Origin of the sequence: Demequina sp. NBRC 110057, assembly GCF_002090175.1 — a bacterium.
In the GTDB taxonomy this organism is placed as follows: domain Bacteria; phylum Actinomycetota; class Actinomycetes; order Actinomycetales; family Demequinaceae; genus Demequina.
This window is the reverse complement of record NZ_BBRN01000003.1, coordinates 1-227,808: the sequence shown is the minus strand read 5'-3', so window position 1 is coordinate 227,808 and position 227,808 is coordinate 1. Positions and strand designations below refer to the sequence as shown.

At 70.7% G+C, this 227,808-nt stretch carries 216 protein-coding genes (1 of these 216 only partly in view); 161 read left to right on the top strand and 55 right to left on the bottom strand.

The features are described from left to right. The 14 genes from smc to B7K26_RS01010 form a co-directional block, all read left to right on the top strand. On the top strand, window positions 1-996 hold the 3' end of the coding sequence (smc, locus tag B7K26_RS01075) for a chromosome segregation protein SMC (protein ID WP_084076842.1). 2,577 nt of this gene lie to the left of the window's left edge; only the last 996 of its 3,573 coding nucleotides appear in the window; the start codon falls outside the window, past its left edge; the stop codon is at window positions 994-996. Between the two features lie 248 nt (window positions 997-1,244). Further along, window positions 1,245-1,616, top strand: a complete 372-nt coding sequence (locus B7K26_RS01070) for a hypothetical protein (protein WP_084076841.1) — start codon at window positions 1,245-1,247, stop codon at window positions 1,614-1,616. 39 nt (window positions 1,617-1,655) lie between these two features. Next, the gene (ftsY, locus tag B7K26_RS01065; protein WP_084076840.1) at window positions 1,656-2,816 is read left to right on the top strand and encodes a signal recognition particle-docking protein FtsY; all 1,161 of its coding nucleotides are present in this window, start codon (window positions 1,656-1,658) and stop codon (window positions 2,814-2,816) included. Window positions 2,817-3,021: 205 nt separating this feature from the next. After that, on the top strand, window positions 3,022-4,275 hold the full coding sequence (locus tag B7K26_RS01060) for an ammonium transporter (RefSeq protein ID WP_084076839.1): 1,254 nt from the start codon (window positions 3,022-3,024) through the stop codon (window positions 4,273-4,275). Between the two features lie 2 nt (window positions 4,276-4,277). Beyond that, window positions 4,278-4,616 carry a P-II family nitrogen regulator gene (locus B7K26_RS01055; protein WP_084076838.1) on the top strand — a complete coding sequence of 113 codons (339 nt, stop codon included), beginning with the start codon at window positions 4,278-4,280 and terminating at the stop codon, window positions 4,614-4,616. Window positions 4,617-4,633: 17 nt separating this feature from the next. Continuing rightward, window positions 4,634-6,397 (top strand): HD domain-containing protein, encoded by a 1,764-nt coding sequence (locus B7K26_RS01050; protein WP_084076837.1) that lies wholly within the window; start codon window positions 4,634-4,636, stop codon window positions 6,395-6,397. Window positions 6,398-6,564: 167 nt separating this feature from the next. Next, window positions 6,565-8,166 carry a signal recognition particle protein gene (ffh, locus tag B7K26_RS01045; protein ID WP_084076836.1) on the top strand — a complete coding sequence of 534 codons (1,602 nt, stop codon included), beginning with the start codon at window positions 6,565-6,567 and terminating at the stop codon, window positions 8,164-8,166. A 21-nt stretch (window positions 8,167-8,187) separates the two neighbouring features. Further along, window positions 8,188-9,285: an amidohydrolase family protein gene (locus tag B7K26_RS01040; RefSeq protein ID WP_084076835.1), complete on the top strand. Its 1,098-nt coding sequence runs from the start codon at window positions 8,188-8,190 to the stop codon at window positions 9,283-9,285. Between the two features lie 94 nt (window positions 9,286-9,379). Beyond that, window positions 9,380-10,738, top strand: a complete 1,359-nt coding sequence (locus tag B7K26_RS01035; protein ID WP_084076834.1) for a ferredoxin reductase family protein — start codon at window positions 9,380-9,382, stop codon at window positions 10,736-10,738. Between the two features lie 4 nt (window positions 10,739-10,742). Then, complete coding sequence (locus B7K26_RS01030) at window positions 10,743-11,216, top strand: hypothetical protein (RefSeq protein WP_143340392.1); 474 nt, start codon at window positions 10,743-10,745, stop codon at window positions 11,214-11,216. Then, the gene (locus B7K26_RS01025) at window positions 11,213-12,010 is read left to right on the top strand and encodes an FAD:protein FMN transferase (RefSeq protein ID WP_084076832.1); all 798 of its coding nucleotides are present in this window, start codon (window positions 11,213-11,215) and stop codon (window positions 12,008-12,010) included. The genes B7K26_RS01030 and B7K26_RS01025 overlap by 4 nt, the downstream gene beginning before the upstream one ends. Window positions 12,011-12,067: 57 nt before the next feature. Continuing rightward, window positions 12,068-12,712 (top strand): hypothetical protein, encoded by a 645-nt coding sequence (locus B7K26_RS01020; RefSeq protein WP_084076831.1) that lies wholly within the window; start codon window positions 12,068-12,070, stop codon window positions 12,710-12,712. 149 nt (window positions 12,713-12,861) lie between these two features. Continuing rightward, a complete protein-coding gene (gene rpsP / locus B7K26_RS01015; protein ID WP_084076830.1) occupies window positions 12,862-13,344 on the top strand; it encodes a 30S ribosomal protein S16 in 483 nt (160 codons plus the stop codon). A 2-nt stretch (window positions 13,345-13,346) separates the two neighbouring features. Next, window positions 13,347-13,577, top strand: coding sequence for a KH domain-containing protein (locus B7K26_RS01010; protein WP_084076829.1), 231 nt, complete (start codon window positions 13,347-13,349; stop codon window positions 13,575-13,577). A 70-nt stretch (window positions 13,578-13,647) separates the two neighbouring features. Here the strand turns inward: B7K26_RS01010 and B7K26_RS01005 are convergent, their stop codons facing one another. Continuing rightward, window positions 13,648-14,835, bottom strand: a complete 1,188-nt coding sequence (locus tag B7K26_RS01005) for a carbohydrate-binding domain-containing protein (protein ID WP_084076828.1) — start codon at window positions 14,833-14,835, stop codon at window positions 13,648-13,650. Window positions 14,836-14,957: 122 nt separating this feature from the next. Here B7K26_RS01005 and rimM point away from each other — a divergent pair, with 122 nt between their 5' ends. The 14 genes from rimM to B7K26_RS00935 all read left to right on the top strand — a co-directional run bounded on the left by rimM (window position 14,958) and on the right by B7K26_RS00935 (window position 27,941). After that, the gene (gene rimM, locus B7K26_RS01000; protein WP_084076827.1) at window positions 14,958-15,491 is read left to right on the top strand and encodes a ribosome maturation factor RimM; all 534 of its coding nucleotides are present in this window, start codon (window positions 14,958-14,960) and stop codon (window positions 15,489-15,491) included. Then, complete coding sequence (gene trmD, locus B7K26_RS00995) at window positions 15,488-16,192, top strand: tRNA (guanosine(37)-N1)-methyltransferase TrmD (RefSeq protein ID WP_084076826.1); 705 nt, start codon at window positions 15,488-15,490, stop codon at window positions 16,190-16,192. Before rimM ends, trmD begins: the two co-directional genes overlap by 4 nt. 129 nt (window positions 16,193-16,321) lie before the next feature. Beyond that, window positions 16,322-16,669 carry a 50S ribosomal protein L19 gene (rplS, locus tag B7K26_RS00990; protein ID WP_084076825.1) on the top strand — a complete coding sequence of 116 codons (348 nt, stop codon included), beginning with the start codon at window positions 16,322-16,324 and terminating at the stop codon, window positions 16,667-16,669. A gap of 58 nt (window positions 16,670-16,727) precedes the next feature. Next, entirely contained in the window at window positions 16,728-17,387 is a 660-nt protein-coding gene (gene lepB / locus B7K26_RS00985) for a signal peptidase I (protein ID WP_375537568.1), read from the top strand. A gap of 10 nt (window positions 17,388-17,397) precedes the next feature. Next, window positions 17,398-18,069: a ribonuclease HII gene (locus tag B7K26_RS00980; RefSeq protein ID WP_084076823.1), complete on the top strand. Its 672-nt coding sequence runs from the start codon at window positions 17,398-17,400 to the stop codon at window positions 18,067-18,069. 51 nt (window positions 18,070-18,120) lie between these two features. Beyond that, window positions 18,121-18,447: a DUF2469 domain-containing protein gene (locus B7K26_RS00975; RefSeq protein ID WP_084076822.1), complete on the top strand. Its 327-nt coding sequence runs from the start codon at window positions 18,121-18,123 to the stop codon at window positions 18,445-18,447. A 62-nt stretch (window positions 18,448-18,509) separates the two neighbouring features. Continuing rightward, complete coding sequence (locus B7K26_RS00970) at window positions 18,510-20,261, top strand: MDR family MFS transporter (protein WP_084076821.1); 1,752 nt, start codon at window positions 18,510-18,512, stop codon at window positions 20,259-20,261. A 99-nt stretch (window positions 20,262-20,360) separates the two neighbouring features. Next, window positions 20,361-21,020, top strand: coding sequence for a TetR/AcrR family transcriptional regulator (locus B7K26_RS00965; protein ID WP_084076820.1), 660 nt, complete (start codon window positions 20,361-20,363; stop codon window positions 21,018-21,020). A 50-nt stretch (window positions 21,021-21,070) separates the two neighbouring features. Then, window positions 21,071-22,663: an MDR family MFS transporter gene (locus B7K26_RS00960; RefSeq protein ID WP_307188072.1), complete on the top strand. Its 1,593-nt coding sequence runs from the start codon at window positions 21,071-21,073 to the stop codon at window positions 22,661-22,663. Window positions 22,664-22,887: 224 nt separating this feature from the next. Then, window positions 22,888-23,244 carry a YraN family protein gene (locus tag B7K26_RS00955; RefSeq protein ID WP_084077511.1) on the top strand — a complete coding sequence of 119 codons (357 nt, stop codon included), beginning with the start codon at window positions 22,888-22,890 and terminating at the stop codon, window positions 23,242-23,244. Continuing rightward, on the top strand, window positions 23,241-24,770 hold the full coding sequence (locus B7K26_RS00950) for a YifB family Mg chelatase-like AAA ATPase (protein WP_084076818.1): 1,530 nt from the start codon (window positions 23,241-23,243) through the stop codon (window positions 24,768-24,770). Before B7K26_RS00955 ends, B7K26_RS00950 begins: the two co-directional genes overlap by 4 nt. Then, window positions 24,767-26,083, top strand: coding sequence for a DNA-processing protein DprA (dprA, locus tag B7K26_RS00945; RefSeq protein ID WP_084076817.1), 1,317 nt, complete (start codon window positions 24,767-24,769; stop codon window positions 26,081-26,083). The genes B7K26_RS00950 and dprA overlap by 4 nt, the downstream gene beginning before the upstream one ends. Window positions 26,084-26,148: 65 nt before the next feature. Then, window positions 26,149-27,099 carry a tyrosine recombinase XerC gene (locus tag B7K26_RS00940; protein ID WP_084076816.1) on the top strand — a complete coding sequence of 317 codons (951 nt, stop codon included), beginning with the start codon at window positions 26,149-26,151 and terminating at the stop codon, window positions 27,097-27,099. A gap of 8 nt (window positions 27,100-27,107) precedes the next feature. Beyond that, entirely contained in the window at window positions 27,108-27,941 is an 834-nt protein-coding gene (locus B7K26_RS00935) for a sigma-70 family RNA polymerase sigma factor (RefSeq protein WP_200810908.1), read from the top strand. Between the two features lie 10 nt (window positions 27,942-27,951). Here the strand turns inward: B7K26_RS00935 and B7K26_RS00930 are convergent, their stop codons facing one another. Continuing rightward, the gene (locus B7K26_RS00930) at window positions 27,952-28,542 is read right to left on the bottom strand and encodes a murein hydrolase activator EnvC (RefSeq protein WP_084077509.1); all 591 of its coding nucleotides are present in this window, start codon (window positions 28,540-28,542) and stop codon (window positions 27,952-27,954) included. A 366-nt stretch (window positions 28,543-28,908) separates the two neighbouring features. Here B7K26_RS00930 and rpsB point away from each other — a divergent pair, with 366 nt between their 5' ends. The 13 genes from rpsB (at window position 28,909) to B7K26_RS00865 (ending at window position 43,527) form a co-directional block, all read left to right on the top strand. Continuing rightward, the gene (rpsB, locus tag B7K26_RS00925; protein WP_084076815.1) at window positions 28,909-29,772 is read left to right on the top strand and encodes a 30S ribosomal protein S2; all 864 of its coding nucleotides are present in this window, start codon (window positions 28,909-28,911) and stop codon (window positions 29,770-29,772) included. Window positions 29,773-29,785: 13 nt separating this feature from the next. Next, complete coding sequence (gene tsf / locus B7K26_RS00920; protein WP_084076814.1) at window positions 29,786-30,625, top strand: translation elongation factor Ts; 840 nt, start codon at window positions 29,786-29,788, stop codon at window positions 30,623-30,625. 52 nt (window positions 30,626-30,677) lie between these two features. After that, window positions 30,678-31,427 (top strand): UMP kinase, encoded by a 750-nt coding sequence (gene pyrH, locus B7K26_RS00915; RefSeq protein WP_234998648.1) that lies wholly within the window; start codon window positions 30,678-30,680, stop codon window positions 31,425-31,427. 35 nt (window positions 31,428-31,462) lie between these two features. Next, window positions 31,463-32,020, top strand: coding sequence for a ribosome recycling factor (gene frr, locus B7K26_RS00910; protein ID WP_084076813.1), 558 nt, complete (start codon window positions 31,463-31,465; stop codon window positions 32,018-32,020). Between the two features lie 23 nt (window positions 32,021-32,043). Then, window positions 32,044-32,997: a phosphatidate cytidylyltransferase gene (locus B7K26_RS00905; RefSeq protein WP_084076812.1), complete on the top strand. Its 954-nt coding sequence runs from the start codon at window positions 32,044-32,046 to the stop codon at window positions 32,995-32,997. Next, on the top strand, window positions 32,994-34,106 hold the full coding sequence (gene rlmN / locus B7K26_RS00900) for a 23S rRNA (adenine(2503)-C(2))-methyltransferase RlmN (protein WP_084076811.1): 1,113 nt from the start codon (window positions 32,994-32,996) through the stop codon (window positions 34,104-34,106). Before B7K26_RS00905 ends, rlmN begins: the two co-directional genes overlap by 4 nt. Continuing rightward, window positions 34,107-34,664 carry a DivIVA domain-containing protein gene (locus B7K26_RS00895; protein WP_234998647.1) on the top strand — a complete coding sequence of 186 codons (558 nt, stop codon included), beginning with the start codon at window positions 34,107-34,109 and terminating at the stop codon, window positions 34,662-34,664. Then, a complete protein-coding gene (dxr, locus tag B7K26_RS00890) occupies window positions 34,661-35,812 on the top strand; it encodes a 1-deoxy-D-xylulose-5-phosphate reductoisomerase (RefSeq protein WP_084076810.1) in 1,152 nt (383 codons plus the stop codon). Before B7K26_RS00895 ends, dxr begins: the two co-directional genes overlap by 4 nt. 15 nt (window positions 35,813-35,827) lie before the next feature. Further along, window positions 35,828-37,138, top strand: coding sequence for an RIP metalloprotease (locus tag B7K26_RS00885; protein WP_084076809.1), 1,311 nt, complete (start codon window positions 35,828-35,830; stop codon window positions 37,136-37,138). Window positions 37,139-37,193: 55 nt separating this feature from the next. Next, window positions 37,194-38,327 carry a flavodoxin-dependent (E)-4-hydroxy-3-methylbut-2-enyl-diphosphate synthase gene (gene ispG / locus B7K26_RS00880; protein WP_084077506.1) on the top strand — a complete coding sequence of 378 codons (1,134 nt, stop codon included), beginning with the start codon at window positions 37,194-37,196 and terminating at the stop codon, window positions 38,325-38,327. After that, window positions 38,324-39,247: a GNAT family N-acetyltransferase gene (locus B7K26_RS00875; RefSeq protein ID WP_084076808.1), complete on the top strand. Its 924-nt coding sequence runs from the start codon at window positions 38,324-38,326 to the stop codon at window positions 39,245-39,247. The genes ispG and B7K26_RS00875 overlap by 4 nt, the downstream gene beginning before the upstream one ends. Before the next feature lie 314 nt (window positions 39,248-39,561). Further along, on the top strand, window positions 39,562-41,595 hold the full coding sequence (locus B7K26_RS00870; RefSeq protein ID WP_084076807.1) for an S-layer homology domain-containing protein: 2,034 nt from the start codon (window positions 39,562-39,564) through the stop codon (window positions 41,593-41,595). Between the two features lie 138 nt (window positions 41,596-41,733). Beyond that, on the top strand, window positions 41,734-43,527 hold the full coding sequence (locus B7K26_RS00865) for a proline--tRNA ligase (protein WP_084077505.1): 1,794 nt from the start codon (window positions 41,734-41,736) through the stop codon (window positions 43,525-43,527). Between the two features lie 71 nt (window positions 43,528-43,598). On the opposite strand, the gene B7K26_RS00860 is transcribed toward B7K26_RS00865, so the two are convergent. Continuing rightward, window positions 43,599-44,582 carry a hypothetical protein gene (locus B7K26_RS00860; RefSeq protein WP_084076806.1) on the bottom strand — a complete coding sequence of 328 codons (984 nt, stop codon included), beginning with the start codon at window positions 44,580-44,582 and terminating at the stop codon, window positions 43,599-43,601. Between the two features lie 91 nt (window positions 44,583-44,673). Between B7K26_RS00860 and rimP the strand changes: the two genes are divergently transcribed. The 23 genes from rimP to B7K26_RS00745 all read left to right on the top strand — a co-directional run bounded on the left by rimP (window position 44,674) and on the right by B7K26_RS00745 (window position 69,143). Further along, the gene (rimP, locus tag B7K26_RS00855) at window positions 44,674-45,135 is read left to right on the top strand and encodes a ribosome maturation factor RimP (protein WP_084076805.1); all 462 of its coding nucleotides are present in this window, start codon (window positions 44,674-44,676) and stop codon (window positions 45,133-45,135) included. Window positions 45,136-45,153: 18 nt separating this feature from the next. Further along, window positions 45,154-46,170, top strand: coding sequence for a transcription termination factor NusA (nusA, locus tag B7K26_RS00850; protein WP_084076804.1), 1,017 nt, complete (start codon window positions 45,154-45,156; stop codon window positions 46,168-46,170). 45 nt (window positions 46,171-46,215) lie between these two features. After that, window positions 46,216-46,506 carry a YlxR family protein gene (locus B7K26_RS00845; protein WP_084076803.1) on the top strand — a complete coding sequence of 97 codons (291 nt, stop codon included), beginning with the start codon at window positions 46,216-46,218 and terminating at the stop codon, window positions 46,504-46,506. 116 nt (window positions 46,507-46,622) lie between these two features. Further along, the gene (infB, locus tag B7K26_RS00840) at window positions 46,623-49,322 is read left to right on the top strand and encodes a translation initiation factor IF-2 (RefSeq protein WP_084076802.1); all 2,700 of its coding nucleotides are present in this window, start codon (window positions 46,623-46,625) and stop codon (window positions 49,320-49,322) included. Beyond that, on the top strand, window positions 49,322-49,762 hold the full coding sequence (rbfA, locus tag B7K26_RS00835) for a 30S ribosome-binding factor RbfA (protein ID WP_084076801.1): 441 nt from the start codon (window positions 49,322-49,324) through the stop codon (window positions 49,760-49,762). Before infB ends, rbfA begins: the two co-directional genes overlap by 1 nt. Next, window positions 49,746-50,678 (top strand): tRNA pseudouridine(55) synthase TruB, encoded by a 933-nt coding sequence (truB, locus tag B7K26_RS00830; protein WP_084076800.1) that lies wholly within the window; start codon window positions 49,746-49,748, stop codon window positions 50,676-50,678. Before rbfA ends, truB begins: the two co-directional genes overlap by 17 nt. Window positions 50,679-50,686: 8 nt before the next feature. Beyond that, entirely contained in the window at window positions 50,687-51,661 is a 975-nt protein-coding gene (locus B7K26_RS00825; protein ID WP_084076799.1) for a bifunctional riboflavin kinase/FAD synthetase, read from the top strand. A 40-nt stretch (window positions 51,662-51,701) separates the two neighbouring features. After that, entirely contained in the window at window positions 51,702-52,466 is a 765-nt protein-coding gene (locus tag B7K26_RS00820) for an amino acid ABC transporter ATP-binding protein (protein ID WP_084076798.1), read from the top strand. Window positions 52,467-52,515: 49 nt separating this feature from the next. Continuing rightward, window positions 52,516-53,391: a glutamate ABC transporter substrate-binding protein gene (locus tag B7K26_RS00815; protein ID WP_084076797.1), complete on the top strand. Its 876-nt coding sequence runs from the start codon at window positions 52,516-52,518 to the stop codon at window positions 53,389-53,391. Window positions 53,392-53,456: 65 nt separating this feature from the next. Next, window positions 53,457-54,110, top strand: coding sequence for an amino acid ABC transporter permease (locus B7K26_RS00810; RefSeq protein WP_084076796.1), 654 nt, complete (start codon window positions 53,457-53,459; stop codon window positions 54,108-54,110). Beyond that, window positions 54,107-55,027 (top strand): amino acid ABC transporter permease, encoded by a 921-nt coding sequence (locus B7K26_RS00805; protein ID WP_084076795.1) that lies wholly within the window; start codon window positions 54,107-54,109, stop codon window positions 55,025-55,027. Before B7K26_RS00810 ends, B7K26_RS00805 begins: the two co-directional genes overlap by 4 nt. 127 nt (window positions 55,028-55,154) lie before the next feature. Further along, the gene (locus tag B7K26_RS00800) at window positions 55,155-55,985 is read left to right on the top strand and encodes a glutamate ABC transporter substrate-binding protein (protein ID WP_234998646.1); all 831 of its coding nucleotides are present in this window, start codon (window positions 55,155-55,157) and stop codon (window positions 55,983-55,985) included. Between the two features lie 121 nt (window positions 55,986-56,106). Next, window positions 56,107-57,183, top strand: a complete 1,077-nt coding sequence (locus B7K26_RS00795) for an alcohol dehydrogenase catalytic domain-containing protein (RefSeq protein WP_084076793.1) — start codon at window positions 56,107-56,109, stop codon at window positions 57,181-57,183. 174 nt (window positions 57,184-57,357) lie between these two features. Next, window positions 57,358-57,627: a 30S ribosomal protein S15 gene (gene rpsO, locus B7K26_RS00790; RefSeq protein WP_084076792.1), complete on the top strand. Its 270-nt coding sequence runs from the start codon at window positions 57,358-57,360 to the stop codon at window positions 57,625-57,627. Between the two features lie 308 nt (window positions 57,628-57,935). Further along, window positions 57,936-60,146, top strand: coding sequence for a polyribonucleotide nucleotidyltransferase (locus B7K26_RS00785; protein ID WP_084076791.1), 2,211 nt, complete (start codon window positions 57,936-57,938; stop codon window positions 60,144-60,146). 175 nt (window positions 60,147-60,321) lie between these two features. Next, window positions 60,322-61,641, top strand: a complete 1,320-nt coding sequence (locus tag B7K26_RS00780; RefSeq protein ID WP_084076790.1) for a pitrilysin family protein — start codon at window positions 60,322-60,324, stop codon at window positions 61,639-61,641. Window positions 61,642-61,748: 107 nt separating this feature from the next. Then, on the top strand, window positions 61,749-63,002 hold the full coding sequence (locus B7K26_RS00775) for an efflux RND transporter periplasmic adaptor subunit (RefSeq protein ID WP_084076789.1): 1,254 nt from the start codon (window positions 61,749-61,751) through the stop codon (window positions 63,000-63,002). 28 nt (window positions 63,003-63,030) lie between these two features. Further along, entirely contained in the window at window positions 63,031-63,756 is a 726-nt protein-coding gene (locus tag B7K26_RS00770; RefSeq protein ID WP_084076788.1) for an ABC transporter ATP-binding protein, read from the top strand. Further along, window positions 63,753-64,985, top strand: a complete 1,233-nt coding sequence (locus tag B7K26_RS00765) for an ABC transporter permease (RefSeq protein ID WP_234998645.1) — start codon at window positions 63,753-63,755, stop codon at window positions 64,983-64,985. The genes B7K26_RS00770 and B7K26_RS00765 overlap by 4 nt, the downstream gene beginning before the upstream one ends. Window positions 64,986-65,011: 26 nt before the next feature. Next, a complete protein-coding gene (locus B7K26_RS00760) occupies window positions 65,012-65,926 on the top strand; it encodes a hypothetical protein (protein ID WP_084076786.1) in 915 nt (304 codons plus the stop codon). After that, on the top strand, window positions 65,926-67,899 hold the full coding sequence (locus B7K26_RS00755; protein WP_084076785.1) for a biotin/lipoyl-binding protein: 1,974 nt from the start codon (window positions 65,926-65,928) through the stop codon (window positions 67,897-67,899). Before B7K26_RS00760 ends, B7K26_RS00755 begins: the two co-directional genes overlap by 1 nt. 41 nt (window positions 67,900-67,940) lie before the next feature. Further along, window positions 67,941-68,684, top strand: coding sequence for a 4-hydroxy-tetrahydrodipicolinate reductase (gene dapB, locus B7K26_RS00750; RefSeq protein ID WP_084076784.1), 744 nt, complete (start codon window positions 67,941-67,943; stop codon window positions 68,682-68,684). Further along, window positions 68,685-69,143 (top strand): hypothetical protein, encoded by a 459-nt coding sequence (locus tag B7K26_RS00745; RefSeq protein ID WP_084076783.1) that lies wholly within the window; start codon window positions 68,685-68,687, stop codon window positions 69,141-69,143. A 4-nt stretch (window positions 69,144-69,147) separates the two neighbouring features. Here the strand turns inward: B7K26_RS00745 and B7K26_RS00740 are convergent, their stop codons facing one another. The 8 genes from B7K26_RS00740 to B7K26_RS00705 all read right to left on the bottom strand — a co-directional run bounded on the left by B7K26_RS00740 (window position 69,148) and on the right by B7K26_RS00705 (window position 73,770). After that, entirely contained in the window at window positions 69,148-69,639 is a 492-nt protein-coding gene (locus B7K26_RS00740; RefSeq protein WP_084076782.1) for a GNAT family N-acetyltransferase, read from the bottom strand. 30 nt (window positions 69,640-69,669) lie between these two features. Next, on the bottom strand, window positions 69,670-69,993 hold the full coding sequence (locus B7K26_RS00735) for an AzlD domain-containing protein (protein ID WP_084076781.1): 324 nt from the start codon (window positions 69,991-69,993) through the stop codon (window positions 69,670-69,672). Beyond that, window positions 69,990-70,673: an AzlC family ABC transporter permease gene (locus B7K26_RS00730; protein WP_084076780.1), complete on the bottom strand. Its 684-nt coding sequence runs from the start codon at window positions 70,671-70,673 to the stop codon at window positions 69,990-69,992. Before B7K26_RS00730 ends, B7K26_RS00735 begins: the two co-directional genes overlap by 4 nt. A 71-nt stretch (window positions 70,674-70,744) precedes the next feature. Continuing rightward, window positions 70,745-71,344, bottom strand: coding sequence for a GNAT family N-acetyltransferase (locus tag B7K26_RS00725; RefSeq protein WP_084076779.1), 600 nt, complete (start codon window positions 71,342-71,344; stop codon window positions 70,745-70,747). Beyond that, window positions 71,341-71,871, bottom strand: a complete 531-nt coding sequence (locus tag B7K26_RS00720; protein ID WP_084076778.1) for a GNAT family N-acetyltransferase — start codon at window positions 71,869-71,871, stop codon at window positions 71,341-71,343. The genes B7K26_RS00725 and B7K26_RS00720 overlap by 4 nt, the downstream gene beginning before the upstream one ends. Continuing rightward, window positions 71,868-72,449 carry a GNAT family N-acetyltransferase gene (locus B7K26_RS00715; protein WP_084076777.1) on the bottom strand — a complete coding sequence of 194 codons (582 nt, stop codon included), beginning with the start codon at window positions 72,447-72,449 and terminating at the stop codon, window positions 71,868-71,870. The genes B7K26_RS00720 and B7K26_RS00715 overlap by 4 nt, the downstream gene beginning before the upstream one ends. Window positions 72,450-72,457: 8 nt before the next feature. After that, on the bottom strand, window positions 72,458-72,967 hold the full coding sequence (locus tag B7K26_RS00710) for a dihydrofolate reductase (protein WP_084076776.1): 510 nt from the start codon (window positions 72,965-72,967) through the stop codon (window positions 72,458-72,460). Further along, entirely contained in the window at window positions 72,967-73,770 is an 804-nt protein-coding gene (locus B7K26_RS00705) for a thymidylate synthase (protein WP_084076775.1), read from the bottom strand. Before B7K26_RS00705 ends, B7K26_RS00710 begins: the two co-directional genes overlap by 1 nt. A gap of 105 nt (window positions 73,771-73,875) precedes the next feature. Between B7K26_RS00705 and B7K26_RS00700 the strand changes: the two genes are divergently transcribed. The 5 genes from B7K26_RS00700 to B7K26_RS00680 all read left to right on the top strand — a co-directional run bounded on the left by B7K26_RS00700 (window position 73,876) and on the right by B7K26_RS00680 (window position 81,849). Continuing rightward, window positions 73,876-74,217, top strand: a complete 342-nt coding sequence (locus B7K26_RS00700; protein WP_084076774.1) for a cupin domain-containing protein — start codon at window positions 73,876-73,878, stop codon at window positions 74,215-74,217. A gap of 53 nt (window positions 74,218-74,270) precedes the next feature. Beyond that, window positions 74,271-75,164 carry a 4-hydroxy-tetrahydrodipicolinate synthase gene (gene dapA / locus B7K26_RS00695; RefSeq protein ID WP_084076773.1) on the top strand — a complete coding sequence of 298 codons (894 nt, stop codon included), beginning with the start codon at window positions 74,271-74,273 and terminating at the stop codon, window positions 75,162-75,164. Window positions 75,165-75,172: 8 nt separating this feature from the next. After that, entirely contained in the window at window positions 75,173-76,855 is a 1,683-nt protein-coding gene (locus B7K26_RS00690; protein WP_084076772.1) for a ribonuclease J, read from the top strand. A gap of 66 nt (window positions 76,856-76,921) precedes the next feature. Beyond that, window positions 76,922-79,591 (top strand): DNA translocase FtsK, encoded by a 2,670-nt coding sequence (locus B7K26_RS00685; RefSeq protein ID WP_084076771.1) that lies wholly within the window; start codon window positions 76,922-76,924, stop codon window positions 79,589-79,591. Further along, on the top strand, window positions 79,576-81,849 hold the full coding sequence (locus tag B7K26_RS00680; protein WP_084076770.1) for a bifunctional diguanylate cyclase/phosphodiesterase: 2,274 nt from the start codon (window positions 79,576-79,578) through the stop codon (window positions 81,847-81,849). The genes B7K26_RS00685 and B7K26_RS00680 overlap by 16 nt, the downstream gene beginning before the upstream one ends. Before the next feature lie 3 nt (window positions 81,850-81,852). On the opposite strand, the gene B7K26_RS00675 is transcribed toward B7K26_RS00680, so the two are convergent. Further along, entirely contained in the window at window positions 81,853-83,229 is a 1,377-nt protein-coding gene (locus tag B7K26_RS00675) for a CapA family protein (protein ID WP_234998644.1), read from the bottom strand. Window positions 83,230-83,296: 67 nt separating this feature from the next. Here B7K26_RS00675 and pgsA point away from each other — a divergent pair, with 67 nt between their 5' ends. The 10 genes from pgsA to dapF all read left to right on the top strand — a co-directional run bounded on the left by pgsA (window position 83,297) and on the right by dapF (window position 91,628). Further along, window positions 83,297-83,866, top strand: a complete 570-nt coding sequence (gene pgsA / locus B7K26_RS00670) for a CDP-diacylglycerol--glycerol-3-phosphate 3-phosphatidyltransferase (protein ID WP_200810906.1) — start codon at window positions 83,297-83,299, stop codon at window positions 83,864-83,866. Beyond that, entirely contained in the window at window positions 83,853-84,347 is a 495-nt protein-coding gene (locus B7K26_RS00665) for a CinA family protein (protein WP_084076768.1), read from the top strand. Before pgsA ends, B7K26_RS00665 begins: the two co-directional genes overlap by 14 nt. Window positions 84,348-84,429: 82 nt before the next feature. Then, window positions 84,430-84,741, top strand: coding sequence for a helix-turn-helix domain-containing protein (locus tag B7K26_RS00660; RefSeq protein WP_084076767.1), 312 nt, complete (start codon window positions 84,430-84,432; stop codon window positions 84,739-84,741). Then, entirely contained in the window at window positions 84,742-84,975 is a 234-nt protein-coding gene (locus B7K26_RS00655; protein WP_084076766.1) for a DUF3046 domain-containing protein, read from the top strand. It abuts the gene before it with no gap. 189 nt (window positions 84,976-85,164) lie between these two features. After that, the gene (gene recA / locus B7K26_RS00650) at window positions 85,165-86,220 is read left to right on the top strand and encodes a recombinase RecA (protein ID WP_084076765.1); all 1,056 of its coding nucleotides are present in this window, start codon (window positions 85,165-85,167) and stop codon (window positions 86,218-86,220) included. After that, a complete protein-coding gene (locus B7K26_RS00645) occupies window positions 86,220-86,744 on the top strand; it encodes a regulatory protein RecX (RefSeq protein WP_084076764.1) in 525 nt (174 codons plus the stop codon). The genes recA and B7K26_RS00645 overlap by 1 nt, the downstream gene beginning before the upstream one ends. A 35-nt stretch (window positions 86,745-86,779) precedes the next feature. Beyond that, entirely contained in the window at window positions 86,780-88,240 is a 1,461-nt protein-coding gene (gene rny, locus B7K26_RS00640; protein WP_234998643.1) for a ribonuclease Y, read from the top strand. Window positions 88,241-88,242: 2 nt separating this feature from the next. Further along, window positions 88,243-89,784 (top strand): tRNA (N6-isopentenyl adenosine(37)-C2)-methylthiotransferase MiaB, encoded by a 1,542-nt coding sequence (gene miaB / locus B7K26_RS00635; RefSeq protein WP_084076762.1) that lies wholly within the window; start codon window positions 88,243-88,245, stop codon window positions 89,782-89,784. Window positions 89,785-89,789: 5 nt separating this feature from the next. Continuing rightward, window positions 89,790-90,755, top strand: a complete 966-nt coding sequence (gene miaA / locus B7K26_RS00630; RefSeq protein WP_084076761.1) for a tRNA (adenosine(37)-N6)-dimethylallyltransferase MiaA — start codon at window positions 89,790-89,792, stop codon at window positions 90,753-90,755. 9 nt (window positions 90,756-90,764) lie between these two features. Then, window positions 90,765-91,628 (top strand): diaminopimelate epimerase, encoded by an 864-nt coding sequence (gene dapF / locus B7K26_RS00625; protein WP_084076760.1) that lies wholly within the window; start codon window positions 90,765-90,767, stop codon window positions 91,626-91,628. 116 nt (window positions 91,629-91,744) lie between these two features. On the opposite strand, the gene B7K26_RS00620 is transcribed toward dapF, so the two are convergent. Beyond that, a complete protein-coding gene (locus B7K26_RS00620) occupies window positions 91,745-92,350 on the bottom strand; it encodes a class I SAM-dependent methyltransferase (RefSeq protein ID WP_084076759.1) in 606 nt (201 codons plus the stop codon). 66 nt (window positions 92,351-92,416) lie between these two features. Here B7K26_RS00620 and hflX point away from each other — a divergent pair, with 66 nt between their 5' ends. Next, window positions 92,417-93,907: a GTPase HflX gene (gene hflX / locus B7K26_RS00615; RefSeq protein ID WP_084076758.1), complete on the top strand. Its 1,491-nt coding sequence runs from the start codon at window positions 92,417-92,419 to the stop codon at window positions 93,905-93,907. Then, a complete protein-coding gene (locus B7K26_RS00610; RefSeq protein ID WP_234998642.1) occupies window positions 93,904-95,895 on the top strand; it encodes an ATP-dependent DNA helicase in 1,992 nt (663 codons plus the stop codon). The genes hflX and B7K26_RS00610 overlap by 4 nt, the downstream gene beginning before the upstream one ends. Window positions 95,896-95,912: 17 nt before the next feature. On the opposite strand, the gene lexA is transcribed toward B7K26_RS00610, so the two are convergent. Further along, entirely contained in the window at window positions 95,913-96,632 is a 720-nt protein-coding gene (lexA, locus tag B7K26_RS00605; protein ID WP_084076757.1) for a transcriptional repressor LexA, read from the bottom strand. Window positions 96,633-96,820: 188 nt separating this feature from the next. Here lexA and B7K26_RS00600 point away from each other — a divergent pair, with 188 nt between their 5' ends. Next, window positions 96,821-97,234, top strand: a complete 414-nt coding sequence (locus B7K26_RS00600) for a LysM peptidoglycan-binding domain-containing protein (protein WP_084076756.1) — start codon at window positions 96,821-96,823, stop codon at window positions 97,232-97,234. An 80-nt stretch (window positions 97,235-97,314) separates the two neighbouring features. Further along, window positions 97,315-97,779: a transcriptional regulator NrdR gene (gene nrdR / locus B7K26_RS00595; protein ID WP_084076755.1), complete on the top strand. Its 465-nt coding sequence runs from the start codon at window positions 97,315-97,317 to the stop codon at window positions 97,777-97,779. Between the two features lie 54 nt (window positions 97,780-97,833). Here the strand turns inward: nrdR and B7K26_RS00590 are convergent, their stop codons facing one another. Together B7K26_RS00590 and serA are read right to left on the bottom strand one after the other, a co-directional pair. Further along, complete coding sequence (locus B7K26_RS00590) at window positions 97,834-99,387, bottom strand: DEAD/DEAH box helicase (RefSeq protein ID WP_255376047.1); 1,554 nt, start codon at window positions 99,385-99,387, stop codon at window positions 97,834-97,836. A 101-nt stretch (window positions 99,388-99,488) separates the two neighbouring features. Beyond that, window positions 99,489-100,694, bottom strand: a complete 1,206-nt coding sequence (gene serA / locus B7K26_RS00585; RefSeq protein WP_084076753.1) for a phosphoglycerate dehydrogenase — start codon at window positions 100,692-100,694, stop codon at window positions 99,489-99,491. Window positions 100,695-100,786: 92 nt separating this feature from the next. Between serA and B7K26_RS00580 the strand changes: the two genes are divergently transcribed. Then, window positions 100,787-101,584, top strand: a complete 798-nt coding sequence (locus B7K26_RS00580; protein WP_084076752.1) for a hypothetical protein — start codon at window positions 100,787-100,789, stop codon at window positions 101,582-101,584. A 4-nt stretch (window positions 101,585-101,588) separates the two neighbouring features. Here the strand turns inward: B7K26_RS00580 and B7K26_RS00575 are convergent, their stop codons facing one another. After that, complete coding sequence (locus B7K26_RS00575) at window positions 101,589-103,793, bottom strand: AAA family ATPase (protein ID WP_084076751.1); 2,205 nt, start codon at window positions 103,791-103,793, stop codon at window positions 101,589-101,591. Window positions 103,794-103,963: 170 nt separating this feature from the next. Between B7K26_RS00575 and B7K26_RS00570 the strand changes: the two genes are divergently transcribed. Both B7K26_RS00570 and B7K26_RS00565 read left to right on the top strand, forming a co-directional pair. Beyond that, complete coding sequence (locus B7K26_RS00570) at window positions 103,964-104,887, top strand: PAC2 family protein (RefSeq protein ID WP_084076750.1); 924 nt, start codon at window positions 103,964-103,966, stop codon at window positions 104,885-104,887. Between the two features lie 142 nt (window positions 104,888-105,029). Beyond that, window positions 105,030-105,233: a cold-shock protein gene (locus tag B7K26_RS00565; protein ID WP_084076749.1), complete on the top strand. Its 204-nt coding sequence runs from the start codon at window positions 105,030-105,032 to the stop codon at window positions 105,231-105,233. Between the two features lie 90 nt (window positions 105,234-105,323). Here the strand turns inward: B7K26_RS00565 and B7K26_RS00560 are convergent, their stop codons facing one another. After that, a complete protein-coding gene (locus B7K26_RS00560; RefSeq protein WP_143340389.1) occupies window positions 105,324-106,100 on the bottom strand; it encodes a spermidine synthase in 777 nt (258 codons plus the stop codon). Window positions 106,101-106,188: 88 nt separating this feature from the next. On the opposite strand from B7K26_RS00560, the gene B7K26_RS00555 reads away from it, so the two are divergent. Continuing rightward, entirely contained in the window at window positions 106,189-106,566 is a 378-nt protein-coding gene (locus tag B7K26_RS00555; protein ID WP_159449560.1) for a DUF3040 domain-containing protein, read from the top strand. A gap of 3 nt (window positions 106,567-106,569) precedes the next feature. Here the strand turns inward: B7K26_RS00555 and B7K26_RS00550 are convergent, their stop codons facing one another. The 3 genes from B7K26_RS00550 to B7K26_RS00540 are packed head-to-tail and all read right to left on the bottom strand — an operon-like array spanning window position 106,570 to window position 111,018. Further along, window positions 106,570-108,726, bottom strand: coding sequence for a DUF3488 and transglutaminase-like domain-containing protein (locus tag B7K26_RS00550; RefSeq protein WP_143340388.1), 2,157 nt, complete (start codon window positions 108,724-108,726; stop codon window positions 106,570-106,572). Next, complete coding sequence (locus tag B7K26_RS00545; protein ID WP_084076745.1) at window positions 108,723-109,997, bottom strand: DUF58 domain-containing protein; 1,275 nt, start codon at window positions 109,995-109,997, stop codon at window positions 108,723-108,725. Before B7K26_RS00545 ends, B7K26_RS00550 begins: the two co-directional genes overlap by 4 nt. 4 nt (window positions 109,998-110,001) lie before the next feature. Then, entirely contained in the window at window positions 110,002-111,018 is a 1,017-nt protein-coding gene (locus tag B7K26_RS00540) for a MoxR family ATPase (RefSeq protein ID WP_084076744.1), read from the bottom strand. Window positions 111,019-111,252: 234 nt separating this feature from the next. On the opposite strand from B7K26_RS00540, the gene mraZ reads away from it, so the two are divergent. The 20 genes from mraZ to B7K26_RS00435 all read left to right on the top strand — a co-directional run bounded on the left by mraZ (window position 111,253) and on the right by B7K26_RS00435 (window position 131,350). Continuing rightward, window positions 111,253-111,720: a division/cell wall cluster transcriptional repressor MraZ gene (gene mraZ / locus B7K26_RS00535; protein WP_234986640.1), complete on the top strand. Its 468-nt coding sequence runs from the start codon at window positions 111,253-111,255 to the stop codon at window positions 111,718-111,720. A 112-nt stretch (window positions 111,721-111,832) separates the two neighbouring features. Next, entirely contained in the window at window positions 111,833-112,816 is a 984-nt protein-coding gene (gene rsmH, locus B7K26_RS00530; RefSeq protein WP_084076742.1) for a 16S rRNA (cytosine(1402)-N(4))-methyltransferase RsmH, read from the top strand. After that, window positions 112,813-113,226: a hypothetical protein gene (locus tag B7K26_RS00525; protein ID WP_084076741.1), complete on the top strand. Its 414-nt coding sequence runs from the start codon at window positions 112,813-112,815 to the stop codon at window positions 113,224-113,226. Before rsmH ends, B7K26_RS00525 begins: the two co-directional genes overlap by 4 nt. Then, window positions 113,226-115,085 carry a penicillin-binding protein 2 gene (locus B7K26_RS00520; RefSeq protein WP_234998640.1) on the top strand — a complete coding sequence of 620 codons (1,860 nt, stop codon included), beginning with the start codon at window positions 113,226-113,228 and terminating at the stop codon, window positions 115,083-115,085. The genes B7K26_RS00525 and B7K26_RS00520 overlap by 1 nt, the downstream gene beginning before the upstream one ends. Window positions 115,086-115,097: 12 nt before the next feature. Further along, on the top strand, window positions 115,098-116,657 hold the full coding sequence (locus tag B7K26_RS00515) for a UDP-N-acetylmuramoyl-L-alanyl-D-glutamate--2,6-diaminopimelate ligase (RefSeq protein WP_084077501.1): 1,560 nt from the start codon (window positions 115,098-115,100) through the stop codon (window positions 116,655-116,657). After that, window positions 116,654-118,051 (top strand): UDP-N-acetylmuramoyl-tripeptide--D-alanyl-D-alanine ligase, encoded by a 1,398-nt coding sequence (gene murF, locus B7K26_RS00510; RefSeq protein WP_084076740.1) that lies wholly within the window; start codon window positions 116,654-116,656, stop codon window positions 118,049-118,051. The genes B7K26_RS00515 and murF overlap by 4 nt, the downstream gene beginning before the upstream one ends. Then, complete coding sequence (mraY, locus tag B7K26_RS00505) at window positions 118,048-119,145, top strand: phospho-N-acetylmuramoyl-pentapeptide-transferase (RefSeq protein ID WP_084076739.1); 1,098 nt, start codon at window positions 118,048-118,050, stop codon at window positions 119,143-119,145. Before murF ends, mraY begins: the two co-directional genes overlap by 4 nt. Then, window positions 119,142-120,515, top strand: coding sequence for a UDP-N-acetylmuramoyl-L-alanine--D-glutamate ligase (murD, locus tag B7K26_RS00500; RefSeq protein WP_084077500.1), 1,374 nt, complete (start codon window positions 119,142-119,144; stop codon window positions 120,513-120,515). The genes mraY and murD overlap by 4 nt, the downstream gene beginning before the upstream one ends. A gap of 10 nt (window positions 120,516-120,525) precedes the next feature. Then, window positions 120,526-121,746, top strand: coding sequence for an FtsW/RodA/SpoVE family cell cycle protein (locus tag B7K26_RS00495; RefSeq protein ID WP_084076738.1), 1,221 nt, complete (start codon window positions 120,526-120,528; stop codon window positions 121,744-121,746). Then, window positions 121,739-122,851: a glycosyltransferase gene (locus tag B7K26_RS00490; protein ID WP_234998639.1), complete on the top strand. Its 1,113-nt coding sequence runs from the start codon at window positions 121,739-121,741 to the stop codon at window positions 122,849-122,851. Before B7K26_RS00495 ends, B7K26_RS00490 begins: the two co-directional genes overlap by 8 nt. Then, window positions 122,848-124,269 carry a UDP-N-acetylmuramate--L-alanine ligase gene (gene murC, locus B7K26_RS00485; RefSeq protein ID WP_200810904.1) on the top strand — a complete coding sequence of 474 codons (1,422 nt, stop codon included), beginning with the start codon at window positions 122,848-122,850 and terminating at the stop codon, window positions 124,267-124,269. The genes B7K26_RS00490 and murC overlap by 4 nt, the downstream gene beginning before the upstream one ends. 59 nt (window positions 124,270-124,328) lie before the next feature. Beyond that, a complete protein-coding gene (locus tag B7K26_RS00475) occupies window positions 124,329-125,402 on the top strand; it encodes a cell division protein FtsQ/DivIB (protein ID WP_159449559.1) in 1,074 nt (357 codons plus the stop codon). Between the two features lie 135 nt (window positions 125,403-125,537). Continuing rightward, window positions 125,538-126,725, top strand: a complete 1,188-nt coding sequence (ftsZ, locus tag B7K26_RS00470) for a cell division protein FtsZ (RefSeq protein WP_084076735.1) — start codon at window positions 125,538-125,540, stop codon at window positions 126,723-126,725. 4 nt (window positions 126,726-126,729) lie between these two features. Further along, the gene (locus B7K26_RS00465; protein WP_084076734.1) at window positions 126,730-127,443 is read left to right on the top strand and encodes a polyphenol oxidase family protein; all 714 of its coding nucleotides are present in this window, start codon (window positions 126,730-126,732) and stop codon (window positions 127,441-127,443) included. Between the two features lie 88 nt (window positions 127,444-127,531). Next, window positions 127,532-128,008, top strand: coding sequence for a cell division protein SepF (locus tag B7K26_RS00460; RefSeq protein WP_084076733.1), 477 nt, complete (start codon window positions 127,532-127,534; stop codon window positions 128,006-128,008). An 18-nt stretch (window positions 128,009-128,026) separates the two neighbouring features. Then, window positions 128,027-128,314: a YggT family protein gene (locus B7K26_RS00455; protein WP_084076732.1), complete on the top strand. Its 288-nt coding sequence runs from the start codon at window positions 128,027-128,029 to the stop codon at window positions 128,312-128,314. Window positions 128,315-128,411: 97 nt separating this feature from the next. Then, window positions 128,412-129,266, top strand: a complete 855-nt coding sequence (locus tag B7K26_RS00450) for a DivIVA domain-containing protein (protein ID WP_084076731.1) — start codon at window positions 128,412-128,414, stop codon at window positions 129,264-129,266. 122 nt (window positions 129,267-129,388) lie between these two features. Continuing rightward, window positions 129,389-129,841, top strand: coding sequence for a TraR/DksA C4-type zinc finger protein (locus B7K26_RS00445; RefSeq protein WP_084077497.1), 453 nt, complete (start codon window positions 129,389-129,391; stop codon window positions 129,839-129,841). Next, on the top strand, window positions 129,838-130,440 hold the full coding sequence (gene lspA / locus B7K26_RS00440; RefSeq protein WP_143340386.1) for a signal peptidase II: 603 nt from the start codon (window positions 129,838-129,840) through the stop codon (window positions 130,438-130,440). Before B7K26_RS00445 ends, lspA begins: the two co-directional genes overlap by 4 nt. Beyond that, window positions 130,394-131,350: an RluA family pseudouridine synthase gene (locus B7K26_RS00435; RefSeq protein WP_084076730.1), complete on the top strand. Its 957-nt coding sequence runs from the start codon at window positions 130,394-130,396 to the stop codon at window positions 131,348-131,350. Before lspA ends, B7K26_RS00435 begins: the two co-directional genes overlap by 47 nt. A 113-nt stretch (window positions 131,351-131,463) precedes the next feature. Here the strand turns inward: B7K26_RS00435 and hrpA are convergent, their stop codons facing one another. After that, window positions 131,464-135,831, bottom strand: a complete 4,368-nt coding sequence (gene hrpA, locus B7K26_RS00430; protein ID WP_084076729.1) for an ATP-dependent RNA helicase HrpA — start codon at window positions 135,829-135,831, stop codon at window positions 131,464-131,466. Between hrpA and dnaE the strand changes: the two genes are divergently transcribed. Beyond that, window positions 135,830-139,372: a DNA polymerase III subunit alpha gene (dnaE, locus tag B7K26_RS00425; RefSeq protein ID WP_084076728.1), complete on the top strand. Its 3,543-nt coding sequence runs from the start codon at window positions 135,830-135,832 to the stop codon at window positions 139,370-139,372. The two genes, hrpA and dnaE, sit on opposite strands and share 2 nt — an antisense overlap. Window positions 139,373-139,495: 123 nt before the next feature. On the opposite strand, the gene B7K26_RS00420 is transcribed toward dnaE, so the two are convergent. Beyond that, a complete protein-coding gene (locus B7K26_RS00420) occupies window positions 139,496-140,356 on the bottom strand; it encodes an SDR family oxidoreductase (protein WP_084076727.1) in 861 nt (286 codons plus the stop codon). A gap of 181 nt (window positions 140,357-140,537) precedes the next feature. On the opposite strand from B7K26_RS00420, the gene hisD reads away from it, so the two are divergent. Further along, window positions 140,538-141,842: a histidinol dehydrogenase gene (hisD, locus tag B7K26_RS00415; protein ID WP_084076726.1), complete on the top strand. Its 1,305-nt coding sequence runs from the start codon at window positions 140,538-140,540 to the stop codon at window positions 141,840-141,842. A 4-nt stretch (window positions 141,843-141,846) separates the two neighbouring features. Here hisD and B7K26_RS00410 read toward each other — a convergent pair whose 3' ends face one another. Together B7K26_RS00410 and B7K26_RS00405 are read right to left on the bottom strand one after the other, a co-directional pair. Continuing rightward, entirely contained in the window at window positions 141,847-142,836 is a 990-nt protein-coding gene (locus B7K26_RS00410; protein ID WP_084076725.1) for an NAD-dependent epimerase/dehydratase family protein, read from the bottom strand. Between the two features lie 97 nt (window positions 142,837-142,933). Next, window positions 142,934-145,165 (bottom strand): RecQ family ATP-dependent DNA helicase, encoded by a 2,232-nt coding sequence (locus B7K26_RS00405; RefSeq protein WP_143340385.1) that lies wholly within the window; start codon window positions 145,163-145,165, stop codon window positions 142,934-142,936. A gap of 221 nt (window positions 145,166-145,386) precedes the next feature. On the opposite strand from B7K26_RS00405, the gene B7K26_RS00400 reads away from it, so the two are divergent. The 7 genes from B7K26_RS00400 to B7K26_RS00370 all read left to right on the top strand — a co-directional run bounded on the left by B7K26_RS00400 (window position 145,387) and on the right by B7K26_RS00370 (window position 150,912). Beyond that, a complete protein-coding gene (locus B7K26_RS00400; protein WP_143340384.1) occupies window positions 145,387-146,172 on the top strand; it encodes a CAP domain-containing protein in 786 nt (261 codons plus the stop codon). A gap of 92 nt (window positions 146,173-146,264) precedes the next feature. Beyond that, window positions 146,265-147,359 carry a histidinol-phosphate transaminase gene (locus B7K26_RS00395; protein WP_084076722.1) on the top strand — a complete coding sequence of 365 codons (1,095 nt, stop codon included), beginning with the start codon at window positions 146,265-146,267 and terminating at the stop codon, window positions 147,357-147,359. Next, window positions 147,356-147,982, top strand: a complete 627-nt coding sequence (gene hisB, locus B7K26_RS00390) for an imidazoleglycerol-phosphate dehydratase HisB (protein WP_084076721.1) — start codon at window positions 147,356-147,358, stop codon at window positions 147,980-147,982. The genes B7K26_RS00395 and hisB overlap by 4 nt, the downstream gene beginning before the upstream one ends. Beyond that, window positions 147,979-148,593, top strand: a complete 615-nt coding sequence (locus B7K26_RS00385) for a hypothetical protein (protein ID WP_084076720.1) — start codon at window positions 147,979-147,981, stop codon at window positions 148,591-148,593. Before hisB ends, B7K26_RS00385 begins: the two co-directional genes overlap by 4 nt. 65 nt (window positions 148,594-148,658) lie before the next feature. Further along, window positions 148,659-149,315 (top strand): imidazole glycerol phosphate synthase subunit HisH, encoded by a 657-nt coding sequence (gene hisH, locus B7K26_RS00380; RefSeq protein ID WP_084076719.1) that lies wholly within the window; start codon window positions 148,659-148,661, stop codon window positions 149,313-149,315. Between the two features lie 94 nt (window positions 149,316-149,409). Further along, window positions 149,410-150,147, top strand: a complete 738-nt coding sequence (gene priA, locus B7K26_RS00375) for a bifunctional 1-(5-phosphoribosyl)-5-((5-phosphoribosylamino)methylideneamino)imidazole-4-carboxamide isomerase/phosphoribosylanthranilate isomerase PriA (protein ID WP_084076718.1) — start codon at window positions 149,410-149,412, stop codon at window positions 150,145-150,147. A gap of 39 nt (window positions 150,148-150,186) precedes the next feature. Then, window positions 150,187-150,912, top strand: a complete 726-nt coding sequence (locus B7K26_RS00370) for an SseB family protein (RefSeq protein ID WP_084076717.1) — start codon at window positions 150,187-150,189, stop codon at window positions 150,910-150,912. A 7-nt stretch (window positions 150,913-150,919) separates the two neighbouring features. On the opposite strand, the gene B7K26_RS00365 is transcribed toward B7K26_RS00370, so the two are convergent. Genes B7K26_RS00365 through B7K26_RS00355 form a run of 3 tightly spaced genes read right to left on the bottom strand, consistent with a single transcriptional unit; the run spans window position 150,920 to window position 153,000 of the window. Beyond that, a complete protein-coding gene (locus B7K26_RS00365) occupies window positions 150,920-151,678 on the bottom strand; it encodes a trypsin-like peptidase domain-containing protein (RefSeq protein ID WP_084076716.1) in 759 nt (252 codons plus the stop codon). After that, window positions 151,675-152,622, bottom strand: a complete 948-nt coding sequence (locus B7K26_RS00360; protein WP_084076715.1) for a hypothetical protein — start codon at window positions 152,620-152,622, stop codon at window positions 151,675-151,677. Before B7K26_RS00360 ends, B7K26_RS00365 begins: the two co-directional genes overlap by 4 nt. Further along, window positions 152,623-153,000, bottom strand: a complete 378-nt coding sequence (locus B7K26_RS00355; RefSeq protein ID WP_200810903.1) for a DUF1844 domain-containing protein — start codon at window positions 152,998-153,000, stop codon at window positions 152,623-152,625. 163 nt (window positions 153,001-153,163) lie between these two features. Here B7K26_RS00355 and infC point away from each other — a divergent pair, with 163 nt between their 5' ends. The 11 genes from infC (at window position 153,164) to pheT (ending at window position 166,627) form a co-directional block, all read left to right on the top strand. Further along, complete coding sequence (gene infC / locus B7K26_RS00350) at window positions 153,164-153,847, top strand: translation initiation factor IF-3 (protein ID WP_234998637.1); 684 nt, start codon at window positions 153,164-153,166, stop codon at window positions 153,845-153,847. Between the two features lie 64 nt (window positions 153,848-153,911). Then, complete coding sequence (rpmI, locus tag B7K26_RS00345; RefSeq protein WP_084076713.1) at window positions 153,912-154,106, top strand: 50S ribosomal protein L35; 195 nt, start codon at window positions 153,912-153,914, stop codon at window positions 154,104-154,106. A 26-nt stretch (window positions 154,107-154,132) separates the two neighbouring features. Continuing rightward, a complete protein-coding gene (gene rplT / locus B7K26_RS00340) occupies window positions 154,133-154,513 on the top strand; it encodes a 50S ribosomal protein L20 (protein WP_084076712.1) in 381 nt (126 codons plus the stop codon). 11 nt (window positions 154,514-154,524) lie between these two features. After that, complete coding sequence (locus tag B7K26_RS00335; protein ID WP_084076711.1) at window positions 154,525-155,364, top strand: RNA methyltransferase; 840 nt, start codon at window positions 154,525-154,527, stop codon at window positions 155,362-155,364. Window positions 155,365-155,519: 155 nt separating this feature from the next. After that, window positions 155,520-157,058, top strand: coding sequence for a sensor domain-containing diguanylate cyclase (locus B7K26_RS00330; protein WP_159449558.1), 1,539 nt, complete (start codon window positions 155,520-155,522; stop codon window positions 157,056-157,058). A 57-nt stretch (window positions 157,059-157,115) separates the two neighbouring features. After that, complete coding sequence (locus tag B7K26_RS00325) at window positions 157,116-158,726, top strand: sensor domain-containing diguanylate cyclase (protein ID WP_084076709.1); 1,611 nt, start codon at window positions 157,116-157,118, stop codon at window positions 158,724-158,726. 55 nt (window positions 158,727-158,781) lie between these two features. After that, the gene (locus B7K26_RS00320; protein WP_084076708.1) at window positions 158,782-160,377 is read left to right on the top strand and encodes a diguanylate cyclase; all 1,596 of its coding nucleotides are present in this window, start codon (window positions 158,782-158,784) and stop codon (window positions 160,375-160,377) included. Window positions 160,378-160,468: 91 nt separating this feature from the next. Continuing rightward, window positions 160,469-162,037 carry a diguanylate cyclase gene (locus B7K26_RS00315; protein ID WP_084076707.1) on the top strand — a complete coding sequence of 523 codons (1,569 nt, stop codon included), beginning with the start codon at window positions 160,469-160,471 and terminating at the stop codon, window positions 162,035-162,037. A gap of 68 nt (window positions 162,038-162,105) precedes the next feature. Next, window positions 162,106-162,564, top strand: coding sequence for a hypothetical protein (locus B7K26_RS00310; RefSeq protein WP_084076706.1), 459 nt, complete (start codon window positions 162,106-162,108; stop codon window positions 162,562-162,564). Between the two features lie 368 nt (window positions 162,565-162,932). Beyond that, the gene (pheS, locus tag B7K26_RS00305) at window positions 162,933-164,021 is read left to right on the top strand and encodes a phenylalanine--tRNA ligase subunit alpha (protein ID WP_084076705.1); all 1,089 of its coding nucleotides are present in this window, start codon (window positions 162,933-162,935) and stop codon (window positions 164,019-164,021) included. A gap of 2 nt (window positions 164,022-164,023) precedes the next feature. Beyond that, window positions 164,024-166,627, top strand: coding sequence for a phenylalanine--tRNA ligase subunit beta (pheT, locus tag B7K26_RS00300; RefSeq protein ID WP_084076704.1), 2,604 nt, complete (start codon window positions 164,024-164,026; stop codon window positions 166,625-166,627). 390 nt (window positions 166,628-167,017) lie between these two features. Here the strand turns inward: pheT and B7K26_RS13210 are convergent, their stop codons facing one another. Beyond that, window positions 167,018-167,656, bottom strand: coding sequence for an MAE_28990/MAE_18760 family HEPN-like nuclease (locus tag B7K26_RS13210; protein ID WP_159449557.1), 639 nt, complete (start codon window positions 167,654-167,656; stop codon window positions 167,018-167,020). Window positions 167,657-167,670: 14 nt separating this feature from the next. Further along, window positions 167,671-168,777 (bottom strand): DUF262 domain-containing protein, encoded by a 1,107-nt coding sequence (locus B7K26_RS00295; RefSeq protein WP_159449556.1) that lies wholly within the window; start codon window positions 168,775-168,777, stop codon window positions 167,671-167,673. Between the two features lie 449 nt (window positions 168,778-169,226). On the opposite strand from B7K26_RS00295, the gene B7K26_RS00290 reads away from it, so the two are divergent. Next, window positions 169,227-169,709, top strand: a complete 483-nt coding sequence (locus tag B7K26_RS00290) for an FBP domain-containing protein (RefSeq protein ID WP_084076702.1) — start codon at window positions 169,227-169,229, stop codon at window positions 169,707-169,709. 83 nt (window positions 169,710-169,792) lie between these two features. Here B7K26_RS00290 and ptsP read toward each other — a convergent pair whose 3' ends face one another. The 6 genes from ptsP to B7K26_RS00260 form a co-directional block, all read right to left on the bottom strand. Further along, complete coding sequence (gene ptsP / locus B7K26_RS00285) at window positions 169,793-171,472, bottom strand: phosphoenolpyruvate--protein phosphotransferase (protein WP_084076701.1); 1,680 nt, start codon at window positions 171,470-171,472, stop codon at window positions 169,793-169,795. Window position 171,473: 1 nt separating this feature from the next. Beyond that, complete coding sequence (locus B7K26_RS00280; protein WP_084076700.1) at window positions 171,474-171,746, bottom strand: HPr family phosphocarrier protein; 273 nt, start codon at window positions 171,744-171,746, stop codon at window positions 171,474-171,476. A 31-nt stretch (window positions 171,747-171,777) separates the two neighbouring features. Next, window positions 171,778-173,823: a fructose-specific PTS transporter subunit EIIC gene (locus B7K26_RS00275; RefSeq protein WP_084076699.1), complete on the bottom strand. Its 2,046-nt coding sequence runs from the start codon at window positions 173,821-173,823 to the stop codon at window positions 171,778-171,780. An 18-nt stretch (window positions 173,824-173,841) separates the two neighbouring features. Next, window positions 173,842-174,792, bottom strand: coding sequence for a 1-phosphofructokinase (gene pfkB, locus B7K26_RS00270; RefSeq protein ID WP_084076698.1), 951 nt, complete (start codon window positions 174,790-174,792; stop codon window positions 173,842-173,844). After that, window positions 174,789-175,550, bottom strand: a complete 762-nt coding sequence (locus B7K26_RS00265) for a DeoR/GlpR family DNA-binding transcription regulator (RefSeq protein ID WP_084076697.1) — start codon at window positions 175,548-175,550, stop codon at window positions 174,789-174,791. Before B7K26_RS00265 ends, pfkB begins: the two co-directional genes overlap by 4 nt. Window positions 175,551-175,643: 93 nt before the next feature. Further along, complete coding sequence (locus tag B7K26_RS00260) at window positions 175,644-177,194, bottom strand: FAD-dependent oxidoreductase (RefSeq protein ID WP_084076696.1); 1,551 nt, start codon at window positions 177,192-177,194, stop codon at window positions 175,644-175,646. Between the two features lie 67 nt (window positions 177,195-177,261). On the opposite strand from B7K26_RS00260, the gene B7K26_RS00255 reads away from it, so the two are divergent. From B7K26_RS00255 to B7K26_RS00250, 3 genes are all read left to right on the top strand, one after another. Continuing rightward, window positions 177,262-177,822, top strand: a complete 561-nt coding sequence (locus tag B7K26_RS00255; protein ID WP_084076695.1) for a helix-turn-helix domain-containing protein — start codon at window positions 177,262-177,264, stop codon at window positions 177,820-177,822. Between the two features lie 119 nt (window positions 177,823-177,941). Further along, the gene (locus B7K26_RS12990) at window positions 177,942-178,097 is read left to right on the top strand and encodes a DUF6131 family protein (protein ID WP_200810901.1); all 156 of its coding nucleotides are present in this window, start codon (window positions 177,942-177,944) and stop codon (window positions 178,095-178,097) included. A 384-nt stretch (window positions 178,098-178,481) separates the two neighbouring features. Further along, complete coding sequence (locus B7K26_RS00250) at window positions 178,482-180,029, top strand: DEAD/DEAH box helicase (RefSeq protein ID WP_084076694.1); 1,548 nt, start codon at window positions 178,482-178,484, stop codon at window positions 180,027-180,029. 79 nt (window positions 180,030-180,108) lie between these two features. Here the strand turns inward: B7K26_RS00250 and B7K26_RS00245 are convergent, their stop codons facing one another. The 5 genes from B7K26_RS00245 to B7K26_RS00225 all read right to left on the bottom strand — a co-directional run bounded on the left by B7K26_RS00245 (window position 180,109) and on the right by B7K26_RS00225 (window position 185,018). Beyond that, a complete protein-coding gene (locus tag B7K26_RS00245; protein WP_159449555.1) occupies window positions 180,109-180,816 on the bottom strand; it encodes an Ltp family lipoprotein in 708 nt (235 codons plus the stop codon). 143 nt (window positions 180,817-180,959) lie between these two features. Continuing rightward, a complete protein-coding gene (locus tag B7K26_RS00240) occupies window positions 180,960-182,129 on the bottom strand; it encodes a DUF2510 domain-containing protein (RefSeq protein WP_084076693.1) in 1,170 nt (389 codons plus the stop codon). 65 nt (window positions 182,130-182,194) lie between these two features. Next, window positions 182,195-183,544, bottom strand: coding sequence for a nicotinate phosphoribosyltransferase (locus tag B7K26_RS00235; protein WP_084076692.1), 1,350 nt, complete (start codon window positions 183,542-183,544; stop codon window positions 182,195-182,197). 18 nt (window positions 183,545-183,562) lie between these two features. Next, a complete protein-coding gene (locus tag B7K26_RS00230; RefSeq protein ID WP_084076691.1) occupies window positions 183,563-184,123 on the bottom strand; it encodes a YdeI family protein in 561 nt (186 codons plus the stop codon). Next, window positions 184,116-185,018, bottom strand: coding sequence for an NAD(P)-dependent oxidoreductase (locus tag B7K26_RS00225; RefSeq protein ID WP_084076690.1), 903 nt, complete (start codon window positions 185,016-185,018; stop codon window positions 184,116-184,118). Before B7K26_RS00225 ends, B7K26_RS00230 begins: the two co-directional genes overlap by 8 nt. A gap of 184 nt (window positions 185,019-185,202) precedes the next feature. Between B7K26_RS00225 and B7K26_RS00220 the strand changes: the two genes are divergently transcribed. From B7K26_RS00220 to B7K26_RS00195, 6 genes are all read left to right on the top strand, one after another. After that, window positions 185,203-186,723: an HNH endonuclease signature motif containing protein gene (locus B7K26_RS00220; RefSeq protein WP_159449554.1), complete on the top strand. Its 1,521-nt coding sequence runs from the start codon at window positions 185,203-185,205 to the stop codon at window positions 186,721-186,723. 169 nt (window positions 186,724-186,892) lie between these two features. Continuing rightward, entirely contained in the window at window positions 186,893-188,542 is a 1,650-nt protein-coding gene (locus B7K26_RS00215) for a sodium-dependent transporter (RefSeq protein WP_234998636.1), read from the top strand. Beyond that, entirely contained in the window at window positions 188,539-188,694 is a 156-nt protein-coding gene (locus B7K26_RS00210; RefSeq protein WP_084076688.1) for a methionine/alanine import family NSS transporter small subunit, read from the top strand. The genes B7K26_RS00215 and B7K26_RS00210 overlap by 4 nt, the downstream gene beginning before the upstream one ends. Before the next feature lie 139 nt (window positions 188,695-188,833). Continuing rightward, window positions 188,834-189,751, top strand: coding sequence for an ABC transporter substrate-binding protein (locus B7K26_RS00205; RefSeq protein ID WP_084076687.1), 918 nt, complete (start codon window positions 188,834-188,836; stop codon window positions 189,749-189,751). Window positions 189,752-189,826: 75 nt separating this feature from the next. Further along, entirely contained in the window at window positions 189,827-190,780 is a 954-nt protein-coding gene (locus B7K26_RS00200; RefSeq protein ID WP_234998635.1) for an amino acid ABC transporter permease, read from the top strand. A 23-nt stretch (window positions 190,781-190,803) separates the two neighbouring features. Beyond that, a complete protein-coding gene (locus tag B7K26_RS00195) occupies window positions 190,804-191,568 on the top strand; it encodes an amino acid ABC transporter ATP-binding protein (RefSeq protein WP_084076685.1) in 765 nt (254 codons plus the stop codon). A 73-nt stretch (window positions 191,569-191,641) separates the two neighbouring features. On the opposite strand, the gene B7K26_RS00190 is transcribed toward B7K26_RS00195, so the two are convergent. Then, a complete protein-coding gene (locus B7K26_RS00190; protein ID WP_084076684.1) occupies window positions 191,642-192,703 on the bottom strand; it encodes a hemolysin family protein in 1,062 nt (353 codons plus the stop codon). After that, on the bottom strand, window positions 192,696-194,081 hold the full coding sequence (locus tag B7K26_RS00185; RefSeq protein ID WP_084076683.1) for a hemolysin family protein: 1,386 nt from the start codon (window positions 194,079-194,081) through the stop codon (window positions 192,696-192,698). The genes B7K26_RS00190 and B7K26_RS00185 overlap by 8 nt, the downstream gene beginning before the upstream one ends. Window positions 194,082-194,291: 210 nt before the next feature. On the opposite strand from B7K26_RS00185, the gene B7K26_RS00180 reads away from it, so the two are divergent. The 3 genes from B7K26_RS00180 (at window position 194,292) to B7K26_RS00170 (ending at window position 196,895) form a co-directional block, all read left to right on the top strand. After that, window positions 194,292-195,707 (top strand): serine hydrolase, encoded by a 1,416-nt coding sequence (locus B7K26_RS00180; RefSeq protein WP_200810899.1) that lies wholly within the window; start codon window positions 194,292-194,294, stop codon window positions 195,705-195,707. A gap of 3 nt (window positions 195,708-195,710) precedes the next feature. Further along, window positions 195,711-196,166 (top strand): DUF1801 domain-containing protein, encoded by a 456-nt coding sequence (locus B7K26_RS00175; RefSeq protein ID WP_084076682.1) that lies wholly within the window; start codon window positions 195,711-195,713, stop codon window positions 196,164-196,166. Between the two features lie 63 nt (window positions 196,167-196,229). Beyond that, window positions 196,230-196,895, top strand: coding sequence for a hypothetical protein (locus B7K26_RS00170; RefSeq protein WP_084076681.1), 666 nt, complete (start codon window positions 196,230-196,232; stop codon window positions 196,893-196,895). On the opposite strand, the gene B7K26_RS00165 is transcribed toward B7K26_RS00170, so the two are convergent. Next, window positions 196,867-197,529 carry a sugar O-acetyltransferase gene (locus tag B7K26_RS00165; protein ID WP_234998634.1) on the bottom strand — a complete coding sequence of 221 codons (663 nt, stop codon included), beginning with the start codon at window positions 197,527-197,529 and terminating at the stop codon, window positions 196,867-196,869. The genes B7K26_RS00170 and B7K26_RS00165 overlap by 29 nt on opposite strands. 116 nt (window positions 197,530-197,645) lie before the next feature. On the opposite strand from B7K26_RS00165, the gene B7K26_RS00160 reads away from it, so the two are divergent. Next, window positions 197,646-198,764: an Rv2578c family radical SAM protein gene (locus tag B7K26_RS00160; protein WP_084076680.1), complete on the top strand. Its 1,119-nt coding sequence runs from the start codon at window positions 197,646-197,648 to the stop codon at window positions 198,762-198,764. Between the two features lie 22 nt (window positions 198,765-198,786). On the opposite strand, the gene B7K26_RS00155 is transcribed toward B7K26_RS00160, so the two are convergent. Together B7K26_RS00155 and B7K26_RS00150 are read right to left on the bottom strand one after the other, a co-directional pair. Further along, complete coding sequence (locus B7K26_RS00155) at window positions 198,787-199,080, bottom strand: hypothetical protein (protein ID WP_084076679.1); 294 nt, start codon at window positions 199,078-199,080, stop codon at window positions 198,787-198,789. 74 nt (window positions 199,081-199,154) lie between these two features. Then, complete coding sequence (locus tag B7K26_RS00150) at window positions 199,155-200,105, bottom strand: hypothetical protein (protein WP_143340383.1); 951 nt, start codon at window positions 200,103-200,105, stop codon at window positions 199,155-199,157. A gap of 86 nt (window positions 200,106-200,191) precedes the next feature. Between B7K26_RS00150 and B7K26_RS00145 the strand changes: the two genes are divergently transcribed. The 6 genes from B7K26_RS00145 to B7K26_RS00125 all read left to right on the top strand — a co-directional run bounded on the left by B7K26_RS00145 (window position 200,192) and on the right by B7K26_RS00125 (window position 204,175). Then, a complete protein-coding gene (locus B7K26_RS00145) occupies window positions 200,192-201,817 on the top strand; it encodes a sodium:proton antiporter (RefSeq protein WP_084076677.1) in 1,626 nt (541 codons plus the stop codon). Window positions 201,818-201,857: 40 nt separating this feature from the next. Then, window positions 201,858-202,676, top strand: a complete 819-nt coding sequence (locus B7K26_RS00140; RefSeq protein WP_084076676.1) for a phosphodiester glycosidase family protein — start codon at window positions 201,858-201,860, stop codon at window positions 202,674-202,676. A 139-nt stretch (window positions 202,677-202,815) separates the two neighbouring features. Further along, window positions 202,816-202,938: a hypothetical protein gene (locus B7K26_RS13145; RefSeq protein WP_255376037.1), complete on the top strand. Its 123-nt coding sequence runs from the start codon at window positions 202,816-202,818 to the stop codon at window positions 202,936-202,938. A gap of 210 nt (window positions 202,939-203,148) precedes the next feature. Continuing rightward, complete coding sequence (locus B7K26_RS00135; protein ID WP_143340382.1) at window positions 203,149-203,367, top strand: hypothetical protein; 219 nt, start codon at window positions 203,149-203,151, stop codon at window positions 203,365-203,367. 122 nt (window positions 203,368-203,489) lie between these two features. Beyond that, on the top strand, window positions 203,490-203,822 hold the full coding sequence (locus B7K26_RS00130; protein WP_159449553.1) for a YidH family protein: 333 nt from the start codon (window positions 203,490-203,492) through the stop codon (window positions 203,820-203,822). Beyond that, window positions 203,819-204,175, top strand: coding sequence for a hypothetical protein (locus tag B7K26_RS00125; RefSeq protein WP_084076673.1), 357 nt, complete (start codon window positions 203,819-203,821; stop codon window positions 204,173-204,175). The genes B7K26_RS00130 and B7K26_RS00125 overlap by 4 nt, the downstream gene beginning before the upstream one ends. 3 nt (window positions 204,176-204,178) lie before the next feature. Here B7K26_RS00125 and B7K26_RS00120 read toward each other — a convergent pair whose 3' ends face one another. Further along, window positions 204,179-205,075 (bottom strand): SDR family oxidoreductase, encoded by an 897-nt coding sequence (locus B7K26_RS00120; RefSeq protein WP_084076672.1) that lies wholly within the window; start codon window positions 205,073-205,075, stop codon window positions 204,179-204,181. 116 nt (window positions 205,076-205,191) lie between these two features. On the opposite strand from B7K26_RS00120, the gene B7K26_RS12885 reads away from it, so the two are divergent. Beyond that, window positions 205,192-205,656, top strand: a complete 465-nt coding sequence (locus B7K26_RS12885; protein WP_084076671.1) for a hypothetical protein — start codon at window positions 205,192-205,194, stop codon at window positions 205,654-205,656. 4 nt (window positions 205,657-205,660) lie between these two features. Here B7K26_RS12885 and gnd read toward each other — a convergent pair whose 3' ends face one another. Both gnd and zwf read right to left on the bottom strand, forming a co-directional pair. Then, window positions 205,661-206,701: a phosphogluconate dehydrogenase (NAD(+)-dependent, decarboxylating) gene (gene gnd / locus B7K26_RS00110; protein WP_307188071.1), complete on the bottom strand. Its 1,041-nt coding sequence runs from the start codon at window positions 206,699-206,701 to the stop codon at window positions 205,661-205,663. A gap of 61 nt (window positions 206,702-206,762) precedes the next feature. Continuing rightward, the gene (gene zwf, locus B7K26_RS00105) at window positions 206,763-208,184 is read right to left on the bottom strand and encodes a glucose-6-phosphate dehydrogenase (RefSeq protein ID WP_084076670.1); all 1,422 of its coding nucleotides are present in this window, start codon (window positions 208,182-208,184) and stop codon (window positions 206,763-206,765) included. Window positions 208,185-208,433: 249 nt separating this feature from the next. On the opposite strand from zwf, the gene tal reads away from it, so the two are divergent. Continuing rightward, window positions 208,434-209,558 carry a transaldolase gene (gene tal, locus B7K26_RS00100; protein ID WP_084076669.1) on the top strand — a complete coding sequence of 375 codons (1,125 nt, stop codon included), beginning with the start codon at window positions 208,434-208,436 and terminating at the stop codon, window positions 209,556-209,558. A 1-nt stretch (window position 209,559) separates the two neighbouring features. On the opposite strand, the gene B7K26_RS00095 is transcribed toward tal, so the two are convergent. Genes B7K26_RS00095 through B7K26_RS00080 form a run of 4 tightly spaced genes read right to left on the bottom strand, consistent with a single transcriptional unit; the run spans window position 209,560 to window position 212,966 of the window. Further along, the gene (locus tag B7K26_RS00095; protein ID WP_084076668.1) at window positions 209,560-210,210 is read right to left on the bottom strand and encodes a hypothetical protein; all 651 of its coding nucleotides are present in this window, start codon (window positions 210,208-210,210) and stop codon (window positions 209,560-209,562) included. 33 nt (window positions 210,211-210,243) lie between these two features. After that, a complete protein-coding gene (locus B7K26_RS00090; RefSeq protein WP_084076667.1) occupies window positions 210,244-211,233 on the bottom strand; it encodes a zinc-binding alcohol dehydrogenase family protein in 990 nt (329 codons plus the stop codon). Window positions 211,234-211,269: 36 nt separating this feature from the next. Further along, the gene (locus B7K26_RS00085; RefSeq protein WP_084076666.1) at window positions 211,270-211,923 is read right to left on the bottom strand and encodes a hypothetical protein; all 654 of its coding nucleotides are present in this window, start codon (window positions 211,921-211,923) and stop codon (window positions 211,270-211,272) included. Beyond that, window positions 211,920-212,966, bottom strand: coding sequence for an NAD-dependent epimerase/dehydratase family protein (locus B7K26_RS00080; protein WP_084076665.1), 1,047 nt, complete (start codon window positions 212,964-212,966; stop codon window positions 211,920-211,922). The genes B7K26_RS00085 and B7K26_RS00080 overlap by 4 nt, the downstream gene beginning before the upstream one ends. Window positions 212,967-213,080: 114 nt before the next feature. On the opposite strand from B7K26_RS00080, the gene B7K26_RS00075 reads away from it, so the two are divergent. Both B7K26_RS00075 and B7K26_RS00070 read left to right on the top strand, forming a co-directional pair. Continuing rightward, on the top strand, window positions 213,081-213,689 hold the full coding sequence (locus B7K26_RS00075; RefSeq protein ID WP_159449552.1) for a PadR family transcriptional regulator: 609 nt from the start codon (window positions 213,081-213,083) through the stop codon (window positions 213,687-213,689). A gap of 68 nt (window positions 213,690-213,757) precedes the next feature. Further along, entirely contained in the window at window positions 213,758-215,194 is a 1,437-nt protein-coding gene (locus tag B7K26_RS00070; protein WP_084077490.1) for a DHA2 family efflux MFS transporter permease subunit, read from the top strand. A 4-nt stretch (window positions 215,195-215,198) separates the two neighbouring features. Here B7K26_RS00070 and B7K26_RS00065 read toward each other — a convergent pair whose 3' ends face one another. Continuing rightward, window positions 215,199-215,708: a GNAT family N-acetyltransferase gene (locus tag B7K26_RS00065; protein ID WP_084076663.1), complete on the bottom strand. Its 510-nt coding sequence runs from the start codon at window positions 215,706-215,708 to the stop codon at window positions 215,199-215,201. A 64-nt stretch (window positions 215,709-215,772) separates the two neighbouring features. Continuing rightward, the gene (locus B7K26_RS00060; RefSeq protein ID WP_234998688.1) at window positions 215,773-216,756 is read right to left on the bottom strand and encodes a quinone oxidoreductase; all 984 of its coding nucleotides are present in this window, start codon (window positions 216,754-216,756) and stop codon (window positions 215,773-215,775) included. A 73-nt stretch (window positions 216,757-216,829) separates the two neighbouring features. On the opposite strand from B7K26_RS00060, the gene argC reads away from it, so the two are divergent. The 10 genes from argC (at window position 216,830) to tyrS (ending at window position 227,497) form a co-directional block, all read left to right on the top strand. Continuing rightward, window positions 216,830-217,873 carry an N-acetyl-gamma-glutamyl-phosphate reductase gene (argC, locus tag B7K26_RS00055; RefSeq protein ID WP_200810897.1) on the top strand — a complete coding sequence of 348 codons (1,044 nt, stop codon included), beginning with the start codon at window positions 216,830-216,832 and terminating at the stop codon, window positions 217,871-217,873. Next, the gene (argJ, locus tag B7K26_RS00050; RefSeq protein ID WP_084076660.1) at window positions 217,870-219,045 is read left to right on the top strand and encodes a bifunctional glutamate N-acetyltransferase/amino-acid acetyltransferase ArgJ; all 1,176 of its coding nucleotides are present in this window, start codon (window positions 217,870-217,872) and stop codon (window positions 219,043-219,045) included. Before argC ends, argJ begins: the two co-directional genes overlap by 4 nt. After that, window positions 219,042-219,959, top strand: coding sequence for an acetylglutamate kinase (argB, locus tag B7K26_RS00045; protein ID WP_084076659.1), 918 nt, complete (start codon window positions 219,042-219,044; stop codon window positions 219,957-219,959). The genes argJ and argB overlap by 4 nt, the downstream gene beginning before the upstream one ends. Continuing rightward, on the top strand, window positions 219,956-221,206 hold the full coding sequence (locus B7K26_RS00040; RefSeq protein WP_084077489.1) for an acetylornithine transaminase: 1,251 nt from the start codon (window positions 219,956-219,958) through the stop codon (window positions 221,204-221,206). Before argB ends, B7K26_RS00040 begins: the two co-directional genes overlap by 4 nt. Next, on the top strand, window positions 221,206-222,135 hold the full coding sequence (gene argF / locus B7K26_RS00035; protein ID WP_084076658.1) for an ornithine carbamoyltransferase: 930 nt from the start codon (window positions 221,206-221,208) through the stop codon (window positions 222,133-222,135). The genes B7K26_RS00040 and argF overlap by 1 nt, the downstream gene beginning before the upstream one ends. Window positions 222,136-222,140: 5 nt before the next feature. After that, on the top strand, window positions 222,141-222,629 hold the full coding sequence (gene argR, locus B7K26_RS00030; protein WP_084076657.1) for an arginine repressor: 489 nt from the start codon (window positions 222,141-222,143) through the stop codon (window positions 222,627-222,629). Between the two features lie 78 nt (window positions 222,630-222,707). Continuing rightward, a complete protein-coding gene (locus B7K26_RS00025) occupies window positions 222,708-223,910 on the top strand; it encodes an argininosuccinate synthase (RefSeq protein WP_084076656.1) in 1,203 nt (400 codons plus the stop codon). Window positions 223,911-223,924: 14 nt separating this feature from the next. Continuing rightward, the gene (gene argH / locus B7K26_RS00020) at window positions 223,925-225,355 is read left to right on the top strand and encodes an argininosuccinate lyase (RefSeq protein WP_084076655.1); all 1,431 of its coding nucleotides are present in this window, start codon (window positions 223,925-223,927) and stop codon (window positions 225,353-225,355) included. A 75-nt stretch (window positions 225,356-225,430) separates the two neighbouring features. Next, window positions 225,431-226,003 carry a hypothetical protein gene (locus B7K26_RS00015; protein ID WP_143340380.1) on the top strand — a complete coding sequence of 191 codons (573 nt, stop codon included), beginning with the start codon at window positions 225,431-225,433 and terminating at the stop codon, window positions 226,001-226,003. Window positions 226,004-226,237: 234 nt separating this feature from the next. After that, complete coding sequence (tyrS, locus tag B7K26_RS00010; RefSeq protein ID WP_084076653.1) at window positions 226,238-227,497, top strand: tyrosine--tRNA ligase; 1,260 nt, start codon at window positions 226,238-226,240, stop codon at window positions 227,495-227,497. Window positions 227,498-227,808: the final 311 nt, after the last annotated feature.

Here is a 227,808-nt window from a genome sequence, read left to right as displayed (position 1 = left end):
GACCGTGCCGTCGCGCAGGCGGACGACAACCGCGCCGCCGCCGAGGCCGCGCGAGCCGAGCGCTCAGGCGAACTTGGCGACGTGCGCCGCCTCGTAGAGGCGCACGCCGAGGAGCACCGCAAGCTCACCGACGACGCTCACCGCGACGAGGTCGCCAGGGCGCAGCTGAACGTCCGCCTCGAGCAGCTCGAGCAGCGCGCCGTGGACGACCTCGGCATGGACCCCGCCCAGCTCGTCGAGGAGTTCGGGCCACACCTGCCGGTGCCCGTGCGCGACGACGCCGCCGACGCATCGGCCGACGACGATGCCGCCGAGCCGCGCACCGAGCCGTACGTGCGCGAACGGCAGGAGAAGCGCCTGCGCGCCGCCGAGCGCGCCATGAACCAACTAGGCCGCGTCAACCCCCTCGCCCTCGAGGAGTTCGCGGCGCTCGAGGAACGCCACAAGTTCCTGCAGGACCAGCTGACGGACATCAAGAAGTCCCGCGAGGACCTGCTCGAGATCGTGCGCGAGATCGACGAGCGCGTGGAGCAGATCTTCGCCCAGGCCTTCGCCGACACCAAGGCGCAGTTCGACCGCGTGTTCCCGCGCCTGTTCCCCGGCGGCGAGGGCCGCCTGGTGCTGACCGACCCCGGCAACATGCTCACCACCGGCATCGAGGTCGAGGCGCGCCCGGCGGGCAAGAAGGTCAAGCGGCTGTCGCTGCTGTCGGGTGGCGAGCGGTCGCTCACCGCGGTGGCGCTCCTCGTGTCGATCTTCAAGGCGCGTCCCAGCCCGTTCTACGTGATGGACGAGGTCGAGGCCGCGCTCGACGACGTGAACCTGGGGCGCCTCCTGGAGATCTTCCGCGAGCTGCAGGAGGACTCGCAGCTCATCGTCATCACGCACCAGAAGCGCACCATGGAGATCGCCGACGCCCTCTACGGCGTCACCATGCGCGGCGACGGCGTCACGACGGTGATCTCGCAGCGCCTGCGCGACGGCGACGCTGCGTAGGTAGGACCTCGTTCTCAGCGACCTGAGAGGTCGCGTTCGTTAGAATTGTTGCGGCAGCGCCGCCCTCGTCAGCGTGGATCCGCGGGATCCGCGGCCTCGACGATGCCCTGTCCCTCGTCCGTCGGGGGAGACGTGTGCCCGCGAGGGCGTCCGTATCAGGGGAATCGCCGTCGAGGTCCTTGCGTTCGTCCTGAACGCGGGTTCACGCTGGATGTCCGCTTTGTCCCTATCCCCGAGGAGTCCTCCCCATGCCGTCCTCACTCGTCTCCGGTCTCACCGTCGCCGTGTTCCTATCGGTGGTCGTCTTCGTGGTGGCCGCCTTCGCCGAGGGTCGCGCACAGCACCTGCTGCGCATCGTCCTGCGCGTCGACGAGCGCAAGGGGATGGAGCACATGTACGACGAGGTGGAGCGCGAGGACTCCGCGTGGGACCTGCTCAACTCCATCGACTCGGTTCCCGAGGAGGAGTCCGGCAAGGACCGCGCCGCCGCCTGGGCGCGCGAGGCAGCCCACGAGGCCAAGGAGGCGGCGCTGCACGCCCGCGACCGCGTGAGCGCCATGCGCGCGGGGGACAGCGAGCCTGCCGCGACCACCGGCGAGATCGTCCTGCGCCGCCAGTAACGCGCGGGGGAACGCGGCAGCACCTGACACACTGGTGCCATGGACGTGACCTGGATCCCCGGAGACGCCGACCTCGTCGTCGTCATCATCGCCGCCGTCGTCGTGATCGGTGGGGCCATCGGCCTCACGCGACGCGGTGGCAAGTCCGAGCCGAGCTCCGGCGCCCGGCCCACCCCGGGCGCGGAGGCCACGCGCACGGCCGATGCCGAGCCCGCCGACGCGGACGAGGCCGCCGCGGCCCCGACCCGCACCCTTCCTGCCGAGGCCGCCGTCGTCACCGAGGCTCCCGAGTCGGCCGACACGCGCCTGGCGCGGCTGCGTTCCCGCCTCGGCGGGGGACTGGGGGCGAGCCTCCTCGCGATCTTCTCGCGCGGCTCCCTGGGACAGGACGACTGGGACGAGCTCGAGGAGACCCTCCTGCTCGCGGACGTGGGCGCCGCCGCCACGGACGACATCCTTGACTCGCTGCGCGCGCGCCTGAAGGCCGACCCGGAGGCCGACCCGCGCGCCACGCTGCGCGCCGTTCTGCTCGAGATCGTCGACCCCACGCTCGATCGAGAGCTGAACCTCGCGGCCCCCGGCGAGGGCAAGCACGAGCCCATCGTCGTCGTCGGCGTGAACGGCGTGGGCAAGACCACCTCCGTCGGCAAGATCGCCCGCGTCCTCGTCGCCGAGGGCCGCTCCGTGGTGCTGGGCGCCGCCGACACCTTCCGCGCCGCCGCCGCCGACCAGCTCGAGACCTGGGGAGCCCGCGTGGGTGTGCCAGTGGTCCGCTCCGAGGTCGACGGCGCCGACCCGGCCTCCGTGGCCTTCGACGCCGCCTCGCGCGCCAGGGACGACGCCGCCGACGTGGTGCTCATTGACACCGCCGGCCGCCTGCAGAACAAGGCCGGCCTCATGGACCAGCTGGGCAAGATCATCCGCGTCTCGTCCAAGGTGGCGGCGCCCGTCGAGGTGCTCCTCGTCCTCGACGCGACCACGGGCCAGAACGGCATGACCCAGGCAAAGGTCTTCGCCGAGGTGGCCCCCATCACCGGCATCGTCCTGACCAAGATGGATGGCACCGCCAAGGGCGGCATCGTGGTGGCGGTGCAGCGTGAACTCGGCGTCCCGGTCAAGCTGATCGGCCTGGGCGAGGGCGCCGACGACCTCGCGCCGTTCGACGCCGAGCAGTTCGTCGACGGCCTTCTCGGGGCCTAGCCAGCCACGGCATCGGCCGCCCGTCGCGCGCCGTCGCAACGGACATTTCGCACCCCGCGTTCCCGCTTTCGCGCCCTCGCAACACACGTTTTACGTCCGCGCACGCCTTGTAACGGTGCGGAAACATTGCGGTGTTTCAGGGGCAACACTTCTTCGCCAGGCTGACCTGTGACTCGCCGAGGGGCGGGAACAAAGGAGAAGCAGAATGGACAGCGGCAACATTGCCTGGCTCCTGATCTCTGCATCGCTCGTGCTGCTGATGACGCCCGGTCTGGCGTTCTTCTACGGCGGCATGTCGCGAGGCAAGTCGGTGCTGAACATGATGATGATGAGCTTCGGCGCGATGGCCGTCGGAGTGCTCGCCTGGATCACCTTCGGGTTCTCGATCGCCTCCGGTGACACGATGAACAACATCATCGGTAACCCCCTGACGGACTTCGGCCTCCAGTCGACGATGGAGAGCGGCGACGCTCTCGGCATCATCACCGCGGGCTTCGGCGCTACCTTCGCGATCATCACGGTCGCCCTGATCTCGGGCTCGGTCGCCGACCGCATGAAGTTTGGCTCGTGGCTCGTGTTCGCGTTCCTGTGGGTCATCCTGGTCTACTCGCCCGTCGCCCACTGGGTGTGGGGCACGGGCACCAACGGTGAGGGCTTCGACGCGCTTCTCGGCGCCGGCGGCCCCCTGTTCGGCGATGTGGCCGGACCGTACGACTTCGCCGGTGGAACGGTGGTTCACATCAACGCCGGTGTCGCCGGCCTGGTGATGGCGCTCCTCCTCGGCGTCCGCAAGGGCTTCGGCAAGGAGCCGATGCGTCCGCACAACCTGCCGTTCGTGATGCTCGGCGCCGCGCTCCTGTGGTTCGGCTGGTTCGGCTTCAACGCTGGCTCCGCCTACGCCGCCGACGGCTTCGCCGCCACCGCGTGGGTCAACACCACCGTCGCCACCGCCATCGCGATCCTCGGCTGGCTGCTCGTCGAGAAGATCCGCGACGGCAAGGCCACCTCGCTCGGCGCCGCCTCCGGTGTCGTCTCGGGTCTGGTCGCCATCACCCCCGCGTGTGCCTCGGTCGACGCCTTCGGCGCCGCGATCATCGGCCTGCTCGCCGGTGCGCTGTCCGCCCTCGCGGTGGGCCTGAAGTACAAGTTCGGCTACGACGACTCGCTCGACGTCGTCGGCGTCCACCTGGTCTCGGGCCTGTGGGGCACCCTGGCGATTGGCCTGCTGGCCAACGGCACCATCAACGGCGACGCCGGACTGTTCTACGGTGGAGGCATCACGCTGTTCGGTGTTCAGGCCGCCGCGGCCGGCATCACCATGGTCTACTCCGCGATCGCTACGCTGATCATCGGACTGGCCATCAAGTACACCATCGGTCTGCGCGTGAGCGAGGAAGTCGAGGTCTCCGGAATCGACCTCGCCGAGCACGGCGAGACCGCCTACGAGGAGGCGAAGTAGCCATGAAGCTGGTCACTGCGATCATTCAGCCCCACCGCACCGACGAGGTCCGGGCCGCCCTCGAGGCCGCAGGCGTCAAGGGCGTCACGGTCTCCGAGGCCGCCGGCTACGGCCGCCAGAAGGGCCACACCGAGGTCTACCGCGGTGCCGAGTACACCGTGGACCTGGTGCCCAAGACCCGCCTCGAGGTGCTGGTCGATGACGCCGACGCCGCGACCGTGACCGAGGCCATCGTCTCGGCCGCGCAGACCGGCAAGATCGGCGACGGCAAGGTCTGGACGGTTCCGGTCGACGACGTGGCCCGTGTCCGCACGGGTGAGCACGGCGCCGACGCGCTCTAAGGAGTCACCGCACACACATGGAGCACATCCCCAGCGCTGCTGAGGGCTCCGACGCTGAGGTCCCGCACCCTTCCGGGGTGCGGGACCTCAAGCGTCTGAGGGCCGATGCGGCGGCGCGCCTCTTCGCCGACGGCGTCCCCGGTCCCGAGCGCCGACGCCGCCTCACCACCCTCACCCGCGACGCCCTCATCGTCCACTGGGCCGAGGTTGCCGGGCCGCTCGAGGGCGTCGCCCTCGGCGCCGTCGGGTCGCTGGGCCGCGGCGACGCCGGTCCCTGGTCCGACCTCGACCTGGTCCTGCTGCACGACGGCCGCTCGCTGTCGAAGGACGCCCTCGCCGAGCTCGCCCAGGCCCTGTGGTACCCCATCTGGGACGCCGGCCTCGAGCTCGACTACTCGATGCGTTCGCTGACCGAGTGCCGTCAGGTGGCCTCCAAGGACCTTGCCGCGGCCGCGGGCTTGCTCGACATTCAGCCCTTGGCGGGCGACGACACCCTTGTCGCCCAGGCCCGCGCCGCGATCTACTCGGACTGGCGCGCCGCCTCGCGCAAGCGCCTCCCGGAGCTGCTCGCCGCGTCGCGCGCCCGCGCGGAGCGCCACGGCGAGATCGCGTACCTCATCGAGCCCCACCTGAAGGAGTCGCGCGGGGGGCTGCGCGACTACATGAGCCTGTCGGCGCTCAGCGCGACGTGGCTCACCGACCGCCCGCACGGCGCCGTCGACGCGGCGGGGGAGCACCTGCGCGACGTGCGCGACGCGCTTCACGTGGTGTCGGGCCGGCCCGTCAATCTTCTGGGACGACACGTGGCCGATGACGTGGCCGGGCTCCTCGGCTACGGCGATCCCGATGACCTTCTCGCCTCCATCGCCGATGCCGGCCGCACCGTCGCGTACGCGCTCGACCAGACCGAGCGCGGGGCGCGCGGGTCGCTCGAGCGCTCCGGCATCGGCTCCGTCGCCTGGAAGGCGCGTCGCATGGCGCGCGCGCCGCGTCACGTGACAGTGTCCGAGGGGCTCATCGACGTCGACGGCGAGCTCGCGCTCGCTCCGAGCGTGGACCCGTCGGCCGATCCCTTGCTTGCCCTGCGGGCCGCGGGCGTGGGAGCCATCACCGGCCTGCCGTTCACACCCGGGCTGCTTGAGGCCATGCAGGCGGTGCCGGCGATCGAGGAGCCGTGGCCCGAGCAGGCGCGCATCCACCTGCGCGACCTCCTGCGTGGCTCGCACCACCTTGTCGCCGTGTGGGAGGCGCTCGACCTCCACGGTCTCGCCGTGCGCTGGCTTCCCGAGTGGGAGGGAGTGCGCAACAGGCCTCAGCGCAGCCCCATCCACCGCTTCACCGTCGACCGGCACATGATCGAGACCGTCGTGCTCGCGTCCAAGCACAAGCGAGAGGTGCCCGACCAGGACCTGCTGCTGCTCACGGCCTGGCTTCACGACATCGGCAAGCGGGCGGGCGCGACCGACCATTCGGTGGACGGCGCCGCGCTCATCCCCGGCATCGGCGCCCGCCTGGGGTGGACCGACGCCTTCACCGCGGACGTCGAGACCCTCGTGCGCCACCACCTGCTGCTGTCGCTGCTGTCCACCAAGCGCGACCCCGCCGACCCGGCGACCGCGCGCGAGCTGCTCGATGCGCTGGACGGCCGCGAGGACCTGCTGCTGACGCTGCGGGCGCTCACCGAGGCCGATGCGCAGGCAGCGGGCCCGAAGGTCTGGACGCCGTGGCGCGCGTCGCTCGCCGACACGCTGGTGGCGACGGCGAGGCCCCTGGCACGCTGACCCCGCTCGCCCCCTCACATCCCCGTGCCGCACATGGCCACATTTGCGGCACGTCACGCGGCGACGAGCCGCAAATGCGGCCATTTGCGGCGGGCGGGGGTGGGGCAGCGGTGGCCGATGCGGACCCCGGGTAGGCTTGAGCCCGCACGTTTTTCGAAGGGACACCTGTGTTCGCCAACCTTTCCGACCGCCTCACGTCGACCTTCCGGAACCTCCGGGGCAAGGGCCGCCTGTCCGAGGCGGACATCGACGGCACCATCCGCGAGATCCGTCGCGCGCTGCTCGACGCCGACGTCGCGGTGCCCGTGGTCCGCACGTTCACCGGCAACATCCGTGAGCGCGCGCTCGGCGAGGAGGTCTCGGGTGCGCTGAACCCGGGCCAGCAGGTCGTCAAGATCGTCAACGAGGAGCTCGTCGCGATCCTGGGTGGCGAGGCCCGCCGCCTCAACTTCGCGAAGTCCGGCCCCACGGTCATCATGCTCGCCGGCCTCCAGGGTGCCGGTAAGACCACCCTCGCCGGCAAGCTCGCGCACCACCTCAAGGAGAACGGCCAGACGCCGCTGCTGGTCGCCGCCGACCTTCAGCGCCCCAATGCCGTCAACCAGCTGCAGGTGGTCGGGGATCGCGCCGGCGTTCCCGTGTTCGCCCCGGAGGCGGGCGTGACGCGCGAGGGTGAGCGCGTCAAGGGCAACCCCGTCAAGGTGGCGAAGAAGGGCCTCAAGGAGGCCGAGCAGCGCCAGCACAGCGTCGTCATCGTCGACACCGCGGGCCGCCTGGGCATCGACCAGGAGCTGATGAAGCAGGCCGCGGACATCCGCAAGGCCATCGACCCCGACGAGGTTCTGTTCGTCATCGACGCGATGATCGGTCAGGACGCCGTCGCGACGGCCCAGGCCTTCGACCAGGGCGTCGACATCACCGGTGTGGTGCTGACCAAGCTCGACGGCGACACCCGCGGTGGCGCGGCGCTGTCGGTGCGCGAGGTCACCGGCAAGCCGATCCTGTTCGCGTCCACGGGTGAGAAGCTCGACGAGTTCGAGGTCTTCCACCCGGACCGCATGGCGAGCCGCATCCTCGACATGGGCGACATCATGACGCTCATCGAGCAGGCGGAGAAGAAGTTCGACCAGGCCGAGGCCGAGCGCATGGCGGCCAAGGTCACCAAGGGCGAGGACTTCACGTTCACGGACTTCCTGTCGCAGATGCAGCAGCTGAAGAACATGGGCTCGATGAAGAAGATGCTCACCATGCTCCCCGGCATGGGTCAGCTGCGCGACCAGATCGAGAACTTCGACGAGCGTGAGCTGGTGCGCACCGAGGCCATCGTCCAGTCGATGACGCCGCTCGAGCGCGACAACCCTAAGGTCCTCAACGGCTCCCGCCGCGCCCGCATCGCGCGTGGTTCCGGCGTGACGGTGGCGGACGTCAACTCGCTCGTCAAGCGCTTCGAGCAGGCCCAGCAGATGATGCGCGCCATGGCCAAGGGCGGCGGCATGCCGCAGCTTCCCGGCCAGGGCGGCGGCGCGCCCGGCGCGTGGGGCGGCATGCCAGGCGGCAAGAAGTCCAAGGGCAAGCAGGCTCCCCAGAAGAAGGTCAAGGGCAAGTCGGGAAACCCGGCCAAGCGCGCCCAGCAGGAGGCCGCCGCGCGTAACAAGACGGCCGGCCAGTCGCAGGCCCCCGCGGGAAGCGCGTTCGGCCTCGGCCAGCAGCCCGAGGACTTCGACCCCACTAAGCTCGAGTCCGACCTCGGCAAGTACCTGGGCCGCTAAGGCGGCGGGGGAGCAGGGCCGATGCCGGCGCCGGGTGACGCACCCGTCCTCCACCTGACGGGGCCCGTCCTCGTCGACGCGGAGACGGTGCGCCCCGAGGCGTGGGTCATCGGCGGGCGGATCACCTTCGAGCGGCCGATGCATTCCGGCACGCCCGTACGGGTTGACGGCTGGGTGCTGCCGGGCCTGGTGGACGTGCACTGCCACATCGGCCTCGACTCGGGCGGCGCCACCGACCGGGACCTCGCCGTCAAGCAGGCGACGGTGGACCGGGACGCGGGCACGCTGCTCATCCGCGACGCCGGCAGTCCCCTCGACACTGCCTTTGTGCACGACCGCGACGACCTGCCGAGGCTGATCCGCTCCGCGCGCTTCATCGCCCGTCCCAAGCGCTACCTGCGGCACTATGCGCGCGAGATCGCCCCGGACGAGCTCCCCGGGGTCGCCGAGGACGAGGCGCGCAAGGGCGACGGCTGGATCAAGCTCATCGCCGACTGGATCGACCGCGAGGTGGGCGACCTCACGCCGCTGTGGTCACCCCAGGACCTCGCCGCCGCGATGGCACGGGTGCACGCGGCGGGGGCGAGGGCCACGGCGCACACCTTCTCCACGGAGGCGATCGGGCCCCTGCTCGACGCCGGCATCGACTGCCTCGAACACGGCACCGGGATGACCGATGCCCACATCGCCGTCGCCGCCGAGCGCGGCATCCCCGTGGTGCCCACCCTTCTCCAGGTCGACAACTTCGCGGGCTTCGCCGACCAGGGCGAGGCGCGCTTCCCCGCCTACGCGGCGCGCATGCGCCGCATGCACGCGCGCCGCTACGACCACGTGCGCGACCTCCACGACGCCGGGGTGCCGCTGCTCGTCGGTACCGATGCCGGCGGCACGCTCGGCCACGGACTCCTGCCGCGCGAGGCTGCCGAGATGGCCAGGGCGATCCCCGCATCGGCCGTCGTCGCGGCCGCCACCTGGGACGCGCGCGCCTTCCTGGGCGCCGACACCCTCACCGAGGGGGCGAGCGCCGATCTCGTCGTCTACGAGCGTGACCCCCGCGAGGACATCGGCGAGCTCGCGCGGCCGCGAGCCGTCGTCCTGCGCGGCCGCCGCGTCGCCTGAGAGTTCCCTGGGGATCGGTGGGGGCTCGTCGCGCGACGCCACCGTCGCCAGCGATACTTGACGCACCCCCGACCGACCCCAACCCTGGAGGACCATGACGACGGTCGACACCGCCGCCCGCGCCCGCGCCGCCGGCTGGCGTTCCTGGTGGGCCGATGGCCTGGAGGCGGCAGTGTGGCTCGCCGCCGTCAGCGGCATCGCGTTCATGATCGCCGATGGCTCGCTCGCCTACGCACAGACCGCCGCCGACTGGACGTACGTTGTCGGCCGCGCGCTCGGCATCGTCGCCGCCGTGCTGATGATGGCGCAGGTCCTGCTCGCGTCGCGAGCGCCGTGGGTCGAGCGCGTGCTGGGCCACGACCGCGCCATCGCGATGCACACGCGCTGGGGCAAGGTCGCGATCGTGCTCATGCTGGTGCACCTCACGATCATGACCACCGTCACCGCCTCCTACGACGGCCGCGGCGTGGTCTCGCAGGTGCTCACCTGGCCCCAGTACGGGTGGTGGATGCTGCTCGCCCTCGTAGCCGCCGTCGCGTTCCTCGTGGTACTCCTCACCTCGCTCACCGCCGTGAGGCTGCGGTGGCGCTACGAGCGCTGGCACGCCGTGCACCTGCTGGTGTACGTGGGAGTGGCCTTCGCCGTCCCGCACCAGTTCCTCGAGGGCTCGACGTTCCGCTCCGGGGGAGCGGCCTGGTGGTTCTGGGCAGTGCTGTGGGTCGTGTCCCTCGGCTCGTTCATCATCTGGAGGATCGCGCGTCCCCTCGTCACCCTCGAGCACCACGCCATCAGGGTGGAGGCGGTCGACCGCCTCGCGGACGGCTCGACGACCGTGACGATGACCGGACGCTACCTCGACCACCTGCGCGCCCGCCCCGGCCAGTTCTTCCTGTGGCGCTTCCTCACCCCTGGCCTCGCGTGGCAGCACCACCCGTATTCGCTGTCGGCCGCGCCCGGCGACCGGCTGCGCATCACCGTCAAGCCCTCGGGAGACGGCTCGAGCGCCCTCGCGGGGCTCACCCCCGGCACCCGCGTCATCGCCGAGGGCCCCCTCGGCACGTTCCATCACGGCACCAGGACCGGCGGCGCGCTCGTGCTCGTCGCCGCGGGAATCGGCGTCACGCCCATCCGGGCGATGCTCGAGGACTGCGGCCCCGAGGACGACGTGACCGTCGTGATCCGCGCGCGCTCGCGCGAGGAGGCGCCGCTCCTGGACGAGGTCGAGGCGCTCGCCGCCGAGCGCGGGGCGCGCCTGCGCGTGGTGCTCGGTGCCCGCGGCGACACGTGGGGCACGGCCGCCGAGCCGCTCGCGGTTCGCGACTTGGTGCACGAGCCCGCGACGACCGACTTGTACGTGTGCGGCCCGCGCCCGTGGGCGCAACTGGTCGCCGACGATGCCCGTGCCTCGGGGCTCAGGCCCGAGGCTATCCACCTCGAGAAGTTCGGATGGTGACGCGATGAGAGCCCAGCGCGCAGCGATGGTGGTCGGCACGAGCGCCGTGATCCTCACGTCGGGAGTCCTCGCCGCTCCGGACGCCGACGACGCCGTCTCCGAGGAGCCGACGACGGGCGCGACCGACGCGACCGACGACGCCGCCGACGGAGCCACAGACGCGACCACCGACGAGTCGACGACAGACGCTGGCGACGGCGTCACCGGGACCTTCGACGGCCCCGTCGTGACCAACATTCGCGGCGACTACCAGGTGAGCCTCACCTTCGAGAACGGCGTCCTGGTCGACGTGGAGTTCCCCGTCGCCGGCACGGATGCCCCCGAGTCGGTGCGCATCAACGACGCCGCCCTTCCCGAGCTTGAGGAGGAGTTCCTCGAGGCGCAGGACTGGGACGTCGAGTACGTCTCCGGCGCGAGCTTCACGTCCCCCGCGATGGTGGAATCCGCCGAGGCCGCGTTCGAGGAGGCCGGGCTGTGACCCTGACCCGCACGGTCACGGCGATGGCCATGGACGTCGACCTCACGCTCGTGGGAGACGTCAGCGAGGAGACGGCCGATGCCGTGGCGGGCTTCGTCGCCGCCGACCTCGCGTGGGTCGACGAGGTCTTCTCGACCTATCGCCACGACAGCTGGATCAGCAGGCTGGGACGCGGCGAGGCGAGCATCGGCGAGGCGCCGCCCGCGGTGGTCGAGGTGCTCGACCTGTGCGAGGCGTTCCGCGACGAGACGGACGGCCTGTTCGATGCCCGCACGCCTGACGGCACCATCGACCCCACGGGCATCGTCAAGACCTGGGCGCTCGAGCGCTCGCGGTGGCGCCTTGGCCTCGTCGGCGCCGACGGCTGGAGCCTCGGCTGTGCCGGCGACGTCACCGTGAGCGGGCGCGCCCCCACGGACGCGGGCTGGCGCATCGGCATTGCGGATCCCCGCGAGGCGCCCGGCCCGCAGGCGCCGGTGGTGGGAGTCGTGACGCTGGGCCTCGGCGGGGACGGCGCCACCGGCCACCACGCGATCGCCACCTCCGGCCTGGCCCATCGGTCGGGCCACATCTGGGACCCCCGCACGGGCCAGCCCGCCTCCTCCGTCGCCCAGGCAAGCGTGGTCGGCGACGACCTCGTGAGGTGCGATGCGTGGGCCACGGCGATCGTGGTGGGGGGAAAGGCCGCGGCGAAGGCGGCGCAGCGTCACGGCCTCGAGGCGCAGGCGCTGACCGTCGGCGACGGCCGCGTGAAGGCGTCGCGCACCCCCGGCTGGCGTTCGAAAGGTTCCTGAGTCCGGTCCCAGGCGTGGTGCTAGGGTGACCCGCACAGGACCTGGCGAGAGGGAACGATGGCACAGCGCATCCTCTCCGTCCCGGCACTGGCGCTGGGGGGCGCGGCGCTGATGCTGGGCGGATGCAGCTCGATGGCGAGCGACGCGACAATGTCGGCGACCGTGGTGGCGACCGCCTCCCCGCCGGCCGAAGACCTCGACGTGGCCTCCTCCGGCACCGCGGCCATCGGCCTCGCCGACGCCATTCAGTCCGACGTCTCCGGCCTCATCAAGCTCAACGCCCCGCTCAACGCCGACGGCACCATGGGCTCGGGCTGCGACGTCCAGGAGGACGACGCGCTGCCGGACGGCATGTGGTTCGGCTTCGTCTCGGCGATGGCCGACGGCGAGGTCACCGTGGACGTCGCGTGCATGTTCGGCGAGGGATCCGAGCAGTGGACCGTGGACCGCGAGATGGCCACGGACGACGAGGAGTGGAGCAACCACGTCGTGACCAACGACGTGGTCCACAAGATCACCACTCCCGTGGCCGACGACGTCCTCATCTACGCCGCGCAGTTCGACTGGGATCCCGTCACCGCCGCCGAGGCACTCGCGGCCGTCGGCATGCCGGGCGCGCGGGAGAGCGTGGGCCTGTGGCTCGAGATCGAGGACGGCAGCATCGTCACGGTGATCGAGCCCTCGAGCGCCACCGCCGCCTGAGACATTTCCTCCCGGGGCGCGGATCTGGCACAATAGTGCGTTGGTTGCCGCGGCCCTCTACCCGCGCAGCTATTCGTCTTGCCAGCGGATCCTCCCGATTTCCCCGGGAGGGCGAGCAGGCTCACACCGAATGAACAAGGAGGACAGCCATGGCTGTCAAGATTCGCCTCAAGCGCTTCGGCAAGAAGCGCGCCCCGTTCTACCGCGTCGTGGTGATGGACTCGCGCACCAAGCGTGACGGCCGCGCCATCGAGGAGATCGGCAAGTACCACCCCACCGAGGAGCCCTCGGTCATCGAGATCGACTCGGAGCGTGCGCAGTACTGGCTCTCCGTGGGCGCCCAGCCCACCGAGCAGGTTGCCGCGCTGCTGAAGCTCACGGGCGACTGGGGCAAGTTCAAGGGCGAGAAGGGTGCCGAGAGCACCGTCAAGGTCGCCGCTGGCAAGGCTTCGGCCGAGGACCAGATCAAGGCCCAGGCCGACGCCGCCGAGAAGCTGAAGGCCGACAAGGCCGCCGCCGCGGAGAAGGCCAAGAAGGAGGCCGAGGAGGCCGCCAAGGCTGAGGCCGAGGCCGCCGAGGCTCCCGCGGAGGAGGCCACCGAGGCCGCCGCCGACGAGGCCGAGGAGAAGTAATCGTGGTCGTCGACGCGCTGGAGTTCCTGGTCAAGAGCATCGTCCGCAACCCGGACGACGTCACCGTGACCGAGCGCTCGGGCCGTCGCGGCACCACCCTCAACGTGGTGGTGCACCCCGATGACCTCCCGCGCGTGATCGGCCGTCGTGGCCGCACCGCGACCTCGATCCGTACCGTCATCGACGCCATCGCGCGCGAGGACGTGCGGGTCAACATCGTGGATGTCGCCTGACGCGTCACTCGCACACGAGGCCCCCGTCACCCTTCAGGGTGGCGGGGGCCTCGTGCTTGTCGCGGGTGCCTTAGCGGCTGCCGGGACCGCCGGTGCCTCCCGGTCCGCCGGCGCCGCCGCCCATCATGGAGCCGGTGAGCTCGGTGACCGCCTCGCCGTTGACCGTGACGTCCGCGCCCGACAGGGTCCCGGTGCCGTCGTAGTCGAAGGCCGACTGTGCCGAGATGTCGATCGTGCCGCCGGTGATGGTGAGGTCGCCGTTGCTGTCCACCGCGTCGGTGTCGCCCGAGCCCATGGTGATGGCCAGGGTGCCGCCCGAGATGGTGATGCCGATGCCGTCCGTGACGATGGCCGATGCGGCGGCGTTGACTCCGTCGTCGGAGGCGTTCACGGAAATGTCGCCGCCCGAGATGGACACCACGGGAGCCTCGATGCCCTCGACGGACTCCACGACGTCGACGGTGCCGCCCGAGATGACGAGCTGCTGCTCGGCCTTGATCGCGTCGTCGCCGGAGGTCACGGTGACGGTCCCGTCGGTGATGGCCAGCACACCCTCGCCGAGGTCGCTGTCGTTACTGGCCTTCAGGCCGTCGCCCGCGGCGTCGACGGTGATGTCCCCGCCGGAGACGATGAGCGTGTCCTTGCCGCGGATGCCGTCGTCGACGCTCGTGACGGTCACGGTTCCCGAGTCGATGGTGAGATCGTCCTTGCCCACGATGCCGTCGGCGAAGGTCGCGTTGACGGTGAGGCTTCCGGTGCCGGTGATGACGAGGTTGTCGGCGGAGTAGATCGCGCCGTCGATCTCCTCGTCGCTGCGGGTGGCGGCGTCGGTCACGGTGTTGGTGCTGCCGTCGGCCAGCTCGATGACGGCGATCTCCGCGGCGTCGACCTGGATGGCCGCGCCCTCGGTCGAGGCGATCTCGACGCCGTCGAGCACCAGGCGGACGGGGCCGTCGGAGTCGACGACCACCTGCCCTGTCGTCGACCCGCTGAGCACGTACGTGCCCGCCTCCGTGATCGTGAGGCCCTCATCCGTCAGGGTCACCTCCGTGGTGTCCAGCGCGTCCCAGTCGACGTCGTCGACCACGCCGTCCGTCGTGGTCGCGGTGGTGTCCGTCGACGCGGTGTCGGACGCCTCGGTGACCGTCGTGGTGGTGTCGGCCGCGGCGGTGGTGTCCGTCGCGTCGGTGGTGCTGCATCCGGCGAGGACCAGTGCTCCGGCGAGGAGGCTGGCGGTGATGGTCGCGGGGAGTCTCATGATGGTCCTTCCGTGGGGGCTGATGGGTTCCACTTCACCAGTCGCGCCTGGGAGAGCGCTGAGAAGCGGCCGGGCGTTCCCGCAGGGCCGATGCCCCCGCCCGGCCCCGTACCCTGGTGACCATGAAGCTGACCGTCGCGCGCATCGGCCGCGCCCACGGGCTCAAGGGAGAGGTGAGCGTCGAGGTGCGCACCGACATCCCCGACGAGCGCCTGATCCCCGGCGAGACCTACGACACCGAGCCCGCCTCCGCGGGGCCGCTCACCATCGCCACCGTCCGCACGCAGGCGGGGCGCTGGTACCTGCGCTTCGACGAGATCGTGGGCCGCGACGCCGCCGAGGCGGCCCGCGGGGTCGAGCTCGTCATCGACGGTGACGAGTCCGACGAGGACGACGCCTGGTACGTGCACGAGCTCGTGGGCCTCGCGGCGGTGCGCCCGGACGGCTCGGCCGTCGGCGAGGTGGTGGACCTGCTGAGCATGCCCGCTCAGGACATCCTCGTGGTCAAGCAGCCCGGCGGGCACCGCGCCATGATCCCCTTCGTCGAGGACTTCGTTCCCGAGGTGGACATGGACGCGCGCCGCGTCGTCGTCACCCCGCCGTACGGGCTGCTCGCGGGCGAGACGCCCGAGGAGACGGGGGAGACGCGCGGATGAGGCTCGACGTCGTCACGATCTTCCCGGAGTTCTTCTCCGTGCTCGACCTGTCGCTACTGGGCAAGGCCCGCGCGAAGGAGCTGGTCGACGCGCGCGTCCACGACCTGCGCGCCTGGACGCACGACGTCCACGGCACCGTGGACGACGCCCCGTTCGGCGGCGGTGCCGGCATGGTGATGAAGCCCGACGTCTGGGGCGCGGCGCTGGACGACGTCATGCAGCCCGGCGCGCACCTCGTGATCCCGACGCCCGCCGGCGTGCCCTTCACCCAGGCGCGCGCCGCCGAGCTGGCGGGCGAGGAGCAACTGGTGTTCGCGTGCGGCAGGTACGAGGGCATCGACGCGCGCGTGGCCCAGCATTACGCCGAGGCCGGCCACCCGGTGTCGGAGATCTCCCTTGGCGACTACGTGCTCAACGGGGGAGAGGTCGCCGTCGTCGCCATGATCGAGGCCATCACCCGCCTCATCCCAGGCTTCATGGGCAACGCCCACTCGATCGTCGAGGAGTCGCACTCCGACGGACTCCTCGAGTACCCCAGCTACACGCGCCCGGCTTCCTGGCGCGGCCTCGACGTCCCCGACGTCCTGCTGAGCGGCCACCACGGGCGGATCGCTGAGTGGCGCCACGCGCAGCAGCTCGAGCGCACGCGCGAGCGCAGGCCCGATCTGCTGGCAGGCGGCCAGGAGGCTGTGGCAGAATAGTTCCTCGGTGCGCGCGGTGCTCACGTCTGCCACAGGGGGCCGAGCAACGACCGTGACGCGCTGACATCTACCGATTGCCGCAAGGCAAGAACCACGTATGACCTGTGGCGTGCGTGTGGAGAAAGAGTCATGCAGAAGCTTGACAGCATCACCGCGGGCCAGCTCCGCGACGACGTCCCGGACTTCCGTCCGGGTGACACCGTGAAGGTGCACGTGAAGGTCGTCGAGGGCAACCGCTCGCGTATCCAGGTCTTCCAGGGCTTCGTGCTCGGCCGTCAGGGCCAGGGCATCGGCGAGACCTTCACCGTCCGCAAGATCTCGTTCGGCGTGGGCGTCGAGCGCACCTTCCCGGTGCACGCCCCCACGATCGACCACATCGAGCTGGTCAGCCGCGGCGACGTGCGTCGCGCGAAGCTGTACTACATGCGGGAGCGTCGCGGCAAGGCCGCTCGCATCCGCGAGAAGCGCGAGAACTGAGATCGGCGACACCGCTGACAGGCCGGCGGAGGGGCACGCCCCCTCCGCCGGTTCTCGTCTGTGGGGGTGGACCAAAGAGGTCCTCATCATCGTCTTCAGCGCGCTCGCGCTCTCGCTGCTGCTGAAGACCTTCTTCTTTCAGTCCTTCTGGATCCCGTCGGGCTCGATGATCCCGACCCTCCAGGAGGGCGACCGGATCCTCGTCACCAAGTGGCGGCCGGAGCCGCTCGACCTGCGTCGCGGGGACATCGTGGTGTTCCACGACACGTTCGGCTGGCTCGGCGACAGCGAGCCTGAGGACGACGGCGCGCTCGCCTCCGTCGGAAAGAACCTGCTGACCTTCACCGGCCTGCTCCCCGAGGACGCTGGCGAGCACCTCGTGAAGCGCGTCGTGGGCCTGCCGGGCGAGACAGTGGTGTGCTGCGACGTGGACGGCACCATCACCATCGACGGCGAGCCGCTCGAGGAGGACTACCTCCCCGAGGACGTGGAGCCCTCGCTCGAGGAGTTCACCACCACGGTTCCCGACGGGTACGTGTGGGTCATGGGCGACAACCGCGCGCACAGCGCCGACTCGCGCGCTCACATGGGCGAGCCCGGCGGCGGCGCGATCCCCATCTCCTCCATCGTGGGCACTGCCTTCGTCACTGTGTGGCCGTTCCAGAACTTCCACACCCTCACCAACCCGTACGACGACCCCACCGTCGCGCAGTACTGAGCGGCCCCTCATGCCCGTCTCGCTCGACCACGAGCGCTCGCTGTGGGACGCCGGAGCCCGCGTGGTGGCCGGCATCGACGAGGTGGGCAGGGGAGCGCTCGCCGGCCCGGTGACCGTGGGAGTGTGCGCGCTCGCCCCCTGTGACGAGTGGCCCCAGGGGCTCGCCGATTCGAAGCGCCTCAGCCCCGCGCGCCGGGAGCGCATGGCCGATGCCCTGGCCGGCTACGGGGTGGCCCGCGCCGTGGCGCACGCGAGTCCTGCCGAGATCGACGCGCTCGGCATCGTGGGCGCCCTGCGCCTCGCGGGGACGCGCGCGCTGGAGAGCATCACCGCCGCGGGTGTCGTCGTCGACGCCATCCTGCTGGACGGCAAGCACGACTGGCTCACCCCTCCCGAGGCGAGCCTGTTCGACGAGCCCGCCCCCGCATCGGCCGCCCCCACCCCGCCGGTGATGATGGTGATCAAGGGCGACGACGCGTGCGCGTCGATCGCCGCGGGATCGGTGCTCGCCAAGGTGGAGCGCGACGCGCTCATGGTCGCGGCGCACGCCGACTACCCACACTTCGGCTGGGACGGCAACAAGGGATACGGCGCCGCGGTCCACCTCGACGCCCTCAGGGAGCACGGCCCGAGCGACCTGCACCGTCGCTCGTGGGCGCTTCCCACCCCCGACGCCCCGTAACGACGGCGCGCCGGATTCGCCCCGGCACGGGGAACCGACCATGATGGTCCGGTGAGCAGTGACGACCTGGAGAACTACGAGACCGCGGCCGAGCTGGCCCTGTACCGCGAGTACCGCGACGTGGTGGGCCTGTTCCAGTACGTGGTCGAGACCGAGCGCCGCTTCTACCTGTGCAACAAGGTGGACCTGCAGGTGCGCGCCTCGGGAGGCGACGTCTACTTCGAGGTCACCATGACCGATGCCTGGGTGTGGGACGTGTACCGCTCGGCTCGCCTCGTGAAGTCGGTCAGGGTCGTCACGTTCAAGGACGTGAACATCGAGGAGCTGTCGGACAACGACGACGCGATCCCCGACATTCGCCAGCTGCGGGGCCGCTGACCAGGGGTTTCGCCCCGAGTCTTCACCCTGCACGTCCGGCCGCGCCGGATTAGCGTGGCCCCATGAGCGCCGCGCCAGCCACCTCGACCCGCCCGCCCGGCATCGTGCCGATGTTCATCGGCCTCATGACGGCGATGCTGCTGTCGGCCCTCGATCAGACGATGTTCGCGACGGCACTGCCCACCATCGTGGGCGAGCTCGGCGGCGTGGACCTCATGCTGTGGGTCACGACCGCGTACATCCTCGCGGCCACCATCACCATGCCGATCTACGGAAAGTTCGGCGACCTCGTGGGGCGCAAGAGCCTGCTGCTCGTTGCCATCGCGATCTTCATCGCCGGATCCGTCGTGGGAGCCCTCGCCACCGACATGCCAGGCCTCATCTTCGGGCGCGCCGTCCAGGGCATCGGCGGCGGCGGGCTCATGGTCCTCGCCCAGGCGATCATCGCTGACGTGATCCCCGCGCGCGAGCGCGGCCGCTACATGGGCTTCCTTGGCTCGGTGTTCGCGCTGTCGAGCGTGCTGGGGCCCCTGCTGGGCGGCTGGTTCACCGAGTCCATCGGCTGGCAGTGGTGCCTGTGGATCAACATTCCGATGGGGGCCATCGCGGTGGTCACGGTGCTGTTCTTCCTTCACCCTCCCGCCGTCGAGCGCGCCAAGGTGGTGCCCGACGTCGCCGGCATGACCCTGCTGGCCATCGCGACCACGTGCCTGGTGCTCGCGACCACCTGGGGAGGCCACGAGTACGCGTGGATCTCGCCCATGATCATCATGCTGCTCATCGTCACGGTGGGGGCCGGCGTCGGGCTGGTAGCCGTCGAACGCCGGGCCAAGGAGCCAGTGCTGCCGCTGGGGCTGTTTCGCCGCCGCAACTTCGTCCTCACCACGCTCGCGGGGCTCATGGTCGGCATCGCGATGTTCGGCACCGTGACCTACATGCCCACCTACATGCAGATGGTCACGGGGGTGAATGCGACGGTGGCCGGACTGCTGATCGTGCCGCTGGCCGCCACGCAGGTGGCGACGTCCATCATCGCCGGGCGCCGCGTGAGCCGCACCGGGCGCTACAAGGCGATCCTCATCACCGGCGTGGGGATCGTCACCGTCGCGCTGCTGCTCATGTCGACGATGGTGTACGACGAGCCGCTGTGGATCACGTGCCTGTACCTCGCGATTCTCGGCCTGGGGCTCGGCATGGTGATGCAAAACCTGGTTCTGGTGGTGCAGAACACGTTCCCACTGAGCGTCGTGGGCACCGCGACCGCCGCCAACAACTACTTCCGGCAGATCGGCGCCACGCTCGGCGCGGCTCTCGTGGGATCGCTGTTCACCGGGCGGCTCACGTCGCTGCTGACCAACCGGCTCCCGGCCGATGCGGTGGAGGCCTCGGGCGCCGACTTCAACTCGATCACGCCGGAAGCCGTCGCGGCGCTTCCTGACCCGTATCACGACATCGTGGTCAGCTCCTATAACGATGCGCTTGCCCCCGTGCTGGGATGGATCGCCCCGCTCACGCTCGTGGCGGTGGTCATGCTCCTGTTCGTGAAAGAGGTGCCGCTGCGCACCTCGGTCAACCGCGACGAGACCACCGGCGAGCGCGCTCCGGTGACGGAGTCGGTGGGGGAGAGCCTTGACTGGGACGGCCGCCTCGAGGCCGACTATTCGTCGGCGCTGTCTCCCGAGGTGCGCGCGGAGATCCTCGCCGACGAGCGTGCCGAGCTTCAGGAGCGCCTGGGGCAGATCGACGCCGAGGTGTCGACCCTCGAACTGCAGGTCCGGGAAGCGAGGGCGGCCAAGCCGCCGCCCGGCGACTGACGCCGCGCGCCGCCCGGGGTGCCGCCGTCTCCCGGGGCGGCCGCCGCATCGGCCGCCGGAAATTGTTGCAGGTTGTGCAAAGTTGCAGAACGTGTAAAAATGCACGACGTGCAGAACACCGAGGAGTGCGTCCCCGTCGAGGGGCGCCGCGAGCGCAAGCTGCGGGAGGCCAAGGCCACCACGCAGCGTGCCGGCCTCGAACTGTGCCTCGAGCACGGCTACGGCGCGGTCACCGTCGAGATGATCGCGGACCGCGCGGGCATCTCGCCGCGCACGTTCTACAACTACTTCTCGTCGCGCGAGGCGGCGCTGCTCGGAGACGGCAAGCCGCAGCCCGATGAGGACATGATCGCGGCGTTCATCGCGCGCGAGGACGTGTCCGACGTCGAGGCCTTCGCCGTGATGATGGCCGAGGCGTGGGCCAAGAGCGAGCCCGACCGGGAGCTGTTCCGCCTGCGCCGCCGCGTGATCGACACGACGCCCGAACTCGCCGCCGTCAACATCGGCCGCATCGCCGAGGACCGCGCCCAGTATGCAGCCCTCGTCGCGCGCCGCCTTGCCGTGCGCTACCCCCACCTCACGGAGACCGAGCGCGAGCTCGAGGGCACCCTGACCGTCGCGATCGCCATGGGAGCCATCCAGGCCGTCGCCAAGGAGTGGATGCGCGGCGACGACGACCAGACCGGTCCGCTCAAGGCGCTCGTCCACGACCTCTTCCCGCGAGTGCGCCGCCTCACCCAGGCCACGCCCGCGTCCTAAAGACCCCGCCCGTCCCACCGGACTGGCCGCAACACCCGAGGAGCCCCCTCTTGTCAGACACCGCCATGCCGTCCCCCGCGGCGGCCCGCACCGAGCCCGACCGGCGTCACATCCTGCTGATGTTCGTCGGCCTGATGACCGCCATGCTGCTCTCGGCGCTCGACCAGACCATCTTCGCCACCGCCCTTCCCACCGTGGTGGGCGACCTCAACGGCGTGGACCACATGCTGTGGGTGACGACCGCCTACATCCTCGCGGCGACCATCATGATGCCGATCTACGGCAAGTTGGGCGACCTCATCGGCCGCAAGTCCCTGTTCATGATCGCGATCACGCTGTTCATGGTGGGCTCCGTGGTGGGCGCGCTCGCCCAGGGGATGACCGAGCTCATCGTCGGCCGCGCCGTGCAGGGCCTCGGCGGCGGTGGCCTCATGATCCTGTCGCAGGCGATCATCGCCGACGTGGTGCCCGCGCGTGAGCGCGGCCGCTACATGGGAATCATGGGTGGAGTCTTCGCCCTCGCGTCCGTCGCCGGCCCGCTGCTGGGCGGCTGGTTCACCGAGTCGGTCGGCTGGCAGTGGTGCATGTGGATCAATGTGCCGCTCGGCATCGTCGCGCTCGTGTCAGCCTCGCTGTTCCTGAAGCTTCCCAAGCCCGATGCGTCGAAGGCCAAGATCGACGTGGCCGGCATGGTGACGCTCGCCATCGCGTCCGCGGCGCTCGTGCTCGCGACCTCGTGGGGCGGCAACACCTACGAGTGGGCCTCGTGGCAGATCCTCGGCCTGTTCGGCCTCACCGTGGTCGGCGGCGTCGCGTTTGTCGCGATCGAGCGTCGCGCCGCGGAGCCCGTCATGCCTCTCGCGCTGTTCAAGGAGCGCAACTTTGTGCTGACCACGGCCGCCGGCCTGCTGACCGGCATCGCGATGTTCGGCACGCTCGCCTACATGCCCACCTACCTGCAGATGGTCGCCGGCGTGAGCGCCACTAAGGCCGGCCTGCTGATGATCCCGATGATGGGCTGCATGCTCGTCACCTCGGTCGTGAGCGGCCGCATGGTCACCAAGACCGGCCGCTACAAGCACCTGCCGATCATCGGCGCGGTGTTCCTCGGTGTCGCGATGTTCCTGCTGTCGACTATGACATGGGACCACGCCGTGTGGATTACGTGCGTCTACCTGGGAATCATGGGCATCGGCCTGGGCCTCACCATGCAGATCCTCGTGCTCGTGGTGCAGAACACGTTCCCCGTGCGCATGGTGGGCACCGCGACCGCGTCGAACAACTACTTCCGCCAGATCGGCGCCTCGCTCGGCGCCGCCGTGGTGGGCTCGGTGTTCACCAACCGCCTGATCGACCTGCTCGCCGAGCGCCTTCCCGCGTCCGCCGGGGACGCCACGGGCGACATGAACTCGCTCACCCCCGAGGCAGTGAGTCAGCTCCCGCAGCAGATCCACGACCTCGTGGTGAGCTCGTACAACGACGCGCTGACCCCCATCTACCTGTGGATGGTCCCGCTCGCCGTCGGCTCGCTGATCCTGCTGTCGTTCGTCAAGGAGGCGCCGCTGGCCACCCGCATCGACCGGTCCGAGCCGGCGTCGGCCGGTGCCGAGGTCGAGGCCTCCGTGGAGGCCGTCGCGCACTAACGTCGCGATCGCCGACCAGGGCGCCCCCTCCCCGTGCGGGAGGGGGCGCCCTCGTGCTTATGGGCGGTCGTGTGAGGCCGGCCGAGTGTCGGCGGCCGAGTGCGGGCGGCCGATGCCGGGGGCGTCGTCCCCAGCCCCGTCGCCGTGGGAAAGGCTTCCCCCGATGCGTGCGCGACTCGCGCCGCCGCTCGCCGCCGCACCCAGGGTGGGCGGTGGAGGTGGCCATGAGCGCGACGCGCGAGGTGGGGCGGTACGGCGAGGACGTCGCCGCGAGATGGGTGGAGGAACGGGGCTGGGCGGTGCTCGCTCGTAACTGGCGCTGCGAGCACGGCGAGGTGGACCTCGTGGCTCGCGACGGGCCCGACCTCGTCGTCATCGAGGTCAAGACGCGGCGCTCTCAGGCGTACGGGCCCCCGCAGGAGGCTGTCACGCGCGCCAAGGTGGAGCGCCTGCGCAGGCTCGCGGCCGCCTGGCTGTCACGCGACGGCTCCCGGTGCCGGGACGTCAGGGTGGATGTGCTCGCCGTGTCCTTGCCGCGCGCGGGCGCGGCCCGCGTCGAGCACGTCAGGGGGGTGTCGTGATCGGCCGCACGAGGGCCGTGGTCCTCACGGGTCTCGCCGGGCACGTCATCGACGTCGAGGCGCATGTGGCGCCCGGGCTGCCGTCGTTCACGCTCGTGGGGCTCCCCGACGCGTCCCTCAGCGAGGCCCGTGACAGGGTGCGCGCCGCGGTCGCGTCGTCGCGGGTGACGTGGCCGGCCCGCCGCGTCACGGTCAACCTGTCGCCCGCCTCGCTGCCGAAGTCTGGCCCGGCCACGGACCTGGCCATTGCCCTCGCGGTGCTCGCGGCCGCGGGGGAGATCCGGCCAGGAGCGGCGGAGGGAATCCACCTGGGCGAGCTGGGCCTCGACGGCCGCCTCCACCCCGTGCGCGGGGTGCTCCCCGCCGTCGCGGCCGCCGCGGCGGCTGGAGCGGGCACCGTCGTGGTTCCCGCTCCGTGTGTCGCTGAGGCGTCGCTCGTGCCCGGCATCGAGGTGCGCGGGGCTGCCACCCTCGCCTCCTTGCTGCACGCGTACGGCAACGCGGACGCCGCCGAGCTGACGGGGCTTCCCGCCGCGCCTGCCGAGACAGCGCGCCGCGGTGCGTCGGAGGCGTCCGCGGAGCCCGAGCCCGACCTGGCGGACGTGCGTGGTCAGGCGGAGGCGCGCGCGGCGCTCGAGGTCGCGGCCGCGGGAGGCCACCACCTCCTCATGACCGGACCGCCGGGGGTAGGGAAGACCATGCTCGCCACCCGGCTGCCGGGGCTCCTTCCCGACCTCACCGCCTCCGAGGCCGTCGAGGTCACCTCGGTCCACTCGCTCGCTGGGGTCTTCGACGCGTCGCGCGGCCTCATCACCCGCCCGCCGTTCGAGGCGCCGCACCACTCCGCCTCCGCCGCGGCCATCGTGGGGGGAGGCTCGGCGCTGGCGCGCCCGGGCGCCATCTCGCGCGCCCATGCCGGAGTGTTGTTCCTCGACGAGGCACCCGAGTTTCCCGCGCGCGTCCTGCAGACGCTGCGCCAGCCCCTCGAGGACGGGGAGGTGGTGCTGCATCGGTCGCTGGGCGCCACGCGCTACCCGGCGCGTTTCCAGCTGGTGATGGCGGCCAATCCGTGCCCGTGCGGCAAGTACTTCGGGCGCGACCCTGCGTGCTCCTGCACCCCGCACCAGCGGCGCACGTACGCGCACCGGCTGTCGGGTCCGCTGCTCGATCGCGTCGACCTGCAGGTCGAGGTCGTCCCCGTCCGCACCGGCCTCGACGAGCCGGGGGAGTCCAGCGCCGTCATCGCCGCGCGGGTCGCCCTCGCGCGCGAGCGTGCCAGGCGGCGTCTCGCCGCTCACGGGTGGAGCGCCAACGCCCAGGTCGCGGGGCGGTGGCTGCGCGAGCACACCGACCGGGCCGCGTGCCGAGACCTGTGGGCGGCGATGGACAGGGGAGCGCTGAGCGCGCGCGGGGCCGACCGTGCGCTGCGGGTGGCGTGGACGCTCGCCGACCTGGCCGGCGAGCCGGCCCCGTCGGCCGAGCACGTTGCCCAGGCCCTCGCGCTGCGCACCAGGGACCTCGCATGACGGCCGCACATGAGCCGGCCGTGCTCGGGTCCGATGCGGACCGGCCCGACGTGCACGGGCCCGACTCTGACGAGCGCGCCGCGCTACTGCGGTGGAGCGTCCTCGCGGAGGCGGGCGACGGCCCCGCCGCGTGGCTCGTGGCCGGGCTCGGCGCCAGGGAGGCGCTCGCCTGGGCAAGGACCGCCGTGGACGACCCCGTGATGGCCACCGCCGCGCTCGCACCCTCGGTTCCCGTCCCCACCATCGACAAGGCCATCGCCGCCGCGCCCCGGTGGCTCGCCCGCTGGGACGAGGGGGACCCCGACCTTGTCCTGCGCCGCACCGAGGCCTGTGGCGCACGCGTCCTCGTGCGCGGCGAGCCCGGCTGGCCTCTCGCCTTCGACGCGCTCGGCGCGACGGCGCCGTTCGCGCTGTGGGTACGGGGGCCCGCGGACATCGGCGAGGCGCTCGCGGCGGGGATCGCGGTGGTGGGGTCCCGGTCTGCCACCGCCTACGGCGAACACGTGGCCGCAACCCTTGCCGCCGACCTCGTCCGGGGAGACCGCGCGGCAGGCTTGGCGCCGCGTGCGGTCGTCTCCGGAGGCGCGTACGGTATCGACGCCCGCGCGCATCGCGCCGCGCTCGCGGCCGGTGGGGTCACGGTCGCGGTGCTCGCCGGCGGCATCGACCAGCTGTATCCGGCGGGCAACGCCGATCTCCTGTCCCGCGTCGCGCGCGAGGGGGCGGTGCTCGCGGAGGCGCCGCCGGGTCGCGCCCCGTACCGCGCGCGCTTCCTGCTGCGTAACCGCCTCATCGCAGCCGCGGCGGCGACTGTCGTCGTGGAGGCGGCGCCGCGCTCGGGTGCGCTGTCGACCGCGCGCCACGCCCTCGCCATCGGGCGCCCGGTGGGCGCGGTGCCGGGGCCGGTGACATCCACGGTGTCCGGCGGGTGCCACGCGCTCATGCGCGAGGGAGCCGCCGTGCTCATCAGGAGTGCCGAGGACGCGTGCGAGCTGGCGGGCCCCATCGGGGTGTCGTCGGCGGCCGCGTCGGGCGGTGCCGAGGAGGTGCCCGCCGTGCTTGCGGCACCGCGGCCGGAGTTCGCGCACCCCCACGACCGCGCCGCCTTCGACGCCGCGGGCGGACGCGGGGGCACGCTCGACGACGTGGCGCGTCGGGCCGGGCTCACCGTCGCTGAGGCGCTCGCGAGCCTGGGGCGGCTTGAACTCGACGGGCTTGTCGTCAGGGAGTCTGGCCAGTGGCGACGGGCCACGCCGCGCGGGGCGGAGGCGCCGAAACGTGACAAAAGAGGACAAAACCGCTCGCGCGATTGATAACGATGTGACAAATGTTACTGAAGGGGTTGATTTGACAGATGTGACAGTGCCAAGGTGTCGTCATGCCTGGCACGGACGCGAATGACGTGAGCGGATTGCTCACGCGCTTCGAGGGGTACCTGCGCCACGAGCGCGGCCTCTCGGAGAACACCGTGCGTGCGTACAGGGGCGACCTGCTCCACCTCGCGACGCGACAGTTGGGCATCGACGACGTCGAGGACGCGGGCGGGCCGGACGTGGACGACGCCTTCGCGACGGTGACGATCGCGGACCTCAGGGCCTGGCTCGCGGCGATGGCCGAGGCGGGCCTCAGCCGCACCACTCTGGCGCGCCGGGGCGCGGCGGTCCGCTCGTTCTACGCGTGGGCCCGCCGCATCGGGGCCATCCCCGAGGATCCCGCCGCGCGGCTGGGCTCGGCCCGACCGGCGTCGACGCTTCCTGAGGTGCTCGCCGCGGCGGACGTGGTCACCCTCCTGGACGTGGCCAGGGCCCGCTGCGACGACGGCGACCCGATTCGCCTGCGCGACTGGGCCGCGGCCGAGCTGCTCTACGCCACGGGGATGCGCGTGGGCGAGCTCGTGGGGGTCGACGTGGGGGACATCGACCTCGCCGAGCGGCTGGTCAGGGTGATGGGCAAGGGCGGCAAGGAGCGCGTCGTGCCGTTCGGCGTGCCAGCCGCCGATGCCGTGCGCCTGTGGCTCGAGGGCGGCCGTCCGGCTCTGCTCGCCTCGCACAGCGACGGGGCATTGCTGCTCGGCAGGCGCGGCCACCGCGCCGACCAGCGGCAGGTACGCGAGGCGATCCACGCGCTGTGCCGCGCGGCAGGAATCGCGGACGTGGCGCCGCACGCGCTGCGCCACACCGCCGCCACACATCTTCTGACTGGGGGGTCGGACCTGCGATCGGTGCAGGAGGTTCTCGGACACGCGAGCCTCACCACCACGCAGCGCTACACACATGTGTCCGCAGAGCGACTGCGGGCCACATATCAGCTTGCGCATCCGCGAGCATGAGGGGAATCATGTCCGAATCGACTGACATGCTGAGGCAGTCCGAGCCGGTCACCGTCACCACCGCCGTCGTGGCGGACGAGGCGGACAGGGTTGCGTCCTGGTGGCGCGCGCTGGAGACCACCGAGGGAGCGGCGCGGCGCGCGGCGCGCGACGCCCTCATCACCCGTTTCGCGCCGCTCGTCACGCAGGTGGCGACCCGCATGATCGGGCGGCTTCCCGATCAGGTCGAACTTGCCGACCTCGTGTCGTACGGCACGTTCGGCCTCATCGACGCCGTCGAGAAGTTCGAGCCCGCGCGGGGATTCAAGTTTGAGACCTATGCCGCCCAGCGCATCCGGGGCGCGATCATCGACGAGCTGCGTGCCGCCGACTGGGTGCCGCGCTCGGTGCGGTCGAAGGCGCGGTCGGTCGACCAGGCGACGCGCAGCCTCGAGCAGCGCCTGCTGAGGCCCGTGACCGACGACGACGTCGCCGCACACCTGGGTTGGACCACCGCCGACGTGCGGACCGTGCGCGCGCAGGTCGCCATGTCCCACATCGCCGCCCTCGACGGCCTCCCCACTTCCGGCGACGCGCACGCCCTCGACACCGCGGCTTCGCTCGCGATGCCTGAGGCGTCGTCTCCCGTCGAGGCCCGCGAGACCCGGTCGCTGCTTGCCGCCGCGATCCAGTCGGTGCGTGACCGGGAGCAGCAGGTGCTGCGCCTGTATTACTTCGACAACCTGACGCTCGCCCAGATCGGGCAGATCCTCGGCGTCACCGAGTCGCGGGTCTCGCAGATCCACTCCGGCGCGGTCAAGAAGCTCCGCGAGAAGCTCCTCACCACCGGCGCCTTCGGGTAGCCCGCGTCGTTCACGAGACGTCGAGGAGCCTCACAGGCCCGAAGCCCGCCAGGAGGTCGAGGGGGTCGAGGTAGGTCTCGCCCTCGCGCACTCCCCAATGAAGGCAGGTCGCGGGGGCGCAGTGCCCCAGCGTGTCCGCGACGGTGCCGATCGGAGACCCCGTAGCCACGGTGTCACCCACCGCCACCGACGCGTCCACGGGCTCGAGGCTGCTGCGCAGCCCTCCCGCGTGCGTGATGGTGATGACCGGGCGGTCGACGACGACACCGACGAACGACACCATCCCCGCCGCGGGTGACGTGACCGCCTCGCCCGCGCTCGCGGCGAGGTCGACCCCGCGGTGTCCCTCGAGCCATGGCCGGTCGGGAAGCCTGGCGCCGTTCACCACCCTCAGCGGCGTGAGGGGAGAGGCCAGCGGCGCCCCGGGCGTGTCAGCAGCGTCGCGCGCTGGCGAACGTGCGGCCACCGCGGCCTCCACCAGTGGCGCCAGGGGCGCCAGACCGGGCGACGGCCCCTCGGCTGCCGCAGGCACGGCGGCAGCGCCTCCCAGCAGGGCGGCGGCCGCCGCGAGGAGGGCCCAGCGTCTCAGGGACGGTGTCATGAAGCCAGGCCACCGCATCGGCCGAAAGACGGTGTCCCGACGCGACGCATCGGTGGACAAGCGCGGGCGCGAGGGGGACTGTGCACCGCGCGCACCGCGGTCGGCGAGGCTCGCATCGGTCGGGTACGATGGTGACTCGCATCCGGCATGCCCGGATGACGTCGCGTGCCATTCGCGCTCGCCACGGGATCGCTCCCGCGGTGGACGCGCCGGAACGGCGTGGTCCGAGTCTCCGACTCGGTGCCGCTCCGCGTTGGCACCAGGGATGACTCCTCACCAGAGGAGGCATCGTCAACCGCAATCGCGGGGAGAAGTCCCCGCCCAGAAGCAAGGCACGCGCTGTCGCGCGTGCGGATAAGGACAGCCATGGCAGTCGTGACCATGCGCGAAATGCTGGACTCGGGCGTCCACTTCGGACACCAGACCAGCCGCTGGAACCCCAAGATGAAGCGCTTTATCTTCACCGAGCGCAACGGCATCTACATCATTGACCTGCAGCAGTCGCTCGCCAAGATCGACGCCGCCTACTCCTTCGTGCGCGACACCGTCGCCCACGGCGGCACCGTGCTCTTCGTCGGCACCAAGCGCCAGGCGCAGGAGACCATCGCCGAGCAGGCCGGTCGCGTGGGCATGCCCTACGTGAACGAGCGCTGGCTGGGCGGCATGCTCACCAACTTCCAGACCGTCTCCAAGCGCATCTCGCGCCTCAAGGAGCTCGAGGAGATCGACTTCGACGACGTGGCCGGTTCCGGTCGCACCAAGAAGGAGCTCCTCGGCCTGCGCCGCGAGAAGGAGAAGCTGGACAAGGTTCTCGGCGGCATCCGCGACATGGGCAAGGTCCCCTCGGTCGTGTGGATCGTCGACACCAACAAGGAGCACCTCGCGGTGGACGAGGCCCGCAAGCTGGGCGTCCCCGTCGTCGGCATCCTCGACTCGAACTGCGACCCCGACCAGGTGTCGTACGGCATCCCCGGTAACGATGACGCCATCCGCGCCGTGGGCCTGCTCACCCGCGTGATCGCCGACGCGTGCGCCGAGGGCCTCAAGATCCGCCACACCCCCAAGGGTGACGAGGCGGCCGCCGAGGGCACCGAGGAGCCGCTTGCCGAGTGGGAGACCGAGCTGCTCGACGGCAAGGACGCCGACAAGGCCGAGGCCAAGGACGCCGACAAGGCCGACGAGGCTGCCGAGAAGACCGAGGCCGCCGCTGCCTCGACCGACGAGAAGTAAGGGAACCACATCCATGGCGAACTACACCGTCGCTGACATCCAGGCGCTCCGTGAGCGCACCGGTGCCGGCATGCTCGACGTCAAGAAGGCCCTCGACGAGGCCGACGGCGACATCAACAAGGCCGTCGACATCCTCCGCGTCAAGGGCCTCAAGGGCGTCGCGAAGCGTGAGGGCCGCTCGGCCTCCGAGGGCCTCGTCATCGCGTCGATCTCCGACGTCGACGGCGGCCAGGTCGGCACGCTGATCGAGCTCAACTCCGAGACCGACTTCGTCGCGAAGAACGAGAAGTTCATCACCCTCGCGAACGACGTGCTTGCCGCCGTCGCCGCCGCGGGTGCCGCGGACGCCGAGGCCGCCCTCGCCGCCCCGATCGAGGACACCACCGTCTCGGCGTTCATCGACGCCGCCGCCGGCACCCTCGGCGAGAAGGTCGTGCTGCGTCGCGTCGCTCGCGTCGAGGCCCCGGTCGTCACCGAGTACCTCCACCGCACCAACAAGGACCTGCCCGCGCAGGTCGGCGTGCTGGTCGGCTCGGACGCCAAGGCCGGCGAGGTCGCCCGCGACATCGCGATGCACATCGCCGCCTACTCGCCGCTGTACCTGGTGCGCGACGAGATCCCCGCGGACGTCGTCGAGAACGAGCGCCGCGTGGCGGAGGAGACCGCGAAGGGTGAGGGCAAGCCTGAGGCCGCCCTTCCCAAGATCGTGGAGGGCCGCCTGAACGGCTTCTTCAAGGAGAACACCCTGGTGGACCAGGCGTTCGCGAAGGACCCCAAGACCACGGTCGGCAAGGTCATCGAGAACTCGGGCGGTGAGGTCTCGGCCTTCGCCCGCTTCCGTGTGGGAGCCTGATCTCCACACCCCATTCAGACAGCAACGCGCCGCTACGCCTAGGAGGAACCCCATGCCCGACGACAGTGACATGACGACGGGCGCGGGGGACTCCACGGCGCAGCGGCGCGTTCTGCTGAAGCTCTCCGGCGAGATGTTCGGCGGAGGCAAGCTCGGCCTCGACCCCGACGTGGTGAGCCGCGTCTCCCGCGAGATCGCCGATGCTGTGCGCCAGGGCGTGCAGGTCGCCGTGGTCGTGGGCGGCGGCAACTTCTTCCGCGGAGCCGAGCTGTCCGAGCGCGGCATGGAGCGCTCGCGCGCTGACTACATGGGCATGCTGGGCACCGTCATGAACGCCCTCGCCCTGCAGGACTTCCTCGAGCAGGCAGGCGTCACGACGCGCGTGCAGACCGCCATCACCATGGGTCAGGTCGCCGAGTCGTACCTGCCGCTGAGGGCCATTCGCCACATGGAGAAGGGCCGCGTGGTGATCTTCGCCGCCGGCGCGGGCATGCCCTACTTCTCCACCGACACCGTCTCCCTCCAGCGGGCCCTCGAGACCCGCTGCTCCGAGGTGCTGATGGGTAAGAACGGCGTGGACGCGGTGTACTCCGCCGACCCCCGTAAGGACCCCGACGCCGAGCGCCTCGAGCACCTGACCTACGCCGAGGCGCTGGTGAAGCGCCTCGCGGTCATGGACGCCGCGGCGTTCTCGCTCGCCATGGAGAACCGGATGCCCATGCAGGTGTTCGGGCTGGACACCCCTGGAAATGTGACCCGCGCCCTCCTGGGTGACAGAATCGGCACCCTGGTCACCGCCTGACCGGCGCGACAGTACATCAGCGTAAGGAGACAGACGTGATCGACGAGATCCTCCTCGAGGCAGAGGAAAACATGGACCGCGCCATCGCGGTCGCCAAGGACAACTTTGCGTCCATCCGCTCGGGCCAGGCGTCCGCGGCGATGTTCGCCAACATCACCGTCGACTACTACGGTGCGCCCACGCCGCTGCAGCAGATCGCCGCCATCTCGGTTCCCGAGGCCCGCATGGTGCTGATCTCGCCCTACGACGCCTCCGCCAAGAAGGACATCGAGACCGCCCTGCGCAACTCGGACCTCGGCGTGAACCCGTCGGACGACGGCAACGTGCTGCGCATCGTCATGCCGCAGCTGACCGAGGAGCGCCGCCGCGACTACGTGAAGCTGGCCAAGTCCAAGGCCGAGGACGCGCGCGTCACCGTGCGCAACATGCGTCGCAAGGCCAAGGACCAGATCGACTCCGCCGTCAAGGACGGCGAGGTGGGCGAGGACGAGGGCTCGCGCGCCGAGAAGGAGCTCGACGGCATGACCAAGAAGCACGTCGACGCCGTCGACGCGCTGCTGGCGTCCAAGGAGAGCGAGCTGCTCGAGGTCTGACCTCGAGCGGCCCTCGGGTCGACATGAGCATCTTTCGCCGCCGGCCCGCCGCCGCTCCCGCCGCCCCCGTTCAGGGGAGCGGTATCGAGGAGCGTGTGGTGGGGGTGGCCGATGCCCCGCTCGTCTCCGGCGTGGAGGCACCTGTCCCGCAGGTGGCACCCGTGTCGCGTGCGGGCCGCAACATGCCCATCGCGACCGCCGTCGGCGTCGTGATCCTTGTCGCGGCGCTCGTCGTCGCGTGGTGGGACGTCGAGGTCTTCTCGATCCTGCTCATGCTGGTGTGCGTCGCCGCGGTGCTGGAATGGCGCACCGCTCTGCGTCACCATGACCGCCGCCTCGCCATGGTCCCCACGGTGGTGGCGACCCTTGGCATGGGCGTCGCGACGTACTTCGGCGGGGCCGAGGGCCTCGTGGTGGCGCTGATGGTGGCCTGCGGTGGCGTCGTCGCCTGGCGTGTGGGCGACGAACGCATCGAGAACACCATGGCCGATGCGATGGCGTCGGTGCTCACGCTGCTGTGGATCCCGTTCCTGGCAAGCTTCCTGATCCTCATGGAGACCGCCGGCAACGGCTGGACCCGCGTGCTGATCCTTGTCCTCGCCGTCGTCGGCAACGACACCGGCGGGCTGCTGACCGGCATGATGATCGGCAAGCACCCGATGGCCAAGCGCGTCAGCCCCAAGAAGACCTGGGAGGGCTTCGCCGGGGGAGTCGTGCTCGGCACCCTGGCCGCGACCATCGCGGCCTTCGTCCTGTACGACGGCCGCTGGTGGATCGGAACCGCCGCCGGCATCGCCTGCTGTCTTGCCGCCGTCCTCGGCGACCTGGTGGAGTCCGCGCTCAAGCGGGACCTTCAGGTCAAGGACATGTCGAGCCTCATCCCCGGCCACGGTGGGATCCTGGACAGGCTCGACTCCATCCTCGTAGCCGCCCCCGCCGGCTACGTCGTCTTCGCATTCTTCCTGGGGGTGTCATGACCGACCGACCCGTCCTGCAGATGGCCGCACCGCGCCGCGGCAAGCCGCCGCAGCACTTTGCCGACCTGAGCCACGACGAGCGCGCGGCGCTCATGCGCGAGCACGGCCTGCCGTCGTTCCGCGCCAAGCAGCTCGCGAACCACTACTACGCGCACCTGACCGTCGATCCCGACGAGATGACCGACCTTCCCGCCGAGGCGAAGGGTCCTCTGACCGAGGCGGTCTTCCCGCCCCTGATGAAGAAGGTCACGCAGCTCGAGGCCGACGGCGGCGCCACGCTCAAGACGCTGTGGGCGCTGCACGACAACGTCAAGGTCGAGTCGGTGCTCATGAAGTACCCCGAGCGCGCGACCCTGTGCGTCACGAGCCAGGCCGGCTGCGGCATGGCCTGCCCGTTCTGCGCGACGGGCCAGATGGGCCTGACCCGCAACCTGTCCGCGGCGGAGATCATCGAGCAGGTCCGCCTGGCGGCCCGCGCGGCGCGCGACGGCGAGCTCGGGGGAGACCCCGTACGACTGTCCAACGTGGTGTTCATGGGCATGGGCGAGCCCCTGGCCAACTACAAGGCCGTCATCGCCACCGTGCGCGCCCTGGTGGCGCCCGCGCCCGAGGGCTTCGGCCTGTCCACGCGCCACGTCACCGTGTCCACGGTGGGACTCGTGCCGGCGATTGACAAGCTTGCGAAGGAGGGCATCCCCGTGACGCTCGCCCTCAGCCTCCACGCGCCGGACGACGAGCTGCGCAACGAGCTGGTGCCCATCAACACCCGCTGGTCGGTGGACGAGGCGCTCGACGCCGCCCGCCGCTACTTCGACGCCACGGGCCGGCGCGTGTCCATCGAGTACGCGCTCATTCGCGACATGAACGACCACGCCCACCGCGCCGACCTGCTGGGCCGCAAGCTCAAGGCGCGCGGCGACAACTGGGTGCACGTCAACCCCATCCCCCTGAACCCGACCCCGGGCTCCAAGTGGACAGCCTCCGACCCCGCCGTCGAAGAAGAATTCGTCCGCACGCTGCGTGCTCACGGAATTCCGACGACGATCCGGGATACTCGAGGCAGTGATATCGACGGCGCCTGCGGTCAGCTGGCGATCAAGGAGGTATAGGTGGCGGAGCTGCTGTTCCCGAAGGTGGGCGCCACGCGCCTGGGCTACGACCGGGCGGACGTGGACGAGTTCTTCGGGCGCGCGCGCACCGCGTACGAGGAGCCGGGCATCCCCGAGGACTTCGCCCCGTTCGACGTGCGTCGCGCCAGCTTCGACCTCAAGCACGGCGGCTACTCGACAGCGGCCGTCGACGCCGCGCTCGACAGGCTGGAGACGGCCTTCGCGACCCGCATCAGGGAGCGCTACTCCAAGGAGCACGGCCCCGACGCGTGGATGCGCGACCTCGCCGACCGCGCGCAGGCCCTCTACCCGCGCCTGCGTCGCCCCTCCGGCGAGCGCTTCGACCACCCGTCGGGACTGTCCAAGGGCTACGACGCCAAGGACGTGGACGAGATCCTCGACAGGCTCGTCGCGTTCTTCGACCAGGGCTCGCCGCTCAGCGCCGACGAGGTGCGGGGCGTGACCTTCGGCCACCGTCGTGGCAAGAAGGCGTACTCGGAGCGCGTGGTCGACGTGTACCTGGCCCGCTCGGTCGACATCCTGCTCGGCGCCCAGTGACGCGTTCCGTCGCGCTCCTGGGCTCGACAGGCTCGATCGGTACGCAGGCGATCGACGTCATCGGGCGCAACCCCGGTGACTACGACGTGGTCGCCCTCGCCGCAGGCGGCTCCGACCCGGACCTTGTGGTGGAGCAGGCGCGCGCGCTCGCCCCCGCCTTCGTGGCCGTCGCGAACGCCGACGCCGCGGCATCGATCTCCTCGCGCCTTCCCGGGATCGAGGTGGCAGGCGGGGCCGATGCCGTGATCGAGGCCGCGCGGCGCGGCGCCGATGTGGTGCTCAACGGCATCACGGGCTCCGTGGGGCTACGTCCGACCCTGGCGGCGCTCGAGGCAGGCAGCACTCTCGCGCTGGCGAACAAGGAGTCGCTCGTCGCGGGAGGCGCGCTCGTCAAGGCGGCCATGAGGCGCCCCGACCAGATCGTGCCCGTCGACTCCGAGCATTCGGCCCTGGCGCAGTGCCTGCGCGGCGGCACGGCGGGGGAGGTGCGCCGCCTCGTCGTCACTGCCTCCGGGGGAGCCTTCCGCGGTCGCGACCGCGCCTCGCTTGCCGACGTGACGGCGGCCGATGCGCTGCGTCACCCCACGTGGGACATGGGCGCCGTCGTCACCATCAACTCCGCGTCCATGGTGAACAAGGCGCTCGAGGTCATCGAGGCCCACCGGTTGTTCGACATCCCGATGGACCGCATCGACGTCGTGGTCCACGCGCAGTCGATCGTGCACTCGATGGTCGAGTTCGTGGACGGCTCCACGCTCGCCCAGGTGTCTCCGCCCGACATGCGCCTGCCTATCGCGCTCGGCCTTGCCTGGCCGGCGCGGATCGCCGACGCCGCCCCCGCGATGGACTGGACCCAGGCGGGCACCTGGACGTTTGCGCCGCTCGACGAGGACGCGTTCCCCGCGATCCGCGTCGCACGGGCCGCCGTCGCGGCATCGGCCCTGCACCCCGCGGTGTTCAACGCCGCCAACGAGGAGTGCGTCGCGGCCTTCATCGACGGGCGCCTGCCGTTCCTCGGGATCGTCGAGACGGTGCGGCGCGTTGTGGAGGCGTATGAGGCCCCCGGCGAGCTGTCGCTGGAGGCCGTGGACGCGGCCGAGCGATGGGCGCGCGAGAGTGCTCGCGCGAGCATCGCCGGCGCGCGCTGACCCTAGGGTAGGTATATGGCAACCGTCATCGGCGTCGTCGTGCTCATCGTCGGCCTGCTGATCTCCATCGCGCTGCACGAGCTGGGGCACATGATCCCCGCCAAGCGCTTCGGCGTCCGTGTCAGCGAGTACTTCGTGGGCTTCGGCCCCAAGCTGTGGTCCCGCCGCGGCAAGGAGACCGAGTACGGCGTGAAGGCGATCCCGCTCGGCGGCTACGTGCGCCTTGTCGGCATGATTCCGCCTGCGGGGGCCGTCAAGCCCGTGCGCGGTACCGGCTGGGCGTCGCGCCTCATCGAGGAGTCGCGCGAGGCCGCCGTGGAGGAGATTCAGCCCGGCGAGGATCACCGCGCCTTCTACCACCTGACGTGGTGGCGCAAGGTCATCGTGATGATGGGTGGCCCGCTGGTCAACCTCGTGATCGCCGTGGTGCTGTTCACCGGCGTGCTGTCCACCATCGGCACTCCCACGGCGACCCTCACCGTCGACTCCGTGGTGCCGTGTGTGCCCGCCGTCGGGTCCACCGAGTGCACCGCGGACGACCCCGCCTCGCCCGCGGCCGAGGCCGGCCTCGAGGCGGGCGACACCCTGACCGCCGTCGACGGCCAGGAGGTCACCGACTGGGACCAGGCGACCGCGCTCATCGCTGCATCTCCCGGCGAGACCATCGACGTCGACATCGTGCGCGGCGGCGAGCCCATGACCCTCGCCGTCACGCCGGCCGAGCGCGAGCGCGTGGTCACCGACGAGGCGGGCCAGGCCGTCGTGGACGAGGACGGCGGCGCCGTCACCGAGACCGTGGGCTACCTCGGCATGTACTCGGAGGTCGAGGTGCAGCGTCAGCCCCTCACCGCGGGCGCCGAACTGACCTGGGACTACCTCGGCCAGACCGTCCAGGTGGTCGCGACCCTTCCCCAGCAGCTGTGGCACACCGCACGCGCCGCCATGGGCCTCGAGGAACGCGACGCGACGTCCGTCATCGGCGTCGTGGGCGTCGGCCAGGTCGCTGGCGAGATCGCCTCCGCAGACGTCGACGGCTACACCATGACCCAGCGCATCGGCGACATGCTGATGCTGCTCGGGGGACTGAATCTTGCCCTGTTCGTGTTCAACATGATCCCGCTCGTGCCGCTCGACGGGGGCCACGTGGCCTCGGCCCTGTGGCAGGGGATCAAGAACGGCGTGGCGCGTGTGCGCCGGGCGGCGAAGCCCGCCCCGGTGGACGTTGCCCGCATGATGCCGCTCGCGTACGGGATGTTCGCGTTCCTGCTGGTGATGGGCGCGGTGTTGATTTACGCCGACATCGTCGCCCCCGTCACCGTGGCGTGAACCCCCGCACGAGCCGTAAGGAGATAATGAGACTGTGACCACCATCGGACTCGGAATGCCCGCCATGCCCGCCCCCACGATCGCGCCGCGTCGCAAGACTCGCAAGATCAAGGTGGGAGACCTGTACGTGGGTGGTGACGCGCCGGTCTCGGTTCAGTCGATGACGACCACCAAGACGCACGACATCAACGCCACGCTGCAGCAGATCGCCGAGCTCACGGCCGCCGGCTGCGACATCGTCCGCGTGGCGTGCCCCACGCAGGACGACGCCGACGCGCTGCCGGCCATCGCGAAGAAGTCGCAGATCCCCGTGATCGCCGACATCCACTTCCAGCCTAAGTACGTGTTCGCGGCGATCGAGGCTGGCTGCGCCGCCGTCCGCGTCAACCCGGGCAACATCCGTCGCTTCGACGACCAGGTCAAGGAGATCGCCCAGGCGGCGAAGGACCACGGCACGTCGCTGCGCATCGGCGTGAATGCCGGCTCGCTGGACAAGCGCCTGCTCCAGAAGTACGGCAAGGCCACCCCCGAGGCGCTCGTCGAGTCGGCGGTGTGGGAAGCGAGCCTGTTCGAGGAGCACGACTTCCACGACTTCAAGATCTCCGTCAAGCACAACGACCCCGTCGTCATGGTGGAGGCCTACAAGCAGCTGAGCGAGCGCGGCGACTGGCCGCTGCACCTCGGCGTGACCGAGGCTGGCCCCGCGTTCCAGGGCACCATCAAGTCCGCGACGGCGTTCGGAGCGCTGCTCAGCCAGGGCATCGGCGACACCATCCGCGTGTCCCTGTCCGCGCCTCCCGTCGAGGAGGTCAAGGTCGGCATCCAGATCCTGCAGTCGCTCAACCTGCGCCCGCGCAAGCTGGAGATCGTGTCCTGCCCCTCGTGCGGCCGTGCCCAGGTCGACGTCTACGAGCTCGCGGAGAAGGTGACCGCCGGCCTGGAGGGCATGGAGGTGCCGCTGCGCGTGGCCGTCATGGGCTGCGTCGTCAACGGCCCCGGCGAGGCCCGCGAGGCCGACCTCGGCGTCGCCTCCGGCAACGGGAAGGGTCAGATCTTCGTCAAGGGCGAGGTCGTCAAGACCGTCCCCGAGTCGCAGATCGTGGAGACCCTCATCGAGGAGGCCATGCGGATCGCGGAGTCGATGGAGCCCGTCGAGGGAGCCTCGCCGCAGGTGGTCACGGCAGGATGACCGACTCGCTGCTCCGGCGCGCCCAGCACACGCTGGCGCCGGCGCAGCGCCGCGACCTCGCGTCGCTCACGGCCCTCACGGAGGCCGATCCCGTCGCCCACGTCGTGGCACGCATGCACCTCGACACTGCCGCCGCCTCGGGAATCGTCCCCGGGGGCCTGTGGGTCGTGCGTCGCCGCGTGGGCCTCGGCCGCGAGGTGGTCGGCCTCGTGTGGGCGGGCGCGAACCTCACCGTGACGCTCGCCCCCGAGGCCGATCCCGATGCCGCCGACGACCTCAGCGCCGACCTCGCGGCCGCGATGGTGGGCCGCCTCAGCCGGCCCGCCGCGATCGTCGGCGAGGCGGCGCTCACGCTCGACCTGTGGGGGCGCGTGGAGCCCTGGTGGGGTCCCGCTCGGGAGGTGCGCGAGCACCAGGTCTCCATGGTGATCGAGGGGGAGCCCGCGCGGCGCGCGCTCGCCGGTTCAGACGCCCTCGCCCTCGAGGGGGTCAGGCAGGCGACCCTCGAGGACTACGACCTGCTGCTTCCCGCGTGCGTCCACATGTTCATCGGCGAGGTGGGCTACGACCCGATGCGCCACGGCCGCGCCGCCTACGAGGAGCGCCTGCGGTACCTCATCCGCGCGGGCCGCGCGTACCTGCAGATGGGCGTGGTCGACGGCCGGCGCCAGGTCGTCTTCAAGGCCGAGGTCGGCGCGCTGGGCGGCGGGGTGGCCCAGCTGCAGGGCGTGTGGGTGCACCCGTCCGCGCGCGGCCGCGGCCACGCGCAGGCGGGGCTCGCGCGGGTGGTCGATGCGATCCACTCCCACACGGCGCCGACGGTGTCGCTGTATGTGAACGACTTCAATCGCTCCGCCATCTCCGCCTACCGCGCGGTCGGCTTCCGCGAGGTCGGGGCGTTCTCCACGGTGATGTTTTAGGCGCCGGACTGGCGCGCGGCGGGGCCGGGCTCTGACGCTGCACCTTCGCAAAGTTGGGAACATTCGTTTCCCCAGGTGCGGGTCGCATATCGGGCGTTCCGGGACGAACGTCACGAGTCGCCTGTGGGATATCCCACACCGATGTAAGTGAGTCCGAAATGCCCCTCGTGGGCGCCTCGGCATCCCGCTACCGTCTCCCGTGCCAGCGCACGCTTCATGCGCGTCGGAGGGGCCGACGCGCGGCGCTGGCGAAGAGCTGAGGGAAATCAATGTTGATCAGAAATACCCGTGCGCGCAGTGGCGCCATCGCGGGCATGGCGCTCGTCGCGATGGGCGCGAGTCTCGCGACGGCGTCCGCAGCGTCCGCGACCGAGGGTGGCTCGGCCACCGGCGATCCGCGCGTCGACACCGTGTACAACTCGATGCCGGCGGTCGCGCCCGCGTCTCACCCGAGCTTCGGCTTCGCCGCGACCTCGACCCGCGAGATGGGCGACCGCATTACGCTCGCCGGCGAGGCACGTGTCTTGGACTCGCTCACCGTGGGGCTCAACAGCTGGGCCTGCGAGCAGGGCAGCGGAGCCGACTGCGTGACCACTCCTGGGGCAACCTTTGAGGAGCCTGTGACCGTCCACTTCTACGAGGTGGGTGTCGATGGCGCCGTGGGCGAAGAGATCGCTTCGTACGAACAGACCTTCGCGATCCCGTTCCGTCCGTCCGCGGACACGGACGACAACTGTGGCTCCGCGAGCCAGTGGTACGACGCTGACAAGGAGACCTGCCAGAACGGCTTCACCGTCCCCGTCACGTTCGACCTCGCGAACGAGGGGATCCAGGTCCCTTCCGATGTGATCGTGTCCTTCTCGTACCCGACGAGCCGTTTCGGTGAACTGCCGAGCGGTCCGTGGGATTCGCTGAACCTGGACACGGTTCCCGACGCGCCGTCGATCGGTGCCGACGTCGACGCCGACGAGTTGTACGTGGACTCCGACTGGGCGGACATGTACGCCGCTGGCGACGCGAAGGGGACGTTCCACGCGACCGGTGACTACACCGGATACGCGCTCAACATGACGGTCACCGCGCGCCCGGCGACGGCCATCGACGAGGTGACGGCCTACGTGCAGGACTTCGAGTCCGGCACCGACGGCCTGTCAAGCGTCTCGCAGCGCTGGTCCGAGAGCTCTCTTCTCGCGTCGGCGGGGTGCCACTTCGCGACCGCGCCCGAGACCGGTGACGATGCGGATGCCATGGTGTCCACCTATTACGGCGGCAAGTCGACGCTGTTCCCGGAGGACGGCTACACCACGTCCGCCGACTTCTACCTTGACGCCGAAGCGGCCGAGGGCCAGTTCACCTGGTCCCACGCGGTCAACGGAACGGACGGTAAGCACCAGCGTGACTTCGTGTTCGTCGTCGGCGCCGACGGTGCCGGCACATGGACCATCGGCGCGGGCAACAACGTCGGCGGCAAGGGCGCGACGGGCTACGGCGAGGACACCTTGTCTGTCACCGAGTCCGGCTGGTACACCCTCGAGCACACCTTCTACGCTGTGGATGGCCTGCTGTACGCCGACCTCACCGTGCTCGACGCCGCGGGCGATGCGCTCGGTGTGTGGGAGCTCGGCGGCCAGGCCGCGGACCGTGTCCCCGAGATTGTCGGCGGCAGCCGCTATGGCTGGCTCGTGACGAACACCTACGAGGGCCTGCCGATTGACAACGTGGTGCTTGGTGCCGACCGTCCGTCGGACTTCTGCGCGCCGTTCGAGGACGTGACCTCGGACCCGTCGTCCGAGTTCTACACGCCGCACGCAGGGGAGATCGCCTGGATGCAGGCTGAGGGCCTCGCGAAGGGCTGGCCGACGGCAACGGGTGCGGAGTACCGCCCCTGGACCGGCACGACGCGCGACGCCTTCGCGGCGTTCCTGTACCGCCAGGCGGGTTCGCCGGCGATCACGGGCAATGACTGGCCGTTCGTCGACGTCTCGCCCATCGCTGGCAAGCCCGGTGCGACCGCTCACTGGAAGGCCATCGTGTGGATGGGCCAGACCGGGCTGTCGAATGGATGGGCCACGCCGAGTGGCGCCGAGTTCCGCGGCGCGGCGCTCATTCAGCGCGACCAGCTCGCCGCATTCCTGTGGCGCCAGGCAGGCGAGCCCACTCCGGCAGGCACCTCGCCGTTCGTCGACGTCTCGGACTCTCGCGTCTTCGCCCCGGCGATGACGTGGATGTACGAGGCTGGCCTCTCGCAGGGCTGGACCACCTCGGACGGCGTCGAGTACCGCCCCACCACGGCGACGACTCGTGACGCGATGGCGGCGTTCCTCTTCCGCACCGCGCACACGGCCTGACGGCCATCCTCGACGGAAGGCGTCGGTCCCCTCGGGGCCGGCGCCTTCCGCCGTTGAGGGGCGGCGCCGCATGGGCGACGCGGGCGGGGGTGCGCGCATCGCATATGGTCCCCCGATACGCTTAACCCCATGCTTCGCATGTCCTCTCTCTTCCTGCGCACGCTGCGCGAGAACCCCGCCGACGCCGAGGTGGCGTCGCACCAGCTGCTCGTCCGTGCCGGCTACATCCGCCGCGCCGCGCCGGGCATCTACACCTGGCTCCCGCTTGGCCTCAAGGTCCTGGCCAAGGTCGAGCGCATCGTCCGCGAGGAGATGGACGCCGCGGGCGGCCAGGAGGTGCACTTCCCCGCGCTGCTGCCGCGCGAGCCCTACGAGGCGACCGACCGGTGGACCGAGTACGGCCCCAACCTGTTCCGCCTGCAGGACCGCAAGGGCGGCGACTACCTCCTGGCGCCCACGCACGAGGAGATGTTCACGCTCCTCGTGAAGGACCTGTACAGCTCGTACAAGGACCTGCCCCTCACGATTTACCAGATCCAGACCAAGTACCGCGACGAGGCGCGCCCCCGCGCTGGCCTGCTGCGCGGCCGCGAGTTCATCATGAAGGATTCGTACTCGTTCGACGTGGACGACGAGGGCCTGGACGCCTCGTACGCCGCCCAGCGCGCCGCCTACATCCGCATCTTCGAGCGCCTGGGCCTCGAGTACGTCATCGTGCAGGCCCAGTCCGGTGCGATGGGCGGCTCCAAGTCCGAGGAGTTCCTGTCGCCCACCGTCGTGGGTGAGGACACCTTCGTGCGCTCGCCAGGAGGCTACGCCGCGAACGTCGAGGCCGTGACGACCCCCGTGCCCGCGCCCCTGCCGCTGGCCGATGCCCCCGCCGCTCACGTCGAGGACACCCCCGACACTCCCACGATCGACACTCTCGTGGCCGCGGCCAACGCCGCCCACCCGCGTGCCGACCGGACCTGGACGGCCGCCGACACGCTGAAGAATGTGGTGCTCGCCGTGACGAGCCCGGCCGGCGAGCGGTCGCTGCTCGTCGTGGGTATCCCCGGTGACAGGGACGCGGACATGACGCGGCTCGAGGCCGCACTGAGCCCCGCGGACGTCGAGGCCGCCACCGAGGCCGACTTCGCGAAGCACCCCGAGCTGGTCAAGGGCTACATCGGCCCCGGCGCCCTCGGACCGCAGGCGCGCGCCGAGGGCGTGGCCCGCGGCGACGAGGCAGACACGGCGATCCCGTACCTCGTGGATCCCCGCGTCGTCGAGGGAACGCGCTGGATCACCGGCGCCGACCAGGCGGGCAAGCACGTCTTCGAGCTCACCATGGGGCGTGACTTCACTGCCGACGGCGTCATCGAGGCCGCGACGGTGCGCGCCGGCGACGAGGCCCCTGACGGCTCGGGCCCCCTCGAGCTCGCCCGCGGCGTCGAGATCGGCCACATCTTCCAGCTGGGCCGCAAGTACGCCCAGGCGCTCGGCCTCCAGGTGCTCGACGTCAACGGCAAGCAGCAGACCGTCACGATGGGCTCGTACGGCATCGGCGTGACGCGCGCGGTGGCGCTGCTGGCGGAGAACAACCACGACGACCTCGGCCTCGCGTGGCCCATCCAGGTCGCCCCGTTCCACGTGCACGTCGTCGCCACCGGCAAGGACCAGGACGTCTTCGACGCTGCCCAGGGCCTCGCCGAGGGCCTGGAGGCCGCCGGCATCGAGGTGCTCTTCGACGACCGTCCCAAGGTCTCGCCCGGCGTGAAGTTCAAGGACGCCGAGCTGCTGGGAGCGCCGTACATTCTCGTCGCCGGCCGCGGCCTCGCGGACGGCGAGGTGGAGCTGAAGACCCGCGCGACCGGCGCCAGCGAGGCGCTTCCCGTGGCCGATGCCGTGGCCGAGGTCGCGCGTCGCGTGCGCGAGGCACTCGCGGGCTAACCGCAGTCGACGCGTGAGGGCCGCCCCCTGTCAGGGGGCGGCCCTCACGCGCGTGACGACACGGTCGCCGCTCAGGAGGCGTCGACGGTGAGGCCGGGAAGGGCGGGGATCGCCGCGTCGTCGGTGCCGGGCTCGGCATACGCCGCCGCCTGGGCGTACGCGTCGAAGGCGGCCCCGAGCAGCCACGGCAGGTCGGCATCGTCGGCACCGTCCATGAGGGCCGCGTAGGCCCCGCCGAGGTCCGTCTCGGTGCCGCGTGCTGTCGCCGTCCGCGTCGCCGTGTCGGTCACCGTGGCGTTGTCCACCACGTAGACCGCCTGCCTGGCGTCGTCCACGCCCGGCAGGGACGCCAGCGCCTCGGCCCGAGCGCCCTGGATGTCGCGCCTGGCAAGCCACTGCTCGCGCTCGGCATCGGCGGCCTTCGCCGCCATCACCTCGTAGAGGTAGCGCGCCCGGTCGTGCTCGACGACCAACGCGGACAGGGTGGCGCCGTCGAGTGAAGTGTCGCTCGGCGTGACGGCGACGCCGTCGATGGCATCAGTCTCGAGCAGGCGCTCCTCGACCACGGCGGTGTCGGTGTCGAGGAAGGCCTGCTCGGCCCACGTCGCGTACCAGGCGGTCAGCGCGTGCGACAGGCCAGCGGAGGCCAGGAGGAAGGCGAGGCCGTCGTCGGCGGTGGCGAGCGCGTCGGCGAGGTCGCCGTCGCGCGCCGCAGCCACGGCGTCGGCCGCCGAGGGCTCAGGGGCAGGCGTTGCGGTGGGCGTCACGCTCGCGTCGGGGTAGGCGACGTAGACGCCTCCCAGGGCCTCCAGGCGTTCGGGCGCGGCCACCGACTCGTACGCGGCGAGCACCGCGTCGGCACCGTCCTCGCCCGCGTCGTCGACGGCGTCGATCACCGCCTGCTCGCGCTGCGCGGCGTCGTCGCGGGTCACGGTCACGGCGTCGGGGGAGGGCCACACGGGGTCCTCGGTCTCGAGCCGCCACGAGCAGCCTCCCAGGGTGGACGCCGCGACGAGGGCCGCGACCGTGGTTGCTGCCGCCCGAGAGATCCGCATGGCGGTCATCATCCCACGGCGGGCGGCTAGACTATCCGCGACCGAACTTCAGCAACGGAACGCGTGTCGCACGCGTGGGGAAGGCGATGCCATGGACATCACAGACCGGATTGCCGACCTTGCCGGACCGGCCGCCAAGGCGGCCGGTCTCGAGCTCGACGCGGTGACGGTGTCGCCGGCGGGCAAGCGTTCGCGCGTGACCGTGACGGTGGATCTGCCCGAGACCGAGGTCGGGTCGGCCGACCTTGACAAGGTCGCCGAGGCCTCGCGCGGCATCGGCGCCGCCCTCGACGAGGCCAACGTGCCGTCGACGCCGTACGTCCTCGAGGTGTCCACGCCTGGCACCGACCGCCCCCTCACGGAGCGCCGCCACTTCCTGCGCGCCCGCACCCGCCTCGTCGAGCTCACGCTCGCCGGCGCCGCGGTGACCGGCCGCCTCACCGACGTCGACGGGGACACCCTCGTGCTCGACGTCGACGGCGAGCGCCGCGAGGTGGCCATCGCCGATGTCGACGCCGCGAGCGTGGTCGTCGAGCTGAAGCGTCTCGACTGACCTGTCCCAGGAGGAACCATGGACATTGACATGCTGGCCCTGAGGGGCCTCGAACGCGAGAAGGAGATCTCGCTCGACGTCCTCGTGGACGCGATCGAGCAGGCGCTCCTGTCCGCGTACCACAAGACCCCCGGCGCGTACCGTCACGCCCGCGCTCACGTGGACCGCGCGAGCGGCCGCGTGGCGATCTTCGCGCGCGAGGACGTCGACCCCGAGTCCGACGAGCTGCTCGAGGACCAGCCCGAGTTCGAGGACACCCCCAAGGACTTCGGCCGCATCGCGACGGCCACCGCGCGTCAGATCATCGTGCAGCGCATGCGCCAGGTGGGCGACGATGCGGTGCTCGGCTCCTACGCCGACCGCGCGGGCCACCTCGTGTCCGGCATCATCCAGCAGGCGGCCGACCCGCGCCAGGTGCACGTCGACATCGGCGATGTCGAGGCGATCCTGCCGCAGCACGAGCAGGTGCCCACCGAGACCTACACGCACGGCGAGCGCCTGCGCGGGTACGTCCTCGACGTCTCGCGCGGCAATAAGGGCCCGTCCATCACGATCTCGCGCACGCACCCCAACCTGGTGCGTCGCCTGTTCGAGATGGAGGTCCCGGAGATCGCCGACGGCACCGTCGAGATCATGTCGCTCGCGCGCGAGGCCGGCCACCGCACCAAGATGGCCGTCCGCGCCACCGTCGCGGGAGTGAACGCCAAGGGCGCCTGCATCGGCCCCATGGGCGCCCGCGTGCGCGCCGTCATGAGCGAACTGCACGGCGAGAAGATCGACATCGTCGACTGGGACGAGGACCCCGCCACGTTCGTGGGTAACGCCCTCAGCCCGTCGCGCGTCGTCTCCGTCACCGTGGTCGACGAGGAGGCGAGGGCCGCCCGCGTGGTCGTTCCCGACTTCCACCTGTCGCTCGCCATCGGCAAGGAGGGGCAGAACGCCCGCCTTGCCGCCCGCCTCACCGGATGGCGCATCGACATCCGTTCCGACGAGGCCCCCGACACCCCCGCGGCGCGGCGCGCCGCGGAGGCGTGACCCGGCCCGTCGCGAGGCGCGCTAGACTGTCAAGGCCGAGAAGACATGTCCGGTGACCTCCCCTCGCCCGCGCCAGGCTCACACGAGCCGGTGCGGACGTGTGTCGGATGCCGAGGCAAGGATTCCCGGCCGGCCCTGATGCGGCTGGTCCTCGAGGGCGATCGCGTGATCGTCGACGAGGCCGCCACCAGGCCGGGAAGGGGAGCGTGGCTGCATCCCAACCCGGACTGCCTGGCACTCGCGATTCGTCGCAAGGCCTTCGGGCGAGCACTGCGCTCGCCTGGGGCCGATGCGTCCGTAGTCGCGGTGCCGGACCGCGTCGAGGCCGTCGACTAGCCCACCATTGAAGACAAGGGATGAAAACCCATGGTCGTCCGATGAGCACCTCGAGATGAGCACCCGCACGTAACGATGGTTCGACCCTGCCTCGGTCGGACCGAGACAGGAGAATTGTGGCTAAGCCCCGCGTTCACGAGATCGCGAAGGAGCTCGGAGTACCGAGCAAGGAACTGATTGCCAAGCTCAACGAGCTCGGCGAATACGTCAAGGGTCCGTCGTCGACCCTTGAGGCACCCGTCATCCGCAAGGCCCGCGAGGCCTTCCCCGGTGGCGGCGCCAAGGAGTCGAAGGAGCAGGCGAAGCCCGCCGCCTCGGCCCCCAAGAAGGCAGCCCCCAAGCCTGGCCCGAAGCCCGGCCCCAAGCCGGCCGCCGAGCCCGAGCCCGCCCCCGTCGCCGAGGCCCCTGCCGCGGCGAAGCCCGCGGCACCCAAGCCGGCGGCCGAGGCTCCGGCCCCCAAGCCCGCCGACGCCTCCGCCGAGGCCAAGCCTGCGTCGCCCTCGCCGGCGGACATGCCGAAGCCGCGCCCGCGCCCCGGTGGCAACAACCCGTTCTCGGACCGCACCGCCGGCCCGCGTCCCCGCCCGCGTCCGGGCGGTAACAACCCGTTCCAGACCAACCGTCCCGGGCCTCGCCCCGGCGGTGCCGGTCGCCCCGGAGCCCCCGGTGCCGGTGGCGCCGCTGGTGCCCCCGGTCGCGGCCCGCGTCCCACGCCCGGCCAGATGCCCCAGCGTGCGCCCAGCGGCCTCGGCCGCCCCGGCGCCCCTGCGGGTGGTCGCGGCGGTCGCCCCGGTGCTCCCGGTGGCGGCCCCGGTGGCGCCCGTCCCGGTTTCGGCGGCGGTCCCGGCGGTCGTCCCGGCCCCGGTGGCCGTGGCCGCGGAGGCACCGCTGGTGCCTTCGGTCGCCAGGGTGGCAAGCCCGCGCGCTCGCGTAAGTCGAAGCGTGCCAAGCGGGCAGAGTACGAGCAGCAGCAGGCTCCCGCCATCGGCGGCGTCAACATTCCCCGTGGCGATGGCCAGTCGGTCATCCGCCTGCGTCGCGGCGCGACGCTGACGGACTTCGCCGAGCGGATTGACGTCAACCCCGCCTCGCTCGTCACCGTCCTGTTCCACCTGGGCGAGATGGCGACTGCCACGCAGTCGCTCGACGAGGGCACGTTCGAGGCCCTCGGCGTCGAGCTGGGCTACAAGATCCAGATCGTGTCGCCCGAGGAGGAGGACCGCGAGCTGCTCGAGGACTTCGGCCTCGACCTCGAGGCCGAGCTCGCCGCGGAGACCGACGAGGAGCTCGAGGCTCGCCCGCCGGTCGTCACCGTCATGGGTCACGTCGACCACGGTAAGACGCGCCTGCTTGACGCCATCCGTCACGCCGACGTCATCTCCGGCGAGGCTGGCGGCATCACCCAGCACATCGGTGCGTACCAGGTGCACCACACCCACGAGGGTGTGGACCGTGCCATCACGTTCATCGATACCCCGGGTCACGAGGCGTTCACCGCCATGCGTGCCCGTGGTGCCGAGGTCACCGACATCGCGATCCTCGTGGTCGCGGCCGATGACGGCGTGATGCCCCAGACCATCGAGGCCCTCAACCACGCGCAGGCCGCCAACGTGCCGATCGTGGTCGCGATCAACAAGATCGATAAGGAAGGCGCGAACCCGGACAAGATCCGTCAGCAGCTCACCGAGTACAACCTTGTCTCGGAGGAGTGGGGCGGCGACACGATGTTCGTCGAGGTCTCGGCTCGCGACAACCTGCACATCGACAAGCTGCTCGAGGCTGTCCTGCTCACCGCGGACGCCGGCCTCGACCTGCGCGCGAACCCCAACAAGGACGCGCGTGGTGTGGCCGTCGAGGCTCACCTCGACAAGGGCCGCGGTGCCGTCGCGACCGTGCTGGTCAACTCGGGAACCCTGCGTGTGGGTGACTCGATCGTCGCCGGTACGGCCCACGGCCGTGTGCGTGCGATGTTCGACGAGCACGACAACCAGGTCCAGGAGGCCACCCCCGCACGTCCCGTGCTGGTCATCGGCCTCACGTCGGTGCCCGGCGCCGGCGACACCTTCCTGGTGGCGGAGGACGACCGCACGGCTCGTCAGATCGCGGAGAAGCGCGAGGCAGCGGCCCGTGCGGCTCAGCTGGCCAAGCGTCGCAAGCGCATCTCGCTCGAGGACCTCAACAAGGCCCTCGAGGAGGGCAAGATCGACACCCTCAACCTCATCATCAAGGGTGATGTGTCGGGTGCCGTCGAGGCCCTCGAGGACGCGCTGCTCCAGATCGACGTGGGCGACGAGGTCGACCTGCGCATCATCCACCGCGGTGTCGGTGCGGTGACGCAGAACGACGTCAACCTCGCGACGGTCGACAACGCGATCATCCTGGGCTTCAACGTCCGTCCGGCCGAGCGGGTCCAGGACCTTGCCGACCGCGAGGGCGTCGACATGCGCTTCTACTCGGTCATCTACCGTGCCATCGAGGACGTCGAGGCGTCGCTCAAGGGCATGCTCAAGCCCGAGTTCGAGGAGAAGCAGGTCGGCTCGGCGGAGATCCAGGAGATCTTCCGCTCGTCGAAGTTCGGCAACATCGCCGGATGTCTGGTGCGCAACGGCAAGATCGTCCGCAACGCCAAGGCACGCGTGGTCCGCGAGGGCGTCGTCATCGGCGAGCCCACGATCGACACCCTGCGTCGCTTCAAGGATGACGCCACCGAGGTCCGCGAGGGCTTCGAGTGCGGTATCGGCCTGGGCAAGTTCAACGACATCCAGGTCGGTGACATCATCGAGACGTTCGAGATGGTCGAGATCCCGAGGTCGTAATGGTCGACAACGCACGTGCGATGAGGGTCGCGGGCACCATCAAGAAGGTGGTGGCCCGCGCCCTCGAGACCGAGATCAAGGACCCCCGGCTGGGGTTCGTCACCGTGACCGATGTACGCGTCACCGGCGACCTCCAGCAGGCGTCCGTGTTCTACACGGTGTACGGCGGGGAGGAGGAGCGTGCGGCCACGGCCGCCGCCCTCGCCTCGGCGAAGGGCCGGCTGCGCACCCTCGTGGGGCGCGAGCTGTCCATTCGTCTCACGCCGTCGCTCGAGTTCCACCTCGATGCGGTGCCGGAGACGGCGGCGACGCTGGACAAGGCGCTGCACGAGGCTCACCAGCGTGACGAGGAGCTGCGCCGCCTGCGCGAGAGCGCCTCGTACGCCGGCGACGAGGACCCGTACCGTCGCAAGGCCGACGAGGATGGCGACGAAGCGTAAGGATGATCCGGCCCCCGGGCTTGTCCTCGTGGACAAGCCCGCGGGCTGGACGTCCCACGACGTCGTCGGCCGCATGCGCCGGCTCGCCGGCACCCGCAAGGTGGGCCACGCCGGCACGCTCGACCCGATGGCTACCGGCCTGCTCGTGATCGGCGTCGGCAAGGCCACCAAGCTGCTGACGTACGTCGTGGGTCACGACAAGGTCTACGAGGCCACCATCCGGCTCGGCCAGTCCACGGTGACGGACGATGCCGAGGGTGACGTCACGGCATCGGCCGATGCCTCCGCTGTCACCGCGGACCAGGTTGCCGAGGCGGTGGCGGCCCTCACGGGCGACATCCAGCAGGTCCCCAGCGCTGTCAGCGCCATCAAGATCGACGGCCAGCGCGCCTACAAGCGGGTGCGCGACGGCGAGGACGTGCAGCTTCCCGCCCGGCCCGTCACGGTGCACGAGTTCGCGATCCTCGGCGCCCGCCGCGAGGGCGACATGCTCGACCTCGACGTACGCGTCGACGTCTCTTCCGGCACCTACGTGCGCGCGCTCGCGCGCGACCTCGGCGCCGCGCTCGGCGTGGGCGGCCACCTCACGGCGCTCAGGCGCACGAGCGTGGGCGACCTCGAGGTGAAGGACGCCGCGACGCTCGACGAGCTCGGCGCCATCGTCGAGGCCGGGGGAGAGGTGCCCCGCCTCGCGCTGGGCTCCGCGGCCGCCGACATCCTGCCGGTGAGGGCGCTGACCGAGCGCGAGGTCGCCACCCTCGGCTTTGGCCAGTGGCTCGAGGCGGACCCGACCCTGGCGTACGAGGGCCCCATGGCGGCGCTTGACGGCGACGGTGACCTCATCGCGATCGTCAGCCCCCAGGGCGGCAAGCTGAAGCCGGAGATCGTCTTCCGCACCTCCACGCCTCAGGCATGATGGGCGCCATGCAGATCTGGCGCTCGCTGGCGGAGGTTCCCTCGGACCTGGGCCCCACCGCCGTCACCATTGGCAACTTCGACGGGGTGCACCGTGGCCACCAGGCGGTGCTCACCCGCATGGTGGAGGACGCGCGTGCGCGCGGCCAGCGCGCCGTCGCGATGACGTTCGACCCACACCCCAAGGCGGTCCACGATCCCGCCCACCCGCCGGAGCTCATCACGGGACTCGAGGACAAGCTCGACCGGCTTGCCGCGACAGGCCTCGACGGCGTGCTCGTCCTGGACTACACGCTGGAGTTCGCGCAGCAGACCCCTCAGCAGTTCGTCCGCACCTGGCTCGTCGACGGCCTGGGCGCCACGACCGTGGTGGTGGGCCGCGACACCAAGTTTGGGCGCGGCAACGCGGGCGACGTCGAGACGATGCGGGCGCTCGGCGCGGCGATGGGCTTCGAGCTCGACGTCATCGACGATGCCTGCGCGATCTCCGAGTCCGGCAGGCGATGGTCGTCCACGTGGGTGCGCGAGCTTCTCGAGGACGGGCGCATGGTCGACGCCGCGGGGGTGCTGGGACGGCCGCACCGGCTGCGCGGCACCGTGGTGCACGGCGACAAGCTGGGCCGCGAGATCGGCTTCCCCACCGCGAACCTCGAGGTGACGGGCGGCATGATCCCTCGCCACGGCGTGTTCGCCGCGTGGATGACGGTGCTGAACGCACGCGACAACGCGGCCGCCGCGGGAGTGGTGGGCGAGCCCATGGCCACCGCCGTGAGCCTGGGCTACAACTACACCGTCGGGTCGGACGGGCTGCGGGTCGAGGGCTACGCGATCGACCGCTCGGGCCTCGACCTGTACGGCGCCGAGGTGGCGCTCGACCTGGTGCAGTGGCGCCGCCCGATGCTCGACTTCGGTTCCGTGGAGGCGCTCATCGACGCGCTCCACGGGGACGTCGCGTGGTGCCGCGACGTGTTACAACTCGATTAAAACCAGGCGCTTCGCGTCGATCACGGGCTATGGTCGGTGAATGGATGGAAGCCCAGACGCGGCCGCTGGCGGCCCGCTCGTGGTCCTCGACCACGTCAACAAGCACTTCGGTGAGCTGCACGTCCTCAACGACATCAACCTCACCGTCGACCGCGGCGAGGTCGTGATCGTCATCGGGCCGTCAGGCTCCGGTAAGTCGACGCTGTGCCGCTCGATCAACCGTCTCGAGACCATCGACGACGGCACCATCACCATCGACGGCGAGACCCTTCCCGAGGAGGGCAGGCCGCTCGCCCGACTGCGCGCCGATGTCGGCATGGTGTTCCAGTCGTTCAACCTCTTCGCGCACAAGACGATCCTCGAGAACGTCACGCTCGGCCCCATCAAGGTGCGCGGCATGCCCAAGGCGAAGGCGCGCGAGGAGGCGATGGCCCTGCTCGAACGGGTCGGCGTCGCGAACCAGGCGCAGAAGTACCCGGCTCAGCTCTCCGGCGGCCAGCAGCAGCGTGTCGCCATCGCGCGGTCCCTCGCGATGCACCCCAAGGTCATGCTCTTCGACGAGCCCACCTCGGCGCTCGACCCCGAGATGATCAACGAGGTCCTCGACGTCATGGCCGACCTCGCGAAGGAGGGAATGACGATGATCGTCGTCACCCACGAGATGGGCTTCGCGCGTAAGGCGGCCAACCGGGTGGTGTTCATGGCCGACGGCAAGGTCGTCGAGCAGGCCACCCCGGAGGAGTTCTTCACGAATCCGCAGTCGGACCGTGCCAAGGACTTCCTGTCCAAGATCTTGACGCACTAGCGGCGTCGCGACCCCGGGGTCCACCCCGGGGCAAGCAAGGGAGGAAAGCATGTTCACGAAGACCAAGATGGCGGCGCTCGGCGCCGCTGCGGCGATCGCGCTCAGCGCCTGCGCATCGGACGACTCGGACTCGGGCTCGTCCACGGGCGCGGAGGCGGGCGACTTCCCCGAGGGCTCGACCATGGCGGCGCTCGCCGAGGCCGGCGAGATCACCATCGGCACCAAGTTTGACCAGCCACTGTTCGGCCTGGTGGGCCCCGACGGAGCACCGGTCGGCTTCGACGTCGAGATCGGCAAGATGATCGCTGCCGAACTGGGCATCGACGAGGGAAACATCACCTGGACCGAGACAGTGTCCGCGAACCGCGAGCCGTACATCGAGGGCGGCCAGGTCGACATCGTCGTGGCGACGTACACGATCAACGACGAGCGCAAGGAGATCGTCTCCTTCGCCGGCCCGTACTACAACGCCGGCCAGGCGCTCATGGTGCTGAGCGACAACGAGGACATCACCGGCCCCGACGACCTCGCCGGCAAGGTTGTGTGCTCCGTCGAGGGCTCGACCCCCGCCGCGAACATCGCCGACAACTACCCGGACGCCGAGCTCAAGCTGTTCGGCGCCTACACCGACTGCCTCGAGCCGCTGCGCAACGGCCAGGTTGACGTCGTCACCACGGACAACGTCATCCTCGCCGGCTACGTCGACGACTCGGACGGCGACTTCAAGATCGCGGGAGACCCCTTCACCGAGGAGCCCTACGGCATCGGCCTCGCGCACGACGACGACGAGTTCCGCGACTGGATCAACGACGTCCTCGAGGCCTCCTTCGAGGACGGCCGCTGGATGGACGCGTGGAACGAGACCGCCGGCACCGTGCTCCCCGAGCCCGAGCTGCCGACCGTCGACCGCTACGAGAACAGCTAACACCCGTCACCGTGGTGCGTCCCGGCGCCTGAGCGCCGGGACGCACCCCACACAGGAAGAGGGCCATGGGCGCGCTCATCGACAACGCCGACCTGGTGCTGCAGGGGTTTGGGGCCACGCTGTGGGTCTCGCTCGCCTCCGGCGTCCTCGCCTTCGTGTGGGGAGTCACGCTCGCCGCGTTCAGGGTGTCGCCCGTGGGGCCGCTGAGGACCTTCGCCAGCGGGTACGTCAACGTGGTGCGCAACACGCCGCTGACACTGCTGTTCGTGTTCCTCGTCGCGGCGGCGCCGTCGCTCCTTGGCCTCAAGGTGCCGCTCGGCATGCCGATGGCCATCCTCGCCCTCACGCTGTACACCGCGACCTTCGTCTGTGAGGCGATCCGCTCCGGCATCAACTCCGTGGGCGTGGGTCAGGCCGAGGCCGCGAGGAGCGTGGGCCTCACGTTCATCCAGACGCTCACCCAGGTGGTGCTTCCCCAAGCCTTCCGCTCGGTGCTGCCGCCGATGATCAACGTCTACATCGCGCACATCAAGAACAGCTCGGTCGCCGCGGCGTTCGCGGTGACCGACCTCGTGGCGGTGGCGAACCGCCTCTCGTACGGCAACCCCGCCGACGTGGTCGGCATCTTTGCCGGCGTCGGCCTGTGCTATCTCGTGATCACGGTGCCGCTGTCCGTCACGGCCGAACGACTCGAGTCGAGGGTGGCGGTGGCCCGATGAGCGACACGCAGCAGGTTCTCTACGACGTCCCCGGGCCCAAGGCGATCCGCCGGGACAAGACGCTCAACGTCGTTTTCACCCTCGTCGTGCTCGGGCTCATCGCGTGGCTCGTCCAGGCGGCATGGAGCCGCGGCGTGCTCGACGACCGCTGGCAGGTGCTCCTCGCCGGCGACAAGGGCTTTAGCGGGTGGGACGTGTGGCGCCGCCTGCTGTGGGACGGCCTCGTGCTGGGAACCCTCAAGGCGGTCGTCATCGCCGTGCCCATCGTCGCCGTGTGCGCGCTGGTGCTCACCGTCGCGCGTCAGGCCCCCATGCGGCTAGTGCGCTGGACCGCGTACGGCTTCACCCACGTCTTCCGCGGCATCCCCGTGCTGCTGCTCATGTACTTCGGCGTGATCGCGCTCGACCTGTCGCTGCTGCCGTCCGTGGTGCTCGGCCTCGTGGTCTACAACACGGCGGTCGTGGCCGAGATCCTGCGCGCCGGCATCGCCGCGCTTCCCAAGGGCCAGAAGGAGGCGGGGCTCAGCATCGGCCTGTCGCCGCTGGCCACCATGCTGCGCATCCAGTTGCCGCAGGCCGTGAGGATCATGCTGCCGGCGCTCATCAGCCAGATCGTCGTGCTGTTGAAGGACACGTCGCTGGGCTTCATCATCGGATACGTCGAGCTCCTCGCGGTCACGAAGAACCTCTACAACTTCTTCGGCAGCGCGTCGACGGCGCCGCTCATCCTCGCGTCCGCCGCGATCTACATCTCCGTGAACATGCTCGTGGCGCGTCTCGCGACCTGGCTCGAGGGGCGCATGCGTCGCTCGAGTCACGTCGCGCGGCCCGCCGACGGCGGAGACGTCGCGGCCCCGGAGACGGCCGCGCGCGCCGCCTATGGCGCCGGCGGGGGAGCGGGCGCGGCGGGCGCGTAGGGCTCACCAGGGGCGCAGCGTCTTCCCGACCGCGGGTCAGTCGAACCCTTTCGCATTCTTGGGGACGACGTGTACCCTCGGGCGGCAGAGGGGACGGATGATGGCGCTGAGAACTTCTAGGGGTCGCATGGTGGCGGCCACGACGACCGCGATGGCGGCCGCCGCGATGGCGGCGTGCGCGCCCGGCGGGCTGCCCGCCGGGTCGACGATGCAGAGGCTTGCCGACGCCGGCGAGGTGACCATCGGCATCAAATACGACCAGCCGCTGTTCGGCGAGATGGGCACCGACGGCTCGCCCGAGGGCTTCGACGTCGAGGTGGGGCGGCTCATCGCCGCCGAGCTCGGGATCGACGAGGACGGCATCACCTGGGTCGAGGCCCCCTCGGGTCAGCGCGAGGACCTCTTGTCCACCGGAGCCGTCGACATGGTCATCGCGACCTACACGATCTCCGACGACCGCAAGGAGCGGGTGGGCTTCGCCGGCCCCTACTACGTAGCCGGCCAGTCGCTCATGACGCGCACCTCCGACGCCGAGATCTCCTCGGCGCTCGACCTCGAGGGCAAGAAGGTCTGTTCGGTCGAGGGCTCGACGGCGGCGAGCACCATCTCGCGCGTGGCGCCCGACGCGGAGCTCGTGGTCTTCGACGACTACTCCGACTGCATCGAGCCGCTGCGGACGGGGCAGGTGGACGTGGTCACCACGGACGACGTCATCCTCGCCGGATACGCGGCCGATGCCGAGGGTCAGTTCAAGATCGTGGGCGGCTCGTTCACCGCGGAGCCTTACGGCGTGGGCGTGGCGCTCGAGGACGACGACTTCCGCCTGTGGATCGACGACGTCCTCGCGGAGGCCATGGAGGACGGACGCTGGCTCGACGCGTGGGACGACACCGCGGGGACCATCCTCCCGTCGCCCCAGGTGCCGCACCTCGACCGGTACGAGCGCACGGGCGACTGACACCCGCACGTCACCTCCACACGGGCGTGAGTAACGCCGCGGTGAACGTTCGCTAAACATCGCACGGACGGCGGCCCCGCGCGCTTGTGCGCACCGCAGGCGGCGCGAGAGGGTCGCGCTCGTGCCGACCCTGACCACCCCGACCGTGCCCGCCCGGGTGGCCCTGTGGGAGGGCGCGCCAGGCATCGGCCTCACCTCCGTCGCGTGCCCGGCGCCCGCACCAGGGCAGGTGCTGGTGCGGGTGAGCGTCGCCACCGTGTGCGGTTGCGTGCGCGACGCCGTGCGGGAGCGCCGCCTGGGATCGTGGCCCACCGTGCTGGGGCACGAGGGAGTGGGAGTCGTCGAGGCCGTCGGTAGGGGAGCGGAGGCCCTCACCGTTGACGGCGTCTCGCTCGCCCCCGGCATGCGCGTCGTGTGGGGGCGGGACGTGGGCTGCGGGGCGTGTGCCGCGTGTACCGCCGGCCTCGCTGGCGCGTGCGCCACGCCCCGCGAGCTCGGTCGCCAGCCCATGACCGATGCGTGGGCGCTCTCCGGCAGCCTCGCCACGCACCTCATGCTTCCCGCGGGCGCGGCCCTCGCCCTGGTGCCCTCCGGCGTGCCCGATGCCGTGGCCGCGCCGGCGGGCTGCGCCCTCGCGGTGGCGGCGGCAGCGGTGGAACGCGCCGGCTCGGTCGCCGGCAGGCGCGTGGTGGTCCTCGGCGCGGGGATGATCGGCCTCGCCGCGCTCGCTATGGCGGTGGAGGCCGGGGCGGCGTCGGCGACGGCCGTGGACCCCCGCGGCAAGCGTCGCCGGCGTGCCCTCGCCTTCGGGGCGGACGCCGCGCTCGACGTCGACGCGCGCGTGCCGGCGTGCGACGTGGTGATCGACGCCGCCGGGGGAGCGGACACCTTCGTGAGGGTCACGGACTCCCTCGCCGGAGGGGGTGTGGCGGTGGTCGCCGGCGCCCGCTCCCAGGTCCCCGACGCCGTCGTGGACGTCGAGCGCCTGAGCAGGGAGGGGCTCGCGCTCCTGGGGCTGGGCCGCCCCGCGCCTCGACACCTGGCCGATGCGGTGGCCTTCCTCGCGGCCACGCACGCGATGCGCCCGTGGGCGCAGATCGTCTCCGAGCCGCGCGGGCTCGACGCCGTCGTCGAGGCCGTGGCACACTCGGGCGGGTCCATCGCCCGCGTGGCGATCGCGCCCGCCCTGCGCCGCTGACGCCGCCGCCGCGCGGCCGAGCCGGCCCCGGCATCGGCCGTCGGAGGTCGCGTAGCGCGCGAGGCTCCTGCGCGTGTATGATTGACCGTCGCCGTGAAACGGCCGCGGAACCTAGTGCCCCCGGAGAACAAGCCCGGGAGCTCCGCGCAACAAGACGAAGAAGGAGAGTGCGCCGTGCCTCTTGACGCAGCCACCAAGAAGTCCATCATGACCGAGTACGCCACCGTCGAGGGTGACACCGGTTCGCCCGAGGTCCAGGTCGCGCTCCTCACGCAGCGCATCACCGACCTCACCGAGCACCTCAAGGAGCACAAGCACGACCACCACTCGCGTCGTGGCCTCCTCCTGCTCGTCGGTAAGCGCCGCAACCTGCTCAACTACCTCTCGCGCGTCGACATCGAGCGTTACCGCTCGCTGATTGAGCGCCTGGGCCTGCGCCGCTAAGACGCACCCGGTCGCGCTCGGCCCGGTCGCTCCCTCCTCACGGAGGTCGAGCGGCCGGGTCTTTCGCATGTCAGAGGGGGTCCCGCCGGGGCTCCCTGCTAGCATGGACACGGCCCTCCGCCCCGCGGCGGGCCCAACTGCATACACCTGGCAGGCCGGCTGACGCTGATCCTCGGTGGAGATGGGCAGATTCACCACGCTGCGAGCGCGTGGTCACGACTCTGAGCATGTCGACTGACGATCAGTGAGGCATACGGGCCTCTTCAGTTCGCTGTGGCCTGCCACGATCAGAAACGGAGCACCCTTCCATGGAAGGTCCCGAGATCAAGGCCGCGGAAGCGGTCATCGACAATGGCAAGTTCGGTACCCGTACCGTCCGCTTCGAGACGGGCCGCCTCGCGCAGCAGGCCGCCGGTACCGTCGCCGCTTACCTCGACAACGACACCATGCTGCTGTCGGCCACCACGGCCGGCAAGCACCCCCGCGACGGCTTCGACTTCTTCCCCCTGACGGTGGACGTCGAGGAGCGCTCGTACGCGGCCGGCAAGATCCCCGGCTCGTTCTTCCGTCGTGAGGGCCGCCCCTCGACCGACGCGATCCTCACCTGCCGCCTCATCGACCGCCCGCTGCGCCCCACCTTCGTGTCGGGTCTGCGCAACGAGGTCCAGGTCGTCGTGACGGTCCTCGCGATCAACCCCGACGACGCCTACGACACCCTCGCGATCAACGCCGCCTCGGCGTCGACGCAGCTGTCTGGCCTGCCCTTCACCGGCCCCGTCGCCGGTGTGCGCATCGCGCTCGTCGACGGCCAGTGGGTCGCCTTCCCGCGTTACTCCGAGAAGGAGCGCGCGGTGTTCGACATGGTCGTGGCCGGCCGCATCGCCGGTGACGACGTCGCCATCATGATGGTCGAGGCCGAGGCCACCGACGACGCCTTCCAGCTCGTCTCGGAGGGCGCCACCGCCCCCACCGAGCAGGTCGTGGCCGAGGGCCTCGAGGCCGCCAAGCCCTTCCTGCGTGCGCTGTGCGAGGCTCAGATCGAACTCGCCAACGCCGCCGCCAAGGAGACGCAGGAGTTCCCGCGCTTCCTCGACTACCAGGACGACGTCTTCGAGGCCGTGCAGGCCGCGACCGAGGCCGACCTCACCGAGGCCCTCCAGATCGCCGACAAGCAGACCCGCGAGAACCGCCTCGACGAGATCAAGGCCTCCGCCCTTGAGTCGCTCGGTGCCCAGTTCGAGGGCCGCGAGAAGGAGATCTCCGCCGCCGTCCGCTCCGTCACCAAGAAGACGGTGCGCCAGCGCATCCTCAAGGACGGCGTCCGCATCGACGGCCGTGGCCTGCGCGACATCCGTCCGCTGTCCGCCGAGGTGGGCCCCATCCCGCGCGTGCACGGCTCCGCGATCTTCGAGCGTGGCGAGACCCAGATCATGGGCATCACGACCCTGAACATGCTCAAGATGGAGCAGCAGATCGACTCCTTTAACCCGGAGACGAAGAAGCGCTACATGCACCACTACAACTTCCCGCCCTTCTCCACGGGCGAGACCGGTCGTGTGGGCTCCCCGAAGCGCCGCGAGATCGGCCACGGTGCCCTCGCCGAGCGCGCCCTCGTCCCCGTCCTGCCGTCGCGTGAGGACTTCCCCTACGCGATCCGCCAGGTCTCCGAGGCGCTGGGCTCGAACGGCTCGACCTCGATGGGTTCCGTGTGCGCCTCGACGCTCGCGCTGCTCAACGCGGGTGTGCCGCTGAAGGCCCCCGTCGCCGGTATCGCCATGGGCCTCGTGTCCGACACCGTCGACGGTGAGACCCGGTACGCGGCGCTGACCGACATCCTTGGCGCCGAGGACGCGTTCGGCGACATGGACTTCAAGGTCGCCGGTACCTCCGAGTTCGTCACCGCGATCCAGCTCGACACCAAGCTCGACGGCATCCCCGCCTCGGTGCTCGCCGGCGCGCTTGACCAGGCCAAGGAGGCACGCCTCCACATCCTCGACGTCATGGCCGGTGCGATCACCGAGCCCGACGAGATGAGCCCCCACGCGCCGCGCATCATCACGGTGCGCGTGCCGGTCGACAAGATCGGTGAGGTCATTGGCCCCAAGGGCAAGATGATCAACCAGATCCAGGACGACACGGGCGCCGACATCTCGATCGAGGACGACGGCACCGTGTTCATCGGTGCGGTGGACGGCCCCTCGGCCGAGGCCGCGCGTGCCGCGATCAACGCGATCGCCAACCCGCACGTCCCCGAGGTCGGCGAGCGCTTCGTCGGCACCGTCGTCAAGACGGTCGCCTTCGGCGCCTTCGTCTCGCTGTCGCCGGGCAAGGACGGTCTGCTGCACATCTCGCAGATCCGCAAGCTCGTGGGTGGCAAGCGCGTCGAGAACGTCGAGGACGTCCTGTCCATCGGCCAGAAGATCCAGGTCGAGATCACTGAGGTCGACCCGCGCGGCAAGCTGTCGCTCGGCGTCGTCGAGGAGAAGTCGGACGAGGCCTCCGAGGAGGCCGGCGAGTAATCGCCCGCTCCACACGACATCCGCGAGGGCGGTCCCGGGTTTCCGGGGCCGCCCTCGCGGCATGTCCGGCGGGCCTTGCGGTCATCGATGAGATCGCCAGCGCCGACGGTCGTGAGAGGCGGCCCGTGCGGTCATATGGCGAGACGACCGCACCGGCCCGGTTAGGCTCACCGGTATGCCTCACGCCCTCCCGCTCGTCCCCTCGCAGTCCATCGGAAGTCACCTCACGGTCGAGCAGGACGCGGGAGCGGTCATTCGCCGCTCGGTACTGCCGGGCGGGGTGCGGGTCCTCACCGAGCACATCCCCGGGATGCGGTCCGCGACCTTTGGCGCCTGGGTGGGCGTGGGAAGCCGCGACGAGACCCCCGAGCACGCCGGCTCCACGCACTTCCTCGAGCACCTGCTGTTCAAGGGCACCCCGCGGCGTACCGCGCAGGACATCGCCGTCGAGTTCGACCGCGTGGGTGGCGAGTCCAACGCGATGACGGGCAAGGAGTTCACCTGCTACTACGCGCGGGTCATCGACCGCGACTTGCCGACGGCCATCGACGTCATCCTCGACATGGTCACCTCGGCCTCCCTCACCGAGGCCGACTTCGAGATGGAGCGCGGCGTCATCCTCGAGGAACTCGCGATGAACGACGACGACCCCGGCGACGTCGCCCACGAGCGTTTCACGGAGGCAGTGCTCTCCGGCCACCCGCTGGGCCGGCCCATCGGAGGCACGCCCGAGATCATCCGTTCCGTGTCGCGCGACGCCGTGGCCGAGCACTACCGCCAGCACTACACGCCGGCCGGGCTGATCGTGTCCGCGGCGGGCAACGTCGACCACGACACCGTGTGCGCGATGGTCACGGAGGCGCTCACGCGCGGCGGCTGGGACCTCACCGGCGAGGTGGCGCCGGTGGGCCGCCGCGACCCGCTCGCCACGGTCGAGGCCACCCTCACGCCCGAGGTGCGGATCGCGCGCGACCTGGAGCAAGCGCACGTGCTGCTCGGCTCGCGCGGCTTCCGCGCCACCGACGAGCGCCGCTCCACCCTCGCGGTGATGAACGCGATCCTCGGCGGCGGCATGTCGTCGCGGCTGTTCCAGGAGATCCGCGAGAAGCGCGGCCTGTCCTACGCTGTCTACTCCTTCGGAGCCCCGAGCGCGGAGACCGGCATCTGGGGCATGTACGGGGCGTGCAACCCCGCGAACGCCGACGAGGTCGAGCGACTCCTGGGTGCCGAGCTTGAGCGCCTCACCGAGGGCATCACCGACGAGGAGCTCGAGCGCGCGCAGGGACAGATCGCCGGCACCACCGTGCTGCGGCTCGAGGACTCCTACTCGCGCATGTCTCGCCTGGGCAAGGCCGAGCTGGTCTTCGGCGAGCTGTGGAGCATCGAGGAGTCGCTCGCGCAGGTGCGCGCGGTGACGGCCGATGCCGTGGTCGCCATGGCGGCCGAACTCGCCTCCCGCGAGCGCGTCTCGGTGCGTGTGGGCCCCGCCCGCTGACCCGTCTCGCACCAGGGGAGACGGAAGTCTCAGCCCGTTCCCAGCAATCTCCCAGGTTCCGTCCATAGCCTCATCGCGACAGCAGGTCACGATGGACAGGACGGACAATGCCCACACTCACTTTCAACCGGGCGCGTGTGCGCGCGTGGGGGATTCCCGCGGTGGCGCTCCTCGCGGGCGCTGGCCTCGGCATCGGCGCGATGGCCCTGTGGGGCCCCGACGAGGCCGCCACGCCCGAGGCGATGGGGATGGACGCCGCCGGTGGCGGCGGCCAGCAGACCGTCACCGTGGGTCTCGAGACGCTTGAGGAGACGGTCGATGCGACCGGCGCCCTCGCCGCGGTATCGAGCTCCGACCTGGCGTTCGAGGCCTCCGGCACCGTGACCAAGGTCAACGTCGAGGAGGGCGACACCGTCGAGAAGGGCGACGTGATCGCCGTCATCGACACGCTGCAGCTCACCGCGTCGCTGCGCGAGGCGGAGGCGAGCCTCGCGCAGGCGGAGGCCACGCTGTCAAACCTCGAGGACGAGGACGACGGTTCTGACTCGTCCGAGGCGCAGATTGAGGCCGCAAAGTCTCAGATCGACGTCCTACAGGAGAATGTGGACGACTCCGAGGACGCCATGTCCGACGCCAATCTCACGGCCGACATCTCCGGCCTCGTGACGAGCCAGCCCTACGAGGTCGGCGACGTCGTGTCGGGCGGCTCCTCAAGCGGTTCCGCGTCCGACGCGGGCGCGAGCGCGATGGGTGGTTCCACGACCACCGCCGCCACCGATACCAGCGGGGTGACCATCGTCGGTCAGGACGAGTGGACCGTGTCGGTGAGCCTCACCGAGGCCGAGGTTGCGGAGGTCGAGGAGGGTGACCAGGTCACCTTCACCTCCGAGGACCTCGAGGACGAGTTCTACGGCATCGTGACCGACATCGCGAACCTGCCCACGACCACCGGCGGCTCCGCGACCTACGCGGTCGAGCTGACCGTGACCGGGACCGTCGACGGGCTCTACGAGGGAACGTCGGTCGACGCGAGCATCGTCACCCTGCGGGAGACCGACGCGCTCGCCATCCCCACCAACGCGATCACCACGACCGACGGCGTGTCGACAGTGACGGTGGTGGGTGACGACGGCACCACCGAGGAGCGCGAGGTGACGACCGGCGACAGCATCGGCTCGTACACCAAGATCACCGACGGCCTGAGCGAGGGCGAGCAGCTCCAGGTGACAGTGATGGCGTCGTCCGGCGCCGGGGATTCCGAGGACATGATGGAGCAGTTCGGGGGCGAGTTCCCTGGTGGCGGCGAACTTCCGGACGGCATGTCGTTCCCGGGCGGCGGGCAGATGCCCGGTGGTCAGTAAGCCCCTCGGACACGACAAGGACCGTCATATGACTCCCACCATCACCGCGGCGCTCGACCCCGATGCTCCCGTCATCGAGCTGACCGCCGCGCGCAAGACCTATCTCACCGGCGACATCGAGTTCGAGGCGCTGCGCGGCATCGACTGCCAGATCTATCCGGGCGAGTACGTCGCCATCGTGGGTCCCTCGGGCTCCGGCAAGTCGACCCTGATGAACATCCTGGGCTGCCTCGACGTCCTCACCTCCGGCAGTTACGTGCTCGCCGGCGAGGACGTGTCGCACATGAACGAGGACGCCCTGGCGTCCGCGCGTAACCGCCGCATCGGCTTCGTGTTCCAGCAGTTTCACCTGCTGCCGAGCCTGACCGCCGTCGGCAATGTCGAGCTGCCGCTCGTCTACGCAGGCGTGGCACCGGGGGAGCGCCGTGAGCGCGCCCTCGCCGCGCTCGACCGCGTGGGGCTCGCGGACAAGGCGCGCAACCACCCCGGTCAGCTGTCCGGAGGCCAGCAGCAGCGCGTGGCGATCGCGCGCGCCCTGGTGACCGAGCCGGCCATCGTGCTCGCCGACGAGCCCACGGGAAACCTTGACTCGCGCTCGACCGCCGATGTGCTCGGCATGCTCGACGACCTGCACGGTGAGGGCGCGACGATCGTGCTCATCACCCACGAGGGCGACGTCGCAGCGCGTGCCCAGACCGTCTACAACGTCACCGACGGCCAGTTCGTCGGCGAGGGAATGGGGATCGCCAAGTGAGAACCGCCGATCTCCTCAGTAGCTCGTGGAGTGCCATCCGCAGCCATAAGATGCGCTCGCTGCTGACGATGCTCGGCATCGTCGTCGGCATCGCGTCCGTGGTCCTCACGGTGGGCCTCGGGCTCGGTACCCAGAAGGACGTGTCCGACCAGATCGCGTCGCTCGGCTCCGACCTGCTGATCGTCTCGCCCGGCTCGTCCACCGACGACTCGGGAATGCGCGGCGGGTTCGGCAGCGCGGAGACGCTGACGCTCAGCGACGCCGATGCGCTCGCCTCCGACGTGGCGGTGCCCGATGCCGTGGGCGTGGCGGCCGAGAAGACCGCCGACCTCTCGCTCGAGTATGGCGAGAGCAACTGGACCACCACCGTGACGGGAACCTCCACGAGCTGGACCGATGTCCGTTCGCGTGAACTGATGTACGGAGACTTCTTCACGGAGGACGACGAGTCCTCGGCCGCCCACGTCATCGTGCTGGGCTCCGAGACGGCCACCGAGTTGTTCGGCTCGACCGCTGTCGTGGGTCAGGACGTGACGATCGACGGCGACACCTTCGAGATCGTCGGCGTGCTTGCCGAGGCCGGCTCGTCGGGCGACACGTCGCTCGATGACATCGCCGTGGTGCCCATGAACACGATGGTGGAGACCCTTGACGACTCGGGCAATAGCGAGTCGGTGCAGACCATCTACATCAAGGCCGCGTCCTCCGACGTGCTGAGCGCCGCCTCCCAGGAGGCCCAGACCCTGCTGCTCAACATGCACGGCATCAGCTCGGTCGACGACGCGGACTTCACCATCGATGTGCAGGATTCGCTGATCGACGCCGCCACCTCGGTGTACGAGCAGCTGACCATCCTCCTCACGGGCATCGCCGCGCTGGCACTGCTCGTCGGCGGCATCGGCGTGATGAACATCATGCTCGTGTCGGTGACGGAACGCACCCGCGAGATCGGCCTGCGCAAGGCGCTCGGCGCCGCCCCGGCGACCATCCGCAACCAGTTCCTCATCGAGGCCATGATCCTGGGCCTCAGCGGTGGCGCGATCGGCGTCATCATCGGCGTCGGCCTCGCCCTCGCGCTGCCAAGCGTGCTCGGCTCGACCATCGTCATCTCGGGCCTCGCACTCATCGTGTCCGTGGTGGTCGCGGTCGGCATCGGCGCCGTGTTCGGTGTCTATCCCGCCGCGCGCGCCGCCAAGCTCGCCCCCATTGACGCCCTTCGAGACCAGTAAACGTGCCCGACGAAAGGACCCCAGCTATGAACAAGACCCGTACCTCTCAGACCCTCGCGATGATCGGCCTCGGTGCCGTGCTCCTCGCCGGCTGCTCCGGCGGCGACAGCGACGCGGACGCGAGCGCCTCGGCCGGTGCGGAGACGGCCACCTCCGCGGTGCCCGAGGCAAGCGGCCAGCCGCAGGCGGGCGGCCAGGGCGACTTCCAGCCGTCCGGCGTAAGCGGCGAGGTCGCCTACGTCTCCGACGGCACCGCCCAGGTGCAGGATGGCGACTCGCAGACCGCGGTGCGCTTCACCGACGACACCGAGGTCACGACCGAGGTCGAGATCGCGCTTGCGGACATCGAGGAGGGCCAGTGCGTGGTCGTCGTCCTGGGTGACGACGACACCGCGACCTCCGTGTCCGTCTCCGACGCCGACGACGACGGCACGTGCGCCGCGGGCTTCGGCGGTGGCGGTGGCCAGATGCCCGAGGGCATGGAGATGCCGTCCGACGGCGAGGTGCCCTCCGATATGCCCACCGCGATGCCCGAGGGCATGGAAGCGCCCTCCGACGGCGAGATGCCCGAGCGTGAGATGCCCGAGGGCGGCTTCGGCGGATCCTTCGTGACCGGCGCCGTGACGGCGATCGGCGACGGCACCCTGAGCGTCGAGGACAGCGAGGGTGAGACCACCGACGTGACGCTCGCCGACGACGCGACCGTCACCGGCACCGAGGCGACCGACTCTGACGCGATCGAGGTTGGCATGTGCATGACCGCCCAGGGCGAGTCCGACTCGTCGGGCGGCTACGACGCGACCACGATCGCGCTGTCCGAGGCGACCGATGAGGGCTGCACGAGCGGCTTCGGGGGCATGCGCGGCGGCATGGGTGGCGGCATGGGCGGCCCCGGTGGCGCCGGCGACGAGCTCGACTCCCTCGACTCGGCGGGTGAGTGATGACCGAGACCACGACAGGGCGCCGCTGGGGCTGGCGCCTCGCGGTCGTCCCCGTCGCCGTGGTAGCGGTGGTGGGCGGCATCACGCTCACCGGTGCGTCGCAGTCCTCCGCGACGTACCGCACCGCGACCGCGTCGAAGGGTGACGTGACGCAGACCCTGACCACGACCGGTGCCATCGAGTCGGCCAGCCGCAGCGACCTTGGCTTCCAGGTCGACGGCACCGTGGACACCGTCGACGTCGTCGTCGGGGACTCCGTCGAGGCCGGCGATACGCTCGCCTCACTCGACCTTACCGACCTCGAGGACGCCGTCTCCGAGGCCAAGGAGGCGCTCAGCGAGGCGGAGGAGACCCTGGCCGACGACCTCGACGCGCAGAGCGACGACTCGTCCGACTCGGCGTCGGAGGTCTCCTCCTCGACGGGTGGCGAGGAGTCCACGGCCACCGTCATGACTGTCGCCTATGCGGTGGCCACCGCTGCGGGAACTGTCGTCCAGGCCGCCGACGACGCGACGTCGACCGACGCCGTGGAGGAGGCACGCCAGGCGCTTCTCGACGCGCAGCAGGCGCTCCTGGACCAGTACGACATCGCCCAGGCTGCCCTCGAGGCGGCCGACCAGGCCTCGGCGGACGCCCAGACCATCTGCGCCGACTTCACCTCGGCGAGCGGCGACGACACGACGGACGGCGGCGACGGCACCGACACCGGTGACGGCACCGAGACCGAGACCACCGACTCGACCCTGACGGACGCGCTCACCGCGTGCCAGGATGCCACCGATGCGGCCCTCACCGCCTCGCAGGAGTCCATCGCTGCGCAGGCCGAGCTGATGGACCTCGCCACGGCAGTGGACGACGCGGTGGCGGCGTACCAGCAGGCCCTCGAGGATGCCGCCGCGAGCGGCGACTCGGACGGCACCGATGAGGGTGATGACACCGGCACGGACGCGGGCGACGGCGACGCCGCCGGCGGCGACACCACGGCTCCCGGTGGCGACGCCGGCGCGCAGGGTGACGGCACCGAGGCAGGATCGGACGGCATGCAGCCCGAGGCGGGAGGCGATTCCCTCGAGGGAGACGCCTCCGGCATGGAGGGCATGACCCCCAGCGAGGGTGACGGAGGCGGCGACGCGTCGATGGACTCCTCGATGTCCGGCTCCGGTGGCGCCGCCATCGAGGAGTCCGTGCCGACGGCGGCCGACATCCTCGCGGACAAGGCCGAGATCACGGCGGCCGAGGCCGACCTCGCCGTCGCCCAGCAGCGGCTTGAGTACGCCGAGCTCACCGCGCCGGTCGCGGGCGAGATCGTCGCCGTGGGCTTCTCCGCGGGTGACGACGTGACGGCCGGGGACACTGCCGCCGTGATCACGCTGGTGGCCGACAACTCGTATGTGGTCAACCTGTCGGTGACCCTCACGGAGGCGCAGCTGCTTGAGGTCGGCCAGGATGCCGAACTGACCCTGACCAGCACCGGCGACGTGGTGGAGGGCTCCGTGTCGAGCGTCTCGAACGTCAACTCGGGCAACGCGTACCAGCAGTCGTATGCGGTGGCGGTGGCGGTGCCCGACCCCGGCATCGACATCCGCATCGGCGCCGCGACGAGGATGACCATCACCGTCGCGGCCTCGACCGATGTGCTGGTCGTGCCCACCTCGGCGATCAGCGACGCCGCCGGCGACGCCACCGTTCAGGTGGTCGGCGACGACGGCGCGGTCACGGAGACCCCCATCGTGACCGGCGCCATCGGCACCGAGTACACGGAGGTCGTCTCCGGCCTCGACAGCGGCGCCGACGTGGCGCTCGCGGACCTCACCCAGGAGCTCACGACCGACGAGGAGGAGTCCGAGTCGAGCGGCCTGCTGGGCGGCCTCGACTCCGAGTCGGAGGACTCGGATGAGTTTCAGATGCCCGAGGGCTTCACGCCGCCGAGCGGCGGGGGAGGCGACTTCCAGCCGCCCACGATGAACGGCTAGGCCCGTCATGAGGCCCCGGGGCGCCCGGTAGGCTCGTCGACATGATCAATGTCGCCGTGCTGGGCGCCTCGGGGCGCATGGGTTCCACCGTCGTCGAGGCCGTGACGGGGGCGGACGACATGCAGGTCGTGGCCCGTCTCGATGCGGCCGACGACGTGGTCGAGGCAGCCCGCGCCCAGGCCACGGTGGCCGTGGACTTCACCGTCCCCGAGGCCTCCGAGGCCAACGTCCACGCCCTCATCGACGCCGGCGTCCACGCCGTGGTCGGCACGTCCGGCTGGACCCAGGACGCCGTCGCGCGCGTCGAGGAACACCTGCGCGAGCGCCCCGAGATCGGCGTGCTCATCGCCCCCAACTTCGCACTCGGCGCGGTGCTGGCCATGCGCTTCGCTGCCGCAGCAGCTCCCTACTTCGAGTCGGTCGAGGTCGTCGAGATGCACCACCCCGACAAGCTCGACGCCCCGTCCGGAACCGCGCACCACACCGCGGCCGGCATCGCCGCGGCGCGGGCCGCCGCCGGCATCGGCCCCTCGCCGGACGCGACCCAGCACGACCCCGACGGCGCCCGCGGCGCGCTTGTCGAGGGCGTCCGTGTCCACGCTGTGCGCTTGCGCGGCCTCACCGCGCACGAGGAGGTGCTGCTGGGTAACCCCGGCGAGCAGTTCACGCTGCGTCACGACTCGTTCGACAGGACGTCCTTCATGCCCGGCGTCCTGCTCGGCATCCGCGAGATCGACCGCCACCCTGGCCTGACGGTGGGCCTCGACGGCTACATGAGCCTGTAGATGGGCATCTTCCGCCGCCCAGCGTTCCTCGCGGCCACCGCGATGACGGTGCTGCTGTGCCTGTACCTGGCGTTCGTCGCGCAGTACGCATTCGCCTTCCTCGGGGCCGATGCCTGGGCCGCCAAGGGGCTCGGGGTCGCCCTGCTGGTGTTGCCGGCGATCGGTGCCTGGTACGTGCTCGTCGAGTGGCGACTGGGCACCACGGTGCAGCGCATGGCGGACGAGCTGGAGGCCGAGGGCGGGCTGCCCCTGCACGATGGCGAGCGGCTTCCCAACGGCCAGCTGACGGAGGACGCCGCGCAGGCCATCTTCGACAACGCCCGGGCGCAGGCCGAACTCAACGCGGGGGACTGGCGCGCCTGGTTCACCGTCGCGTGGGCGTACGACGCCAACCGCGACCGCTCGATGGCGAGGCGATCGCTGCGCCACGCTGCGCAGCTGTACCGCGAGAGCCGCTAGGGCGTTACTGGCCGATCTCGGCGCGCCACATCAGCTCGGCCATCTCGCCGCCGGGGCCGTCCATGCCGCGGCGGATGCCGCCCTCGGCAAAGCCCGCGGACGTGAGGAAGGCCTCCCGCACGGTGTCGCCCTCGATGGCCCAGGTGCGCACGGGCGAGGTGCCGAGGATGCGCAACGTGTCGACGCACGCGGCGAGCAGACGGGAGCCGTGCCCGTAGCGGCGGTGCTCGGGCGCCACCTCGAGCGCGATGATCTCGCCCTGCGCGAGAGCGGCGAAGCCCACCACGTGGGGGCCGTCGGTCGCGACGAACATGCGGTGCTCGCGCGACGGCGGCGCCTCGATGGCCGAGCCCCACTGCGCGACGATCTGGTCGCGCGGGAGGTCGGCCACGGCATCGGCTCCCAGAGTGGTGCGCCAGGCCGCGAGCTGGATGTCCGCGATCGCCTCCTCGTCACCGGGGACGGCGGGGCGGGCGGAGACATCGGCGGTAGGCATGGGGACAAGCCTAGACGCGCCGCGCGCCGGTCATCCCCAGCCGAGCAGGCGTAGCCCCGCGGCGACGGCGGCCGCCGCGATGACCACCACGATGAAGGGCGCGCGGCGCCACAGCAGCACCGCGGCGACGGCGACCGCGGCGACGCGGGCGTCGACGACGATCGTGGAGCCGGAGGCGAGGGCCTGGGTGGCAAACAGGGCCGCCAAGAGTCCCACGGTCACGAATCCCGCGACGCGGTGCACGCGAGGGTTCTCTAGCCACGCCTCGGGCACCACGTGACCCGCGTACTTCGTGAGGAAGGCGAGCGCCGCCGCCGCGGCGACGGCGACCCAGGTCCATGCGTAGGGACTCACTCGGGCACCTCCTCGCCAGGCGCGCGCCAGCCGGCGGCGATCGCGACGGCGGCCGCGGCGAGGATGGGAAGCCCGGCCGGCAGCAGGGGAGTGAGGGCAAGCGCGACCACGGCCGATGCCGCCGCCACCGCCTGGGCGCGCCGGCTCGCCAGTCGCGGCCACAGCAGCCCGAGGAACGCGGCGGCCGCGGCGGCGTCGAGGCCCCAGTCGGCGGGGTCGCCGATCGCGGATCCCAGCAGCGCACCCACGAGTGTGATCGCGTTCCAGGCGAGGAACACCCCCACGCCTGTCCACCAGAAGGCTACGCGGCGGGCCGCGACGTCATCGGCAGGCTGGGCGAGGGCGACGGCTGTCGACTCGTCGATGGTGACCTGGGCGGCGGCGGCACGGGTGAGTGGGCGCATCGGCCTCATGAAGGGCGCGAGCGCGATCCCGTAGAAGCCGTTGCGGACGCCCAGCAGGGTCGACGTCGCGACGGCCGCCGCGCCGGAGCCGCCACCCGCGATGACGCCGATGAACGCGAACTGGGATCCACCCGAGAAGACCAGCAGGCTGAGCGCCATGGTCTGCCACACGTCGAGGCCGGCGGCCACCGACAGGGCGCCGAAGCTGAGGCCGTACGCCCCGGTCGCGAGCGACACCGACACGGCCTGCTGGCGGGCGGCGTCGAGGCGGGGCATGCCCGGCAGTGTGGCAGATGCCGCGCAGCCCGCGGGCCATCCAGCGCCCGGGGTCGCGCGCCGGCGTGCCGTCAGCGCACCGCCGGGCGCGGCCAGGAGGCGAGGGGCTCGCGGGTGAGGGTCGCGGCGTCGGCCACCCACTCGACGGCGGGAGCCATCTCGCCCGCGTCGAAGCACTCCTTGCCGCCAAGATCGCGCTGCGTGTAGCCGAGCCTGCGCGGGATCGCCGCGCTGCGGGCATTCGTGGGCGCGTGGCCGATGGTCACCACCTCGGCGCCGGCCACCTCGAGGGCGACGATCGTCAGGGCAGCGGCCGCCTCCGTCGCGAGCCCCGTGCCCTCGTGCGCGGCGTCGATCCAATACCCGATCTCGAGTCCGTCGGGGTCCGTCCGCACATGGAACCCCGTGCCGCCGACGAGCACTCCCTCGGCGTCAAACATCCCCATGGTGAACTCGGTCCCCGCCGCGGTCTTGGCGGCCTCGCCGGCGATCCACTCCCGGCGCTGCTCCACTGTCTGCGGCTCGAACCGCGTCCACTCCATGTACGGGCTCAGGTGGGCGAGGTTGCGAGGGATGACGTCGACGAGTTGCTCGGCATCGGCCGCCACGTACGGCCGCAGCACCAGGCGAGCGGTCTCGATGCGGGAGGGGACGTGCCAAGGAGGAGTCATGCGGCAAGTATCCACACGGACAAGGCGAGGCCGTCTCGGACGCGCTCGCCGTCGAATGTGAAACCACACCGAGCGGCCACCGCGGCGGAGCGACTGTTCTGGGGCGTACACCAGATCTCGACCCGCGCGGCCCCGGCCTCCAGCGCCTCACGTGACACCGCGGACACCGCCTCGGACACCAGGCCACCGCCCTCGTGTTCCGCGCCGATCCAGTAGCCGATCTCGAGCGCGTCGGGCCCCACCCGGGTGTGGAGGCTGACGCCGCCGATCATCTCGCCGCTCGCGCGCTCCTGGATGGCGAAACGAAAGTTCTCTCCGGCTGCGAAGCTGTTCGCGTAGTCCTCGAGCAGCGCACGACGCTCGTCGAGCGTGAGAGGCTCCCGCGCCGCCCACGGGATGAATGGGCGCAGGCGCCCCACGTTGGCGAGCACGAGCGCATGGAGAGCGGCGGCGTCCGACGGCTCGTAGGCGCGGATCGTGAGACGCGCGGTCTCGAGGCGCGGGGGGATCTGCCAGGCGGGACTCATCGAGCGATCCTACGGACGCGGCACGGGCCGTTCCAGGTGTGACCGGCGGCCCACAGCGCCATCGGCACTCCCGCGTGGGTGTCATGCGTCAGGCCCTCGTCGTGGAACCCCGCCCGCCGCGCCACGGCGATCGCGGAAGCATTGTCGGGAAGTGTGAGGATCTCGATGCGATTCGCCCGCGCGGAGCCCAACGCGACCTCGGTCAGGGCGACCACGACCTCGGTGGCAAGGCCCCGCCCGACGCTCCCGTGCGCGAGCCAGTAGCCGATCTCCCGCGTGCGCGGCGAGTTCGTGGGGTGCAGCCCGGCCGAGCCGATGACGCGGCCGGTCGCGGCGTCGGTGATCGCGAGAAATGTCCGGCCGCCCTGCTCGGCCCATGCAGCGCATTGGGCCAGCCACTGGGCGTGGTCGGCGCGGCTCAGGGGCTCGTGCGCCGCCCAGGGCATCCACCGGCGCAGGCGGTCGGCGTTGTCGACGATGAGCGCGTGGTAGTCATCGACGTCGCGATCGGGATCCCAGTGCCGCAGGACGAGGCGCTCGGTCTCGACGCGCACGGGAACGCGAAAGGGTGCCGTCATGGCGGCGATCAGCGCCGCGCGTACGTGAGGAAGCGGTGGCGGGGCCCGGTGGCGGAGTCGCGCCAGCCCGAGTCCTCGACCTGCTCCCACACGGCAGGGTCGACCGCGGGGGCAAACGTGTCGCCGTCCACCTCGAGGTCGATCTCGGTGACCTCGAGCCGGTCGACCGCCTCGAGCGCCGCGCCGTAGACGCGGCCGCCGCCGATCACCCACACCTCGCCGTTCGGCGTCAGGCGAGCCGCGGCCTCGAGGGCCGCCGCGAGCGAGCCCACCACAGCATCGGCCCCCGGCAGTGACGGGGCGGAGGTGACGACAACGTTGACGCGGCCGGGAAGCGGCCGGAACCGCTCGGGAAACGACTCCCACGTGCGCCTACCCATGACCACCGCGCCGCCGCGGGTGAGCGACGAGAAACGCTTGAGGTCCTCGGGAAGGTGCCAGGGCATGTCGCCGCCGGCGCCGATCACGGGGCGGCCGGAGCCGTCGCGGGCCTGCGCCCAGATCGCTGTGATCGCCATCAGACGGCGACCGGCGCCTTAATGCCGGGGTGGTGCTGGTAGCCCTCGATCACCACGTCGTCGATGTCGTAGTCGAACAGCGAGTCCTTCGCGGGAAGGCGCAGCGTCGGGTAGGGGTACGGCTCGCGACTCAACTGGAGCTCGACCTGCTCGAGGTGGTTGCCGTAGATATGGCAGTCGCCGCCGGTCCACACGAAGTCGCCCACCTCGAGCCCCGTCTGCGCGGCGATCATGTGGGTCAGCAGCGCGTACGACGCGACGTTGAACGGCACGCCAAGGAACAGGTCCGCGGAGCGCTGATAGAGCTGGCACGACAGCTTGCCGTCGGCCACGTAGAACTGGAACATCGCGTGGCACGGGGGCAGCGCCATCTCGTCCACGAGCGCCGGATTCCAGGCGGAGACGAGGTGGCGTCGGGAGTCGGGGTTGGTCCTGATCGACTCGATGACCTGCGCGATCTGGTCCACATGCGTGCCGTCCGGCGCCGGCCACGACCGCCACTGGTAGCCGTAGACCGGGCCCAGCTCGCCGTCGGCGTCGGCCCACTCGTCCCAGATAGAGATGCCGCGCTCCTGAAGCCAGCGCACGTTGGTGTCGCCGCGCAGGAACCACAGCAGCTCGCCCACCACGGACCTCACGTGCACGCGCTTGGTCGTGATGAGCGGGAAGCCCTGCGAGAGGTCGTAGCGCAGCTGGCGCCCGAACACGGACAGGGTCCCCGTTCCCGTGCGGTCGTCCTTGCGGGTGCCGGTGGCGAGCACGTCGCGCAGCAGGTCCTCGTACGGGGTGGGGATGGCGGCCATGGCGACAGGGTACGCCGGGCCGATGGTGGGGCCGGCTCACCGCGCAGGCTTTGCCCGGGTGCGGTTGACTGGCAGCACGGCACCGAGGCGCGAGGGAGAGTGGACATGTTCAAGGTGGTTGACCTCGAGACGCTCGTCGACGAGCAGTTGGCCTTGGCGTATGAGGCCTCCAGCGGCCGCCACTCGGTGACGCTCAAGGGCGACCACCACGAGGACCTGCGCCAGACCCTCATCGCGATCGCCGGCGGGAACGCGCTTCATGAACACGACAGCCCGGGCGAGGCGACGCTGCAGGTGCTGAGGGGCGAGATCACGTTCACCGTGGGGGAGGGGCAGATGGCCCTCGGCGCCGGCGACCTACTGGTCATCCCGCCCGCCCGCCACGGCGTCGAGGCGGTCACCGACTGCGCCCTGCTGCTCACCGTCGCCACCCGCGGCGAGCGCTGAGCGGCCCCCTGCATCGGCCGTCCACGGGCGCCGGACACGATAGGTTGGGGCCCATGACTGCCCAGCGCCCGTTCGGGACGGTGCTCACCGCCATGGTGACGCCCATGCACGCCGATGGAACCCTCGACATCGATGGCGCGGTGAACGTCGCGAAGTACCTGGTGGACCACGGGTCGGACGGCCTCGTGATCTCCGGAACCACGGGCGAGGCGCCCACCACTCACGCCCCCGAGAAGGCCGAGCTGACGGCCGCTCTCGTCGAGGCCGTGGGTGACCGTGCCACCCTCATCGCTGGCGCGGGTTCGAACGACACCGCTCACGCGGTCATGATGGCCGAGCAGGCCGCTGAGGCCGGCGTCGACGGCGTCCTCGCGCTCGTGCCTTACTACTCGAAGCCCTCGCAGAAGGGCATCGTCGCGCACCTGTCGGCCATCGCCGGCGCGACGGAACTGCCGGTGATGTTGTACGACATTCCCGGACGCACGGGCGTCGCGCTGAGCGATGAGTCGTTCGACTCCCTGGCTCAGATCGAGACGATCGTGGCCAACAAGGACGCCGCCGGCGACGTGGCGGCCGCGAAGGACAGGATCGCTCGCACGGGCCTCGCCTGGTACTCGGGCGACGACCCGCTGACCCTCGAGTTTCTCCGCGCGGGAGCCGCGGGAGTCGTCTCCGTCAGCGCGCACGCCGCGGGCGAGCGTATTGCCGCGATGATCGCCGCGCACGACGCCGGCGACACCGCAACCGCCGATCGTCTCCACGAGGAGCTGCTCCCCGTGCACGACGCCATCTTTTCCGGCCCCGGGGCCGCGAACGCCAAGGCTGCGATGCAGCTGCTCGGCGTCATCCCGGGGCGCCACATGCGCCTGCCGCTGCTGCCGCTCGACGACGAGGAGTACACCTCGCTCGCGTCCGCGCTGCGCGCCGCAGGCGTCCCCATCCCCTAAGGAGTGACGTGACCTTCCACCCCGAGCTGAACGAGCCCCCCGCTCTCGAGCCCGGCACCCTGCGCATCGTGCCGCTGGGCGGCCTCGGCGAGGTGGGCCGCAACATGACGGTCTTCGAGATCGACGGCCGCCTGCTCATCGTCGACTGCGGCGTGCTGTTCCCCGAGGACCACCAGCCCGGCGTCGACCTGATCCTGCCGGACTTCGCCTACATCGAGGACCGCGTCGACGACATCGAGGCGATCGTCCTCACGCACGGTCACGAGGACCACATCGGCGCCGTGCCGTACCTCCTGCGCCTGCGCCAGGACATCCCGATCATCGGCTCGCAGCTGACGCTCGCGTTCATCGAGGCGAAGCTGCAGGAGCACCGCATCAAGCCCTACACCCTCGCGGTCAAGGAGGGCCAGGAGGAGCAGCTCGGCAAGTTCGGCCTCGAATTCGTCGCGGTCAACCACTCGATCCCGGATGCGCTCGCGGTCTTCATCACCACCTCGGCCGGCACCGTGCTCGGCACCGGTGACTTCAAGATGGACCAGCTTCCGCTCGACGGCCGCATCACCGACCTGCGCGCCTTCGCCAAGCTCGGCGAGCGCGGCGTCGACCTGTTCATGACGGACTCGACAAACGCCGAGTCGCCCGGCTTCACGGCGTCCGAGGTGGAGATCACCCCGGTGCTCGACCAGACCTTCGCGCAGGCCACCGGCCGGATCGTGGTCGCCAGCTTCTCGAGCCACGTGCACCGCGTGCAGCAGGTCATCAACGCCGCCCACGCGCACGGCCGCCGCGTGGCCTTCGTGGGCCGCTCGATGGTGCGCAACATGAACATCGCCGCCGACCTCGGCTACCTCAAGGTGCCGGCGAACATCCTCATCGACGCCAAGAAGGCCGACGACCTGCCGCCGGAGAAGATCGTGTACATGTGCACGGGCTCCCAGGGCGAGCCGATGGCGGCGCTCAGCCGCATCGCGAGCCTCGACCACAAGCTGCGCGTGGGCCCCGGCGACCTCGTGGTCCTCGCCTCCTCGCTCATCCCCGGCAACGAGAACGCCGTGTTCCGCGTGATCAACGGCCTCATGCGCCTGGGCGCCACGGTGGTCCACCAGGGCAGCGCGCGCGTTCACGTCTCCGGCCACGCGAGCGCCGGCGAGTTGCTGTACTGCTACAACATCGTGCGCCCCAAGAACGTGATGCCCATCCACGGCGAGGTGCGCCACCTGCTTGCCAACGGCAAGCTCGCGATGAAGACCGGCGTGCCGGAGAAGAACGTCATGTTCGCCGAGAACGGCGTCGCGGTCGACCTCAAGGACGGGGTCGCCAGGGTCGTGGGGGCCGTCGAGGTGCACAACGTGTACGTCGACGGGTCCTCGGTCGGCGAGATCACGGACACCGAGCTGAAGGACAGGCGGATCCTCTCCGAGGAGGGCTTCGTGTCCGTCTTTGCGGTGGTCGACTCGTCGAACGGCACCGTCGTGTCCGGTCCCGAGGTGCACGCCCGCGGCCTCGCCGAGGACGACGCGGTGTTCGACGCGATCCTGCCCAAGATCAAGAACGCTCTCGAGGAGGCGGCCGCCACCGGCACCGCCGACAACCACCAGCTCCAGCAGGTGATGAGGCGTGTGCTCGGCCGCTACGTGGGCACCAAGCTCCGTCGCCGCCCGATGATCATCCCGATCGTCATCGAGTCCTAAGCCGATGCGCCCACGCGCGGGGTGGCAACGCCCCGCGCGGGCGCCGCGGCGGTAGGGTCCGGGACCATGGCACCTTCACGCCCTGCGAGCACCGGCAGTAAGCCCGCGGCCAAGCGCGCCCCCGCGAAGGGCGGCTCGGCCAAGAACGCTCCCCAGCAGCCGCCCGCGATCCTGCGCGGCATCGCGGCGCTGGGCAGGGGCGTGTCGGGGGCCGTCGGCTCCGGCGTCCGTTCGATTGGCCACGGCGCCCGCGAGGTGAGCCCCGAGGTGCGCCGCGATGGCCAGGCCATCCTCCTCATCATCGCGTCGATCCTCATCGCCGCGCGCGAATGGTTCGGCATGCCCAGCTGGGCCGGCACCGCCATTCACTTCCTCGTGGCAGGCGCTGTCGGCATCGTCGCCATCCTCCTGCCGATCCTCCTGACGGCCCTGGCGGTGCGGCTGTTCCGCGCTCCCCAGGAGGAGCAGGCCAACCACCGGCTCACGCTCGGTGCGGTCATCCTGGTCCTCACCATCACGGGGCTCATCGCCATCGCCGAGGACACCCCGAGCCCGTCGGGCGGCTGGGAGGCCATGCGCGACGCCGGCGGGTTCGTCGGCTGGATCATCGGCAATGGCCTCGCCAACCTGCTGTCCACGCCGCTCGCGGTGATTGTGCTGATCCTGCTGACGCTGCTGGGCATCCTCGTGGTCATCGGCATGCCGATCCGCGAGCTTGTCGCCGTGGTGCGCGAGCGCTTCGGCGGCCACGCCGAGGCCGACGACGACGAGCTCGACCTTCCCGAGCATCGGACCCTCGCGCGCGGCCCCGAGCCCAAGGCGCCCAAGGCCCCCAAGAAGCGTCGCAGCCTGCTGCCTGGCAGGCGCGCCGACGACGTGGTGGAGCCCGACCTTGACGCCTACGAGGCCGACCACGCCTTCGACACCTCCGTCGACCGCGCCGCCCGCGCCGACGCGCCGACCGCCGTCTACGACGTCGACGGCTACGACGACGAGGCCGACGCTGGCACCGCGTACCGCGACGACCACGCGGCGCCCACGCAGGCCACCGAGGTCCTCACCACCACGACAGGACCCGTCTCGCCCTACGCCGACGACGAGGCCGATGCGGACGGCCGCGATCCTGACGACGTCGCCACGCAGGAACACGCCGCTCCGATGATGACGAGCCTCGTGCCGGCGGGGGAGCAGGGCGAGCTCGAGAACGCGCGCCCCTACGTGCTGCCCAGCATGGACGCCCTCGTGCAGGGCGCGCCGCACAAGGCGCGCTCCGCCGCCAACGACCGCGTGGTCGAGGCGCTCACCGCGGTGCTCGACGACTTCGGGGTGGACGCCACGGTCACCGGCTTCACGCGCGGCCCGACGGTCACGCGCTACGAGGTCGAGCTCGGCCAGGGCGTGAAGGTCGAGCGCATCACCAACCTGTCGAAGAACATCGCCTACGCGGTGGCGAGCCCGGACGTGCGCATCCTGTCGCCGATCCCCGGCAAGAAGGCCATCGGCATCGAGATCCCGAACGTGGACCGCGAGACCGTCGCGCTCGGCGACGTGCTGCGGTCGGCGGCCGCGCAGAAGAACGACCACCCCATGGCGATCGGCATCGGCAAGGACGTCGAGGGCGGCTACGTGCTCGCGAACCTTGCCAAGATGCCTCACCTGTTGGTGGCGGGTGCGACCGGTGCCGGTAAGTCGTCGTTCGTGAACTCGATGATCACGTCGATCCTCATGCGCGCCACGCCCGACGAGGTGCGCATGGTGCTGGTCGACCCCAAGCGCGTCGAGCTCACCATCTACGAGGGCATCCCGCACCTCATCACGCCCATCATCACCGACCCCAAGAAGGCCGCGCAGGCCCTGGAGTGGGTGGTGAAGGAGATGGACATGCGCTATGACGACCTGGCGATGTTCGGCTTCAAGCACGTGGACGACTTCAACAAGGGAGTGCGCTCCGGCAAGGTCAAGCCGCTGCCGGGGTCCAACCGCGTGCTCACCACCTACCCGTACCTGCTGGTGATCGTCGACGAGCTCGCCGACCTCATGATGGTCGCGCCGCGCGACGTCGACGAGTCCATCCAGCGCATCACGCAGCTCGCCCGTGCCGCCGGCATCCACCTGGTGCTGGCCACGCAGCGGCCCTCGGTCGACATCATCACCGGAACCATCAAGGCCAACGTGCCCAGCCGCCTCGCCTTCGCGACGTCGTCGCTTGCCGATAGCCGCGTGGTCCTCGACATGCCCGGCGCGGAGAAGCTCATCGGCCAGGGTGACGCCCTGTTCCTGCCGATGGGCGAGTCGAAGCCGATGCGCGTGCAGGGCTCGTGGGTCTCGGAGACGGAGATCCACGCCGCCGTGGAGCACACCAAGCGCCAGGCCGACCCGGAGTACCGCGACGACGTCACCCAGGCGGCGCAGAGCGCCGTCGTGGACGCGGACATCGGCGACGACCTCGACGACCTCATCGCGGCGGCTGAGCTGGTCATCACGACGCAGCTGGGTTCCACCTCGATGCTGCAGCGCAAGCTCAAGATGGGCTTCGCGAAGGCCGGCCGCCTCATGGACCTCCTCGAGACCCGCGAGATCGTGGGCCCCTCGCAGGGATCCAAGGCTCGCGACGTCCTGGTGCGTCCTGACGATCTCGCTGGAACTCTCGCTATTCTTCGTGGTGAGAATCCCGCGCCTGCGGGGGACCAGGGCATCGACGAGGAGGCTGAGGACGCACCGTGGGAGGACTCGTAGAGCTGTTCCAGCAGCCGGCGGTGGCCGTATCGGTCACGATCTTGGTGCTGGTGCTGGCCGCCCTGGCGTTGTTCTTCTTCTGGCGCTCTCAGCGCGCCCGCGAGGCGCGGGACCAGGTGGTGGCGCGCGAGCGTCGCCTCGAGCGGCGCTTCGAGGCCGTGATGTCCTCCACCCGCGACGGCATCCTCATCGTCACGCAGAGCGACGAGATCGCCCTCCTGTCGGACGTCGCCGCGTCGGTGCTCGGCGTGTCGAGGGCCGATGCGGTGGGAAGGCCCCTGTCGCGCCTGAACCTCAAGGCGGTCGACGACAGGGTTCGCCCCATCCTGCTGCGCCAGGCTTTCGGCATCGGCACCAACGACCCCGCGCCGCGCATCGTGGGCGTCCCCGGCCGCCGCGGGGCGGACGACATCCGATGGGTGCAGGTGAGGTCGCGGCTGGTGCCCGAGGGGCTCGATGACGGCCCGGTCACGGTGGTGACCATCATGGACACGTCAGGCCTGCGAGAGGCGGCCGAGGCGATCAGCCGCTCGGACGCGCAGTTCCGCAAGGCGATGGAGAACGCGCCGGTCGGGATGGCCCTCGTCGACCTCGAATGGCGCCTCATGGAGGTCAACCGCGCCTTCGCCGAAATGATGGGCGCCACCGTCGCTTCCCTGCGGGGAACGCCGTTCAGCGCGCTGAGCCACCCGCAGGACCTGCGCGCTGAGGCCGACCAGCTGCAGCGCCTGTACGAGGGCCACCAGAACCGCTTCAGCGTCGAGAAGCGCTACGTGCGCGCCGACGGCAACGTGGTGTGGGCGGTGCTCGACGTCGGGCTCGTGCGCTACGCGGGAGGGGCCCCCGACCACTACGTGGTCCAGGTGCGCGACTCCACCGACGACCGCATGCACACGGAGCTCATGGCGCACCGCGCGATGCACGACCCGCTGACGGGGCTCGCCAACCGCACGCTGCTCCACGAGGTCCTGCAGGACGTGCTCGACCAGCCAGACCCCGGCATGAGGGTGGGCGCCATGGCCGTCGACCTCGACGGCTTCAAGGCGCTCAACGACCGCTTCGGACACGCGACGGGCGACAGCGCCCTGGCGCACGTGGCGGGGATCCTGCGGGCGGCGACGGGTGCGCACGGGACCGTGGCGCGCATCGGCGGCGACGAGTTCGTGATCGTCGTCCAGGACGCCGATGTCTCGAAGACGATGTACTCGATCGCCTCGGACATCCACGACGGGCTGAAGCGCCCCCTGCCGGTCAAGCGTCACCAGCTCACGCTTCACGCCTCGATCGGCATCGCCCTGGCGGACGACGACACCGTCTCGGGCGGCGCCGCCACGTTGCTCAGCGCGGCCGATGCGGCGATGTACCGCGCCAAGCAGAACGGCAAGTCCCGCACCGAGGTGTTCGACGCGACGATGCACACGGCCTCCGACACGTCGTCGGCGATCATCTCCGAGCTCGCGGAGGGGATCGAGCGCGGCGAGCTTGTCCTGCACTACCAGCCGATTCTCGAGCTCGCGACGCGCACGGTGGTGGGGTACGAGGCCCTCGTGAGGTGGCAGCACCCCACGCGCGGCATGCTGCTTCCCGGCGCGTTCCTGCCGCACCTCGACGACCGTCACCTCTCGACGCGGCTCGGCGCCGCGCTCGTGGACCAGGCAGCCACGTTCCTCGCAGAGGGGCCAAGCCAGCACACGTGGGTGTCCCTCAACGTGTCGGCGGACCAACTGGGCGACTCCGAGTTCGCGGACAGGGTGCTGTCGGCCATCGGCCGTCACCACCTCAGCCCGCAGCGCCTCGTGGTCGAACTCACCGAGGCGTCCCTCGTCGCCCCCAACACGCGGATCAGGCACGAGCTCACCGAGCTGCGTAACGCCGGCGTGCCGATCCTGCTCGACGACTTCGGCACCGGGGTGTCCCCGCTGAGTTACCTGCGCGACCTGCCCGTGTCGGGCGTGAAGCTCGACATGTCCTTCGTCGCCGGCATCCCCGAGGACCCCGCCGGTGCGCGCGTCTCGCGCGCGCTGGGAGCGCTTGCCCGCGAGCTGGGCCTCGCCACCATCGCGGAGGGCATCGAGACCGAGGCGCAGGCAGAGTTCCTGGCACAGTGTGGCTGGCGGTACGGCCAGGGGTGGCTGTTCGGCGTCGCGCAGCCCGCGCAGGCGGTCATCGACCACGGCTCGCCCGTGGTGTCGAGCCTCATCGACCCGCGCCCCTACGACGCGTCCACACCGCTCGACTTCGGCGCCGCCGAAGCCTGACGGCTACTGCCGGGACGACGCCGTCGCGTCGGCCGATGTTGCCTCGGCCACCGCATCGGCCGTACGCGGCAACGCCGTGACGGAGTCGGCCAACGCCTCCGGGGGAGCGTCCAGCTCTCTCGCGGCGTCGCCGACGGCGGCGCCAACCCGCGCGTGCCTGGCCTTGGCCTCCGCTGCGGTGAGGGTGCCGGCGCCGTCGTCGAGGATGTCTCCCAGCACGTGCATGCGGTGACCGTCGAGGCGGTCGACGGTAATGCCTGTCCAGCCGGCGTCCACGGCGACGCCGCCGTCCGGATCGACGGCGATTGTGGCCGCGAGCAGGACGCCGGAGTTGGTGTCCGCGACGCAGCATTGGGTGCCCTGGTTCGACAGGAAGTTGCCCAGCCCGAAGGCAGTCCACATGCCGCTCCCGTCGGGGCCTCCCTCGAGCAGCTCCAGGGGCTCGGGGACGTGGGCGTGGTGGCCGATGTAGAGGTCAACCTCGCCGGAGTCGGCGACCTGCTGGGCGATGCTGCGTTGCGCCGCCGTCGGCTCGGTCGTGTACTCGACGCAGCAGTGGACGGAGGCGAGCACCACATCGGCCCCCTGCTCGCGAGCGGTCGCGGCCGCCTCGACGATGGGGCCCGCGTCGGCGGCGTCAGCATCGAACGTGTTAACCGACCACGGCTTGCCCTCTGGCTTGGGCAGGCCGTTGAGGCCGTAGGTGTAGGACACATTGGCGACGGTGATGGTGCGCCCCGCCTCGGTCACCTCGTAGAACTGGGTGACCGCCGCCTCGTCTTGCGACACCGCGGTGCCGGCGAACCCGAGCCCCGCCTCCTCGAAGGCGTCGTGAGTGGCCTCGATCCCCGCGAAGCCCTTGTCGACCGAGTGATTGGACGCCGTCGAGCAGCCGTCGAAGCCCACCGCGGCGAGCGAGGGCACCAGCTCCACGGGGGCCGCGAAGACGGGGTAGCCCGACGCGACGCCGGTCGGGGAGACGGGAGTCTCCATGTGGCACAAGGCAAGGTCGGCGCCCTCGGTCCAGTCGGCGATTCCCTCCATGAGGGGCGCAAAGTCGATGCCCGATGCCGTGGTCGCCGACCGCACCACGGGTGCGTGGGGGAGCACGTCGCCGCCGGCGACGAGGGTGAACTCGACAGTGGGCTCGGGGGAGGGGCTCGGCGCGGCGGACGATGCGGTGGGGCTCGGGGACGGCGTAGCGGCCGGCGCGGAGGCCGAGGGGGAGGCGGCGGCGGAGGGCGAGGCGGACACGCCGGCGTCGGTGGTGCCCGATGCCGCGGCCATGGCCATGCCCGCCCCGATTCCTACCACGGCGGCGGTCACGGTGGTGAGGGTGAGCCGCGTCCGCGCGGGTCGGTCGGAAGCAGCGAAACGCATGCGCGCCATTATGGCCGTCGCGGGAGGCGTGACAGTCACGGGGCCGGTCGGCGGCTATGGTGAACGCGTGACAGCCAGCCTGCCCAATGCGCTCACCGCGGTGCGACTCATCGCGGTGCCGATCGTCGTGGTCCTCTTGGCCGTCGACGATGGCGCCGAGGGCCCCGCGCGATGGTGGGCGCTCGTGCTCGTCGTCTTCGCCGCGGCGACGGATTGGCTCGACGGCTACCTCGCGCGCCGGTGGGAGGTGGTCTCGGCGTTCGGAAAGCTCGCGGACCCCATCGCCGACAAGGCCCTCGTGCTGGGCGTGCTCGCGTGCCTCGTGGTGGTCGACGACATCCCGTGGTGGCCGCTCGCGATCCTGCTGGTGCGAGAGATCGGCGTGACCCTCGGTCGCCTCGCGGTCGCCTCGGACGTGGTGATCCCCGCGTCGCGCGGCGGCAAGATCAAGACCGCACTGCAGCTGCTGTCGCTGACGCTGTTCCTCATCCCCGGCGCCCCCGGCTGGGTCGACGCCATCGCCTGGTGGGTCCTGGTGGCCGCCGCGATCGTGGCCGTCGTCACCGGCATCGACTACGCGCGCACCATCGCCGCCGCGGTGCGCGATCACCGTGCGGCGTCCGATGCCAGGCACTAACCCCGCCCTCGTCGTCTCCGCCGCGGTCGGGCGCGGCGCGACCCTCGCGTGCGGCGAGTCGCTCACCGGCGGCGCGCTGTGCGCCGCCCTCGTGGATGTGCCAGGGGCCTCCGCGGTGGTCCGCGGCGGGGTGGTCGCCTACCAGGTGGACGTCAAGCACGACCTGCTCGGCGTTCCTCAGGGCCCACTCGACGACCCCGGTCCGGTGAGCGAGACCGTCGCCCTGGCGATGGCTCGCGGCGTCCGCGAGCGGCTCGGCGCCAGCCTCGGCATCGCCACCACGGGAGTCGCAGGCCCCGAGGCCCATGGTGGCAAGGAGCCGGGAACGGTCTGCGTGGCGGTGGTGTGGCCCGGCGGCGAGGCCACCAGGACGGTGCGACTCGCGGGCGACCGCGCGCAGGTGCGTGCCGGCGCCGTCGATGCCGCCCTCGCCATGGCGCTGCAGGTCCTCGAGGATCCCTCGCACCAGGGGTCCTGGTAACGGGGAACACAACTGGGGTAGTCTGCGTTGAACCGGCGTGACCACACCAGTCATCGCCACCACGACCACGAGGAGGGGACGCATGCCCGTGCTGCGCACCGAGATCGGAGATGTGCTCCGCGACGCTCGCCTGACCCAGGGCAAGACGCTGCGTGACATCTCGTCGGGTGCCCGGGTGTCCCTCGGCTACCTGTCGGAGGTCGAGCGCGGCCAGAAGGAGGCCTCGTCCGAGCTTCTCGCGTCTATCTGCGAGGCCCTCGACGTGCCGATGTCCGCGATCCTGCGCGAGGTGTCCGACCGTTTCGAGACCGCCGAGGCCCTCGAGGGTGTCGCGGTCATGCCGTCGATCCCCGACACCGTGCCGGAGCTCCTCGGCGAGCTGCGCTCCCGCTAAGTGCGCCTGAGCGAATTCTGGGCGCTCGCCGACGACGTGTTCGGCGCCGCCTACGCCCGCAGCCTCGCGCGCGATCTCGCGCTCGACAGGTTCTCGTCGCTGACCGTTGCCGAGGCCCTCGAGACGGGCGCGGCGCCGCGTGACGTCTGGCACGCATGGTGCGAGCAGATGGACGTCCCCGCCCGCCAGCGCGACGGCGGCGACCGCACCAGGATGATTCCCCCTCCCCGCTAACGCGACACGCCGCGGCGCGCTCGCTGCGATCGAACAGATGTTCGATTACTGTGGTGCACAGGATCCCGCGACGGCGGGCGTCATGCACCCCGGTGGGGCGCGACGCCCGTCCGATGTCACAGGCGCGTCGTAGCGTCGGACACGTACCGCACGACACGGCAGCGATGCCACGAAGGACAAGGACACGACATGGCACAGGCAGCAGACCGATCGAAGGCACTCGAGGCCGCGCTCGGACAGATCGACCGTCAGTTCGGCAAGGGATCCGCGATGCGCCTGGGCGAGCGCAAGGCTGTCGCCATCGAGGCCATCCCCACCAGCTCGATCGCGCTCGACATCGCGCTCGGCATCGGCGGCCTTCCCCGCGGCCGCATCGTCGAGATCTACGGACCCGAGTCCTCCGGTAAGACCACGGTCGCGCTGCACGCCGTCGCGAACATGCAGCGACAGGGCGGCACCGCCGCGTTCATCGACGCCGAGCACGCGCTCGACCCCGAGTACGCGAAGAAGCTGGGCGTCGACACCGACAACCTGATCATCTCGCAGCCCGACACGGGTGAGCAGGCGCTCGAGATCGCCGACATCCTTGTCCGCTCCGGCGGCGTGGACATCCTCGTGATCGACTCGGTGGCGGCGCTCGTGCCCAAGGCCGAGATCGAGGGCGAGATGGGCGACAGTCACGTGGGCCTCCAGGCGCGCCTCATGTCCCAGGCGCTGCGCAAGATCACCGGCGCGCTCAACACCACCGGCACCACCGCGATCTTCATCAACCAGCTGCGCGAGAAGATCGGCGTCTTCTTCGGCTCGCCGGAGACCACCACCGGTGGAAAGGCGCTGAAGTTCTACGCCTCCGTCCGCCTCGACGTGCGCCGCATCGAGACCCTCAAGGAGGGCACCAACCCGGTCGGCAACCGCACCCGCGTCAAGGTCGTCAAGAACAAGATGGCCCCGCCCTTCAAGCAGGCCGAGTTCGACATCCTCTACGGCCAGGGCATCTCCAAGGAGGGCGGCATCATCGACCTCGGCGTGGAGCACGGCTTCGTCAAGAAGTCAGGCGCCTGGTACACCTACGAGGGCGACCAGCTGGGCCAGGGCAAGGAAAACTCGCGCAACTTCCTCAAGGACAACCCGCAGCTCGCGGACGAGATCGAGCTGAAGATCAAGCGCAAGCTCGGCGTCGGGTCCACCCCCGAGGAGATCGCCGCGGAGGCCGACGAGGCCGCCCAGGAGGGCTCGACCTTCTGATGCCGCGAGGCGAGCGCCGCTCACCCGAGAATCAGGGGCGCGGCGCGACCGACCCGGGCGAGCGTGCCCGGGAGATCGCGCTGCGTCTCCTGACGCATTCGCCGCGCTCGCGTGCGCAGCTGCGCGACGGCCTCGTGTCACGCGACGTCCCCGAGGACGTCGCGGACGAGGTGGTCGCGCGCTACGAGGAGGTCGGCCTCCTCGACGATGCGGCGCTCGCGTCGACCATCGCGCGGACGCGTCACGCCGAGCGCGGACGCTCACGCCGCGCCATCCAGCAGGAGCTGGCGCGCAAGGGCTTCGACGCGGGGGACGTGACGGAGGCCCTCGAGCAGATCTCCGACGAGGACGAGCGCGACGCCGCAGCCGCGCTCGCACGGCGCCGCTGGGACCAGTTGTCGTCGGTCGACGAGGACGCACGCGTGCGCCGGGTCGTCGGGATGCTCGGACGGCGCGGCTATGCGCCATCGCTCGCGTTCTCGCTCGTGAAAGAATTGCAACGCGCCGATGAACAGGGCGCGTAGGGTGTTCTGACCGAACCTGAATGGGGGTGGCACGCGTGCCGCAGCTGATTGCCACCGTCGCCACCTTGGTCCTCCTGTTGGCGTCCCTGCTGCTGGTGTTTTACGCGCGCCGCGAGGCCGAGGCCATCCGCAAGTCAGTGTCCGAGGAGACGCGCGGCATGCGCGAGGAGGCGCGGGACATGGTCTCCGAGGCCCAGCGGCGCGAGGAGCGGGTCGCGCAGCGCGAGAAGGACCTCGCCGCCGACCAGCGCGCCGCACAGACCTACTCCCGCGCGCTCGAGGAGCGGTCGGCAGTGCTCGCGCGGGACGAGCGTCGCATGGCGTCCGCGCGCGACGAGGTGGCCGCCGAGACGCGGCGTGCCGTCGCGGAGGCGGCCGGGCTGAGCCCCGACGAGGCGAAGACTCGCCTCCGGACCGAACTCTTGATCGAGGCCAAGGACGAGGCGCGCGCCGAGGTCAGGCGGATCGAGCGCCAGGCCAAGAGCTCGTCGGAGCGTCGCTCGCGCGAGATTCTCATCGGCGCGATGCAGCGCCAGGCGGCGCGCACCTCCTCCGAGTTCGCCGCGACGTGGATCGACCTTCCCAGCGATGACATGAAGGGCAGGATCATCGGCCGCGAGGGCCGCAACATCCGCGCCTTCGAGTCCATCACGGGCGTCAACGTGCTCGTCGAGGAGGGCGTGAACGCCGTGCAGCTGTCGTCCTTCGACGTGGAGCGCCGCGAGGTCGCCGAGGTCATGCTGCGTGACCTCATCGAGGACGGCAGGATCCACCCTCACCGCATCGAGTCCGCCTACCACCAGGCGGTCGCCGCCACCGAGGCGCGCCACCTCGAGGCCGGTCTCGACGCCGTCGAGGCCGTCGGGGTGCGCGGCGTCCCCGAGGACATGGTCGTGACGCTCGGCCGTCTCAGGCTGCGCAGTTCGTACGGCCAGAACGTCCTGTCGCACCTTGTCGAGGCGGGTCAGATCGCCGCCGACATCGCCCGCGAGCTCGGCGCTGACGTCGAGGTGGCCCGTCGAGCGACGTTCCTTCACGACATCGGCAAGGCCTTCACGCACGAGCGTGCCGGCACGCACGCCACGCTCGGCGCCGACTACGCGCGAGAGCAGGGCGAGGCGCCCGAGGTCGTCAACGCGATCGCCGCCCACCACGACGAGGTCGCCCCCGAGACCCTTGAGGCCCTCATCGTGCAGGTCGCCGACGCGGTCTCGGCCGCGCGCCCGGGGGCGAGGCGGGACGACGCCGACGCCTACATCGAGCGCATGGAGAACCTCGAGCACCTTGTCGCCGACCATCACGGAGTGTCCAAGGTGATCGCCATGGCGGCGGGGCGCGAGGTGCGCGTCGTGGTCGAGCCGGACGAGGTCGACGACGCCGGGGTGGGCGAGCTGGCGCGTACAATTGCCGAGCACATCAGCAAGGACTTCAGCTTCGCTGGAGAGATCAGAGTGACCGTGGTCCGCGAGCTTCGCGCGGACGCCGTCGCAGGGTAGGCATGACAGACACCACCACCGCACCGACGTACCTCGTCCGCACGCTCGGCTGCCAGATGAACGCTCACGACTCCGAGCACATGGCCGGCCTCCTCGAGGGAGCCGGCTACACGTCCGCCCCCGTCGGGGCCGACGTCGCCGACGTGGTCGTCATCAACACGTGCGCGGTGCGCGAGAACGCCGCGACCCGCCTGTACGGGAACCTCGGACAGCTTGCCTCCGTGAAGGCGAAGCGCCCCGGCATGCAGATCGCGGTGGGCGGCTGCCTCGCGCAGAAGGACCGCGGCGAGATCGTCGAGAAGGCGCCCTGGGTGGACGTCGTGTTCGGCACGCACAACCTTGACGTGCTGCCTGTCCTGCTCGAGCGCGCCAGGCACAACGCCGCGGCGCAGGTCGAGATCGAGGAGTCGCTCCAGGTCTTCCCGTCGACCCTTCCCAGCCGCCGCGACGCGATCGCCTCGGGCTGGGTCTCCATCTCGGTGGGCTGCAACAACACGTGCACCTTCTGCATCGTGCCGTCCCTGCGCGGCAAGGAGCGCGACCGCCGACCGGGGGAGATCCTCGCCGAGATCCAGGCGCTCGTGTCCCAGGGCGTCGTCGAGATCACGCTGCTGGGTCAGAACGTCAACTCGTACGGCGTGGAGTTTGGCGACCGCGGCGCGTTCGCGAAGCTGCTGCGCGCGTGCGGACAGATCGAGGGGCTTGAGCGCGTGCGCTTCACCTCGCCCCACCCCGCGGCCTTCACCGACGACGTCATCGACGCGATGGCCGAGACCCCCAACGTCATGCCGAGCCTGCACATGCCGCTGCAGTCCGGCTCCGACGCCATCCTGCGCGCCATGCGCCGCTCGTACCGCTCGGCGAAGTTCCTCGGCATCCTCGACCGGGTGCGCGAGCGCATGCCCGATGCAGCGATCACGACCGACATCATCGTGGGCTTCCCCGGCGAGACCGAGGAGGACTTCCTCGAGACGATGCGCGTGGTCGAGGCCTCGCGCTTCTCCTCGGCCTTCACCTTCCAGTACTCGCCCCGCCCCGGCACGCCGGCCTACGAGCTCGAGCCCCTGCCCAAGGCGGTGGTGCAGGAGCGCTTCGAGCGCCTCCACGCCCTCCAGGAGCGAGTCTCGCTCGCCGAGAACCAGGCGATCGTGGGACGCACCGTCGAGCTCCTGGTCCTCGACAGCTCGGGCAAGGACGCCGGCGGGCGCAAGGATGCCGCCACCGCGCGACTGTCGGGGCGCGCGCCGGACAACCGCCTGGTGCACTTCACCGTGCCCGATGGGGCCGAGCGTCCCCGCCCGGGCGACCTCGTCACCGTGGACGTCACCCACGGAGCCCCCCACCACCTGATCGCCGACTCCGGCATCGCCGGCGGCACCTATGCGGTGCGCCGCACCCGTGCCGGCGACGCGTGGGACGCCGTCCAGGCAGGCGAGCACGACCACGGTCACGGCGGCTGCGGCGACGCGTGCGGCACCGGTGGCGGCACGCCCGGCGGCCCGGTCGGCCTGGGCATGCCCGGCCTGCGCCGCGCGGACGCCTGACGCGGGTGAGTACCCCAGGCCGCGACGCATCGGCCGCCGCCGACGGTGCGCCCGGCGTCATCGCGGTGGTCGGCTCGACCGCCACGGGCAAGTCCGCCATCTCCCTCGCCCTGGCCGAGGAGTTGGGCGGGGAGATCGTCAACGCTGACTCGATGCAGTTTTACCGCGGTATGGATATCGGCACTGCCAAGCTCTGCGTCGCCGACAGGCGCGGCATCCCTCATCACCAACTCGACACTCTCGACGTCCACGAGGACGCCTCCGTCGCCCGCTTCCAGCGCGAGGCGCGTGCGGATATCGCCGCCATCACCGCGCGGGGCCTGCACGCCATCGTGGTGGGAGGCTCCGGCCTGTACCACCGTGCGCTCCTGGACCGCTTCGAGTTCCCGCCGACCGACCCGGCCGTGCGTGCCGCGCTCGAGGCGAGGGGAGACGTGGAGGGGCCGGGCGTCCTTCACCGCGAGCTCGCAGTCGTGGACCCGGAGGCCGCCGCGAGCATCGGCCCCGCGAACACCAAGCGCCTGGTGCGCGCGCTCGAGGTCATCGAGATCACGGGCAAACCGTTCTCGTCCGGCCTGCCACGCCACGAGTACGAGGTCCCCGCCGTGCAAATCGGGCTCGAGCTGGATCACGCGATCCTGGACCCGCGCATCGACGCGCGCGTCGATGAGATGTGGGAGCAGGGTCTTGTCGACGAGGTGACAGCCCTCGCCTCGCGCGGCCTGCGCGAGGGCACCACCGCCCGTCGCGCCGTCGGCTACGCGGAGACCCTGCGACACCTCGACGGCGAGCTCGATGCCGCGCAGACCCGCGCGCTGATCGCGCAACACACGCGGCGCCTCGCCCGCAAGCAGCGCCAGTGGTTCAAGCCCGACCCGCGCGTCGCGTGGATCGCGGCGCCCGTCGACGCGGGGGACATCGCGCGCGCCGCGGCCGATGCCGTCGCTGTCGCGACGGGGCGGCCCCGGTAGCCTGGGCGCATGACGACGCTGCGCTTCACCAAGGGACACGGCACCGAGAACGACTTTGTGCTGCTGTTCGACGAGCGCGGCGAGATCGACCTCACTCCCGAGCTGGTGCGCTTCCTTGCCGACCGCCGCGCGGGGTTGGGTGGCGATGGCGTCATCCGCGCGGTGCGCGCCGGGGCGCTCCCGGCGGGCTCCGGCTTCGAGCCGGCCGCGTGGTTCATGGACTACTGGAACTCCGATGGGACTACGTCGGAGATGTGCGGGAACGGCGCGCGCGTGTTCGGCGCCTTCCTGGAGGCGCAGGCGGGCGCAGACCTCACGGGCGGCGTCGAGTTCGCTACGCGCGGCGGGGCGCGCACCCTCACGGGCCTGGGAGACGGCCGCTTCGCGATCGGGATGGGCGCTTACACGCTTGGCGAGGGGGGCTTCGACTCGAATGTCGAGGCGCGTGGACTTACGCCGCCGCGGCCTGCGCTGTCGGTCGACGTCGGCAACCCGCACCACGTGGTCGCGTTGGCGTCGGTCGAGGAGCTCGAGGCGCTGGACCTCACTGTCGCGCCCGCGGTGAGCCCCACGCCTCCGGCGGGTTCCAACGTCGAGTTTGTGGTGGCGCTGGGCGAGGCGGTCGTCTCGGGTGAGCGTCGCGGGCGCGCGCGCATGCGGGTTCACGAGCGCGGCTCGGGGGAGACCCGGTCGTGTGGCACGGGCGCGTGTGCCGTCGCCCTTGCGGTGCGCTCCTGGGCGGGCCCCGGCGCGCCCGACGTGTGGGACGTCGAGGTCCCCGGCGGTGTCGTCACGGTCCGCATCACGCCCGACCACACGGTGCTGGAGGGCCCGGCCGTGCTGGTAGCCACGGGCGAGGTCACGCTCCCGTAGCAACGCCCGGAGTGGAGCGTTTCCCCTCTTTTACCCTCCTAGGCGCGCCAAATGGATCCATTTGACGCGCCTTAGGGGATAAAAGAGGGGGAATCGACCGCGGCCGATGCGCCGGCTCAGTCGGCGGCGCGCGTCACCTTGAGGACACGGAAGCCCTTGGCGGAGCCCACCTTCTCGATGTCTCCCCAGCCTTGCTTGGCGATCCACGACGCGAGCGAGTCCGCGCCGAGGTTCTTCTGCACCACGAGGTGAGCCTCGCCCCCCGGCGTGAGGCGCGGCAGCCAGGCGGTCAGCAGTGCGTGCAGCTGCGGCTTGCCGATGCGGATCGGGGGGTTGGACCAGATCGCGTCGAAGCGGCGCTTCGCGGGCACGGCGTCGGGCTCGCTGGCCTCGATCGAAGCCGATGCTCCCAGCCTCGCGGCGTTGCGCTCCAGGAGGTCGAGCGCGCGTCGGTTGACGTCGACGGCGGTCACGCGCACCTCGGGCTTGAGGAGCGCGGCGGTCAGGGCGAGAGGACCCCAGCCGCAACCGAGGTCGAGCAGGCGCCCGTCGGGCGGAGGCGGGAGGTGGCGCAGCAGCACCTGGGTGCCGAGGTCCAGGTGGCCGGGGGAGAAGACGCCCGGCGCGGTCTCGAGGTCCACCTCGCGCCCCGCGAGGCCCACGCGGATGAGCCGGCGCTCGTCGGCGGAGGCGGGCTCGGCCGTGAAGTAGTGATCGTTCATGTCCCTGCGAGGGTACGCGACGGCGTGCTGGCCCGCGTGCGCGGCGGGTGAGACAATGGTCCAAGCATGAGTGACGACCACGACGACATCCTCGACGACACCACCCCCTCCCGCGCCGATGCGGCCATCGAGCGCGTGCTGTCGCGCGCCGGCACCGCGGTGGCCGAGGGGGGCACGGCCCGCACCGACTACGACGGCGACCAGTTCGACCGCGAGGAACGTGCCGCGCTTCGCCGCGTCGACAACCTTTCCACCGAACTCGAGGACATCACCGAGGTCGAGTACCGGCAGCTGCGCCTCGAAAAGGTGGTGCTCGCCGGGCAGTTCTCCCGCGGCACCTACGAGGACGCGGAGATCAGCCTGCGGGAGCTGGCAGCCCTCGCGGAGACCGCCGGCTCCGAGGTCCTCGACGGGCTGCTGCAGCGCCGCCCTCACCCCGACCCCGCCACCTATCTGGGTCAAGGCAAGGCGCGCGAGCTCGCCGACATCGTCAAGGCCGTGGGGGCCGACACGGTGGTCGTCAACGACGACCTCGCGCCCTCCCAGCGCCGCGCGCTCGAGGACGTGGTCAAGGTCAAGGTCATCGACCGCACCGCCCTGATCCTCGACATCTTTGCCCAGCACGCCAAGTCCCGCGAGGGCAAGGCGCAGGTCGAGCTCGCCCAGCTCGAGTACCTGCTTCCCCGCCTGCGCGGCTGGGGCGAGTCGATGTCGCGCCAGGCCGGTGGCCGCGTGGCCGCCGGTGCGGGAATCGGCTCGCGTGGTCCTGGTGAGACCAAGATCGAGCTCGACCGCCGCCGCATCCGCACCCGCATGGCGCAGCTTCGCCGCCAGATCAAGGCGATGGCCCCCGCGCGCGAGGTGCGCCGCTCCAACCGCACGGCGCTGCCCAACGTCGCGATCGTCGGCTACACGAACGCGGGCAAGTCGTCGCTGCTCAACCGCGTCACGGGTGCCGGCGTGCTCGTGGAGAACGCCCTGTTCGCGACCCTCGACCCCACGGTGCGTCGCTCGTCCACGCCCGACGGCCGCGCCTTCACCGTTTCCGACACCGTCGGCTTCGTGCGCGACCTTCCGCACCAGCTTGTCGCCGCGTTCGCCTCGACGCTCGAGGAGGTGGCGCACGCCGACCTCATGCTTCACGTGGTCGACGCGTCACACCCGGATCCCGAGAGCCAGATCTCGGCGGTGCGGGAGGTTCTCTCCGACGTTCCCGGCGCCGACCAGGTCAAGGAAGTGCTCGTCCTGAACAAGGCCGACATCGCCGACCCCGAGACGCTGCTGCGCCTGCGCGCCAGGCGCGAGCCGACCATCGAGGTGTCCGCCCTCACGGGCGAGGGCATCGACGCGCTGATGGACCTCATCGCACGTGAGTTGCCGCGCCCCGCCGTCCGCGTCGAGGTCACGGTGCCGTACACGCGTGGCGACCTCGTGAGCGAGGCTCACCGCCACGGCGAGATCCTGTCCGAGACGCACGAGGCCGACGGCACCCGCCTGGTGGCCCTCGTCGACGAGGCGCTCGCCGCCCGCCTGCAGGCCGCCGCCGACGCCGCGTGAGCGACGACGCCGCCGCATCGGCCGACGAGACGGAGGCAGTGCGGCTGCTCGGCCTCGCCGTCGGCGCCCTCGGGGGCTCGCCGCGCGAGGGGCAGCAGCGCATGGTCGCGGCCGTGGAGCGCGCTCTCGGGGAGGGCGAGCACGCCCTGATCCAGGCCGGCACGGGCACCGGAAAGTCGCTCGGCTACCTGGTGCCGGCGATCGCTCATGCCGCCCGCGCGGGCGAGCGCATCGTGGTGTCGACCGCGACGCTCGCGCTCCAGCGGCAGGTCTACTCCAAGGATCTGCCGATGGTCCTCGACGCCCTCGAGGGCGAACTGGGCCAGCGCCCCGCCGCGGCGCTGTTCAAGGGCCGCTCCAACTACCTGTGCGTGCACAAGATGGCCGGCGGGTACGGCGAGCCGGACGAGGACATGCTGCCGATCTCCACGGGGCCCACGAGCGCCCTCGGCGAGGAGGTCGCACGCCTGCACCAGTGGGCCGACGAGACCGAGACGGGGGACAGAGACGACCTTGTCCCCGGCGTCTCGCACCGCGCGTGGGCGCAGGTCAGCGTGAGCGGCCGCGAGTGTCTCGAGTCCAAGTGCCCGATGCTCAAGGAGTGCTTCTCGCAGCGCGTGAGGGACGAGGCGGCCCAGTCGCGGATCGTCGTCACCAACCACGCCGTGCTCGGTGTGCAGGCCGCGAGCCACGACATGCTCGGCGAGCACGACGCGCTGATCGTCGACGAGGCCCACGAGCTGGTGTCGCGCATCACGGGCGCTGCCACCCACGAGCTGACAGTGTCGCGCGTCGACCGTGCGTCCTCCGCCACGCGGCGCGTGGGGGTCACCACCGAGGACCTCGACCGCGCCGCTCGCGCCCTCGACGCGGCCCTCGGCGACGAGCGCCCGGCGCGCCTGCGCTCGGGCCTGGGTGAGGAGCTCGCGGCGGCCGTCGAGCTCATCCGCGGCGCCGCCCGCGCGTGCCTCAGCGCGGTGCAGAAGGCTTCCAAGGCCACGGGCGAGACGAGCGCCCCGGGGGATACAGCATCGGCCACCGCCAAGCTTGCCTCCGCGGCGCTGCAGGAGATTCACGACGTGTGCGAGGAGCTGCAGGGCGAGCATGGTCGTTACGTGATCTGGCTCGCTCCTCCCGACGGCGACTACGACTCGCAGGTCGCCGAGAGGATCGTCGCAGCGCCCCTCGACGTCGCCGGGCTCATCCGTGAGCGACTCATCGGCGAGCGCGCGTCGGTCTTCACGTCAGCGACCCTCGCCCTGGGCGGCAACTTCGACGCGATGGCGCGCCACCTGGGGCTCGACGATCCCGAGTGCCTCGACGCTGGCAGCCCCTTCGATTACGGCCGCCAGGGAATCCTGTACGTCGCGAAGCACCTGGACCGCCCCGGCCAGGGAGGCATCTCGCCGGAGGCGCTCGACGAGCTCGCCGCGCTCATCGAGGCGGCAGGCGGGCGAACCCTCGGGCTGTTCTCGTCGCATCGGGCGGGGCAGGCCGCGGCCGAGGCGATGCGGGAGCGGCTCGACGTGCCGGTGCTGTACCAGCTCGACGACCAGCTGCCGACGCTCGTCGAGCGCTTCCGCGAGGACCCGCGCGCCTGCCTGTTCGGGTCGACCTCGCTGTGGCAGGGAATCGACGTGCCGGGACCGACGGCCTCGCTCGTCGTGATCGACCGCATCCCGTTCCCGCGACCCGACGAGCCCGTCTCTCAGGCGCGCACGGAGGCGATCGCGCAGCGTGGTGGCAACGGCTTCATGGCGGTCTCCGCCACCCACGCGGCGCTGCTCATGGCGCAGGGAGCAGGACGCCTCATCCGCACCAAGGACGACCGCGGCGTCGTCGCGGTGCTCGACTCGCGCCTGGCGACCGCGCGGTACGGAGGATTCCTTGCGCGGTCGATGCCGGAGCTGTGGCCCACGACGGACCGCGCCACGGTGATGAACGCGCTGCGCCGGCTCGACGAGGCGGCAAGGAACGACGGGCGGTAGCCCCCGCAGCGGCGTCGTCAGACGCGGCGCATCACGGAGACGACCTTGCCCATGATGGTCGCGTGCGTGCCGTCGATGGGCGTGTACGCGGGATTGTGCGGCATGAGCCACACCTGACCGTCGGCGCGGCGGAAGGTCTTCACTGTCGCCTCGTCGTCGAGCAGGGCGGCGACGATGTCGCCATTCTCGGCGCTGTGCTGGCGACGCACCACCACCCAGTCGCCGTCGCAGATCGCGGCGTCGATCATCGAGTCGCCGGTGACGTTGAGCATGAACAGCTCGCCCTCGCCGGTGAGCTGACGGGGGAGGGCGAACACGTCCTCGACTGCCTGGTCGGCCAGCACCGGGCCACCGGCGGCGATGCGGCCCACGAGCGGCACCATCGACACGTCGTCCGTCCCGTCGGGGTGCTGCGCGAAACGCGTGACGGCATCGGGCGTGGCCGATGCGCCTGCCGCGGGTTCGGCATCGGGCATCACCACTTCGATGGCGCGGGGACGGTGAGGGTCGCGACGCAGGTATCCCTTCGCCTCCAGGGCGGTGAGCTGATGCTTCACGGAGGAGGTGGAGGTGAGGCCGACGGCCTGGCCGATCTCGCGCATGGACGGCGGGTAGCCGCGCAACTCGACCGAGTCGCGGATCGTCACGAGGATGCTGCGCTGGCGATCGGTGAGCGCGCCGCCGGACATGTCCGGGAACTCGTGGATGGTGGCGCCGGCCTCGCGCGGCTCGTCCATGTCTCCTCCTCGGCGAGCGCCATGGCCCGCGGTCGATGTCAGACCCCTGCGGTGGACTGACACCCATGACGCTAGAGCAGTCACGCCGCGGAATCAAACATATGTTCGAGCGTGTCTTGCGGGCGTCGGCCCACGATGCTAGAAATAGAACATATGTTCGACGAACAGATGTTCGAATGGAGGATGAGATGACCGCCTACGCCGCACCCGTCACCGGATACCAGCAGGTCGCCCTGGGGCGTCCCGTCACGCCGCGCGTCGCTCGCACGGCCCCTTCGAAGGCCCGCAGCCGCGCCCACGGCATCCGACTCCTGGACACCGCCCAGGGCCGCCGCCGTCGGCGTACCGTGGCCGCGGTCATCGTCGCCGTCGCCGTCGCGATCGTCGGCCCCCAGGCCGTCGCGGGCGACGAGCCCACGATTCCCGTCGTGTTCGACACCTACACCGTCGCGGCCGGCGAGACGCTGTGGTCGATCGCCTCGTCGCTCACTCCGGTGGGGGAGGACGTCAACGAGACTATCGACGTCATTCAGGACCTCAACGCCAAGGGATCCTCGGTGCTGCGCGCCGGCGAGCAGATCCTGATCCCCTCGCTGGACTGACGAGAAGGCGCCGGGCCACCGAACCTCGCGCGGGTCGCCGGGGTAGCGGAGGAGGGGCGGATCCGTGGGAAGGTAGTGCCATGCACTGCCCGTTCTGCAGGAACCCCGATTCACGCGTGGTGGACTCGCGCACGGCCGACGACGGCACGTCCATCCGCCGGCGCCGCGAGTGCCAGGAGTGCGGGCGCCGCTTCTCGACCGTCGAGACCTCGAGCCTGACCGTCCTGAAGCGCAACGGCGTCGCCGAGCCCTTCAGCAGGGAGAAGGTGGCCTCGGGAGTGCGCAAGGCCTGCCAGGGGCGGCCAGTGTCGGACGACGACCTCGCCCTCCTGGCGCAGCGCGTCGAGGAGGCCATCAGGGCGCAGGGTGTGGCCGAGATCGACGCGACCGACATCGGGCTGGCCATCCTCGCCCCGCTGCGCGACCTCGACGAGATCGCGTACCTGCGCTTCGCCAGCGTGTACCAGGGCTTCAAGAGCCTCGACGACTTCGAGGCCGCGATCGCCCAGTTGCGTAGCGAGGACGCCGCCCAGGCTCGCGACTGAATCCTCACCGCCGGCAGGCGGCGCCGAGCCGGGGGCGCAGCGCCCCCAGCCGGCCTAACGCTTCTTCTTGGGGCGCGGCTTGCCCTTGCGGCCGCGCGTCGCGTTCGAGGAGCGCTTGGTGCCCTTGGGCTTCTTGCGCGGGTTCGGGTTCTCCTGTCGCTGGCGTGAGCCGCCGCGGGGTTCCCTCGAGCCCTCGGACGCGTCCCGCCCGTCGCTCGCGACCTCGCGACCGGTCGTCGCCGCGTCACCACGGGAGCGGCTGCGAGCGGTGTCCGTGCCCTGAGTCTTGCGGGCGCCGCCCTTGCCGACTCCGGCACCTGCACGCTGGCGGTCGGTCTCTCCACGCCCGCGTCGCTCGCCCTCGGGGCGCTTCCGCTCGCGGGACGGACGCTCGCTCGTGGGGCGATCGCCATCACGCGATCCGCGCCCACGCGACGGCTGCTGCTGACGGCCACGGCCGCCGCGCTCCGACGCGTCGTCCTGACGGGCGGCCGCACGGGTCTCGCGGGCGGGGACGCCCGACGGCTCACGCGAGCCGGTGAGGGCGTCGACCATGGCCAGGGTCTCGGCATCGGCCTCGCGGACCTTGCGGAACAGCAGGTCGAGGCCGGTGGCCTCGACCACCCGGTCCATCGCCTTGCGCTGATGCGGCAGGGCGAGCGTCACCACGAGACCGGACGCGCCGGCGCGAGCCGTGCGACCTGCCCGGTGCGTGTAGTCCTTGGGGTCACCGGGCGGGTCGAGCTGCAGCACCAGGTCGACGTCATCGACGTGGATTCCACGCGCGGCGACGTCCGTCGCGACGAGCACGGGGACGCGTCCCGACCGGAACGCCTCGATGGCGACATTGCGCGCGTTCTGGTCCATGTCGCCGTGAAGCGCCGTGGCCCGGACGCCGGCCGATCGCATCTGCTCCGCGACCCTGTCGCACGCCATCTTGGTGCGCACGAACACGATGGTGCGGCCCTCGCGAGACGCGATCCTGATGCTCATGTCGTACTTCAGGTGGGGCGAGATGTTGAGCACCACGTGGCGCATCGCACTCGCCTCGTCGGCGTCGGTCACGTCATGGAGCACGGGGGAGTGCATGTGCTCGGTAACCAGGCGGTCGACGTCGCCGTCGAGCGTGGCGGAGAACAGCAGGTGCTGGGCGTCGCCAGGCACCTCGTCGAGGATCTCCTCGATCTCCGTCATGAAGCCCATCTCGGCCATGTGGTCGGCCTCGTCGAGCACCACCACCTGGACGGCGGACATGTCGGCGTGGCCGCGCCGCACGAGGTCGGCGAGGCGCCCGGGTGTCGCCACCACGAGGTGCACGCCGCGCTCGAGGGCGGCGATCTGCTTGGGCATGGACAGGCCGCCGGCCACGAGCCGCAGCGACACGTCCATGGTGTGCGCGAGCGGCTCCAGGGCGTCGTGGACCTGCATGGCGAGCTCGCGCGTGGGAACGAGCACGACGGCGTGGGGGCGGTGCGAACGTGCGCGACCGGTCTGTGCCAGCCGCGTCAGCGTGGGAAGCCCAAAGCCAAGGGTCTTGCCGGACCCCGTGCGGGCCTTGCCCAGCACGTCCTTGCCCTCCAGGGCATCGGCGATGGTGGCCGCCTGGATGGGGAAGGGCGCCGTGATCCCGGCCTGCCCGAGGGCGCGTACGAGCGCGTCGGGAAGGCCGAGATCCGCGAAGGAGACGGCGTCGGGGGCTGGCGCGTCGCTCAGGACAGCACCCGCAGGCGCACGGTGCCCGCCATGGCGCCCAGCGCCTCGACGGCCTCACGGGTGAGGCCGGCAGCGATGTCGGTCACCACGTAACCCAACTCGCCACGCGTGGCGAGCATCTGACCCTCGATGTTGACGCCGTGCTCGGCGAACACGCGGTTGACCGCGGCGAGCACGCCGGGGATGTTCTCGTGCAGGTGCGCGATGCGGTGCGAGCCCTGAGGAAGGTCGAGCTGCAGGTTGGGAAGGTTCACGCTGAGCGACGTCGAGCCCTTCTGCACGTAGTCGCGTAGGCGGGTCGCGACGAAGATGCCGATGTCGCGCTGCGCCTCCTCGGTGGAGCCGCCGATGTGGGGCGTGAGGATGACGTTGGGGACGTTCTGAAGGCCCGAGGCGAACGGGTCGCCCTTCTTCTTGGGCTCCTCGGGGAAGACGTCGATGGCCGCACCGCCGATGGCGCCGGACTCGAGGCCCTCCTTGAGCGCGTCGACGTCGACGATGAAGCCGCGCGACAGGTTGAGGAAGTGGGCGCCGTGCTTCATCGACTCGAACTGCTCGCGGCCGAAGAATCCCTGGTTGCCGGCGCGTCCATCGACGTGGAGCGTGACGACGTCGGCCTCGGCGAGGAGCGCCTCGAGGGTGGGCATGCGGGTCGCGTTGCCCAGCGCGAGCTTCTCGGCACTGTCGTAGAAGATGACGTTCATGCCTAGCGCCTCGGCGACCACGGACAGCTGCGAGCCGATGTTGCCGTAGCCGACGATGCCGAGCGTGCGTCCGCGGATCTCGTGGGCGCCGTCGGCGGACTTGTTCCACACGCCCTCGTGCATGAGCTTCTGGTGCACGGGCAGGCGGCGGGTCAGCGCGATCATCTCGGACACTGCCATCTCGACCACCGAGCGGGTGTTCGAGAACGGCGCGTTGAATGCCGCGATTCCTCGCTTGGCGGCCGCCTCGAGGTCGATCTGGTTGGTGCCGATCGAGAAGGCGCCGACGGCGATGAGCGACGGCGAGGCGTCCATGACGCGCTCCGTCAGCATCGTCTTGGAGCGAATGCCGAGCAGCTCGACGCCCTGGAGGGCCTCGATCAGCTCGTCCTCGTCCATGGCACCGCCATGGTTGATGACCTCGATGCCGGCGGCCTCGAGGATCTCGGTGGCGGTGTGGGACAGGTTCTCAAGAAGGAGTGCTCGCACGGCGCCCATCTTGGCGCAACCGGGGGCGTGTTACCAACTCCACACGCCTCGACCGGCCAGGCTCACGGCCCGCACGCGAGGCGACTGGCAGGCTAGCGGCCATGACTCTCACGGCGCGCCTGGCGATCCTGTGCGGCGCTGGCGCCCTGACCGTGGGCGCCTTCGCGTGGGGCGCGGGAGTCGGCTGGGACGAGCTGACGCACCTGGGCCAGGCCCGCAACGTCGTCGAGATCGAGGGCGTCGAGGTGAAGATCCCGGCCTCCGACGGCGACGGCACGCGGCTCGCGCCCCGGGTCCCGGAGAGTACCTCGGGTGAACACTCGTTCCTGTTCGAGGAGGACGGGGAGCCGGTTCGGCTGGACCCGTGCAAGGCGGTCTCCTGGGTGCTGAACCCGGAGGAGATGCCCGACGGAGCCGAGCCGCTCATCCACGCCGCGACGGACGACGTCGCCCTGTACTCGGGCCTCGTGTTCGACTATGAGGGCACCACCGACGAGCCCGCGCGCTTCGACCGTGCCGTCGTGCAGGAGCGGTACGGAGACCGGCTCGCGCCCGTCGTCATCGGCTGGTCGGACGGCGACGAGACCGCCGATCTCGCGGGGTCGACGGCCGGGCTCGGCGGATCCACCTCGATCACGGGGGCCTTCGGCGACCAGCGCTACCTCGCCGCCGGCGTGGTGGTGCTGGACCGCGAGGACTTCTCCGACCTCCTCGAGACCTCGGCCGGTACCGCGCTCGCGGGCGCCGTCATCCGGCACGAGCTCGCGCACGTGCTGGGGCTGGGGCACGTCGAGGACGCCACCGAGCTCATGCACGACGAGAACACCGCGATCACCCAGTGGGGTCCCGGCGACCGCCAGGGGCTCGCGATCGCCGGCGCCGGTCCCTGCGAGTCCTAGCCGCCTACGCCAGCGAGTCGAGGCCCGCGGGCAGGTCCTCCGCGTGCACCAGCTCGAGCCGCTTGGTGGGGCGGGTGAGCGCCACGTAGAGGTCGCCGGGGCGCTCGCCGATGCTCGCGGGTTCCACCACGACGGCCACGTCGAACTCGAGGCCCTTCGACTGGCGAGCCGTCATCACGCTGAGGCCCTCGACGGGCCCGCCCAGGGCCGTCGCGACCTCGCGGGCGATCTCGGGCGGCGCGATGACCGCCACGAGGCCGCCGTCGCCGTCGGCCATGCGGGCGGCGTGCGCACGCGCGGCCGATGCGGCGGTGGACGCCAGCGCGGACGGTGCCACGCGTGTGGTCGCCACCGCGTCGTCGAGGTCGCGCGCGGCGGACAGGTCGCTCACGGGCAGCTGCGCGGCGCGCGCGTAGGACTGCGCCGCGCGGGCGACGGCGGACGGGATGCGGTACGAGACGGTGAGCTCGCGCAGCTGCCACGAGGGCCCGAAGATCGGGTCCATCGCCTCGGGCCACCAGCGCGTGCCGGCGGCGGAGGCCACCTGGGCAACGTCGCCCACGATCGTGAACGACCGCGTGGGGCAGCGACGCAGCAGCATGCGCCATGCCATGGGGGAGAGCTCCTGCGCCTCGTCCACGACCACGTGACCGTAGGTCCATCGGCGGTCGGCGGCGGCGCGCTCGGCGACCGACATCCTCGACGAGCCCCCGCGCATGCGTGCGGCAAGATCCTCGGCCGTGACCATGCCGTCGCCGCCGAAGGTCTCGAGGACCTCACGGGCGTAGTCGAGCTCCTCCTCGCTGGCCTCCTGCGCGGCGCGCGGGGCGCCTCCCGGCATGTCGCCCAGCAGCTCGGCCGCCTCGTCCAGCAGGGGTACGTCGGCCTCGGTGAACGGGGCGCCGGCGGGGCGCAGCAGCAGGTCGCGGTCGCGCCGCGAGAAGCCTCGCGCCGCGTGGTCAAGCAGGTGCGCCTTCGAGAACAGGTCGCGCAGCAACTGCGCGGGGGTCACCGGGAGCCAGCACAGGTTGAGCGCGATGCGGATGGTCTTCGAGTCGCGCACGTCGCGCTCGAGCTCGATCCTGTCGTCGGCGTCGAGACGCGTCTCGAGCTGCTCCAGCAGCTGCGTCGTGAGGCGCCCGATCATGTCCTTGGCGAACGACGCCCGCGCCTCGTTGTGAGGACGGCCGTCGCGCCTGGCACGCGTCTGGGCGTCGCGAATGTCGCCCCGGCGGATCACGACAGTGCGGCCGTCGATGCGCACCTCCTGGTCGCGTCGCGGAAGGCGCTGGCGCTCGCGGACCGCGGCGGCGATGACATCCGCCATCTCGGTGCGGCCCTTGATGGCGGCCACAGCATCGGCCTCCACCGCAGATGTGTCGACGCCGCGGACGAGCCCGTTCAGCGTCGTCGACACCGCGCCGGTCTCGCCGAGCGAGGGCAGCACATGGTCGATGTACCGCAGGAACTGCCCCGAGGGGCCGATGAGCAGCACGCCGCGACGCTCGAGGCGCTCGCGGTGGTGGTAGAGCAGGAACGCGGCGCGGTGCAGCGCGACGGCCGTCTTGCCCGTGCCGGGGCCGCCCTGGACCACGAGGGCGCCGTCGAGGTCGGCGCGGATGACGGCGTCCTGTTCGGCCTGAATGGTCGCGACGATGTCGCCCATGCGGCCGGTGCGGCGCGCGTCGAGAGCGGCGAGCAGTGCGCCCTCGCCGGCGAGCGAGCCCTCGAGGCCGGCCTCGCGCAGCGCTTCGACGTCGAGCACGTCGTCCTCGATCGCGGCGACGCGGCGCCCGCGGGTGGTGAGGTGGCGGCGGCTCATGACGCCGCCGGGGTCCGCTGCCGTCGCGGAGTAGAACGCGCGGGCGGCAGGCGCGCGCCAGTCCGTCAGCAGGGGAGCGTGGTCGGCGTCGGACAGGCCGATGCGCCCCACGTACAGGCGGTCGCCGTCGCGCATGTCGAGGCGGCCGAAGCACAGCCGGTCCTCGACGGCATCCAGTTGCGCGATGCGGTCCTCGTACAGCGTCGCGAAGGCGTCACGCTCCGAGCGGTTCTGCGGCGAGCCCGACGGCCCGTCGCGGCGCACGTGAGCGAGCCTCGCCTCGGTTTCCCCCCGCAGCTCGTCGAGACGTGCGTACAGCCCGTCCACGACCCTCTGCTCGGCATCCAGGCCCTCCTTGAGAGCGGTCCGGGTGCTGTCGTCCTGCATGCGCCTGCCCTTCGTCGCCTCGTGCCGGTCGTGCCGAGGCAGTCGTCCATTATCCCCATCGACAGCCCCGAGCGCTACTCTCTCCGGCGCGGGAATGCCGGGCGCGTGCGTCCCGTTGACGCACGGAGCGCATCGGCCGATGCGTGAGCAAGTGGGACAATGACGGGACTATGACTTTTCCTCTGATCAGCTGGGACGCGGAGGGCGTGCAGGCGTGGGCCTCCGTCGCCCCGAAGGAAGGCGCCGTGCTCGTGCATTCGCTGCGCGGCTTCATCGACGCGGGCAAGGCTGGCGCGCTCGTCGCGCAGCAGATTCTCGACGCGGGCGAGGCGCAGCGCGTCGCCACCTTCGACATCGACCAGCTCCTCGACTACCGCTCGCGCCGCCCGGAGATGACCTTCTCGGTCAACGAATGGACGGATTACGACGAGCCGCACCTGTACCTGGACCTTGTCCATGACAAGGAATCGACGCCGTTCCTGCTGCTGCACGGTTTTGAGCCCGACATCCGCTGGGAGCAGTACATCCGGACGGTGAAGGAGATCGTCACGCGCACCGGCGTGGGGCTGACCCTCGGCGCGTATGGCATCCCGATGGCCGCGCCGCACACGCGTCCGCTCACCGCGACCGTCCACGGCACGCCGCAGGACCTGCTTCCCGACGCTCCCACCTTCTTCGGGACGGTCAACGTCCCGGCGAGCGCGCAGAACCTCATGGAGTACCGCTTCGCGCAGTGGGACCTGCCCGCGGTGAATATCGCCGTGCATGTCCCGCACTACCTGGCGCAGAGTTCTTACCCGCAGGCCGCCGAGCGTGCGATTCAGGGGATCGAGGACATCTCCGGACTCCTGATCGACACGTCGGGGCTCGACGAGGAGGCGGAGAAGGCCGACGAGGAAATCGCACGCCAGACGGCCGAGTCGGACGAGGTTCAGGCGCTCGTGGCCGGCCTCGAGCGCCAATACGACGCGTACATGGAGAGCCGGGACGAAGGTCTCGACATCTCCGGCCCGCTGCCGTCGGCGGACGAGTTGGGCGCTGAATTCGAACGATTCCTGCAGCAACAGCGAGGAGACACTCCCCCTCACGCCTAATTCATGGCATGCTGGTTCCGGTTGCAAGAACGTAGTGAGCAAGAACCGGTCTTTCCTAGTCCGGAACAAGCCATTGCGGCGACAGCCGGGGGCAGGTCGCCTTCGGCTCCCGTCTGCGGGCAGTACAGACAAGGAAAGATGTATGGCACAGGGTTCTGTGAAGTGGTTCAACGCTGAGAAGGGCTACGGCTTTATTGCTCAGGACGGCGGCGGCGCCGACGTCTTCGTGCACTACTCGGCGATCGAGTCCGACGGTTACAAGTCCCTCGAAGAGGCGCAGCGCGTCGAGTTCGAGGTCACCGATGGTCCCAAGGGTCCGCAGGCCGCTCAGGTCCGCCCCCTCTAAGGCTTCTCCGGTCCACTGACCGGATCAGGGCCGTCACCCCGTCAGGGGTGGCGGCCCTTTCTTGTGCCCGTGGGCGATGCGGCGGCCGGCTTAGCTGGCCCAGCCGGGATCCACGCCGGTCGGCAGCGGCGCCGAGGCCGCGTAGCGGCGCAGGGAGTGGACGTCGACGTCGCCCGCGACGAGCACCACGTTGCCGCGTCGCCTGCCCTTCATCACGGCGGGCTCGCCGACCGCGACCACGTTCGCGAACGCCTCCCGCGCGGCAGCGGCATCGGCCAGGTGCGTGGTGGTTCCGGGAGCCGTGCCTACGTTGGCGAGCACGAGTCCGCCGGGGCGCACCACCCGTTGCGCGTGACCCCACCACTCCGGGCCGGCGAGTGCCGGGGGAGTGAGCGCCTCCGAGAACGCGTCGCGCAGCACCAGGTCGACGCTGTCGTCGTGCCGGTCGGCCAGCGCCTCGAGGCCGTCCTGCGCGCGGATCCTCAGGCGCGGCGCGCGCGGAAGGTCCCACCACTGGCGGGCAAGCTCGGGCAGGGTCGCGTCGATGTCGACGGCGATGTGGCGCGACTCGGGGTAGCGCCACGCGAGGTGCCTTGCCATCGTGCACACCCCGGCGCCCACGTGAAGGGCGAGCATCCTGGCGGGGGCGTCCCACGCCTCGACGGCCGCCGCGAAGTGGCGCATGTACTCGAAGTCGAGTACGGCGGGGTCGACGCGCATCGAAGAACTGGGAACACCACGCACCCATACGGTCGTTGAACCATCAGGCTCGTCCGTGAGCCGCACCATCCCGGTAGCGATGGGCATGTCGACGCCGCGTGGCACACCTGCCGCGATGCCGGGGGTGACGGTCGATCGGCGTGCCACAGGCGTCCTCGATTCGTGTGGTGGTGCGAGCGGGCGGTGCTGACTAGACTAGGTGCCTACTGCGCACCCGCATGTAAAGGAGAGCATGATGCCGCTGTCAGAGTACGAGCAGCGCGTGCTGGACCAGCTCGAGCACGACCTCGGGCAGGACGCCTCCCTGCACCGCGCCATGAACAAGGGTCCCAAGACCCCCGCCCGCATCGTCGCGGGCGTCGCCGGCGTGGTGATCGGGCTCGGCATCGTCCTTCTCGGCGTCGTCACCCAGATTCCTGTCCTTGGAGTCTTCGGGTTCCTCATCATGGCGGGCGTCGCGCTGTGGGCGCTGCTCACGCCGCGCAAGGGACAGCAGCCGGCCGCCCCGCAGAAGAAGCCGTCCGCCGGCCCGCAGGCGCCCAAGCAGCGCAAGGACTTCATGCAGACCTTCGAGGAGCGCTTCGACCGTCGCCGCGAGAGCGGCGACCTGTAACCGCTAGGCCCGTGCCGTGACCGAGGTTGCGGCATCGGCCACCTGCCGTGCCCACGCGTCGAGGTGGGCCGGCTCGACATCGCAGCCCGTGGGGGAGTAGCGATGACTCTCGACGGCGCTCGCGAGTGACGTGAGCGCCTCTCGATCGGGGCCATTCAACTCGACGCCTTGCGCCGCGAGCGCCGCCGCAACGTGCTCGCCCGCCTCCCGCGGCGTCAGGGAGCGCGGCCACCGCGCCTCCGCGGGAAGGGCCTCGCGCAGGGACTCCCACGCGTGCTCGGGCGCCGCGAGCGGGGCCGCCACCTGTCCGCGCCTGCCGCGCCACATCGCCACGGCGGCACCTGCGACACCGAGGACCACCACCGCGACGGCAGCCCACCACCATGACGGACCCGTCTCGGTACTGGTCGTACCGCCGGTCGCCGGCGCGTCTCCCGTGTCGGGGCGCTCGGGCTGCTGAGGGGCGATCGTGGGCTGCTGGGCCTGGCTGTCGGGAACCGCCGGCGTCACGTTGGCCCCGTTCGAGGAGTACCGCGGCGCCGATCCGGTCTGCACCGAGGGGGTGGGCTCGAACCTGACCCACCCCACCTCGGGGAACCACAGTTCCGGCCAGGCGTGGGCGTCGCCGCCCTGCACGATGAACGTGTCGCCGTCTCCCGCGCTGCCCGGGAGGAACCCCACCGCAAGCCGCGCGGGGATCTCCAGCGTGCGCGCCATCATGACCATGGTCGTCGCGAACTGCACGCAATAGCCCGCGCGCGAGTCGAGGAAGGAACTGACAGTGTCGCCGGTGGTGGGGCTCACGGACGTGTCGTAGTCGAACTCGGAGGGGTCGCGCAGGTAGTCCTGCAGCATCACCGCCTGCGCGAACCGCGAGGTGGCCTCCTCGGTGAGGCTGTGCGCGAGGTCGGAGACGCGGGCGGAGTCCATGGCGGGGGGAAGCTCCAGGTAGGCGGCGCTCAGGCCCGCGTCGCCCTCGCCGCCGGCCTCGGCTGGCGAGGCGAGCAGGCGATCGGCGGTGAGGTAGCCGGTATCGGCCGTCACGGTATAGGTCGCGCTGAGCGTGGACTCGTCGTCCCCCACCACCTCGTCGAGCGACGCGTCGTAGCCCCAGTCGCCGTCGACATCGACGGTGCGGGGAGCGGCGGGCAGGGGCAGATTCGTCTCGGCAAGGCCCACGGCGTCGATCGTGTAGGTGGCGGAGGTGGGAGACGCCTCGTCGATCCCGACCGGCCACAGGACGCCCTCGGTGTCCGTCAGTGCGTCGGGATCGGGCTCGTCGCGCACCCAGCTGACGCCGTCGAACGCGCCCAGGGCGTACAGCCGGAACACCTCCGGTCGCGAGCCGTCGGCCGTGTAGACGAGGGCGGGGGCCGTCGAGTTGGTCGTGAGGGAGGTGCGCAGGTCGAGGTCGAGGTTGAGGCGCGTGGTCCCGTCGAGGGCGGAGGGGGCGTCAATGCGGGGAATGACTCCCCAGCCGTTGCCGCCAAGAGCGCTCGGCACCACGAGCAGCGCGAGGCCGAGCGAGGCGGCCGTCGCGGCCACGGCGCCGCCGGCGGTCCCCGGCGGGGAGGCGGGGTCGCCCCGCCGGCTCGCGGCCAGCGTCAGCAGCCAGGCGCCGAGGGCCACGACGAGCCACACGAGCGGCACCCGCTGCTGGAACACCGCGGCGGGCAGCCAGGGCAGCATGAGCACCAGCCCGGCGCTCGCGGCCCCGCGCCAGGACACGGCGATGTGCTCGGCGGCGAGGAAGAGCAGGAGGAGACACGCGCAGATGAGTGCCTGAAGGGGAGCGGTGACGTCCGCCGGCGCCACCGTGGTGGCGGCATAGTCGACTCCCTCGCGCAGGAGGTGTCCAAGGTCGACGAGCGCGCGTGGAGTCGGCAGCAGGTGGCGCTCGCCCTCGTCCGTGCGGGAGAACAGGATGACCATCGCCACGATCGACACCGCGAGCCCCAGCAGCGTGGGCAGCACGCGCGAGCGGCTGAGGAGGCGGGTGGCGACCACGGCGGCCGTGACGACGGCGAGAAGGCCGATGACCGTGGCGAGCCACGTCCCCATCACGACCACGGGTTGCAGAGCGAAGACGCCTGCGCCGGCCGCGACGGCGACCAAAGGCGTGGTGCGCCACGGCGACGCCGACCGGTTCCTGGCGCTCACGCGAGGTCGTCCATGGTCAGCAGCGTGTTCCACACCTCGGCAATATCGTCGCCCGTGCCGACGACCGTGCACCGCCAGCCCGCCTTGCGCAGGCGGGTGGCCGCGCCCTGGGCGACCTCGCGGTCGCCCTCCGCCGCGGCGCGCAGGATCGCCCACGCCCGCCCCGTGGCGCCGATGGGAGCGAGCGCTGCCAGCGCCTGATCCGACGGCGGGTCGATGATGGCGACCGTCACCTCACCCTCGAGCGCCCCCTCGGCAGCGGCGGCCGCGCTGCGCAGCAGGCTTGCCTCCGCCGCGGCGCGCGACGCGGGGGACGCGAGGTCGACGGTCTGATCGAGGAGCTCTGCACGCGCGACGTCGCCGCCGCGTTGGCCCAGGTGGGCGGCCGCGCCCGGGGGGCCACCGTGAAGCAAACGCACCGGGTGGCCGGTGTCGAGCACCGAGACGCCGATCGATGCTGCCGCCGAGACGGACCATTCGAGCGCCTCGTGGCCGTGGGGGAGATCGAGGATGACGGTGGCGGGGCGTCGGCCCGCGTGCTCGTCGGAGCGCACCAGCATCGTCCCTCGCCTCGCCGAGCTGGCCCAGTGGACCCGGCGCAGGTCGTCGCCCTCGCGGTACTCCCGCAGGGCGGCATCGTCCGTGGAGGGCGTGCGTGCACCCAGCACCACCCGGTCGGCCTGCCCGAGCAGCGCGCCCGCCGTGCCGGTGAGGTCGACGACGCGGGGCCACACCGACACGGACTCGGCGGTCCCAAACGACGTATCCGACAGCAGCATGCCGAGGGGATCGGAGGCATGCAGCAGCGCAGGCCCCACGTCCCAGCGGCCACGGCGCACGGGCGACAGGGAGTACGCGAGCGTGAGCGCGTCGGCGGTGCGGGTCACGGCCGCGCGGGTGGCAGCGCCGCCGGTGAGCTCGGCGGCCGCCTGCTCTCGTACCTGGAGACGCGCGATCAGCCCCCGCGCCGACCCGCGGCGCGCCCGGCGCGCCCGGATCGTGACGGTGACGGATCCCGGCACGCCTACGGTGAGCGGCCGAGGAACGATGGTGCGCTCCGCGTAGGGGAAGCGGTGGGTGAAGGAGGCGAGGCCGGTGGTCATCCAGATCCACGCCAGTGCCACGGCGCACGTCATCGCGACGCCGACGTAGACCATGACGGGCGCCGACAGGCCCACGCCGCCCGCGCCGATGACGACGCCACACGCGAGCATCCCGACGCCGCGGGGGGTGAGGCTCATGCGGGCCGTGACGCCGCCGGGCTCCGCCATGAGGTCAGGATCCGTTCGCGACCGTGGCCATCGACGGTGAGGCGGCGTCGCGGGCCTCGGTGGGGACCGCGGTGCGCTCGACGATGGCGCGCACGATCTCCTGGGTGCCACGTCCGGCCAGCCGTGCCTCCGTCGACGGCACGAGGCGGTGCGCGAGCACCGCCACCGCCAGCGCCTTCACGTCGTCGGGCAGCACATGGTTGCGTCCCGCCATGGCGGCCCTCGCCTTGGCAGCCGCGAGCAGCTGCAGCGACGCGCGCGGGGAGGCGCCCAGTCGCAGCGCGGTCTCAGTACGCGTCTGCGCGACGAGATCGACGATGTGCTGCTTGACGGCCGGGGCCGCATAGATGCGTCGCGCGACGTCGATGAGGCGCGTGAGCGTGGCCGTGTCGGTGACGGCGCGGACCTCGTCCAAGGGGTCGGTGCCGTCGTGGCTGTCGAGCATCGCCATCTCGTCGCGCGGCTGCGGGTAGCCCACGGAGACGCGCGACATGAACCTGTCGCGCTGCGCCTCCGGCAGCGGGTAGGTGCCCTCCATGTCGATGGGGTTCTGCGTCGCGACGACCAGGAATGGCTCCGGCAGTCGCCGGGTGACGCCGTCGACGGTGACGGCGCGCTCCTGCATGGCCTCCAGCAGCGCGGACTGCGTCTTGGGCGAGGCGCGATTGATCTCGTCGGCGATCACCACCTGGGCGAAGATCGGCCCCGGCCTGAACTCGAAGCGGTGGTCGTCCGACCGGAAGACACTCACGCCGGTGACGTCGGTCGGCATCAGGTCGGGAGTGAACTGGATGCGTCCCACGGAGCAATCAACGGACGCCGCGAAGGCGCGGGCCAGGGTGGTCTTGCCCACCCCCGGCACGTCCTCCATGAGGAGGTGTCCGCCCGCCAACACCGTCGCGAGCGTCGACGTGATCGCCGAGTCGAGGCCCGACAACACGGACCCGATGGAGTGCCGGATCGCCGCGGTGACCTCCGCAACCTCCGCGAGGTCGTCGGGGGAGGGCAGGGGGTGAGTCATGGGGGCTCCTTCGCGCTTAGGAGCCGAGCCTAGGCGATGAACGGCGGCCCGGACCAGGGCTGGGCCGGGATTTGCGGGGCACGTCGCGAAAATCCCTCCACTTTCATCCACTGGCATTTACCTGCGAGAATATTGCAATCAGGAGGAGAAAGTTGCCTCAAAACTCCCCACGGTGGTGGGAAGTGGAGTAAAGTGGGGGCATCGGGCGAGTCGTGGCGCACGGGAGGTGATCGAGTGTCGGATGCACTGACGCACGGTCTTGGCCCCACCGGGGTCTTCCTGGGCACGTTCACGCCTCGACTCGATGACAAGGGCCGGCTGATCCTCCCCGCGAAGTTCCGGGGGAGGCTCGCGTCGGGCCTCGTCGCCACGCGCGGGCTGGACCGTTGCGTGTTCCTCTTCCCCCTGGACGAGTTCGCGGTCATCCACGACCGGCTGCGACGCGCGCCCCTGGAGAACAAGAACGCGCGCGACTACCTGCGCAACTTCCTCGGCCACGCCTCGGACGACATCCCGGACAAGCAGGGACGCATTCTCATCAGCGCGCCCCTGCGCAAGTACGCGGGTCTCGAGCGAGACGTGGCGGTGGTCGGAATGGGATCCCGGGTCGAGATCTGGGACGCCCAGGCGTGGGAGGACTACCTCGAGCGCGGAGAAGACGACTACGCGGCCACCGCGGCGGAGGTCTTCGACGCCATGTGATCCACCCCCTGCCCCGCGGCCTCCTCCCGTGCCGCTCTGACGGACTTCCCCCCGCCAGAGAGCCGGAGGGAGACCGGGAGGCAGGGGACAACAGCAGGAAGGGAGCCAAGGGATGACCGATGCGGCCTCGCGTCACCAGCCGGTGATGCTCGACCGATGCGTCGACCTGCTCGCGCCCGCCCTCGATCACGACGGCGCCCTCGTGGTGGACGGCACGCTCGGCATGGGCGGCCACACCGAGGCGATCCTCGAGCGTTGCCCCCGCGCCCGCGTCGTGGGAATCGACCGCGACCCCCAGGCCATCGCCCTCGCGAGCGAGCGCCTCGCGCGCTTCGGCGACAGGTTCGTCGCCCATCACGCCGAGTACGACGACATCGCCGGCGCCATCGCGGCGGCCGGCGCTGACCTGGCCGACGGCGTGCTGCTCGACCTCGGCGTGAGTTCGCTGCAGATCGACGAGGCCGATCGCGGCTTCTCCTACGCGCAGGACGCGCCGCTCGACATGCGGATGAACCCCGAGGACCCGGTGACCGCGGCGGACCTGCTGCGCGACGCCGACACCAAGGAGCTCACCCGCATCCTCAGGGTCTACGGCGAGGAGCGCTTTGCCGCACGCATCGCCGAGTCGATCGTGAAGCGCCGCGACACCGCGCCGCTCACGCGCTCTGCCGAGCTGGTGGACCTGGTGCGCGCCTGCATCCCCGCCGCGAGCCGCACGCCGGGATCCAACCCCGCCAAGCGGACCTTCCAGGCGCTTCGCATCGCCGTCAACCGTGAGCTCGAGGTCCTCGAGGACGCTCTGCCCGCGGCCATCGAGGGGGTGCGAGTCGGCGGTCGCGTCGTCGTGGAGTCGTACCACTCGCTCGAGGACAAGCTCGTGAAGGCGGCGTTCGCCGCCGGCACTACGTCCTCCGCCCCGCCGGGACTGCCGGTGGTGCCGGAGGAGCACCAGCCCTACCTGCGCGCGCTCACGCGCGGCGCCGAGAAGGCCCCGGCTGCTGAGGCCGAGGTCAACCCCCGCTCCAAGCCGGTCCGCCTGCGGGCCGTCGAGCGGATCCGTCTTACCCCGCCATCGCGCCTGAGGAGGCCCGCATGAGCGCCGCTCCCGTCCGTCAGCACCGTCCCGTGTCCGTGGGGGCGACGGCCCGCAAGGCCGCCGCGACCCCCACGCCCGAGCGTCACCCGCACCTGCGCGCCGTCGCGGCGCCCGAGCAGGCGCGCTCGATCGCGCCGTTCGCGTGGACCTGCATCCTCATCGTGCTGGGAGCGATGGCGGCGGTGCTGCTCATCAACACCCAGATGACCAAGGGGGCCTACGAGCGCCGCGACCTCAAGATCGAGATCGCGTCGCTCCACGAGCAGTCAGCGGCGATGACCGACACGCTCGAGCGCTACGACTCGCCGTCGTATCTTGCCGAGCGCGCCTCCGCACTTGGCATGGAGCCCGCCTCTACGCTCGGTTCCGTGTCCATCGCCGATGGGGCGGTGCTGGAGCAGGGAGAGTGATGGACGAGCGCCGCACGGCACGACCCACCTCCTCGGCCGGTCGCGGCGCACCCCGGCGTCGGCCCGGTGCCGCCAAGCGGGCGCGGGGAATGCGCATCGGCCGCCCCCAGATGCGCCAGCAGGTGATCACCCTCGGTGCGCTCGGCGTCCTCACCCTGTTCGCCGGCAGGCTCGTGATGATCCAGGTGGTCGATCCCGACGACCTGGCCGGCCAGGCGCTCGAGAGCCGCCTCGCGACCACCACTGTCAGCACCGACCGCGCCGACATCGTCGACCGCAACGGCGAGGTGCTCGCGACGTCCGTCACGCGCTATCACGTGTGGGTGAACCAGCAGACGATCGCGGAGTTCAAGCGCGTCGAGAACGGCGAGACCGTCGCGGAGGGCGCGCTCGACGCCGCTGCCATCCTGGCGCCCATCCTCGACATGGACGAGGACGAGCTCGCCGCCAAGCTCGTGGGCGACGACACCTTCGAGTACATCGCGAAGTACGTCACGCCGGAGACCTGGGACCTCATCAGCGACGAGAAGATCACCGGCATCGAGTCGGAGAAGGTCTCGGAGCGCCTCTACCCCAACGGGGACCTCGCGGGAAACATCGTGGGCTTCGTGGGGGGCGTCCAGGACAGGCAGGGCGTCGAGTGGGGACTCGCCGGCATGGAGAAGTCTCAGGAGGAGACGCTCCTGGGCACCGACGGCTCGCTCACCTACGAGCGGGGCGGCAACGGAACCGCCATCCCCACGGGCGAGTTCGCCGAGACCCCTGCCGAGCCCGGCCAGGACGTGGTGCTCACCATCGACCGCGACATCCAGTACTACGCGCAGACGCGTCTCGATGAGGCGATCGCCGAGACAGGAGCGACCCACGGCTTCGTCACCGTCGAGGACGCCACCACCGGCGAGATCTACGCCATGGCGGACTCGGGCACCGTCGACCCCAACGACCCCGGCGCCACTGACGCCGACCACCGCCAGTCGGCGGCGGTCGAGGACGTCTTCGAGCCCGGCTCCACCGCCAAGGCCATCACGATGGCGGCCGCGATCGAGGAGGGCGTGGTCACGCCCACGAGCCGCTTCGAGGTGCCCTACAAGTACACGACGCCGAACGGCCAGGAGTTCAAGGACTCCCACGAACACGGCCTCGAGAAGCTCACCGCCGCGGGCATCCTGTCGGAGTCGTCGAACACGGGCACCGTGATGATCGGCGAGAAGCTCTCGGACGAGACCCGCTACGAGTACCTCAAGGCCTTCGGCTTCGGCACCAAGACGGGCATCGGCATGCCCAGCGAGTCCGCCGGCATCCTCCACGACTACGAGAACTGGGACGGCCGTTCGAAGTACGCCGTGCTGTTCGGCCAGGCGGTGTCCGTGACCGCGCTGCAGGCCACGCAGGTGTACCAGACACTCGCGAATGATGGAGTGAAGGTGACGCCGTCCCTGATCAAGGGCTACCGCAACGGCGACGGCACCATCGACGAGGTCGACCAGGCCGAAGGCACCCGCGTCGTGTCGGAGGACACCGCGAAGCAGGTCATGCTCATGCTCGAGGACGTCACCGAGGGCGGCACGGGAACCGCGGCGCAGATCGACGGGTATCGTGTGGCGGGTAAGACGGGCACCGCTCAGGCCGTCGGATCGGACGGCAAGCTCAGCTCGATCGTCGCCTCCTTCATCGGCGTCGCGCCGGCGGACGACCCGGCGATCGTGGTGTCCGTCAGCCTCTTCGACCCTCAGACCAGCATCTACGGCGGCGTCGTGTCGGCGCCAGTGTTCTCGGACGTGGCAGCGTTCGCGCTGCAGACGCTCCGGGTGCCGCCGTCGGATGCGGCCGAGGAGCTGTACCCGACCACCTGGGAGTGACGCGTGACGCACATGGAGCTACGGCCCGACCACCCTCGGGCCGCCACCCTCGCGGCCGTCGCCGGGCGCATCGGCGCCGGCGAGCCTTCGGCCAACCCCACCCTCACCGGGGCGACCGTCGACTCGCGCGACGTCCGCCCGGGCGACCTGTTCGGCGCGTTCGCCGGCTTCACAGTGCACGGCGCCAGGTTCGCGGCCGATGCTGTGGCGGCCGGAGCATCGGCCCTTCTCACGGACGCCGAGGGCGAGTTCATGGCGCGCGAGGCGGGCCTCGACGTGCCCGTCCTCGTGGTGGACGACCCCCGCGCGGCGATGGGGGAGGCAGCCGCGGAGATCTACGGCGACCCCAGCCGGGCCCTGGCCTTCGTGGGCGTCACGGGGACCAACGGCAAGACCACCACCAGCTATTTCATCGAGAACGCGCTCGCCCGGGTGCACGCGCACACGGGAATCATGGGCACCGTCGAGCTGCGACTGGGCAACGACACGATTGAGTCCCCGCGCACGACGGTGGAGTCTCCCGTCCTTCACGGGCTGCTCGCGCGGATGCTCGAGCACGGCGTCACGGCGGCGGTCACCGAGGTGTCCTCGCACGCCGCCGCGCTCGACAGGATCGCTGGCATCGACTTCTCTGTGGCGGTGTTCACCAACCTGCAGTGGGACCACCTCGACTTCCACGGCACCATGGAGGCCTACCTCGACGCGAAGGCGCGGCTGTTCGCGCCCGGCCGCGCCAGGTTCGGCGTCATCAACGTCGACGACCAGTGGGGGCGTGCCCTCGCGGCGCGCGTGGAGATCCCCGCCTGGACGGTCTCGACGCACGCCGACGACCCGCACCCGGCCGACTGGACCGTCGCCGAGGCCGAGATCGGCCTCGACGGCGTGGGCTCGACCTTCGTCTTCACCGGTCCCGATGGCGCGCGTCACCGCGCGACGTCGCCGTTGCCGGGCCTCGTGAACGTGTCGAACGCGGTGGTGGCCATCGTCGCCGCGCACGCGGCGGGCATGACGCTCGAGGACGCCATCGCCGGCGTCGCCGCCGCGCACGGCGTGCCGGGGCGCATGGAACGCGTCATCGAGCGCTCCGACAGCGACCCCCTCGCCATCGTCGACTACGCGCACACGCCCGACGCGCTCACCCTCGCGCTCGAGGGGGTGCGCCCCATCACCCCCGGTCGCCTGATCCTCATCTTCGGCTCCGACGGCGACCGCGACCAGGGCAAGCGCCCCGTCATGGGCGAGATCGCGGCGAACCTCGCCGACGTCATCGTGCTCACGGACGAGAACCCGCGATCCGAGGAGCCTGCCGCCGTGCGTGCGATGATCCGCGAGGGCATCGAAAAGGTGCGCCCCACGCTCGCGGACGTCCACGAGGTGGAGCCGCGCGTGGTGGCCGTCGAGACGGGGCTGCGCCTCGCCGGCCCGCTCGACACCGTCATCGTGACGGGCAAGGGCCACGAGCCGACCCAGGAGATCGCCGGGGTATTCCACCGGTACAACGACCGTGACGCCTACCTCCAGGCGCACGCACGCATCGCGGCCGAGCGGGCCGCTCAGGAGGACCAGGAATGAGAACGCTCACGGCCCAGTGGGTCGCGAACGCCGTCGGGGGCGACCTCGCCGCCGACGTCGACGCCACCGTCACCTCGGTGGAGAAGGACTCGCGCGCGGTGCAGCCAGGCGCGCTGTACGTCGCCTTCATCGGGGACAGGGTCGACGGGCACGAGTACGCCCCGCAGGCCTTCGAGGCGGGCGCCACACTCGCGCTCGTGAGCCAGCCGGTGGCGGGCCCGCACGTCCTCGTGGACGACGTGGTGGCCGCGCTCGGCCGCCTGGCGCGCGCCTACCTGGCGCTGCTGCGCACCGAGGGTGACCTCACCGTCGTGGGCATCACGGGCTCGAACGGAAAGACCACCACCAAGGACCTGCTGGCCCAGGTGCTGCCCGCCGCCATCGCCCCCGTGGGGAGCTTCAACAACGAGATCGGGCTGCCGCTGACGGTGCTGAGGGCCGATGCCTCGACACGCCACCTGGTGCTCGAGATGGGTGCGTCGGCGCCGGGCGACCTCGCCTACCTCACCGGCATCGCGCCGCTCGACATCGCCGTGGTGCTGACGGTGGGCTCGGCCCACCTCGGCGGCTACGGCTCGCCCGAGGCGCTGGCCGAGGAGAAGGCCTCTCTCATCGACGGCCTCGTGCCGGGCGGCGTGGCCGTCCTCAACACCGACGACCCGCGCGTGGCAGCGATGGCGCGGCGCGAGGTGCTGGCCGCCGACGGCCGCCGGGTTCGCCTGTTTGGCGTGGGGGAGCGCGGCGACCTCGACGTCGCGGCCACCGCGCTCGACTCCGACCGCGGCAGGGCGTCGTTCGTGCCGGTCGCCGACGGCGAGGCGGGGGAGCGGATCACCCTGACGCTGGTGGGCGAACACCACGTGACCAACGCCCTGGCGGCGCTCGCCACGGCGCTCGAGTGCGGCATCGGCCCCGTGAAGGCAGCCGAGGCTGTCGCCGCCGCCGGGCCGCTCAGCGCCCACCGCATGGCGCTGACCGAGCGCGCCGACGGGGTGTGGATCCTCGACGACGCCTATAACGCCTCGCCCGAGTCCATGCGCGCCGCCCTGCGCGCCCTCAAGGACGTCGCTGTCGACGGCCGGTCGTTCGCCGTCATCGGCGAGATGCTCGAGATGGGTGACGCCTCGCTTGCCGCCCACGAGGAGGTGGGCCTCGACGCCGTGCGCCTGCGCATCGACCACCTTGTCGTGGTCGGGGCCGGCGCCCGCGCCGCATACGTGTCGGCGGTCAGGGAGGGCTCGTGGGGCGACGAGGCCGCCTTCGTCGCTACCATTGACGAGGCCCGCGCATTCCTCGACGGGCGCCTCACGCGCGGCGACACCGTCCTGCTCAAGGCGTCCCACGGCTCCGGGCTGTGGAAGCTTGCCGACGACCTCTTGGGAGTAACTGCATGAAGGCCGTGGTGTTCGCGGGAGGTATCTCGCTTGTCATCGCGCTGCTGGGCACGCCGCTGTTCATCCGCTACCTCACCCGCCACCAGTACGGACAGTTCATCCGTCACGATGGGCCCGCCTCGCACCTCGTGAAGCGCGGCACGCCCACCATGGGTGGCGTCGTCATCATCATCGCGCTCGTGGCCGGCTGGCTCGGCGGCAACCTGCTCACGGGCCGCACCCCGTATGCCTCGTCGATGCTCGTGGTGCTGCTGATCGTGGGCCTGGGCTTCGTGGGCTTCCTCGACGACTACATCAAGATCCGCCAGGAGAGATCGCTGGGCCTCAGGGCCCGCTACAAGATCCTGGGTCAGGCCGTCGTGGGCATCGCCTTCGCCGTGCTCGTGCTGCAGTTCCCGAATGTGCATGGCGAGACCCCCGCGTCGACGTCGATCTCCTTCCTGCGCGACTCGGTGATCGACCTCGCCTACTGGGGACCGGCGGTGGGGCTGATCCTCTTCATCGTGTGGTCGAACTTCCTCATCACCGCCTGGTCCAACGCCGTGAACCTCACCGACGGCCTCGACGGCCTGGCCACCGGCGCGTCGCTCATCTTCTTCGGCGCCTACACGCTCATCTGCATCTGGCAGTACAACCAGTGGTGCGGCTTCACGTCAGGCAACTCGCAGTGTTACGAGGTACGGGACCCGCGCGACCTGGCGATCCTTGCGGCCGCCATCGCTGGCGCATGCTTCGGGTTCCTGTGGTGGAACGCGTCTCCCGCCAAGATCTTCATGGGCGACACCGGCTCGCTCGCGCTCGGCGGCGCGATCGCCGGCATCACGATCATGTCCCGCACCGAGCTCCTCGGCGTGATCATCGGCGGCCTGTTCGTCGTCATCGTCGCCTCGTCCGTCATCCAGATCGGCTGGTTCAAGATCTCGGGCGGTAAACGCGTCTTCAAGATGGCTCCGCTGCATCATCACTTCGAGCTGATGGGCTGGGGAGAGGTGACGATCGTCATCCGCTTCTGGATCATCGCGGGCCTGTGCGCGGCCGTGGGCGGCGGCATCTTCTACGCCGAGTGGGTCGCCTCGCTCCCGTCCGGCGCATGAGCGATCGCCTTGCCGGACTGCGGGTCCTGATCCTGGGGCTCGGCGTCGCCGGGCGCTCCGCGCGCGAGGCCTGCATGGCCGAGGGGGCGACGCCCGTCACCGTCGACCCGCAGGCGGCCGATGCCGACCACGCCGACCTCGCCGGGCTCGCCGTCGAGGGCTTCGACCTGTGCATGTCCTCGCCGGGCTTCGCGCCGCACCACCCGTGGGTGGTGGCGGTGGCCGATGTCGGGGTCGAGATCGTGTCGGAGATGGAGTTCGCGTGGCGCGTGCGCCGGGAGGGCATCCCATGGGTGCTCATCACCGGCACCAACGGTAAGACCACCACCACCCAGATGGTGGGAGCCATCGCGGAGGCGGGCGGCCTTGACGTGGCGGTGTGCGGAAACATGGGCATCCCCGTCATCGGGGCCGCGCGCGAGCAGCATGACCTCGTGGCCGTCGAGATCGCCTCGCTGCAGCTCCACTTCACGACGACCCTGTCGCCGCACGCCGCGGTGTGCCTCAACGCCGACGAGGACCACCTCGACTGGCACGGCTCCGTCGAGGCCTATCGCGCCGACAAGGCCCGCGTGTATCGCCACGTCCGCGTGGCGGCCGTCTACGGCGCGCACGACGCGCTCGTGGAGTCGATGGTCGCCGAGGCCGACGTGGTGGACGGCGCGCGCGCCGTCGGCATCACCCTCGGCAGCCCTGCCGTGAGCCAGCTCGGCGTCGTCGAGGGGGTGCTTGTCGACCGAGCCTTCCACGACGCCCGCCACCGCGAGGCGCTCGAGCTCGGCCACGTGGACGACCTCGCCCACCTGGTGGCGGGCGCCGTGCCGCCATATCTCGCGTTTAACGCCCTTGCGGCCGCGGCACTGTGCCGCGCGGTGGGCGTCGAGCCCGCCGCCGTCGCGCGCGGCCTCGCCTCGTTCTCGCTCGACGCGCACCGCACCGACTTCGTGGCCCGCGTGGCCGACGTCGACTATGTGGACGACTCCAAGGCGACCAACGCGCACGCCGCGATCGCCGCGTTCGGTGGCCGCGCCGACGAGTCGGTGGTGTGGGTTGCCGGCGGCCAGGCCAAGGGCCAGGAGTTCGACGACCTGGTGCGCACCATCGGCTCGCGCCTGCGCCACGTGGTGCTCCTGGGCGAGGATCCCGAGCCGCTCGCGTCGGCTCTCGCGGGACACGCGCCCGATATCCCCGTGACCCGTATCGCGCCGGGAGACACTGTGATGGAACGGGCCGTCGCTGCGGCCCGTACGGCTGCGAGAGCCGGGGACACCGTGTTGCTGTCGCCGGCCTGCGCATCGTTCGACCAGTTCCGCAGCTATGCGGACAGAGGAGAGGCCTTCGCTCGCGCGGTGGGGGAGCTCGAGGAGTGAAGGAGGCGTCATGACGGCCACGGCCCCGCGACGCACCTCGACCCCGCCCGCCCCGTCCGGCTCGCCCGTGACGACGTACTACCTGTTGGTCGCCGGCACGGCGATCCTCGTGCTCGTGGGTCTCGCGCTGGTGCTGTCCACGACGTCGAACTACGCGCTGCGCGCCGACTCCGGTGCCTCGCCGTACCGGCTGTTCATCACGCAGGCCGTGGCGCTCGTCATCGGCATGGGTGGCCTCGTCGCGGGATCGCACCTGTCGCTTACGTGGTGGAAGCGGCTCGCGCCGTGGACGCTGCTGGCCTCCTACGCGTTGCTCGCCCTCGTGCTGGTCGCGGGCAAGAGCGTCAACGGCAACAAGAACTGGCTCATCATCGGTGGGATGAGCTTCCAGCCCTCGGAGTTCGCCAAGCTGGGACTCGCGCTGTTCCTTGGCGTCACGCTCGCCACGTTCAGGCGTGAGCTGACCACGCTGAAGGGGATCCTCATCCCCGGCGGGGTGGCCGCGGCGCTCGTGCTGCTTCTCGTGCTCGCCGGCGGAGACCTCGGCACCGCCATGGTGATCTGCCTGCTCGTGGGCGGCGCCTACTGGGTGGCGGGAATGCCTCTGAGGTACTTCCTCGTGCTGGCGGCGGCCGGCGTCGGCATGGTGTTGTACATGCTCGAGAAGGGCACCACGCGCGGCTCGCGCATCGACGTGTGGCTGAACCCCGAGAACTGCGACCCGCAGGGGTCCTGCATGCAGGCCATCCACGGGCTCTGGGCACTCGCCTCCGGCGGGCTGTGGGGTCTCGGCCCCGGCATGAGCCGCGAGAAGTGGGCGGGCCTACCCGCGGCCGACAACGACTTCATTTTCGCGGTCATCGGCGAGGAGTTCGGCCTCATCGGCACGGGCCTCGTCCTCATCGCCTTCGGCATGATCGCCGTCGCTATTAACCGCCTGGTGCGCCGCCACCGCGATCCCTTCGTGCAGATTGCCTCCGGTGCCATCGGCGCGTGGATCGTGGGTCAGGCGCTCATCAACATCGCCGTCGTCATCGGCCTGCTGCCCGTCACCGGCGTGCCGCTGCCGCTGGTCTCATCCGGAGGATCGTCGCTCATCGTGTCACTCGCCGCCATCGGGGTCCTGCTCGCGTTTGCGAGACACGAACCGGGGGCGCAGGAGGCCTTCGCCGCCCGCCCCAGCATGATCAAGCGCTCCATCGCCATCGTCTCGCGGGGGCGACGTGGCTAACTTCCTCGTCGCCGGCGGCGGGACCGCGGGGCACGTCAACCCCATGCTCGCCACCGCCCACGCCCTCACCGAGCGCGGACACTCGGTCGCCGCCCTCGGCACCGCCCAGGGCCTCGAGGCCGACCTCGTCCCGCGCGCGGGCCTCACGCTCCACGAGGTGCCGAAGGTGCCGCTGCCGCGCCGCCCGTCGGGCGACCTGCTGCGCCTGCCCCGCAACTGGGCCGCCGCCGTGGGCGCGGCGACCAGGGCCATCGAGGCCACGGCAGCCGATGCCGTTATCGGCTTCGGCGGCTACGTCTCCACCCCCGCGTACCGCGCCGCGCGCAAGGCCGGCATCCCCATCATCGTGCACGAGGCGAACGCCCGTCCCGGGCTCGCGAACAGGCTGGGCGCGAGGTGGACGCGGCACGTCGCCGTCACGGCGCCGGGCACGCCCCTGCCGCACGCTGTGGTGACGGGCCTGCCGCTGCTCCCCGCCGTCCAGGACCTCGCCGAGGCGCTCGCCGACCCCTCGGCCGCGCCGGCGCTGCGCGCCGAGGCGCGCGCGGCGCTCGGCTGGGCAGAGGACGCCCCCGTGCTCGTCATCACCGGCGGCTCGCTCGGCGCCGCGAGCCTCAACGCCGCCACCGTCGGCGCCGTCGCGCGCCTCGTCGAGCACGGCATTCACGTGTGGCACCTGACCGGCCGCGGCAAGGCGGACGACGCGCTGCGCGCCCAGGGCGACCTGCCCGCCGCCACCCGCGGGCTGTACCGCGTCGACGAGTTCAGCCACGACATGTCGCAGGTCTTCGCCGCGGCATCGGCCGTGGTGTGCCGTTCGGGCGCCGGCGCGGTGGCCGAGGCGACCGCGATGCGCCTGCCGGCGGTCTACGTCCCGCTGCCTCACGGCAACGGCGAGCAGGCGCTGAACGCGATGCCCGCGGTCGAGGCGGGCGCTGCCGCGCTCGTCGAGGACTCCGCGCTGACGCCGGCCGCGCTCGAGCAGCAGGCCGAGCGGCTCCTGCTGGAGGCCGGCGTTGCCGACTCCATGCGTGAGGCCGCGGCGCGGTTCGGGATCATCGATGGCGCCGCGCGCGTCGCCACCATGGCCGAGGAGGCACTGTGAGCCGGGTCCACTTCATCGGCGTCGGCGGCTCCGGAATGTCCGCGGTCGCGCGACTCACGGCCGCCCGCGGCCACGAGGTCACGGGCTCCGACATGAAGGAGTCGCACTACTTCCTGGCGCTGCGCGAGGCGGGCATGGACGTGCGCATCGGCCACGACGCCGCCTACGTCGACGGTGTGGACACCGTCGTAATCTCCTCGGCGGTGCGGGAGACCAACCCCGAGCTCGCCCACGCGCGCGAGGCAGGCGTCGAGGTCATTCACCGCTCCGAGGCGCTCGTGCGGACCCTCGACGACCAGCGCCTCATCGCCGTCGCGGGCACGCACGGCAAGACCACCACCTCGGCCATGGTCGCGACGGTGCTCCACGGCGCGGGAATCGACGCCGGCTTCGCCGTCGGGGCGCGCGTCTTCGGAGTCGAGGGCGCCGTAGCGGGAGGCTACGCGGGAACGGCCGGCATCAGCGCGGTGGAGGCTGACGAGTCCGACGGCTCCTTCCTGCGGTACCACCCCGAGGTGGCGATCCTGCTCAACATCGAGCCCGACCACCTCGACCACCACGGCACCGTCGAGGCGCTGCACGAGGCGTTCGCGCAGTTCGCCTCCGACTGCCGCGTGCTTGTCGCGTGCGCCGACGACCCGGTCGTGACGACGATCGCCGCCCGTGCCGCCGCGGCCGGGGTGCGAGTGGTGACCTACGGCTCCGAGGGCTCGGGCGCGGACGTGGAGGTGACGCCCACCCACCTCCGCCTTTCCCGTCAGATGGATCCATTTGGCTCGCCTAAGGCCCTAGACGAGCCAAATGGATCCATTCGACCGCTCAGGGCGGGGCAGGAGTTTGCCCTGGACGTGCCCGTCCCCGGCGCGCACATGCGGCTTAACGCGGCCGCCGCCTGGGCCGCTGCCGTGGCCGTGGGGGCGGACCCCGAGCGCGCCGCCGGCGCCGTCGCGGGCTTCGCCGGCACCGGCCGCCGCTACCAGACCCGCGGCGAGGCGGACGGCGTCACGGTGGTCGACGACTACGCGCACCACCCGACGGAGGTCGCGGCACTGCTTGCCGCCGCCCGCTCCGCCGGCGCGGGGCGTCTCGTGGTGCTGTTCCAGCCGGCGCTGTTCTCGCGCACCCAGTTGCACGCGGCCGCCTTCGGCCAGGCCCTATCGGTGGCCGATGCCGACATCGTGATCGCCGGTGTCCACGGCGACCGCGAGGACCCCATTCCCGGCGTGACCTCTCAGTCCATCCTCGACGCCGTCGAGAGCCGGGAGGGCGCTACCGCGCGCGTGGTCGACGACCTCGCCGAGGCGGCGCAGGAGGCAGCGCGCCTCGCTCGCCCCGGCGACCTTGTCCTCACCGTCGGCTCCGGCCCCGTCACGTACGCGGCCGACTGGATTCTCGACTCCCTGCGGCGGCGCGCGTGAGCGACCCGCGCCGCCCCCGCCCGCCGAGCGTCACACCCCGCTCGACGTCGCGTCCCGCGGTGCCGCGCCGGCCCGTCCCGCCCCCGGCGGAGCGGGACGAGCGGCCGCGCTCGTCCACGGTCGCGACGAAGACGCGCAGCGCCGCGAGCGGGTCGACGCCCGCCAGCGCGGCGAGCCCCGCGACGTCGGCGAGCCCGACAGTGGGCAGGGGAGCCGCCAGCGGCGACACCCCGCGCGCCGGGCGCCTGCGCCACTTGTCGCGCCGCCTCACGGGCAAGGCAACCGAGGCGCCCGTACCCGCCGCCGCATCGGCCGTCCGCAAGGATCTGTCCGACGGCACCGTCGCGACGCCCTGGGCACGGGTGAGCGCGAGGCTGCGCCCCGACAACGTCTCGCTCAGGATGCAGGAGCGGCTGCGCGAGCGCCGCAGCGCCGACCGCAGGCTCGCCATGATCCGCTGGTCGAAGCGCCTGAGTATCGCTGGAGCGGTGGCAGCCGCCGTCTGGATCACCCTGATGTCGCCCATCGTCGCGTTCGACGCTGGCGAGGTGGAGGCAAATGGCTTCGGCACCGTGGTGGACCCCGCGGACGTCGACGCGATCGTGGCGGCCTACGACGGAGAGGCGTTGGCGACCCTCAATACGTCGCACCTGGAGAATCAGCTCACCGACCTCGTCGGCGTGGCCTCCGCACAGGTGGAGAAGGTATGGCCGCAGGGCCTGAGGGTCACCCTGACGCCGTCGGAGCCCGTCGCCGCGGTGCCAGCCGAGGACGGCGGCTATCGGCTGGTGAACGAGGAGGGCGAGCAGGTGAGCGAGTCGGAGGAGGCTCCCGGCGACCTTCCCGTCATCACTGTGCCGGTGGGCGAGGAGCACGAGCGCATCCTGACCGGCGTTCTCGCCGTGGTCGAGGAGATCCCCGCCGAGCTGCGCGAGTCCGTCGAGGGCATCGAGGCGCAAACCGAGGACACGATCCACTTCACCCTGCGCGACGGCCCCCAGGTGGAGTGGGGAAGTGGCGAGGATTCGCACCTCAAGGCTCAGGTGCTGGAGACCCTGCTGGGCTCCAAGGAGGCGAAGAATGCGACGCTCATCGACGTCTCCGCGCCGACCTTCCCAACCGTCACGCAGTGACGCGGGCCGCGATTATCCGCGACACGCGCGCGCCGCTGGGCTCTATTCACCTCACGCGCCCGTACCGTCGTGCATGGAAAGAAGTTGACATAACTATAACCTTCAACTAGAGGGTTAAGGTGAGGAGTAAGGCTCATGGCCGCACCGCAGAACTACATCACCGCCATCAAGGTCGTCGGCGTGGGCGGCGGCGGCGTGAACGCCGTCAACCGCATGATCGACGTCGGCCTGAAGGGCGCGGAGTTCATCGCCATCAACACCGACGCCCAGGCGCTGCTGATGTCCGATGCCGACGTCAAGCTGGACATCGGCCGTGAGCTCACGCGTGGGCTCGGCGCCGGCGCCGACCCCGAGGTGGGCCGCCAGGCCGCCGAGGACCACGCCGACGAGATCGCCGAGGCGCTCAAGGGCGCCGATATGGTCTTCGTGACCGCGGGAGAGGGCGGCGGCACCGGCACCGGCGGCGCCCCCGTCGTGGCCCGCATCGCCCGCGAGCTCGACGCGCTGACCGTCGGCGTCGTGACCCGCCCCTTCGGCTTCGAGGGCCGCCGCCGTGCGGACCAGGCCGACGCCGGCATCCAGACGCTGCGCGAGGAGGTCGACACCCTCATCGTCATCCCGAACGACCGCCTGCTCGACATCTCGGACGCGAACCTGTCCGTGCTGGGCGCCTTCGCCGCGGCTGACCAGGTCCTCCAGGGCGGCGTCCAGGGCATCACCGACCTCATCACCACCCCCGGCCTCATCAACGTCGACTTCAACGACGTGAAGTCGGTCATGAAGGGCGCGGGCACCGCGCTCATGGGCGTCGCGAACTCGCGCGGCGAGTCCCGGGCCCTCGAGGCCGCGGAGGGCGCCATCGCGTCGCCGCTGCTCGAGGCGTCGATCGAGGGCGCGCACGGCGTGCTGCTGTCGATCGCCGGTGGCTCGAACCTCGGCATCAAGGAGGTCGAGAACGCCGCCCGCCTGGTGCGCGAGGCCGCCCACCCCGAGGCGAACATCATCTTCGGTACCGTCATCGACGACTCGCTCGGCGACGAGCTGCGCATCACCGTGATCGCCGCTGGCTTCGACGGGGGAGCGCCCACGACGCGCCGCCACGAGGGCGCCATCGGCGGCTTCGAGAACGCGACCCCCGCTCCCGCCGCCGCCTCGGCCGCGCCGGTGAGTGCTCCCGTCGAGACCTCGACGGCCGCGCCCGCGACGCAGGCCGTGCCGCAGGCGATCGACGCCGACGAGCCGGAGCCCGACACCGACGCGATCGACGTGCGTTCCACGCGCGCCGAGGCCGACGTGCTCGACGTCCCCGACTTCCTGCGCTGATCGGATGATCGACGCGGGTCTGCCGGTCCGCGCCTTCTTCACCACCCGCGACGGGGGAGCCTCACAGGATCCGTACGGCTCCCTGAACGTCGCGGTTCACGTGGGCGACGACCCGGCGGCGGTTGACGACAACCGCCGCCGGGTCTCGCGCGCCGCGGGGGCGGACGTCACGTTCCTCACCGCAGAGCACGGCATCCGCGTCGCGCACATCAGCGCGCCGCTGGCGTCGGCCCCGCCGGCCGATGTGCTGGTCACCACCACGCCCGGCGTCGCCCTCGGGACCATCGCCGCCGACTGCCTGCCCATCCTCCTGCACGACGCGTCCACCGACGCGGTCGCCGCTGTCCACGTGGGTAGGCCCGGCCTCTTTGCTGGCGCCATCGACGCCGCCTGGGCCGCCCTGCTGGACGCGCGCGCGGCCGAGGCCGGCCCGCACGCGATTCGCGCGGCCATCGGCCCCGCCATCTGTGGGCGCTGCTACGAGGTGCCCGAGGACCTTCGCGAGGAGGTCGCACGCCGCCACCCCGCCGCGCGCGCCGTCACGTCCTGGGGAACCCCCGCACTCGACCTCCCGCGCGCCGCGGAGGCGCGCCTGGGAGAGCTCGGGGCCCGCGAGATTGTCCGCATTCCCGTGTGCACCCGCGAGGACGCGCGCCTGTACTCGTACCGCCGCGACGGCGTCACCGGGCGCCACGCTGGAGTCATCGTCCACCCATGACCCGCGGCGGCGTGTCGCTCCCGAACCTCGGCACGTCACGCCCGTACCTTGAGGGAGTACCGCAGGTGACCACCCGTCAGGAGCAAAAATGAGCGCCATGCGCAAGGCGATCCAGTACCTCGGCTTCGACACGAGCCAGCACGAGGATTACGACTACACCGACGAGGAGCTCGCCCCCGTGACGCACCTGCATGACGTCTCCGAGGTCCGTGAGCAGGAGCAGGCGCCCAAGGCGACCCGCGACCGCCAGCGCACGCCTGCATCGGCTATGTCCTCCTCGGACCTGCGCCGCATCCAGACCATCAAGCCGCGCTCCTACAACGACGCGCGCCTGATCGGCGAGGCGTTCCGTCAGGGCGTCCCCGTCATCATGAACCTCACGGAGATGTCCGACGCCGACGCCAAGCGTCTCGTCGACTTCTCCGCCGGCCTGTCCTTCGGCCTGCACGGCTCGATCGAGCGTGTCACCACCTCGGTGTTCCTGCTGTCGCCCGCGCACGTGGAGATCGGCGTCGACGAGGAGCCCCCCGCGCGCGCCGAGAGCGAGTTCTTCAACGAGCGCTGAGTCCGTTAGGCTCGCCGGGTGTCAGCAGCCATCTCTTTGGTGCAGTTTGCCCTTTTCCTCTTCATGATGGCCCTCATCGGCCGCATGGTGCTGGGCTTCGTCATGTCGTTTTCGCGCGAGTGGCGCCCCGCCGGTGCCATGCTCGTCGTGACGGAGTCGATCTTCACCGTGACGGACCCGCCGCTGAAGGCGCTCCGCAAGGTCATCCCCCCGCTCCAGCTGGGCCAGATTCGCTTCGATATCGCGTTCCTGGTGCTGTTCATCGGCTGCTCGATCCTGAACAACCTGCTGCAATACTTCAAGTAATCGCTCATGTGCATGCCGATGTACATGTGAGTACAGTGAAAACTCATCAGCCCTGGTCGGCACCCGTCGGCCGCGACTCGACACGAGGTGGTCACACATGGCACTTCTGACGGCGGAAGACGTCCTCAACAAGGCGTTCTCCAAGACCAAGTACCGCGAGGGATTCGACCAGGACGAGGTGGACGACTTCCTCGACGAGGTCGCCCACACGATCTCGTCGCTCATCGCCGAGCGCGACGACCTCGCGCAGCGTCTCGCCCAGGCGCAGGCCGGGCAGCCCGCCGCAGCCGCGGCCGAGGCTCCCGCGCAGGGGGACAACCTGCTTCAGGCAGCGACCGACCCGACGCCGCCGAGCGCGACGGGAATGCTGGCCATGGCGCAGAAGCTTCACGACGAGTACGTCGCCGCCGGCGAGGAGGAGCGCGAGCGCCTCATCGACGAGGCCAAGAACAAGGCCGAGTCGATCGTCGAGCAGGCCGAGACCGACGCGAAGAACCGCATGGACGACCTCGCGACCGAGCGCAGCGCGCTTGAGTCGAAGATCGACGACCTGCGCCGCTTCGAGCGCGACTACCGCTCGCGCCTCAAGGGCTACCTCGAGAACCTCCTGGGTGACATTGAGCACGGCGCGGACGTCGCCCCGTCGGCCGGTTCGGCCCCCTCGTCGATCCCCGGTGCCGCCGGCCTCGCCGGTGCCGCCGCCGCGGTAAGCGCGGAGGCCCCCGCCGCCGACACCGAGTCGGACGAGGTCGACCGCCCCGAGCCGACGCCCAGCCCCTGGGCCCAGGTGCGCGAGCAGTCCGGCGTGTCCGCCCCCTCGGCCCCCGAGGTCGAGGCCGAGGCTCCCGCCTGGGGCGCCTCGCAGTACACGCCCCGCCTTGAGCCCCGCGACGACGCCGAGCAGTCCGACGTCGCGCGTGCCTTCGGAGCCGAGGACGAGCAGCAGCACTAACCGCTGATGTGGGGCGCCGCCCGGGCTGAGGCCGGGCGGCGTTTCCATGTCCGCAGCGCGTCTCTTTGCGGAGGTGCACGCGCCGGACTACTATCTCGTCACTACCCGAAACGAGGATGGGCATGACCAGTACTGACCTGACGGTGGTCGTGATCGACCCCGCCGATCTCAAGGCTTCCGACGCGAAGTCGATGCCCGTGCGTGAGGGGGACGAGGCCTGGAAGATCAGCGAGCTCCGTCACATCGTCACGACGCTCAACGAGGACGTCGAGCGCCTGGTCGCCGAGTTTGAGGGCGCCGAGCACGAGCTCGCCGACCTCCTCCACACCTCCGAGGGCGCCGGCGACGACCAGGCCGACGCCGGCTCGACCGCGCTCGAGCGCGAGCAGGAGATGTCGATCGTCAAGAACACGCGCGAGATGCTCGAGCAGAGCATCGACGCGCTGCGCCGCGTCAAGACCGGCTCCTACGGCGCCTGCCAGGTGTGCGGCCAGGGCATCGGCAAGGCGCGTCTGCAGGCGTTCCCCCGTGCGACCCACTGCGTGACCTGCAAGCAGCGCGAGGAGCGTCGTTGACCTGGCGGCCAGCCTTCTGGTTGGTCGCTCTCGCGGTGCTGGTGGCCGATCAGGCCACCAAGATCTGGGCGCTGAACACTCTGGAGCCCGGTGAGCCTCACGAGGTGATCGGCCAGTTCCTGCAGATTCAGTTGACGTTCAACTCCGGCGCGGCGTTCTCGCTGGGCGCGGACTACACGTGGATCGTCACGTTGGTGATGGTCGCCATTACGATCGGGCTCATCTGGTACGCGCGCCGTGCCGCCTCGACCCTCGCGGTGTGGCTGTTCGGCATCGCGCTCGGCGGCGCGCTCGGCAACCTGATCGACCGCCTGTTCCGTGAGCCGGGCTTCGGCCGCGGCCACGTGGTCGACATGATCAACTACAACGGCTGGTTCATCGGCAACGTCGCGGACATCGCGATCGTCGGCGTGGCCATCGCCATGCTGATCGTGACGTTCCTCGGCGGTCACCTGCTCGACGGCCCCGGTGGCGACGACGCCGAGGCCGCGCCGGTATCGGGTACCGACACGGTGGGTGACGGCGGCGACGAGGCCACCACGGCATCGGCCGATGCTCCCTCGCCGGCGACGCCAGAGGCGGGAATCCCGCGTGGCTGACACCCGTTACCTGCCGGTGCCCGATGCCCTGGTAGGCGACCGCGCGGATGCAGCGCTGTCGCGCATGCTGGGGCTGTCGCGCACCAAGGCCGCCGACGTGCTCGAGGCCGGGGGAGTGATGCAGGACGGCCGCACGCTCGGCAAGTCCGACCGCGTCTCCGACGGCATCCTCGCCGTTGACCTTCCCGACGAGCGCGCGGCGGCGCCGGAGCCCGAGGTCCCCGGCGGGCTCACGCTCGTCTACGAGGACGACGACCTCGCCGTCGTGGACAAGCCCGTGGGCGTCGCCGCTCACCCGTCGCCGGGCTGGACCGGCCCCACCGTCGTGGGCGCGCTGGCATCGGCCGGGGTGACCCTCGCGTCCTCCGGCGCCGCGGAGCGCCAGGGAATCGTGCATCGGCTCGACGTCGGCACGTCGGGGCTCATGGTCGTGGCCAAGTCCGACGTGGCCTACTCGCACCTGAAGCGGGCGTTCAAGGAGCGCACCGTGGAGAAGGTGTACCACGCCATCGCGCAGGGCCACCTTGACCCGACCGCCGGCACCATCGACGCGCCGATCGGGCGCCACCCGAGCTCCGACTGGAAGTTCGCGGTGACGCAGGACGGGCGTCCCTCGATCACCCATTACGAGGTGCTCGAGATGTTCCCCTCGGCCTCGCTCCTGGAGATCCACCTGGAGACGGGGCGCACCCATCAGATCCGCGTGCACATGGCCGCCATGCGGCATCCGCTCGCCGGCGACCTCACGTACGGCGCCGACCCCACGCTCGCCAAGAAGCTGGGGCTTACCCGCCAGTGGCTCCACGCTCGTGAACTGGCCTTCGCTCACCCCACCCGCGAGGGCGAGGTACGCGTGCGCTCCGAGTACCCCGAGGATCTCGCCACGGCGCTGGAGCAGCTGCGCGGCTGACCCGCCCTCCCTCGCTGTGAACCAGGTCCCGCCGCGACACGCCGTGGTCGGGGGCCGATGCGGCGGCTGCGCCGGCGTGTCGGGGTGCGATCCGGTTCAGAGTGTCGGTGGGGTTAGCCGAGCTCCTTGAGGATGCGCTTGGCCGAGACAGGTTCGGAGGTGCCGAGCCGCTGCGCGAACAGCGACACCCGGAGCTCCTCGACAAGCCACCGTGCGCGCTCGAGCCGGGCCGCGCGCTCGGGGTCCGGGCGACCCTTGTCGTGGGCGGCGCGTGCCTGCGCGAGCGCGTCGGCGACGTCCCGCACCTGACCCGCGAGGACAGCGTCCTGGTGGGGGTTGCCCGCGGCCTTCTCGAGACGGTGGCTCAGCGCAGTGAGGTAGCGCGCGAGGTGCGGGAGCCTGTCGGCGGGGGTGGCGGCGACGAAGCCGTCGTAGACCAGGCCGCCGGCGATGGCGCGCAGGTCGGCCAGCGTGGTGAGCAGCGCGAGGGAGTTCGCCCCGCCGATGGCTACGTCGAGGTCGCGGTACGCGGTCAGCGCGTCGGCCACCTCTCCCGCCACCGCGAGCACGTCGTCCTCGATCGCTGCCCTCACACGGTCGCGAAGGGCCTCGTAGGAGGGGCGGTCCCGGACCGCCGCGAGGTCGTCGGCCGCCGTGAGACGGGCGATCGCTGCCCGGTGGAGGTCGGCCACGAGCGCATCCGTGCTGCGGTACGGGCTGGCGGCGAGCGCCATCGACTGGGCTGTGCTCCAGCGCGTGGTCACGCGCTTGGTGGCAAGCGCGGACTCCGCGAGGAGCAGGGCTGCCACGCCGGCGGCGTGGGAAGGCGCGACGGACTCGGCGTGTGCGATCACGCGCAGGGCGACCTCGCCGCCCTCGACGGCGAGCGCAGGGTAGCCGCGCACCGTCGCCGAACCCGCCTGGACGGTGACCTCGGCGGGGATCGAGTGCGTGTCGGAGCCGTCGATCGCCGGCCACGCGGTGAGGCCTTCCTGCTCGAGGCCCGTCGTGCGCACCACGGCTCGGTCGCCGCCGGACCCGCGCGTGCCGTCTGCCTGGGGTGATGCTCCGCGGCCAGACCCGCTCCGGCCGGATGGCGGTGCGGAGGACCGTGACCGCACGCCGGCGGGCGTCCCGACGGCCGCGGACACCGCCGCCTGCGCCTCGGGCGCGAGCCTGCGTTGAAGCGCGAGCAGCGACGTCGACTCGCCGAGCACCTCGCGCCCGTCCTCCACGCGGAAGGTCACCCGCAGGTGCGCGGGGAGCCGCTCCTCGTGGCCGTCCCAGGCCTCGGCGGGAATCTCGACCTCGCGCAGCGCCCTGACCGCCCTCGTGAAGGCCTCGCGGTAGGGCTCCGCCATGTCGCCCGCGCGTGCCACGTCCTCCCAGTCGGGGGTGTGCGCGGCGAGCCAGGCGACCACGTCCCTCGCGGCGTCGGGCGCGGGCACCAGGAGGCGCCTGACCGTCTTGGGAAGGGCACGGATGGTCGCGGTGGCGAGCTCGGCCGCCATGCCTGGCACCATCCAGTCGAAGCCGTCGGGGACCACTCGAGCCAGCACCGCCACCGGGATGTGGACGGTGACGCCGTCGGCCTCGGATCCCGGCGACAACTGGTACGTCAGCGGCAGGGTGAGGTCGCCCTGTGGCCAGGCGTCGGGGAAGGCGGCGAGGTCGAGGTCCTCGTGCTCGGGCGCGACGTCGCCCAGCGAGAAGGTCAGCAGGTGGGGCGCACGGCGACGCTCGCGGTCCCACCAGCGGTCGAAGTGGCGCTGGGACACGATCGACTCGGGCACGCGCTCGTCGTAGAAGTCGTACAGCGTGTCCTCGTCGACGATGAGCCCACGGGAGCGCGTGCGCGCCTCGAGCTCCTCGGCCTCGGCCAGCACCCGCTGGTTGTCCTTCCAGAACCGGTGATGGGTGCGCCACTCGCCGGCGACGAGGGCGTGACGGATGAACATCTCGCGCGCCTCCTCGGGGCGGATGCGCCCCCACAGGATGGTGCGGTCGGTCACGATGGGCACGCCGTACAGCAGCACGCGCTCGGTCGCGACGGCCGCTCCTCGCTTGGCCGACCACACGGGCTCGGAGTGCGTGCGTTTGGCGAGGTCTCCCGCGAGCTCCTCCGCCCACTCCGGCTGGATGGCGGCGGCGTCCCGCGCCCACAGCCGCGAGGTCTCCACGAGCTCGGCCGCCATGACGAAGGCCGGCGGCTTCTTGGACAGGGGAGAGCCGGGGAAGATCGCGAACCGGGTCCCGCGCGAGCCAAGGTATTCGTTGCGGGCGGCCTTGCGCGCACGGCGCATGGCCTGCTCCTTGGCCGCGCCCTTGAGATGTGTGAACTGGGACGCTTTGGGCTCGCCGCTTTCCTGCATGCCCACCTGGCTGAGCAGGCCCGCGAGCACGGAGCGGTGGATCGCCTCCTCGTCCCATAGGAATCGCACGGCGCCCTGCGGGGCACCCTCGGGGGCGTCGGTGGCCTTTGCCTCGCCGCGCTTCCACTCGATCCCGAGCGGCTTGGCGGCCACGCGGATCTGCTCCACCACGTCCTGCCATTCGCGGATGCGCAGGAAGTTCATGTACTCGGAGCGCACCTCGCGCCGGAACTGGTTGCCCGACAGGTCGCGGCGGCGCTCGCGCAGGTGTTCCCACAGGTTGAGGTAGGTCAGCAGGTCGGACGTGGGGTCGGCGAAGCGTCGATGCAGCAGGTCGGCCGTCTCGCGATTTTCCGCGGGCCGCTCGCGCGGGTCCTGGATGGACAGCGCGGCGGCGACGATGGCCACCTCGCGCGCCACGCCGCGCCTCGCGCCCTCGACCACCATGCGTGCGGCGCGCGGGTCCATGGGAAGGCGCGACAGCGAGCGGCCGATGCTCGTGAGACGTGTCGTCCCGCCCGCGGTCTCGATGGCGCCGAGTTCGCTCAGCAGCTGGACGCCGTCGCGGATGGCTCGGGTATCGGGCGGCTCGACGAAGGGGAACGCGGCGACGTCGTCGGGGGAGGAGACCACGCCCACGGCGATCATCTGCAGGAGCACCGAGGCGAGCGACGTGCGCAGGATCTCGGGCTCGGTGAACGCGGGGCGCCCCTCGAAGTCGTCCTCGGCGTACAGGCGGATGGCGATGCCGTCGGCCAGGCGGCCTGCGCGGCCCGAGCGCTGGTTCGCGCTCGCGCGCGAGATGGGCTCGATGGGAAGGCGTTGCACCTTCGTGGCCTTGGAGTAGCGCGAGATGCGCGCGGTTCCGGGGTCCACGACGTAGTGAATGCCCGGCACGGTGAGCGACGTCTCGGCGACGTTGGTGGCGAGCACGATGCGGCGCGACGAGTGGGCCTCGAACACCCGGTGCTGCTCGGCGGCGCTCAAACGACTGTACAGCGGCAGGATCTCGACGCGTCGGGGGTGGCGCGGGTCGCGCGCCCGCGGACCCAGGTGACCCTCGAGGGCGTCGGCAGCGTCGCGGATTTCACGCTCGCCCGAGAGGAAGACGAGGATGTCGCCGTCGCCCTCGGCCATGAGCTCGTCGCACGCCGCGACGATGCCGGAGGCCTGGTCGAGCTCCTCGCCGCGCTCCTGGCCGGCGAGCGGACGGTAGCGAATCTCGACCGGGTAGGTGCGGCCGGTGACCTCCACGACGGGCGCGGTGGGAGCGCCGTCCGCCACCGCATCGGCCGCCTCCTGGGCCGTCACCTGCGGCAGGGGGCCGCCGGGCGCGAAGTGGCGCGCGAACCGCTGCGAGTCGATGGTGGCCGACGTGATGATGATCTTGAGGTCGGGCCGGCGCGGCAGCAGGTTGGTGAGGTAGCCCAGCAGGAAGTCGATGTTGAGGCTGCGCTCGTGGGCCTCGTCGATGATGAGGGTGTCGTACGCGAGAAGGTCGGGATCGCGCTGGATCTGCGCGAGCAGGATGCCGTCCGTCATGACCTTCACGAGGGTGCGCTCGGAGGACTCGTCCGTGAAACGCACCTGGTAGCCGACCACCTCGCCGAGCGACGTGTGCAGCTCCTCCGCGAGCCTCTCCGCGACGGAGCGGGCGGCGATGCGGCGCGGCTGGGTGTGCCCGATCTGACCGTCGCGGCCGCGGCCGAGGTCGAGGCAGATTTTGGGGATCTGCGTGGTCTTTCCCGAGCCCGTCTCGCCCGCGACGATGACGACCTGGTGGTCCCTGATGGCCTCCGCAATGTCCTCGCGGCGCGCCGTCACCGGCAGCTGGGCCGGGTAGTCGATCGGGTCAAGCGTGACGGCCCTCCTGGCCGATGCCGCCGCCTCCAGCTCGCGCCTGCTCACCCTGCGATGGGGGTCGTGGGGGCTCGGGCGCCTGCCGCGGCCACGGCCGCGCCCGCGCGGCTGGGCTGCTCCGGCATCGGCCGTGGGGGACGTGTCACTCACCCGGCCATTGTTCCAGGCGTGCGACGGGCCGATGCCAAGGCGACTGTGGCCGCGAGCCGTGCCGCGATGTCGGCGGCCGGTCCTAGAATCTTGTCCCATGCCGGGCTCCGATTTTGTTCACCTCCACGTCCACACCGAGTACTCGATGCTGGACGGCGCGGCGAGGCTGAACGATCTGTTCGAGCACGCCAAGGAGCTGGGGCAGACGGCGCTCGCGACCACCGACCACGGCTACATCTTTGGCGCCTACGACTTCTGGGCCAAGGGACAGCAGCACGGGGTGAAGCCCATCATCGGCGTCGAGGCGTACCTGACGCCCGGCACCGCGCGTCAGGACAAGACGCGCGTGCGCTGGGGCGAGCGCGGTCAGGAGTCGGACGACGTCTCGGCCGGCGGCGCGTACACCCACATGACGATGTGGGCGCAGAACACCGCCGGCATGCACAACCTCTTCAGGATGTCCTCGTACGCGTCGCTCGAGGGACAGTTCCACAAGCCGCGTATGGACCGCGACCTGCTGCAGCGCTACGGCAAGGGAATCATCGCGACCACGGGCTGCCCGTCGGGCGAGGTGCAGACGCGCCTGCGCCTGGGCCAGTACGACGAGGCGCTGAAGGCCGCCGGCGAGTTCCAGGACATCTTCGGCGCCGAGAACTTCTACGTGGAGCTCATGGACCACGGGCTGCTGCTGGAGAAGCGGGTGCGCGAGGACCTACTGCGGCTCGCCCACCAGCTGGGCGCGCCGCTCGTGGCGACCAACGACTCGCATTACGTGCGCCAAGAGGACTCCGTGGCGCACGAGGCGCTGCTGTGCGTCCAGTCCGGCTCCAACCTCAACGAGCCCACCTACGACCAGGGCGGCAAGCGCTTCGCCTTCAACGGCGACGGCTACTACCTCAAGAGCGCGGCAGAGATGCGCGAGCTGTGGCGCGAGCTCCCCGAGGCATGCGACTCGACGCTCGAGATCGCCGAAAAGTGCGAGGTCGAGTTCAACACCAAGGCCGACTACATGCCGGTCTACGACGTGCCGGCCGGCGAGGACGAGCACTCGTGGTTCGTGAAGGAGGTCCAGAAGGGCCTTCACGAGCGCTTCGGCGAGACCATCCCGCACGAGGTCCAGGAGCGCGCCGACTTCGAGATCGAGGTCATCGCTGGCAAGGGCTACCCCGGGTACTTCCTGGTCGTCGCCGACTTCATCCAGTGGGCCAAGGACAACGGCATCCGCGTGGGGCCCGGCCGTGGCTCCGGTGCGGGCTCGATGGCCGCCTACGCGATGAAGATCACGGACATCGATCCGCTTGTCCACCAGCTGTACTTCGAGCGCTTCCTCAACCCGGAGCGCGAGTCCAAGCCCGACTTCGATATCGACTTCGACGAGCGCAGGCGCTCCGAGGTCATCCGCTACGTGAGCGACAAGTACGGCGAGGAGAAGGTCGCGATGATCGCGACCTACGGCACCATTAAGGCCAAGCAGTCGCTGAAGGACGCGGCGCGCGCGCTGGGCAAGCCGTTCTCCGTGGGCGAGACGCTGACCAAGGCGTACCCCGAGGCGATCATGGGTAAGGACATGCCCCTGGTCGGCATCACCGACTCCGCCCATGCGCGTCACCACGAGGGCGCCGACTTCCGGGCGCTGCTGGAGACCGATCCGGAGGCCCAGGAGGTCTTCGAGCTCGCGCAGGGACTCGAGGGCCTGAAGCGCCAGTGGGGCGTGCACGCGGCCGGCGTCATCATGTCGAGCCACCCGCTCATCGACATCATCCCGATCATGCGACGCGAGCAGGACGGCGCCGTCATCACGCAGTTCGACTACCCGACCTGCGAGGGCCTCGGCCTGGTCAAGATGGACTTCCTTGGCCTGCGCAACCTGACGATTCTTGACGACGCACTCGACAACATCGTCGACAACGGCAAGGAGCCGCTGGTCCTCGAGGACCTCGAGCTCGCCGACGAGGCCACCTTCGATCTCCTGGGCCGCGGCGACACGCTCGGCGTGTTCCAGCTCGACGGCACTGCCATGCGACAGCTGCTGCGTCAGATGAAGCCCGACACGTTCGAGGACATCTCCGCCGTCTTGGCGCTGTACCGCCCCGGTCCGATGGGAATGAACTCCCACACCAACTACGCCGAGCGTAAGAATGGGCGTCAGCCGATCGCGCCGATTCACCCCGAGCTCGACGAGCCGCTGCGTGAGGTGCTGGGCATCACCTACGGCCTCATCGTGTACCAGGAGCAGGTGCAGCGCATCGCGCAGATCGTCGCGGGCTACACGCTGGGAGCGGCCGACCTGCTGCGTCGCGCCATGGGTAAGAAGAAGAAGGAGATCCTGGACAAGGAGTTCGGGAACTTCGAGGCCGGCATGAAGGCCAACGGCTACTCCGACGCCGCCATTAAGGCGCTGTGGGACACGCTGCTGCCGTTCGCCGACTACGCCTTCAACAAGGCGCACACCGCCGCCTACGGCGTGCTGTCGTTCTGGACCGCGTACCTCAAGGCGCACTACCCGACCGAGTACATGGCGGCGCTGCTGACCTCCGTCGGCACCGACAAGGACAAGTCCGCGCTCTACCTCGCCGAGTGCCGCCGCATGGGCATCACGGTGCTGCCGCCGGATGTGAACGAGTCCAAGGGCCTGTTCTCGGCCGTGGGCACCGACATCCGCTTCGGCATGACGGCCGTGCGCAACGTCGGCTCCAACGTCGTCGAGGCCATCGTGAAGACGCGTCAGGAGAAGGGTGCCTTCACGTCCTTCCAGGACTTCCTCGACAAGGTGCCCGCGACGGTGTGCAACAAGCGCACCATCGACTCGCTCATCAAGGCAGGAGCCTTCGATTCTCTGGGGCACACCCGTCGCTCGCTCAACGCGGTTCACGAGCAGGCCATCGACTCGGTGGTGGGCGTCAAGCGCCAGGAGGCCACCGGCCAGTTCGACCTGTTCGGCATGGACGAGGAGATCGGCTCCGGCGTCAAGGTCGTGGTCCCCGAGCTCGAGGAGTGGGACAAGAAGACCAAGCTCAACCTCGAGCGCGACATGCTGGGCCTGTACGTGTCCGACCACCCGCTGTCCGGCCTCGACCACATCATCCGCTCCGAGGCGTCGCACCAGATCCTGTCGGCGACGCCCGCGAACGGCGTGGCCGACGGCGGCCAGGTGTCCTTCGCCGGCCTCGTGACGCGCGTCGATCGCCGCGTCGCGAAGTCGGGAAACCCGTACGCCATCGTCACGCTCGAGGACCTCACGGGCGAGACGGAGATCTCGTTCTTCGGCAAGACCTACGACACCTACGCGCGCGACCTCGTCGACGATGCGGTGGTGGCGATCAAGGTGCGTGCGCGCGAGCGCGGCGACGGCGGCCTGCAGTTCTCGGCCGTCGAGCTGCGGGTGCCGAACCTGCAGGTGGCGGACACGTCGCCCGTCGCGATCACGGTGCCCGCCGCGCGCGTGAACGCCCCGATGGTGGAGGAGATCAAGACCATCCTGCGCTCGCATCCGGGAAACATCGAGGTCCGCATGGTGCTGACCGGCACCGGCGACCCCATCACGATGCGCCTGGGCGACGAGTTCAGGGTCGCGCGATCCTCCGCGCTCTACGGGGACCTGAAGGCCGCATTCGGCCCCAGCTGCCTGGTCCCGGTCTAGGAATCGGGCGCCGGCTCGGGCTCACCCCGCGCGTGCTCGCCCTGCGCCCCAGTGGACGCTCAGGGTGTGTTCACGCGGGCGCACGTCCCCTGGTGGAGCCCTACGGTGCGCGCGACCCTCGCCTCAGTACAGGCTGAGCCCGCCGTCGGACTTGAGTACCTGGCCCGCGACCCACGCGCCCTGCTCGGACACGAGCCAGGCGATGAGGTTGGCCGGGTCGGCGGGTTCGCCGAAGCGGCCGAACGGCGTGCGTGCGCGCCACTCGTCGAGCGGGCCGAGATCGCGATCGGTGGAGTCGGAGTCCAGGTAGCCGGTGTTGACGGGGCCCGGGTTGACGGTGTTGAGGACGATCCCGAGTCCCAGCAGCTCCGCCGCGACCGTCGCCGTGACTCCCGACAGCGCCGCCTTGGAGGCGGCGTACGCGACCTCACCCGGCATCGGCCCGTCGCCCTGGCCCGATGTCATCCAGATGACTCGACCGGTGGGGCCGGCCAGGGGAGTGAGCTCGGACCGGTCGCCAGGGCGTGCCGCGCCGGCGGCGCCGCCGTGGAGCGCGGCGAACGCCGTCGTCATCAGCAGCGTGGCGCGGGTGTTGGTTTCCCACATGGCGCCCAGGCGCTCCGCGGTCATATCGTGGATGGAGCCGTCGTCGCCGCTCTTGGCCTGGTTGCACACCAAGATGTCGAGCCCGCCGGTCAGGTCCGCGGCGCGCGCAACAAGGGCGGCAGGGGCATCGGGCTCGCGCAGGTCGACGGCCGCCTCGCCCACCATGGCGCCGGGAGCGGCGAGTCCGCGAAGCTCCCGCACGAGCGCGTCGATGTCGTCCCCGCCCCACGGCTGGTCGACGTCGTGCGGGCGGTGGTGCTGGACGAAGACCGAGGCGCCGTCGCGCAGGAGGCGAGAAGCCACCGCGAAGCCGATGCCGCGTCGGCGTGACACTCCCGTCACGAGCGCCGTCTGACCGGCGAGGGGGAGGTGCGTCATGCCGGTCAGCGTGCCACACGCGGACGGCCATGCCATGGTGAGCGCGCCAGACCGCCGTGTCTCTACCGCGAACCGCCCGGTAGGCGCTCGCCACCGCCGTGTCTCTACCGCCACGGGTGTGGGGCGCGGAGGGTCACCGGTAACGGGAGGCGAGCGCGAGCCGCGGCGATAGGCTGGGCGCGTGTTGAGCCGCATCGACCTTCGCGACCGTGACCTGACCGCCCGAGAGCTGCTCGAGGTGGTGCCCCGCGCCGACCTCGACGTGAGCCATGCGGTCGAGGTCGTCACGCCGATCATCGCGGACGTGCGCGAGCGCGGAGCCGACGCGCTGCGGGAGTACGCGGCGCGCTTCGATGGCGTCGAGCTCGACCAGATCCGCGTGCCTGCCGACCGCATCGAGGCGGCCCTGGAATCCCAGGACCCCGCCGTGCTCGACGCGATCCGCGAGGCCATCACCCGCGTGCGTGCCTTCCACGAGGCGACGGTGCCGCCGCCGGTCGAGATCGAGGTCGCTCCCGGTGCGAGGCTCGCCCAGCGCTGGGTGCCGGTCGGCCGCGTCGGCCTGTACGTGCCCGGCGGCCTTGCCGTGTACCCGAGCTCCGTCGTCATGAACGTGGTCGCGGCGCAGGCCGCCGGCGTCGAGTCGATCGCCGTCGCGACGCCTCCACAGCGCGAGTGTGGGGGAGAGCCCCACCCCACGATTCTTGCCGCGTGTGCGCTGCTGGGCGTGGACGAGGTCTATGCCGCCGGAGGAGCGCAGGCGATCGCCATGCTCGCCTACGGCGCCGAGGACCTGTGCGACCCGGTCGACATCATCACCGGCCCGGGCAACGTGTACGTCGCCGCCGCGAAGCGCGCGGTGAACGGCGTGGTCGGCATCGACGCCGAGGCTGGCCCGACCGAGATCGCGATCATCGCCGACGACACCGCCGACCCCGAGTTCGTCGCCGCCGACTTGCTGAGCCAGGCCGAGCACGACCCGCTGGCCGGTTCGGTTCTCATCACGCACGATGAGCACCTCGCCGAGCGCGTCGAGGAGGCCCTCGGGCGCCGCGCCGACGACACGAAGCACCTGGCCCGCACCAAGGAGGCCCTCACGGGGGTGCAGTCCGCGGTGATCCTCACCTCGAGCATCGACCAGTCGATCCAGGTGGCCGATGCCTACGGGGCCGAGCACCTCGAGATCCACACGCGCGACGCCGACGAGGTCGCTAGCCGCATCCGCAGCGCGGGAGCCGTGTTCATCGGGCCCTACAGCCCGGTGCCGCTCGGCGACTACATGGCGGGCTCGAACCACGTGCTGCCCACCGGCGGCACCGCCCGCTTCGCGAGCGGACTCAACACGACGAGCTTCCTGAAGGCCATCCAGTACATCCGCTACGACCAGGCGGCCCTCGCCGAGATCGGCCACAAGGTCATCGCGCTCGCGAACGCCGAGGACCTGCCGGCGCACGGCCAGGCCGTGCAGGCGCGCCTCGAGGGATAGGGCTCTACGCGGCGCCCTCGAGCGCTGCCCGGAGGTCGCGCTCCTCGCCGTCTGACAGGCCGGCGCGAGAGGCATCGCCGTCGAGCGAGTGGGGCCTTGCCGCCTCGTAGGCGAGAGAGCGCGCGAGGGTCTCGGCCAGCGGCCGCGTGACCAGGCCCTCCGTACGAGCGGCCGTCGTGTCGAGCGTGGCGAACCACCTCCAGTCGGGATCGTCGATCCACAGCGGCAGCGATCGCGCGCCCATCCACGGCGCGATGCCGTGCGCGGCGAGGTCGGCGGGATCCACCCACCGCGGCGCAGCGGTGCTCCCCGACGCCGCGGCGGCGAGCCGCACGACCTCGCCCAGCGTCGTGGTGGGGCCCGTCGCATTGAAGACGCCGTCGAGGCGGCGCTCGGCAGCGTCGACGATCCAGGCGGCGAGGTCGTCGACATCGATCATGGCCGTCGGAAAGTCGGGTCCGGCCGGCGCGAGGACGTCGTGACCGGTCGGGTGAGCGAAGCGCCAGGGGTAGTAGCCGCTGCGGGAGGTGTCGTCGCCCGGCCCGGCGATCAGCCCGGGCCTGACCACCGTGGCGGTGGCCGATGCGCCACGCACCAGGCGCTCGCACGTCACCTTGGCGCGGCCGTAGTCGTCGGGGTCGTCGAGATCCTCGAGCTCGTCGAGCAGCTCCGCATCCTCGCGCTGCTCGGGGACGTCGAAGCGCGCGTACACGTTGGTCGTGGAGACGAAGACCCAATGGTCGGCGTCGAGGTCGCGCACGGCCCGCTCGACGTGGCGCGGGGTGCGGGAGACGTCGACGATCGCGTCGAAGGCCTCGCCGGCGAGGGGAGTGAGGCCCCGCTCGTCGTCGCGCTCGATGCGGACGAAGGCGGCACCGGCCGGCGTGGGGGACGTGCCGCGCGCCGCACAGGTGACGCTGTGGCCGCGCACGAGGGCATCGCTGGCGATGGCGCGCCCGAGGAACGCCGTCCCGCCGAGGATCAGGATTCTCATGGCCCCATCACATCGCGTCGTCGGCCCGCGGCGTCGGAGGGTTTGCCGACGGCACAAACCGCCGCGCGGGCGGCTCGCCCCCACGGCCCGCGCCGGGCTACCTCACGCCGAGCACGAAGGGATAGACGTCGCCCGCACCCGCCTGGCGCAGGAGCCGCGCCGCGACCGTGAGGGTCCAGCCCGAGTCCGTGTAGTCGTCGACGAGCAGCACGGCGCGACCGCCGAGCGAAGCGCGCGCCGCGTCCTCGAGCTCGAGCCTCCGCGCCACCACCGCGAGGCGTTGCGCCGAGTTCAGGTCGTGTCGGCCGGGCTCCTCCTGACCCTGGCGCGGGCCCACCCATCCGAGGAACGGCATCTGCAGGTAGCGCGCGAGACCGGGCGCGAGGTGGCGCATCAGCTGGGGGCGTGTCGCGGACCTGACGCCGACCACGGCGTCGATGGTCCTGACCCGCGTGAGCCCGGCCCCGGTCCACAGCCCGTCCCAGTCGTCGAGCACCCGGGTCGCCGCGCCGCGCAGGGGCACGGGCGTCTCGCCATCCACGGGAGCGCCCTCGGCGTCCCGGGACTCGAGAAGCTCGCGCAGCTGCACCGCCCACCCCAGGCCGTCGAGCCTCGCGACCGCCCGGCCCGGCTGGGCCTGCTCGGCCGCGGGGATGCGCCCTCGCAGGTCGAGCCCCATGCGATCCACGCCGCTGGGCCACTGCTTGCGGGCGGTCACCTCGACTCCCACCCGGTCCATATCGGCGCGCGTCGCGGCCACGGCATCGGCGTCGGGCACCGCCGGCAGGTCCACGCCGCCGCACACGTCGCACCTGCCGCAGGCCCAGCCGTCGGGAAGTGCCGGGTCATCCAGGACGCGGCGCAGGAACGCCATGCGGCACGAGCCGAGCGCCTCGTATTCGAGCATGGTGTCCTGCTCGGCGGCGCGGGCGGCGGCCACGCGCCGGTAGCGCTCGGCGTCGTAGGCCCACGGCTCGCCGGTGGCGACCCAGCCGCCCTGCACCCTGCGGACCGCGCCGTCGACGTCGAGCACCTTCAGCATCGATTCCAATCGCCCGCGCCGCAGGTCCACCGCGGTCTCGAGCGCAGGAACGGACGTGGGCCGGTCCGCGGAGAGCGCCCCGAGCGCCGCCCGCACCTGCTCCTCGGGGGGAAAGGCCTGGGAACCGAACCAGTCCCAGATCGCGCGGTCCTCGGCTCCGGGCAGCAGGACGACCACGGCCCTGTCCACGCCACGCCCGGCACGCCCCACCTGCTGGTAGTACGCGATGGGCGACGACGGGGCGCCCAGATGCACCACGAACGCGAGGTCGGGCTTGTCGAATCCCATGCCGAGCGCGGACGTCGCGATGAGCGCCTTGACCCGGTTCGCTTTGAGGTCCTCCTCCAGGCCCTCGCGTTCGGTGGGGTCCGTGCGGCCCGTGTACGCCGCGACCTCGAGGCCCGCCGAGCGCAGCTGCGAGGCGACCTCCTCGGCCGCCGAGACGGTCAGGCAGTAGACGATGCCGGAGCCGTCGATCTCGCGCAGTGCGCCCGCGAGCCACGCCACCCGCGCTGCGGTGTCGGGCAGGTCGACCACGGCGAGGTGGAGCGACTCGCGATCGAGCTCGCCGCGCAACACGAGCACCTCCTCGCGCAGTTCCTCGTCGTCCCCGGCCGCCACGGCATCGGCCACCGCCGCGGGGCGCCGCACACCCAACTGCTCGGCGACATCGGCGGTCACGCGCGCGTTCGCCGTCGCGGTGGTGGCGAGCACGGGGATGCCCTCGGGGAGGTCGCCCAGCAGGGTGCGGATGCGCCGGTAGTCGGGGCGGAAGTCGTGTCCCCAGTCTGAGATGCAGTGGGCCTCGTCGATCACGACCAGCCCTGCATCGGCCGCGAGACGGGGGAGGACCTCGTCGCGGAAGCCGGGGTTGTTGAGCCGCTCGGGCGAGCACAGCAGGACGTCGATCTCGCCTGCCCGGATCGCCGCGTGGACGTCGTCCCACTCGGTGACGTTGGCGGAGTTGACCGTCGCGGCGCGCACTCCAGCACGGGACGCTGCAGCGATCTGGTCGCGCATGAGCGCCAGCAGCGGCGACACGATGACCGTGGGGCCCGCCCCGCGGGCGCGCAGCAGCATGGTCGCCACGAAATACACGGCCGACTTTCCCCAGCCGGTGCGCTGCACCACGAGCGCCCGCGCGTGGCGGTCCACGAGCGCCTCGATGGCGCGCCACTGGTCGTCGCGCAGGCTGACGTCCTCGCGCCCCACGAGGCGGCGCAGCGACGCCTCGGCCTCGTCGCGCAGCGAGGTGGTGGCCGATGCGACAGGGGATTCCGTACTCATGCCCACCACGGTAGGGGGAGGCTCCGACACTGCCGGACCCGACCGGCGGCGCAGCAAGTGTGACAAAGGCCACGTGAGACGCACGTGCATGCCGTTTAGCAGGAGTTTTTCTCGCATGCCGGGCAGACGATTCGTCGCGTATGTCCGAATCCTGGCGGGCTGCGCCGCTACCTTCTGGTCAGCACCCGCCCGTCAGCAGTAGTGAACGCCCAGGAGACACGATGCCGAGCACCGCCCCGCGCCGCACCCTCGCGACTCTTGCCGCCACGGTCCTCGCCTTCGCCCTTGCCGCGACCGCGGCGGTGCCCGCCCATGCGGCCACGGTGACCGAGGGCCAGGGGCGGACCGCCATCACGGCGGGGACCAACAAGCACCGCGTGGCCAACCAGGTTTCGCAGCTCCGCACGAGCGCAGCGATGGATAAGGTGGCGCAGGACTGGGCAAAGGCCCTCGCCTCTAGCGGTTCGCTTCGCCACAACCCGAAGTACTCGTCGCAGATCCCGAGCGGCTGGAAGTCCGCGGGTGAGAACGTGGCGTACAACTGCGGGTATAGCGCTCCTGCCACCACCATGGTGGGCCAGTGGAAGCGGTCTGCGGGTCACAACAAGAACATGCTCAATCGCGGCTTTACCCACATCGGTGTCGGCTTCGCGACGGACAAGTACGGATGCGCGTGGGGTGTCCAGGTTTTCGCCGGCTACGCGTCGTCGAAGACCCTCGCAGCGAGCGTTCAGGCTCAGTCCTTCACGAGCACTGCGGCACCCGTCGTCAAGGGAACGCGCAAGGTGGGGTCGACGCTGACGGCATCGGTGCCCGCATGGAAGCCCTCTCCGTCCTTCACCTATGAGTGGCGTCGCGACGGCAAGAAGATCTCCGGCGCAGCCGGCAAGTCTTACGTGTTGCGTGCGGCGGACAAGGGGCACCGTATTTCCGTCAAGGTCACGGGAAAGAAGAGCGGCTACATCAGCAAGGCGCGCGTCTCGCAGAGCACCGGTTCCATCCGCTAGGCCCCGCGCCGCGGGGCGAGCCGCAGCATCGGCCGTCCACCGCATCGGCCGTCCGCACGGGGCTGTCATACGTGCCCACTAGACTCCCAGCCATGACCCTGCCCCTGCGCCCCGATCTCGCGGGGCTGGAGCCGTACGGCGCCCCGCAGCTGGCCGTTGCCGCGCGCCTCAACGTCAACGAGAACCCCTACTCGCCGCCGCCCGTCGTGGTGGACGCGATCACGCAGGCCGTGCGCAAGGCGTCCGAGGGGCTCAACCGCTACCCGGACCGCGACTTCACACTGCTGCGCCAGGACCTCGCCGCGTACCTCGCCGCCGAGTCCTACGTCGACTTCGTCGAGGCGCGCAACATCTGGGCGGCCAATGGCTCCAACGAGGTCATGCTGCACCTGCACCAGGCCTTCGGCGGCCCCGGCCGCACGATCATGAGCTTCGCTCCGACCTATTCGATGTACCCCGAGTACGCCCGGGACTCCCTCACGGAGTACATCGCGGTGCCGCGCAACGAGGACTTCTCGATCGACATCGAGGCGGCGGCCCGGGAGATCCGCGCCCAGCAGCCCAGCCTCGTCATCGTCGCGAGCCCGAATAACCCCACGGGCACCGCGCTCAGCCTCGACGAGGTGCGCGCGCTGTACGCCGCCACCGAGGACGTCGACGGCGGCTGCGTGCTGGTGATCGACGAGGCCTACGCGGAGTTCAGGCGCGCCGGCGTGCCGAGCGCGGCGAGCCTCATCCCGACGCACCCCAACCTTGCCGTGAGCCGCACGATGTCCAAGGCCTTCGCGCTCGCGGGCGGCCGGCTCGGCTACCTCGTCGCGCACGAGCCAGTCATCGACGCGCTGCGCGTGGTGCGCCTTCCGTACCACCTGAGCGCCGTGACGCAGGCCGTCGCGCGGGCCGCCCTGGCCCACCACCGCGAGTTGCAGGCCCAGGTCGACGAGATCCGCGCCGAGCGCGACGATACCGTCGAGTGGCTGCGTGAGCAGGGCTTCACGGTGGCGGACACGGACGCAAACTTCTGCCTTTTCGGGCCCTTCGAGGACCGTGAGAGGGTGTTTGAGGGGCTGCTGGCTCGCGGGGTACTGATCCGCGTGACGGGGCCCGCAGGATGGCTGCGAGTGTCGATCGGCACCGCGACGGAGATGGCGCTGTTCAGGAGCGCACTGATGGAGGTCACCGCATGAGCGAGACGCCCACGCCCACCGCAGGACAGCGCACGGGACGCATCGAGCGCGCGACGAGCGAGTCGCAGGTGCTCGTCGAGCTCGACCTTGACGGGTCGGGCGAGACCGACATCGACACCGGGGTGCCGTTCTACGACCACATGCTGACCGCGCTCGGCAAGCACTCGCTGATGAACCTCACCGTCAAGGCGACCGGCGACGTGCACATCGACTCGCACCACACCGTCGAGGACATCGCCATCTGCATCGGTGAGGCGCTGAAGATCGCCCTGGGCGACAAGGCCGGCATCTCGCGCTTCGGCGACGCCCTCGTCCCGCTCGACGAGGCCCTCGCGCAGTGCGTGGTGGACGTCTCGGGGCGCCCGTACTTCGTGCACGTGGGCGAGCCCGTCGGCCAGGCGACCCACCTCATCGGCGGCAACTTTGCCGGCTCGCTGACGGGCCACGCGCTCGAGTCCATCGCGCACCACGCGGGCATCTGCGTGCACATGCGCGTGCTGGCCGGACGCGACCCCCACCACATCGTCGAGGCCCAGTTCAAGGCGCTCGCGCGTGCGCTGCGTTTCGCGGTGACGGCCGATGCCCGGGTCAAGGGCATCCCGTCCACTAAGGGCGCGCTGTGAGCCAGGACGGCACCCACGACGACCTTCCCGAGGGCGTCGAGATCCCCGACGACCTGTCCGCCCTCGAGTCGGCGAAGCCGGCCGGTGAGACCGGCCGCCACGTCGAGGAGGACACCGTCGCGATCTTCACGCCCATCCAGAACGGGCGGGTGCTCGCCGCGGTGTGCGCGCTCAACGGCGTGCAGGGCCGCTGCATCGAGACGTCGGCGGGCGCCTTCGCGGTGATCGACGACACCTCCGCGGGCGCCACGGACGCGGCAGGCCGGGTGGTGTCCGCCTTCGTCAAGCAGCAGCCCATCCTCGCGATGGAGCGTCGCGCGGGCCAGATCACCATTCACCGCTGGCTCGCCGGCGTGAAGGGGGACAAGGTCGCGCCGGGGCTCGCACTCGACGAGGCTCCCGGCGTCATCACGACCCTCATGAGCGGCGTCCAGACGATGGACGAGATCGCCATGACCCACCCGGGCAAGGTCTTCGACGCGCGCATGACCAAGTTCCAGGCGTTCCGCGAGTTGCGTTCCGCGTCGAAGGACGCCAAGCGCGCCTACCGCGCGCAGCAGGAGAACAAGCGCAACTCCGACCCCAACCCCGACGGCTCGTCGGAGGACTAGGAGTGGCCGATGCGGCTGCCGGGCCGGGTTTTCGGCCCTCCCGCCGCTCTCGGTAGGCTGGTGCCGTGACTTCCCCCCTCGTCTGCGTCCTCGATTACGGCTTCGGCAACGTCCGCTCGGCGGTGCGCGCCATCGAGCATGTGGGCGCGCGCGTGGTCCTGACGGACGACCGGGTGATCGCGGAGAACGCCGACGGCCTCATTGTCCCCGGCGTGGGTGCGTTCGACGCCGTCATGGGCGGGCTGAAGGGCGTGCGCGGTGAGCAGATCATCGGCCGCCGGCTGTCCGGCGGGCGTCCCGTGCTGGGCATCTGCGTGGGAATGCAGGTGATGTTCGAGCGCGGCGTCGAGCACGGCGTCGAGGCCGAGGGCCTCGACCAGTGGCCGGGCACCGTCGAGCTGCTGCAGGCGCCCGTCGTTCCCAACATGGGCTGGGCGACGGTGGACGCGCCGCAGGGCACCACCCTGTTCTCCGGCGTCGAGGATGAGCGCTTCTACTTTGTGCACTCCTACGGCGTGCGCGACTTCCCCCTGGGCACCACCGAGGACACCGGCCGCTTCGCCGCGCCGCTCGTGACGTGGTCGGAGGCAGGCACCGAGCAGCAGGCGGACCGCTTTGTTGCCGCCGTCGAGAACGGGCCGCTCGCCGCCACTCAGTTCCACCCGGAGAAGTCGGGCGAGGCCGGCCTGCAGCTCCTGAAGAACTGGGTCTCGACGCTCTAACCCGTTCCTACGGGCGCCCGGTAGCCTGGTGCCCGGAATGCGCGGCGCCACCCCAGCATCGGCCGGCCGCGAGACCCCAACCGAAAGCGAGACCATGACCGACTCCCCGCGCCTTGAGCTCCTTCCCGCCGTCGACGTCGCCGACGGCCAGGCCGTCCGCCTCACGCAGGGCGAGGCTGGCTCGGAGACCAGCTACGGCTCGCCGCTGAAGGCCGCCCAGGACTGGGTGGACGGCGGCGCTGAGTGGATCCACCTCGTTGACCTCGACGCCGCCTTCGGGCGCGGCTCGAACGCCGATCTCCTCGCCGAGGTGGTCCGCAGCGTCGACATCAAGGTTGAGATGTCGGGCGGCATTCGCGACGACGAGTCGCTCGAGCGCGCGCTCGCCACCGGCTGCCACCGCGTCAACATCGGCACCGCAGCCCTCGAGGACCCGGAGTGGACCGCATCGGCCATCGCCAAGCACGGCGACCGTGTGGCCGTGGGCCTCGACGTGCGCGGCACCACGCTGTCGGGCCGCGGGTGGACCCGCGACGGCGGCGACCTGTGGGACGTCCTCGCGCGCCTCGACTCCGAGGGCTGCGCCCGCTACGTCGTCACCGACGTGAAAAAGGACGGCATGCTCTCCGGCCCCAACCTCGAGCTGCTCGGCCAGGTCGCCGAGGCGACGAAGGCCCCCGTGGTCGCCTCAGGCGGCATCTCGAGCCTCGACGACATCGCCGCGATCCGCACGCTCGTGGGCAAGGGCGTCGAGGGTGCGATCGTGGGCAAGGCGCTCTACAACGGCAACTTCACGCTGCCGCAGGCGCTCGACATCGCCGGCCGCCCGTAACGCGTTGGGCTGTCGGCCCCACCCCGTAGCATCGATCCCATGAGCGACGCCGAGCCCTCGAAGGAGATTCCCGAGTCGATCTTTGCCGACGACGACGGGTCGGCCGACGCCCACCTCGCGCAGGCCCTGATCCGCCACTCGCACGGCAAGACGCCTCTCGCGGACGTGGTGGACGCCCTCGCGTACGCGCGCGTGCTGATCCCCGTGCTCGCGACGGGGGAGCAGCGCCACATCGGCAAGCACGGGCTCGAGCAGGACTCGGTCGCGTCGACGGGCGTGGTTGCGGTGCAGATGCCCGATGGCCGCGCCGCGCTTCCCGTCTTCACCGACGTCGACGCCATGCAGACGTGGAACCGCGAGGCGCGTCCCATCCCCGCCGAGGGGCCCCGCGCCGCGCTCGCCGCGATCGCGGAGGGCTGGTCGTCGCTTGTCGTCAACCCCGGCATGGAGACGGTCCTCATTCCGCGGCCGGCCGTCTGGGCCCTAGGCCAGGGTCACGCCTGGCAGCCGGCCATCGAGGACGGCGTGGTGGTGGCCGATGTCGTGGCCGCCGTGCGTACCGCTGTCACCCTCGACGACGCTCTGCGCGGCGTCGACGTCACACCCGGGCGCGGGGCCGAGGTCACCATCGTGCTGCGCCTGGTGGCTGGCCTGTCGCGCCCGGAGGTCGACACCGTCGTGGAGCGCGTCCAGCGCGAGCTCGCGCACTCCGACGTGGTGGCGCAGCGCATCGACAGCCTCGAGCTGAGGCTCGCGCAGGCCTGACGGCCGCTTAGGAGGCCGAGGAGTCGGCGCAGCTGGCCGCCTGCGGCACCAGCAGTCGCGGCTGTGCGAGCAGCGAGTTGAGGGTCGACACGGGCACGATGTAGCTCTGGTCGGTGGTCTCGCTCTTCGCGTAGACGACGCCCACCACCTCGCCCGCCTCGTTCAGCGCTGGCGAGCCGGAGGAGCCCGGCTGCACCACGGCGGTGGTCGCGAGCACGGTGCCGACGGCGCCGCGGTCCTCGGAGTCGAGCGGGTCCTTCACGGCGCCCAGCACCACGCCGGTCGTCGTCGTGAGGCGGCCGCCGTTGGGGTAGCCGGTGACGGTGATCGCGTCGCCCTCCTCGGGGTCCTCCTGCGCCGGCGTGGCGAAGGCGGCGCCGAGCGACGTCTCCGTCTTGACGATGGCGATGTCGGCCACCGTCGTCACCTCGGTGGCGGTGACCTCGATGAGGCGCCCGTCGTGCGTCGAGACCTCGAGGCGGGAGGAGTCCGCGACGACGTGACGGTTGGTGACCAGGGTGAAGGCGTCGAGGGCGAAGCCCGAGCCCGTCGACACGAAGCCGCAGCCGATGTTGCGCACCCGCACCGTCATGCGCTGGGCGGCGCTGAAGCCGTCGGGGGACAGCGCGACGTTGTTCTGGTCGGGCTCGGCGGAGGGGGAGGGGACCCAGTCGGTGGGGACGGCCGTGGGGCTCGCGGGCAGGGCCGCGCAGCCGCTCAGCGCGAGCGCGCAGGAGGCGGCGAGGACAACGGTGCGACGCCTCATTCGGTCAGCGAGTCCTGGAACGTGCTGGTCGCGCCCTCGGCGGTGTCGCACAGGTCCGTCACCGAGTCCGCGTAGTTGCTGATCTCGTCGGCCTCGTACTCGTCCTCGGGCGCCTGCAGGTAGGACACCAGCTGCTCGAGCCCGTCGATGCAGGACGTGAGCGAGGACGTGGCGACCTGCCCCAGACTCAGCGTCTCCTCGAGCTTGTCCGTGACCTGCGAGGCGTACTCGGACGAGTCGATGGCCGCGGCCTTTTCGGCGGACAGGTCCACCACGCGCGCCTTGTTGGTGGCGAGCTGCTCCGACAGCAGGTCGGCCTCGTTCTGCTTGTCCGTCAGCTCCTGCTGCACGGAGGCGATCTGCTCGCCGAGCGCGTAGTTCGCCTCCTCGACCTCATCGGCGTACTGCTGCCACTCGCCGTTGATCTCCCACATGCGCCACCCCAGGTAGCCAGCGCCGATCAGGAGCGCCGCGAGCACGCAGGTGGCGATGATCCACGGGCGCCGCGGCTTGGGGGGATAGATGGGGCCGATGACCGGCATCGAGCCCGTGATCGGGTTCGCGTCGCCGATGATCGGGATGGTCCCACTCGGCGCGTAGCGGCTGAGGGAGCCGGTGGCCGGGCTCGCCGAGCCGCCCACGGTGGCGGCCGATGCGGTGGGCGGCTGAGGCGCCGCCTCCTCGCCTTGGTGGGGGGAGGGCTCGGCGTCGTCCTCGTCCGCGTCGTCGACGCGGCTCGCATCCTCGTCGTCATCGTCCTCGTCGTCGAGGTCGAACGGCTCGGTAAAGGCCCGCCGCGACAGAATGATCGTGTCGTCCTCGTCGTTGGCGAGGTCCTCAGCCCGGTAGTCCTCGGGTGCGTCCGCTTCGGAGTCGGGCATCACCTCGGGGTCGACGCTGACGTCGACCTGCTCGGTGGTGCTCGCGTCCTGCGGACGTGTCATCTAACTCACTGCCCCCGTGTACTTCTCTCCCGGGCCCTCACCGGGCGCGTCGGGGATGACCGACGCCTCTCGGAACGCCAACTGTACGCTTCGCAAACCGTCGCGCAGCGCTCGTGCGTGAGTGTCGCCGAGATCCGGTGCGGCGGCCGTGATGAGGCCCGCCAGAGCGTTGATGAGGGTGCGCGCCTCGTCGAGGTCCTGGTGAGCCTCGCCCTCGTCGGCGAGACCGCAGCGGAGCGCGGCGGCGCTCAGCAGGTGAACGCTTACAGTGGAGATAAGTTCCACAGCGTTGACCTCGGCGAGATCGCGCGCGGCCTGAGCCGAGGCATCGGCCGTTCCGAGGGCGTCAGAAGTGGGGGCGGGCATGTCAGAGGTCATCGTGCTATCCTTGTGAGTCGACCGGCCGAGAAACGTTTCTCGGCGCGCAAGCGGAGTCCACCTCCCACCCTAGGGCCAAGACATTGGGCCGGGGTTCCAGGTCGCGGCACAGCCGGGGTGAAAACACCGGATGCGCCGCCATCGTGGTGGCCCTCGTCTGCGTTTGGACGGGGGCTTTTTCCTTGTCCGGCGGCCGAGATGTACTCGACAAGAAGGAGCCACCATCAACGAGCCCCGCATCAACGATCGCATCCGCGTTCCGGAAGTCCGCCTCGTCGGCCCCCAGGGCGAGCAGGTCGGCATCGTCCGTATCGAGGATGCGCTCCGTCTGGCGCAGGAGTCCGAACTCGACCTGGTCGAGGTCGCTCCGAACTCGCGACCCCCGGTCGTCAAGCTCATGGACTATGGCAAGTTCAAGTACGAGGCGGCGGTGAAGGCGCGCGAGGCGCGTCGTAACCAGGCCAACACCGAGATCAAGGAGATGCGTTTCCGTCTCAAGATCGACGAGCACGACTACGAGACCAAGAAGGGCCACGTCGTTCGCTTCCTGAAGGGCGGCGACAAGGTCAAGGTCACGATCATGTTCCGCGGTCGCGAGCAGTCGCGTCCCGAGATGGGCCGTCGTCTGCTGCTGAAGCTGGCCGACGAGCTCCAGGAGTTCGGCGTCGTGGAGAACATGCCCTCGCAGGAGGGCCGCAACATGTCGCTCGTCCTCGGGCCCCTGAAGAAGAAGTCGGAGGCCAAGGAGGAGCAGCGCGTCGCACGCGAAGCCAAGCGGGCCGCCGACCGAGCGGACCGCGAAGAGCGTGCCGCGGCCAAGACGGCCAAGCAGACGTCCGGCGAGTAAGCCGGTCCCATTCGTGCCCTAGCCCCCACGTGGGGCGACGGCCTGATGTCAGAAAGGGCAGATCATGCCGAAGAACAAGACCCACTCGGGCGCCAAGAAGCGCTTCAAGCTCACCGGCACCGGCAAGGTGAAGCACTCGCACGCCATGAACGTGCACAAGTTCGAGGAGAAGACGTCCTCGCGTAAGCGCCGCGTGGCGCAGGACGCGATCCTGTCGGACGCCGACTCGAAGAAGATCAAGAAGCTGCTGGGCAAGTAAGGCCCGAGGAACGCAAGGAGTAAGACATGGCACGCGTCAAGCGGGCAGTAAACGCCCAGAAGAAGCGCCGTAGCACCCTCGAGCGCGCCCACGGTTACCGTGGCCAGCGCTCGCGTCTGTACCGCAAGGCCAAGGAGCAGGTCACTCACTCCATGGTGTACGCCTACGGCGACCGCCGTAAGCGCAAGGGTGACTTCCGCAAGCTGTGGATCCAGCGCATCAACGCCGCTGCTCGCGCGAACGGCATGACCTACAACCGCTTCATCCAGGGCCTCAAGGCCGCTGAGATCGAGGTGGACCGCCGCATGCTCGCCGAGCTTGCCGTGAACGATGAGGCCGCCTTCGCGACCCTCGTGGAGACCGCCAAGAAGGCGCTCCCCGAGGACGTGAACGCTCCCGCCGCGTAAAGCGCATCAGCATGACAGGACGCCCCGCCGGGCCCGACGACCTCACGCTCACCCTCGATAACCCGAGGGCCGAGCGGATCAAGAAGGTCGCCGCCCTGGCGGGGCGTTCTGCGCGTTCCCGGGCCGGCGTGCTGCTGGTCGAGGGACCGCAGGCGGTGCGCGAGGCAGTGCGCCACGCCGCCGCGCGGGTGCGCGACGTGTACCTCACCGAGGACGCTCACGCCCGCCACCCCGAGATCGCGACCGAGGCGCTTGCCGCCGGCCGCTTTGTGCACCTGGGCTCGCCGCAGGTGCTGGACGCCATGAGCGCCGACGCGCAGGGAGTCGTCGCCGTCGTCGACGACGCGGGCTACGCGCTCGACGACGTGCTCGCCGCGGGGCCGCGCCTGGTCGCGGTGCTCAGCAACGTGCGCGACCCCGGCAACGCGGGCACCGTCATTCGTGCGGCCGATGCCGCCGGTGCCGACGCCATCGTCCTCGCCGGGCAGTCGGTGGACCCGGGCAACCCCAAGGTGATTCGCTCGACCGCCGGGTCGATCTTCCACCTGCCGATCGTGCGCTCGTTGCCGCTCGAGGACGCCGCCGTGGCGCTGTCCTCCGCCGGCCTGCGCCTGCTGGCGGCCGACGGCTCTGGCGACGCCGAGCTGGGCTCGGGAGCGGCCGATGCCGAGGCCCTCGCCGCCCCCACCGCCTGGGTGTTCGGCAACGAGGCCTGGGGCTTCGAGCCCGAGGAGCTCGCGCTCGCCGATCAGGTGGTGCGCATCCCGATCTACGGCGCCGCCGAGAGCCTCAACCTCGCGACCGCCGCCGCGGTGTGCCTCTACGCCTCGGCCGCCGCTCAGCGCGCATAGCGCTCGCACGCTGAGCCAGGCCGCGCTTGGCGCCAAAGGTGTGACGAACCTCACCCTGTGATCGGTCACAGGTCCTAGGAGGACCGCGCCTACCGTGGGTCATGGTGCTCCATCGCCTCGCTGACAGGGGCCCGAGCCTGCCCAGGCTCACCGTCATGTTCTGGGCCGTGATCGCCATTCTCGTGGTGCAGATAAGCGTCACCATTGCCGGCACCGTGGTCGCCGACCGTCACATGGACAGCGCCGAGTTGGATGGCCTGGGTAGCGTGGGTGAGCTCACGGCGGCCAAGGTTGAGGGGTTTGCGGACGTGGGCGTTCAAGCCGTCGCGGCCGCGTCGGCGCAGTTTGAACTGAGCGACGGTGAGCCGGTCTTCCCCTACACCGCCGCGGCTCAGGCGTCCTACCTTCAGCTAAGCGCCTCGTCGAGCCTCGAGGCGATGTTTATCGCTTACCCGGACGGCTCGTTCTACGTGCTCCAGCGCACGGGCACGTGGTTCACCTCCCTCTCGCGTCGCGGCGAGAGCGATACCGTGACGGAGACGGTCCGAGGACCACAGTTCGGCATCGTGACGGTCACCACCCGTCCGTTCACGGCAAGCGATGCTCGCGAGCGCGAGTGGTACTCCGTCGCGGCGGCGAGCGACCACCTGGAAATCACAGCGCCGTATGTCGACGCGGCGACGGGAGTGTCGATCGTCTCCGCCGTGAACGCGGTGCGAGGAGACGACGGTGAGATTGCGGCAGTCATTGGTGCGGATCTCTCGGCAGATGAGCTCAGCGCCGTCCTCTCGGACCTCCCGTATGGCGAGGAGACCGAGGCGTTCCTGGTGACGACCGATGGAACGCTCGTCTCCGCTCCGACGGAGCGCTCTGACGAGGTCGCGAGCGTCATCGACGAGACGGGGAGCGTCCCTGAACTCAGTGCTCTTGGTGTTCAGATCCATGACGGGGGCCTTGTCCCCGGTGGCGTTGCGGCGCGTGAAGACAGCGGGCACCTCTCGCTGGCATACCGCCTGTCCGAAGAGTCCGGGCTGCCTTGGGTGATCCAGATCGCGACGACCGATGGGGATGTGTCGGGCGCGGTGGTGGCCCTACGTGGCACGTTGCTGTGGGCGACAGCGGCCACCACTGTGATCGCCGTTGCCATGGTGGTGTTGACCATGCTGGGCAAGGGGTCGTTCTTCCGACTGCATCGTGCCGCGAGCAGCGACCCGCTCACGGGGCTGTCCAACCGGCCAGCACTTCTGCTGCGCGGACGCGACGTCGCGGGGGCACACGCTCGCAATGGTGGACAGGTGATCGTCTGCGTGCTCGACCTCGATAATTTCAAGACCCTGAACGACGTCTGCGGCCACGTCGCGGGCGACGAGGCGCTCGTGGGCGTGAGCGCGGCACTTAGGTCCTGGATCCGGGTAGACGAGGTGGCGGCGAGGGTCGGTGGTGACGAGTTCGTCGTGCTGCTTCACCGGCGTGCTCAGGATGATGCCCGGTGCGTCGCGGCCGAGCTCCGTGACGTGGTGTCGGCGGCCTTGGTCAGGTGCCGGGAGCGTGGGCTTGGGGTGGGAGTCACCGTCGGCGTTGCGGTGCACACGTCAGGGCGTCTTCACGTCGAAGAATTGATTGAGCAGGCCGATGCGGCGCTCGTCGAAGGCAAGCAGGCCTCCAAGGGGAGCGTCTATCTTGCGGGGGAGTGAGCAGGCTCACATCCTCGTTCGCGAAAGGTCCTAGGTGGCCGCTGATGGGATGGAGGCATGCTCTCTATCCTGCGGCCGGGGCGCGGCCCGCGGCCGCGTGGATACGGCATCGGTCTCGCCCTTATCCTTGTGGTGCTCGCGGCGCAGATCGTGGGCGCCCTCGGTGGCGCGTGGATCGCCGGTCGGCACATGGAGAACGCGCAGATCGACACCGTGACGTACGTGGGGAGGCTCACGGCGTCGGACGTGGCTAGCGCTGCCAACCCCGCGCGTGAGGCGATCGAGACCACGGTGTCGCGCCTAGAACTCAATCCCGTCGATGACGAAGACGACGCCGAGCGCGTGGCGTTCACCGCGATGGTGGCACTCTCCGATCACCCGGAGGTGACTCGCGTGCTGTTCGGTTGGAGCGGCGGCGCGTACCTCATGCTCGAGCGCACGGACTCGGGCTACGAGCAGACGTACGCGTTCTCCGAGAGTGACGCCGCGCGCATCGCGGTATACGACGAGGCCTTCGACGTTGTCGAGGTTCGCACCACCGCATACGAGAACCAGCGGGAGCAGCTCTGGTACACGATCCCCGTGGGAGCCGACGGCACCACGTGGATGGAGCCGGTGGTGGACACGGACACCGGCAGTACTCGCGTGACCCTGTCGCGAGACATCACCGATGACGATGGCGAGAAACTCGCGGTCGTTGCCGCCGACGTGGACACTGCCGTGTTCACCGATGCCCTCGACGACCTGCCGTTCGGCGATGGCGCTGCGGCCTATGTGCTGTCGGCACAGGACGCGGTGGTCGGTTTCCCCACGGCTCGCGCGGACGAGGTTGCCGACTACATCGCGGCGACGGGCGACGTGCCGACGGCGGGCGATCTTGGCATCGGCCTGCTCACGGATGACCTCGCACAGGGAGAGACTGCCTGGGTCGACGATGGGGAGACGGTCACAGCTCAAGGGGCGTTCGCGAAGGCGCACGATCTCCCGTGGCAGATCGTGATCGTGAGCCCGTGGTCCGCGCTGTCGGACGGCCTGGACGCGCTCAAGGGAACGATCTGGTGGATCGCGGCGTCGACCATAGCCGTCACCGGCCTTGCGCTCCTCATCGCGTGGCGAGTGCGTCACCCGCTCGCAGGCCTGCGGACCGCGGCCACTACGGATCCCCTCACCGGCCTTCTGAACCGCGCCGAACTTCAGCGACAGGGCCGGCGACTCCTCAAGCAAGCTCACGGGCGTGGTGGCACGGTGGTCGTGGGCGTCATCGACCTCGACCACTTCAAGACCCTGAACGACCGCTACGGACACCCCGCTGGGGACGCAGCGCTCACCGCCGTCGGCGCGAGACTTCGTGATCAGGTGCGCGGCACGGACATTGTGGCGCGCGTGGGTGGCGACGAGTTCGTGGTGGTGATGGTGCTTCCCGACGGGGTCGACGGCGGCGGCATCGCCTGGCGCCTGCGCGACGACCTCGAAGCGGCGGTCCACTCCCGTGTCGAGGGCGGCTCCTGCATCGGCGTCACCATGGGAATTGCCGTGACCGACGCGGTGAGTGAGCCGCTGGGTGCTCTGGTGGCGCGGGCAGACGCGGCCCTCGTCGAGGGCAAGCAAACCGCCAAGGGGCGCGTCTACCTGGCGGGTGCCACCGCATCGGCTGCCGCCGAGGTGTGACGAAGACCACCCCGATTCCGTCCGTCGGCGCGCGAGCGCCGCATATCTTAGGTGCATGTTCTCCCGGAAGCTGCCCACGCGCTCGCGCGGGTACTTCATCGCGATCGGGGTCGTGGTCGGCATCGTGCTGCTGCAGGCGGGAGCGACTATCGCGGGAGTGGTGCTCGCCTCGCGCCAGCTCGACGCCGCGGCGCTCGACACCTACGGCTACGTGGGTGACCTCACCGAGGAGCGCGTGGCGCGCTACGCCGAGTCGGCCAGGGACGTCGTGGTGGGGACCGCTCAGCAGCTGTCGCGCACCGACGAGGTGACCCGCGAGGACCTCACGGCCTCGGTCCAGGAGCGCCTCAAGCGCGAGCCCACGGTGCGCGCCGTGTACATCGGCTGGCCGGACGGCGCCTACCTGGTGCTGAGGCGCGTGGGCACCGGGTTCGCGCAGTACACGGGGGCTGCCGACGGCACCGTCACCGCCGACCTTCTCGACACCACGTTCGAGCCCGTGGCGGACACGGATCCGCTGGAGGACTACGACCCGCGGGTGCGCCCCTGGTACGTGGCCGGAAGCAGCGAGAGCGGCACCGTCTGGACGGATCCGTACCTTGAGTTCGACACCTCCAACACGCTCGAGTCCGTGGCGCAGGCCGCGACGGTTCATGGGCGCGAGACGGCAGTGGTGGGCGCCGACCTCAACCTCGACATGCTGGGCGGCGTGCTCGACGACCTTCCCTACGGCGACGGCGCCGAGGCGTTCATCCTCACGCCCACGGAGCAGGTGATCGCCGCGCCCACGTCCTACGCGGACGAGCTACGCGCGATCGCGGCGGCCGCGGACCGGGTGCCCACGGCATCGGACCTTGGCCTTGAGCACTCGGACCCGCCCACGCGCGCCGACGCCACCGAGTTCACCCGCTCCGGCTCCGTCATCCTGCTGGACCGCACCTTCCCGGGGGAGGAGAAGCTCGACTGGGTCATTCACATCACGGCCGACGAGTCGCAGCTGTCGTCCGGGCTGGGGGACCTTGGCCGCACCCTCGGGTGGGTGACCGGCGCGTCACTGCTCATCGTGATCGGAGCGGTGGTGTTCGCGCTGCGGCTGCGTCACCCGCTGAAGCGCATGCGTGAGCGCGCCACGATGGACCCGCTGACGGGCCTCGCGAACCGTCCCGAGCTGATGCGTCGCGGCGGACGGCTCGTGGCCGGCGCGCGGTCGCGCGGGGACCGCATGATGGTGACGATGCTCGACCTCGACGGGTTCAAGGGCATCAACGACGAGTACGGGCACGATGCCGGCGACCGTGTGCTCATCGGCGTCGCCATGGCGCTGCGCAGCGCCGTGCGCGAGGGCGACGTGGTGGCGCGCCTGGGCGGCGACGAGTTTGTGACGGTGCAGGTACTGAGGCGCAGGGCCGATGCTGTCACGGTCGCCGAGCGTGTGCGCTCCGACGTGGAGCGCGAGCTGCAGACAAGGATCGACGTTGCCGGAAGCGTGGGCCTCACCATGGGAGTCGCGGAGGCGATCGACGGTGAGACCGACCTGCGCGCGCTGCTGACCCGCGCCGACACCGCGCTCATCCGCGGCAAGCAGATGGGCAAGGGCGAGGTCTACGACGGCAACAGCTGCCCGTCCGAGGACGTCCCGGCGCACGACTGAGACGTATCTCACGCGTCCCGGCCCGTGAGGTACGCGTCCTCGGGTCCAAGGTCCCGCGGGGACGGGACGACCGCGCCGGGAGACTCGAGGCATGTCCCCTCGGCGCCCCCGTGCGCGTGCCCGCGCGCACTCCGCACCCAGCCCGCGCACGCTCGCGCGCGTGGCGGTGATCGCCGGCGCGCTCGTGGCGCTTCAGCTGTTTCTGACGCTGGGGGATGCGTGGCTCACCACCCGAGCCGCCAAGCAGGAGCTGCGCGACACGTACGGCTACGTGGGAGACGTGGTCGAGACCCGGGTCACCCACTACGTCGAGGACGGTGCCGACGTGCTGGAGCGGGTCCACGCCCAGGTCGAGGACGGCGACCTCGACGACCTGGCGGAGGACCTTGCCGAGGCCGGCCCCATGCTGATGGACATCCTGCGAGACGAGGAGTCGGTGTCCGGGCTGATGCTCGGCCTGTCCGACGGCAGGGTCGCCGCGGTCAGCCACGTGGACGGCGGGTTCGAGGCCCGATGGACGGCACACGCGGACGAGGAGTCCTTCCTCATGACGGTCGTGACGTTTGACGAGCAGGGCCGTGAGGCCGCCCGACGCGAGGAGACCACCACCACATCGGCCCTCGAGACGGCCTGGTACCAGGCCGGCGCCACTGTGGTGGGGCTGTCGTGGACCGAGCCCTACGACGGCAAGTTCATCGAGGGCACCTACGTCGCCCCCGCCAAGGGAGTGCGCGACGACGGCGAGCTCACGGCGGTGGTGGCTGCCAAGTTCGAGCAGCAGCAGCTCGTGGAGATTATCGAGGACGTGCCGCTGGGCGAGGGAAGCTCGGCGACGGTCGTGACGGAGGACGACGTGGTCGTCGCCTCGTCCGACGAGACGGCCGACTCGGATGCCGCCGCCCAGGGGGATGACGGCATCACGCAGGTGGGGGACACCGTCCTGCTCGAGCGATCCCTTCAGGCCGATGCCGGCGTGGACTGGGTGCTTCGCCTCAGCGCTCCCGTCGAGGCGCTCGCCCCGGCGGCGGCCAACTCCGCTGCCCGCCTCGCGGCGCTCACCGCAGTGTCGCTCGCGCTGTCGGGGCTCGTCGTGGCCATGGCCATCCGGTATTGGCGGCCGGCAAGGGACGCGCTGCGGCGCTCCGCGACCGACCCGCTCACGGGCCTAGCCAACCGCGCGGAACTCACGCGCGCGGCCGACGCCCTGCTCGCCGCCGCGCATCGTGACGGCAGCGAGGTGATGGTCGCCGCGCTGGACCTCGACCGCTTCAAGCGCCTGAACGACACCCACGGCCACGACGCGGGGGACAGGGCCATCGTCGCGGTCGCCGACGCGTTGAGGTCGGCCACCCGCGCCAGGGACGTGACGGCGCGCACCGGCGGTGACGAGTTCGTGGTCGTCATGCGCATCGGCGCCAGGGGAGAGCCGGCGGACGTCGCCGAGCGGCTGCGCGCCATGACCGCGACCGCGCTCGCGGACGGGGTGGCGGAGGCCGCGGACGCCGGCGTCGACGTCACTCTCGGGTACGCCCTGGCGACGCGTGCCGGGCACGACCTCACGGCGCTGCTCGCGGCGGCGGACGAGGCGCTCGTGGACGGCAAGGCGACCCATAAGGGGCGCGCGTACGGCGCGAGCCCGGCCACCGCATCGTCCGTCTGAAGCGGACGGACATCTGAGCGCAACACGGCCGGTGCTAGCCTCACTGCGACATCAACGAAGGCAGGACCATGGCTGGCAATCTCATCCCCCTGGACGTGCCCGGCGCCGCCGGCACCGTGGAGCTCAAGGGCGCGCAGGGAATCTTCTACTCGATCCTGGTCGACGGCGTCGCGCTGTCGCGCCGTGGCGGGGGATGGACAGTGCCGCTGAGGAACGGGAAGACGGCGCGCATCACGGCGCGCGGGATGATCCCCGGCTTCCAGACCCTGTACCTGGGCGAGCAGGAGCTGTACCGGTTCGGCGCGCACGCGTCGCGGTTCGAGAAGATCGCGATGTTCGCGCCGCTGCTCTTGGTGTTGTCGGCCTCGATGCTGGGCTTCGTACTTGCCATCCTGCTGTTCTTCTCGTCTGTGCTCGTGGTCAAGAACTCCGAGATCCCCGACAAGTTGAGGATCGCGCTGCCGCTGATCAACACGTGCGCGGGCGCGATGATCCTCGTGGGCCTGGCAGGCATCGCAGGCTCCTAACCTTCTTCCGTCACATGGATCCCTTTGGTGCGTCTAAGGGCCTTGATGAGGGGGAATCCACCGCGGGGAGCGTTAGAGTGGTCCGCATGAGCACGAGCGAGCAGCCCCAGGCCGTCATGGCCCGCGCCGCCGTGCCGCGGGAGTCGGCCGCTCCGGTGAGCGCCGCACCTTCGCTGTTTATCTAGGCCCGGGGAGAACCCCCGGGCCTTGCCGCGGTTGATTTCCCCTCGTTAGCGGCCTTAGGCAAGCCAAATGGATCCATTTGACGTGGCTAAGGGGCAGTGGTGAGACGCAATCGACCGCACGGAGCGATGCGCTCGCCCGCCGATAGACTTCCCCCAGACCCCCGAACACTCAGGAAAGCAGCCATGACTGAGATCTCCCCCCTCGACGGTGCCGCCGTCGACGCGGCCGTCACGGAGGCCCTCGCGGCCATCGCCGCCGCCACCGACCTCGACGAGCTGAAGGAGGCGCGCCTCGCCCACACCGGCGACAAGGCGGCCCTGACGCTCGCCAACCGCCAGATCGGCGGCCTCGAGCCCGCCGACAAGGCCACCGCCGGCAAGAACATGGGCAAGGCCCGTGGCCGCGTGAACCAGGCCATCGCCGGCCGCCAGGAGGAGTTGGAGGCGGAGCGCGACGCCCGCGTCCTCGTCGAGGAGACCGTCGACGTCACCCTCCCCGTGAGCCGCGAGCTGAAGGGCGCCCGCCACCCCTTGGAGACCATGCAGGAGCTCATGTGCGACACGTTCGTCGCGATGGGCTGGGAGGTCGCCGAGGGCCCGGAGATGGAGGCGGAGTGGTTCAACTTCGACGCCCTCAACTTCGACCCCGACCACCCCGCGCGCGAGATGCAGGACACGTTCTTCATCGACCCGCCCGAGGCCGGCATCGTGCTGCGCACCCACACCTCGCCGGTGCAGGTGCGTGCCGCGCTCGAACGCCGCGACGCCCTCCAGAACGAGGGCCGCGGCATCTACGTGGTGTGCCCGGGCAAGACGTTCCGCACCGACGAGCTCGACGCGACGCACACCCCGGTGTTCCACCAGATCGAGGGCCTCGCCGTCGACAAGGGCCTCACGATGGCGCACCTCAAGGGCACCCTTGACGCCTTCGCGCGCAGCCTCTTCGGGCCCGATGCCGTGACGCGCCTGCGCCCGTCCTTCTTCCCCTTCACGGAGCCCAGCGCGGAGATGGACCTACGCTGCTTCGTGTGCGGCGGCGCGGACAACGACTGCCGCACTTGCTCGGGCACCGGCTGGATCGAGTGGGGCGGCTGCGGCATGACGCACCCCAACGTGCTGCGCTCGGCAGGCATCAATCCCGACGAGTACACCGCCTTCGCGTTCGGCATGGGCGTCGAGCGCACCCTGATGTTCCGTCACGGAGTCAAGGACATGCGTGACATGGTCGAGGGCGATATTCGCTTCTCCCAGCAGTTCGGAATGGAGATCTAGACGTGCCGAAGATTCCGCTCAAGTGGCTTGAGGAGTCCGTCGACCTCGTCCCCGGCTCGACCCCCGAGGACGTCGCCGCGGCGCTCGTCAAGGTGGGCCTCGAGGAGGAGGGCATCGAGGGCGGCGGCATCACCGGTCCGCTCGTCATCGGCCGCGTGCTGTCGCAGGTCAAGGAGGTCGCCTCCAACGGCAAGACCGTCAACTACTGCCGCGTGGACGTGGGTGAGCACAACGACCCCGCCGGCCCCGGCCACAAGCCCGACAACAAGGAGGAGTACCCCTCCTCCAAGGGCATCGTGTGTGGCGCGCACAACTTCCACGAGGGCGACTTCGTGGTGTGCATCCTTCCCGGCGGCGTGCTGCCCGGCCCGTTCCCCATCGGCGGGCGCAAGACCTACGGCCACTGGTCGGACGGCATGATTTGTTCGGCCAAGGAGCTGGGCCTGGGCGAGGACCACGACGGCATCATCGTGCTCGCGTCGCCTTCGGGCGCCTCCGAGGTGACCTTCCCCGGCCTCGTGGCCGAGGAGGACCTGGTGCCCGGCGCATCGGCCATCGGCCTGCTGGGCCTCGACGAGTCGACCATCGAGATCAACGTCACCCCCGACCGCGGTTACTCGTTCTCCGTGCGCGGTGTGGCGCGTGAGTACAGCCACTCGACCGGGCAGGTTTTCAGGGATCCGGCCGATGTCGCGGTCACCGGCAGCGCCGGCGACGGCTTCGGTGTGGTCGTCGAGGACGGCACGCCCGTGCGCGGCCGGGTGGGCTGCGACCGCTTCGTCGCGCGTCGCCTCACCGGCTTCTCGGCCGATGCCGCCTCGCCTTCGTGGATGAAGCGTCGCCTCGAGCAGGCGGGCATGCGCCCGATCTCGCTCGCCGTCGACGTCACCAACTACGTGATGCTCGAGCTGGGCCAGCCCCTGCACGCCTACGACCTCGCTCAGGTGAGCGAGCCGATCGTGGTGAGAAGGGCATCGGCCGGCGAGAAGCTGACCACCCTCGACGACGTGACGCGAGAGCTGCACGCCGAGGACCTGGTCATCGCGGACTCGGCCGGCGGCCATGGTGCGCGTGCCATCGGGCTGGCCGGTGTCATGGGCGGCGCGGAGACCGAGGTCTCCGACGCGACCACGGACATCCTGCTGGAGGCGGCGCACTTCGACGCCGTCACGATCGCCCGCACGGCGCGGCGTCACCGCCTGGGCTCGGAGGCGTCGCGACGCTTCGAGCGCGGCGTGGACACGCGCCTGCAGGTCGCGGCGGTCGAGCGCGCGCTGAGCCTGATGCAGGAGTTCGGCGGCGGCAAGATCGAGGACGTCTACACGGACCTCGACGAGACGGTCGCGCCCGAGCAGATCGCGATGGACGTGGCGTATCCCTCTACCATCGTGGGCGTCGAGTACCCGGCCGACGAGGTCGTGGACGCGCTCGAGAAGGTCGGCTGCGTGGTCGACCGCGACTATGAGTCGCTGCTCGTGACGCCGCCCACGTGGCGCCCCGACCTTGACTCGGCGATCACGCTCGTCGAGGAGGTCGCGCGCCTGCGTGGCTACGACAACCTGCCGTCCGTGCTGCCCGTCGCGCCTCCCGGGCGTGGGCTGACGCACGGGCAGAAGGTCCGCCGCGCGGTGGCGCGCACGCTCGCCGAGTCGGGCCTCACCGAGGTGCTGACGTACCCGTTCATCTCCGAGTCGCGCCTTGACGACCTGGGCATCCCCGACGAGGACCCGCGCCGCGACTGGGTGGCGCTCGCCAACCCGCTCTCGGCCGAGCTGCCGCTCATGCGCACCACCATGCTCGCCACGCTGGTCGACGCGGTGCGCGTCAACCTGGGCCGCGGCGCGCAGGATGTTGCCGTGTACGAGCTGGGCCGGGCGTACCAGGCCAAGCACATCGGCACGCTGCCGACGGTGGACTCGACCGATGGCGGCATCGCGCCGTCCGAGGTCGAGGCGCTCAACGAGGCCCTGCCGGGTCAGCCGCGCCGCGTGGCCGGCATCATGGCGGGCAACCGCGTGCCCGCGGGCTGGAATGGACACGCGACGGCGTGGGGCTGGGCCGACGCCCTCGCCGCCGTCGAGCGTGTGGCCTCCGCTGCCGGGGTAGCCGTGTCCGTCACGCAGGGGGCGCGCATGCCGTGGCACCCCGGGCGCGGCGCGACCTATTGGCTGGACAACGGCGAGTTCGTCGGCCACGCCGGCGAGTTGCACCCCAAGGTGTGCGAGACGCTGGGCCTTCCGCCGCGTTCCGTGGCGTTCGAGGTGGTCTTGGACCCGCTGATCCGCGAGTCCGACGGCGTCATCGCCGCGGCGACTCCCGTGTCGCAGCAGGTGCTCGCGAAGGAGGACTTCGCGTTCGTCGTTTCTACCGAGGTGGCCGCGGGCGACCTGGTGAACGTCGTGAAGCACGCCGGGGGAGACCTGGTGGAGGACGCGACCGTATTCGACGTGTTCACGGGTGAGCAGGTGGGTGAGGGCCGCAAGTCGGTGGCCATCAACGTGCGCCTGCGCGCGGCGGATCACACCTTGTCGGCTGACGAGGTGCTTGGTGTGCGCGAGGCGATCATTGCTGCTGCGTCGGAGAAGTTCGAGGCCGTGCTGCGGTAGCGGTTTCACGCAAGATGAGAGGGTGATGGGTGAGTGATCGCCCATCACCCTCTCGTTCATCGTGACTTGTTGTTGGCGGTTAGGTGGTGAGCCTGCGGGGACCGCGGAGCCTCCCCAGATGGATGTGCCCGCGAGATAGTCCAATGGTGTCCGCAGTAGCCCTTAGCCAGACCATGCGGACCGTGACCTGAGTTCCATGCTTACGGTGTCAGTCGTACCAAGCGAAGACAGTGAAAGCCTCGCGACTTGTGCAAAATTCCGTGAACTCGGCGCGATAAGAGATCCTAATCAAAACGGCTCCCAAGCTGCCTCGCCAAGGCGCTTGCAATACGTAGATAAAACTCGTGATCGGCCGATGGCCCCTTCTCTTCTAATCGAATATCACTGGCGCTAGATCTTGTATAGTTCGTACACAGCGGCTTCTTGAATCTGCGTATTTAGTTCGTCGCACAGCATAAGGGTGTCGTGTGTAACCTGAATCGCCTCGTGAATTTGAATTGGCTGCCACTCGCCATGTGCGATCCTGTGTCGTCTACCGCATAGAACTTCGTCAATGAAATTTTGTCGTGTCGCATAAACAGATTTATACGCGAGGCCCAGACACGATAGGACACTACTAAGGCCAGAAGTGTCGAGGTTACCGAACCGCAACAGGCGACTCGAGTCGACGGAGAAAATATCCGTAGATCGCGCATCAAAATGACTGATTAGGCCTATCATCTCGGAAACGTCTCGTCGTTCGCGATCAATCCCATGAACCCGACCTCGCAGTGCCAGGGCCTGTAGTCCGGGCTTTAGGCTGCCGACCGGTAACTGACGTGAACAGATGAACTCAAGGTACCGGCCAAGTGCAAACTTCGTGAACCCTTCCCAATGCGCGTACGTCATCACCTGGCAACTGCGAGCCAAAAGGTCTTGCCGTGCGCCCGACGCCTGTGTAGTTAGTTGCCTCAGGTCCGAGATCTCACGCTTCCGCGACGCAAGGTCTCCGTCGAGCTCGTCAACGAGAAACTCTAGTTGCGTGGCCATGCTTCGCGCGTCCCTTATTTCTCGAAGAGTTGGCGCCCCATCGGGATACTTTTTCCCATCCGCGTTTCGGCTCGTACGCCTGTAGCGAAACCTTTTCCGTAGTCTTCTTTGGTCCAGAATTCCTTTGCGAGTTCGAGGGCATCGATATCGTCGAGGGAATCGTAATCGTTTGCATGGTATCCGAGGCCCATGCCGATGACTTCGAAGGACGTATTGATAAAGGCGCCCATGAACGATCCCTTATCGGCGTTCCACTTCTTGAATGCGCGGTCACCTGCAGTGGAATTGAGGTGTGCGAACGTCTTGGCAAAGGCCGTACTTTCGGCGTCGCGGTCAAATTCAGTATCGTTGGCAAGCCGAATCGCCTCAGATGTAAGGTAATCGCCCAAGTTGCCGATCCTGCGAATCGCGTTGGCTTCCATGCGTCGGAAGACAATGAACCTGAGTGCAAGTTCGAGATGGTATTGCTCCCGAATAAGACGTTCACTCAGTGCGACTGTTGCGAGAAAGTCTTTGTTGCTAGCGAGGTCGAGCATCCAGTAGTAGAAATCACGGTTCGTTCCGATGAGAATACAGCTTCGGACCTCTTGTGGCGTCAATTGGGAGCCATACGAGTTGAGGCGCTGGAACAGATCAAACTTGCTCTCAGGACTCGATTGACGCTGAACTATCTTCAAGTCGATCTTGGCGCGCTTGAAGTCAAGGCGTTGCGCCTGAGTAAGCGAATTTTCCGGCGACTTGCTTTCCCATTGTTTACCTTCAAGCGAAGGTAGAAGCCGTGTTCCTTCGAGCCGAATGGGAGGCATTGGCTCGCCCTCATCGTCGGTCAACAGACCTTGAAACTGGAGTATCGTCGAGAGCCTCTGAACGCCGTCGACCACATCCCACGCACCGTCGGCGGATTGTGCTACGAAGATCGACGGTAGGGGTATGCCCAGCAGGATGCTCTCGATGAGACGAGTCTTTTGAGTATCTTGCCAGCGGAATACTCTTTGGAACTCGGGGTGGACGTCGAGTTCGCCGTCTCGGTAGAGATTCGAAAGCTCACCGAGTGACATTGAGTACGAATCGGTGAAAATCTCCCGACGGCCCGCTTCGATCTCATCTTCGAGGTTTAACACAAATCTCTCCATCTTATCTTTTGAGTGCAAGCTCCGAGCGGTGCGCGGTGACGACCACACTATATCTCGGCCGCCGAGAGTTACTGCATTGAAGTTCTAAACAGGTTTTGACGCTGGGCTCTGGCGACCCTGGGCTCTCTCGTCGCCTAATCGCGTGCCAATGAGGTTGCTTCGCTGATGTGATGGCGGCTCGGGTTGCGTGAACACAACGGCATGGGGCGGTATCGATTTCGCGCCAGCCTGCTTAGCGCGCACGAGTTCGATGACAACGTTTCGAGAGCCGTAGACTTGAGGGGTGAGCTTCCAGGAGGTGGTCGGCGCGCGTTGCGCCGGCATCAGGTAATCCCGCCCCGGGCTGCGCCACCAGGCGCGGCCCACAGCGTCGACCCTGAAAACCCCGCCCGCGTGTGCGCCCCGAGCGCCGCGGGCATCGCAGAAAGCGACACCTCATGCTTCCCCTGACCGACAAGTCCCTGCGCGCCTCCTTCATCAACGCCTCCCGCAAGGAGGTCTCCGACCTCGCGCTGCCCGCCGACTTCGACACCCTCGACTGGGACCGGCTCGACTTCCTCGGCTGGCGCGACCCCAAGCTGGCACGCCGCGCCTACGCGGTCGTCCCCACGCTCGAGGGCGACCTCATCGGCATCCTGTTCCGCCACCCGGGCTCGATGCCCCGCACGCGAGCGCAGTGCTCGTGGTGCAACGACGCGTCACTTCCCAACGACGTGGTCCTGTACAACGCGAAGCGCTCGGGCAAGGCGGGCAAGAACGGCAATACCCTCGGCTCGCTGATCTGCGAGGACTTCCAGTGCTCCGCTAACGCGAGGCGTCCGCCCAAGACCTGGTACGAGGGCTTCGACGTCGAGGAGGCGCGCCAGGTCCAGATCGCCGACATGCAGTTGCGCGCCGCGGCGTTCGCGGCTCAGGTCTAGGCACGCGACAGTCACCATGGCGCCGCCGGCCACGCCATGAGGGGAGGGCGTGACCGGCGGCGCCGGGCCTGGAACGGGCGGGGTTAAAGGATCGCGGACAGATCCGGGTTCGCGGCCGCACGCACCGCATCGCGAGCAGCGACGGCCGACGATGCGGCACGCGCGACCTCGGCCAGGTTCCGGCATTCCGCGATGCTGTGCAGCGACAGCGCGAGCTTGACGGCGGGCACCTTGGACGGTGCCATCGACAGGCTCGCGACGCCGAGGCCCGCCAGCACCAGGGCCAGATAGGGGTCGCCGGCGGATTCGCCGCACACGCCCACCGGCTTGCCGGTCTCGGCGCCGCCGGCACACGCGGCGGCCACCACGTCGAGGACGGCCGGCTGCCAGGGGTCCAGCAGGTCGGATAGCGCGCCCTCCATACGGTCGGCAGCCATCGTGTACTGGGCCAGGTCGTTGGTGCCGAGCGAGCCGAAGTCGACCTCGGCCAGCACGTGGCGCGAGCGCAGCGCCGCCGCGGGAACCTCGATCATCACGCCGGCGGCGGGGAGGCCCGCCGCCCGCACACGCGAGGCGAACCAGGCGGCCTCCTCGGCCGTCGCGACCATGGGCGCCATGACCTTGACGTCGGCGCCGGTGTCGCGCGCCGCTAGCGCCAGCGCCGACAGCTGCGAGTCGATCAGCTCGGGCATCGCCTGGCACAGTCGCAGGCCCCGGCGACCCAGCGCCGGGTTCTCCTCCTCGCCCAGGTTCGCAAACGCGAGCGGCTTGTCGGCGCCCGCGTCGAGCGTGCGGACCACCACGCGGCGGCCATCGAAGGGCGCCAGCACGGCGCGGTAGACATCGGCCTGCTCCTCGACCGACGGCATCGTGGTCGCCGCGAGGTACACAAACTCGGTACGGAACAGCCCCACACCCTCGAGGTCCTGAGCGCCGGCCGCGACGGCATCGTCCACGCCGCCAATATTCGCCAGCAGCGCGACCGGATGGCCGTCCGCCGTGCGGCCCGGCCCGGACACTTCGGCGAGCGCAGCGGCCCGCTTCTCACGTCGCACTCGCTGCGCCTCGATCAGCTCCAGGTCGGGGTCGAGGGTGACCTCGCCCGAGTCGCCGTCGACAGCGACGACGGTGCCGGAAGCAATGGCGGTCGCCCCCTCCACCTGGACCACGGCGGGGATGCCCATCTGTGCGGCGAGGATGGCGGTGTGCGAGGTGCGGCCTCCGGCCTCGGTGACGATCGCGACCACCTTGGTGCGGTCGAGCGCGGCCGTCTCGGCGGGGGCAAGGTCCTCGGCGACGATGACGGACGGCCCCTCCAAGAAAGGCACCCCCGGCATCGGCACCCCGAGCACGGCGGCCACGGCTCGCGAGCCCACGTCCCGTAGGTCCGTGACGCGCTCGGCGAAGTATCCGCCCAGGGCCTCAAACTGCGCGGCGTAGGTCTCGATGGCCGCGGCGATCGCGGTGGCGGGACCCTTGCCGGCGCCGACCTGCTTGCCGGCCTCCTTGGCGAGTTGCTTGTCGCGGGCGATGAGCGCGGTGGCCTTGAGGATGGGCCTGGCGTGCTCGTCGGCCGCGGCGGCGCGCTCGTCGAGGTCGGTGGCGACAGCCGCAAAGGCGCCGAGCACCGCGTCGACGGCGGCTCCCGAGTCGGCGGGGGCGGGCTCGTCGGCCGGGGGCCTCACCGGCGGCGCGACCTGCACCACCGGCCCGGCCACGGTCCCGGCGCTGACGCCCACGCCCGTGCGGATGTCGCCGGACATGTCAGCCCTCCGCGTCGAGGTCGCGCGAGAGCAGTGCCACGAGCGAGTCGAGGGCGGCGTCGGCGCCGTCGCCCTCGGCGGTGAGCACCACCTCCTCGCCGTGCTTGGCGCCGAGCGCCATGACGCCCAGGATGCTCGTCGCGTCGACGGCGTCCTCGCCGGCGCGGCCGATCTCGACGTCGAGGCCCGTCTCCTGGGCTGCCTCGACGAACAGTGAGGCGGGGCGGGCGTGAAGGCCGACGGACGATGCGATGGTGACGGTGCGTTGTGCCATGACAGTTCTCCTTGGGGTGAGGTTGAGGGGGTTAGGCGGTGGCGGTCACGTTCTTGCGGTCGCGGGACTTGAGGACCAGCACGATGGCGGTGGTGAGGGCCACGCCGGCCGCGAGGGCGACGAGGAACCACAGGAAGCCGCCCATGAGGGGTAGGACCCAGATGCCGCCGTGCGGCGCGCGCAGGGTGACGCCGAAGACCATGATCAGGCCGCCGGTGAGGGCCGAGCCGAACACCGAGGACACGATCACGCGGATGGGGTCGGCGGCGGCGAACGGGATGGCGCCCTCGGAGATGAACGATGCTCCGAGCAGCCACGCTGCCTTGCCGTTCTCGCGCTCGGGCTCCGAGAAGAGTTGGGGGCGCAGGGTCGTGGCGAGGGCCATCGCGAGCGGGGCGACCATGCCGGCGGCCATGACGGCGGCCATGATGGTGAGGGCGGGGGCGTCGGTCGCGGTGCCGGCCGCGGCCAGTCCCGCGGTGCCGAAGAAGTAGGCCACCTTGTTGACCGGGCCGCCCAGGTCGAAGCCCATCATCGCGCCAAGGATGAGGCCCAGCACGAACGCCGATCCGCCCTGGAGGCCCGTGAGCCACTCGTTGAGGGCATCGGACAGCGCGGTGATGGGGGCGCCCAGCAGGGTGATGAACAGGCCAAGGGTGATGAGGCTCGACAGCAGCGGGATGACGACGACGGGCATGACCCCGCGCACTCCCTTGTGCACCTTCCACGAGGCGATCCACTTGGCGACGAGGCCGCCGAGGACACCGGTGACGATGCCGCCCAGGAAGCCCGCGCCCATGCTCGCGGCGACCGATCCGCCGACGATGCCGGGCACCAGGCCGGGCCGGTCGGCGATCGCGAAGGCGATGAAGCCGGACAGGATCGGCACCAGGAATCCGAACGACGCGGCGCCGATCACATAGAACAGCGCGGCCCAGGCGGTCAGCGACGTGATGTCGAAGTTCTGCGCGACGTTGTAGGCGTCGTCGGAGGTGAGGTTGTAGTTGACGATCTCGATGGCGCCGTTCTCGCCCAGCGCGATCTGCGCGAGCATGAACGACAGCGCGATGAGGATGCCGCCCGCGGCGACGAACGGGATCATGTAGCTGACTCCGGTCATCAGCCACTGGCGGATCTGGGTGCCGATTCCCGCCTTGCTGTCGACCTTCGATGAGAGTCCGGCCGATGCAGCGGCAGCCGGCGCCGCCGTGCGCGCCTCGGGGTTGGCTCGCCACTCGGCGGCCTTGGCGGCGGCCTGGGCGATGAGGCCGGGGCCGTCGGAGATGGCCTTCTTCACACCGACGTCGACCAGCGGCTTGCCTGCGAAGCGATCGGCGTTGCGGACCTCGACGTCGTGGGCGAAGATCACGGCGTCGGCGGCGGCGATCTGCTCGGGAGTGAGGGGAGTGGCGCCCGCCGAGCCCTGGGTCTCGACGTGGATCGTGTGGCCAGCGTCGGCGGCGGCGCGCTCGAGCGCCTCGGCCGCCATGTAAGTGTGGGCGATGCCGGTGGGGCACGAGGTGACACCCACGAGCGTGAGCCCGGCCGATGCCTCGGCCGGCTTCGCCTCCTCGCTCGCCTCGGGAGCCGGGGCAGCCTCGGGAGTGGGGGCAGCCTGCGGGGGCTGGACCACCTCGCCCACCTCCGCCTGGACGAGCGCGACGACCTCGGCATCGGACGTCGCGGAGCGCAACGCGGCGGTGAATTCCTTCTTCATGAGGGCCTTGGCCAGCTTGGGCAGGACCTGCATGTGGGCCTCGCCGCCGCCCTCGGGGGCCGCGATGAGGAACACGAGGTCGGCGGCGCCGTCCTTGGCCCCCCAGTCGAGCCCCGTCGCGAGGCGGCCGAACCCGAGCGTGGGCTCCGTGATGGCGGCCGAGCGGGCGTGGGGGATGGCGATGCCGCCGGGCAGGCCGGTGGCCATGGTCTCCTCGCGCTTGCGCACGTCGGCGAGGAAGGCGTCGAGGTCGGTGCAGCGTCCGGTGGCGACCAGGCGCTCGGCGAGCACGCGAGTGGCGGCGTGGCGGTCGTCGGCCGTGAGGTCGAGGACAACCTGCGTCTCATCGATGAGGGGCATTGTCGGTCCTTCCGTGGGTCAGCTCTGACCCAGCTCCATGGTGAGGTCGGGGGTGGTGGTGAGGTCGACGTGAACGCCGGCCAGGTGGTCGGGGGAGGGGACACGGCTTCCGGGCAGGCTCACGGCGGCCGAACCCCACGCGACGGCCGCGGTGAGGGCACCGGCCTCGTCGAGCCCGGTCGCCAGGCCGTGGAGCAGTCCTGCGAGCATGCAATCGCCAGCGCCCACGGTCGACAGCGGACGGGCGACGGTGGCGCGAGCGTGAAGGACGGCGGAGGCCGTCACGAGGAGGGCGCCGTACGCTCCGAGGCTCACCGCGACCACGGCGATGCCGCCATCGACCAGGGCGCGGGCTGCATCGTGCACGTCGGCGAGGGTCGGGAGGGGGCGGCCCACGAGCTCGGCGAGTTCCTCGTGGTTGGGCTTGATGAGGTCGGGCGAGGCCGCGACGGCCGCGGCGAGCGCGGGGCCGGACGTGTCGATCGCGACCTTGGTGCCGCGCGCGTGACCGCGCTCCACGAGGGTGGCGTACAGGTCGGAGGGGGCGAACGGCGGGAGGGAACCGCAGCCCACCAGCCAGGCGGCGCCATCGGCGCGCTCCACGGCGGCGTCGACCACGGCCGTCAGTTCCTCGGTGCTGAGGAGGGGGCCGGGCTCGTTGAGCTTGGTGGTGGTGCCGTCCGGCTCCGCGACGGTGATGTTGACGCGCGCGGCGCCCGCGACGGGGACCGAGACCCGCGGCACGCCGGCGGAGTCGAGCAACTCACCAAGCACAGTGCCCTCGGTGCCGCCCGCGGGGAGGACGGCGACGGCCTCGCCGCCCTGAGCGGTGATGGCGCGCGCCACGTTCAGGCCCTTGCCGCCGGCGTCAACGTGCACCTCGGCGGCGCGGTTGACCTCACCGCGGGTCAGGCGCGTGACGGTGATCGCGCGGTCCACGCTGGGGTTGGGGGTCAGGGTGACGATCATGCGCACACCACCTCGGTGCCGGCCTCGCGAAGTTCCTCCGCGATGTCCTCGGCGAGGTCGCCGTCGGTGACGATGAGGTCGACCTGCTCGAGGGAGGCGAAGCGGTGGAGGTGGTCGTCGCCGGCCTTGGAGGAGTCGGTGGCGACGATGACGCGGCGCGCGGCCTTTGCCATCGCCGCCTTGGCGTGTGCCTCAGCCTGGTCGGGGGTGGTGAGGCCGCGCGCGGCGGACAGCCCGTTGGTGCCGAGGACGGCGACGTCGACCACGAGCCCCGCGAGGGCCTGGGTGGTCCAGTCGCCCACGGCCGCCGCGGTGGCGCCGCGCACCGAGCCGCCGAGCATCAGCAGCGTAAGGTTCGGACGACCGGCAAGCGCGGCCGCGGCCGGGATGGAGTTCGTGACCACGGTGAGGGTGGCATCGGCCGGGAGCAGGTCGACGAGGGCCTGCGTGGTGGAGCCCGAGTCGAGCAGGACCGTGCCACCCGCGGGGATCTCGTCGAGCACGCGGGCCGCGATGCGGCGCTTCACGTCGGTGCGCTGGGTGCTGCGGGAGGCGAGCGTGGGCTCGAGCTCGAGGCGCTCGGCGGGGATCGCGCCGCCGTGAACGCGGCGGACGGCGCCCTTGTGCTCGAGCGCGGTGAGGTCGCGGCGAATGGTCTCGGTGGTGACCTCGAGCGCTTCGGCGAGCGAGGCGACCTCCACGCGGCCGTCGGTGCGCGCGATTTCGAGGATGCGCTGCTGTCGCTCCGTGGCATACATCTGGGTGAACTCCCTTGTCCGGCTCACCCGATAAAACCACACAAACAAACCCAATGCAACAGAAAGTCACATTGGGTTTGTTGGGATGGGGGTCTAGCGGCGGCGCAGAACGACGAGTCCGTCCGTGAGCGAGGCCCTCATGCCGTCGGGCCCGGTGGCCTCGCGCTCGACGTCCTCGACGCGGATCTCCTCCCAGTCCGCGGCGTCGAGCGCGAGCGTATCCGCCTCCTCGCGTGCGGTGAGGAAGCGGTGCTGGGCCGCCTGCTCGGGCGGCGCCCACGCGGGGGCCGCGGCATGGGTGACGAGAACCAGGTGGCCTCCCGGAGCCACGGCGGCCGATGCCCTCCGCAGGATCGCCGTCCGGTCCAGGTGGACGGGGGAGTGCAGGAACGATGCGGTGACGAGGTCGTAGGTTGCCTCGGGCTCCCAGGCGGCCAGGTCGGCGGCGACGTACGTCGCCGTGAGACCGGCCGATGCTGCACTCGCCGTGGCGCGCTCGATAGCCGTGGGCGAGATGTCGACACCCGTGGCGTCCCATCCCCGTGAGGCGAGCCAGGCGACGTCGCCGCCCTCGCCGCAGCCGAGGTCCAGGGAGACGCCGGGCGTGAAGGCGGCCACGGCATCGGCCAGCGTGGCGTTGACGCGGCCGGACCACGTCCGGTCTTCGCTCGCGTAGCGGCGCTCCCAGTACGCGCTGGGGGCGACCTCGGGCCAGTCCGCGCGCTCGCGGAGGGCGATGTCGGTGTCGAGCTCGACGAGGAGGGCGTTGGCGCGGGCGCCGGCCGTCGCGCCCTCGGCCATGCTGACGGGCACGGTGGCCATGGGGTTCGCGACGTTGCCCGCGGCAAAGACGCGAGCATGACTCGTGGCGCCGTCGGGCTGTGTCTCGATGAAGGACCCCAGGGGAGTGTCGCGGCGCGCGAGGCTCAGCGATGCGACGGCGGCATCGTGCGGCTCGAGCGTGCCGCCGGCAAAGAGCGCGTCGATCGCATGGCTGGCGCCATCGGCCATGACGACGGCGGTGACCCGGTCGCCCTCGCCGTCGACGCGCTCGACCGGGCCGTCGATGACCGTGACGCCCCTGGCCGCCAGGGCGAGGCGTGTATCGGCGTCAAGGTGACTGGACTCTGTCGCGAAGACCGTGACGCGGTCGCTCCACTGGCGCACCATGCGGGCGAGGTGCCCGTGCATCGGCGACGTGACAAGGACGCCCAGGCGCTGGTCGCGCACCTCCCAGCCGTGGCAGTACGGGCAGTGAAGGACGGTGACGCCCCAGCGCTCGGCAAGCCCGGGGATGTCCGGGAGGCGGTCGGTGACGCCGGTGGCGAGGATGACGGTGCGTGCCTCGACGGTGCCGTCGTCGGTCGTGACGACGAGGGTGTCGCCCGCATCGGTGACGGCGCTGACGGTGCCCGCGCGGAACTCGACTCCGTAGCGGGCGAGTTCGTCGCGGCCGCGGGCGTAGAGCTCGGCGGGTGGGGTGCCGTCGTGGCCGAGGATGCCGTGGGCGTGCGCGGCGAACCGATTGCGGGGGCTGCCGCCGTCGATGACAAGGGTGCGGCGGCGCGCGCGGCCGAGCATCTGGGCGGCGGACAGGCCCGCGGCGCCTCCGCCGATGATGAGGGTGTCGTAGATCGGGGTCATGGTTCGAGGGTGCGTGAGCGCTTGTCGTGGCGGCAAGCGTTCTTGCCGAATATGCAAGACTGGTCGGATGGATGACCTTGCACAGGTGGGACCCCGGCTACGCGCGGCGCGTCAGGCGCGGGGGTGGACTCTCGACGAACTGGCGACGCGAGCTAACGTTTCCGCGAGCACGCTGTCGCGGCTGGAGTCGGGAAAGCGACAGGCGACGCTCGAGCTGCTGGTGCCGTTGACGCGACGGCTGGGGATCCGGGTCGACGACCTCCTGCCCGAGGCGGACCGCGACCCGCGCGTGCGGCGGGCGGCGATCCGGCGGGACGGGATGGTCATGGTGCCGTTGGCGCCGGAGTCGTCGACCATGCGCGCCTACCGGATCACGTACACGTCGGAGCATCGGAGCGGAGCGCCGCGGACGCATGCCGGACACGAGTGGTTGTACGTCCTTTCGGGGCGGTTGCGGCTCGTGCTCGGGGAGCAGGACCTGGTGCTCGAGCCGGGGGAGGCGGCCGAGTTCGACACCCGGACCCCGCACTCGATGACGGGGGTCGATGGAGACGCCGTCACGGTCCTCAGCATCTTCAGCGAGGAGGGCGAAAAGATGCATACGACGCGTGACGGCGACGGGTCCTGACCGGTCTCACGGAGGACGATTTTTGGGGTGCCGGGAAGATACGTGGGGTTTTACGCGTTACCCACGGCGACCTAGACCCCACGGCCTCGGCAACGAGGCCGCGACAGATTGGAACCGCTGTGATCATTCTCGGTCTGATTCTCTTCCTGATCGGCCTCCTCGCGTCGATCGGCATCCTGCAGACCATCGGCATCGTGCTGATGGTGGTCGGGCTTGTGCTCGCTCTGCTCGGAGGCACGGGCCGCGCCGTTGGCGGACGAAAGCACTGGTTCTAGGCCGGCGGGCATACGCGTGAGCAGTGAGATGTGACCTCTCGCTTGAACGAGGCGGACGCTGCGGGGAGACCCCCGCGGCGCCCGCCTCGTTCTGTATGCGCGCCCGATCCTCGCCGGTCGGCAACTCACCTGCTATCATTGACGATTGTGATCCGGCACCCGCCGGGCACGCGTCGCAGATTGCTTCTCCTTCTCGCCAGCGCACTTGCTCCTGACACGAGCACACCGGCGCCAGGCTCGTAGAAATCCTCTCTTCGGCGAACGAACGCGTGTCCCCATCGCGATTCGCCACCATCGCCGGTGCCCTCCACGAGGGAACTCCCACGCGCGCCGCCAAGGCGAGCGCGCGCATCGGCCCGTAGCCCGAAAGGCTCACCCAGACGTATGTCTATTTCTTTCGCCGAACTCGGCGTGCCCACGCAGCTCACCACCGTGCTGGAGCGCGAGGGCAAGACCAACGCCTTCCCCATTCAGGCCGACACGCTGCCCGACACCCTTCCCGGACGCGACGTCCTTGGCCGCGGTAAGACCGGCTCGGGCAAGACCCTCGCGTTCTCGCTGCCCGTCGCCGCGCGCCTCGGTGCCAAGGGCGGCAAGGCCAAGCCCGGTCGCCCCCGTGCACTGATCCTCGCGCCCACCCGCGAGCTCGCCACGCAGATCGACGCGGTCATCTCGCCGCTGGCCGCCGCCTACGGCATGACCACCACCACCATCTTCGGTGGCGTCAGCCAGCAGCGTCAGGAGCGCGCCATGGCGCGCGGCGTCGACATCGTCGTCGCCTGCCCCGGCCGCCTCGAGGACCTCATGGGCCAGCGCATCGTGTCCCTCGACGCCGTCGAGATCACCGTGCTGGACGAGGCCGACCACATGGCCGACCTCGGCTTCCTCCCCGGCGTCACCCGCATCATGAACGCGACGCCCACCAACGGCCAGCGCCTGCTGTTCTCGGCCACGCTCGACAACGGCGTGGACAAGCTCGTGAAGCGCTTCCTCAACAACCCCACCACGCACTCGGTCGACTCGGCCGAGAGCCCCGTCGAGGCGATGACGCACCACGTCTTCCACCTGGCCGATGCCGAGGCCAAGAAGAACGTGGTCCGCGCCCTGGCATCGGGCACCGGCCGTCGCGTCCTCTTCATGCGTACCAAGCACCACGCCAAGCGCCTTGCTCGCCAGCTCACGGCCGACGGCATCCCCGCCGTCGACCTGCACGGCAACCTGTCGCAGAACGCCCGCGACCGCAACCTCGCCGCGTTCGCCGAGGGCCGCGTGAAGGTCCTGGTCGCGACCGACGTCGCCGCCCGTGGCGTCCACGTCGACGGCGTCGAGCTCGTGGTCCACGTGGACCCGCCGGCCGAGCACAAGGCGTACCTGCACCGCTCGGGCCGCACCGCGCGTGCCGGTTCCTCCGGTGACGTGGCGACCCTCGTGCTTCCCGAGCAGCGTCGCGACACCGACCAGCTGCTGCGCAAGGCCAAGATCAACGTCAAGCCCGAGAAGGTCAACGACTCATCGCCCGCCGTGGTCACGCTGATCGGCGAGCGCGCCGAACGCGTCTCCGCCGCCGCGGCCGAGATCGCCATCGCCGGCACCGGCCCGCAGAAGCAGGGTCAGGGTCGTGGCAACGGCGGCGGTCGCTCGCGCAACGGCGGCGGCTCGCGCAACGGTGGCCAGGGTGGCGGCCAGGGCCGCGGCCGTGGTGGCAACGGCGGTCAGGGCGGCTCGAGCCAGGGCGGCCGTGGTCGCGGACGCGGCGCCAGCGGTTCCGCCCGCTCCACCGCAACCTCGAACGAGCAGGGTGGAACGCGCCAGGCAGCGGGCAACGGCTCCGGTGGTGCCCGCTCCGGCGGTCGCCGTCCCCAGTCGCACGGCGGCGGTCACCGCTCGGCGGCGGACTTCTCCGCCTCGCGCGGCGGTCGCCGCACGCGCTAAGCGCTCCTGAGGCTCAGACGGCGAGGGCCCCGGACACCAAGCGGTGTCCGGGGCCCTCGCCGTGGTGCAAGGTGCAGGGCTACAGGCCGGCGGCGTCGGCTCCGTAGGCGGCCTGGTCCGCCGTGAAGCCCTCGAACTTCAGCTGGTCGATGAGCCCCGAGCGCGAGAACGTGGTGACCTCGAGGTAGCTCTCGGCGCTCAGGGCCGCCTGCTCGTTCCAGTCCACGTCGATCGCGTCGACGGCCTGCGAGGCCTGCTTGGCGGTGAAGCCCTCGAACTCCAGCTGGTCGGCCAGCCCCGTCTTCGAGAACGCGGAGAAGTCGAGGTAGTTCTCGGCGCTCTTCACGGCCTGCTCGTTCCAGTCGACGTCCACATAGTCGACGGCGAACTCGGCATCGGCGGTCTCGTAGCCCTCAAACTCGAGCTGCTCGATGAGGCCCGAGCGCGAGAACGCCGTGTAGTCGAGGTACGACTCGGCGGAACCGACGGCGTTCTCCTGTCCCGCGGTCATCTCGGGCTCCGCAGGCTCGTCGGCCTCCTCGACGACGGTCTCCTCGACTACCTCGTCGGCCTCGGCAGGCGCCTCATCCTCGGCGACGGCGTCGTCGGCCGCGGGCTCAGCGTTCTCGGCGGGTGCCGTCGCGGTGATCGAGGGAGTGGCGCTCGCCGCGGCATCGGCCTCGCCTTCGGTGCCGCCGCTGCACGACGCGATGAGGCCGATGAACACGACACCGCCGATGACGCCGCTCAGGATCTTGTGGTTCTTGATGGTGTCGGTGATCGACATGAGTTCCCCTAGGTTGATGCGTGTGGCCGCGCGTGGGGGCGGCCGTCAATGGCCCGGGGATGAACCGACTGTAGGGTCCGCTTTTCGGTCGGACGTGGGACTTTGCCGAATCGAGACACGGCTGTGAGATTCCTCACGAGGGTCTACGTGAACCGCCCGATCTCGGAGTCGACCATCCAGTCGGAGTCCTCGCTGCGCGTCACTAGCAGCGGGCTCGCCGGATCCAGCATTAGGTAGTCGCGTTGGATGCGCGACGTCCCGGCGGGGTCGTCCCAGGTGGTGTCGACCACGAGCCATGCGCCGTCGACGAAGACCTTGTTCCAGGCGTGATTGCCCACGGTCATCCCCGAGGATGCCGTCCCGGTGACCTGGACAGCATCGAGGCCCACCGCATCGGCCATCGCCATGAACGCCTGCGCGTAGCCGTTGCAGACGGCGGTCCCGTCCGCGAAGATCCCATACGCCTCCTGGCTCTGGTCCACGCGGGCGTTGTCGACGTCGCCGTCGGTGATCATGTCGTACGCCGTGTAGTCGTACTCAGCGAGTGCGACCACGTAATCGTGGATCGCTGTCACCTGGTCCGATGCGGAGGTCGCCGTCGTGGCGCCCGATGCCTCGGCCGCCTGATACGCCGAGCGCAGGGTGACGAGGCGGCGGCGATCCGCCTCGGCGTCGTCGTAGATGTAGCGCGGCTCCAGGTAGGCCATCGCGCCCACCTCGCGGTACTGCCCGCCCGCCGTGAACACGTACGGGTTCTGGGACTGCGCCTCGCTGTACGCGTCGAGCACCGCGTCCGCACCGCCGCCGCGTGCCCAGTCGGTCACGTCGATCTGGCCCTGCTGGGCGAGCAGCCCCATTTCGATGTGGCGCACCAGTTCCGTCGAGCCGAACGTGGGGTACTCCGTCGGCAGGCCCGCGACATCGGTGACGGCGTCGTCGACGACGGGGACCGGCGCCACGTCGGCACTCGCCCCGACGAGGGCCCACGTGGGGAGGTAGCCGAGGTTGTCCGCCCACCGATACGCGTTGAGCAGCACGATGACGATGGCGAGGCCGATCAGGATGGTGCGGCCGGGGTTGCGTCGCTTGGGTTGGTACGGGGTCCATGCGCGCTGCGCGTAGGCGGCCGATGCGTAGGTCGCGGTCTCGATCCGCGTCGCCCGGTCACGGGTGCGGCTGGTCCAGCTGGAGCCGTCCCAGTACCGCTCGAGATGCGTCTCCGCCGGATCGGGAAGCCAGCCGGGCGCGGGAAGGCGCGGCGTGGTGCGCCGCGGCATCGCGTCGTCTGGCGCGCCGTCCGGATAGAACGTCATCGTGTGATCCCCCCAGCAGGCGCGTCATGCGCCTGACTCAGGACTGTAGCGAACCCTGGCGGTGCTCAGGCGGTGACGGACCGCCCCAGCTCCTCGAGGCCGGCGGACACGCCAACGGGCACCGCATCCTCGCTTCGCCCGAGCGCCCTGAGCCGCGGCGGCAGCGAGGCGAGCCCGGCGGCGCAGCGCTCGCGGGCATCGGCCAGCGAGCCGAACCCTGCCCCGTCGAGACGGCGACCCTCGGCCATGACCCGAGCGAGCATCGGGCTGCCGTCGATTCCTGTCTCCGACTCGAGTCCCACCGTGTCGCCCACGATGCGCCCGTCGCGCGTGGCGCGCCAGACCTGCTTGCGGCCTGGCAGGGAGGCCTTGCCGGGGGAGCGCTTCTGAACGGGCCTGCCGTCGTACTCGACGAGTTTGTAGACGGCGCTGAGCGCGGGGGCATCGGCTGCGACGCCCATCTGCGTGCCCACGCCGAACGCGTCGATGGGCGCCCCCGCCTGCAGGAGGTCGGTGATGCGGTGCTCGTCGAGGTCGGAACTGGCGACGATGCGCACGTCGTGCAGCCCGCCCGCGTCGAGGATGGCGCGCACCTGGGTGGACAGCGATGCGAGGTCGCCCGAGTCGATCCTCACGCCCTGGATCTGGATGCCCTCGGCAGCGAGCTCGCGCGCCACCTCGACGACGTGGCGCGCGCCCTGAAGCGTGTCGTAGGTGTCGATGAGCAGGACCGACGCCTCGGGGAAGTCGCGGGCGAAGGCGCGGAAGGCGTCGCGCTCGTCGTCGTGGGACATGACGTAGGCGTGCGCCATCGTGCCGCTCAGCGGGATGCCGTAGCGCTTGCCCGCGAGCACGTTGCTGGTGCCCGATGCCCCCGCGAGGTACGCCGCACGCGCCCCGGTGAGGGCGGCATCGGGGCCGTGAGCGCGGCGGGCCGCGAAGTCGACGAAGGTGCGGTCGCCGCACGCGAGGGCCACGCGCGCGGCCTTGGAGGCGATCGCCGTCTGGTGGCCGACGAACGTCAACAGGGCCGTCTCGACGATCTGCGCCTCGATGAGCGGCGCCGTCACCCGCACCAGGGGCTCGCCGGGGAACGCGCTTTCGCCCTCGGCCATCGCCCACACCTCCCCCGTGAAGCGGAACTCGCGCAGGTAGTCGAGGAAGGGCGCCGGGAAGGTGCCGAGGCTCGCGAGGTAGTCGACGTCATCGGCCGTGAAGCGCAACTTCTCGAGGTACTCGAGCGCGTCGGCGAGGCCGGCGGTGACCAGGAAGCGGCGCTCGGGAGGCAGGCGGCGCACGAAGAGGTCGAACGTCGCGGTCGCCGTGCGGCCCTGCGCGAGGTGGCTCGCGGACATCGTGAGCTCGTACTGGTCCGTGGTGAGCGCGCTCGCGGAGGCCGCGTCCTGGGAAGGCATGCGCCCAGTCTGGCAGGGTCAGCCGGGGGTGACCCGCTCCACGACCTTCGCGATCCGCGCCAGCCGCTTGGCGGCATCGGCCGCCGTCACCACCTGGTGGAGGTGACTGAACTGCTCGGCCCGCGGGAGGGCATCGAAGGCGGCCGATGCTCCGGGCTGGGCTGCTAGCGCGGCCGTCAGGTCGTCGGGAATCGTCATCGCTGCCTGGCCCGCGTAGGCGCGGTCCCAGCGGCCGTCGGCCTTGGCGCGATCGATCTCGGCCTGGCCGCGCGGGCGCATGCGGCCCTCGCCGATGAGCGTCGCGACGAAGCCGACGTTGCGCTGGGACCAGATGGACCGCGCGCGCCGGGGAGTGAAGTGCTGCTGGAACGTGCGGTCGTCGAGCGAGCGGCGGCGACCGTCGATCCACCCGCTGCACAGCGCCTCCTCGAGCGCCTGCGCGTAGGTCAGTGTGGTGTCGGGAGCGCCGGCCTTCTTGGTGAGGATGAGCCACACGCCGTCCGAGGTGTCCTCGTGCTGGTCGAGCCATTCCCGCCAGGCCGATGCGTCGGGAACCGTCAGGCGCTCGGGCTCAGGCATCGCGGTGCTCGTTTTCTGCGTGGTCGGTGCTCGCGGTCGCGCGGTAGGCGGCGGCCATGTCCTCGTCGCCGTGGCCCTTCGCGGATGCGCGGGTGAGGCGGGCCTCGGCGGCCTCGATGCCGTCGAGGCGGACGCGCTTGGTAGCGGCCACGCCCAGGATGAGCGCGGCGTCCTTCGCCGCGGTGTCGACGGCGAACGACGGGGGAGTGAGGGCATCGTCCCTGATGAGGCCGCTCTTGGCGCGCAGGTAGCCGTTGTCGAGCGGGCCGCCCTCGATGAGCCCCAAGAAGTCGTCGAGGTCGACACCGAGCGTCTCGGCGAGCGCGGTGGTCTCGCCGGCGGCATTGTTCACCGCGAGGACCCAGCTATTGGCGACGAGTTTCATGCGGGTGGCCGATGCCGCGGCCGGGTCATCGCCCGTCCACACCGTGCGGGAGCCGACGGCATCGAAGACCTCCGTGGCGGTGGGGCGCGCTGCCGGGGTGGCGGCGGCGAGGACCGTGAGCTGGCCGGCCTCCGCGGGGGCGCGCGTGCCGAGGACGGGGGCGTCCACGAACGCGAGCCCGTGGTCGTCGGCGAGGCGCGCGAGGCTGGCGACGTCCTCGGGGCTGGTGGTCGTGCACTGGATCCAGAAGGCGCCGCTGGGTACCGCGGGGGTCGCCTCGGCCATGACCTCCCGGACGGCCGCCGCGTCGAAGAGCATGGTGAGGACGGCATCGGCCCCAGCCACGGCGTGGGCGGGGGAGCCGGCGACGGTCGCGCCGTCGGCGGCCAGCGGCTCCGCGCGCTCGCGCGTGCGGTTCCAGACGCGGACGTCGTGGCCGGCCGCGATGAGGTTGCGCGCCATCGCGGCGCCCATGATTCCGGTGCCGAGCACCGCCACTGTCAGAGACATGGGGTCATTGTGGCGCGGGCCACCGACATCGGCGCGATGTCGGTGGTCGCTGATGTCATGGATTCATGGGCATCGGGACTGCGGGTGTGCGAGACGTAGCGGTGCTGCTGTGTGTCGTGTGGACGGCGGATCCGGCGATGTCAGACCCCTCTGATCTGATGGAGTCATGGTGAGGACGACGGCGATGTTTGAGCGGATTGGCTCCCTGATGCGGGAGTTGATGTCCGTGGATGTTGCCGCGTTGAGTCGGGATGAGTTGTGGGATCAGTTGGAGGCTGCGGCGCGGTTGGAGAAGATCGCGGGGACGCTTGCTGCGCGGTATGCGGCCGAGGTGAAGCGTCGTAGCGCTCCGGAGGAGCCTGGTGGTGGTTTCGCTCGGCGTGAGGGGCATGGCAATGCGGGCAATCTGATCTCGTCGTTCACGGGCGGGAGTGTGCAGCGTGCGAAGCGGTCGATGGAGGCAGGCGATGCCTTCACACCGGTGCCGGTCGACGTGACATCGCGTCCCGGTGGTGAGCCCGGACCGCGGCCTTCCGGGGCGGTCCCACCGGGCTCCGATCGCCCGCCGGTGATGCGGCCGAAGTATCCGTGTGTGGCGCGGGCGCAGGCCGATGGTGACTTGTCGGTCGATGTGGCGGGCATCATCGTCGAGGGGCTCAACCTGGTGGCGGGCCGGGTCGATGACTCCTACCTGCACGACGTGGAGCGCAAGCTGGTGGACAAGGCTCACGGTCTGAGCGTGCACCGGATGCAGCGTGTGGTGGCCAACGTGATCGCGAAACTCGATCATGAGCGGCTGGTGGAGCGCGAGAGACGTCACCACGACGAGCGGTATGTGTGGTGGAAGGAAAAGCTGGGTGGTGTGGTGGTGTTCCACGGGCAGATGGACACGGTGACTGCCGCCCCGGTGATCGAGGTCCTCGAACAGCTGACCACGAGGGACGTCCGCAAGCAGGCGCGACCCGATGGCTCCAGCGCGGGCGGTGACGGTGTGACTGATACGCGTTCGGTGGGTCAGATGCGGGCGGATGCGCTTCACGAGTTGGCTCGTCACACGTTGGGGTGCGGCAAGATGCATCGCTCGGGGATTCGCACCACGATGGTGGTGCGGGTGACCCAGCGCGACATCGAGCGTCGCACCGGTGTGGGCACGATCGACGGGATCGAGTCTCCGGTCTCTCTCGAGTCTCTCGGGATGTGCTGCGGCGATGCTGCCTATATTCACCAGTTTGTCGATGCTCATGGCAACGTGCTTCACCAAAGCCCCGAGCATCGCGGGTTTAGTCGCTCCCAGAGGATCGCGTTGCTGGACCGGGATGGGGGGTGTGCCAGGTGTGGTGCTCCTGCCTCCCACTGCGAGGCGCACCACATTCGCTGGTGGGAACACGGTGGAGCCACCACGATCGATAACGGCGTGATGCTGTGCACCCGCTGCCACCATGACGTGCACCGCTACGGATGGCGCATCGACGTGATCGCCGGACAGGTGTACTTCACACCGCCGGGCAGCGACGAACACCAACGGTTCGTCGGCGGTAGAGCGGCCTTCGAGATCGACCTCGACCCTCCACCCACACCAGATGACGACTGGATATGTGACGAGGCACTCATCGCCGCGTGGAACGCGAGCAACCCCCACCGCTTCGACGACCCCTATCCCACACCCGAACAAGACGCAGCACTGAACCAACTACTCCACGCCTGACCCACCGCCTGGCAGTCGTCTGACAGTCGCCTGCACGTCGACTGCAAGTCGCCTGCCAGCGACTGGGCGCCCCCGACTCGGCGACCTGAGAAGCCCCCGCGCTACCGTGGTGCCAGTTGTGATGCCACTGGCCCGTTCCGCAGCGGGCCCCGACGACAAGGTGACGACAGTGACCGACGCCACCCCCGCATCGGCCCCCGGGGCCGGTAGCAGCGCCGACGGCGGCCCCGCCAAGGACAAGCGCGAGCACTGGTCCGGGCAGACGGCGTTCATCCTCGCCGCGATCGGCTCCGCCGTGGGCCTGGGCAACATCTGGCGCTTCCCCGGCGAGGCCTACGACCACGGTGGGGGAGCGTTCATGATTCCCTACCTCGTCGCCCTCGTGACCGCGGGAATCCCGATCCTTTTGCTGGAGCACGGCATCGGCCACCGCTTCCGCGGCTCGGCCCCGCTGAGCTTCCGTCGCATCTCCCACCGCGCCGAGGGCGTGGGCTGGTGGCACGTCGCGATCTGCTTCGTCATCGGCCTCTACTATACGGCGATCATCGCGTGGGCGCTCAGCTACTTCGTCTTCAGCTTCGACCTGTCCTACGCCGACGACCCCGCGGGGTTCTTCCAGGGCGACTTCCTTCAGGTGGCCGAGCCGGGCTTCAGCCTCGACTTCGTCCCCGGCGTGCTCATCCCGCTGGCGGCCATCTGGGTCGTCACCATCGTGGTGCTGTGGCTCGGCGTGGCCAACGGCGTGGAGCGGCTCAACGTCGTCGGCATCCCCCTGCTGGTCGTCACCTTCACGGTGCTCGTGGTGCGGGCCCTGTTCCTCGAGGGTGCCGCCGACGGTCTCGACGCGCTCTTCACGCCCGACTTCGCCGCGCTGTCCGACCCCGACGTATGGGTCGCCGCCTACGGGCAGATCTTCTTCTCCCTATCGCTGGCCTACGGCGTGATGATCACCTACGCCTCCTACCGGCGCCGCCGCTCCAACGTCACGAGCCCTGGCCTGGTGGTCGCCTTCGGCAACAGCTCGTTCGAGCTGCTCGCAGGCATCGGCGTGTTCGCGACCATCGGCTTCCTCGCCTCGCAGCAGGGTGTCGCGGTCGACGACCTCGAGGGCCTCACCGGCATCACCCTGTCCTTCGTGACGTTCCCGACGGTCATCGCGCAGATGCCGGGCGGGGAGCTGTTCGGCGCGCTGTTCTTCGGCTCGCTCGTGGTCGCCGGGCTGACGTCGCTCGTCTCGGTCCTCCAGACCGTGTCGTCGGCGCTGCAGGACAAGTTCGGCTGGTCGCCTCGCCGCGGCGCGCTCACGGTGGGCATCCCCTCGGCGCTCATCTCGATCGTCGGCTTCGGCACCACCACGGGCCTGTACCTGCTGGACGTCATGGACCAGTGGTCCAACCAGCTGGGCATCGTGGCCGGCGCCATCCTCATGATCGGCGCCGCCCTGTGGGTCGCGCGCCGCGGACCGGAGTTATCCCGTCACCTCTCGGCAGTGTCGACTTTCGCGGTCGGGCGCACCTGGCGCATCGTCATCAACCTCGTCGCCGTCCTGCTGCTGTACATGTTCGTCGACAAGTTCGTGACGCTCCTCACCGACGGCTACGGCGGCCTCCCCACCTGGTACCTCGCCGCCTTCGGGTGGGGCACCCTCGGCTTCATCGCCGTCGTGGCGCTCGCCATGCCCGCCTTCCGCTGGGCCAAGGACCACGGCGAGTTCCACCCGTGGCCCTCGCGCGCCCAACTCGACCTTCCCCCGGAGCCATGGCAGGCGGCCGATGCCGTCGGCGGCCGGGGTACCACGCGTGAGGGAGGTGCGGCATGAGTGGGGAAGCCATCGCGCTGATGGTCGTGTCGATGATCGTGATCTGGGGCGGGCTCGCCGCCGCGATCGTGTTCCTGGCGCGACAGCCCGAGCGGGAGGACCTGCCCGAGGGCGGCGAGGACGAGCACCTGAGCGCACCTCCGGCGGAGTAGTCGCGCCCCGGCAGTCGGCACGTGGCACCACGCACTATGCATGCGACTGTATGATTATGCGTACCGCGCGCCGCACGGCGGTGTGAGAACCACCCGCGTCCCCGCGAGTCACGCGCGCCCATCCGAAGGAGATCCCCTGATGCGCAAGCCTGCCCTCGTGGCCGCTCTCGCCACCACCGCGTTCGCCCTGACCGCCTGCACCACCGCGTCGCAGGACGTCGAGGCATCGGCCGACCCGAGCGCCTCCGGCGCCGCCGAGGCCAGTTTCGACCTGTCGACGATCGAGGTCAACGAGGACGCCGCCGCGCTCCTGCCCGCCGACATCGCCGAGTCCGGCGTCCTGCGCGTCGGCATGGAGACCACCTACGCGCCCGCCGAGTTCCTCGACGCCGACGGCCAGACCCCCATCGGCTACGACGTTGACCTGTCGCAGGCCCTCGCCGCCTCGCTCGGCCTCGAGGCCGAGGTCCAGACTGCCGCCTTCGACTCGATCATCCCCGGCATCGGCTCCAAGTACGACGCCGGCATCTCTTCCTTTACCATCACGCCCGAGCGCCTCGAGGTCGTAGACATGACCCAGTACTTCACCGCGGGCTCCTCGCTCGCCGTGCAGACGGGCAACCCCTCCGGCATCGACGTCGCCGACCTGTGCGGCACCACCATCGCCGTGCAGACGGGCACCATCCAGGAGTCCGAGGCAGCCGACATGAGCGCCACCTGCGAGGCCGACGGCGCCGACGCCATCGAGGTCCTCAGCTACGACTCCAACGCCGACGCCGCGACCAACGTGGTGGGCGGCAAGGCCGACGCGCTGTTCGCCGACTCGCCCGTCGCGGGCTACGCGGTGAGCCAGGCCGACGGCCAGCTCGAGCTCGTGGGCGACGCCCTCGACGCCGCGCCCCAGGGCATCGTCACCGCCCAGGGCTCCGACCTCACCGTCGCGCTCGCCGCGGCGCTCCAGGGCCTCATGGACGACGGCACGCTCGAGCAGATCCTCGCCGCGTGGGGCACCGAGTCCGGCGGCCTCACCGAGGCCGAGGTCAACCCCGCCTCCTAACCACCGACACGCCCTCGGTGGCCGATGCACGGGACCCGGCCCGCGCATCGGCCACCGGCGGGTGAGGAGACACCTGTGAACACCACCGATACCGACCCGGTCCCGAACCGCATCCGCGCCCGCGCAGTGCCGCGCCCCGGCCGCTGGATCGCCGCCGCAGTCCTCGCAGTGCTCGCCGCGATGGCGCTGCACGGCCTCGTGACCAACCCGAACTTCCGCTGGGACATCGTCTGGCTGTACCTGCGCGACGTCACCGTCGTGCGCGGCGTCGGCTGGACCCTGGTGCTCACCTTCGGCTCCATGCTGATCGGAGTCGTGTTGGCCGTGATCCTCGCGATCATGCGCCGCTCCGACAACCCCGTGCTACGTTCCGCGAGCTGGTTCTACATCTGGCTATTCCGCGGTACTCCGATCTACACGCAGCTCGTGTTCTGGGGCCTGATCTCGGTGCTGTACCCGACCCTCAGCCTCGGCATCCCGTTCGGCCCGGAGTTCGTCACCTTCCAGACCTCGGCCGTCATCACGGCCTTCTGGGCGGCGCTGCTGGGCCTCGGCCTCAACGAGGCGGCCTACCTCGCGGAGATCATGCGCGCGGGCCTCAACTCGGTCGACTCGGGCCAGTCCGAGGCCGCGCGGGCGCTGGGCATGAAGGAGACCACCATCCTGCGCAGGATCGTGATCCCTCAGGCGATGCGCGTCATCGTTCCGCCCACGGGCAACGAGACCATCTCGATGCTGAAGACCACGTCGCTCGTGCTCGCCGTGCCCTTCACGCTGGACCTGACCTTCGCGACCAACGCGATCGGCAACCGCATCTTCCTGCCCATCCCGCTGCTCATCGTGTCGGCCTTCTGGTACCTGCTCATCACGTCGATCCTCATGGTGGGCCAGCACTACCTTGAGCAGTACTACGGCAAGGGTGCAGGTGAGCACACGCCCCGCAAGCGCCGGCGCGGATCGCGCCGCCAGGCCGCGATCGCGGGCTCGCGCACGACCAAGGACGACCCCTTCCTGGAGGTGACGCCGTGAGCGCCGCAACCCCCGCATCGGCCATGGTCGAGGTGCGCGCCGCGCACAAGATGTTCGACACCCTTCACGTGCTCAAGGGAGTGGACCTCACCGTGCAGCGCGGCGAGGTCTGCGTGGTGCTCGGCCCGTCGGGCTCGGGAAAGTCCACCCTGCTGCGCTGCGTCAACGAGCTCGAGGAGCTGACCGGCGGATCGGTGCGCCTCGACGGCGAACTACTCGGCTACCGCGAGGTGACCAAGGGCGACGAGACCACGCTTCACCGCCTCCACCCGCGCGAGATCGCGCGCCAGCGCTCGCGCGTGGGCATGGTGTTCCAGCGCTTCCACCTGTTCCCGCACATGACGGCCCTCGAGAACGTCATGGAGGCGCCGCAGCAGGTCAAGCGGGTGCGCAAGGCCGATGCCCGCGCGAAGGCCGAGGAACTACTCGCCAGGGTGGGGCTCGCCGACCGCATGGATCACTACCCGGCGCAGCTCTCTGGCGGCCAGCAGCAGCGCGTGGCGATCGCGCGCGCCCTCGCGATGGAGCCGGAGATCATGCTGTTCGACGAGCCGACCTCCGCGCTCGACCCCGAGCTGGTGGGGGAGGTGCTCGCCGTGATGAAGGACCTCGCCGCGGCCGGCATGACGATGATCGTCGTCACCCACGAGATCGGCTTCGCGCGTGAGGTGGCGGACCACGTGGTGTTCATGGATGAGGGAGTGGTGGTCGAGGAGGGCACGGCGGCCGAGGTGCTCGATGCGCCCCGCGAGGCGCGCACCCAGGAGTTCCTCTCGCACGTCCTGTAATTGTTCGACAGACGCTAGTGGCCCGGCACCCCGTGAGGGTGCCGGGCCACAGTCGTGTGTGCGGACCGGTGCGTCAGGGCTGGGTCTGCTCGTCCACCATCTGGCCGGCGTCCACGACCTCGCCCACCAGGCGCTCGATGACGTCCTCGAGCATGGCGGCGCCGATGACGTCGTCAGTGCCCGGCTCCTTCACGAGCGCGATGTGCGTGCCACGCGCCTGCATGGCGGTGAGCGCCCGCTCGAGCGAGGCATCGGCCGTCACCCAGGTGAGCGGTCGCACCGCGTCGTCGGGGATGGGCTTCGTGGCGGTGCCGCGCGGCGGATCCACGAAGTCCTTCAGGTGCAGGTAGCCCACGTAGTGACCCTCGTCGTCCACGAGCGGGAAACGGGAGAACCCGGTGCGCAGCGACGTCTTGACCGCGCGCTGAGGCGTGACGTCCGCCGGCAACACCTCGAGCGTGTCCAACGGCGTGAGCACGTCGCGCACCGTCTCGAAGGACAGCGTGAGCGAGCCGGAGAGCACCAGGTGCTCCTCCTCGTCCAGCAGCCCCTCCTCGCGCGACTCCGCCACGAAGGCGGCGACCTGATCGGCGTCGAAGGCCGACTCGACCTCGTCGCGCGGGTCCACGCGCAGCGCGCGCAGCACGATGTTCGCGATCCAGTTCAGGGTCACGATGACGGGCTTGAGGATCCACACGATGCCGTACAGCAGCGGGCCAAGCGCGAGAGCCGAGCGCTCCGGGCCGGCGATCGCGAGGTTCTTGGGCACCATCTCGCCCAGCACCATGTGCAGGAACACGACGATGAGCAGGGCGATGGCGAACGCGATGCCGTGCAGCCACGCGCCCTCGATGCCGATGGCGCCCAGCGGCTTCTCGAGCTGGTGCGCGACGGCGGGCTCGCCGAGCGCGCCCAGGCCCAGCGAACAGGCAGTGATGCCCAGCTGGGCGCCGGCCATCATGAGGGAGACGCGCTCCATGGCGCGCACGGTGATCCGCGCGCTCCACGAGCCAGCGGCGGCGCGCGGCTCGATCTGGCTGCGGCGCGCGGAGACGAGCGCAAACTCGGCGCCCACGAAGAACGCGTTGCCGAGCAGCAGCAGGACGGTGAGTCCGATGGCGAGTCCGTCAGACATCGGCGGCCTCCTTCCTGGCGGCGTCCTCGTCGACGGGTGGCAGCACCTCGAGCATCACGCGATCCACGCGGTGTCCATCGACGCGGGTGACGGTCATGCGCACGCGCACCGGCGTGGGGAGGTCGTCCTCGTCGAGGTCGCCCTCGTTCATGGCGGCCACCTCGACGGTGTCGCCGGTCACGGGGAAGCGCTCGAGCTGCTCGGTGAGGAAGCCGCCGAGCGTGTCCGACTCCTGGGCCTCGGGAAGGTCGAGCTGAAGCGCGTCGCCGGCCTCGTCGGGGCGCAGGAGCCCCGACAGGGACCAGCGGTCGTCGCCGATCTTGCGGTAGCGCGACACGGGGCGGTCCTGCTCGTCCTCGATCTCGCCGACGATCTCCTCGACGAGGTCCTCGAGGGTGACGATGCCGTCGGTGCCGCCGTACTCGTCGACCACGACGGCGACCTGCGAGCCCGAGCGCAGTGCCTCGAGCACCGCGGCGAGCGGCATCGTCGACGGCACGGAGTCGATGGGCATGCAGATGTCGGTGACGGGCGTGGTGGCGCGCTGGCGCGCCGGCACCGCGAGCGCCCGCTTGAAGTGGGCGACGCCCACGATGTCGTCGACGTCCTCGCCGGTGACGGGGAAGCGGGCGTGGCCCGTGCGGGAAGCGAGGCTCAGCACCTCTGCCGCCGTCGCATCGGCCGCGATGAAGTCGACGCGCGTGCGCGGCGTCATGGCGTCCGATGCGGTGCGCTCGCGCATCTCGGCGGCGCGGCCCAGGCGGGTCGCCACGCGCGGGTCGAGGGTGCCCTGGGCTGCCGAGCGGGCGGCGATCGCCTCAAACTCCTCGGCGCTCCTGGCAGACGCGAGCTCCTCGCGGGGCTCGACGCCCAGGCGGCGCACCACCCAGTTGGCGGAGCCGTTGAGGAAGCGGATGAGCGGGCCCATGAACCACGTGAAGCCGCGGTTGGCGCCGGCGATGGCGCGGCCGATGCGCATGGGCTCCGCGATCGCCCAGTTCTTGGGCACCAGCTCGCCGAACACCATCTGCGAGGCGGTCGCGATGATGAAGGCGGCGGTGATGGCCACTCCCATCGACGTGCCCTCGGGAAGGCCCACCGCCTCGAGCCCGGGCTCGAGCAGTGTGGCGATCGAGGGCTCCGCGATGTAGCCGACAAGGAGGCTCGTCACCGTGATGCCCAGCTGGGCGCCAGAGAGTTCAGTCGACAGGGTGGTGATGGCCGCCTTGAGCGACCGGGCGCGCCGGTCACCGCTCGCGGCGGCACGGTCGACGCTCGGGCGGTCGACCGTCATAAAGGCGAACTCGGCGGCGACGAACAGCGCGTTGGCGCCGATCAGCACGATCACGAGTCCAAGCAAGAGCCAGGCTTCGGTCATGACAGCGGGCCGATGCTCGTGGAAGGGACGGGGGCAGGCGCCGGCGCTCGCTCGGGGGCGATGGGCCGGCGCTTCGGACTATGGCCGTCGGGCATGCGGGGATTCTACGGCAGCAGCTCGGCACTTCACAGTCATTCGCGCGGATGACGTTTGGCAAACACGGCGCACTCGGTGAGGATGGGACACGACCCCGCACGAACGGAGCAGCGCATGACGGACCTGACGCTCGACACCGCTCACTGGCAGACGCGCCTCGAGGCGCTCGCGGAACGGTTCGGGGTCCCCGGCGCTCAGCTCGGGGTGCTGCGCGCGGCCGTCGGGGTCGACGACTCGAGCGCTGACGAGATCGACATCCTGACGCACGGAGTCACCCGCACCGAGACGGGCCAGCCGGTGACCGATGCCACTGTTTTCCAGATCGGTTCGATCACTAAGGTGTGGACCGCGACCCTCGCGATGCAGCTCGTCGACGAGGGCGCTCTCGATCTCGACACCCGCGTGGCTGAGGTGCTGCCCGAGCTCACGCTGAAGGACAAGGCCACCCGCGAGGCGATGACCGTGCGCCACTTGCTCACCCACACGAACGGGATCGACGGCGACGTGTTCGTGGATACCGGCCGCGGGGACGACGCCCTCGAGCGCTACGCCGAATGCCTCCACGCCGTCGACCAGGCTCACCCGCTGGGGGAGACGTGGTCGTACTCGAACTCCGGGTACATCCTGCTGGGCCGCGTGATCGAGCGCGTCACCGGCGGGACCTGGGACGCGGCCATCCGCGAGCGCATCGTGGCCCGTCTGGGCCTCAGCCGCACCTCGACCCTTCCGGAGGAGGCGCTGCTGCACGACACGGCGCTGGGACACGTGGTGGGCCTGCCGCATCCCGTGCCGGCGCCCGTGTGGGCGATGCCGCGCTCGGTGGGGCCGGCCGGACTCGTCAACGCGACCGCGCGCGACCTCCTCGCGTTCGTCCAGGCACACCTTCACGGGGGTCTCGGCGCTGCGGGAGAGCGGCTGCTGACCGCCGAGTCCACCACTGCGATGGCGGCTCACCAGGTAGACCTTCCCGACCCCCACTCGCTGGGCGACTCGTGGGGCCTGGGCTGGATTCGCTTCGACTGGAACGGCACGCGCCTGCTCGGCCACGATGGCGCCACCGTGGGCCAGAGCGCCTTCCTGCGCGTGCTACCCGAGGCGGGCCTCGCCGTGACGCTGCTCACCAACGGCGGCCAGGCGCAGGACCTTTTCGAGACCCTGTTCAGGGAGCTGTTCGCGGATGTCGCCGCTCTCGAGGCCACCGCCTCGTTCGGGCCACCGGAGGAGCCCATCGACGGCCCCCTGGGCGACTGGTCGGGGTCCTACCGCGGCGCGGCGCTGCAACTGGATGCGTTCATGGATGGTCCGCACCCCCGGCTGCGCATCACGATGCTGGGCGCCCTCGCGCAGCTCGATCCCGAACCGGTCCAGGAATACGACCTCGTCGTCGTGTCCGTGGAGCCCGAGCGATCCGTCTACGCCATCCGCTTCCGCGGGGGAGAGGCCTGGTCGCCGGTCACGTTCTACCGGATCGCCTCGGGCCGCGCCTACGCGCACTTCGGCGCCAGGGCGCTTCCCGCCGTCGAGGACTGAGCCGTGTCCTCTGACCCCGTCCTGCCCACCGACGACGACGTGGACGCCTTTCTCGCGGCCGATGCCGCCGGGGCCGACGCGACGTTGCTCACCGTCGACGCGGTGCTCGCCGCCGCGCTTCCGGGCGCGACAAGGCGGCTGTGGCGCGGCACCTTCTGGGGCGGTACCTCCCAGGCCATCGTCGGGTACGGCGACACCGTCCAGCCGCGTCCGCGCGGGGGAGAGGTCGCCTGGTTCCTGCTGGGCCTCGCGCGCCAGAAGGCTCACGTCAGCCTGTACGTGAACGCCGCCGAGGGGCGCGAGTACCTGTCGCGCTCCTACGCGAGTCGCCTGGCGGCGACCCCCGGGGCCGTGAAGGCGGGCGCGGCGGCCCTCACCTTCCGCGACGTCGACGCCCTCGACCTCGAGGCGCTGGGGACGCTGGCGCGGCACGCCGGGCGGATCCAGCCCTACTCCTAGAGTCCCTTGCGCCCTATGCTCGGCGCAGGCCGCGTGGGCGGCCGCCGACAGGGGGAGGCGCCGATGAGGGTGCTGGCATGGGTATCGGTCGCGGTGCTTGCCGCGGGCGGTTGGTTCGTCGCGCGGGACGCGTGGGACGGGCCCGAGCCCGAGCCCGACTACCTCGTCAGGGACGTGCTCGCCGCGGTGGACCCCGCGCAGCCACGGACGGAAGCCTGCGCCCGCGCCACCTGGGAGCAGACCGACGCGCGCCCCTGGCTCGCGAAGAGCGTGACGGCCGCCGGGGACATCAGCCTGTGCATGGTGGCCACCCGCGAGCCCAACGACGACGATCCGACGCAGGACTACTACGTCGTCACGATCCAGGGTCCGTCCGTGACCGAGACGGCCGACGCCGGATGGTCGCTCAACTCCGCCGACGACGTCGCGCCGGTGGTCGTGACGCTCGACGCGCCGGAGGCGATCATGGGCAATTCGGACGCGGACGGCTGGACGCTCGAGCCGTGCACCGGTGGGATCGGCACGTTCTCGGACTTCGGCTGGACGCTCGACGGGTTCGGGCTGTGCGAGGCAGGCACGGTCGACATTGCGCCGGAGACGGACGGCGAGCCGCTGACGTGGAGCCTCGAGGACCCACTGGCGGCGGACCTCGTCGCCTTGGTCGCCTTCGTCGTGGTCCCCGAGGGCGTCGAGCCGACCTTTACGTTGACGGCGGCTCGGGAGGGGTAGCGCCGTCGCTGGCATCCTCGAGACGGCGCACGATGCGGGCGGGATTGCCTGCGACCACCACCCCGGGAGGCACGTCCTTCGTCACCACCGCGCCGGCCGCGACCACAGAGCCGCGCCCCACCGTGACCCCGGGGCAGATGACGACCGAGCCGCCGAGCCACACATCGGATTCAAGGGTGATGGGGAACGCCCGCTCCCACCCCTCGCGCCGCGTCTCGATGTCGAACGCGTGATTGACCGTGTAGAACCGCGCGTCGGGGCCGATGAGCGCATGGTCGCCGATCGTGACGACTCCCGAGCCCACGATCATGAGGTTCGCGTTGATGAAGACGTCGCGGCCCATCCGCACGCGTTCCTTGTACTCGAAGTAGATCGGTGGCCGGAAGTCGAGCCCGGGGCCGCAGTCGCCCAGCAGCTCCTCGAGCATGTGGGTCGCGATGCCGGGCTCGTCGTAATAGAGCGCCGACAGCTCGCGCAGCCGGGCGAGGGTCGCCCTCTGCATGTCCGCGAGCTCGGGCCCCGCCCGGTACCGGAACCATTCGTCGGCCGCCAGCTTGTCGTACTCGGTCCTCGTGTCGTCCTCGACGGGCGCCTCGCTCATGCGGGCGCGCATCTCGCCGGGCTCCATCGCCATCGTGGCTCCTTTCTTGACCCGTCCTCAACCTACGCGGTGGCGTCGGGGCAGGTGCGGGACCCGTGGCCCGCGGTGTCGCACTTGATCTCGATTCGAACATGTGTTCGAATCGGGTAATGCGGTGGGAGGCACAGGAGATCGCGACCGAGAGCGCCGACGCGCTTCCCGGGCTGGCACGCATCTCGAACCTGGTGAGGTCCGTCACGACCCCGGAGTTCGCCGGCGTGACGTTCCACGAGGTGCTCGCCAAGAGCGCGCTCAACAAGGTGGGCCAGTCCAGCGCGGTGCCGTTCACGTGGACCATCAACCCCTATCGCGGATGCAGCCACGCGTGCGTCTATTGCTTCGCCAGGCCGAGCCACCGCTACCTCGAGCTCGACGAGGGTGCGGACTTCGATAGCCAGGTCATCGTCAAGGTCAACATCGTCGAGGCGCTGCGCAAGGACCTCGCGAAGCGTTCCTGGACGCGCGAGCACGTGGCGCTGGGCACCAACACCGATCCCTATCAGCGCGCCGAGGGGCGCTACCGCCTCATGCCGGGCATCATCGACGCGCTCGCGGACTCGGGCACGCCGTTCTCGATCCTCACCAAGGGCTCCCTGCTGCGGCGGGACCTTCCGCGGTTGGCCGATGCCGCCACCGCAGTTCCCGTCGACCTCGCCCTGTCGATCGCGATCCTCGACGACGACATTCAGCAGTCCATGGAGCCGGGCACCCCGACGGCGGCGGCACGGCTCGCGACCGTGGCCGCCGCGGCGGAGACCGGATTCGACGTCGCCGTCTTCATGATGCCGATCCTCCCGTTCCTCACGGACTCCGAGGAGCACCTCGACGCGGCCCTCGCCCGCATCAAGGCCGCGGGAGCCACGTCCGTCACCTACACCGCGCTGCACCTGCGACCCGGGGTCAAGGAGTGGTACGCGCGCTGGCTCAACACGCATCGGCCCGACCTCACGCCTCGCTACCGCGAGCTCTACGGCGACGGCGCCTATGCGCCGAAGGAGTACCGGCGCTGGCTCGCCGACCGGATCAAGCCCCTCATCCGTGCCCACGGCCTCGCACGCGCCGTCGAGGACCCGAACACCGGTTCGATGGGCTCGTCGGACGGCGCCGTGAAGCGCGCCGAGGCGCGCGACGCCGACGGCGAGTGGAGGCGCACGAAGGCGGGCGACCGGGAGGCTGACGGCGTGGGGGCGTCCCGCAACCTCGTCGAGCTCCAGGAGTCCCTGTTCTAGGGCCCCGCGGCGGCTCGAAGGGTTACCAGGGCGCGATGTTGAGCTCGGTGCCCGCGATGACGGCGGTGCCGTCCTCGTGCACGTCGAGCGCGCTGATGCCCACGTTAAGCGCCTGCTCCACGGCATGGCGGGAACGCTCGTCCACGATCCACACGGCGGCGCCCTCGCCGTCGCTCACCATGATTCCCCGCTGGGTGAAGCCCGTGACCCACATTCGCATCGGCGCCCGCTCGCGTCCCATGGCCGACTTGAACGTCGGAACGGGGGTGCGCGTGCTCAGGTGAGCACGCACGGCGGACTGCTGTGCGGTGGTCATCGCTGCTCCTTGTCTCGAGTGATTCGAGACTACGCCCGTCGCGGGGATGCTCGGAACGGCCCCAAGGTCCTGCCTTAGGACGCCCACGGCAGCGTGAGCGTGGCGGCCAGGATGCTCGCGGCGGCGGCGACGACGAAGGGTGCGGCCGCCACGGCGACACACGACTGCGCCGCCCACGACCGGGTATGGAGGTCGAGGCTTCCGTCGATGTCCTCGTTCAAGTCAAGGACATCGCCGTCGGTCGGCTCCACCTGTGCGGCGGCCCTGGCCCGCACCGCATCGTCGCTCACGCCGGCGACCTGCGCGGCGCGGTGGACCAGCGTTTCCACGGCATCGGGCGCATAGAACTCGGCCGGGAACGCGGGGTTGACCAGCGCGGGAGCGGCGAGAAGTTCGGCCTCGTCGCGCGGGCGCGCCCGGTCGGCGGCCGTGAGGCTCAGCGTGTCGGCTGTCATGGTGAGCGGCATCAGCGGGTCCGCGTCCGGGTCGGAGCTGAGCAAGAGCGCCGTCGCAAGGGGCGCGGTGGCGACGAGGGAGACGGTCGAGCCGTCGACATCCCGCACCTCGAGGGTGTGAAGCCCGTCCCGATCGACGCGGTCGCGCGCCACCTCGAGCGGCAGGAGGGTGACGGTGTCGCGCCTCGCGCTCGCGGTAAGAACGGAGCCGGGCACGATCATCATCACCAGGCACAGCGCCGCCGCGAACGCCACCCAGTCAGGGTCGTCGGCCCAGATCCAGCCGCCGCAGGCGAGCGCGACGAGCCACACGACGCCCCACCCGCGCAGCGTGTTGCCCGCGTACCGGCGCGAGCGGCGCGACAGCGGCACCAGGCGCGCGACGCGGACGGGGTCGGGACTCGGATCCGTGTCCGTCGGCGGAGGAACGTGGGCGCCCACCGGCGGCCGATGCTCGGACACGACTGCCGTGTCCACCGCCCACAGCCGGCCGTGGCCGGCGGCAAGGGGCGCGGTCGGGTGCTTCAGTAGGTAGGCGCGGTCACTCGCGCGGATCCCCCCAAGGTCCATGGCGCGATCGTAGCGGCGCGCCACCGCTTCACGACAGGGCGTGGATACGATGAAGCCGCTGGCAGAGGCGAGGAACGGAGAATCGCGTGGAGATCCTGGTCATCGGCGTATTCGCGCTCATCGCGATCGCCATCGCCACGGCGGTGAGTCCGCGCGTGGGCATCGCCGCGCCGCTGATCCTCGTGGCCCTGGGCTTCGGGGCGTCCCTGCTGCCGTTCATGCCGGAGGTAGAGGTCGACCCGGAGGTCATCCTCGCCGGCGTCCTGCCGCCGCTGCTGTTCGCGGCCGGTGCCTCGATCCCGGCGACCGACTTCCGGCGCGAGTTCAGGTCCATCTCGGGGCTGTCGGTGATCCTCACGATCCTGTCGACGCTGGTGCTCGGCGCGTTCTTCCACTGGCTCATCGACGACCTGTCGTGGGCGTGGGCCTTCGCCCTCGGAGCCATCGTGTCTCCCTCCGACCCTGTCGCCACGGCCATCATCAAGCGGCTCGGCGTCTCGCCGCGCATGGTGAGCCTGCTCGAGGGCGAGAGCCTCCTCAACGACGCCTGCGCTCTCGTGCTGCTGCGCGGCGCCGTAGCGGCAGCGGCAGCCGCCGTGACGGTCGGTGACATCGCCCTGGAGTTCATCCTCGCCATGACCGTGGCGGTCATCATCGGCATCGTCGTGGGCCGCCTCAACCTGTGGGTGTCGAACCGCATCCCGGACACCACCGCCAACACCGTCTTCACGCTCGCGGTGCCCTTCGTCGCGTCGATCCCCGCCGAGGCCGTCGGAGCCTCCGGACTCGTCGCGGCCGTCGTCTGTGGGCTCGTCACGGGCAACGGCTCCGCTAAGGCGCTGTCGCCGCAGGTGCGCCAGTCCGACACCCAGACGTGGCACGCGATCGAGCTCATCCTCGAGGGTGTGGTCTACCTGATCGTGGGCCTCGAGATCGTTGCCGTGGTCCGCGAGGTGCAGGAGAACCACGAGGGCGTCGGGTTCGCGTTCGGCGCGGCGATGGCGACCATCGTGCTGGTGTTGATCCTCCGCGCACTATTCATTGCGCCGCTGCTGGCCGCGCAGGCGCGACGCGCCAGGCGTGCCGCGGCGTTGCGCCCGCGCCTGGCGGATCTGCGCACGCGCTTGGATAACCCCGACACACACCACGAGGCGATCCACGAGGTCGCCCAGCACGTCGGCTCGCTGAGCGCCAGGCGCTTGCGCAAGGGCGAGGTGAGCCACGACCACGTGTCGCGGCACCTCACCAAGGCCGAGGCGGACATCGGCTACCTCGTGAAGGCGCCGCTGGGACCGCGCGAGGGGGCCGTCATGGTGTGGGCAGGCATGCGTGGCGTGGTCACCGTGGCAGCCGCGCAGACCCTTCCGACCGACACCCCCGACCGTGCCCTGCTCGTGCTGATCGCGTACATCGTCGCGGTCGGCTCCCTCGTGATCCAGGGCGGCACCGTGCGCTGGGTGGTCGACTGGATTAAGCCGTCGAGGGGAGTCTCGGCCGAGGACGCCGCCGAGGAGCGGGCGGCCCTCCACGACTTCCTCGAGGGCGCCGTCGAGCGCGCCGGGGGACAGGGCGCCCTGGGCGGTCGCGTCGGCGTGATCGAGGCCAAGCGTGACGCCCTGATCGACGCGCGAGGACTGGGAATCTTCTCCTCCGCGCTGCTGTCGGGCACGCTCGAGGCGCTGGACGCCGAGCAGATCCGTCTCGAGCTGTAGGCGGTGCGGCGCCGTGCGCGCCGCCGCCTAGACTCGCGCCATGAGTCCACGCCCGCCCGTGCTGGCCTGCGCGGCCCTCATCGTCGCATCGACCCTCCTCGCGGGATGCTCCACGGACACCCCGCGACGCGTGGTGACCGTCACCGCCGACCCGGAGTCGCCCACGGCGACCGCGTCGGACGAGGCGACGCCGGCATCGGCCGTCGACAGCGACGTGGTGGAGCACGCCGGCAACAAGTACCGGGTGGTTACCCTGCCGCTCGCGCACTGGGACGTGCGCGTGCAGTGGCCCGAGGCGGACGGGATCATGCTGAGGGATTTCCTCGAGCAGCAGCCGGAGATCGAGGTCGCGACGAACGCGGGGATCTTTAGCGACGACCTCACTCCCGGCGGACTCCTGATCGCCGATGGCGAGGAGCTTCACGGGCTCAACCTGCGCGAGGGAGGCGGCAATTTCCACCTCCTGCCCAACGCGGTCTTTGCGGTGAACGACGACGGCACCGCGCAGGTGGTCGAGTCGCACGCATTCGACGCGACGGGGGTCACGCAGGCCACGCAGTCGGGGCCCGCCCTGCTCCTCGACGGCGAGGTCCACCCCGAGTTCAATGAGGGGTCGGCCAACCTCGCCGTGCGCAACGGCGTCGGGGTGAGCCCCGACGGTCAGACGGTCTACCTCGCGATCTCGCTCAGCCTGACCAACTTCTGGGACTTCGCGGGCCTCTTCAGCGACGAGCTGGGCGTCGAGGATGCCCTGTACCTCGACGGCGACATCTCGAGCCTGTGGGTCGACGGCGACGGCGAGCCAGGCCCGGTCGACGGACCCTACGCCGGGATCATCACGGCCACCGAGCGCCAGTAGCGCGTTCGCCCACACCTGTCCGTTTTTCCCGGATCGTGTCACGGTTCGGCAAAGTGCTCTGGTGGCCCCGCGGGGCCGATGCTACGTTGAGCGGGCTCGGCGAATGCCGGGTTCGATTCACTCGAGAGGAGGCGACACGATGATCACCACCGATATCTTCCAGGGCTTTGACGCCCGCCGTGTCGCCGCGCCCTCGGGCAAGGCGTCCCGAAAGCCGATCCGCGGCTTTCGCGGCGCCCCTCGCGCCCCGTTCGCGGCCTGACACGGCCGCCGGCCCCGGTCGCCTCAGGCGAGCGAGCCGACGAACGCCCCGCCTCTCGACTCCTGCGTGACCGTCTGACGTCACGCGGAACCTCACCGCATCGCGCCTGATCGCTCGGCCATGCGGCCCCTCGCAACCTGACATGCGCCGCCCGTCGGCGGCGCGTGCCCGGACGTGCCCCTCGCTCACACCGAGGGGAGGTGAATCGACATGAACCAGTACCCAGTAGAGACCATGGCGCTGCTCGCGCAGCACCTCGCGAACCACCCCGAACTGCTCCACGCTGACCGCGTCGCCGAGCGCGACGCCCATCCGCGGCTGAGCGGACGGGAGCGGGTCGCGAGGCGCGCACGGCGCGCCTACTACCGCACGGTGCGGCGCCTGCGCGCCGCCCGTGCGGGCCTCGCCGTCCAGGGTCGGGCGGCGTGACGGCTCACGCGGCACGGAGGCGCCCCGTGCCGCGCGAGCCGTCCACCGCCCTCCCGCGCCGGTCACGCGGCCACCGGGGGAGTAGCGTCGTGCCTGGCAGCTCGACATCCTCGGAGGTGGCAGTGACCGACAGTGAGACCGTGAACCCTCAGGTGGCGCTCGCCAACGAGCGCACCTTTCTGGCCTGGATCCGCACGTCGCTCGCGCTCACCGCCACCGGGGCCGCGATCGTCGCGCTCGCGCCGCCCGTCCACCGTGGCTGGTTGCTCGCCTCCGGCGGCCTCTTCGTGCTGCTGGGCATCCTCGCCGGGTCCCAGGCATGGCTCGGATGGCGGGCCACCGACCGCGACATGCGCGCCGGGCGCACTGTGCCGCCCCTGCGCATCGGCCCCTATCTGACCGTCGGTGTCATCGTCGCCACCGGCATCCTGCTTGTCGGGGCGGTCCTCGCGTGAGCCTCGCGCCCGCGCGCGAACCCACCGGCCCCGTCGACGCGGCCACCCTGACGGTCCTCGCGTGGCGCCGCACGGCGCTGCGGGTGGCGGTCGGGGCGGTGGTCGCCGCGCGACTGCTCACGAGCGAGTTCGGCGGCGCCGTCGTGGTGGCGGGCCTCGTCGGGGTGGCGATCGCGCTCACGGTCCACGCCTCCGCATCGGCCGCCTACCTCCGCATCGTGAAGCGAGCCTCACGCGGCGAATCCCCGGGCGGCATCGCTCGCCCGGGGATTCGCATCGGGGCCCTCGCGGGGTTCACCCTGGCGGTCGGCCTCGCAGGCCTCGCGTGGGTGGCGCTGCAAGCCGGCGGCTAACCGCTACGGCGTGGGCAGTCCGCCGTTGACGTTGATCGTCTCGCCCACCACATAGCTGGACTCCGGGGAAGCGAGGAAGACGTATGCGGGGGCGAGTTCGACCGGCTGCCCCATGCGCCCCAGCGCGGTGTTGTCCCCGAACGACTCGATCTTCTCCGGGGGCTGGCCCTCCGTCACCTGGAGCGGGGTCCAGATGGGGCCGGGAGCGACAGCATTGACGCGGATGCCCTCGCCCGCGAGCTGCATCGCGAGCCCCTTGGTGAAGCCATTGATGGCGAACTTGGTGGACGCGTAGTCGACGAGGATGGGCGACGGCTTGTAGGCCTGCACCGACGTCGTGTTGATGATGGTCGAGCCAGGGCCCATGTGGGCCAGGGCGTCCTTGGTGAGCCAGAACATCGCGTCGATATTGGTGCGTAGGGTCTTCTCGAGTTCCTCCTCATCGAACTCGCGGAAGTCCTTCTGATACACCTGGTTGCCTGCGTTGTTGACGAGGATGTCGAGACCACCGAGGCCCTCGACCGTCTGGGCGACCAGGAGCCGGCAGAAGTCTCGTTGGCGCAGGTCGCCGGGGATGAGGATGGCCTTGCGGCCCTCGGACTCGATGAGGCCGCCGATGCGCTCGGCATCGGCCCGTTCGGCATCGAGATAGGTGATGGCGACGTCGGCGCCCTCGCGGGCGAAGGCGATCGCAACGGCGGCGCCGATGCCCGAGTCGCCGCCCGTGATGAGCGCCTTGCGTCCCGTCAGCCGCCCGGTCCCGCGGTAACTGGTCTCGCCGTGGTCGGCGGGCGGCGTGAGCTCCGCGTCGGAACCGGGGAACGACTGGTGCTGCGCCTGGGGCGCGATGTGGGAGAAGCGCTCGGCGGGGTTGTCGAAGGTGAGCTGGTCGAAACTCATGGAATCCTCCTGGACGGTCGACGGTGAGGGTCGCCACCGACAACCCGGCGCCCCTCCGGGATGTTCCTTCCCGTGGCGGATTTCGTCGCCGGAGAGACCGTGCCAGGGTGGACGGCATGCAGTCCTACCGTTCGCGCCAGTGGTCGTTCCAGAACACCTTCGCGGCGATCGCGCTCGGAGCCTGCCTCGCGGTGTGCGTCGCCGTCTTCACCGTCGGCGGGGCGTGGACCGAGGCGCCGTGGGTGGCATGGCCGTCCCTCGCGATCCTGGTCGCCGCGCTCTTCATCCCGATGGTGATCGAGACCGCGCCCCAGGGCGTCGCCGTAAGGCTCGCGGGCCTCGCCGTGAGGACAGTGCCCTACGAGGACATCGTCGCCGTCGAGCGGCGCCGCTACCGGCCGATGCGCGACTTCGGCGGCTGGGGCCTGAGGTGGAGCCTCACACGCGGCAACGCTCGCGCGTACACGACGACCGGCGACTCGGCCGTGGCCCTGACCCTGCGCGACGGCGCAGAGGTCTACCTGGGCGTGGCCGACGAGGAGGCGCTCGTCGCCGCCCTCGAGCCGAGGACCGGCGCCTGAGCCCTCACTCCCCGGTGGGCTTCTCCTCGTGGCCGCCGAAGCCCTTGCGCATGGCGGACAGCACCTTCTCCGCGTAGATATCGAGGTCACGCGACGCGAACCGCGAGTACAACGCCGTGGTGAGGACGGGCGTGGGGACCCCCTCGTCGATCGCGGCGATGGAGGTCCAGCGGCCCTCGCCGGAGTCGGACACGTGCCCGGAGAACCCCTCCAGGTCGGGGTCGCGGTGCAGCGCCTCGGCCGTCAGGTCGAGCAGCCACGAGCCCACGACGGAGCCGCGCCGCCACACCTCCGCCACGTCGTCCACCGGGATGTCGTAGCGGTAGAACTCGGGGTGGGCCATGGGGGCAGTCTCCGCGTCGTGCACCTGCTCGCGCGCGCCGATGTTCGCGTTGCGCAGCACGTTGAGGCCCTCCGCGTAGGCGGCCATGAGCCCGTATTCGATGCCGTTGTGCACCATCTTCACGAAGTGCCCAGCGCCGTTGGGTCCGCAGTGCAGCCAGCCGCGCTCGGCGGCCGTCGGCTCGCCCGTCCGGCCGGGGGTGCGCTCCGCGGCGTCGACGCCGGGGGAGATGGTGTCCCAGATGGGCGCGAGGCGGTCCACGACGTCCTTCTCGCCCCCCACCATGAGGCAGAAGCCGCGCTCGAGGCCCCACACGCCGCCCGAGGTACCGCAGTCCACGTGGTGGATGCCGCGCTCCCCGAGGCTGGCGGCATGGGCGAGGTCGTCCCGGTAGTAGCTATTGCCGCCGTCGATGATCGTGTCCCCGGGCTCGAGCACCTCGGCGAGCGAGTCGATGACGGACTGGGTGATGCGGCCGGCTGGCACCATCACCCAGATGGCGCGGGGCGCCTCGAGCGCCTCGACGAACCCCGCGAGCTCGCGGACGGGTACAGCGCCGTCGGCAGCGAGCGCGTCGATCGCGTCGGGCGAGACATCATGGACCGCGACGGTGTGGCCGTCGCGCATGAGGCGCCGGCTGAGGCCGGCTCCCATGCGTCCCAGGCCGATCATTCCCAGCTGCATCGGGGTCGTGGTGGTCATCTGCGTCTCCTTCGGTGGTGTGGGGGTGGCCGATGCCGCGGCCGGGTGCCGGCGTGAGCCGTCAGTGGCCGCCGTGGTCGGGCCTGACGGTGGGCTGATGCCAGGGGCCGTCGTGGCCGATGAGCCGGCCGGCCGCCTCCTCGGGTCCCCACGAGCCCGGCTTGTAGGGGATGGCCGGGGAATGGTCATGCAGGACGGAGTCGACGACGTTCCACGCTGCCTCGACCGAGTCCTCGTGCGTGAACAGGGCGCTGTCGCCGTGCAGGGCGTCGGCGAGCAGCCTCTCGTAGGGCTCTCGCTCGAGGGGGCTCTCCGTGGGCAGCAGCAGCTCCTGTTCGTGTCCCACGAACTCCTCGCCGGGACGCTTGACGCGCACCGACAGGCCGATCTCCCCCTCGGGGGAGAGCCGGAACCGCAGGCGGTTGGGGTGCTGGTCGGGGTCTTGGGCGTCGTCGAAGAGCGCCTGCGGGGGCCGCTTGAAGTCGACCACCACCTCGCCCGCGGACACGGCGAGGTGCTTGCCCGTGCGTAGATAGAAGGGCACCCCCGCCCACCTCCACGAGTCGATGTGGAGGCGCACCGCCGCGTAGGTCTCGACATCGGAGCCGGCGGCGACGCCCTCCTCGTCGCGGTAGCCGACGAACTGCCCTCGCACGTAATCCTGACGCGTGAGCGGACGCATGGCCTTGAAGACGTTTGCCTTGGCGGCCTGCACGGCGCCGTAGCCCTGATAGGTGGGCGCCTCCATGGTCAGGAGGGCGACGATCTGGAACAGGTGATTCTCGACCACGTCGCGCAGCGCGCCCGCCGACTCATAAAAGGACCCGCGCCCGCGCACCCCGAAGTCCTCGGCAAGGGTGACCTGAACCGACTTGATGTAGTTGCGGTTCCAGATGGGTTCGAACATCGCGTTGGCGAACCTGAAGTAGAGGAGATTCATGATCTCCTCCTTGCCCAGGAAGTGGTCGATGCGGAAGATCGCGTCCTCATCGAAGGCGTCAGTGATGACCGCGTTGAGCTCCTTCGCGCTCGCGAGGTCGCGACCGAACGGCTTCTCCACCACCACGCGCGCGTCCTCGTGCAGGCCCACCGCCTTGAGGCCCTGCACCACCGTGCCGAACAGGACGGGAGGGATCGCGAGGTAGTGCGTGGGGCGGACGCACTGCCCGAGCGCCTCCTTGAGCGCGGAGAAGGTGGCGGGGTCCTGGTAGTCGCCGTCCACGTAGCGCAGCAGCGCGAGGAGAGTGGCCATCGCGTCCTCGTCGACGTCGTCCCCGTGCTTCGCGGCCACGGCCTCGCGGGCGCGGTCGCGCAGGTCCTCGAGGGTCCACTGCGAGAACGCGACGCCGATGACCGGGACCGCGAGGGTGCCGGACCTCACCATGCGGTACAGCGACGGGAAGATCGATTTGCGGGCGAGGTCACCGCTCGCGCCGAAGAACACGAGGGCGTCCGACGGGGTTCCTGGTGCTGCACCGGGCATGTCTCTCCAAGCGTCGATGGGGTGTCAAGCAGGGATGACTCTCCTGTCACCCTACGACCGTCGCGGGCCGCGTGGGTACCGCACGGGCCCGGCGAGCCTCCCGCCGCGGATGAACGACGGGTGACGGCTAGCCGCCCGACCGGGCGCCGGCATCGGCCCCTCCCTAGGCTGGCGGGGGAATCCCGGCGCGAGCGCCCCCGTTGACGCGAGGGTCCGCGTGACAAGCAACGAGGCAAGGAGTCCCCCCTGATGACCACCACCGTGTCCGCCCAGCCGCTGGCCGCCCTGTCGAGCGCAGGAGTGTCGATCTGGCTCGATGACCTCAGCCGCGAGCGCCTGCGCTCTGGCTCCCTCGCCCGCGACGTCGCCGAGCGATCCATCGTCGGCGTCACGACCAACCCCTCGATCTTTTCCGCCGCCGTGTCCGGCTCGGACCAGTACGACGACCAGGTGGCACAGCTCGCGACCCGGGGCGTCGGTGTCGAGGAAGCCGTGCGGATGATCACGACGGCCGATGTCCGCGAGGCGTGCGACGTGTTGCGACCGGTGTGGGAGGAGACGGGCGGCGTGGACGGCAGGGTCTCGATTGAGGTCGACCCCCGGTTCGCCCGCGACACGGACGCGACCCTCGCCGAGGCAAGGCAGTTGTGGTGGCTCGTGGATCGCCCCAACGTGATGATCAAGATTCCCGCCACCGTCGAGGGGCTGCCGGCCATCCGGGCGGCGATCGGGGAGGGGATCTCGATCAACGTCACCCTCATCTTCTCCCTTGAGCGCTATCGCGAGGTGGTGGACGCGTTCCTCGCGGGCCTCGAGGACGCCCGCGACGCCGGCCGCGACGTGTCCGGCATCGGCTCGGTGGCGTCGTTCTTCATCTCGCGCGTCGACTCGGAGGTCGACAAGCGCCTCGACACTGGCGCGCCAGACTCGCCCCTGCGCGGCACCGCCGCGATCGCGAACGCGCGCCTCGCCTTCGCGCACCACCAGGAGGTCCTGGGCTCCGAGAGGTGGGCAGCGCTCGCCGCGGCAGGCGCCCACCCGCAGCGACCCCTGTGGGCCTCCACGTCGGTCAAGGACGACGCCTACCCGGACACGATGTACGTCGATGAACTCGTCGCCGCCGGCACCGTCAACACCATGCCGGAGTCCACCATCGACGCGTTCGCCGACCACGGGGTGGTGCCGGACGAGCCGTCCTCGTGGGACACCATGACCGGCACCGCGGACGAGGCCCGCGCGACGTTCGAGCGGCTTGCCGAGGCCGGCATCGACCTCGCCGACGTCACCGCGCGCCTCGAGGACGAGGGGATCGCGAAGTTCGCGGATGCCTGGGAGGACCTGCTCACGCGCGTGCGCGAGCAGCTCGCCGAGTGACCTACGACTCGGGAAGGTCGCCGCAGCGGGCCACGGTGTAGGACACGATGGTGCTCACCGCGGCGGCGCCCGCCTGAGCCGAGTCGCTGACGCCCGGCTCGTCCATGAGGGCGGCCATGCCTTCCTGGTAGTCGGCGAGGGTCTCCATCGACGCCAGGAGTTCCGCCTCGGGGCGCGCGAGCGCGTCGACGTAGTCGAGGAAGTCCTCGAACGCCGCCGCCGCCTGCTCGTCGCTCACGGAGTCGTCGCCGCCCACCCACGATGACGACGCGAGACGGTCGCGCGCGGCGCCCCACGTGTCGTCGATCGCGTCGATGGCCTCCACCATCGCCGCCCCTGCCGCGTTGGCGAGCTCCACGGAACCGGCTCCGTCCTCGGCGCTCGTCTGCACGCTCGACCTGTCGCTCGCCTCAAGCAGGTCCACCTGTGCCAGGTAGCCCTGCTGGGCAGCGTCGCAGTACGGGTCGGTCCCGGCGGCATCCGAGGAGGCGTCGCCGGCCGCCGTACCGCCGCCGTCCGTGGGGTCGGCCGATGCCGAGGCGGAGGCGTTTTCAGCGGCGCCGCTCACGGCGTCGTCGGGAGTGTCGCCGCCCGAGCAGGCGGCGAGGGCGAGGGCCAGGCCTGCCACGGCGAGGGACGCGAGGGGACGCATGGGACGAGCGTGCCACGCGCGCGCGGCCCCGCGCTAGCGGTGGATGACGACCTTTCCGATCACGGTGCCGCTCTCGACAAGGCGATGCGCCTCGAGGATCCCGGCCGCCGAGAAGTCGTCGATCCTGACGGTCGCGGTCGGGACCACGTCTCCCGCGTCGACGAGCTCGGCCGTCTCGGCGAGCATGCGGCCCTGCTCCGCCATGTCCCACGTCTCGTAGCGGGAGCGCGCAAACATGTACTCCCAGTGGAAGCCGATCGACTTGGCGAACAGCGGCAGCAGGTCCAGCTGTCCGCCGTCGATCGACACGATCTGCCCGAAGGGTCGCAGCACCCGCGCGTACGCCTCGATGTTGCCCGGGGTGTAGGAGGAAAACACGTAGTCGATGCCGTCGGGGGCGAGCGCCGTCACCTCGCCGGCAAGGTCGCGGTGGTCGACCACGGCATCGGCCCCCATCCTGCGGCACCACGCGGCGGACTCCTCGCGGGACGCCGTCGCGATCACGCGCATCGACGTGAGGCGCTTGGCGAGCTGCGTCAGCACCGACCCCACGCCGCCGGCGCCGCCGACCATGAGGAGGGTTCCGGCGTCCTCGCGGTTGATGCGCATGCGTTCGAACATCCCCTCCCACGCCGTAATCGACGTGAGCGGCAGTGACGCGGCGTCGGCGAAGCTCGCGCTCGCGGGCTTGCGGGACACGATCCGGTGGTCGACGGCCTGGAGATCGGCGTTGGCGCCGTCCCTGAACGCGTCGCCCGACCACCACACCTCGTCTCCCACGGAGAAGCCGGTGACGGCGCTGCCGAGGCCCACGACAGTGCCGGCGCCGTCGAAGCCCAGGATGCGCGGAGGGCCGTCCGCCTTGACCTTGGCGCGGCGATACACGTCGGTGGGGTTGACGGACACCGCCTCGACGCGAATCAGGAGGTCGTTGTCGCGGACCGTCGGGTCGGGGACCTCGATGTCGCGCAGGGCGAGCGGGTCGGTCACGGGGCGCGCGTCAAGGGCGGCGATCGCATGCATGGTGTCTCCTGACAAAGGTGAGGGATGGGCAGGGGGTTAGCGGCGTTGCGGGTCGCCCCCGGCCAGCCGGGTCCTGGCGGCGATGGCGACATCCGTCGCCTGCGCCCACCCAAGGCCCGCCGCGCAGAGCGCGTGCGTCATGGCGAGCTGCAGGGGGTCGGCGCCCGCGAGCGCCTTTGCCTCGGCCGCCTCGACCACGTCGATCGCGGCCTGCTCCACGAGCCAGCTCACGGCGGCGGGGGAGATGTCGCGGCGGACGCTGCCCTGTTCGGCGGCGAGGGCGACGGCCTCCCTCAGCGTCGCCCGCAGCGGCGCGAGGGCGCGCTCGACGGAGCGGCGGTAGGGGCCGCGCGCGGCCATGCGGGTGAGAGGTAGGACGGGAGCCTGGTCCTGCCAGACGCGGCCGATGAGCATGGCGATCTGCTCGAGCGGCTCGCCATCGTCGAGGAAGGACGCTCCCGCGATGCGGGTCGCGCCGCGCACCACCGTCGCCTCCACCAGGGCGTGGCGGGTGGGGAACAGGCGGCGAGCGGTCTCGTCGTCCACCTGGGCGCGGCGCGCGACGGCGCCGAGCGGAGCGCCGGGGTCGCGCCCCAGCACCGACACGGCGGCGTCGAGGAGCCGTACCCGCGCCGAGTCGTCGCTCACCGCGGGGGCCGCGGAGTCGCGGCGGCGCCCGAAGAGGCTCACGAGGCAGCCTCGCCGAGCGCGCGGCGGTAGATCGCGGCGATCCGGTCGAACATCGCGTTGGCGGCGTCGTCCACGCGCTGACGCGCGGGGTCGGCCTCGAACCACGCGAGGCATTCGCGGATGCCCTCCGCGAAGGGGATGCGCGCCTCCCAGCCCGGGACCAGATGCTTGATCTTGCTCGTGTCGTAGGCGGCGGGGTGCATCTTGTCGCCGTAGATCGAGCCCGCCTGGTCGGGGGCGGCCGCGACAAGGGCATCCGAGGGTACGCATACCCGCTGCTCGCCGAACCGCTCGGGGGTGATGCCCGCGGCGTCGGCGATGGCGCCGTAGATGGCGTTCCACGTGAGCGCCTCGTCCGAGGTGATGTGCACGGCCTCGCCGAGCGCCCGCGCGTTGCCGAAGAGTCCCACCGCCGCGGCAGCGAGGTCGCGAGCGTGTGTGAGGGTCCACAGCGAGGTGCCGTCGCCGGGGATGACGATGTCGGCGCCGCGCCGCATCCGGTCCACGACCGTCCAGGGGTGGGAACTGTTGCCCGTGTAGGCCGGGATCTTCGAGGGTCCGTACGTGTGAGCGGGGCGCACGATGGTGTAGCCGAGCCCCGCCGCTGTCGCCCGCTCGCGCAGGACGGCCTCCGCCGCGGCCTTCTGCCGTGCGTAGTCCCAGAACAGGTTCTCCTGGGGGTCGTCCTCGCGGGTGAGGTGGAGGCAGTCCCAGGTGGCGTAGCTCGCCGACGTGGCGATGAGGACGTACTGGTCCGTCAGCGGCGCGAAGGTCTCGACGTCGGCGGCCACGTGTTCGGGGGAGAAGGCGACGGACTGGAGGACCACGTCGTACCGCTCGCCCGCATCGCTCGCCTGCGCCAGGGCCGAGCGCAGCGCGGCGGCGTCCGTGGCATCGGCCACGACGTGGCGCACCCCGGCAGGGGCATCGGCGACGCCCGAGCGTCCACGGGTGACGAGGGTGAGGTCGTGTCCGGCGGCCACGGAGGCCGCCGCGATCTCCGACGAGATCAGGCCGGTGCCTCCGACGATCAGAATGCGCATGCGTCCCAGGCTAGCGAGGCCGTCACGGGTCCGCGTGCGCTCCCGGCACACGCGGCATGTGGCACACTAGTCCGCGTCGAATACTCCATGTGGACTATAACGAGGGGAGTGCCGATGGCCGATGACCTCACGCCGCTCGCTGTGAGCGCGCTCGCGCTGCTGGTCGAGCGGCCCATGCACCCCTACGAGATGGCCCAGACGCTGAGGGTCCGCGGCCAGGACCTCGACGTCAAGCTGCGGGTGCCGAGCCTCTATCACGCTGTCGAACGCCTGCTGCGCGACGGCCACGTCGAGGAGGTGGGCGTGGGGCGCGAGGGCAAGCGGCCCGAGCGCACCACCTACCGCCTCACCGCGGCCGGCAGGGCGGCGATGGAGACCCAGGTGGTCGCGTGGCTGCGTCAGCCGCGCGCCGAGTACCCCGTCCTTCCCGTCGCCGTGGGGGAGGCGCACTTCCTCAGCCGCGCCCAGGTGGAAAGCGTCCTCGCCGAGCGCCGCGGCGCCGTCCTCGCCGAGCGCGACACCGTCACGCGCATGCGTGACGCCGCCCTCGACAAGGGGGTACCGCGCCGCATGCTGCTGGGCAAGGAGTACTCCCTGCATCGGCTCGACGCCGAACTCGCCTGGATCGACGCGATCCTCACCGACCTTGACAGCGGCGCCCTCGACTGGGACCAGCCCTTCCTCACCTCCACGCCACCCTTCACCGAACAGGACCCCTCGTGACCGTCCCCACCGCCGGCGCCTCCCAGGCGCCCGACGACATCAAGCCGTGGCCCGCCCTGTGGGCGCTCATGATCGGCTTCTTCATGATCCTCGTCGACGTCACCATCGTGTCGATCGCGAACCCCTCGATCCAGGCCTCGCTCGACGCCTCGACCACCCAGGTGCTGTGGGTGACGAGCGCGTACCTCCTCACGTACGCGGTGCCGCTGCTCATCACCGGGCGCCTGGGCGACAGGTTTGGGCCGCGCCGCCTGTACTTGATCGGCCTCGTGGTGTTCACCGGGGCGTCCTTCCTGTGCGGTATCGCGGACCAGCTCCCGGGCTCGGGCATCGCGAACCTCATCGCCGCCCGCGCCATCCAGGGCTTTGGCGCCGCCATGATGAGCCCGCAGACGATGGCCGTCATCACCCGCCTGTTCCCGGCCTCCCGACGCGGCACCGCCATGGCGCTGTGGGGAGCCACGGCGGGTGTCGCCTCCCTCGTGGGACCGCTGCTGGGCGGATTCCTGGTCGACGGTCCCGGCTGGGAATGGATCTTCTTCGTCAACGTGCCCATCGGTGTGGTCGCCTACATCATGGTGGCGCGCCTGGTGCCGACCCTGCCCACGCACGCCCACGAGTTCGACTGGTGGGGAGTGGTGCTGTCCGCGCTGGGCATGACGCTCGTCGTGTTCGGTATCCAGGAGGGCTCGACCCTCGACTGGAACGGCGTGGTGTGGGCCTGCATCGCCGCGGGTGTCGTGATCCTCGCGCTGTTCCTGTGGACCCAGTCGCGCCACCGTGGGGAGCCGCTGCTCCCGCTCGCGCTGTTCCGTGACCGCAACTTCTCCCTCGCCAACGGCGCTATCGCGCTGGTGGGCTTCGCGGTCACCGCCCAGTTCATCCCGCTCATCTACTTCCTGCAGACCGTGCGGGGCCTCACCCCCACCGAGTCGGCGCTGATGTCGGTGCCCACCGCCGTCGCGTCCATCGCGCTGTCGCCCGTGGCCGGCCGCCTTGTCGATCGCCTGCACCCGCGCGTCCTCGCCGTGCCGGGGCTTCTCCTCAGCGGGCTCGGCCTCGTGGCCTACTTCTTCATGATGACGCCCGACATCCCCATCCTGTGGCTGCTCGTTCCCGCCGCTCTCGTGGGCATCGGCAACTCCTTCATGTGGGGGCCCATCTCGTCGACCGCCACCCGCAACCTGCCGCCGCGCGACGCCGGCGCGGGATCGGGCGTCTACAACACCACGCGCCAGGTCGGCTCCGTGCTGGGGTCGGCGGCGATCGCCACGCTCATGTCGAGCCGCCTCGCCGCGGCTCTCGGCGACGGCTCGGGCGCGCCAGCGGTGTCGGGCGAGGGCTCGAGCTCCCTGGAGTTGCCTGCCGCCCTGCACGAGCCGTTCTCGACGGCCATGGCGCAGTCGCTGCTGCTTCCCGCCGCCGTGCTGTTGGTCGGGGCGGCCATCGCCGCCTTCTTCGTCGCTCCCGACTACATGAAGGAGCGCGCGGCAGCCGCGGCGTGACCCGTCACATCAGCCCGTCGACGGTGCGCGACAGGAGCGCCACGCGCGACGTGCCGTCGTGGATGTCGAGCTCGGCGAGCTGACGGAAGCCCAGGGCCTCGTGGAAGGACAGCGAGCGCGGGTCGGCGGGGGAGACGGACACCTCGGTGGTCACCTCGTTCGCCCCGCGCTCGCGCGCGCGCTCGAACACGGACTCGTACAGGGCGCGGCCGACTCCCGTGCCCCTGGCCGCGCTCGACACCACGATCCTGTCGATGTACTGGTGCCGCGCCCCGCGGTCCTCGAACCAGCGGTAGTTGGGGGAGGCGTACGGCTGGCCCATGCCGAGGCTCAGCAAAAAGGCGATGGGCTCGCCGACGCGGTCACACGCGACAAGCGCCACGTCACACCAGCCGCGCAGCTCGGCGAGCGACTCGGCGGTGAGCGGGTGGATGGTCGGCGCGGCGTCGTTGTTGAGGCGCAACACTGCCTCGAGGTCTCTCTCGCGCATCACGCGCAGCCGCAGGTACCGCATGGGCACATTGTGCCGTGGTCGTGTCACGATCGCGTGTCGTCCGTGGGTCCGGCCGATGCGAGGGTCAGGGGACCAGCAGCACCTTGCCCGTCGTAGCGCGAGACTCGAGCGCCTCGTGCGCGCCCGCGGCCTCGTCGAGGTTAAACGTGGCGCCGATGCGTACGTCGAGGCTGCCGTCGGCGATGTTTCCGAACAGCTCGCTCGCGCGCCACGCGCGCTCCTCGGCAGTGAGCAGGTGGTGTCCGAGCGTGGGGCGCGTGACGAACAGTGAGCCGGCAGCGTTCAGGCGCTGCAGGTCGAAGGGAGGCACCTGGCCCGACGCTCCTCCGAAGAGCGCGAGGGTGCCGCGCACCGCGAGCGACGCGAGCGAGGCCTCGAAGGTGGCGGCCCCCACGCCGTCGTAGGCGACGTCCACGCCGCGCCCGCCCGTGAGGGCACGTACTCGCGCCGGCAGCTCGGACGCGAGGTCGCCCATGGCGTCGTAGCGCAGCACCTCGCTCGCGCCAGCCTCGCGCGACAGCGCCTCCTTCTGCTCGGTCGAGACGGTGGTGATGACGGTGGCGCCGCGGGCGACCGCCAGCTGCGTGAGGAGCAGTCCCACCCCACCCGCCCCCGCGTGGAGCAGGACTGTATGCCCCTCATGCACCGGGAACGTCGACGTGACGAGGTAGTGGGCGGTCAGGCCCTGCAGCATCGCCGCGGCAGCCGTCGCCGGCGCCACTTCCGCGGGTACCGCGAAGCAGTCCGCCTCCGGCACGACCACCTGGGACGCATAGGAGCGCGGGGCGGCGCACCACGCGACCGTGTCGCCTACCTTCAGCCCGGCCACTCCCGGTCCCACTCTCGCCACGGCCCCCGCGCCCTCGAGGCCGGGGACCAGGGGGAACGCGACGTCGTAGATCCCGGAGCGTTGATAGACGTCGATGAAGTTGACGCCGCAGGCCGCCGTCTCCACGAGCACCTCGCCTGGGCCGGGCTCGGGCGCCTCGAGGTCGACGGCGGTCATCACGGAGGTGGGGCCGGGGGAATACGCGACGATGGCTCTCACGTTGGTCATCGTGTCACGCCACGCCGCGCGGGGCCGTGCCCAAAGTCATGCATTCGTCTGTATAGTTATGCACATGACACTCAAGGTCGCAGTCTCTGGAGCCTCCGGATACGTCGGCGGAGAGGTCTTGCGCGTGTTCAGCGAGCACCCGGACGTCGAGTTCGGGTCGCTGACGGCGCATTCCTCCGCGGGCGATCGATTGGGGGTGCATCAGCCACACCTGCGCTCTCTCGCCGACAGGGACATCGTCGCGACGAGCGTCGACACCCTCGCCGGACACGACGTCGTCGTGCTCGCGCTGCCCCACGGCACGAGCGGCGCGATCGCCGCCCAGCTGCCGCCCGAGACCCTGGTGCTCGACTGCGGCGCCGACCACCGCCTGGCCTCCGCCGAGGCGTGGGCCGAGTACTACGGCGGCGACCACTCGGGGACCTGGCCCTACGGCATGCCCGAGCTCATCACCGCGGACGGCCACCAGCGCGACGCGCTGCCGGGCGCCAAGCGCGTCGCCGTGCCCGGCTGCAACGTCACCGCCGTCACCCTCGGCCTCCAGCCCGGCGTCGCCGCGGGCGTGATCGACCCCACGGACCTCACCGCCGTGCTCGCCGTCGGCTACTCCGGCGCGGGAAAGAAGCTCGCGACCAACCTCCTCGCGTCCGAGGGTCTGGGCGCGGCGAGCCCCTACGCGGTGGGCGGTACCCACCGTCACATCCCCGAGATCGTGCAGAACCTCGGCGTTGCCGGCGCCGATGACGTGCGCATCAGCTTCACTCCCACCCTCGTGCCCATGGCGCGCGGCATCCTCGCCACCATGACAGCGCCTCTCGCTGCCGGCGTCGACGCCGACCAGGTGCGTGCCGCCTGGGAGAGCGCGTACGCGGACGAGCCCTTCGTGCACGTCCTGCCCGAGGGCCAGTGGCCCACGACCGCCGCCACGCTCGGCGCCAACACCTGCCTGGTGCAGGTGGCCGTCGACAAGAAGGCGGGCCGCGTCGTGGTCGTGTCCGCCATCGACAACCTCGTCAAGGGCACCGCGGGAGCGGCCCTGCAGTCCATGAACATCGTGCTGGGGTACCCCGAGACCACCGGCCTGCAGCTTCAGGGAGTCGCACCGTGAGCGTGACCGCAGCACAGGGCTTCGTCGCCGCCGGCGTCGCCGCCGGCATCAAGTCCACCGGCGCCAAGGACGTCACCGTCGTCGTCAACGACGGACCCGATCACGTCGCCGCCGGCGTCTTCACGACCAACCGTGTCGAGGCCGCCCCCGTGACCTGGTCGCGCGAGGCCGCCTCGGACGGCCGGATCGACGCCGTCATCCTCAACTCCGGCGGCGCCAACGCGTGCACGGGCTCCGAGGGCTTCGCCGACACGCACGCCACCGCCGAGCACGTCGCGCAGTCCCTGACCGCGGCGGGCCGCGAGGTCGCCGCGGGAGACGTCGCCGTGTGCTCCACGGGGTTGATCGGCGTGCGCCTGCCCATGGACAACCTGTTGTCGGGAGCCGACGCCGCGATCGCGGAGCTCAGCGCCGAGGGCGGCCAGGCCGCCGCCGAGGGCATCATGACGACCGACTCCGTGTCCAAGACCGCCGTCGCCGAGCGAGGCGCCTGGACGGTCGGAGGCATGGCCAAGGGCGCCGGGATGCTGGCGCCCGGCATGGCAACCATGCTGTGCGTGGTCACCACCGACGCGGTGGTGGATGCCGAGACCGCCAAGGCGGCCCTTGCATCGGCCGTCGCCTCGACGCTGAACCGTGTGGACTCCGACGGCTGCATGTCGACCAACGACACTGTGCTGCTGCTGTCGTCGGGCGCCTCGGGCGAGAGTCCCGACGCCGCGTCGTTCGAGGAGGCGCTCACCGAGGTCCTCGCGAGCCTCGCGCGCCAGCTCGTCGGGGACGCCGAGGGCGCGAGCCACGACATCGCCGTGACGGTGCAGGGTGCGACAAGCGAGGCCGCGGCCGAGGCGGTGGCCCGCGCGATCACCCGCTCCAACCTCTTCAAGACCGCGATCTTCGGCAACGACCCCAACTGGGGCCGCATCATCTCGGCCGCCGGCACCGTGCCGGCCCACGTCGCCCCGTTCGACGCCCGTACTCTCGACGTGTGGGTCAACGGGATCCAGGTCTGCCGCGCCTCAGGCGTCGGCGACGACCGCGACCTCGTGGACCTCACCCCGCGCGAGGTCTCCGTCGTCCTCGAGCTTCACGCGGGCGACTCCTCCGCCACGGTGTGGACCAACGACCTCACCCACGACTACGTCCACGAGAACAGCGCGTACAGCTCATGAGCACCGACATCGACTATCCCGACCTGACCCCGCAGCAGAAGGTGGGCGTCCTCATCGACGCCATGCCGTGGATCGAGCAGTTCCGCGGCTCCATCGTCGTCATCAAGTACGGCGGCAACGCCATGATCGACGACACACTGAAGGCCGCCTTCGCCCAGGACGTCGTCCACCTGCGACTGCTGGGCCTGTCTCCCGTCGTCGTGCACGGCGGCGGCCCCCAGATCAACGACATGCTGGGGCGCCTCGGCATCGAGTCCGAGTTCCGCGGCGGCCTGCGCGTCACCACCCCCGAGGCGATGGACGTGGTGCGCATGGTGCTTACCGGCTCCGTTTCCCGCGAGCTCGTGGGCCTCATCAACGACCACGGCCCGCTGGCCGTGGGCCTGTCGGGCGAGGACGCCGGCCTTCTGCAGGCCAAGCGCCGCACCGCCCTCATCGACGGCGAGGCCGTCGACGTGGGCCAGGTGGGCGACGTGGTGAAGGTCAACCCCGCCGCGATCGAGGACATCATCCACGCCGGCCGCATCCCCGTGGTGAGCACGGTGGCGCCCGACATGGACGACCCGACCACCGTGCTCAACGTCAACGCTGACACCGCCGCGGCGGCCATCGCCGTTGCGCTGCGCGCCCGCAAGCTCGTCATGCTGACCGACGTCGAGGGTCTCTACGCCAACTGGCCCGACCGGTCCTCGTTGGTGCGCCGCATCCACGCCTCCGACGTCGAGAAGCTGCTGCCCAGCCTCGCGTCCGGCATGGTTCCCAAGATGGAGGCGTGCCTGCGCGCCGTCCGTGGCGGCGTGCCGCAGGCGCACATCATCGACGGCCGTGAGCCCCACTCGGTGCTGACCGAGATCTTCACCACGTCCGGCATCGGCACCATGGTGCGCCCCGACGACACGGACCTGTGGGCATGAGCGCGCGGGACGGCTCGCTCAGCGGGCACGGCGAGGGCGGGCTGGAGCGCGGCCACGTGGACCTGCAGCGCTACCAGCACGCGCTCATGGGCACCTTCGGCGTGCCGATGCGGGTGCTCACCAGGGGAGAGGGCTCCTACGTCTGGGACGCGGACGGCAACCGCTACCTCGACCTGTTGGGCGGCATCGCCGTTAACGCCCTCGGCCACGGCCACCCTGCCTGGGTCGAGGCGATCTCGACGCAGGCGGCCACGCTCGCCCACGCGTCGAACTTCTTCGCGACCGAGCCGCAGATCGCGCTTGCCGAGAAGCTGCTGGACATCGCCCAGGCGCCCACGGGCTCCCGCGTGTTCTTCGCGAACTCGGGCACCGAGGCGAACGAGGCGGCCATCAAGATGGCGCGCAAGACGGGCAAGGGAACCATCATCGCGCTCGAGGGTGGCTTCCACGGCCGCTCGACCGGCGCGCTCGCCCTGACGCACAAGGAGGCCTACCGCGCCCCCTTCGCCCCGCTCATCGGCGACGTGGAGTTCGTCCCCGTCAACGACGCCCAGGCGTTGGCCGATGCGGTGGCCGCCCACGCGGGCGACCTCTCGGCGATCGTGCTCGAGCCCATCCAAGGCGAGGCGGGCGTCATCCCGCTCACCCACGCCTACCTGGCCCAGGCGCGCGAGCTGACCCGCCGTCACGACGCGCTGCTCGTCCTCGACGAGGTCCAGACCGGCATCGCCCGCACCGGCGCGTGGTTCGCCCACCAGCTGCACGGGATCCAGCCCGACGTCATGACCCTCGCGAAGGGCCTCGGCGGAGGCTTCCCCATCGGCGCCGTCATCGCCTTCGGCGACAAGCACGGTGCGATGCTCGGCAAGGGCGAGCACGGCACGACCTTCGGCGGCAACCCGCTCGCGGCGGCGGCGGCCCTGGCGACCCTGCGGGTGATCGAGGACGAGAACCTGATCGCGAACGTCAAGGCCGTGAGCGCCCACCTGCGCGAGCGCCTCGAGGCCATGGACGGGGTGGTCGAGGTGCGCGGCGAGGGCCTGCTGCTCGGCATCGGCCTGGCGGCCCCGGCCTCCGCCGAGATCGCCCAGGCGGCCGTGGCCGCCGGCTTCATCGTCAACCCCCCGAGCCCCGACACGATTCGCCTCGTGCCCGCGCTCACCCTCACGACCGCCGAGGCGGACACCTTCCTCACCTGGATCGAGGGCTACCTGGCCGCTCATCCCCTCACCGACGGAGGCCACTGATGACCCGCCACTTCCTGCGCGACGACGACCTGAGCCCGGCCGAGCAGCGAGAGGTGCTCGAGCTCGCGCTCGACATGCGCGCCGACCGTTTCTCGCGTCGCCCGTTCGAGGGTCCGCAGGCGGTGGCGATCATCTTCGATAAGCACTCGACGCGCACCCGCGTGTCGTTCTCCGCCGGCGTCGCCGAGCTGGGCGGCTACCCGCTCGTGATCGACGCGCAGTCCTCGCAGATGGGGCGCGGCGAGTCCGTCGCGGACACGGCGCGCGTCCTGGAGTCGATGACGAGCGCCATCGTGTGGCGCACGTTCGGCCAGGACCGCCTCGAGGAGATGGCGGAGGGCACCTCGGTGCCGGTCGTCAACGCCCTCACCGACGCGTTCCACCCGTGCCAGATCCTCGCGGACCTCGCCGCGGTGGCCGATGCCCGTGGTGGCGTCGGGGCCCTCGCCGGCCTCGATCTCGCGTACGTGGGCGACGGCGCGAACAATATGGCGCATTCCTACCTGCTGGGCGGCGTGACGGCGGGAATGCACGTCCGCATCGGCACGCCGGGGGAGTACCTGCCCGAGCCCAAGGTCGTAGCCCGCGCCGAGGAGATCGCCGCGACGACGGGCGGCTCCGTCACGGTCACCGCGAGCCTCGACGAGGCCGTCACGGGCGCGGATGTCATCGCGACCGACACGTGGGTGTCCATGGGCGACGAGGCGCAGAAGGCCGAGCGCGCCCAGGTGTTCACGCCCTACCAGGTCAACGCCAGGTGCCTGGAGCTCGCCGCCCCCGGCGTCCACGTGCTGCACTGCCTTCCCGCGTACCGCGGCCAGGAGATCACCGCGGAGGTCATCGACGGCGAGCAGTCGCTCGTGTGGCTCGAGGCCGAGTACCGCCTGCACGCCCAGAAGGCGCTGCTGACCTGGCTCGTGGAGCACTGATCCCCATGGCGCAGACGATTCCCGCGACGAAGGCCGCCAGGCAGGCGCTCATTCGCCGCATCATCGAGACCGAGGCGGTGCGCTCCCAGGGTGAGCTCGCGCTGCGGCTCGAGCAGCAGGGGATCCACGTGACCCAGGCGACCCTGTCGCGCGACCTGGTGGACATTGGCGCCATCAAGGTGCGCGGGCTGGGAGGCGCCCACGTGTACGCCACCTCCGACTCGCTGACCGCGTCCGAGGACACCGACCAGCGCCTGACCCGGCTGTGCGGCGAACTGCTGCTCGCCGCCGACGGCTCGGCCAACCTCGCCGTCATCAGGACCCCGTCCGGCGCCGCGCAGTACCTCGCGAGCGCTATCGACCAGCACGACGACCCGGGCATCCTCGGGTGCGTCGGGGGAGACGACACCATCATGGTCATCTCCCGCGAGGCCGACGGCGGGCTCCGGCTCGCCCAGCGCTTCCTCGAGCGAGCCGCGGGCGGCGGCCACTAGCAGGCCGTTCGCCCCACCACCCCAGACTCCCGGCCCCGAGCCGGCCCCTATTTCACAGAGCAATGCAAGGAGACACACATGACTGACAGAGTGGTGCTGGCCTATTCCGGCGGCCTGGACACCTCGGTGGCGATCGGCTGGATCGCCGATGCGACGGGCGCCGAGGTCATCGCGGTGGCGGTCGACGTCGGCCAGGGTGGCGAGGACCTCGAGGTCATCCGCCAGCGCGCGCTCGACTGCGGCGCCGTGGAGGCCTACGTGGCCGATGCGCGCGACGAGTTCGCCGAGGAGTACTGCATGCCGGCACTCCAGGCCAACGGCCTCTACCAGGAGAAGTACCCCCTGGTGTCGAGCCTGTCCCGGCCCGTGATCGTGAAGCACCTCGTCAAGGCTGCGCGCGACTTCGGCGGCACCACCGTGGCCCACGGCTGCACCGGCAAGGGCAACGACCAGGTGCGCTTCGAGGTGGGCATCACCTCGATCGCCCCCGAGCTCAAGTGCATCGCCCCCGTCCGTGACCTCGCGCTCACCCGCGACAAGGCCATCGAGTACGCGGCGCGCCACGCGCTGCCCATCGAGACCACCAAGTCCAACCCGTTCTCCATCGACCAGAACGTGTGGGGCCGCGCCATCGAGACCGGCTTCCTCGAGGACATCTGGAACGCGCCCACCAAGGACATCTACAACTACACGGACGACCCCGCGTTCCCGCCGGTGCCGGACGAGGTCGTCATCACCTTCGAGCGCGGCATCCCCGTCGCGATCGACGGCGAAAAGGTGACCCCGCTGCAGGCCATCGAGATCATGAACAAGCGCGCGGGTGCCCACGGCATCGGCCGTATCGACATCGTCGAGGACCGCCTTGTCGGCATCAAGTCCCGCGAGGTCTACGAGGCCCCCGGCGCGATCGCTCTCATCGAGGCGCACCGCGAGCTGGAGAACGTCACGCTCGAGCGCGAGCAGGGACGCTTCAAGCGCCACGTCGAGCAGAAGTGGTCGGAGCTGGTGTACGAGGGCATGTGGTCCTCGCCGCTCAAGGACAACCTCGACACGTTCATCGCCGACACCCAGCAGTACGTGAACGGTGACATCCGCATGGTGCTGCACGGTGGCCGCGCCACCGTGACGGGCCGCCGCTCGGACACCGGCCTGTACGACTTCGCGCTCGCCACCTACGACGAGGGCGACGCGTTCGACCAGTCGGCCGCGCGCGGCTTCATCGAGATCTACGGCCTCGCCGCCAAGCAGGCCGCGGCGCGCGCCGAGCGCCTGAACGGCTGAGAGGGACCCACATCATGACCGAGCAGCACGGCACCAACGAGGGCCACCTGTGGGGTGCGCGTTTTGTCGACGGCCCCGCCGACGCCCTCGCGCGCCTGAGCAAGTCTACGCACTTCGACTGGCGTTACGCCGACGACGACCTGCGCGGATCGATCGCTCACGCTCATGCGCTCCAGCGCGCCGGGCTGCTGAACGATGAGGAGACCTCGACCATGGTCGACGGCCTCGAGGCGCTGCGTTCCGACGTGGCGTCCGGGGCCGTCGGCCCGGCCGAGTCCGACGAGGACGTCCACGGCGCCCTCGAGCGTCTACTGATCGAGCGCATCGGCCCCGAGGTGGGCGGCAAGCTGCGCGCCGGACGCTCGCGCAACGACCAGATCGCCACGCTTCCACGCATGTACCTGCGCCGCCACGCCCGCATCATCGCCGTCGGCGTGCTCGACGTCGTGGACGCGCTGCTGGAGCAGGCAGACCGGCACCTCGACGCGCCGATGCCGGGACGCACCCACTTCCAGCATGCGCAGCCGGTGACGCTGGGCCACCACCTGATGGCGCACGCCTGGCCGTTGCTGCGCGACGTCGAGCGTCTCACCGACTGGGACGCGCGCGCAGCGTTCTCGCCGTACGGCGCCGGAGCCCTTGCCGGCTCGACGCTGGGGCTCGACCCCCAGGGCGTGGCGGACGAGCTGGGCTTCCTCGCGCCGTGCGAGAACTCGATCGACGCGACCGCCTCGCGCGACGTGATCGCGGAGTTCTCGTGGGTCACCGCGATGATGGGCGTCGACCTGTCGCGCATCGCGGAAGAGGTCATCGCCTGGGCGACCGTGGAGTTCGGCTTCGCGGCCCTGGATGACGCGTACTCGACGGGCTCGTCGATCATGCCGCAGAAGAAGAACCCGGACATCGCCGAGCTCGCGCGCGGCAAGGCGGGCCGGCTCATCGGCGACCTGACGGGGCTGCTCGCGACGCTCAAGGGGCTGCCCCTCGCGTACAACCGCGACATTCAGGAGGTCCACGAGCCGGCGTTCGATGCTGTCGAGACGCTCGAGGTGCTGCTTCCCGCGTTCGCCGGCATGGTGCGGACGCTGCGATTCCGCGAGGAGCGACTCGCCGAGCTCGCCCCCGCCGGATTCTCGCTCGCGACGGATGTGGCCGAGTGGATGGTGAAGCAGGGCACGCCGTTCCGCGTGGCGCACGAGGTCGCCGGCGCATGCGTGCGCCTGTGCGAGAAGCGCGGCAAGGAATTGCATGAGCTGACCGAGGACGAGCTCCAGGCGATCCACCCCGACCTCACGGTCAAGGTGCTCGACGTGCTCACCGTCGAGGGCTCGCTCGCGGCACGCGACGGCGTGGGCGGCACCGCGCCCGCCCGCGTGGTGGAGCAGGGCAAGGCTGCGCGCGCACGCGTCGCCCACTTCCGCCCCTGGGCGGCGGCCGCCAGCTGAGGCGTGACGGATCCCGGCGCTCGCCTCGGTGAGCGCCGGGATCCCGCGCGCACCGCTGCCCGTAGCCTGATGCCCGTGGATCCCGACCTCGACGCCATCTGCGCCGCCGTCCTCGCCAGCGAGCCCTCGCCCGGCGGCGTGCGCATCGTGCTAATCGACGGCCCCGCAGGGGCGGGCAAGACGACCCTCGCCGGGCGCCTCGCCGCGGCGCTCGGTGGCGTCCCCGTGCTCCACGCCGACGACATGTACGAGGGCTGGGAAGGCCTTCCTACCCTGACCCCGTTGCTGCGAGACCAGGTGGTAGGGCCGCTCTCGCGCGGCCAGGAAGCCAGGTTCCAGCGCTGGGACTGGCACGCCGGAGCGAGGGCCGATGCCGTCGTCGCGCCTCCTGCGCCCGTGGTGATCGTCGAGGGAGTGGGGACCGGGCAGAGCGCGGTGCGCGGCGAGGCGAGCGTGCTCGTGTGGGTCGCCGCGCCCACCGACCTTCGCCACGAGCGGTGGCTGCGACGCGAGGGCGCGGACACCGAGGCGGCCTGGCTGCGCTGGGCGCGTGCCGAGCACGACCATTTCCTTGCCGAGGGCACGCGAGAGGCCGCGCACGTCACCGTCGACGGCGGCCAGTCCCGCGGTCCTCACGCCGCGCGCTGAGACGGCAAGCGCTTTCTGAGATTCCTCTCAGGTCCGCGGTCCTAATCTCGTATTAGTCGCTGGGTATGCGACGACCGCGGTCGGTAGGACCCCTCATGGATGTCCACCCCTCAGCGCCGATGCGCGGGATCTGAGCGCGTACCCAGCGACGACTCTTTTCCGGACGTGTCCTCGTCAAAGGCGACGGGGACGCCTCACTCACTCACCGCATCGGCCTGGCACAATGGCCACACCATGACACAGCACATCCTCGACGAGCTTGCCTGGCGCGGGCTCATCTCCCAGACCACCGGTGACGACGAGCTGCGCGCGGCTCTCGACGAGGGGCCCATCACGCTGTATTGCGGTTTCGACCCGACGGCGCCCAGCCTCCACATCGGCAACCTGGTACAGATCCTCACCGTGAAGCGCTTCCAGCAGGCGGGCAACAACCCGCTGTTGCTCGTCGGTGGTGCCACCGGACTCATCGGCGACCCGAAGATGGCGGGGGAGCGCACGCTCAACCCCGTCGAGGTGGTTCACCAGTGGGTGGAGCGCATCCGCGGGCAGATCGAGCCGTTCCTCGACTTCGAGGGCGAGCACGCCGCGACGATGGTCAACAACTTCGATTGGACCAAGGACATGTCCGCGATCGAGCTGCTGCGCGACGTGGGCAAGTACTTCCGCATGGGATCCATGCTCGCCAAGGACACCGTGGCGCGCCGACTGAACTCGGACGACGGCATTTCCTACACCGAGTTCTCGTACCAGGTCCTGCAGGGAATGGACTACCTGGAGCTGTACCGCCGTCACGGCTGCACCCTGCAGACCGGCGGGTCGGACCAGTGGGGAAATCTCACCTCGGGTACCGAGCTGATTCGTAAGGCGGAGGGGACCAGCGTCCATGCGCTGTCGACGCCGCTCATCACCAAGGCGGACGGCACCAAGTTCGGCAAGACCGAGTCGGGCACGGTATGGCTCGATCCCGAGATGACGAGCCCGTACGCCTTCTACCAGTTCTGGCTGAACCAGGCCGATGCGGATGTCGCGAACTACCTCAAGGTCTTCACCTTCCGTACCCGCGAGGAGATCGCGGAGCTGGAGCGGCTGACGGCGGAGGAGCCGTACAAGCGAGAGGCCCAGCGCACGTTGGCGCACGACGTCACGTCGCTCGTCCATGGTGTGGCGACGGCCGATGCCGTGGTCACCGCGTCCCAGGCGCTCTTCGGACGCGCGGAACTGTCCGAGCTCGACGAGCGCACGCTTGCCGGATGCGCGGCGGAGCTCGGATCGACCGACATCGCCGCCGACACGTTGGTGATTGACGCGTTGGTCGAGGCGGGAATCGTCGCGTCGAAGTCCGATGCGCGCCGCGCAGTGCAGGACGGTGGCGCCTACGTGAACAACGTCAAGGTGGAGGGACTGGACGCCACGGTGTCCTCCCAGCCGGCGCTCGCCGGCGGCTGGTACGTGCTGCGGCGCGGAAAGAAATCTGTAGGACTTGTGCGGGCCTGACCTCGCTCGAACGAACCCCTGGCACCGCCTTTGCGGCATGTGCCAGGGGTTTTGTTCGTCCAACGGGTGCGACACGCCCGGGTTTTCTCGGATTTGACGGGACGGCGCACGTGGCCGTAATGTTCTTCTCGCTGCCAAGGAAGGGAGTGCGGGACGAGAAGCCAGAGGCTTCGAGGCCCGCCCCGCCAGACAGCAATCCACTCACCGAATCCGGTCGCTTCAACGCGTCCGAGGGTGTAGGGTGGATAACCCCGATTGAAACATCGAGTCGAACTGAGCCGCGAGGCCGATTTGACACAGTGAATCAAACC

Bases quoted from the DNA above. Each gene is read 5' to 3' on its own strand.
- B7K26_RS01070 (WP_084076841.1), top strand. From the start codon at position 1,245: ATGCCGTCCTCACTCGTCTCCGGTCTCACCGTCGCCGTGTTCCTATCG.
- ftsY (WP_084076840.1), top strand. From the start codon at position 1,656: ATGGACGTGACCTGGATCCCCGGAGACGCCGACCTCGTCGTCGTCATC.
- B7K26_RS01060 (WP_084076839.1), top strand. From the start codon at position 3,022: ATGGACAGCGGCAACATTGCCTGGCTCCTGATCTCTGCATCGCTCGTG.
- B7K26_RS01055 (WP_084076838.1), top strand. From the start codon at position 4,278: ATGAAGCTGGTCACTGCGATCATTCAGCCCCACCGCACCGACGAGGTC.
- B7K26_RS01050 (WP_084076837.1), top strand. From the start codon at position 4,634: ATGGAGCACATCCCCAGCGCTGCTGAGGGCTCCGACGCTGAGGTCCCG.
- B7K26_RS01040 (WP_084076835.1), top strand. From the start codon at position 8,188: ATGCCGGCGCCGGGTGACGCACCCGTCCTCCACCTGACGGGGCCCGTC.
- B7K26_RS01035 (WP_084076834.1), top strand. From the start codon at position 9,380: ATGACGACGGTCGACACCGCCGCCCGCGCCCGCGCCGCCGGCTGGCGT.
- B7K26_RS01030 (WP_143340392.1), top strand. From the start codon at position 10,743: ATGAGAGCCCAGCGCGCAGCGATGGTGGTCGGCACGAGCGCCGTGATC.
- B7K26_RS01020 (WP_084076831.1), top strand. From the start codon at position 12,068: ATGGCACAGCGCATCCTCTCCGTCCCGGCACTGGCGCTGGGGGGCGCG.
- rpsP (WP_084076830.1), top strand. From the start codon at position 12,862: ATGGCTGTCAAGATTCGCCTCAAGCGCTTCGGCAAGAAGCGCGCCCCG.
- B7K26_RS01005 (WP_084076828.1), bottom strand. From the start codon at position 14,835: ATGAGACTCCCCGCGACCATCACCGCCAGCCTCCTCGCCGGAGCACTG.
- rimM (WP_084076827.1), top strand. From the start codon at position 14,958: ATGAAGCTGACCGTCGCGCGCATCGGCCGCGCCCACGGGCTCAAGGGA.
- trmD (WP_084076826.1), top strand. From the start codon at position 15,488: ATGAGGCTCGACGTCGTCACGATCTTCCCGGAGTTCTTCTCCGTGCTC.
- rplS (WP_084076825.1), top strand. From the start codon at position 16,322: ATGCAGAAGCTTGACAGCATCACCGCGGGCCAGCTCCGCGACGACGTC.
- B7K26_RS00980 (WP_084076823.1), top strand. From the start codon at position 17,398: ATGCCCGTCTCGCTCGACCACGAGCGCTCGCTGTGGGACGCCGGAGCC.
- B7K26_RS00970 (WP_084076821.1), top strand. From the start codon at position 18,510: ATGAGCGCCGCGCCAGCCACCTCGACCCGCCCGCCCGGCATCGTGCCG.
- B7K26_RS00965 (WP_084076820.1), top strand. From the start codon at position 20,361: ATGCACGACGTGCAGAACACCGAGGAGTGCGTCCCCGTCGAGGGGCGC.
- B7K26_RS00955 (WP_084077511.1), top strand. From the start codon at position 22,888: ATGAGCGCGACGCGCGAGGTGGGGCGGTACGGCGAGGACGTCGCCGCG.
- dprA (WP_084076817.1), top strand. From the start codon at position 24,767: ATGACGGCCGCACATGAGCCGGCCGTGCTCGGGTCCGATGCGGACCGG.
- B7K26_RS00940 (WP_084076816.1), top strand. From the start codon at position 26,149: ATGCCTGGCACGGACGCGAATGACGTGAGCGGATTGCTCACGCGCTTC.
- B7K26_RS00935 (WP_200810908.1), top strand. From the start codon at position 27,108: ATGTCCGAATCGACTGACATGCTGAGGCAGTCCGAGCCGGTCACCGTC.
- B7K26_RS00930 (WP_084077509.1), bottom strand. From the start codon at position 28,542: ATGACACCGTCCCTGAGACGCTGGGCCCTCCTCGCGGCGGCCGCCGCC.
- rpsB (WP_084076815.1), top strand. From the start codon at position 28,909: ATGGCAGTCGTGACCATGCGCGAAATGCTGGACTCGGGCGTCCACTTC.
- tsf (WP_084076814.1), top strand. From the start codon at position 29,786: ATGGCGAACTACACCGTCGCTGACATCCAGGCGCTCCGTGAGCGCACC.
- pyrH (WP_234998648.1), top strand. From the start codon at position 30,678: ATGCCCGACGACAGTGACATGACGACGGGCGCGGGGGACTCCACGGCG.
- B7K26_RS00905 (WP_084076812.1), top strand. From the start codon at position 32,044: ATGAGCATCTTTCGCCGCCGGCCCGCCGCCGCTCCCGCCGCCCCCGTT.
- rlmN (WP_084076811.1), top strand. From the start codon at position 32,994: ATGACCGACCGACCCGTCCTGCAGATGGCCGCACCGCGCCGCGGCAAG.
- B7K26_RS00885 (WP_084076809.1), top strand. From the start codon at position 35,828: ATGGCAACCGTCATCGGCGTCGTCGTGCTCATCGTCGGCCTGCTGATC.
- ispG (WP_084077506.1), top strand. From the start codon at position 37,194: ATGCCCGCCATGCCCGCCCCCACGATCGCGCCGCGTCGCAAGACTCGC.
- B7K26_RS00875 (WP_084076808.1), top strand. From the start codon at position 38,324: ATGACCGACTCGCTGCTCCGGCGCGCCCAGCACACGCTGGCGCCGGCG.
- B7K26_RS00870 (WP_084076807.1), top strand. From the start codon at position 39,562: ATGGCGCTCGTCGCGATGGGCGCGAGTCTCGCGACGGCGTCCGCAGCG.
- B7K26_RS00865 (WP_084077505.1), top strand. From the start codon at position 41,734: ATGTCCTCTCTCTTCCTGCGCACGCTGCGCGAGAACCCCGCCGACGCC.
- B7K26_RS00860 (WP_084076806.1), bottom strand. From the start codon at position 44,582: ATGCGGATCTCTCGGGCGGCAGCAACCACGGTCGCGGCCCTCGTCGCG.
- rimP (WP_084076805.1), top strand. From the start codon at position 44,674: ATGGACATCACAGACCGGATTGCCGACCTTGCCGGACCGGCCGCCAAG.
- nusA (WP_084076804.1), top strand. From the start codon at position 45,154: ATGGACATTGACATGCTGGCCCTGAGGGGCCTCGAACGCGAGAAGGAG.
- B7K26_RS00845 (WP_084076803.1), top strand. From the start codon at position 46,216: ATGTCCGGTGACCTCCCCTCGCCCGCGCCAGGCTCACACGAGCCGGTG.
- rbfA (WP_084076801.1), top strand. From the start codon at position 49,322: ATGGTCGACAACGCACGTGCGATGAGGGTCGCGGGCACCATCAAGAAG.
- truB (WP_084076800.1), top strand. From the start codon at position 49,746: ATGGCGACGAAGCGTAAGGATGATCCGGCCCCCGGGCTTGTCCTCGTG.
- B7K26_RS00825 (WP_084076799.1), top strand. From the start codon at position 50,687: ATGCAGATCTGGCGCTCGCTGGCGGAGGTTCCCTCGGACCTGGGCCCC.
- B7K26_RS00820 (WP_084076798.1), top strand. From the start codon at position 51,702: ATGGATGGAAGCCCAGACGCGGCCGCTGGCGGCCCGCTCGTGGTCCTC.
- B7K26_RS00815 (WP_084076797.1), top strand. From the start codon at position 52,516: ATGTTCACGAAGACCAAGATGGCGGCGCTCGGCGCCGCTGCGGCGATC.
- B7K26_RS00810 (WP_084076796.1), top strand. From the start codon at position 53,457: ATGGGCGCGCTCATCGACAACGCCGACCTGGTGCTGCAGGGGTTTGGG.
- B7K26_RS00805 (WP_084076795.1), top strand. From the start codon at position 54,107: ATGAGCGACACGCAGCAGGTTCTCTACGACGTCCCCGGGCCCAAGGCG.
- B7K26_RS00800 (WP_234998646.1), top strand. From the start codon at position 55,155: ATGGTGGCGGCCACGACGACCGCGATGGCGGCCGCCGCGATGGCGGCG.
- B7K26_RS00785 (WP_084076791.1), top strand. From the start codon at position 57,936: ATGGAAGGTCCCGAGATCAAGGCCGCGGAAGCGGTCATCGACAATGGC.
- B7K26_RS00780 (WP_084076790.1), top strand. From the start codon at position 60,322: ATGCCTCACGCCCTCCCGCTCGTCCCCTCGCAGTCCATCGGAAGTCAC.
- B7K26_RS00775 (WP_084076789.1), top strand. From the start codon at position 61,749: ATGCCCACACTCACTTTCAACCGGGCGCGTGTGCGCGCGTGGGGGATT.
- B7K26_RS00770 (WP_084076788.1), top strand. From the start codon at position 63,031: ATGACTCCCACCATCACCGCGGCGCTCGACCCCGATGCTCCCGTCATC.
- B7K26_RS00760 (WP_084076786.1), top strand. From the start codon at position 65,012: ATGAACAAGACCCGTACCTCTCAGACCCTCGCGATGATCGGCCTCGGT.
- B7K26_RS00755 (WP_084076785.1), top strand. From the start codon at position 65,926: ATGACCGAGACCACGACAGGGCGCCGCTGGGGCTGGCGCCTCGCGGTC.
- dapB (WP_084076784.1), top strand. From the start codon at position 67,941: ATGATCAATGTCGCCGTGCTGGGCGCCTCGGGGCGCATGGGTTCCACC.
- B7K26_RS00745 (WP_084076783.1), top strand. From the start codon at position 68,685: ATGGGCATCTTCCGCCGCCCAGCGTTCCTCGCGGCCACCGCGATGACG.
- B7K26_RS00740 (WP_084076782.1), bottom strand. From the start codon at position 69,639: ATGCCTACCGCCGATGTCTCCGCCCGCCCCGCCGTCCCCGGTGACGAG.
- B7K26_RS00730 (WP_084076780.1), bottom strand. From the start codon at position 70,673: ATGCCCCGCCTCGACGCCGCCCGCCAGCAGGCCGTGTCGGTGTCGCTC.
- B7K26_RS00725 (WP_084076779.1), bottom strand. From the start codon at position 71,344: ATGACTCCTCCTTGGCACGTCCCCTCCCGCATCGAGACCGCTCGCCTG.
- B7K26_RS00720 (WP_084076778.1), bottom strand. From the start codon at position 71,871: ATGAGTCCCGCCTGGCAGATCCCCCCGCGCCTCGAGACCGCGCGTCTC.
- B7K26_RS00715 (WP_084076777.1), bottom strand. From the start codon at position 72,449: ATGACGGCACCCTTTCGCGTTCCCGTGCGCGTCGAGACCGAGCGCCTC.
- B7K26_RS00710 (WP_084076776.1), bottom strand. From the start codon at position 72,967: ATGGCGATCACAGCGATCTGGGCGCAGGCCCGCGACGGCTCCGGCCGC.
- B7K26_RS00705 (WP_084076775.1), bottom strand. From the start codon at position 73,770: ATGGCCGCCATCCCCACCCCGTACGAGGACCTGCTGCGCGACGTGCTC.
- B7K26_RS00700 (WP_084076774.1), top strand. From the start codon at position 73,876: ATGTTCAAGGTGGTTGACCTCGAGACGCTCGTCGACGAGCAGTTGGCC.
- dapA (WP_084076773.1), top strand. From the start codon at position 74,271: ATGACTGCCCAGCGCCCGTTCGGGACGGTGCTCACCGCCATGGTGACG.
- B7K26_RS00685 (WP_084076771.1), top strand. From the start codon at position 76,922: ATGGCACCTTCACGCCCTGCGAGCACCGGCAGTAAGCCCGCGGCCAAG.
- B7K26_RS00675 (WP_234998644.1), bottom strand. From the start codon at position 83,229: ATGCGTTTCGCTGCTTCCGACCGACCCGCGCGGACGCGGCTCACCCTC.
- B7K26_RS00665 (WP_084076768.1), top strand. From the start codon at position 83,853: ATGCCAGGCACTAACCCCGCCCTCGTCGTCTCCGCCGCGGTCGGGCGC.
- B7K26_RS00660 (WP_084076767.1), top strand. From the start codon at position 84,430: ATGCCCGTGCTGCGCACCGAGATCGGAGATGTGCTCCGCGACGCTCGC.
- recA (WP_084076765.1), top strand. From the start codon at position 85,165: ATGGCACAGGCAGCAGACCGATCGAAGGCACTCGAGGCCGCGCTCGGA.
- B7K26_RS00645 (WP_084076764.1), top strand. From the start codon at position 86,220: ATGCCGCGAGGCGAGCGCCGCTCACCCGAGAATCAGGGGCGCGGCGCG.
- miaB (WP_084076762.1), top strand. From the start codon at position 88,243: ATGACAGACACCACCACCGCACCGACGTACCTCGTCCGCACGCTCGGC.
- dapF (WP_084076760.1), top strand. From the start codon at position 90,765: ATGACGACGCTGCGCTTCACCAAGGGACACGGCACCGAGAACGACTTT.
- B7K26_RS00620 (WP_084076759.1), bottom strand. From the start codon at position 92,350: ATGAACGATCACTACTTCACGGCCGAGCCCGCCTCCGCCGACGAGCGC.
- hflX (WP_084076758.1), top strand. From the start codon at position 92,417: ATGAGTGACGACCACGACGACATCCTCGACGACACCACCCCCTCCCGC.
- lexA (WP_084076757.1), bottom strand. From the start codon at position 96,632: ATGGACGAGCCGCGCGAGGCCGGCGCCACCATCCACGAGTTCCCGGAC.
- B7K26_RS00600 (WP_084076756.1), top strand. From the start codon at position 96,821: ATGACCGCCTACGCCGCACCCGTCACCGGATACCAGCAGGTCGCCCTG.
- nrdR (WP_084076755.1), top strand. From the start codon at position 97,315: ATGCACTGCCCGTTCTGCAGGAACCCCGATTCACGCGTGGTGGACTCG.
- serA (WP_084076753.1), bottom strand. From the start codon at position 100,694: ATGGGCGCCGTGCGAGCACTCCTTCTTGAGAACCTGTCCCACACCGCC.
- B7K26_RS00580 (WP_084076752.1), top strand. From the start codon at position 100,787: ATGACTCTCACGGCGCGCCTGGCGATCCTGTGCGGCGCTGGCGCCCTG.
- B7K26_RS00575 (WP_084076751.1), bottom strand. From the start codon at position 103,793: ATGCAGGACGACAGCACCCGGACCGCTCTCAAGGAGGGCCTGGATGCC.
- B7K26_RS00570 (WP_084076750.1), top strand. From the start codon at position 103,964: ATGACTTTTCCTCTGATCAGCTGGGACGCGGAGGGCGTGCAGGCGTGG.
- B7K26_RS00565 (WP_084076749.1), top strand. From the start codon at position 105,030: ATGGCACAGGGTTCTGTGAAGTGGTTCAACGCTGAGAAGGGCTACGGC.
- B7K26_RS00555 (WP_159449560.1), top strand. From the start codon at position 106,189: ATGCCGCTGTCAGAGTACGAGCAGCGCGTGCTGGACCAGCTCGAGCAC.
- B7K26_RS00545 (WP_084076745.1), bottom strand. From the start codon at position 109,997: ATGGCGGAGCCCGGCGGCGTCACGGCCCGCATGAGCCTCACCCCCCGC.
- B7K26_RS00540 (WP_084076744.1), bottom strand. From the start codon at position 111,018: ATGACTCACCCCCTGCCCTCCCCCGACGACCTCGCGGAGGTTGCGGAG.
- rsmH (WP_084076742.1), top strand. From the start codon at position 111,833: ATGACCGATGCGGCCTCGCGTCACCAGCCGGTGATGCTCGACCGATGC.
- B7K26_RS00525 (WP_084076741.1), top strand. From the start codon at position 112,813: ATGAGCGCCGCTCCCGTCCGTCAGCACCGTCCCGTGTCCGTGGGGGCG.
- B7K26_RS00520 (WP_234998640.1), top strand. From the start codon at position 113,226: ATGGACGAGCGCCGCACGGCACGACCCACCTCCTCGGCCGGTCGCGGC.
- B7K26_RS00515 (WP_084077501.1), top strand. From the start codon at position 115,098: ATGGAGCTACGGCCCGACCACCCTCGGGCCGCCACCCTCGCGGCCGTC.
- murF (WP_084076740.1), top strand. From the start codon at position 116,654: ATGAGAACGCTCACGGCCCAGTGGGTCGCGAACGCCGTCGGGGGCGAC.
- mraY (WP_084076739.1), top strand. From the start codon at position 118,048: ATGAAGGCCGTGGTGTTCGCGGGAGGTATCTCGCTTGTCATCGCGCTG.
- murD (WP_084077500.1), top strand. From the start codon at position 119,142: ATGAGCGATCGCCTTGCCGGACTGCGGGTCCTGATCCTGGGGCTCGGC.
- B7K26_RS00495 (WP_084076738.1), top strand. From the start codon at position 120,526: ATGACGGCCACGGCCCCGCGACGCACCTCGACCCCGCCCGCCCCGTCC.
- ftsZ (WP_084076735.1), top strand. From the start codon at position 125,538: ATGGCCGCACCGCAGAACTACATCACCGCCATCAAGGTCGTCGGCGTG.
- B7K26_RS00465 (WP_084076734.1), top strand. From the start codon at position 126,730: ATGATCGACGCGGGTCTGCCGGTCCGCGCCTTCTTCACCACCCGCGAC.
- B7K26_RS00460 (WP_084076733.1), top strand. From the start codon at position 127,532: ATGAGCGCCATGCGCAAGGCGATCCAGTACCTCGGCTTCGACACGAGC.
- B7K26_RS00450 (WP_084076731.1), top strand. From the start codon at position 128,412: ATGGCACTTCTGACGGCGGAAGACGTCCTCAACAAGGCGTTCTCCAAG.
- B7K26_RS00445 (WP_084077497.1), top strand. From the start codon at position 129,389: ATGACCAGTACTGACCTGACGGTGGTCGTGATCGACCCCGCCGATCTC.
- B7K26_RS00435 (WP_084076730.1), top strand. From the start codon at position 130,394: ATGCTCCCTCGCCGGCGACGCCAGAGGCGGGAATCCCGCGTGGCTGAC.
- dnaE (WP_084076728.1), top strand. From the start codon at position 135,830: ATGCCGGGCTCCGATTTTGTTCACCTCCACGTCCACACCGAGTACTCG.
- hrpA (WP_084076729.1), bottom strand. From the start codon at position 135,831: ATGGGACAAGATTCTAGGACCGGCCGCCGACATCGCGGCACGGCTCGC.
- B7K26_RS00420 (WP_084076727.1), bottom strand. From the start codon at position 140,356: ATGACGCACCTCCCCCTCGCCGGTCAGACGGCGCTCGTGACGGGAGTG.
- B7K26_RS00410 (WP_084076725.1), bottom strand. From the start codon at position 142,836: ATGAGAATCCTGATCCTCGGCGGGACGGCGTTCCTCGGGCGCGCCATC.
- B7K26_RS00405 (WP_143340385.1), bottom strand. From the start codon at position 145,165: ATGAGTACGGAATCCCCTGTCGCATCGGCCACCACCTCGCTGCGCGAC.
- B7K26_RS00400 (WP_143340384.1), top strand. From the start codon at position 145,387: ATGCCGAGCACCGCCCCGCGCCGCACCCTCGCGACTCTTGCCGCCACG.
- B7K26_RS00395 (WP_084076722.1), top strand. From the start codon at position 146,265: ATGACCCTGCCCCTGCGCCCCGATCTCGCGGGGCTGGAGCCGTACGGC.
- hisB (WP_084076721.1), top strand. From the start codon at position 147,356: ATGAGCGAGACGCCCACGCCCACCGCAGGACAGCGCACGGGACGCATC.
- priA (WP_084076718.1), top strand. From the start codon at position 149,410: ATGACCGACTCCCCGCGCCTTGAGCTCCTTCCCGCCGTCGACGTCGCC.
- B7K26_RS00370 (WP_084076717.1), top strand. From the start codon at position 150,187: ATGAGCGACGCCGAGCCCTCGAAGGAGATTCCCGAGTCGATCTTTGCC.
- B7K26_RS00365 (WP_084076716.1), bottom strand. From the start codon at position 151,678: ATGAGGCGTCGCACCGTTGTCCTCGCCGCCTCCTGCGCGCTCGCGCTG.
- B7K26_RS00360 (WP_084076715.1), bottom strand. From the start codon at position 152,622: ATGACACGTCCGCAGGACGCGAGCACCACCGAGCAGGTCGACGTCAGC.
- B7K26_RS00355 (WP_200810903.1), bottom strand. From the start codon at position 153,000: ATGACCTCTGACATGCCCGCCCCCACTTCTGACGCCCTCGGAACGGCC.
- rpmI (WP_084076713.1), top strand. From the start codon at position 153,912: ATGCCGAAGAACAAGACCCACTCGGGCGCCAAGAAGCGCTTCAAGCTC.
- rplT (WP_084076712.1), top strand. From the start codon at position 154,133: ATGGCACGCGTCAAGCGGGCAGTAAACGCCCAGAAGAAGCGCCGTAGC.
- B7K26_RS00335 (WP_084076711.1), top strand. From the start codon at position 154,525: ATGACAGGACGCCCCGCCGGGCCCGACGACCTCACGCTCACCCTCGAT.
- B7K26_RS00330 (WP_159449558.1), top strand. From the start codon at position 155,520: ATGTTCTGGGCCGTGATCGCCATTCTCGTGGTGCAGATAAGCGTCACC.
- B7K26_RS00325 (WP_084076709.1), top strand. From the start codon at position 157,116: ATGCTCTCTATCCTGCGGCCGGGGCGCGGCCCGCGGCCGCGTGGATAC.
- B7K26_RS00320 (WP_084076708.1), top strand. From the start codon at position 158,782: ATGTTCTCCCGGAAGCTGCCCACGCGCTCGCGCGGGTACTTCATCGCG.
- B7K26_RS00315 (WP_084076707.1), top strand. From the start codon at position 160,469: ATGTCCCCTCGGCGCCCCCGTGCGCGTGCCCGCGCGCACTCCGCACCC.
- B7K26_RS00310 (WP_084076706.1), top strand. From the start codon at position 162,106: ATGGCTGGCAATCTCATCCCCCTGGACGTGCCCGGCGCCGCCGGCACC.
- pheS (WP_084076705.1), top strand. From the start codon at position 162,933: ATGACTGAGATCTCCCCCCTCGACGGTGCCGCCGTCGACGCGGCCGTC.
- B7K26_RS13210 (WP_159449557.1), bottom strand. From the start codon at position 167,656: ATGGCCACGCAACTAGAGTTTCTCGTTGACGAGCTCGACGGAGACCTT.
- B7K26_RS00290 (WP_084076702.1), top strand. From the start codon at position 169,227: ATGCTTCCCCTGACCGACAAGTCCCTGCGCGCCTCCTTCATCAACGCC.
- ptsP (WP_084076701.1), bottom strand. From the start codon at position 171,472: ATGTCCGGCGACATCCGCACGGGCGTGGGCGTCAGCGCCGGGACCGTG.
- B7K26_RS00280 (WP_084076700.1), bottom strand. From the start codon at position 171,746: ATGGCACAACGCACCGTCACCATCGCATCGTCCGTCGGCCTTCACGCC.
- B7K26_RS00275 (WP_084076699.1), bottom strand. From the start codon at position 173,823: ATGCCCCTCATCGATGAGACGCAGGTTGTCCTCGACCTCACGGCCGAC.
- pfkB (WP_084076698.1), bottom strand. From the start codon at position 174,792: ATGATCGTCACCCTGACCCCCAACCCCAGCGTGGACCGCGCGATCACC.
- B7K26_RS00265 (WP_084076697.1), bottom strand. From the start codon at position 175,550: ATGTATGCCACGGAGCGACAGCAGCGCATCCTCGAAATCGCGCGCACC.
- B7K26_RS00260 (WP_084076696.1), bottom strand. From the start codon at position 177,194: ATGACCCCGATCTACGACACCCTCATCATCGGCGGAGGCGCCGCGGGC.
- B7K26_RS00255 (WP_084076695.1), top strand. From the start codon at position 177,262: ATGGATGACCTTGCACAGGTGGGACCCCGGCTACGCGCGGCGCGTCAG.
- B7K26_RS00250 (WP_084076694.1), top strand. From the start codon at position 178,482: ATGTCTATTTCTTTCGCCGAACTCGGCGTGCCCACGCAGCTCACCACC.
- B7K26_RS00245 (WP_159449555.1), bottom strand. From the start codon at position 180,816: ATGTCGATCACCGACACCATCAAGAACCACAAGATCCTGAGCGGCGTC.
- B7K26_RS00240 (WP_084076693.1), bottom strand. From the start codon at position 182,129: ATGACGTTCTATCCGGACGGCGCGCCAGACGACGCGATGCCGCGGCGC.
- B7K26_RS00235 (WP_084076692.1), bottom strand. From the start codon at position 183,544: ATGCCTTCCCAGGACGCGGCCTCCGCGAGCGCGCTCACCACGGACCAG.
- B7K26_RS00230 (WP_084076691.1), bottom strand. From the start codon at position 184,123: ATGCCTGAGCCCGAGCGCCTGACGGTTCCCGACGCATCGGCCTGGCGG.
- B7K26_RS00225 (WP_084076690.1), bottom strand. From the start codon at position 185,018: ATGTCTCTGACAGTGGCGGTGCTCGGCACCGGAATCATGGGCGCCGCG.
- B7K26_RS00220 (WP_159449554.1), top strand. From the start codon at position 185,203: ATGTTTGAGCGGATTGGCTCCCTGATGCGGGAGTTGATGTCCGTGGAT.
- B7K26_RS00210 (WP_084076688.1), top strand. From the start codon at position 188,539: ATGAGTGGGGAAGCCATCGCGCTGATGGTCGTGTCGATGATCGTGATC.
- B7K26_RS00205 (WP_084076687.1), top strand. From the start codon at position 188,834: ATGCGCAAGCCTGCCCTCGTGGCCGCTCTCGCCACCACCGCGTTCGCC.
- B7K26_RS00195 (WP_084076685.1), top strand. From the start codon at position 190,804: ATGGTCGAGGTGCGCGCCGCGCACAAGATGTTCGACACCCTTCACGTG.
- B7K26_RS00190 (WP_084076684.1), bottom strand. From the start codon at position 192,703: ATGTCTGACGGACTCGCCATCGGACTCACCGTCCTGCTGCTGCTCGGC.
- B7K26_RS00185 (WP_084076683.1), bottom strand. From the start codon at position 194,081: ATGACCGAAGCCTGGCTCTTGCTTGGACTCGTGATCGTGCTGATCGGC.
- B7K26_RS00180 (WP_200810899.1), top strand. From the start codon at position 194,292: ATGACGGACCTGACGCTCGACACCGCTCACTGGCAGACGCGCCTCGAG.
- B7K26_RS00170 (WP_084076681.1), top strand. From the start codon at position 196,230: ATGAGGGTGCTGGCATGGGTATCGGTCGCGGTGCTTGCCGCGGGCGGT.
- B7K26_RS00165 (WP_234998634.1), bottom strand. From the start codon at position 197,529: ATGGCGATGGAGCCCGGCGAGATGCGCGCCCGCATGAGCGAGGCGCCC.
- B7K26_RS00160 (WP_084076680.1), top strand. From the start codon at position 197,646: ATGCGGTGGGAGGCACAGGAGATCGCGACCGAGAGCGCCGACGCGCTT.
- B7K26_RS00155 (WP_084076679.1), bottom strand. From the start codon at position 199,080: ATGACCACCGCACAGCAGTCCGCCGTGCGTGCTCACCTGAGCACGCGC.
- B7K26_RS00150 (WP_143340383.1), bottom strand. From the start codon at position 200,105: ATGGACCTTGGGGGGATCCGCGCGAGTGACCGCGCCTACCTACTGAAG.
- B7K26_RS00140 (WP_084076676.1), top strand. From the start codon at position 201,858: ATGAGTCCACGCCCGCCCGTGCTGGCCTGCGCGGCCCTCATCGTCGCA.
- B7K26_RS13145 (WP_255376037.1), top strand. From the start codon at position 202,816: ATGATCACCACCGATATCTTCCAGGGCTTTGACGCCCGCCGTGTCGCC.
- B7K26_RS00135 (WP_143340382.1), top strand. From the start codon at position 203,149: ATGAACCAGTACCCAGTAGAGACCATGGCGCTGCTCGCGCAGCACCTC.
- B7K26_RS00120 (WP_084076672.1), bottom strand. From the start codon at position 205,075: ATGAGTTTCGACCAGCTCACCTTCGACAACCCCGCCGAGCGCTTCTCC.
- B7K26_RS12885 (WP_084076671.1), top strand. From the start codon at position 205,192: ATGCAGTCCTACCGTTCGCGCCAGTGGTCGTTCCAGAACACCTTCGCG.
- gnd (WP_307188071.1), bottom strand. From the start codon at position 206,701: ATGACCACCACGACCCCGATGCAGCTGGGAATGATCGGCCTGGGACGC.
- zwf (WP_084076670.1), bottom strand. From the start codon at position 208,184: ATGCCCGGTGCAGCACCAGGAACCCCGTCGGACGCCCTCGTGTTCTTC.
- tal (WP_084076669.1), top strand. From the start codon at position 208,434: ATGACCACCACCGTGTCCGCCCAGCCGCTGGCCGCCCTGTCGAGCGCA.
- B7K26_RS00095 (WP_084076668.1), bottom strand. From the start codon at position 210,210: ATGCGTCCCCTCGCGTCCCTCGCCGTGGCAGGCCTGGCCCTCGCCCTC.
- B7K26_RS00090 (WP_084076667.1), bottom strand. From the start codon at position 211,233: ATGCATGCGATCGCCGCCCTTGACGCGCGCCCCGTGACCGACCCGCTC.
- B7K26_RS00080 (WP_084076665.1), bottom strand. From the start codon at position 212,966: ATGCGCATTCTGATCGTCGGAGGCACCGGCCTGATCTCGTCGGAGATC.
- B7K26_RS00075 (WP_159449552.1), top strand. From the start codon at position 213,081: ATGGCCGATGACCTCACGCCGCTCGCTGTGAGCGCGCTCGCGCTGCTG.
- B7K26_RS00070 (WP_084077490.1), top strand. From the start codon at position 213,758: ATGATCGGCTTCTTCATGATCCTCGTCGACGTCACCATCGTGTCGATC.
- B7K26_RS00065 (WP_084076663.1), bottom strand. From the start codon at position 215,708: ATGCGGTACCTGCGGCTGCGCGTGATGCGCGAGAGAGACCTCGAGGCA.
- argC (WP_200810897.1), top strand. From the start codon at position 216,830: ATGACACTCAAGGTCGCAGTCTCTGGAGCCTCCGGATACGTCGGCGGA.
- argB (WP_084076659.1), top strand. From the start codon at position 219,042: ATGAGCACCGACATCGACTATCCCGACCTGACCCCGCAGCAGAAGGTG.
- B7K26_RS00040 (WP_084077489.1), top strand. From the start codon at position 219,956: ATGAGCGCGCGGGACGGCTCGCTCAGCGGGCACGGCGAGGGCGGGCTG.
- argF (WP_084076658.1), top strand. From the start codon at position 221,206: ATGACCCGCCACTTCCTGCGCGACGACGACCTGAGCCCGGCCGAGCAG.
- argR (WP_084076657.1), top strand. From the start codon at position 222,141: ATGGCGCAGACGATTCCCGCGACGAAGGCCGCCAGGCAGGCGCTCATT.
- B7K26_RS00025 (WP_084076656.1), top strand. From the start codon at position 222,708: ATGACTGACAGAGTGGTGCTGGCCTATTCCGGCGGCCTGGACACCTCG.
- argH (WP_084076655.1), top strand. From the start codon at position 223,925: ATGACCGAGCAGCACGGCACCAACGAGGGCCACCTGTGGGGTGCGCGT.
- tyrS (WP_084076653.1), top strand. From the start codon at position 226,238: ATGACACAGCACATCCTCGACGAGCTTGCCTGGCGCGGGCTCATCTCC.